General features: G+C 73.7%; 197 protein-coding genes, 1 tRNA gene and 5 pseudogenes (2 of these 203 only partly in view). 85 read left to right on the top strand and 118 right to left on the bottom strand.

What is annotated here, in order from left to right:
• From OHV05_RS01905 to OHV05_RS01940, 8 genes are all read right to left on the bottom strand, one after another.
• Positions 1–273, bottom strand: the 5' end (the start) of a protein-coding gene (locus OHV05_RS01905; RefSeq protein ID WP_405015987.1) for an acyl-CoA dehydrogenase family protein. The gene continues 918 nt to the left of window position 1, outside the view; only the first 273 of its 1,191 coding nucleotides appear in the window; its start codon is at positions 271–273; its stop codon lies beyond the left edge, outside the window.
• A 65-nt stretch (positions 274–338) separates the two neighbouring features.
• Positions 339–1,352 (bottom strand): ABC transporter ATP-binding protein, encoded by a 1,014-nt coding sequence (locus OHV05_RS01910; protein WP_405015988.1) that lies wholly within the window; start codon positions 1,350–1,352, stop codon positions 339–341.
• Positions 1,349–2,365, bottom strand: coding sequence for an ABC transporter ATP-binding protein (locus OHV05_RS01915; protein ID WP_405015989.1), 1,017 nt, complete (start codon positions 2,363–2,365; stop codon positions 1,349–1,351). Before OHV05_RS01915 ends, OHV05_RS01910 begins: the two co-directional genes overlap by 4 nt.
• The gene (locus OHV05_RS01920; RefSeq protein WP_405015990.1) at positions 2,346–3,242 is read right to left on the bottom strand and encodes an ABC transporter permease; all 897 of its coding nucleotides are present in this window, start codon (positions 3,240–3,242) and stop codon (positions 2,346–2,348) included. The genes OHV05_RS01915 and OHV05_RS01920 overlap by 20 nt, the downstream gene beginning before the upstream one ends.
• Positions 3,239–4,276: an ABC transporter permease gene (locus tag OHV05_RS01925; RefSeq protein ID WP_405015991.1), complete on the bottom strand. Its 1,038-nt coding sequence runs from the start codon at positions 4,274–4,276 to the stop codon at positions 3,239–3,241. The genes OHV05_RS01920 and OHV05_RS01925 overlap by 4 nt, the downstream gene beginning before the upstream one ends.
• Positions 4,273–5,820: an ABC transporter substrate-binding protein gene (locus OHV05_RS01930; protein ID WP_405015992.1), complete on the bottom strand. Its 1,548-nt coding sequence runs from the start codon at positions 5,818–5,820 to the stop codon at positions 4,273–4,275. The genes OHV05_RS01925 and OHV05_RS01930 overlap by 4 nt, the downstream gene beginning before the upstream one ends.
• Before the next feature lie 454 nt (positions 5,821–6,274).
• Positions 6,275–7,216, bottom strand: a complete 942-nt coding sequence (locus tag OHV05_RS01935) for a hypothetical protein (protein WP_405015993.1) — start codon at positions 7,214–7,216, stop codon at positions 6,275–6,277.
• The gene (locus OHV05_RS01940) at positions 7,213–7,641 is read right to left on the bottom strand and encodes an RrF2 family transcriptional regulator (RefSeq protein WP_405015994.1); all 429 of its coding nucleotides are present in this window, start codon (positions 7,639–7,641) and stop codon (positions 7,213–7,215) included. Before OHV05_RS01940 ends, OHV05_RS01935 begins: the two co-directional genes overlap by 4 nt.
• A gap of 167 nt (positions 7,642–7,808) precedes the next feature.
• On the opposite strand from OHV05_RS01940, the gene OHV05_RS01945 reads away from it, so the two are divergent.
• The gene (locus tag OHV05_RS01945) at positions 7,809–8,357 is read left to right on the top strand and encodes a cupin domain-containing protein (RefSeq protein ID WP_405015995.1); all 549 of its coding nucleotides are present in this window, start codon (positions 7,809–7,811) and stop codon (positions 8,355–8,357) included.
• 88 nt (positions 8,358–8,445) lie between these two features.
• Positions 8,446–9,672: a serine hydrolase domain-containing protein gene (locus OHV05_RS01950; RefSeq protein WP_405015996.1), complete on the top strand. Its 1,227-nt coding sequence runs from the start codon at positions 8,446–8,448 to the stop codon at positions 9,670–9,672.
• Between the two features lie 16 nt (positions 9,673–9,688).
• Here OHV05_RS01950 and OHV05_RS01955 read toward each other — a convergent pair whose 3' ends face one another.
• From OHV05_RS01955 to OHV05_RS01970, 4 genes are all read right to left on the bottom strand, one after another.
• Positions 9,689–10,165 carry a hypothetical protein gene (locus OHV05_RS01955; protein WP_405015997.1) on the bottom strand — a complete coding sequence of 159 codons (477 nt, stop codon included), beginning with the start codon at positions 10,163–10,165 and terminating at the stop codon, positions 9,689–9,691.
• Positions 10,166–10,248: 83 nt separating this feature from the next.
• Entirely contained in the window at positions 10,249–10,491 is a 243-nt protein-coding gene (locus OHV05_RS01960; RefSeq protein ID WP_405015998.1) for a hypothetical protein, read from the bottom strand.
• A gap of 87 nt (positions 10,492–10,578) precedes the next feature.
• Positions 10,579–10,875 carry a hypothetical protein gene (locus OHV05_RS01965; protein WP_405015999.1) on the bottom strand — a complete coding sequence of 99 codons (297 nt, stop codon included), beginning with the start codon at positions 10,873–10,875 and terminating at the stop codon, positions 10,579–10,581.
• A 93-nt stretch (positions 10,876–10,968) separates the two neighbouring features.
• Positions 10,969–11,823: a polysaccharide deacetylase family protein gene (locus OHV05_RS01970; RefSeq protein ID WP_405016000.1), complete on the bottom strand. Its 855-nt coding sequence runs from the start codon at positions 11,821–11,823 to the stop codon at positions 10,969–10,971.
• A gap of 197 nt (positions 11,824–12,020) precedes the next feature.
• Here OHV05_RS01970 and OHV05_RS01975 point away from each other — a divergent pair, with 197 nt between their 5' ends.
• Complete coding sequence (locus OHV05_RS01975; RefSeq protein ID WP_405016001.1) at positions 12,021–12,704, top strand: DUF6445 family protein; 684 nt, start codon at positions 12,021–12,023, stop codon at positions 12,702–12,704.
• Between the two features lie 28 nt (positions 12,705–12,732).
• Here OHV05_RS01975 and trxA read toward each other — a convergent pair whose 3' ends face one another.
• From trxA to OHV05_RS02010, 7 genes are all read right to left on the bottom strand, one after another.
• Complete coding sequence (gene trxA / locus OHV05_RS01980; RefSeq protein WP_405016002.1) at positions 12,733–13,062, bottom strand: thioredoxin; 330 nt, start codon at positions 13,060–13,062, stop codon at positions 12,733–12,735.
• 11 nt (positions 13,063–13,073) lie between these two features.
• Positions 13,074–13,499: a MerR family transcriptional regulator gene (locus OHV05_RS01985; protein WP_403038744.1), complete on the bottom strand. Its 426-nt coding sequence runs from the start codon at positions 13,497–13,499 to the stop codon at positions 13,074–13,076.
• A gap of 93 nt (positions 13,500–13,592) precedes the next feature.
• Positions 13,593–13,817, bottom strand: coding sequence for a hypothetical protein (locus tag OHV05_RS01990; protein ID WP_405016003.1), 225 nt, complete (start codon positions 13,815–13,817; stop codon positions 13,593–13,595).
• On the bottom strand, positions 13,814–14,212 hold the full coding sequence (locus tag OHV05_RS01995) for a hypothetical protein (RefSeq protein ID WP_405016004.1): 399 nt from the start codon (positions 14,210–14,212) through the stop codon (positions 13,814–13,816). Before OHV05_RS01995 ends, OHV05_RS01990 begins: the two co-directional genes overlap by 4 nt.
• Positions 14,213–14,331: 119 nt before the next feature.
• Positions 14,332–15,789, bottom strand: a complete 1,458-nt coding sequence (locus OHV05_RS02000; RefSeq protein WP_405016005.1) for a sensor histidine kinase — start codon at positions 15,787–15,789, stop codon at positions 14,332–14,334.
• Entirely contained in the window at positions 15,786–16,484 is a 699-nt protein-coding gene (locus OHV05_RS02005) for a response regulator transcription factor (RefSeq protein WP_405016006.1), read from the bottom strand. Before OHV05_RS02005 ends, OHV05_RS02000 begins: the two co-directional genes overlap by 4 nt.
• Positions 16,485–16,669: 185 nt before the next feature.
• Positions 16,670–16,743: transfer RNA gene (locus tag OHV05_RS02010), tRNA-Cys, on the bottom strand.
• Between the two features lie 149 nt (positions 16,744–16,892).
• On the opposite strand from OHV05_RS02010, the gene OHV05_RS02015 reads away from it, so the two are divergent.
• The 6 genes from OHV05_RS02015 to OHV05_RS02040 all read left to right on the top strand — a co-directional run bounded on the left by OHV05_RS02015 (position 16,893) and on the right by OHV05_RS02040 (position 23,332).
• Complete coding sequence (locus OHV05_RS02015) at positions 16,893–18,269, top strand: IS1380 family transposase (RefSeq protein WP_405016007.1); 1,377 nt, start codon at positions 16,893–16,895, stop codon at positions 18,267–18,269.
• 385 nt (positions 18,270–18,654) lie between these two features.
• A complete protein-coding gene (locus tag OHV05_RS02020) occupies positions 18,655–19,455 on the top strand; it encodes a hypothetical protein (protein WP_405016008.1) in 801 nt (266 codons plus the stop codon).
• Between the two features lie 222 nt (positions 19,456–19,677).
• The gene (locus OHV05_RS02025; RefSeq protein ID WP_403038726.1) at positions 19,678–20,574 is read left to right on the top strand and encodes an alkaline phosphatase family protein; all 897 of its coding nucleotides are present in this window, start codon (positions 19,678–19,680) and stop codon (positions 20,572–20,574) included.
• Positions 20,575–20,579: 5 nt separating this feature from the next.
• Positions 20,580–21,830, top strand: a complete 1,251-nt coding sequence (locus tag OHV05_RS02030; RefSeq protein WP_405016009.1) for an MFS transporter — start codon at positions 20,580–20,582, stop codon at positions 21,828–21,830.
• On the top strand, positions 21,827–22,846 hold the full coding sequence (locus OHV05_RS02035; protein WP_405016010.1) for a TolB-like translocation protein: 1,020 nt from the start codon (positions 21,827–21,829) through the stop codon (positions 22,844–22,846). Before OHV05_RS02030 ends, OHV05_RS02035 begins: the two co-directional genes overlap by 4 nt.
• Before the next feature lie 126 nt (positions 22,847–22,972).
• A complete protein-coding gene (locus OHV05_RS02040) occupies positions 22,973–23,332 on the top strand; it encodes a hypothetical protein (protein WP_405016011.1) in 360 nt (119 codons plus the stop codon).
• A gap of 57 nt (positions 23,333–23,389) precedes the next feature.
• Here OHV05_RS02040 and OHV05_RS02045 read toward each other — a convergent pair whose 3' ends face one another.
• Positions 23,390–24,799, bottom strand: a complete 1,410-nt coding sequence (locus tag OHV05_RS02045; RefSeq protein ID WP_405016012.1) for an APC family permease — start codon at positions 24,797–24,799, stop codon at positions 23,390–23,392.
• A gap of 464 nt (positions 24,800–25,263) precedes the next feature.
• Here OHV05_RS02045 and OHV05_RS02050 point away from each other — a divergent pair, with 464 nt between their 5' ends.
• Both OHV05_RS02050 and OHV05_RS02055 read left to right on the top strand, forming a co-directional pair.
• On the top strand, positions 25,264–26,352 hold the full coding sequence (locus OHV05_RS02050) for a hypothetical protein (RefSeq protein WP_405016013.1): 1,089 nt from the start codon (positions 25,264–25,266) through the stop codon (positions 26,350–26,352).
• A gap of 224 nt (positions 26,353–26,576) precedes the next feature.
• Positions 26,577–28,118: a putative Ig domain-containing protein gene (locus OHV05_RS02055; protein ID WP_405016014.1), complete on the top strand. Its 1,542-nt coding sequence runs from the start codon at positions 26,577–26,579 to the stop codon at positions 28,116–28,118.
• 59 nt (positions 28,119–28,177) lie between these two features.
• Here OHV05_RS02055 and OHV05_RS02060 read toward each other — a convergent pair whose 3' ends face one another.
• Entirely contained in the window at positions 28,178–29,530 is a 1,353-nt protein-coding gene (locus tag OHV05_RS02060; protein ID WP_405016015.1) for a DUF6777 domain-containing protein, read from the bottom strand.
• Positions 29,531–29,664: 134 nt separating this feature from the next.
• On the opposite strand from OHV05_RS02060, the gene OHV05_RS02065 reads away from it, so the two are divergent.
• The gene (locus OHV05_RS02065) at positions 29,665–30,921 is read left to right on the top strand and encodes a streptophobe family protein (RefSeq protein WP_405016016.1); all 1,257 of its coding nucleotides are present in this window, start codon (positions 29,665–29,667) and stop codon (positions 30,919–30,921) included.
• A 138-nt stretch (positions 30,922–31,059) separates the two neighbouring features.
• Entirely contained in the window at positions 31,060–32,595 is a 1,536-nt protein-coding gene (locus OHV05_RS02070; RefSeq protein WP_405016017.1) for a dihydrofolate reductase family protein, read from the top strand.
• Here the strand turns inward: OHV05_RS02070 and OHV05_RS02075 are convergent.
• The 9 genes from OHV05_RS02075 to OHV05_RS02115 all read right to left on the bottom strand — a co-directional run bounded on the left by OHV05_RS02075 (position 32,590) and on the right by OHV05_RS02115 (position 49,748).
• The gene (locus tag OHV05_RS02075) at positions 32,590–35,268 is read right to left on the bottom strand and encodes an ATP-binding protein (RefSeq protein ID WP_405016018.1); all 2,679 of its coding nucleotides are present in this window, start codon (positions 35,266–35,268) and stop codon (positions 32,590–32,592) included. The genes OHV05_RS02070 and OHV05_RS02075 overlap by 6 nt on opposite strands.
• Positions 35,269–35,584: 316 nt before the next feature.
• Positions 35,585–36,130 (bottom strand): hypothetical protein, encoded by a 546-nt coding sequence (locus OHV05_RS02080; protein ID WP_405016019.1) that lies wholly within the window; start codon positions 36,128–36,130, stop codon positions 35,585–35,587.
• 87 nt (positions 36,131–36,217) lie between these two features.
• Positions 36,218–37,864: an FAD-dependent monooxygenase gene (locus tag OHV05_RS02085; protein WP_405016020.1), complete on the bottom strand. Its 1,647-nt coding sequence runs from the start codon at positions 37,862–37,864 to the stop codon at positions 36,218–36,220.
• 90 nt (positions 37,865–37,954) lie between these two features.
• Positions 37,955–39,790 carry a cholesterol oxidase substrate-binding domain-containing protein gene (locus tag OHV05_RS02090; protein ID WP_405016021.1) on the bottom strand — a complete coding sequence of 612 codons (1,836 nt, stop codon included), beginning with the start codon at positions 39,788–39,790 and terminating at the stop codon, positions 37,955–37,957.
• 12 nt (positions 39,791–39,802) lie between these two features.
• On the bottom strand, positions 39,803–40,486 hold the full coding sequence (locus OHV05_RS02095) for a TIGR03086 family metal-binding protein (RefSeq protein WP_405016022.1): 684 nt from the start codon (positions 40,484–40,486) through the stop codon (positions 39,803–39,805).
• Positions 40,487–40,581: 95 nt separating this feature from the next.
• Positions 40,582–44,868 carry a discoidin domain-containing protein gene (locus OHV05_RS02100; RefSeq protein WP_405016023.1) on the bottom strand — a complete coding sequence of 1,429 codons (4,287 nt, stop codon included), beginning with the start codon at positions 44,866–44,868 and terminating at the stop codon, positions 40,582–40,584.
• Positions 44,869–45,143: 275 nt separating this feature from the next.
• Positions 45,144–46,013, bottom strand: coding sequence for a class I SAM-dependent methyltransferase (locus OHV05_RS02105; protein ID WP_405016024.1), 870 nt, complete (start codon positions 46,011–46,013; stop codon positions 45,144–45,146).
• Positions 46,014–46,105: 92 nt separating this feature from the next.
• On the bottom strand, positions 46,106–46,675 hold the full coding sequence (locus OHV05_RS02110; protein WP_405016025.1) for a helix-turn-helix domain-containing protein: 570 nt from the start codon (positions 46,673–46,675) through the stop codon (positions 46,106–46,108).
• Between the two features lie 91 nt (positions 46,676–46,766).
• Entirely contained in the window at positions 46,767–49,748 is a 2,982-nt protein-coding gene (locus OHV05_RS02115; protein WP_405016026.1) for an AfsR/SARP family transcriptional regulator, read from the bottom strand.
• A gap of 178 nt (positions 49,749–49,926) precedes the next feature.
• Here OHV05_RS02115 and OHV05_RS02120 point away from each other — a divergent pair, with 178 nt between their 5' ends.
• Entirely contained in the window at positions 49,927–51,093 is a 1,167-nt protein-coding gene (locus tag OHV05_RS02120; RefSeq protein ID WP_405016027.1) for a GDSL-type esterase/lipase family protein, read from the top strand.
• 36 nt (positions 51,094–51,129) lie between these two features.
• Here OHV05_RS02120 and OHV05_RS02125 read toward each other — a convergent pair whose 3' ends face one another.
• Positions 51,130–51,714 (bottom strand): TetR/AcrR family transcriptional regulator, encoded by a 585-nt coding sequence (locus tag OHV05_RS02125; protein ID WP_405016028.1) that lies wholly within the window; start codon positions 51,712–51,714, stop codon positions 51,130–51,132.
• Positions 51,715–51,787: 73 nt separating this feature from the next.
• On the opposite strand from OHV05_RS02125, the gene OHV05_RS02130 reads away from it, so the two are divergent.
• The gene (locus tag OHV05_RS02130) at positions 51,788–52,537 is read left to right on the top strand and encodes an MBL fold metallo-hydrolase (protein WP_405016029.1); all 750 of its coding nucleotides are present in this window, start codon (positions 51,788–51,790) and stop codon (positions 52,535–52,537) included.
• 43 nt (positions 52,538–52,580) lie between these two features.
• Here OHV05_RS02130 and ftsZ read toward each other — a convergent pair.
• The 4 genes and pseudogenes from ftsZ to OHV05_RS02150 form a co-directional block, all read right to left on the bottom strand.
• A pseudogene (gene ftsZ, locus OHV05_RS02135) lies at positions 52,581–53,513 on the bottom strand (cell division protein FtsZ); the annotation flags it as partial.
• 159 nt (positions 53,514–53,672) lie between these two features.
• Positions 53,673–54,314, bottom strand: a pseudogene (locus OHV05_RS02140) (caspase domain-containing protein); the annotation flags it as partial.
• Entirely contained in the window at positions 54,311–54,694 is a 384-nt protein-coding gene (locus OHV05_RS02145; protein ID WP_405016030.1) for a hypothetical protein, read from the bottom strand. The pseudogene OHV05_RS02140 and the gene OHV05_RS02145, both read right to left, overlap by 4 nt.
• Before the next feature lie 66 nt (positions 54,695–54,760).
• A complete protein-coding gene (locus OHV05_RS02150; RefSeq protein WP_405016031.1) occupies positions 54,761–55,447 on the bottom strand; it encodes a TetR/AcrR family transcriptional regulator in 687 nt (228 codons plus the stop codon).
• Between the two features lie 111 nt (positions 55,448–55,558).
• Between OHV05_RS02150 and OHV05_RS02155 the strand changes: the two genes are divergently transcribed.
• Positions 55,559–57,121 (top strand): MFS transporter, encoded by a 1,563-nt coding sequence (locus OHV05_RS02155; protein ID WP_405016032.1) that lies wholly within the window; start codon positions 55,559–55,561, stop codon positions 57,119–57,121.
• Positions 57,122–57,143: 22 nt separating this feature from the next.
• On the opposite strand, the gene OHV05_RS02160 is transcribed toward OHV05_RS02155, so the two are convergent.
• The 3 genes from OHV05_RS02160 to OHV05_RS02170 are packed head-to-tail and all read right to left on the bottom strand — an operon-like array spanning position 57,144 to position 60,972.
• Complete coding sequence (locus OHV05_RS02160) at positions 57,144–58,124, bottom strand: serine/threonine-protein kinase (RefSeq protein ID WP_405016033.1); 981 nt, start codon at positions 58,122–58,124, stop codon at positions 57,144–57,146.
• Positions 58,121–58,630, bottom strand: coding sequence for a hypothetical protein (locus OHV05_RS02165; RefSeq protein ID WP_405016034.1), 510 nt, complete (start codon positions 58,628–58,630; stop codon positions 58,121–58,123). The genes OHV05_RS02160 and OHV05_RS02165 overlap by 4 nt, the downstream gene beginning before the upstream one ends.
• Before the next feature lie 5 nt (positions 58,631–58,635).
• Positions 58,636–60,972, bottom strand: a complete 2,337-nt coding sequence (locus OHV05_RS02170; protein ID WP_405016035.1) for an FHA domain-containing protein — start codon at positions 60,970–60,972, stop codon at positions 58,636–58,638.
• A gap of 190 nt (positions 60,973–61,162) precedes the next feature.
• Here OHV05_RS02170 and OHV05_RS02175 point away from each other — a divergent pair.
• The 4 genes and pseudogenes from OHV05_RS02175 to OHV05_RS02190 form a co-directional block, all read left to right on the top strand.
• A pseudogene (locus OHV05_RS02175) lies at positions 61,163–64,984 on the top strand (non-ribosomal peptide synthetase); the annotation flags it as partial.
• Between the two features lie 565 nt (positions 64,985–65,549).
• Positions 65,550–65,804 (top strand): acyl carrier protein, encoded by a 255-nt coding sequence (locus OHV05_RS02180; protein ID WP_405021374.1) that lies wholly within the window; start codon positions 65,550–65,552, stop codon positions 65,802–65,804.
• 95 nt (positions 65,805–65,899) lie between these two features.
• A pseudogene (locus tag OHV05_RS02185) lies at positions 65,900–66,571 on the top strand (thioesterase II family protein); the annotation flags it as partial.
• Complete coding sequence (locus tag OHV05_RS02190; protein ID WP_405016036.1) at positions 66,565–67,176, top strand: LysE family translocator; 612 nt, start codon at positions 66,565–66,567, stop codon at positions 67,174–67,176. The pseudogene OHV05_RS02185 and the gene OHV05_RS02190, both read left to right, overlap by 7 nt.
• A 7-nt stretch (positions 67,177–67,183) precedes the next feature.
• Here OHV05_RS02190 and OHV05_RS02195 read toward each other — a convergent pair whose 3' ends face one another.
• The 3 genes from OHV05_RS02195 to OHV05_RS02205 all read right to left on the bottom strand — a co-directional run bounded on the left by OHV05_RS02195 (position 67,184) and on the right by OHV05_RS02205 (position 68,876).
• Positions 67,184–68,206: a LuxR C-terminal-related transcriptional regulator gene (locus tag OHV05_RS02195; protein ID WP_405016037.1), complete on the bottom strand. Its 1,023-nt coding sequence runs from the start codon at positions 68,204–68,206 to the stop codon at positions 67,184–67,186.
• Between the two features lie 152 nt (positions 68,207–68,358).
• Entirely contained in the window at positions 68,359–68,715 is a 357-nt protein-coding gene (locus OHV05_RS02200) for an ArsR/SmtB family transcription factor (RefSeq protein ID WP_405016038.1), read from the bottom strand.
• On the bottom strand, positions 68,712–68,876 hold the full coding sequence (locus OHV05_RS02205; RefSeq protein WP_405016039.1) for a hypothetical protein: 165 nt from the start codon (positions 68,874–68,876) through the stop codon (positions 68,712–68,714). The genes OHV05_RS02200 and OHV05_RS02205 overlap by 4 nt, the downstream gene beginning before the upstream one ends.
• 135 nt (positions 68,877–69,011) lie before the next feature.
• Here OHV05_RS02205 and OHV05_RS02210 point away from each other — a divergent pair, with 135 nt between their 5' ends.
• From OHV05_RS02210 to OHV05_RS02225, 4 genes are all read left to right on the top strand, one after another.
• Positions 69,012–70,388 (top strand): IS1380 family transposase, encoded by a 1,377-nt coding sequence (locus OHV05_RS02210; protein WP_405016040.1) that lies wholly within the window; start codon positions 69,012–69,014, stop codon positions 70,386–70,388.
• A gap of 534 nt (positions 70,389–70,922) precedes the next feature.
• Positions 70,923–71,747: a p-hydroxycinnamoyl CoA hydratase/lyase gene (locus tag OHV05_RS02215; protein WP_405016041.1), complete on the top strand. Its 825-nt coding sequence runs from the start codon at positions 70,923–70,925 to the stop codon at positions 71,745–71,747.
• Positions 71,744–73,306 (top strand): AMP-binding protein, encoded by a 1,563-nt coding sequence (locus OHV05_RS02220; RefSeq protein WP_405016042.1) that lies wholly within the window; start codon positions 71,744–71,746, stop codon positions 73,304–73,306. Before OHV05_RS02215 ends, OHV05_RS02220 begins: the two co-directional genes overlap by 4 nt.
• Positions 73,307–73,411: 105 nt before the next feature.
• Positions 73,412–74,158 (top strand): SDR family NAD(P)-dependent oxidoreductase, encoded by a 747-nt coding sequence (locus OHV05_RS02225; RefSeq protein WP_405016043.1) that lies wholly within the window; start codon positions 73,412–73,414, stop codon positions 74,156–74,158.
• Between the two features lie 64 nt (positions 74,159–74,222).
• On the opposite strand, the gene OHV05_RS02230 is transcribed toward OHV05_RS02225, so the two are convergent.
• The 6 genes from OHV05_RS02230 to OHV05_RS02255 all read right to left on the bottom strand — a co-directional run bounded on the left by OHV05_RS02230 (position 74,223) and on the right by OHV05_RS02255 (position 79,212).
• The gene (locus OHV05_RS02230) at positions 74,223–74,759 is read right to left on the bottom strand and encodes a carboxymuconolactone decarboxylase family protein (RefSeq protein ID WP_403042437.1); all 537 of its coding nucleotides are present in this window, start codon (positions 74,757–74,759) and stop codon (positions 74,223–74,225) included.
• Between the two features lie 154 nt (positions 74,760–74,913).
• A complete protein-coding gene (locus OHV05_RS02235; protein ID WP_405016044.1) occupies positions 74,914–75,693 on the bottom strand; it encodes a helix-turn-helix transcriptional regulator in 780 nt (259 codons plus the stop codon).
• 70 nt (positions 75,694–75,763) lie between these two features.
• Positions 75,764–76,834, bottom strand: a complete 1,071-nt coding sequence (locus OHV05_RS02240; protein WP_405016045.1) for a hypothetical protein — start codon at positions 76,832–76,834, stop codon at positions 75,764–75,766.
• Between the two features lie 31 nt (positions 76,835–76,865).
• Positions 76,866–77,654, bottom strand: coding sequence for an SAM-dependent methyltransferase (locus OHV05_RS02245; RefSeq protein ID WP_403042431.1), 789 nt, complete (start codon positions 77,652–77,654; stop codon positions 76,866–76,868).
• Between the two features lie 65 nt (positions 77,655–77,719).
• Entirely contained in the window at positions 77,720–78,595 is an 876-nt protein-coding gene (locus tag OHV05_RS02250; RefSeq protein ID WP_405016046.1) for an SDR family NAD(P)-dependent oxidoreductase, read from the bottom strand.
• Positions 78,595–79,212: a carboxymuconolactone decarboxylase family protein gene (locus OHV05_RS02255; RefSeq protein WP_405016047.1), complete on the bottom strand. Its 618-nt coding sequence runs from the start codon at positions 79,210–79,212 to the stop codon at positions 78,595–78,597. Before OHV05_RS02255 ends, OHV05_RS02250 begins: the two co-directional genes overlap by 1 nt.
• A 286-nt stretch (positions 79,213–79,498) precedes the next feature.
• On the opposite strand from OHV05_RS02255, the gene OHV05_RS02260 reads away from it, so the two are divergent.
• Entirely contained in the window at positions 79,499–80,521 is a 1,023-nt protein-coding gene (locus OHV05_RS02260; protein ID WP_405016048.1) for a sigma-70 family RNA polymerase sigma factor, read from the top strand.
• 100 nt (positions 80,522–80,621) lie between these two features.
• Here OHV05_RS02260 and OHV05_RS02265 read toward each other — a convergent pair whose 3' ends face one another.
• Genes OHV05_RS02265 through OHV05_RS02275 form a run of 3 tightly spaced genes read right to left on the bottom strand, consistent with a single transcriptional unit; the run spans position 80,622 to position 83,083 of the window.
• Positions 80,622–80,798, bottom strand: coding sequence for a hypothetical protein (locus OHV05_RS02265; RefSeq protein ID WP_405016049.1), 177 nt, complete (start codon positions 80,796–80,798; stop codon positions 80,622–80,624).
• A complete protein-coding gene (locus OHV05_RS02270) occupies positions 80,798–81,499 on the bottom strand; it encodes a DUF899 domain-containing protein (protein WP_405016050.1) in 702 nt (233 codons plus the stop codon). The genes OHV05_RS02265 and OHV05_RS02270 overlap by 1 nt, the downstream gene beginning before the upstream one ends.
• A 36-nt stretch (positions 81,500–81,535) precedes the next feature.
• A complete protein-coding gene (locus tag OHV05_RS02275) occupies positions 81,536–83,083 on the bottom strand; it encodes a GMC family oxidoreductase (RefSeq protein ID WP_405016051.1) in 1,548 nt (515 codons plus the stop codon).
• A 315-nt stretch (positions 83,084–83,398) separates the two neighbouring features.
• On the opposite strand from OHV05_RS02275, the gene OHV05_RS02280 reads away from it, so the two are divergent.
• Genes OHV05_RS02280 through OHV05_RS02300 form a run of 5 tightly spaced genes read left to right on the top strand, consistent with a single transcriptional unit; the run spans position 83,399 to position 93,217 of the window.
• Positions 83,399–85,324: a CRTAC1 family protein gene (locus OHV05_RS02280; protein ID WP_405016052.1), complete on the top strand. Its 1,926-nt coding sequence runs from the start codon at positions 83,399–83,401 to the stop codon at positions 85,322–85,324.
• Entirely contained in the window at positions 85,321–86,307 is a 987-nt protein-coding gene (locus OHV05_RS02285) for an enediyne biosynthesis protein (RefSeq protein ID WP_405016053.1), read from the top strand. Before OHV05_RS02280 ends, OHV05_RS02285 begins: the two co-directional genes overlap by 4 nt.
• On the top strand, positions 86,304–92,189 hold the full coding sequence (locus tag OHV05_RS02290) for an SDR family NAD(P)-dependent oxidoreductase (protein WP_405016054.1): 5,886 nt from the start codon (positions 86,304–86,306) through the stop codon (positions 92,187–92,189). Before OHV05_RS02285 ends, OHV05_RS02290 begins: the two co-directional genes overlap by 4 nt.
• 2 nt (positions 92,190–92,191) lie before the next feature.
• The gene (locus OHV05_RS02295) at positions 92,192–92,677 is read left to right on the top strand and encodes an acyl-CoA thioesterase (protein ID WP_403042409.1); all 486 of its coding nucleotides are present in this window, start codon (positions 92,192–92,194) and stop codon (positions 92,675–92,677) included.
• Between the two features lie 3 nt (positions 92,678–92,680).
• Positions 92,681–93,217: a flavin reductase family protein gene (locus OHV05_RS02300; RefSeq protein WP_405016055.1), complete on the top strand. Its 537-nt coding sequence runs from the start codon at positions 92,681–92,683 to the stop codon at positions 93,215–93,217.
• Between the two features lie 148 nt (positions 93,218–93,365).
• Here the strand turns inward: OHV05_RS02300 and OHV05_RS02305 are convergent, their stop codons facing one another.
• Both OHV05_RS02305 and OHV05_RS02310 read right to left on the bottom strand, forming a co-directional pair.
• On the bottom strand, positions 93,366–94,727 hold the full coding sequence (locus OHV05_RS02305; RefSeq protein WP_405016056.1) for a cytochrome P450: 1,362 nt from the start codon (positions 94,725–94,727) through the stop codon (positions 93,366–93,368).
• A complete protein-coding gene (locus OHV05_RS02310; RefSeq protein ID WP_405016057.1) occupies positions 94,724–95,704 on the bottom strand; it encodes a DUF1702 family protein in 981 nt (326 codons plus the stop codon). Before OHV05_RS02310 ends, OHV05_RS02305 begins: the two co-directional genes overlap by 4 nt.
• Positions 95,705–95,891: 187 nt before the next feature.
• Between OHV05_RS02310 and OHV05_RS02315 the strand changes: the two genes are divergently transcribed.
• Positions 95,892–96,863: a hypothetical protein gene (locus OHV05_RS02315; protein ID WP_405016058.1), complete on the top strand. Its 972-nt coding sequence runs from the start codon at positions 95,892–95,894 to the stop codon at positions 96,861–96,863.
• A gap of 39 nt (positions 96,864–96,902) precedes the next feature.
• On the opposite strand, the gene OHV05_RS02320 is transcribed toward OHV05_RS02315, so the two are convergent.
• The gene (locus tag OHV05_RS02320; RefSeq protein WP_405016059.1) at positions 96,903–97,544 is read right to left on the bottom strand and encodes a TetR/AcrR family transcriptional regulator; all 642 of its coding nucleotides are present in this window, start codon (positions 97,542–97,544) and stop codon (positions 96,903–96,905) included.
• A gap of 76 nt (positions 97,545–97,620) precedes the next feature.
• On the opposite strand from OHV05_RS02320, the gene OHV05_RS02325 reads away from it, so the two are divergent.
• Together OHV05_RS02325 and OHV05_RS02330 are read left to right on the top strand one after the other, a co-directional pair.
• Complete coding sequence (locus OHV05_RS02325) at positions 97,621–98,997, top strand: carotenoid oxygenase family protein (RefSeq protein WP_405016060.1); 1,377 nt, start codon at positions 97,621–97,623, stop codon at positions 98,995–98,997.
• A gap of 133 nt (positions 98,998–99,130) precedes the next feature.
• Positions 99,131–99,907 (top strand): helix-turn-helix transcriptional regulator, encoded by a 777-nt coding sequence (locus OHV05_RS02330; protein ID WP_405021375.1) that lies wholly within the window; start codon positions 99,131–99,133, stop codon positions 99,905–99,907.
• An 88-nt stretch (positions 99,908–99,995) separates the two neighbouring features.
• Here OHV05_RS02330 and OHV05_RS02335 read toward each other — a convergent pair whose 3' ends face one another.
• The 4 genes from OHV05_RS02335 to OHV05_RS02350 all read right to left on the bottom strand — a co-directional run bounded on the left by OHV05_RS02335 (position 99,996) and on the right by OHV05_RS02350 (position 104,059).
• Positions 99,996–101,282 (bottom strand): ABC1 kinase family protein, encoded by a 1,287-nt coding sequence (locus tag OHV05_RS02335; RefSeq protein WP_405016061.1) that lies wholly within the window; start codon positions 101,280–101,282, stop codon positions 99,996–99,998.
• Between the two features lie 120 nt (positions 101,283–101,402).
• Positions 101,403–102,107, bottom strand: coding sequence for a maleylpyruvate isomerase family mycothiol-dependent enzyme (locus OHV05_RS02340; protein ID WP_405016062.1), 705 nt, complete (start codon positions 102,105–102,107; stop codon positions 101,403–101,405).
• On the bottom strand, positions 102,104–103,129 hold the full coding sequence (locus tag OHV05_RS02345; RefSeq protein ID WP_405016063.1) for an NAD-dependent epimerase/dehydratase family protein: 1,026 nt from the start codon (positions 103,127–103,129) through the stop codon (positions 102,104–102,106). The genes OHV05_RS02340 and OHV05_RS02345 overlap by 4 nt, the downstream gene beginning before the upstream one ends.
• Positions 103,130–103,330: 201 nt before the next feature.
• Positions 103,331–104,059, bottom strand: coding sequence for a hypothetical protein (locus OHV05_RS02350; protein ID WP_405016064.1), 729 nt, complete (start codon positions 104,057–104,059; stop codon positions 103,331–103,333).
• A gap of 184 nt (positions 104,060–104,243) precedes the next feature.
• Here OHV05_RS02350 and OHV05_RS02355 point away from each other — a divergent pair, with 184 nt between their 5' ends.
• The gene (locus OHV05_RS02355) at positions 104,244–105,329 is read left to right on the top strand and encodes an S-(hydroxymethyl)mycothiol dehydrogenase (protein WP_405016065.1); all 1,086 of its coding nucleotides are present in this window, start codon (positions 104,244–104,246) and stop codon (positions 105,327–105,329) included.
• A complete protein-coding gene (locus OHV05_RS02360) occupies positions 105,329–105,970 on the top strand; it encodes an MBL fold metallo-hydrolase (protein WP_405016066.1) in 642 nt (213 codons plus the stop codon). Before OHV05_RS02355 ends, OHV05_RS02360 begins: the two co-directional genes overlap by 1 nt.
• A 48-nt stretch (positions 105,971–106,018) precedes the next feature.
• Here OHV05_RS02360 and OHV05_RS02365 read toward each other — a convergent pair whose 3' ends face one another.
• Entirely contained in the window at positions 106,019–106,459 is a 441-nt protein-coding gene (locus tag OHV05_RS02365) for a PPOX class F420-dependent oxidoreductase (RefSeq protein ID WP_405016067.1), read from the bottom strand.
• 64 nt (positions 106,460–106,523) lie between these two features.
• Positions 106,524–107,432, bottom strand: a complete 909-nt coding sequence (locus OHV05_RS02370; RefSeq protein ID WP_405016068.1) for an MBL fold metallo-hydrolase — start codon at positions 107,430–107,432, stop codon at positions 106,524–106,526.
• A gap of 99 nt (positions 107,433–107,531) precedes the next feature.
• Between OHV05_RS02370 and OHV05_RS02375 the strand changes: the two genes are divergently transcribed.
• The 3 genes from OHV05_RS02375 (at position 107,532) to OHV05_RS02385 (ending at position 109,429) form a co-directional block, all read left to right on the top strand.
• Positions 107,532–108,449 (top strand): AraC family transcriptional regulator, encoded by a 918-nt coding sequence (locus OHV05_RS02375; RefSeq protein ID WP_405016069.1) that lies wholly within the window; start codon positions 107,532–107,534, stop codon positions 108,447–108,449.
• A 175-nt stretch (positions 108,450–108,624) separates the two neighbouring features.
• On the top strand, positions 108,625–109,002 hold the full coding sequence (locus tag OHV05_RS02380) for a peptidase inhibitor family I36 protein (RefSeq protein WP_405016070.1): 378 nt from the start codon (positions 108,625–108,627) through the stop codon (positions 109,000–109,002).
• A gap of 70 nt (positions 109,003–109,072) precedes the next feature.
• Positions 109,073–109,429: a DUF6204 family protein gene (locus tag OHV05_RS02385; RefSeq protein ID WP_405016071.1), complete on the top strand. Its 357-nt coding sequence runs from the start codon at positions 109,073–109,075 to the stop codon at positions 109,427–109,429.
• A gap of 16 nt (positions 109,430–109,445) precedes the next feature.
• Here OHV05_RS02385 and OHV05_RS02390 read toward each other — a convergent pair whose 3' ends face one another.
• From OHV05_RS02390 to OHV05_RS02410, 5 genes are read right to left on the bottom strand one after another with little or no spacing between them, the layout of a single operon-like run.
• Positions 109,446–112,478, bottom strand: coding sequence for an alpha-mannosidase (locus tag OHV05_RS02390; RefSeq protein WP_405016072.1), 3,033 nt, complete (start codon positions 112,476–112,478; stop codon positions 109,446–109,448).
• Between the two features lie 39 nt (positions 112,479–112,517).
• Positions 112,518–113,786, bottom strand: coding sequence for a glycosyl hydrolase (locus OHV05_RS02395; protein WP_405016073.1), 1,269 nt, complete (start codon positions 113,784–113,786; stop codon positions 112,518–112,520).
• A 41-nt stretch (positions 113,787–113,827) separates the two neighbouring features.
• A complete protein-coding gene (locus OHV05_RS02400) occupies positions 113,828–114,688 on the bottom strand; it encodes a carbohydrate ABC transporter permease (RefSeq protein ID WP_405016074.1) in 861 nt (286 codons plus the stop codon).
• A 2-nt stretch (positions 114,689–114,690) separates the two neighbouring features.
• A complete protein-coding gene (locus tag OHV05_RS02405; RefSeq protein ID WP_405016075.1) occupies positions 114,691–115,563 on the bottom strand; it encodes a carbohydrate ABC transporter permease in 873 nt (290 codons plus the stop codon).
• 19 nt (positions 115,564–115,582) lie between these two features.
• Positions 115,583–116,866 (bottom strand): ABC transporter substrate-binding protein, encoded by a 1,284-nt coding sequence (locus tag OHV05_RS02410; protein WP_405016076.1) that lies wholly within the window; start codon positions 116,864–116,866, stop codon positions 115,583–115,585.
• Between the two features lie 269 nt (positions 116,867–117,135).
• Between OHV05_RS02410 and OHV05_RS02415 the strand changes: the two genes are divergently transcribed.
• Both OHV05_RS02415 and OHV05_RS02420 read left to right on the top strand, forming a co-directional pair.
• The gene (locus OHV05_RS02415; protein ID WP_405016077.1) at positions 117,136–119,589 is read left to right on the top strand and encodes an endo-beta-N-acetylglucosaminidase; all 2,454 of its coding nucleotides are present in this window, start codon (positions 117,136–117,138) and stop codon (positions 119,587–119,589) included.
• Between the two features lie 137 nt (positions 119,590–119,726).
• Positions 119,727–119,927, top strand: a complete 201-nt coding sequence (locus OHV05_RS02420; RefSeq protein ID WP_405016078.1) for a hypothetical protein — start codon at positions 119,727–119,729, stop codon at positions 119,925–119,927.
• 15 nt (positions 119,928–119,942) lie between these two features.
• Here the strand turns inward: OHV05_RS02420 and OHV05_RS02425 are convergent, their stop codons facing one another.
• The 3 genes from OHV05_RS02425 to OHV05_RS02435 form a co-directional block, all read right to left on the bottom strand.
• Positions 119,943–120,809, bottom strand: coding sequence for a hypothetical protein (locus tag OHV05_RS02425; RefSeq protein ID WP_405016079.1), 867 nt, complete (start codon positions 120,807–120,809; stop codon positions 119,943–119,945).
• 126 nt (positions 120,810–120,935) lie between these two features.
• The gene (locus OHV05_RS02430) at positions 120,936–121,850 is read right to left on the bottom strand and encodes a helix-turn-helix domain-containing protein (protein WP_405016080.1); all 915 of its coding nucleotides are present in this window, start codon (positions 121,848–121,850) and stop codon (positions 120,936–120,938) included.
• 149 nt (positions 121,851–121,999) lie between these two features.
• A complete protein-coding gene (locus OHV05_RS02435) occupies positions 122,000–123,265 on the bottom strand; it encodes an MFS transporter (protein ID WP_405016081.1) in 1,266 nt (421 codons plus the stop codon).
• Between the two features lie 182 nt (positions 123,266–123,447).
• Here OHV05_RS02435 and OHV05_RS02440 point away from each other — a divergent pair, with 182 nt between their 5' ends.
• From OHV05_RS02440 to OHV05_RS02450, 3 genes are read left to right on the top strand one after another with little or no spacing between them, the layout of a single operon-like run.
• A complete protein-coding gene (locus OHV05_RS02440; protein WP_405016082.1) occupies positions 123,448–124,779 on the top strand; it encodes a TerD family protein in 1,332 nt (443 codons plus the stop codon).
• Positions 124,780–124,795: 16 nt separating this feature from the next.
• Positions 124,796–125,488 carry an AIM24 family protein gene (locus OHV05_RS02445; RefSeq protein WP_405016083.1) on the top strand — a complete coding sequence of 231 codons (693 nt, stop codon included), beginning with the start codon at positions 124,796–124,798 and terminating at the stop codon, positions 125,486–125,488.
• 24 nt (positions 125,489–125,512) lie between these two features.
• Entirely contained in the window at positions 125,513–126,196 is a 684-nt protein-coding gene (locus OHV05_RS02450) for an AIM24 family protein (protein WP_405016084.1), read from the top strand.
• 26 nt (positions 126,197–126,222) lie between these two features.
• Here OHV05_RS02450 and OHV05_RS02455 read toward each other — a convergent pair whose 3' ends face one another.
• A complete protein-coding gene (locus tag OHV05_RS02455; RefSeq protein ID WP_405016085.1) occupies positions 126,223–126,930 on the bottom strand; it encodes a hypothetical protein in 708 nt (235 codons plus the stop codon).
• Positions 126,927–131,120: a glycoside hydrolase family 38 C-terminal domain-containing protein gene (locus OHV05_RS02460; RefSeq protein WP_405016086.1), complete on the bottom strand. Its 4,194-nt coding sequence runs from the start codon at positions 131,118–131,120 to the stop codon at positions 126,927–126,929. The genes OHV05_RS02455 and OHV05_RS02460 overlap by 4 nt, the downstream gene beginning before the upstream one ends.
• Before the next feature lie 223 nt (positions 131,121–131,343).
• On the opposite strand from OHV05_RS02460, the gene OHV05_RS02465 reads away from it, so the two are divergent.
• The 4 genes from OHV05_RS02465 (at position 131,344) to OHV05_RS02480 (ending at position 136,807) form a co-directional block, all read left to right on the top strand.
• The gene (locus tag OHV05_RS02465) at positions 131,344–132,366 is read left to right on the top strand and encodes a LacI family DNA-binding transcriptional regulator (protein ID WP_405016087.1); all 1,023 of its coding nucleotides are present in this window, start codon (positions 131,344–131,346) and stop codon (positions 132,364–132,366) included.
• 181 nt (positions 132,367–132,547) lie between these two features.
• Positions 132,548–134,779, top strand: a complete 2,232-nt coding sequence (locus OHV05_RS02470) for an MMPL family transporter (protein ID WP_405016088.1) — start codon at positions 132,548–132,550, stop codon at positions 134,777–134,779.
• Positions 134,780–134,888: 109 nt separating this feature from the next.
• Entirely contained in the window at positions 134,889–136,124 is a 1,236-nt protein-coding gene (locus tag OHV05_RS02475) for a sensor histidine kinase (RefSeq protein ID WP_405016089.1), read from the top strand.
• Positions 136,121–136,807 (top strand): response regulator, encoded by a 687-nt coding sequence (locus tag OHV05_RS02480; RefSeq protein ID WP_405016090.1) that lies wholly within the window; start codon positions 136,121–136,123, stop codon positions 136,805–136,807. The genes OHV05_RS02475 and OHV05_RS02480 overlap by 4 nt, the downstream gene beginning before the upstream one ends.
• Positions 136,808–136,847: 40 nt before the next feature.
• On the opposite strand, the gene OHV05_RS02485 is transcribed toward OHV05_RS02480, so the two are convergent.
• Positions 136,848–137,936 (bottom strand): DUF1152 domain-containing protein, encoded by a 1,089-nt coding sequence (locus OHV05_RS02485; protein ID WP_405016091.1) that lies wholly within the window; start codon positions 137,934–137,936, stop codon positions 136,848–136,850.
• A 231-nt stretch (positions 137,937–138,167) separates the two neighbouring features.
• Between OHV05_RS02485 and OHV05_RS02490 the strand changes: the two genes are divergently transcribed.
• Positions 138,168–139,556, top strand: a complete 1,389-nt coding sequence (locus tag OHV05_RS02490) for an STM4012 family radical SAM protein (RefSeq protein ID WP_405016092.1) — start codon at positions 138,168–138,170, stop codon at positions 139,554–139,556.
• Positions 139,557–139,563: 7 nt separating this feature from the next.
• Here OHV05_RS02490 and OHV05_RS02495 read toward each other — a convergent pair whose 3' ends face one another.
• The 4 genes from OHV05_RS02495 to OHV05_RS02510 all read right to left on the bottom strand — a co-directional run bounded on the left by OHV05_RS02495 (position 139,564) and on the right by OHV05_RS02510 (position 143,322).
• Entirely contained in the window at positions 139,564–140,397 is an 834-nt protein-coding gene (locus tag OHV05_RS02495) for a tetratricopeptide repeat protein (RefSeq protein WP_405016093.1), read from the bottom strand.
• A 47-nt stretch (positions 140,398–140,444) separates the two neighbouring features.
• Positions 140,445–141,386 (bottom strand): DMT family transporter, encoded by a 942-nt coding sequence (locus OHV05_RS02500; protein WP_405016094.1) that lies wholly within the window; start codon positions 141,384–141,386, stop codon positions 140,445–140,447.
• Between the two features lie 192 nt (positions 141,387–141,578).
• Positions 141,579–141,908 (bottom strand): DHCW motif cupin fold protein, encoded by a 330-nt coding sequence (locus tag OHV05_RS02505; protein ID WP_405016095.1) that lies wholly within the window; start codon positions 141,906–141,908, stop codon positions 141,579–141,581.
• 49 nt (positions 141,909–141,957) lie between these two features.
• Positions 141,958–143,322 carry a hypothetical protein gene (locus OHV05_RS02510; protein ID WP_405016096.1) on the bottom strand — a complete coding sequence of 455 codons (1,365 nt, stop codon included), beginning with the start codon at positions 143,320–143,322 and terminating at the stop codon, positions 141,958–141,960.
• Positions 143,323–143,488: 166 nt separating this feature from the next.
• On the opposite strand from OHV05_RS02510, the gene OHV05_RS02515 reads away from it, so the two are divergent.
• Positions 143,489–144,193, top strand: a complete 705-nt coding sequence (locus OHV05_RS02515) for an esterase/lipase family protein (RefSeq protein WP_405016097.1) — start codon at positions 143,489–143,491, stop codon at positions 144,191–144,193.
• 21 nt (positions 144,194–144,214) lie between these two features.
• Here OHV05_RS02515 and OHV05_RS02520 read toward each other — a convergent pair whose 3' ends face one another.
• Entirely contained in the window at positions 144,215–145,162 is a 948-nt protein-coding gene (locus OHV05_RS02520; protein WP_405016098.1) for an AEC family transporter, read from the bottom strand.
• A 193-nt stretch (positions 145,163–145,355) separates the two neighbouring features.
• On the opposite strand from OHV05_RS02520, the gene OHV05_RS02525 reads away from it, so the two are divergent.
• The 3 genes from OHV05_RS02525 to helR all read left to right on the top strand — a co-directional run bounded on the left by OHV05_RS02525 (position 145,356) and on the right by helR (position 149,119).
• Positions 145,356–146,081, top strand: coding sequence for a formylglycine-generating enzyme family protein (locus tag OHV05_RS02525; RefSeq protein WP_405016099.1), 726 nt, complete (start codon positions 145,356–145,358; stop codon positions 146,079–146,081).
• Complete coding sequence (locus OHV05_RS02530) at positions 146,078–146,764, top strand: VOC family protein (protein WP_405016100.1); 687 nt, start codon at positions 146,078–146,080, stop codon at positions 146,762–146,764. The genes OHV05_RS02525 and OHV05_RS02530 overlap by 4 nt, the downstream gene beginning before the upstream one ends.
• A gap of 207 nt (positions 146,765–146,971) precedes the next feature.
• On the top strand, positions 146,972–149,119 hold the full coding sequence (helR, locus tag OHV05_RS02535; protein WP_405016101.1) for an RNA polymerase recycling motor ATPase HelR: 2,148 nt from the start codon (positions 146,972–146,974) through the stop codon (positions 149,117–149,119).
• On the opposite strand, the gene OHV05_RS02540 is transcribed toward helR, so the two are convergent.
• A complete protein-coding gene (locus OHV05_RS02540; protein ID WP_405016102.1) occupies positions 149,106–150,158 on the bottom strand; it encodes a hypothetical protein in 1,053 nt (350 codons plus the stop codon). The two genes, helR and OHV05_RS02540, sit on opposite strands and share 14 nt — an antisense overlap.
• Positions 150,159–150,204: 46 nt before the next feature.
• The gene (locus OHV05_RS02545) at positions 150,205–150,411 is read right to left on the bottom strand and encodes a hypothetical protein (RefSeq protein ID WP_405016103.1); all 207 of its coding nucleotides are present in this window, start codon (positions 150,409–150,411) and stop codon (positions 150,205–150,207) included.
• A gap of 318 nt (positions 150,412–150,729) precedes the next feature.
• Between OHV05_RS02545 and OHV05_RS02550 the strand changes: the two genes are divergently transcribed.
• Positions 150,730–152,076, top strand: a complete 1,347-nt coding sequence (locus OHV05_RS02550) for a hypothetical protein (RefSeq protein WP_405016104.1) — start codon at positions 150,730–150,732, stop codon at positions 152,074–152,076.
• Between the two features lie 9 nt (positions 152,077–152,085).
• Here OHV05_RS02550 and OHV05_RS02555 read toward each other — a convergent pair whose 3' ends face one another.
• On the bottom strand, positions 152,086–153,321 hold the full coding sequence (locus OHV05_RS02555) for an alpha/beta hydrolase (protein WP_405016105.1): 1,236 nt from the start codon (positions 153,319–153,321) through the stop codon (positions 152,086–152,088).
• 85 nt (positions 153,322–153,406) lie between these two features.
• Complete coding sequence (locus tag OHV05_RS02560; RefSeq protein WP_405016106.1) at positions 153,407–154,099, bottom strand: VanZ family protein; 693 nt, start codon at positions 154,097–154,099, stop codon at positions 153,407–153,409.
• A 235-nt stretch (positions 154,100–154,334) separates the two neighbouring features.
• On the opposite strand from OHV05_RS02560, the gene OHV05_RS02565 reads away from it, so the two are divergent.
• Together OHV05_RS02565 and OHV05_RS02570 are read left to right on the top strand one after the other, a co-directional pair.
• On the top strand, positions 154,335–157,016 hold the full coding sequence (locus OHV05_RS02565) for an MXAN_6230/SCO0854 family RING domain-containing protein (protein ID WP_405016107.1): 2,682 nt from the start codon (positions 154,335–154,337) through the stop codon (positions 157,014–157,016).
• A 149-nt stretch (positions 157,017–157,165) separates the two neighbouring features.
• Positions 157,166–157,624, top strand: coding sequence for a nitroreductase family deazaflavin-dependent oxidoreductase (locus OHV05_RS02570; protein ID WP_405016108.1), 459 nt, complete (start codon positions 157,166–157,168; stop codon positions 157,622–157,624).
• A 7-nt stretch (positions 157,625–157,631) separates the two neighbouring features.
• Here the strand turns inward: OHV05_RS02570 and OHV05_RS02575 are convergent, their stop codons facing one another.
• The 4 genes from OHV05_RS02575 to OHV05_RS02590 all read right to left on the bottom strand — a co-directional run bounded on the left by OHV05_RS02575 (position 157,632) and on the right by OHV05_RS02590 (position 160,551).
• Positions 157,632–157,949, bottom strand: a complete 318-nt coding sequence (locus OHV05_RS02575; RefSeq protein WP_403044129.1) for an NIPSNAP family protein — start codon at positions 157,947–157,949, stop codon at positions 157,632–157,634.
• Between the two features lie 184 nt (positions 157,950–158,133).
• Positions 158,134–158,913 carry an ABC transporter permease gene (locus OHV05_RS02580; RefSeq protein ID WP_405016109.1) on the bottom strand — a complete coding sequence of 260 codons (780 nt, stop codon included), beginning with the start codon at positions 158,911–158,913 and terminating at the stop codon, positions 158,134–158,136.
• Positions 158,910–159,851, bottom strand: a complete 942-nt coding sequence (locus OHV05_RS02585) for an ATP-binding cassette domain-containing protein (RefSeq protein WP_405016110.1) — start codon at positions 159,849–159,851, stop codon at positions 158,910–158,912. The genes OHV05_RS02580 and OHV05_RS02585 overlap by 4 nt, the downstream gene beginning before the upstream one ends.
• Positions 159,852–159,882: 31 nt before the next feature.
• Entirely contained in the window at positions 159,883–160,551 is a 669-nt protein-coding gene (locus OHV05_RS02590; RefSeq protein ID WP_405016111.1) for a DUF4097 family beta strand repeat-containing protein, read from the bottom strand.
• A 224-nt stretch (positions 160,552–160,775) separates the two neighbouring features.
• Between OHV05_RS02590 and OHV05_RS02595 the strand changes: the two genes are divergently transcribed.
• From OHV05_RS02595 to OHV05_RS02605, 3 genes are all read left to right on the top strand, one after another.
• Positions 160,776–161,531 (top strand): helix-turn-helix domain-containing protein, encoded by a 756-nt coding sequence (locus OHV05_RS02595; RefSeq protein WP_405016112.1) that lies wholly within the window; start codon positions 160,776–160,778, stop codon positions 161,529–161,531.
• Between the two features lie 100 nt (positions 161,532–161,631).
• A complete protein-coding gene (locus OHV05_RS02600; protein WP_405016113.1) occupies positions 161,632–162,075 on the top strand; it encodes a DUF2690 domain-containing protein in 444 nt (147 codons plus the stop codon).
• A 105-nt stretch (positions 162,076–162,180) separates the two neighbouring features.
• Positions 162,181–162,702 carry a hypothetical protein gene (locus tag OHV05_RS02605; RefSeq protein ID WP_405016114.1) on the top strand — a complete coding sequence of 174 codons (522 nt, stop codon included), beginning with the start codon at positions 162,181–162,183 and terminating at the stop codon, positions 162,700–162,702.
• Between the two features lie 32 nt (positions 162,703–162,734).
• On the opposite strand, the gene OHV05_RS02610 is transcribed toward OHV05_RS02605, so the two are convergent.
• Complete coding sequence (locus OHV05_RS02610) at positions 162,735–163,988, bottom strand: monooxygenase (protein WP_405016115.1); 1,254 nt, start codon at positions 163,986–163,988, stop codon at positions 162,735–162,737.
• Positions 163,989–164,080: 92 nt separating this feature from the next.
• Complete coding sequence (locus OHV05_RS02615; protein ID WP_403044112.1) at positions 164,081–164,305, bottom strand: hypothetical protein; 225 nt, start codon at positions 164,303–164,305, stop codon at positions 164,081–164,083.
• 117 nt (positions 164,306–164,422) lie between these two features.
• Here OHV05_RS02615 and OHV05_RS02620 point away from each other — a divergent pair, with 117 nt between their 5' ends.
• The 3 genes from OHV05_RS02620 (at position 164,423) to OHV05_RS02630 (ending at position 166,401) form a co-directional block, all read left to right on the top strand.
• Positions 164,423–164,797 (top strand): RNA-binding S4 domain-containing protein, encoded by a 375-nt coding sequence (locus tag OHV05_RS02620; RefSeq protein ID WP_405016116.1) that lies wholly within the window; start codon positions 164,423–164,425, stop codon positions 164,795–164,797.
• A gap of 46 nt (positions 164,798–164,843) precedes the next feature.
• Positions 164,844–165,263: a YchJ family protein gene (locus OHV05_RS02625; RefSeq protein WP_405016117.1), complete on the top strand. Its 420-nt coding sequence runs from the start codon at positions 164,844–164,846 to the stop codon at positions 165,261–165,263.
• Positions 165,264–165,510: 247 nt separating this feature from the next.
• Positions 165,511–166,401, top strand: a complete 891-nt coding sequence (locus OHV05_RS02630; protein WP_405016118.1) for an ABC transporter substrate-binding protein — start codon at positions 165,511–165,513, stop codon at positions 166,399–166,401.
• On the opposite strand, the gene OHV05_RS02635 is transcribed toward OHV05_RS02630, so the two are convergent.
• The 3 genes from OHV05_RS02635 to OHV05_RS02645 form a co-directional block, all read right to left on the bottom strand.
• Positions 166,385–167,458 carry a PQQ-dependent sugar dehydrogenase gene (locus OHV05_RS02635; protein WP_405016119.1) on the bottom strand — a complete coding sequence of 358 codons (1,074 nt, stop codon included), beginning with the start codon at positions 167,456–167,458 and terminating at the stop codon, positions 166,385–166,387. The genes OHV05_RS02630 and OHV05_RS02635 overlap by 17 nt on opposite strands.
• Before the next feature lie 42 nt (positions 167,459–167,500).
• Positions 167,501–168,625 carry a CapA family protein gene (locus tag OHV05_RS02640; RefSeq protein WP_405016120.1) on the bottom strand — a complete coding sequence of 375 codons (1,125 nt, stop codon included), beginning with the start codon at positions 168,623–168,625 and terminating at the stop codon, positions 167,501–167,503.
• A gap of 117 nt (positions 168,626–168,742) precedes the next feature.
• Positions 168,743–169,270 carry a GNAT family N-acetyltransferase gene (locus OHV05_RS02645; RefSeq protein ID WP_405016121.1) on the bottom strand — a complete coding sequence of 176 codons (528 nt, stop codon included), beginning with the start codon at positions 169,268–169,270 and terminating at the stop codon, positions 168,743–168,745.
• A gap of 71 nt (positions 169,271–169,341) precedes the next feature.
• Here OHV05_RS02645 and OHV05_RS02650 point away from each other — a divergent pair, with 71 nt between their 5' ends.
• A complete protein-coding gene (locus tag OHV05_RS02650) occupies positions 169,342–170,130 on the top strand; it encodes a GNAT family N-acetyltransferase (protein ID WP_405016122.1) in 789 nt (262 codons plus the stop codon).
• 24 nt (positions 170,131–170,154) lie between these two features.
• Here the strand turns inward: OHV05_RS02650 and OHV05_RS02655 are convergent, their stop codons facing one another.
• Positions 170,155–170,916 carry an alpha/beta fold hydrolase gene (locus tag OHV05_RS02655; RefSeq protein WP_405016123.1) on the bottom strand — a complete coding sequence of 254 codons (762 nt, stop codon included), beginning with the start codon at positions 170,914–170,916 and terminating at the stop codon, positions 170,155–170,157.
• A 101-nt stretch (positions 170,917–171,017) separates the two neighbouring features.
• Here OHV05_RS02655 and OHV05_RS02660 point away from each other — a divergent pair, with 101 nt between their 5' ends.
• A complete protein-coding gene (locus OHV05_RS02660) occupies positions 171,018–171,587 on the top strand; it encodes a PadR family transcriptional regulator (protein WP_405016124.1) in 570 nt (189 codons plus the stop codon).
• 55 nt (positions 171,588–171,642) lie between these two features.
• Here the strand turns inward: OHV05_RS02660 and OHV05_RS02665 are convergent, their stop codons facing one another.
• A complete protein-coding gene (locus tag OHV05_RS02665; protein ID WP_405016125.1) occupies positions 171,643–171,918 on the bottom strand; it encodes a helix-turn-helix domain-containing protein in 276 nt (91 codons plus the stop codon).
• A 257-nt stretch (positions 171,919–172,175) separates the two neighbouring features.
• Between OHV05_RS02665 and OHV05_RS02670 the strand changes: the two are divergent.
• Positions 172,176–173,294 (top strand): annotated as a pseudogene (locus OHV05_RS02670) (RNA polymerase sigma factor); the annotation flags it as partial.
• Here the strand turns inward: OHV05_RS02670 and OHV05_RS02675 are convergent.
• Together OHV05_RS02675 and OHV05_RS02680 are read right to left on the bottom strand one after the other, a co-directional pair.
• A complete protein-coding gene (locus tag OHV05_RS02675) occupies positions 173,282–176,458 on the bottom strand; it encodes a BTAD domain-containing putative transcriptional regulator (RefSeq protein WP_405016126.1) in 3,177 nt (1,058 codons plus the stop codon). The pseudogene OHV05_RS02670 and the gene OHV05_RS02675 sit on opposite strands and share 13 nt — an antisense overlap.
• Positions 176,459–177,013: 555 nt before the next feature.
• The gene (locus tag OHV05_RS02680; protein ID WP_405016127.1) at positions 177,014–177,967 is read right to left on the bottom strand and encodes a helix-turn-helix transcriptional regulator; all 954 of its coding nucleotides are present in this window, start codon (positions 177,965–177,967) and stop codon (positions 177,014–177,016) included.
• A gap of 100 nt (positions 177,968–178,067) precedes the next feature.
• Here OHV05_RS02680 and OHV05_RS02685 point away from each other — a divergent pair, with 100 nt between their 5' ends.
• Positions 178,068–178,901 (top strand): SDR family oxidoreductase, encoded by an 834-nt coding sequence (locus OHV05_RS02685; RefSeq protein ID WP_405021376.1) that lies wholly within the window; start codon positions 178,068–178,070, stop codon positions 178,899–178,901.
• Positions 178,902–178,916: 15 nt separating this feature from the next.
• Here OHV05_RS02685 and OHV05_RS02690 read toward each other — a convergent pair whose 3' ends face one another.
• The gene (locus tag OHV05_RS02690) at positions 178,917–180,116 is read right to left on the bottom strand and encodes an MFS transporter (protein WP_405016128.1); all 1,200 of its coding nucleotides are present in this window, start codon (positions 180,114–180,116) and stop codon (positions 178,917–178,919) included.
• Positions 180,117–180,185: 69 nt separating this feature from the next.
• The gene (locus tag OHV05_RS02695; protein ID WP_405016129.1) at positions 180,186–182,075 is read right to left on the bottom strand and encodes an FUSC family protein; all 1,890 of its coding nucleotides are present in this window, start codon (positions 182,073–182,075) and stop codon (positions 180,186–180,188) included.
• Between the two features lie 219 nt (positions 182,076–182,294).
• Between OHV05_RS02695 and OHV05_RS02700 the strand changes: the two genes are divergently transcribed.
• Both OHV05_RS02700 and OHV05_RS02705 read left to right on the top strand, forming a co-directional pair.
• Positions 182,295–183,233, top strand: a complete 939-nt coding sequence (locus OHV05_RS02700) for an ROK family protein (protein WP_405016130.1) — start codon at positions 182,295–182,297, stop codon at positions 183,231–183,233.
• Positions 183,234–183,297: 64 nt separating this feature from the next.
• Complete coding sequence (locus OHV05_RS02705) at positions 183,298–183,783, top strand: hypothetical protein (protein ID WP_405016131.1); 486 nt, start codon at positions 183,298–183,300, stop codon at positions 183,781–183,783.
• A 188-nt stretch (positions 183,784–183,971) separates the two neighbouring features.
• Here the strand turns inward: OHV05_RS02705 and OHV05_RS02710 are convergent, their stop codons facing one another.
• Positions 183,972–184,895: a ketopantoate reductase family protein gene (locus tag OHV05_RS02710; protein WP_405016132.1), complete on the bottom strand. Its 924-nt coding sequence runs from the start codon at positions 184,893–184,895 to the stop codon at positions 183,972–183,974.
• A gap of 96 nt (positions 184,896–184,991) precedes the next feature.
• Here OHV05_RS02710 and OHV05_RS02715 point away from each other — a divergent pair, with 96 nt between their 5' ends.
• The 3 genes from OHV05_RS02715 to OHV05_RS02725 all read left to right on the top strand — a co-directional run bounded on the left by OHV05_RS02715 (position 184,992) and on the right by OHV05_RS02725 (position 190,591).
• A complete protein-coding gene (locus OHV05_RS02715; protein ID WP_405016133.1) occupies positions 184,992–185,336 on the top strand; it encodes an ArsR/SmtB family transcription factor in 345 nt (114 codons plus the stop codon).
• 88 nt (positions 185,337–185,424) lie between these two features.
• The gene (locus OHV05_RS02720) at positions 185,425–188,505 is read left to right on the top strand and encodes a SpoIIE family protein phosphatase (RefSeq protein ID WP_405016134.1); all 3,081 of its coding nucleotides are present in this window, start codon (positions 185,425–185,427) and stop codon (positions 188,503–188,505) included.
• A 31-nt stretch (positions 188,506–188,536) separates the two neighbouring features.
• The gene (locus OHV05_RS02725; protein ID WP_405016135.1) at positions 188,537–190,591 is read left to right on the top strand and encodes an MMPL family transporter; all 2,055 of its coding nucleotides are present in this window, start codon (positions 188,537–188,539) and stop codon (positions 190,589–190,591) included.
• Here the strand turns inward: OHV05_RS02725 and OHV05_RS02730 are convergent, their stop codons facing one another.
• From OHV05_RS02730 to OHV05_RS02750, 5 genes are read right to left on the bottom strand one after another with little or no spacing between them, the layout of a single operon-like run.
• Positions 190,592–191,359 (bottom strand): 3-oxoacyl-ACP reductase, encoded by a 768-nt coding sequence (locus OHV05_RS02730; RefSeq protein WP_405016136.1) that lies wholly within the window; start codon positions 191,357–191,359, stop codon positions 190,592–190,594. It lies immediately after the preceding gene.
• A 2-nt stretch (positions 191,360–191,361) separates the two neighbouring features.
• A complete protein-coding gene (locus tag OHV05_RS02735) occupies positions 191,362–192,735 on the bottom strand; it encodes an aldehyde dehydrogenase family protein (RefSeq protein WP_405016137.1) in 1,374 nt (457 codons plus the stop codon).
• Positions 192,732–193,424 carry a gamma-glutamyl-gamma-aminobutyrate hydrolase family protein gene (locus OHV05_RS02740; RefSeq protein ID WP_405016138.1) on the bottom strand — a complete coding sequence of 231 codons (693 nt, stop codon included), beginning with the start codon at positions 193,422–193,424 and terminating at the stop codon, positions 192,732–192,734. Before OHV05_RS02740 ends, OHV05_RS02735 begins: the two co-directional genes overlap by 4 nt.
• Positions 193,421–194,779, bottom strand: coding sequence for a glutamine synthetase family protein (locus tag OHV05_RS02745; protein ID WP_405016139.1), 1,359 nt, complete (start codon positions 194,777–194,779; stop codon positions 193,421–193,423). The genes OHV05_RS02740 and OHV05_RS02745 overlap by 4 nt, the downstream gene beginning before the upstream one ends.
• Positions 194,776–196,296 (bottom strand): amino acid permease, encoded by a 1,521-nt coding sequence (locus OHV05_RS02750; RefSeq protein ID WP_405016140.1) that lies wholly within the window; start codon positions 196,294–196,296, stop codon positions 194,776–194,778. Before OHV05_RS02750 ends, OHV05_RS02745 begins: the two co-directional genes overlap by 4 nt.
• A 155-nt stretch (positions 196,297–196,451) precedes the next feature.
• Here OHV05_RS02750 and OHV05_RS02755 point away from each other — a divergent pair, with 155 nt between their 5' ends.
• Entirely contained in the window at positions 196,452–197,216 is a 765-nt protein-coding gene (locus OHV05_RS02755) for a FadR/GntR family transcriptional regulator (RefSeq protein WP_405016141.1), read from the top strand.
• A 21-nt stretch (positions 197,217–197,237) separates the two neighbouring features.
• Here OHV05_RS02755 and OHV05_RS02760 read toward each other — a convergent pair whose 3' ends face one another.
• The gene (locus tag OHV05_RS02760; protein ID WP_405016142.1) at positions 197,238–197,480 is read right to left on the bottom strand and encodes a DUF2277 domain-containing protein; all 243 of its coding nucleotides are present in this window, start codon (positions 197,478–197,480) and stop codon (positions 197,238–197,240) included.
• Between the two features lie 90 nt (positions 197,481–197,570).
• Here OHV05_RS02760 and OHV05_RS02765 point away from each other — a divergent pair, with 90 nt between their 5' ends.
• The 6 genes from OHV05_RS02765 to OHV05_RS02790 all read left to right on the top strand — a co-directional run bounded on the left by OHV05_RS02765 (position 197,571) and on the right by OHV05_RS02790 (position 203,532).
• Positions 197,571–197,891 carry a hypothetical protein gene (locus OHV05_RS02765; RefSeq protein ID WP_405016143.1) on the top strand — a complete coding sequence of 107 codons (321 nt, stop codon included), beginning with the start codon at positions 197,571–197,573 and terminating at the stop codon, positions 197,889–197,891.
• Between the two features lie 150 nt (positions 197,892–198,041).
• Entirely contained in the window at positions 198,042–199,658 is a 1,617-nt protein-coding gene (gene dacB, locus OHV05_RS02770) for a D-alanyl-D-alanine carboxypeptidase/D-alanyl-D-alanine-endopeptidase (RefSeq protein ID WP_405016144.1), read from the top strand.
• 327 nt (positions 199,659–199,985) lie between these two features.
• On the top strand, positions 199,986–201,224 hold the full coding sequence (locus OHV05_RS02775; RefSeq protein ID WP_405016145.1) for a cytochrome P450: 1,239 nt from the start codon (positions 199,986–199,988) through the stop codon (positions 201,222–201,224).
• The gene (locus OHV05_RS02780; protein WP_405016146.1) at positions 201,221–201,529 is read left to right on the top strand and encodes a hypothetical protein; all 309 of its coding nucleotides are present in this window, start codon (positions 201,221–201,223) and stop codon (positions 201,527–201,529) included. Before OHV05_RS02775 ends, OHV05_RS02780 begins: the two co-directional genes overlap by 4 nt.
• On the top strand, positions 201,526–202,743 hold the full coding sequence (locus OHV05_RS02785; protein WP_405016147.1) for a beta-ketoacyl-[acyl-carrier-protein] synthase family protein: 1,218 nt from the start codon (positions 201,526–201,528) through the stop codon (positions 202,741–202,743). The genes OHV05_RS02780 and OHV05_RS02785 overlap by 4 nt, the downstream gene beginning before the upstream one ends.
• 21 nt (positions 202,744–202,764) lie before the next feature.
• Complete coding sequence (locus OHV05_RS02790) at positions 202,765–203,532, top strand: lysophospholipid acyltransferase family protein (protein ID WP_405016148.1); 768 nt, start codon at positions 202,765–202,767, stop codon at positions 203,530–203,532.
• 9 nt (positions 203,533–203,541) lie between these two features.
• Here OHV05_RS02790 and OHV05_RS02795 read toward each other — a convergent pair whose 3' ends face one another.
• Together OHV05_RS02795 and OHV05_RS02800 are read right to left on the bottom strand one after the other, a co-directional pair.
• Positions 203,542–205,011 carry a hypothetical protein gene (locus OHV05_RS02795; RefSeq protein WP_405016149.1) on the bottom strand — a complete coding sequence of 490 codons (1,470 nt, stop codon included), beginning with the start codon at positions 205,009–205,011 and terminating at the stop codon, positions 203,542–203,544.
• Positions 205,012–205,030: 19 nt separating this feature from the next.
• On the bottom strand, positions 205,031–206,413 hold the full coding sequence (locus OHV05_RS02800; protein ID WP_405016150.1) for a hypothetical protein: 1,383 nt from the start codon (positions 206,411–206,413) through the stop codon (positions 205,031–205,033).
• Between the two features lie 320 nt (positions 206,414–206,733).
• Here OHV05_RS02800 and OHV05_RS02805 point away from each other — a divergent pair, with 320 nt between their 5' ends.
• Positions 206,734–207,543 (top strand): peptidoglycan-binding protein, encoded by an 810-nt coding sequence (locus OHV05_RS02805; protein ID WP_405016151.1) that lies wholly within the window; start codon positions 206,734–206,736, stop codon positions 207,541–207,543.
• A gap of 6 nt (positions 207,544–207,549) precedes the next feature.
• On the opposite strand, the gene OHV05_RS02810 is transcribed toward OHV05_RS02805, so the two are convergent.
• The 3 genes from OHV05_RS02810 to OHV05_RS02820 are packed head-to-tail and all read right to left on the bottom strand — an operon-like array spanning position 207,550 to position 208,914.
• Complete coding sequence (locus OHV05_RS02810) at positions 207,550–208,155, bottom strand: DUF309 domain-containing protein (RefSeq protein WP_405016152.1); 606 nt, start codon at positions 208,153–208,155, stop codon at positions 207,550–207,552.
• Between the two features lie 39 nt (positions 208,156–208,194).
• On the bottom strand, positions 208,195–208,365 hold the full coding sequence (locus OHV05_RS02815; RefSeq protein WP_405016153.1) for a hypothetical protein: 171 nt from the start codon (positions 208,363–208,365) through the stop codon (positions 208,195–208,197).
• A 42-nt stretch (positions 208,366–208,407) separates the two neighbouring features.
• A complete protein-coding gene (locus tag OHV05_RS02820) occupies positions 208,408–208,914 on the bottom strand; it encodes a phosphohydrolase (RefSeq protein ID WP_405021377.1) in 507 nt (168 codons plus the stop codon).
• A 153-nt stretch (positions 208,915–209,067) separates the two neighbouring features.
• Between OHV05_RS02820 and OHV05_RS02825 the strand changes: the two genes are divergently transcribed.
• Positions 209,068–209,697, top strand: coding sequence for a uridine kinase (locus tag OHV05_RS02825; RefSeq protein ID WP_405016154.1), 630 nt, complete (start codon positions 209,068–209,070; stop codon positions 209,695–209,697).
• 33 nt (positions 209,698–209,730) lie between these two features.
• Here the strand turns inward: OHV05_RS02825 and OHV05_RS02830 are convergent, their stop codons facing one another.
• Positions 209,731–210,522 carry a DNA-formamidopyrimidine glycosylase family protein gene (locus OHV05_RS02830; RefSeq protein ID WP_405016155.1) on the bottom strand — a complete coding sequence of 264 codons (792 nt, stop codon included), beginning with the start codon at positions 210,520–210,522 and terminating at the stop codon, positions 209,731–209,733.
• Between the two features lie 224 nt (positions 210,523–210,746).
• On the opposite strand from OHV05_RS02830, the gene OHV05_RS02835 reads away from it, so the two are divergent.
• Positions 210,747–210,899, top strand: coding sequence for a hypothetical protein (locus OHV05_RS02835; protein WP_405016156.1), 153 nt, complete (start codon positions 210,747–210,749; stop codon positions 210,897–210,899).
• 49 nt (positions 210,900–210,948) lie between these two features.
• Here the strand turns inward: OHV05_RS02835 and OHV05_RS02840 are convergent, their stop codons facing one another.
• Positions 210,949–211,797: an S-methyl-5'-thioadenosine phosphorylase gene (locus OHV05_RS02840; protein WP_405016157.1), complete on the bottom strand. Its 849-nt coding sequence runs from the start codon at positions 211,795–211,797 to the stop codon at positions 210,949–210,951.
• A gap of 151 nt (positions 211,798–211,948) precedes the next feature.
• On the opposite strand from OHV05_RS02840, the gene OHV05_RS02845 reads away from it, so the two are divergent.
• Together OHV05_RS02845 and OHV05_RS02850 are read left to right on the top strand one after the other, a co-directional pair.
• The gene (locus tag OHV05_RS02845; RefSeq protein WP_405016158.1) at positions 211,949–212,668 is read left to right on the top strand and encodes an alpha/beta fold hydrolase; all 720 of its coding nucleotides are present in this window, start codon (positions 211,949–211,951) and stop codon (positions 212,666–212,668) included.
• Between the two features lie 109 nt (positions 212,669–212,777).
• The gene (locus OHV05_RS02850) at positions 212,778–216,149 is read left to right on the top strand and encodes a DUF4132 domain-containing protein (protein WP_405016159.1); all 3,372 of its coding nucleotides are present in this window, start codon (positions 212,778–212,780) and stop codon (positions 216,147–216,149) included.
• Positions 216,150–216,169: 20 nt separating this feature from the next.
• Here the strand turns inward: OHV05_RS02850 and OHV05_RS02855 are convergent, their stop codons facing one another.
• The 10 genes from OHV05_RS02855 to OHV05_RS02900 form a co-directional block, all read right to left on the bottom strand.
• Positions 216,170–217,126: an ArsR family transcriptional regulator gene (locus tag OHV05_RS02855; RefSeq protein WP_405016160.1), complete on the bottom strand. Its 957-nt coding sequence runs from the start codon at positions 217,124–217,126 to the stop codon at positions 216,170–216,172.
• A 145-nt stretch (positions 217,127–217,271) separates the two neighbouring features.
• Entirely contained in the window at positions 217,272–218,249 is a 978-nt protein-coding gene (locus OHV05_RS02860) for an oxygenase MpaB family protein (protein WP_405016161.1), read from the bottom strand.
• Positions 218,250–218,464: 215 nt separating this feature from the next.
• Entirely contained in the window at positions 218,465–218,911 is a 447-nt protein-coding gene (locus tag OHV05_RS02865) for a hypothetical protein (protein WP_405016162.1), read from the bottom strand.
• Positions 218,912–219,012: 101 nt separating this feature from the next.
• Positions 219,013–220,371, bottom strand: coding sequence for a serine/threonine-protein kinase (locus OHV05_RS02870; protein ID WP_405016163.1), 1,359 nt, complete (start codon positions 220,369–220,371; stop codon positions 219,013–219,015).
• Entirely contained in the window at positions 220,368–221,111 is a 744-nt protein-coding gene (locus OHV05_RS02875) for an FHA domain-containing protein (protein WP_405016164.1), read from the bottom strand. The genes OHV05_RS02870 and OHV05_RS02875 overlap by 4 nt, the downstream gene beginning before the upstream one ends.
• 92 nt (positions 221,112–221,203) lie before the next feature.
• Positions 221,204–222,073 (bottom strand): peptidoglycan DD-metalloendopeptidase family protein, encoded by an 870-nt coding sequence (locus tag OHV05_RS02880; protein ID WP_405016165.1) that lies wholly within the window; start codon positions 222,071–222,073, stop codon positions 221,204–221,206.
• An 85-nt stretch (positions 222,074–222,158) separates the two neighbouring features.
• Entirely contained in the window at positions 222,159–223,505 is a 1,347-nt protein-coding gene (locus OHV05_RS02885) for a M16 family metallopeptidase (RefSeq protein ID WP_405016166.1), read from the bottom strand.
• On the bottom strand, positions 223,502–224,821 hold the full coding sequence (locus tag OHV05_RS02890; protein ID WP_405016167.1) for a M16 family metallopeptidase: 1,320 nt from the start codon (positions 224,819–224,821) through the stop codon (positions 223,502–223,504). The genes OHV05_RS02885 and OHV05_RS02890 overlap by 4 nt, the downstream gene beginning before the upstream one ends.
• Positions 224,818–225,579, bottom strand: a complete 762-nt coding sequence (locus tag OHV05_RS02895) for an ABC transporter permease (RefSeq protein WP_405016168.1) — start codon at positions 225,577–225,579, stop codon at positions 224,818–224,820. The genes OHV05_RS02890 and OHV05_RS02895 overlap by 4 nt, the downstream gene beginning before the upstream one ends.
• Positions 225,576–226,583, bottom strand: a complete 1,008-nt coding sequence (locus tag OHV05_RS02900; protein WP_405016169.1) for an ATP-binding cassette domain-containing protein — start codon at positions 226,581–226,583, stop codon at positions 225,576–225,578. The genes OHV05_RS02895 and OHV05_RS02900 overlap by 4 nt, the downstream gene beginning before the upstream one ends.
• A gap of 423 nt (positions 226,584–227,006) precedes the next feature.
• On the opposite strand from OHV05_RS02900, the gene OHV05_RS02905 reads away from it, so the two are divergent.
• The 3 genes from OHV05_RS02905 to OHV05_RS02915 form a co-directional block, all read left to right on the top strand.
• The gene (locus OHV05_RS02905; RefSeq protein ID WP_405016170.1) at positions 227,007–227,216 is read left to right on the top strand and encodes a hypothetical protein; all 210 of its coding nucleotides are present in this window, start codon (positions 227,007–227,009) and stop codon (positions 227,214–227,216) included.
• Between the two features lie 152 nt (positions 227,217–227,368).
• Positions 227,369–228,469 (top strand): hypothetical protein, encoded by a 1,101-nt coding sequence (locus OHV05_RS02910; RefSeq protein WP_405016171.1) that lies wholly within the window; start codon positions 227,369–227,371, stop codon positions 228,467–228,469.
• A gap of 32 nt (positions 228,470–228,501) precedes the next feature.
• Positions 228,502–229,451: the 5' portion of an LLM class flavin-dependent oxidoreductase gene (locus OHV05_RS02915; protein ID WP_405016172.1), read on the top strand. 133 nt of this gene lie beyond the right edge of the window; only the first 950 of its 1,083 coding nucleotides appear in the window; the start codon lies at positions 228,502–228,504; its stop codon lies off the right edge, out of view.

The raw sequence follows: 229,451 nt of genomic DNA on the forward strand, positions 1-229,451 counted from the left end.
GAACAGCGTCATCGCGGTGACCAGGGCGACCGCCGGGTCCCCCTCCCCCAGCGCCCGCAGGATCCTTACGGTGTCGGCCAGTCGGGCCCCGGGGCCGCCGTGCCGGGGGTGCACGGTGGCGGTCAGCAGCCCGGCCCGGTGCACCAGTTCGACGCCCTCGTGCGGGAAGCTCGCGGCGTGGTCGTGTTCGGCGGCCCGGGCGGCCAGCGCGGCGGTGAGCCCGGGCAGTGCGGTGAGGTCGGGCGGGGCGAGGACGGGCAGGGTCAGGGTCATCCGGCGTACTCCGGTGCGGGCGAAGGGGTGAGCGGAGCGGGGCGGCGCGGGCTTCTGACGAGAGGTCAGCGGCTGAGCTGGGCGCGCCAGTCGGGCGCGTGGAGGCAGGCGGCGGCCCGCTCGGGGCCGTGCGGCTGCGGTTCGGGCAGCTCGCGGCAGGCCGCGTCGGCGAACGGGCAGCGATGCGCGAAGACGCAGGCCGCGTCGGCCGGGGCGGCCTGCGCGGGGGTCCGCAGCAGGGCCAGGTCGGTGCGGTGAGCACGCAGCAGGCTGGGCGCCGAGGCAGCCAGCAGGGCGCTGTACGGGTGCAGCGGCTGCTCCAGCACGGCCTCGGCCGGGCCCTCTTCGACCAGTCGGCCCCGGTACAGCACGGCGATCCGGTCGGCCACCCCGGCCAGCGAGTCGAGGTCGTGCGAGATCACCACCACGGCCAGGCCGAGCTCCCGGCGCAGCTCGTCGAGCAGCCGCAGCACGTGGTTGCGGTTGGACGCGTCCAGCGCGCTGACCGGCTCGTCCGCCAGCAGCAGCCGGGGGCGGGTGACCACCGCCCTGGCCAGCGCGACGCGTTGACGCTGACCGCCGGAGAGCCGGGCGGGAGTGCGGTCGGCCAGCGCCCGGTCCAGGCCGACCTGGTCGAGCGCGGTGAGCACCCGCTCCTCACGCTCGGCCCGCTCGGTGCCCGCCACCACGAGCGGCTCGCCGATCAGCCGGCGGACCGTCAGATCGGGGTCGAGCGAGCGCAGCGGGTCCTGGAACATGTACTGGACCGCGCCGTCCCGGCGGACCGCCCGCAGCGCCCGGCCGCGCAGTCCGGTGCGGTCCCGCCCGTCGACGGTGACGGTGCCCGCGACCACGGGGGCCAGGCCGACCACGGCGCGGGCCAGCGTGGTCTTGCCGGAGCCGGTCTCCCCGATCACGCCGAGCAGTTCACCCGCCCGGGCGTCCAGGTCGACGCCGTCCAGCACCCGGGGTCCGGGGCCGTACGCGACGCTCAGTCCGCGCAGCCGCAGCAGCGGCTCGCCCGGCGGCGCGGTCGTCGGCGCCTCGGTGCGGGCGGGCAGGTCGGTGGTGACGGTCATCGGAACACCTCCGTGCGGTGGGCGGTGCCTGCCAGGGCGAGTTCGCCGACCCGCAGGCAGCGCACCTGGCGGCCGGGCGCGGTGCCGGTCAGCGGGACGGTGTCGGTGGTGCAGGCGTCGGTCGCGTAGTCGCAGCGGTCGGCGAACCGGCAGCCGGGGCCGGCCGTGCCGGGCTCCGGCGGGCGGCCGGGGATGACGGCCAGTTCGCGGCGGGTGCGGTCGCCGAGCGAGGCGACCCGCAGCAGCGCCTCGGTGTAGGGGTGCGCGGGGGCCGCGATCACCTCGGCGGTCGGTCCCTGTTCGACGATCTCGCCCGCGTAGAACACCAGGATCCGGTCGCAGACCTCGGCGACCACGGCGAGGTCGTGGGTGACCAGCAGCAGGGCCAGGCCGCGTTCGGCCCGCAGCCGGTCCAGCAGGTCGAGGATCTCGGCCTGCACCACGGTGTCCAGCGCGGTGGTGGCCTCGTCGGCGACCAGCAGCTCCGGGTCGCCGCAGACCGCGATCGCGATCAGCACCCGCTGCAGCATGCCGCCGGACAGCTCGTGCGGGTAACTGTCGTACACCCGGCCGGAGTCGAGGCCGACCGAGTCGAGCAGTCCGGCCGCCCGGGCGCGCGCCTCGGCCCGGGGCAGGCCGTGCCGGACCCGGAGCGGTTCGGCGAGCTGGCGGCCCACCGTGAGCGCGGGGTTGAGGTAGGAGCTCGGGTCCTGGAAAACGGCGCCCAGCCGGGTGCCGCGCAGCTGCTGCCACTGACGCCCGGTCAGGCCGGTGAGCTCGGTGTCGCCCAGGGCGATCCTGCCCTCCGCGACCTCGACGCCGGGGGCGAGCAGGCCGAGCACCGAGCGGCAGGTCAGCGTCTTGCCGCTGCCGGACTCGCCGACCAGGCCCAGGGCCTCGCCCCGGCGGACGGTGAACGAGACGTCCCGGACGGCCTCGGTGCGGCCGTGGCCGACGGTGAGGTGCAGGGCCTCGACGGTGAGGGCGGGCGGTTCAGACGGCGGCGAGGTCATCGCGGCGCTCCTTCCCTCGGGTGGTGGTCTTCTCGGGCTTCTCAGCCGCGCCGGGCTCCGCCGCGTTCGGCTCCGCGTCCCGGACGGCGTCCGCGAGCAGGTTGAGCGCGCCGACGGTGAGCATGATCAGCGCGGCGGGCAGTGCGGGCGCCCAGGGCTGCTGGGCCAGGAAGCCCAGGTCGCCGGCCAGCATGCCGCCCCAGGTCGGCGCGGGCGGCTGGACGCCGATGCCGAGGAAGGTCAGCGAGGAGACCGCCAGCAGGCTGGTGGCCAGCGCGTGCGCGGTGGTGACCGCGACGGTCGGCAGCACCTTGCGCCAGATGTGGGTGCGCAGGATCCACCACCGGGAGGCGCCCATCAGCTCGGCCGCCTCGACGTACTGCGCCCGGTCCAGGCCGAGCGCGGCGGCCCGGGTGACCCGGAAGAACAGCGGGGCGAGCAGCACGCCCAGGGCGAGCATCGCCTGGTGCAGCCCGTTGCCCAGCACCCCGACGGCGGCGATCGCGAACAGCGTGAACGGCAGCGTCATCAGGGCGTCCACCGCGCGCAGCGAGACCCAGGTGAAGGCGGCGCCGAAGCGGACCGAGGCCAGCCCGGGCAGCACGCCGAGCAGCATCGCGGCGCCGACCGCCTCGACCGCGCTGAGCACCGAGCTCCCGGTGCCGGCCAGCAGCCGGCTCAGCACGTCCCGGCCCAGGTAGTCGGTGCCCAACAGGTGGGCGCCGCTGGGGCCTTGGAGCGTCCGGGCGGTGTCCTGGGCGAGCGGGTCGAGCGGGGCGAGAGCGTCGCCGAACAGCGCCAGCAGGGCGACCGCGGCGAGCACTCCGAGGGCGGCCCGGGCCACCGGCACCCGGCCGGTGGAGCGCAGGATGCTCATCGGGCCTCCCTGGCCTGGGCCGAACGGGCCTTGCGGGCGGCCGGGTTGAGCGCGAACAGCCCGGCGTCCACGGCCAGGTTGGCGATCAGCACCACCACCACGGTGACCAGCAGGGTGCCCTGGATCACCGGGACGTCGTGCTGTTCGGCGGCCCGCAGCGAGAGTTGGGCGATCCCCGGCAGGTTGAAGATCCGTTCGGTCACCACCGCCCCGCCGATCAGCATCGGCACGCTCATCCCGAGCACCGTGACGGCCGGTCCGGCCGCGTTCCGCAGCACGTGGCCGAGCAGCACCCGCCGCCGGGACAGGCCGCGCATCACCGCGCCGGTGGCGTAGTTCTCCCGCAGCTCGCCGACCAGCGAGGTGCGCAGCTGCCGGGCGATCGCGGCGGCCGCGTCCAGGCTCAGCGCCAGCGCGGGCAGCACCGCGAACCGCAGCCACTGGCCCGGGTCCCGGCCGAACGGCACGTACCCGCCGGAGGGCAGCAGGCGCAGCTGGACGGCCAGCAGGGTGATCAGGCCGATCGCGATCACGAAGGCGGGCAGGGTGCCGAGCAGGGTGCAGACGGCGGTGACGATCCGGTCGGTGCGGCCGCCGTTGCTGAGTGCGGCGGCGATCCCGGCGGCGCCGCCGAGCAGCACCGCGAACAGCAGGGCCAGGCCCGCGATCGAGAGGTCGACCGGCAGCGCGGTGGCGATCGAGTCGGCCACCGGCACGGTGGTGAACCAAGACCGGCCGAGGTCACCGCCGAGCGCGTCGGTGAGCCAACTCCCGTACTGCACCGGCAGCGAGCGGTCCAAGCCGAACTCGTGGTCGAGCCGGGCGATGTCGGCGGGGGTGGCGGTCTCGCCGAGCACGGCGGCCGCCGGGTTGGCGTCGGAGAGCGCGCCGAGGCCGAAGGTGAGCAGCGAGGACAGCAGGAAGACGGTGACCGTCCCGGCCAGCACCCGGGCCACCGGGCGGGGCGCCCGGGCGGCCCGTCGGGCGAGCGGACCCGCCGTCAGGGGCCGGCCGGGCGCGAGTACGGCGCTCACGAGGCGGTCACGCCCTCGAAGCGCTGGACCACGGTGAAGGCGGGGATCTGCGAGACCGACCGGCGGCGGGCCAGCAGCCGGGGCACGCTGTACAGGAAGACGTTCGGCATGGTGCGCACGGCCAGCGCGGTGGCCGCCTGGAGCACCTTGGGGTAGTCGGGCGAGTCGAGCGGGATCCGGGAGACCTTCTCGACGGCCTCCTTGAGCTCGGGCGGGGTGGTCCGGCCCGGGTTCATCAGGCCCTGCTCGCCGAACAGCACCTGGAACGCCTGCGGGGCGGAGTCCCGGCCGGCGAACTGGTCGGTGAACAGCGCCTTGGAGTGCTGGATGTAGACGATCTGGGTGGCCTGCGCGGCCGGCACCACCTCGATGGTGGTCCTGATGCCGACCTCCTTGAGCTGGGCCTGCAGCTGCTCGGGCAGGCCCTGCGCGGCCGAGGTGGTGATGGTCAGGTCGACGCCGTTCGGGTGTCCGGCCTTCGCCAGCAGCTCGCGGGCCTTCGCCGGGTCGTAGCGGTACAGGTCCTCCGAGCCCGGGTCGTGGCCGACGTAACCCTTCGGGAAGGGCTGGTAGTTGACCTCGCCGAAGCCGAACTGCTGGGTCTTCACCAGCGCCTCGCGGTCGATCGCGTACTTCAGCGCCTCGACCACCTCGGGCTGGTCGAACGGCGCCTTGCCGAGGTTGACGTCCAGCACCGCCACCACCAGCGAGGGGATCACCTGGACCTCCAGGCCGGCCGCCTTCGCGGCGGCGACCTGGCTGCCGGGGATCTGGGCGACGTCGTACTGGCCGGACTGCAGGCCGGCCACCACCGTGGCGGCGTCCGGGAGCGGGTGCAGCTCGAAGTTCTCCAGCTTGATCGAGGCCGCGTCCCAGTAGCCCGTGTTCCGGCGCAGCACCGCCTTGCTGTTCTGGGTGTACGAGACCAGCGAGAACGGGCCGGCGCCGGCCGGCTTGGTGGCGATCCCGGCGGCGTCCGTCTCGAACGCCTTCGGGTTGACGATCAGGCCGGTCTTGCCCGCCAGCAGGTTGGGGAACTGGTAGTCGGGCTGGGTGAGTTGGAGCACGACGGTGCCCGGGTCGGGGGCGCTGACCTCCTTCAGGTGCACCAGCTGCGGTGCGACCAGCGACTTCGGGTCGGTCCGGCCCCGGTCGAGGCTCTTCTTGACCGCGGCGGCGTCCAGCGGGGTGCCGTCGTCGAAGGTCAGGCCGGGCCGGAGCTTGAAGGTGACCGAGGTGCCGTCGGGGGCGTAGCTCCAGCCGGTGGCCAACGCCGGTACCGCGGCGCCCTGTTCGTCGAGCTTGGTGAGGCCGGCGTAGACCAGCGAGAGCGCGTGCACGTCCCAGCCCGCCGAGGAGAAGACCGGGTCCCAGGAGGTCGGCAGGGCCCAGCCCCAGCGCACGGTGCCCGAGCTGCCGCTGCCGCCCACCGCGTCGCCGGTGTCCCCGCAGGCGGCCAGCAGCAGCGCGGCCCCGGTACCGAGACCGAGCCCGAGGAAGGAGCGTCTGGCCAGCGTGGAACGGCCTTCGGGCAGTGCGTTCATGAGTGTGGGTCACCTTTCGGGTGCACGCCCGGCCCGCCCCGGACCGGCGGGTCGGGGGCGGCGCACGGGGCATGGCGTCGGCGTGCACCGACGGTTCTGGGCGGCGTGGATCGGCGCGGACGGCTCCGGCCCCGGGAGGGGCGCACGGCGGCCGGGCAGCGAGGAGAGGGGTGCGCGCCGTCGGGGACGGCGGGCGGGCGGTCACCGCGGTGTCGGGTGACCGGGGCCGGTCGGCGGGGCGGTCAGCGACCGCGGGCCGGACGGGAGTGCGGGCGGGCAGGGCCCGGCCGGTACGGCGGGCAGGTCTGCCGCCGGGAGAGCGCGCTCAGCGACAGAGGTCGCTGCTGGTGCGCCGAAGGTCCACGTAGCGGCACACCACGTTGGGGTGCGTGGAGAACATGCGCACATCCTGGCGACTGGAACGGCCCGCTGTCAATGGACACCAAAAGGTGTCTCATTCCCTGGCGGCCCGCCCCAATTCACCGACCACGCACGATCCTTGCAGCTCAGGGGCGTCAGGGCCGGTGAGCAGCAACGAGCCCGAACGCTCGGTCGGGTGCAGGAACAGCGCCTCGCCGGCGGTCTCCACCCGGACCGCGCCGACCGGCACCGCACCCTCGGCCGAGGCCAGTTCGGACGCCGACACACTGCGGTAACGCTCCATCAACATCACGGCGGTCGGCGCGTCCTGGCGCGGCACCAGTCCCGGGCAGACCGCACGGGCCGCCGCCAGGTACTCCGCGAGCGGGCGCCAGCCCGGCACCGCCCGCCGCCCGGCCGGGCCGGCGAACAGCAGCGTCGGCAGCGCGTACCGGTGGCCGTCCTCGGTCTCCTTGGCGGCCCCGGGGTGCGGCCCCGGACCGCGCAGGCCGACCACCTCGGGGATCGGCCGACGGGTCTCCGCCCGGTCCGCGCGCACCCGTTCGAGCACCGCCGCCGAACCGGCGTCCGCCGCCAGCCGGTCGAGGTCGAGGTCCGGCACCCCGTGCAGCGCGGCCCGCACCCGGGCCGGGGTGTCGGCCGGCTCGCCGAGCACGAAGGCGGTCTCCCGCAGCCGCCGCAGCACCCGCTCGGCCACCAGCGGGCCCTGGGCCTCGGCGGCCGCCGCCGCGAGCGAGGCGGGCCAGCTGCTGGCGGCCACCCAGCGCAGCCCGGCGGCGCGCGGCGCCCCCGTGTGCGCGGTGATCCCCTCGACGTAACGGGCGTACCAGGCCGTCTCGGCGGCCGGGTCGGGCGCCGGGTCGTCGTCCTCGTCGAACAGGATGCCGAACACCCGGCGATGGTCCGCCGCACCCGCCAACACCCGCAGCAGCGCCCGTACCTTGGGCTCCGAGCCCCAGGCCCACGGACAGGCCGGGTCGGTGTACTCGACCACCTCCAGCCGGACCGCCGTCACGCCGGGACCACCTCCGCCGGACGCGTCGACTCCCGCACCAGGCCGGCCACCGTGGTGGTGGCCAGGATCCGCACCGCGCGCTCCTCCACCGCCCGCCAGACCGCCGGCAGCGCCTCGGCCGGGCCCGGGTAGGCCAGGTCCGCCAGCGGCTCGCCGCGCAGCGTGATCACCTCGCCGTCCACCGCCCGCACCACGTCCAGCAGGGTGATCTCCTCGGCGGGCCGGCCCAGCCAGTACCCGCCCTCGCAGCCGCGCTGACTGCGCACCAGACCGGCCCGCCGCAGGTCGCCGACCACGGACTTCAGGAATCGGAACGGGACTCCCTGCGAGGAGGCGATGGCCTCGCAGGTGAGCGGACGGGCCGCGTCCCCGGCCAGTTCGACCAGGGCGCGCGCGGCGTAGTCCGCCTTCGCGGAAATATGCATGAGCATGAGTATCCCCGGCCCGCCGCGCACTTCAAGTGCCTTCCCCGGCAGGCCCGGAGGAAAGGACACCTCTTGACATCCTTTCCGGCCGCACCCTAGCGTCCTGACCATCCGGCGGGGCCCGGCCGCTGCCGCCCGCCCACCTCCCGTACCTTCCTGGAGCCACCATGCCCACCGCCCACCGCCACGCCCCGACGGCCGACGGCGAGCCCGGCGCCTCCTGCACCGAGGCCGGCACCGGCTTCCACCCGCACCTGCCCGACCACGGCCGGCCGGCCGCCGACGGCGCCCCGTTGCGGGCCCGTCTGCACCACGTCCGGGCCGGCGAACTGGACGGCGACACCGCGCAGAGCAGCGGCATGCGCAGGTTCGCCGCGATCAGCGGCGGCACCGTCGGCTCGGAGAAGCTCTGGATGGGCCAGACCCATGTCGCCCCCGCCACCGCCTCCTCCGACCACCACCACGGCGAGTCCGAGACCGCGATCCACGTGGTCAGCGGCCACCCGGAGTTCGTCTTCGTCGACGACTCCTCCGGCACCCCCGAGGAGATCCGCCTCCGCACCTCCCCCGGCGACTACATCTTCGTGCCGCCCTTCGTGCCGCACCGCGAGGAGAACCCGGACCCGGCCGAGGAGGCCGTCGTGGTGATCGCCCGCAGCACCCAGGAGGCCATCGTGGTGAACCTCCCGAGCCTCTACCCGACGCCCTCCGCCTGACGGTCCGTGCCGTCCCGATGGGTGATGTTCGCGCGGGTCGTCCGGCGACGTCGGCGGCCGTCGGGCCCTCGCTGCCGATACTGCGGGCATGAAATCCACCCGTTCCGCCCTGCCGTACCTCGCCGCGGTCACCGCGCTCCTCGCCGCCGGCACGCTCGGCGGCCCGGCCGGCACCGCCGGTGCGACGGGGGACGGCGGCCACCGCCCACCCTGCGTCAGCTCCCCGCACCCCGAGGGCGGTCCGGCCCTCGACATCCTGCGGCTGGCCGAACAGGCCAGGACCGAGATGGACCTCAAGTCGGTGATCCTGCGGGTCACCGCCGACGGCCACGAGGTCCTCACGGCCGCGCTCGGTGAGTCGATGACCGGGGTCCCGGCCGAACCCGCCATGCACTTCCGGAACGGGAACGTGGCGATCAGCTACCTGGGCACCGCCCTGCTCCGGCTGGTCGACGAGGGCGTGGTCCGCCTCGACGACCCGGTCGCCCAGTGGCTGCCCGACCTCCGGCACGGCGACCGGATCACGCTGCGGATGCTCGCCGACTCCACCACGGGACTGGTGGACTACGTCACCGCACCCGGCTTCGGCGAGTCCCTCTACGCCGACCCGTTCCGGCACTGGACGGCCGAGGAGCTGGTGGCCGTCTCGACCCGCCAGGACGACTGGTACGAGCCGGGCACCAACTGGAGCTACTCACACGCCAACTTCGTCCTGCTCGGCGCCGCCCTGGAGAAGATCACCGGGAAGCGGCTGGACGTCCTGCTCGACGAGAAGATCCTGGGCCCGCTCGGCCTGACCGAGACCCGCAACAGCTTCACCCCCGACATCCCGACGCCGGTCCTGCACGCCTTCACCGCCGAACGCGGGACGTACGAGGAGTCCAGCTTCTGGAACCCGTCCTGGACCACCGCCCCCGGCGCGGTGCAGACCACGGACATCTGCGACCTGGCCCGGTCGGCCACCGCGATCGGCTCGGGCGAGCTGCTCTCGCCGTCCTCCTACCGGGAGTTGCTCGACCCGGGGACGGTCGGCCTCGGTCACCCGACCAAGACCTGCCCGGAGACGGTCTGCCTCCCGAACACCGAGGCCACCCACTACGGCATGGGCCTGCTGGTCCTGAACGGCTGGATCTCCCAGCACCCGCTGTTCTTCGGCTACACCGCCGCCCAGGCCTACCTCCCGTGCGAGCACCTGGCCATCGCGGTCTCCACCACCAAGGGCCGGCACACCCCGGAGGGTCACACCGCCCAGGTGCTCACCCAGCGGATCGCCGCCGCGCTCGCCCCGGACCACCCGATTCCCGACTTCGGCTGATCCGCCGCCGGCCGGGTCAGCCCAGCCGCTCGCGCGCCTGGTCGAGCGCCGTGGCGAACCCGGCCGCCACCTCCACCGGGTCGGTGCCCTGGGCCTCGACCTCCAGGCAACCCCCCGGCCGCTGCTCGATCCTGGTCCGGCAGGGCATCCCGGTGTAGGAGCCGGACTCGAACTCCCAGCGCAACCGCTCCCCCGCCCGCTCCCCGCCGAGCGAACCGTCCGGCTCGACGGTCGCCAGCAGGCGGTGCACGGTCCGGCAGTCCGGCACCCGGTCCCAGACCGGGCCGGCGCCGGTCCACGCGTCGTCCGGCCCGACCAGGCGGGCGTAGTCCTGCTCGGGGGCGTCCTCGGCGACCTGCGAGTTCCACAGCGCGGTGATCTCGTCGGCGATCGCCCGGGTCGCGACCCGCAGCGTGTGCACGCCGGCCCGGAGGACGTACCCGGGGCCGGGCTCCGCCCCCGGGGCACCGGTGTGCTGCGGATCGTCGGTCACCCACCGATCATCGCGCACGCACCGCCCCGGGGAGCCACCGGCCCTGCCGGTCGGCGCTCCGTCAGCGCCATGTCAGCGCTCCGTCAGCGCTCCGCCCAGTGCGGGCAGACCGGCTGGTGCCACCTGGTCCGCACCACCGTGCCGCCGAGCAGCCGGTGCTCGCTGCTCCAGGTCCGGCAGCACCTGGCCCGGACGGGGGTGCTCTCGCGCCGGGCAGCCGGGCGCACCGGGGTCGGGCCTGCGCCGGTCTGACCGCTGCTCGGGGTGGTGGGCGCGGCGGCCCGGGACGGATGGCGGCGCCTGCGCGCGGGGGAGGAAGAAGTCACACCCAGCCCCTCCCACCGACGGACGGCTCCCAACCCGCCAGTCACTCGAACAGGCGACGGCCGGGGCGGCCCGCCCACACTCCCCCGTCAGTCGTGCCGGGCACCGAGCTCGTCCAGGTAGCGCAGCCGCCGGATACACGCCCGGGCGCCGAACTCGGCGGCGTACACGTCGACTTCACCGCCCGCCTGGACCCACCGCCCGGTCAGCCAGTCCACCACGGCCCAGCCCTCCCGGCCCTGGTCGTCGGGCGGCAGCCGCACCACCTCGTACCGGTTCGCCGCACCCACCGTCGGTGGATCGGCGGCGGGCAGCTCCACCGCCCGGGCGGCCTCGGGGCGCGCCTCGGAACGTGGTAACAGACTGTCCGGCCCCCCACTGGTCATGCTCACCACAGTAGAGGAACCGCGTCGCTGACACTGTGTCAATGGATCACTCCGCTCCGCGGCGACCTCCCGAGCGGGTGCGGACCGGGACGGTCAGGTGCAGAGCTGACTGGCCGTCACGGGCCGGAGCCCGAGCCGCTGCAACCCGTCCAGCACGGCCGGGAGCGCGTCGACGGTGCCCTGGTGCCCCATGTGCAGCGCCACCACCGAGCCGCTCTGGACCGAACGGAGCAGACGCCGCTGGAGCAGGTCCGCCCCCGGGTCGCTGTAGTCGCGCGGGTCCACGTCGAAGGACAGGCAGTGCTCGTACCCCACCAGCCGGGCCTGCTCGCGGACCATCGCGTTGGCGTACTGGGTCGCCGACGGCCGGAACCAGCGCCCGATCGAACCGGTCAGCCGCCGCAGCCGCTCGGCGCACTCGGCTATCTCCGCGTGCGCCTGATCGGGGGTCATGGCGTTGATGTCGCCGTGGTTCTGGGTGTGGTTGCCGAGTTCGTGGCCACCGCGCAGGATGCGTTCCGCCATCTGGGGCTGCTGGTCCAGCCAGCGGCCCACCGCCAGCACCGTCAGCTTCACGCCGTGCTGCTCGGCCCGTTCCAGCAGCGCCGTCGCCTGGGCCGGGTCGCCCTCCCCGTGGAAGGTCAGCGCGACCTCCGGCCGCCCGCGCGGCCCGCTCACCACCTCCGCCGGTGTCCCCGGCGCGAGCGGCACCACCGCCGGGACCGGCGCGGCGGGCGGCGAGGGTGCGGGCGTGGGCGTGGCCGCCGGCCCGGCGGGGGTGGCGGACGGCTGCGGCGAGTACCCGGACATGCCTTCCGGCGGGTCCACCGGCCCCTGGTCACCCGTGACCCGGGTGGGGCCCCCCGCGCAGGCCGAGACGGCACCTACGGCGGTCACGGCGGCGAGCCGGGCGGCGGTGCGCAGAACGGAGCGACGGTCAGGAGTCATCGCGCACCAGCATAGGGACGGCGAAACAGGCGTACGAATCGAGCGCACCCACCCGGAGGACCGGCGCCGCCCGCACTCCCGGCTCACGGGTCGTCACCCCGCCCCACCTCGGCGGTTGGCCGCGTTCCGTCATCCAGACCGAATGTTGACCGTTTTGCGGGCGAGTCGTGGGGTGCCCCGCTCCTATCGTCGGCCGCATGCCCCCACAGCTCCGCCGGCCTGCCGCCGTGCTCCCCGTCCTGCCCTATCGCAAGCCCACCCGGGGCCGCGACTACTGGGTGCTCGACGACGTACTGCCGAACATCGACGAGATCCGCGCCCGCTGCCTGGCGGTCGAGGACTGGGACGAGGGCTACCCGCACCAGCCCGAGTCCTGGCCGGGCCTGCGCACCATGCCGGCCCTGCTGCCCGCCGAGCTCGCCCGGTTGGAGGCGCAGGTCCGCAAGGCCACCGGCGCGCCCCGGATCTGGGCCCGCACCGAGGTCGAGGGCGGCAGCTTCAACCACAACTGCGTCCAGGTGGTCGGGGCCGGCGAGTGCGAACCCCGCCCGCACACCGACTCCCGCGCCCTCTGCCGCTACGCCGCCGTGCTCTACCTCAACCCCGACGTGCCCAAGCAGTGCGGCACCAGCTTCCACCGCCAGACCTTCCCCGGCGGCCGCCTCGGCGGAAACCTGGTCACCGCCCCGCACAACAACCTGGTCGACGCCCTCGGCACCCGCTTCGTCCCCGCCGACTCCTTCACCGAGGACGTCGCCGTCCCGCACCGCTACAACCGTCTCCTGCTCTACACCGCCAACATGATCCACACCGCCACCGGCTACTGGGGCGACACCCTGGCGGAGAAGCGCATGACGGCCGTCTTCTTCTGGATGGCCTGACCTGCGGACTGCCTGACCTGCCGAGCCGTCAGAGCACGTCGTCGAACTCGCGCAGGAGGCGGGCCTTGGCACGGGCGCCGACCACCGACTTGACCGGTCGGCCGTCGCGGAAGACCACCATGGTGGGCATCGAGAGGACGGCGTAGGCGGCCTGGGTCTGCGGGTTGCGGTCCACGTCGAGCTGCACCACCGTCAGGCGGTGGGCCTGCTCGCGGGCGATGTCGGCCAGCACGGGCGCCATCATCCGGCAGGGCGGGCACCAGTCGGCGGTGAACTCGACCAGGACCGGGCCCTCGGCCGCCAGCACCTGCTCGGCGAAGGTCTCGTCGGTGACCTCGGCCACTCCGGCGATCTGCATGGTTGTCCCCTTCAGTCGGCTGCCGGCGGCTCGGCCGCCAGTTCGCAGCGCGGTGCTCGGTCATCGGCGGCGGCCAGCGCGTCCCGCGACTCGCGGGCCCGGAGCAGCTGGGCCCCGACCTGCTCGCGGACCTCGTGGAGGCGGGCGATGCAGGCGTCGAGCTCGGCGAGCTTGCGCTCGTAGACCTCCAGCGAGGCCGGGCAGGAGTCACCCTCCGGGTGGCCCGCCTGGAGGCACTCGACGAACGGCCGGGTCTCCTCCAGGCCGAAGCCGAAGTCCTGGAGGGTGCGGATCTGCCGGAGCAGGCGCAGGTCCTCCTGGCTGTACGCCCGGTAGCCGTTGCCGGACCGCCGGGCGGGCAGCAGGCCCAGTTGCTCGTAGTACCGCAGCGTCCGGGTGGTCGTACCCGCCCGCTCGGCCAACTCGCCGATCCGCATCGCCCGCTCCTTCCGGGGTGCCGCTCCGCACCGCCTGGGACGACGGTAGACCTTGACCCTGACGTCAAGGCCAGCGGCGGCGGCAGCGGGGGATCAGCCGTCGTCGGTGCCGTCCGACTCGGCCTGCGCCGCCGCGCTCTCGGCGGCGTCGACCTTCTGCTGCATGTCCTGGACCCGGGCGTCCTCGGCGCTCGCCGACTGCCCTGCCCGGTCGGGCGTCCCGGCCCGGTCGCCCCCGGTCGGACCGCAACCGGCGAGTGTCAGGACGGCGAGGGCGGCGACGACGGCCGCCCCGGGGCGGAGGTGACGGCGGGTCACTTGGCGGGGGCCTGGGTGTGGCCCTGGGCCTGGCACCAGGTGGCGACGGCCTTCAGGTCGTTCTGCCGGGCCTCCAGGGTGGGCAGCAGGTTCTTCCGGAAGGTCAGCCGGCCGTTGAGCAGGGTCTGGATCTCGGTGTGGCCGGCCGCCTTCGCGTTGGCCACCCGCTGCTCCATCCGGGCCACCGAACCGGTCACGGTGGCGTCGCCCTTCAACCGGGTCACCGAGGCGTTGACCCGCTGCTCGGTCTTGGGCAGGCGCTTGCAGACGGCCTTGGCGCCGTCGCCCTTCGGCGCGGTCGCGGGCTTGGTCTCGGCCTGCGCGGGCACGGCCACCAGCAGCGTGCCGGCCAGCGCGAGAGCTCCGGTGAGGACGGCCTTGCGGTTGCTGAGCATGGCGGGATCTCCTTCGACGCCAGGGGGTCGTCGGGCCCGGGACCGGGCCGACCGGTGCGGAGGCTAGCGCCGTTTCTTGTGAATTCCTTGTGAGCCCGCCGGGCCCGTCGGACCGGCCGTCAGCTGCGGTCCCCCGCCAGCCAGTCCCGGCGCAGCGCGAGCTGCACCGGCAGCTCCACCGTCGGCGCGTCGGCCCGCAGCAGCGGCAGCCGCACCTCGAACCGGCTGCCCGTCCCGCCCGCTCCGGCGCCGACCGAGACGGTGCCCCGGTGCAGCGCGGCCTGCTGGGCCACCAGGGTCAGCCCGAGGCCGGAGCCGGGACTGTCCGGGCGGCGGTGGAACCGGCTGAAGACCGCCTGCCGCGCCGACGGTTCGATGCCGGGCCCCTGGTCCGCCACGGTCAGCAGCACGGACTCGCCCTCGGTGCCCAACCGCACCGAGACGACGGCCGGCCGGTCCGGCGGGTGGCCGTGCACCACCGCGTTGCCGAGCAGGTTGGCGACCAGGATCCGCAGGCCGCTCTCCCAGCCGAACACCCGGACCTCGGCCGGGCCCTGCACGGACAGCCGGACCTCGGGGTGCCGCCGCCGGGTCTCGGCGGCGGCGTCCGCCACCAGGTCGGCCAGGTCGATCGGGGCGAACGCCGAGACCTCCACCAGGTCGCCCTGGGCCAAGGTCCGCAGCGCGGTGAGGAGTTCCTCCAGCCGGGCGTGGTCCGCGCGCAGGTCCCGGACCACCTCGGCGCGCTCCCCGGCGGGCAGGTCGGGGTGCGCAGCCAGCACGTCGAGGTCGGTGCGCATGCTGGTCAGCGGGGTGCGCAGCTCGTGCGAGGCGGCCGAGGAGAACTCCCTGGCGGTGTCCAGCGCCTGGACGGTCCGGACCGCCTGTTCGTCGTAGCGGGTGAGCAACACCCGGATGGTGGTGGCGAGTTCGTCCACCTCGGTGATCCTGCTCCGGCCCGGGGCGAAGGCGGCGGCCCCGGCCGCCGGGTCCAGTTCGGCCGCCCGGCGGCTGAGCCGCCGGATCGAGAGGGTGGCCCGCCGGGCCAGTCCGAGGGCGACCAGCCCGGAGACCGGTGCGGCCAGCAGCGAGACCAGCAGCACCCGGCGGCGGACGGCGGCGAGCTGCGGCCCGTCGGCGGCCGCGGGTGCGATCAGCCACAGCGTGCCCGCCGCCGGCCCGTCCACCCGGACGGTCAACACCCGCCAGACGTCGCCGTGTTCGCGGACGGTGACCGGCCCGCCCGGTACGTCCGGCAGCCGGGCCGGGTCGGCCGGGGCCGGGCCGCCCGCCAGCACCACGGAGCCGTCCGCGGCCACCACCCGGACCCCGGAGTCGAGCGCGTCGCCGAGGATGCGCCGGCTCTGGTTCCGCTCGACCTTGGGCCGGCCGCCCCGGTCGGCGGTCAGCAGCGCGCGGGCGGCGGGCAGCACGGCGGCGGCCCGGTCGTGCAGCCGGGCGTCCTGCTGGCCGCGCAGGTCCCGGTTGACCAGGCCCAGCAGCAGGGCGCCGGCGCCCAGCACCAGCAGCGGCACCACCACGGTGACCGACAGCGCGATCCGGCTGGAGAGCTTCACCCGCCCGCCCCGTCCACCGGCAGCCGCAGCACGAAGCCGACGCCGCGCACGGTGTGGATCAGGCGCGGCCGCCCGCCCTCCTCCAGCTTGCGCCGCAGGTAGCTGACGAAGGTGTCCACCGCGTCGGTGCGCACCTCGAAGTCGTACCCCCAGACCCGGTCCAGCAGGGTGTCCCGGCTCAGCACGATCCCGGCGTTCCTGACCAGCTCCGCCAGCAGCTCGAACTCCCGCCGGGTGAGCGCGATTTCGACACCGTCCTGGTGCACCTGCCGGGTCTCCGGAGTGATCACCAGCGGCCCGGCCCGGAGCGCCGTGGACGGCGGCGCGGGCCGTCGCCGGAGCAGCGCCCGCAACCGCAGCACCAGCTCCTCCAGCGCGAACGGCTTCACCAGGTAGTCGTCCGCCCCGGCCTGCAGACCGCTCACCCGGTCCGCGAGTTCGTCCAGCGCGGACAGCATCAGCACCGGCGTCTCGTCACCGCCCGCCCGCAGACCGCGGCACACCTCGGTGCCGGACAGGCCCGGCATCGAGACGTCCAGCACCAGCACGTCCGGCGCCGCCTCGGCCAGCAGGCGCAGCGCGTCCGCACCGCTCTCGGCGGTCCGCACGGTGAAGCCGCTCAGCCGCAGCCCACGCTCCAGCGAGCGCCGGATCGCCGCGTCGTCGTCCACCACCAGGACCCGTCCGGCCGTCATCGGCTCTCCTCCCGCCCGGGGGCTGTACGTCGCAGGGGCGGGCCCTACGCTCTCACGCCCGTCCCGGTGGGCACGGCCGGGGTCGGTGCCCCGGGCTCCGGCGGGGGCGCGGCGGAATGCCGAACGGTGGCGCGGCCGCACCGGAGTCGGAATCCGGTGCGGCCGCGCCGCCGTGGTCGACGACCTGGAGGTGGAGATAGGAATCGAACCCATGTACACGGCTTTGCAAGCCGTTGCCTCGCCCCTCGGCCACTCCACCGGGCGACTGTGCTCACCTGAAACCTAGCCTCGGGCTTTCATGAGGCCAGCTGTCCGACGGGTGGTCAGGAAAGCAGAAAGGGCCTCTGACCAGCGAGAATGAGGATTGTCTAGGTCCCTGTTCCCGCCCCGGTCGGAGGCACTTTCCAGGTGAGTAAGCGTACCGGGTCGTACCCGCGTGTCCGCGTCGAGGGCGGTGGCCGCGGGGTGGTCTCGCAGTCCGGCGCCGTGCTGCTGGTCGAGACCGCCCGCAAGACAGGGTTGGACGCGGCGATATCGACGGCACTGGCGCCGTGGCGCAAGGCTCGGGCCGTCCATGACCCGGGCAAGGTCCTGCTGGACGTCGCGCTCGCGGTGGCCCTTGGCGGGGACTGCCTGGCTGATGTCGCGATGCTGCGGGCCGAGCCCGCCGTGTTCGGCCCGGTGGCCTCCGACCCGACCGTCTCGCGCCTGGTCGACACCCTCGCCGCGGCCGGGCCCCGTGCACTGGGGGCGATCCGGCGGGCGCGGGCCGAAGTCCGCGAGCGGGTCTGGCGGTTGGCCGGCGAGGCGGCCCCGCACGTGGGCGGCGAGGTGGTCGTGGACATCGACGGAGTGCTGGTCCTCGCGCACTCCGAAAAGCAGGACGCGGCCAAGACCTGGAAGAAGACGTTCGGGCACCACCCGCTGTTCGCGTTCGTCGACCACGGCCCAGGCGGGTCCGGGGAGCCGGTCGCCGGGCTGCTGCGGCCGGGGAACGCCGGCAGCAACACGGCCGCAGACCACATCGAAGCGGCCCGGACGGCACTGGCCCAGCTACCGAAGAAGTACCGGCGCGGACGCCGAACCCTGATCCGCACCGACTCCGCCGGCGGCACCCACGACTTCCTGAACTGGCTCACCACACGCGGCCGGTGGCTGTCCTACTCGGTGGGGATGACCATCACCGGCGGCATCCACCAGGCCGTGCTGAAGATCCCGGCCTCTGCCTGGACCCCCGCAGTCGAACCCGGCGGAGAGATCCGCGACGGCGCCTGGGTTGCCGAGCTCGCCGGCGACGTCCTCAAAGGCTGGCCGAAGGGGATGCGGCTCATCGTCCGCAAGGAACGGCCCCACCCCGGAGCCCAGTTGCGCTTCACCGACGCCGACGGCATGCGCCTGACCTGCTTCGCCACCAACTCCACCGGCACCCCGATCGCCCGGCTGGAGCTGCGGCACCGCCAGCGGGCCCGCGCTGAGGACCGCATCCGCGCCGCCCGCGACACCGGACTGCGCAACCTGCCCCTCCACCAGGCCACCCAGAACCAGATCTGGCTGGAGATCGTCCAGCTCGCACTCGACCTGCTCGCCTGGATGCCCATGCTCGCCCTGACCGGCACCGCCCGCCGATGGGAACCCAAACGCATGCGGCTGCGGCTGTTCTCCGCCGCCGCCCAGCTCGTCACCACCGGCCGCCGCCGCTACCTCCGCCTGGCCCGCCACTGGCCCTGGACCGACACGATCACCAGTGCCTTCGAGCGCCTGCACGCCCTGCCGGACCCCGGCTGACCAGCGACATCACCCCATCCCGACGAACACCAGACAACATCCGGAACCGTGGAACCCGGCGCCCAACCGACGCGCCAGTCGGGCCCTCGGTATTTCTATAGGCAGAAGACCCAGCCCGGACAAGCAGAAACGGCCCGCCAGCCGAGCTGACGAGCCGTCATGCAAGATCGAGGCTAGACCGGTCCCGGCACAATTCACGGCAGCAACACACCGGGCCCGCCCAATAATTGGCGAACTCCTCTTCGAATCAATCCGGAGATATCGACCACCTGACCCCCCTTGTACTAATCGCCCGCCCCCGCGCGCCCGGCAACCGCACCTGTCGGCGCGCCCGGCGGTAGCCTGCTGGCGAGCAGCGTCCGATCAGCGAGGATGGGATTCACGCGTGACCGTCAAGGATTCCCGGCCGACCCTTTCCGGCGGCCCCGTATTCACCGGACCGGCCACCCGATGTCAGTACAAGAGCCTGCCGCTGAGGGACCTGCCCCCGCTGGGCCTGGTGCGCCAGGCCCGCCTGGCGCTGGAGGATTCCCGTGAGCGGCGCAACGGGGTCCCGGCACCCGGCGGGCCGTCCGCCTTCTCCGTCGGGGACTGGGTCCGGGTCAAGGACGCCGACGCGGTCCGCGCCACGCTGGACGACCAGGACCGGCACCGCGGCCTCTGGTTCACGGGCAGTCAGTGGTCCTACTGCGGCCGCACCTACCAGGTCGAACACGTGGTGCGGCGGATGGTCGACGACCACTACCGGATGCGCCGGCTCTCCGCCACCACCAGCCTCCGCGGCGCCACCTGCCTCGGGGCGGACGGCTCCGAGGGCTGCGGGATGGCCTGCGCCCTGCTGTTCCGCGACGAGTGGCTGGAGCCCTCCACCGAGGCCGCCGCCGAGCCGCTGACACCCACCCGGTACGCCACCGTCCGCAGCCTGGACGAGATCCGGGCCACCCTGGACGCCGGCGGCCGGCTGCACGGTGTGCCGTTCCAGCCGGGCATGGCCCGCTTCGCGGGCACCAGCCACGGGGCGACGCCGGTCCGGCACCGCTCGCTGGCCCGCTGGCAGCGGCCGGTCGGCGGCGACTGGTACGTGCTGGACAGCCTGCGCTGCGGCGGCGAGCCGCTGCCGCTGACCGGCTGCGACCGGCAGTGCGCGCTGCTCTGGCACTCGTCCTGGCTGCATCTCGACGCCTGACCCCCCGTACCTCCCCCTCCCCCGGCCGGCGTCACCCGCCCCGGGGACCTCCGGCACGCCTCTGGACACCCGACTCCCCTTGCCAGGACACTGACAAATCGGCAGGCGCCGTTCGCCTGTTCTTCACCTGAGAAGCGCGGCCATGTCCACCACCGCACTCCTAAGGTTGCGGCGCTCGGACACCCCCTCTGCCCTCGCCGACTCGCCCGGAGGACATCCACCATGACGCCCACTCAGTCCGCACCGTCCCCCCGCTCCCGCCGCCGGCTCACCGCCGTCGCCGCCGCCACCGCCCTGGCGGCCGGCTCGCTCGGCCTGTGGGCCGCCACCGGCAGTGCGCAGGCCGTGGTCGGCCTGCCCTCCCCGGACCACGTGGTGGTCGTGGTGATGGAGAACCACGCCTACTCGCAGGTGATCGGCAGCTCCAGCGCGCCGTACCTGAACAACACCCTGAAGGCGGGCGGCGCCAGCCTCACCGCCTCCTACGGCCTCACCCACCCGAGCGAGCCCAACTACTACATGCTCTTCTCGGGTGCCACCCAGGGCCGCACCGACGACAGCTGTGTCGGCGTCGGCTCGCTCTCCGCCGCCAACCTGGCCTCCGAGCTGATCGCGGCCGGCAAGACCTGGGGCAGCTACAACGAGGGCCTGCCGAGCCAGGGTTCGACCACCTGCAGCAGTGGCAAGTACGCCCAGAAGCACAACCCCTGGTTCGGCTTCAAGAACGTGCCGACCAACACCGCGTACACCATGACGCAGTTCCCGACCGACTACACCACCCTGCCGAAGGTCTCCTTCGTGGTGCCCGACCTGTGCAACGACATGCACGACTGCTCGGTCGGCACCGGCGACACCTGGATCAAGAACAAGCTGGGCGCGTACGCCACCTGGGCCAAGACCCACAACAGCATCCTGGTCGTCACCTTCGACGAGGACAACCGCCTCTCCGGCAACAAGATCCCGACCGTGCTCTACGGCGAGCACGTCACGCCGGGCAGCACCTCGTCCACCACGTACAACCACTACAACGTGCTCCGCACCCTGGAGGACCTGGCCGGTCTCTCCACCCACGCGGGCAACGCGGCCTCCGCCGCCGACATCACCGGCATCTGGAACTGACGCCCGTGTACCTCGCGGACTCCCGCAGCACCAAGGCCCCCGCCGTCCCGGACCAGCGTCCGGGACGGCGGGTGGCCGCCGTGCCCGGCACCGTGATCGCGCTCGGCGCGGTCAGCCTGGTCACCGACGTGTCCTCGGAGATGGTCAGTGCCGTACTGCCGCTGTACGTGGTGGCCGGGCTCGGGCTCTCGCCGCTCGGCTTCGGGTTGCTGGACGGGATCAACAACGGCGTCGGCGCACTGGTCCGGCTGCTCGGCGGTCACCTGGCCGACCGGGGCGGGCGCGGGCCCAAGTCGGTGGCGGCGGTGGGGTACGGGCTCTCCGCGCTCTGCAAGCCGCTGCTCCTGCTGGTGCACACCGTCCCGCTGATCGGCGCGGTGCTGGCGGTGGACCGCACCGGCAAGGGCCTGCGCACCGCGCCCCGGGACGCGATGATCTCGCTGGCCACCGCACCCGAACACCGGGGGCGGGCGTTCGGCGTGCACCGGGCGATGGACACCACCGGCGCGCTGCTCGGACCGCTGGTCGCGTTCGCCGTGCTGCGGGCCACCGTGGACGGGTACGACGCGGTCTTCGCGGTCAGTGGCTGCGTCGCCGCGCTCGGCGTCCTGGTCCTGCTGCTCTTCGTACCGTCCGCCCGCAGCAAGCCGGTTGATCCCAAACCCAGGCCTTCGCTGCGCGACTCGCTCGACCTGCTCCGGCTGCCCGGCCTGCGCCGGCTCGGGGTGTGCGCCGCGCTGCTCGGCCTCACCACCGTCAGCGACTCCTTCCTCTACCTGCTGCTGCAGCGTCAACTCGGCCTCGCCGCGCACCTGTTCCCGCTGCTGCCGCTCGGCACCGCCGCCGCCTTCCTGCTGCTCGCGATCCCGTTCGGCGCCCTGGCCGACCGGGTCGGCCGCCGCCGGCTCTTCCTGGCCGGGCACCTCCTGCTGCTGCTCGCCTACGCGTTGGTGCTCGGCCACAGCTCGGCCGTGCTGCTGGTGCTGGTGCTGCACGGGGGCTTCTACGCCGCCACCGACGGTGTGCTCGCCGCGGCCGCCGCCAACGCCGCGCCGGAGGACCGGCAGGGCTCCGCCCTCGCGCTGGTCGGCACCGGGCAGGCACTGGCCCGGTTCCTCTGCTCGCTCGGCTTCGGCGCGGCCTGGAGCGTCTGGGGCGGCCACACCGCACTCGCCGTCACGGCAACCGCCCTGGCCTGCACCGCGGTTACCACCTACTTCCTGCTCCGCAGCTCCGCCGACGAGGTCACCCGATGAAGAACTCCACCCGCCTGCTGGTCCTGCTGCCGGCCGTCGTCCTGCTCGGCGGCATCGGCACCGGCGCGGTGCTGTACGCCGCCGACCGGGCCGACCGGCGCGACCACGAGCAGGCCGGCGGCCCGGCCGTCCGCACCGGCCCGGTGTCGCTCCGGGCCCCCGGTCGACAGCTGGTCTTCCGCAACCTGGCCTGGGGCCCGCACCGGGACGAGATCGCCACCGTCCCGGCCGACCGGCCGGACGGCGAGCGGACCGTCTCGGGCCTCAAGTGCCTGCGCTTCCACGCCGCCGCGGGCACCGGCATCTGCCTGCAGGCGGTCCACGGCGCGCTGGAGGACACCTACCGCACCGTGCTGCTGGACGCCGACCTGCACGAGCGGCACGTCTTCCCCGCCGCCGGCATCCCCACCCGGGCCCGGGTCTCGCCCTCCGGCCGGCTGGCCGCCTGGACGGTCTTCGTCAGCGGCGACTCGTACGCGGGCACCGACTTCTCCACCCGGACCGCGATCGTGGACACCGGCACCTGGGCGCTGGACGACAACCTGGAGACCTACGCGATCGTCAAGGACGGCCACCCCTACCAGGCGCACGACACCAACATCTGGGGTGTCACCTTCGCCGACGACAGCCGGTTCTACGCCACGCTGGCCACCGGCGGCCAGACCTACCTGGTCCAGGGCGACGTCGCCGCACGGACGTTGACCACCCTGCACCAGAACGTCGAGTGCCCCTCGCTCTCCCCCGACGGCACCCGGATCGCGTACAAGAAGCGCGCCCCGGAAGCCCCCGCCGACGCCCCCTGGCGGCTCTACGTGCTCGACCTGCGCACCATGGCCGAGACCCGCACCGCCGAACAGCGCAACATCGACGACCAGGTGCTGTGGGCCGACGACCGGACCCTGGAGTACTCGATGCCCGGCGACTTCGGCGCCGACCTCTGGTCCACCCCCGCCGACGGCACCGGCGCCCCGCGCCAACTCCTCGGCGCCGCGGTCTCCCCCGCCTACCTCGGCTGAGGCCGGACCGCGGGTGCACCATCGACCGGTGGGCGCGGACCGACTAGGTTCGATCCCGTCCGATGCGCCCCTGCCGGGCGCACGACCGACCGGACCGACCCCAGCCCGCCGACCATGGAGCGATGGATGACGAACACGGACCAGTTCGCCGCGGAGGCGGAGCCGGCCCCGGGACCGGTCTGCCCGCGCTGCGAGGAGTCCACCCGGCTGTCCGTCTTCGAGGAGCTGCGCCGACCGGTGCCGCGCTCGACCGGCACCCTCCCGCTGCTCGCCGCGGCCGCCCTCGGGTCGTACGGCGTGGCCCAGTTGGCGGCCGGGAACCCCGTCCTCGCGGCGACCCTGCTCGGCTGCGCGCTGGCGTCCGGGGCGCTGGCCGCCCGGGCGGTCAACGCCGCCCGGACCGGCGAGCTGGCGCAGGTGCTGTACTGCCACCACTGCCTGGTGCGCTTCCGCCCCGGCGACCAGGCGGACCAGGTCCACGGCTGACGGCGCGAGGCCCGGCCCCGTTCCCGGGGCCGGGCCTCGTTGCGGACCGAGCGGGCGTCAGCTCTGCCCGTCCTCCGGCACCGTGATGATCCAGCGGCTGTCCTGCCGCGGCCGCAGGTAGCACACCCAGTACAGGCTGGCGGCGACGGTGATCCCGGCGGTCCAGGCCAGCGCGGTGTGGTCGAGCTGGGTCAGCACGTAGCCGAGCGCCGCGATCAGCAGGACCGGCAGCACCGGCCAGAGCGGCTGGCGCCAGGCCGGCGCGTTCTTGTGGTGCCTGCGGCGGGAGAACAGCGAGGCCACCGCGACCAGCAGGTAGAGCGCCGCGACCGCGACACCGGTGATGTTGGTCAGCAGGTCCTGCGGCACGAAGCAGAGCACCGCGCCGGGGATGCCGACCGCGAGGGTGGAGATCCACGGGGCGCTGAAGCGGTTGAGGGTGCCGAACGCCTTGTTCGCCGGCTCCGGCCAGGCCCGGTCGCGCCCGGAGGCGAACAGCACGCGGGAGTTCTGGATCACCATCACGATGCCGGCGTTGATGATCGCCAGCGCGATGCAGAGGCTGACGAAGGTGCCGACCGCCGAGCCCGACCAGCCGGCCACCAGCGCCGAGATGTCCCCGGCGGAGAGCGCCTCCAGATCGGGCGCACCGACGGTGATCGCGATCACCGGGACCAGGATGATCACCACGGACAGGCCGAGCGTCCACAGCACCGTGCGGGCCACGTTGCGCCGGGGGTTCTCCAGCTCCTCGGAGAGGTAGATCGCGGTCGAGAAGCCCTGGGTGACGAAGAGCGCGGTGCCCATCGCGGCCAGGATCGCCCCCATGCCGACCGCGCTGGTGCCGCCGCCCTCGCCGATCACCGAGCCGTGCAGCAGGCTGCCCACGCCCCGCTCGCTGTGCGAGAAGCCGAGGAAGGAGACCACCGCACAGGCGATCACCTCCAGGACCAGGAAAATGCCGGTCAGCCAGGCGTTGGCGCGCAGGTCCAGCAGGCCCGCCACGGTGGCCGCGATCATCACGGCCGCGCCGGCGATCTTGGGGTCGACGTCGACGATCGGCGCCAGGTACGCGGAGGTCCCGATCGCGATCAGCGAGGGCACGATCATCACGACGATCAGCGACTGGATGAACACCAGCCAGCCGGCGAACCGGCCCGCCAGCGTGCCGACCATGGCGTACTCGCCACCGGCGCTGGGGATCAGGGTGCCGAGCTCGGAGTAACAGAACGCCACCGCGATGCAGATCAGCGAACCGATCCCGATCGCCAGCGCGGTGTAGGTGCCCAGCGACTGGAACAGCTCCGGCACGATCACGAACAGCGAGGACGCGGGCGTCACGCAGGACAGCGTGAGCAGCGTGCCGCCCACCACACCGAGCGAGCGGGCGAGCTTCTTCGGCACATCTGCGGGCGCCTGCGACGCCACCGCCGACACCGGGGGAGAGGAGTCAAGCGTGTCGGTCATGAAAGGGGGTTCCGATCGGCTCGGCGCGACGGCGCGCGGTAGGGCGGTGTGACCGGGAGCGGTATCTCCTCCAGAGGGCTGATGCCGGTGTTCGGTGTGGTCGCTCCCGGTCGCCATGGAAGCGGGCCGCCCGCGTGCCGTCAACGGCCGTCGACCTTCGGAATTCGTTGCCTACCGGCGGGTATCTCCCCGGGGCGGTCACGAACAGTGATCCCGACCGCCGGACATTCATGTGCCATAGCCGCGTCCTGGCGATGAATCCATGGCGAACAGCAGTCGAAGCCTGCGATCGGGCAGAGCTGATCCAGCTTCGCCCACCCACCGCCCGCGCCGCCCCGGACACCGGCCGGACGACGATAACCGCAGCTCAGAGCGGGGAAGTCGTCGATAACGTTTCAGCCGGCGGACGACCTCCGCCACACCGCGTGTCGGAGCGTCCACCCGGCGCCACCACAATGAGCGCCATGAGAATGATCTACGCCTTCACCGGGGTGCTGGTCCTGCTGTTCACCGTCGCCAGCATCCTGCGCACCCTGGTGGTGCCGCGCGGTCTGTACTCCGCACTCGTCCACCGGCTGTGGTCGGGCCTGCGGGCCACCCTCCGGGCGATCACCCCCTTCGGCGGCTACCAGGTGCAGGACCGGGTGCAGACCTGGCTGGCGCCGCTGATCCTGCTCGGCATGCTGACCACCTGGCTACTCGGGATGCTGGTCGCCTACACCCTGCTGCTGCACGGCTTCTCCGAGCTCGGCTGGGCGGTCTCGTTCCGGGAGGCCGGATCCAGTCTGTTCACCCTCGGCTTCGCCAGCGGCGAGCGCCTGCACCTGTCCGCGCTGGACTTCCTGGCCGCCGCCACCGGGCCGCTGGTGATCGCCCTGCTGATCGGCTACCTGCCCACCCTGTACGGGGCGTACAACCGCCGGGAGGTGGAGGTCACCCTGCTACAGTCCCGGGCCGGCGAGCCCGCCTGGGGCCCCGAACTGCTGGCCCGCCAGTCGCTGGTGGACACCGAGACCGCACTGCCCCAGCTCTACCGCGACTGGGAGCGGCTGGCCGCCGACATCGGCGAGGGCCACTCCAACTACCCGGTACTGCTCTCCTTCCGCTCCCCGCAGCCGCACCGCAGCTGGGTGGTCGGCCTGATCGCGGTGATGGACGCGGCCGCCCTGCAACTCGCGGTCTGCCCGAAGGCCGCCCCGCCCGAGGCCCGGCTGGTGCTGCGGGCCGGGTTCACGGCGCTGCGCGACATCGCCCGGACCCAGCGGATCGCCTTCGACCCCGACCCGGATCCGGACGGCCCGATCCGGCTCACCTTCGAGGAGTTCGACGCGGCCGTCGCCCTGGTCACCGCCGGCGGCATCAGCGGCGAGCGGACCGTCACCGAGGCCTGGCCGCACTTCCGGGGCTGGCGGGTCAACTACGAATCCCTGGCCCACGAACTCGCCCGCCGCACCGACGCCGTGCCGGCGCTCTGGACCGGGCCTCGCGACTTCCCCGCCACCCCGATACCGCCGAGCCGGCCGGCCGACCGCCGCCCCCGGCAGCGCACCTGAGCAGCGGATCTCCGACGGATGGTCAACTCCCTTGGGCGGGGCGGTCCTCCGGTGCGTCAACGATCCACCTGTCCGGCCGGTCCGGCGGCCCACCCGCCGCCGGGCACGGTTCAACAGCCAATTCGGTCCAGACAGTTGACCTCATTGATGCGGGCATGGCAGCTTTCTCCGGCCTGGGCGTTCCCAACCGGTTGCGCGCCCGGCGATCCCCCACAAGGAGACCCATGCTCAAGGGACTTACCGCCGGACTCGGCACCGCCGTAGTCGTCGCGGGTCTGCTGACGTCCGCCGTCTCGCCCGCACAGGCCGTCCAGGCCGGCGATCTGACGTCCACCATCGCGCTGAGCAACTGCTCGGCCTCCCTGGTGCGTTACCCCTCCTCGGTCGACGCGGACCGGGCCATGATGCTGACCAACGGCCACTGTCTGCCGACCATGCCGAGCGCCGGCCAGGTCATCCAGAACACCACCGCCAGCCGCTCCGGCACCCTGCTGAACGCGGCCGGCTCCTCGCTGGGCACCGTGAACGCCGACAAGGTGCTGTACGCGACCATGACCGGCACCGACGTCGCGCTCTACCAGCTGACCGACACCTTCGCGTCGATCACCAGCAAGTTCGGCGCCACCGCGCTGACCATCAGCGACACCCACCCGGTCAACGGCTCCTCGATGTTCATACCCTCGGGCTACTGGAAGCAGACCTGGAACTGCTCGGTCAACGGCTTCGTCGACACCCTGCGCGAGGACCAGTGGACCTGGCGCGACTCGATCCGTTACAGCACCGGCTGCAACACCACCCACGGCACCTCCGGCTCGCCGATCGTCGACGCCACCAGCAAGCGGGTGGTCGGGATCAACAACACCGGTAACGACGACGGCGCGATGTGCACGCTCAACAACCCGTGCGAGGTCGCGGCCGACGGCACCACCACGGTCACCAAGGGCCAGAGCTACGGCCAGGAGACCTACTGGTTCACCACCTGCCTCGGTGCCAACCGCGCCATCGACCTCAACGTGGCCGGCTGCCTGCTCACCAAGCCGGCCGGCAGCAGCGTCTCGGTGACCAACCCGGGCAGCCAGACCACCGCGCTGAACGGCTCGGCCAGCCTCCAGATCAACGCCAGTGGCGGCACCGCCCCGCTGACCTTCACCGCCACCGGCCTGCCGACCGGCCTCTCGATCAGCTCCTCGGGCCTGATCACCGGCACCGCCACGGCCACCGGCAGCTACAACGTCACCGTGACCGTCCGGGACGCCGCCAACCGGACCGCCAGCGCCACCTTCAGCTGGACCGTCAGCGGCGGCGGCGGTACCTGCACCCCGGCGCAGTTGCTCGGTAACGCGGGCTTCGAGTCCGGTGCGACCACCTGGACCCAGACCTCCGGTGTGATCGACAACGGCACCAGCAAGCCCGCCCGCACCGGCTCCTACAAGGCCTGGCTGAACGGTTACGGCTCCGCCCACACCGACAGCATCACCCAGACCGTCTCCATCCCGACCGGCTGCAAGGCGACCCTCGGGTTCTACCTGCGGATCGACACCGCTGAGACCGGCACCACCCAGTACGACAAGCTCACCGTCACGGTGAACGGCACCGCGCTGAAGACGTACTCCAACGTGGACGCCATCAGCAGCTACACCCTGCGCACCTTCGACCTCTCGGCCTACGCCGGCCAGAGCGTCACCGTCAAGTTCAACGGCGTCGAGGACTCCTCCCTCGCCACCAGCTTCCTGATCGACGACACCTCGATCAACACCACCAGCTGACCCCCGGTCGGTAACCACACTCCGGACCCCGGCTGCCGCGAGCAGCCGGGGTCCGGGTGCTACCCGGCCGGACCACCGCCCGCCGAGCCGTTGCCGGCCGACGCACCGCCAGGCTGAGCCGGCGTCACCGACCCGGCCGAGCCGCCGGAGCCGCCGCTGCGGGGCGCCCCGACGGACGGACCGGACGAGCCACCCGACGAGCCACCGGCGGACGACGGTGCCGAGGAGGTGCCCTTGCTCGTCGACGCCGACCCGGAGCCCGAGGCCGAACCCGAGGCCGTACCGGAACCGGAGGGCGAGACCGAGGCCGACGGCGAGCCGCCGAGCTGGTGGGCGTACGACTGCCCGCTCGACGGGTCGACCACCACGACGTCCTTCAGCGGGGACGGCGCCGGGCTCACCGCCACCACGTCCTGCTCCCGGAACGACGGCCACGGCGTGCCCGAGAAAGCCTGCGGGGTCACCGACAGCACCGGCGGCAGCAGCGGGTTGCCGCAGGCGCAGCGCACCCGGGGCAGCCCCTTGGCGTCGATCAGCACGGCGGTGCCGCTCTGCAGCACCGCCTGGTACGGCGTCGCCACACCGTTGGCGAAACCGTGGTTGGTCACCCGGGTGTCCACCCGCAGCACCACCGAGGTGAGCGAACGCAGGTAGTCGCCGACCGCGCCCGGGTCGATCCCCTCCACGGCCGCCCAGGCCCTGGCCTTGTCCGGGTTGGCGCCCAGGAACTCGGCCAGCCGGGGCACGTCGCAGCTGGCCACCTGCCGGCTGCCGCCGTACAGGCCGGGGTCAGAGCCCTGCACGGTACGGGCGCCGGCGCCGGTGGCCGAGGCGGTGGTGGCGGCCGTCGCGGTTGAGGCCGCCGTGGTCGCCGCGACCGCGACCGAGCCGGTGAACGGATCGGGTCCGGTGGCCGCGACCGGTTGCAGGGCGACCTGCGGGGCCGCCTCGGTCTTGGTGCCCGAGTCACGGTTGGTCAGCACCACGGTCAGCACGGCGGCGGCCACCACCACGGCGGTCAGCAGCGCGATCAGCCGGGGTCTGCGCCACCAGGCCCGGGGCGGTCGGTCACCGGAAGCCGTCACCAGGGTGCGGCCGCCGGGCGGTTGCCCGCCCCCGCCGGCCAGACCGGTCGAGCCGAGGCCGCTGGAACCCGCCACCGTCCCGCCACCGGTCGGCGGTTCGCCCGCCGAGGGACCGGAGAGCGGGCCGGAGGGCGGACCGGCCGCGCTCCCGCCCGAGGTCGGCGGCCCACCGGTACCGCCCGGCTCGGACGCCGGGCCGCCCGGGGGCACCGTCGGCGGGCCGGACGGCGGCTCGGACGGCGGCGGTTGCGACGGCCGTCCTTCCTGCGGCGGCCGCCCTTCCGAAGGGTCGGACGGCGGCGGATCGGACGGCGGTTGGGAACTCACAGCCTGCCTCCACACCTGGTCTCCCCCGCTGCTCCATTGTCCGGGCGCCCGCCCCCGGCGGCTCGCCGGAGACCGCCGGTTGGCCCAAGCTGGGGTGATCGGACCACGGCACCGCAGGTCCGCCAGGAGGCACCATGCAGCCGACCGAGCACTCGGCCCGCCCGGGCCGGTGGACCCCTTGGGCGGACGCCCTGCTGGCCGCCCTCGGCACCCTGGCCGCGATGACCGCACTGGCCGCCCTCGGGCTCTGGTCGGCCGGCGCCGACCAGCTGCCCGGCGCCTTCCCCGCCGTGGTGGCCGCCACCGTGCTGATGGCGGTCGGCGTCCCGGTCCAACTCACCGGCGGCGCGGCCTTCCTGGCCGAGGCGCACGGCGGGCTCGCCGCGCTGCCGCTCTCGGTCACCCTGCTCGGCGCGCTGACCCTGGCCCGGCTGTTCCTGCGCCCGCTCCGGCTCCGGGCGGTGGCCACCCCGGGCGAACTGGCCGCCCGGGCGGCCCGTACGGCGGTGCTCTGGCTCGCCCTGCTGCTCCTGCTCCGGCTGCCCGCCCACCAGAGCTTCACCGTCCGCACCGGCGACCCGCTGGCCGACAGCCTGGGCGCGGCCTTCGGCGCGGCACCCACCGTCGGCTTCCGGACCGACCTGCCGCCGACCCTCGGTCTCGGCCTGCTCTGGCTCGCCCTGGTCCTGCTGCTGACCATGCTCGCCGCCCGCAGCGCGCCGCTGCCGCCGGCCCTGCTCCGCTACCGGGCGGCCGTCCGGCCCGCCGCCCACGCGGTGCTCACCCTCCTGCTCGGCACAGTGGCGCTCGCCCTGGTGGGCGGACTGGTCTCGGCGGCCGTGGACGGCCACCCGCGCCAGACCCTCGCCGTGGTCCTGCTGGCGCTGCCCAACCTGGCCTGGCTCGCCCTCGGGCTCGGCTTCGGCGCGTCCTGGCACGGCTCGGTCGGCGGCGACCTCGGCCTGCCGGTGCCCCGGCTGCTGACCGACGTGCTGCGCACCCAGGACGGCCGGGACGTCACGCTCGACCTCCGCGCGCTGGCCGTCCAGGACGGCCGGGCCTGGCTGCTCGCGCTGCTGGTCGCCGTCCTGCTGCTGCTCACCGGTCTGGGCGCGGCCCTGCACTCGCCGCCCGGCCTGCCGCTCCGGCGGTACGCCGCCCAGCTGGCGGCCGCACTCGCCGTCGCCATGCTGCTGATCGGCCTGCTGACCCGGATCTCGGCCGAGGTCGGCCTGTCCCTGCTCGGCTTCGACGCGGCCGGCGGCGGCGTCTCGCTCACTCCCCGCCTGCTGCTCGCCGTCCCGCTGGCCGCCGCCTGGGGCGCCCTCGCGGGCCTGCTCGGCGCGCTCGCCGCGCGCCGGCTCCGCCGCCGCACCCCGGACCACCGGTAGGGCGACCGGCCACGCCGACCCATCGCCGACGGACCGACGACCGGTCACATTACGTCGGGGTGACCGATGCCCGGCACCGGGCCGCCGACCTACCGTCAATGACGTCACCCCAAGCCCCACCCCCCGAAAGCAGGACGTGTGCGTCAGCTCACCTATTACGTCGGCAGCACCCTCGACGGCTTCATCGCCGGTCCGGACGGGCAGTTCGACTTCTTCCCCTTCGAGGGCGACCTCGCCGCCGCGCTGGTGGCCGAGTTCCCCGAGACCATCCCGGCCCACGGCCGTGGCCCGCTGGGCCTCGACGGGGTCGCCAACCGGCGCTTCGACACGGTCCTGATGGGCCGCGCCAGTTACGAACCCGGCCTCGCGGCCGGCGTCACCAGCCCCTACCCGCACCTGCGCCAGTACGTCTTCTCCCGCTCCCTCGCCCAGCTCGACCCGGCGGTGCAGATCGTCGCCGGGGACCCGGTGGCGTTCGTCCGCGACCTCAAGCGGCAGGACGGCGCGGGCATCTGGCTCTGCGGCGGCGCGGACCTGGCCGGGCAGCTGCTGGGCGAGATCGACGAACTGATCGTCAAGCGCTACCCGGTCGTGATCGGCTCCGGCGTCCCGCTGTTCCGGGCGCCGTTCCTCCCCACCCGGCTGACCCTGACCGACTCCCGCGTCTTCAACACCGGCGCGACCATCACCACCTACGCGAACACCCCGGAGCCGAGCCCCATGCTGTTCCGTCCCACCACCGGGGCCGACCTCGACCGCGTCACCGCCGTGACGGTGGACGAGCCGATCGGCTGGATCGCCGCCGACCGCTACCTGGAGGAGCTCGGCGAGGGCATGTACCGGCCCGAGTGGACCTGGATCGCCGAGCAGGACGGCCGGGTGGTGGCCCGCGCCCTGTGGTGGGGGCAGGCCACCAGCGAGCACCCGGTCGCCCTGGACTGCCTGTACGTCGACCCCTCCGTCCCCGACCGCGCGGCGGTGGCCGCCGAACTGGTCACGGCCGGCCTGCGCGCCTTCGCCGAGCAGGGCGCGGACAAGCTCCCGCTGTACAACGTGACGCTGCCGACCGGCTGGCGCGAGGACCCGGCCGTGGTCGCCGCGCTGACCTGGCGTCAGCAGGCCGCCCGGGCCGCCGGGCTCACCGACGAGGTGGAGCGGCTGCGCCTGGAGTGGACCCCGGACGACGGCCTGCCGACCGCCGGCGGGCGGCTGACCTTCAGCGAGGGCACGGACGAGGAGTTCCTCGACGTCTTCCGCCGGATCGCGGTCGGCAGCCTGGACGGCGAGACCCGCCGGAACCTGGCGCTGATGGGCCCCGAGGCCACCGCCCAGGAGGAGGTGGACTTCTACCTCGGCTGCCCGGGCGAGCGCTCCTGGTGGCGCCTGGCCCGGACCCCCGACGGGCAGGTCGCCGGGCTGGCCCTCCCGTCGGCCACGCCGTACAACCGCAACGTCGGCTACCTGGGTGTGGTCCCGGAGCTGCGCGGCCAGGGGTACGTCGACGAGGTGCTCGCCGAGATCACCCGGGTGCAGGTGGCGGCGGGCGCCGAGCTGATCACGGCCACCACGGACACCGACAACGCCCCGATGGCCGCTGCCTTCGCCCGGGCCGGCTACCGGACCGCGCAGACCCGGATGATCTACTCGGTGCCGGAGCGCGCCCCGGTCTCATGAGGCCAGCAGGGTGGCGAGTTCGGTGCGGGAGCTGACGCCCAGTTTGGGGAACGCGCGGTAGAGGTGGTGCCCGACCGTACGGGGGCTCAGGAACAGCTGGGCGGCGATCTCCCGGTTGCTCGCACCGGACGCCGCCAGCCGCACCACCTCGCGCTCCTGCGGGCTGAGCAGGCTGATCGGCCCGTCCGTACGGACCGTCAGCACGGTCTCCCCGCCCGCCGCGGCCAGCTCCGCCCGGGCCCGGACCGCCCAGGGTTCGGCGCCGAGCTGCTCGAACGTCTCCAGCGCGGCGCGCAGGTGGTCCCGGGCGTCGATCTGGCGGCGCAGCCGGCGCAGCCACTCCCCGTAGAGCAACGCGGTGCGGGCCCGGTCGTACCCGCTGCCGCCCTCGTGCAGGGCCAGGGCCGCGCGGAAGTGCTCCTCGGCCGCACTGTCGGGGCCGGTCAGCGCCCGGCAGCGGCGGGCCAGCGCGGAGAGGCCGGGCTGTTCCAGCGCGGCGGCCCACTCCCCCAGCACCCGGGCCGGCTCCACCGCCCGCTCCGGGCGGCCGGCCCGGCCCGCCGCCTCGACCAGGTCGGGCAGCAGGGACAGCGCGAGCAGCGGGTGGTCCGTCCCGCGCCGCGCCGCCTCCAGCGGTTCCAGGGCCGCCTCCGCCCGGCCCAGGCCGAGTTCCAGCAGGCCCAGGGCCCAGTCGGCGTCCGCCGAGGCCCGGCCGACCCCGCGCGGGCGGCTGTACGCCAGCGCCGTACCGGCCAGGGCGCGGCTCTGCTCCTCCTCGCCCCGGAGGCCGGCCAGCAGCGCCAGCACGGCGCGCAGATGGGCGGCCCGGTGCGCGAGGTCGTAGTACTCGGCCAGTCCGAGCGCCTCGGTGGCGTGCGCCGACGCCTCGTCGAACCGGCCGAGCGACAGTTCGGTCAGGGCCAGCAGGTGCAGCGTGGTGGGCAGCCAGCCGCTGACGCCCTGGTCGCGGCAGACGGCCACCGCACCGACGGCGGCCTCCCGCGCGGCCCGGTGATCACCCGTCAGCCGGCAGTGGATCCCGGTCATCAGCCGGTCCATCACGCCGGTGGCCGGGTCCTGGCCCTGCTCCACCAGCGTGCGCAGCGCGGCCAGCGCCCCGGGCACGTCGCCGCCGAACAGCCGGGCGGGCACGGCGAGTACGGGCAGCTCCGGGGCGCGGGCGGCGATCTCCGCGATCAGCGTGGCGCTCCCGCCGGAGTAGGCCGCGTGCACCGCGTCGGTGAGCACCTCGGCGATCGCCTCCGGGCGGTCGGCGGCCGGGTCGACGCTGTCCAGCAGGATCCGGGCGGCCGTCTCCGGCCTGCGGTAGCCGAGTTCGACCACCGCCCTGGCCCGCGCGAGGCCGGCCGCCACCTCGGGGTCCGCCAACGGCGTCGGGACCTGGTCGGCCAGGGCGCCGCACCGCTCGTCCTGTCCGGCGTCGGCGGCCTTCTGCGCCGCCTGGACCAGTCGGCGGGCCCGCAGGCCCGGGTCCGCGGTGAGCTGGGCGGCGCGCTCGTGGGCGGCCGAGGCGGACGCCATCGCCTGTCGGCTCCCGGCCCACTCGGCGACCCGTTCCAGCTCCTCGGCCACCTGCTCGTCGGGCCCGGTCGACGCGGCGGCCAGGTGCCAGGCCCGCCGGTGCGCCTGGCCGGTGGCGCCGAGCGCCGCCGCCAGCGCCCGGTGCGCGGCGATCCGCCGGGCCAGCGGGGCGCCCTGGTACGCCGCGTACCGCACCAGCGGGTGCCGGAACCGCACCGCCGCCCCGGAGAGCGCCACGAGCCCGGCGCGCTCGGCGGGTTCGAGGTGCTCGACCGCCGCGCCGAGCTCGGCGGCCGCCCGCAGCACCACGGTGAGGTCCCCGGTGTCGTCGGCGGCGGCCACCAGCAGCACCAGCTGGGCGGGCTCGGGCAGCCGCCGGATCTGCTCCAGGAATCCGTGCTGGATCCGGCCGGGCAGCCCGGCCGCCTCCGGCAGCGCCAACGGGCCCAGCCGACCGGCCCGTTGAGCCGGGGTGAGGGCGCCGGCCAGCTCGATCAGGGCCAGCGGGTTGCCCCGGGCCTCCTCGATCACCCGGTCCGCGACGTACGGCGGCAGGTCGGGCACCAGCTCGGCGGCGGCCGTCCGGTCGAGGCCCTCGACCAGCAGCTGCGGCAGCCCCTTCACGGCCGCGCCGGGCGCCCCGTCGCGGACCGCGAACAGCATCACCACGCCCTCCGCCCGCAGTCGGCGCGCGGCGAACGTCAGCAGGTCCACCGACGGCTGGTCGACCCACTGCGCGTCGTCGACCAGGCAGAGCAGCGGGCCGTCGGCCGCGGCCTCCGACAGCATGGTGAGCACCGCGAGGCCGACGGTGAACCGGTCCCGGACGCCGTCGGCGGTCAGCCCGAAGACCGCCCGGAGCGCTGCGGCCTGCGGCTCCGGCAGCGTCCCGACCAGGTCCAGGACGGGCAGGAACAGCTGGTGCAGGCCGCCGAAGGCCAGCTCCATCTCGGACTCGATGCCCTCGACCCGCAGCACCCGCAGGCCGTCCGCCCGCCCGGCGGCCCAGTCCAGCAGCGCGGTCTTGCCGATGCCGGCCTCGCCGTGCAGCAGCAGGACGCCACTGGTCCCCTGCCGGGCGTCGGCGAGCAGCCGCCCGATCCGGTCCCGCTCCGTGTTCCGCCCCCGCACGCCGTGCCCCTGTCCGCTCTGTTCCGATCGTCCCGCCCTGGGCGGGCGCTTCGGGGCCATTCTCACTGGTCAGGGGCGTCCTGACCAACGGCGGGGCGAGCGCGGCCGGAGCCCGGGGGCAGGGGGTTGCCCAGGGCTCCGGCCGTGGGAGGGGTCGACCGCTGGAGGAACGGCCGACCGGCCCGGCGGCCCGCAACTCGGGGGTGGTGGGGGCCGCCGTGCCCGGAATGCTAGACCCCCGCCGAGAGCAGCGAAAGAGCTGTGACCAGGCATTTTCCGGGCGCGAACATGCCAGCGGGTGCCCTCGGCCGCCGACTCAGCCGGTCGCTCCGCCGGATCTAGCGATGGTCACCAGCCGGTCGGCGAGCCGGCGGACCAGACCGGCGGCGGCGCCCAGGAACTCCTTGCGCTCCGGCAGACCGGCCGCGCTGCCGAAGCTCGGGGCGAAGTGGTAGCCGAGCAGCGCGGAGGCGCAGGCGGCCGCGTCCCGCGCGGCGGCCAGGGTCTCGACGTCCGGGTGCTCCTCGTCCGGACCGGCGGCCCGGCCGAGGTCACCGACCAGCAGGCTGGTCCGCAGCATCAGCACCAGCCGCTCGTGGTCGGGCAGGTTCGGCGACGCCCCCGCCACCACCTCCTCGCGCACCGGCCCGTACGCCTGCCGCAGCGCCGCCAGGTCCTCGCCGGCCTGCGCGGCGGTGGTCTCCGCCGCCACCAGGTGCGCTTCGGCGGCGCCCAGCAGCGCGGTCGCCAGCATCACCGCCCGCACCTCGTCGCCGACCACCTCGTCCGGCCGCCATTCGATCCCCAGCACCGCGAGTGCTTCGCGCAGTTGGTCGGCGTGGTCGCGTGCGTGGTCCACCATGCGGGGTCCCTTCCCGGAGACGATCCTCAGACTCTACGAACGTCACGGCCGGAACGGCTCACCGGCACCGCCTCCGGCGGTCCGCCGTCACCCGGGCACCGACAGCGCCGCGAGGTAGTCCGCCAGCGCGGCCCCGGTGCCGGCGAGCGGGAAGCGCGCACCGAGCTGCCCGTCCGGCCTGACCACCAGCCCGGTCGGTCCGTCGAGGCGGTAGAGCCGGGCGAACTCCCCGGCGGCGTCCCGGAATCCGGGGATGCCCAGGGCGTCGGGGTCGACCGGCCCGGCCTCCCGGGCCAGCACCGCGACGGCCACCGGCCGGGCCCCGGCGTCCGGCATCCCCGCGGCCGCCACCGCTTCGGCCGCCCCGGTCAGGCCCTCGGCGCCCGCCGCGTACAGCAGCACCACGTGCCCCGGGCGCCCGCGCAGGAGGTCGAGCAGGCGCAGCGGGTACCTGGCCAACGGCGCCGTCAGCCCGCCGCAGTCCGGCGCCCGGTCCCCCGGCTGGGGCGCGTCGGCCGGGCCGTACGGGCGGCCCGCCAGCGGCCCGCCCCGGTAGCCGACCAGCAGTTGGGCCTCGCACAGCAGCAGGGTCCGCGGGTCGGTGGGGTCGGCCTCGATGCCCCGGGTGGCATGCCGCACCGTTCGGCCCACCACCTCCTCGCCGACCGGTCGGCGCTCGGCGTCGTAGCTGGCCAGCAGCCCGGGGCCGGCCTCGCCGCGCACCACCAGGGCGAGCTTCCAGGCCAGGTTGCAGGCGTCCTGGATGCCGGTGTTCATGCCCTGCGCCCCGGTGGGCGGGTGGATGTGGGCGGCGTCGCCCGCGACGAAGACCCGGCCGTCGCCGTACCGGTCGACGATCCGGTGGCTGATCCGGAAGACCGAGGACCAGCGCATCCGCCCGAGCACCGTCGGGCTCGGCGCCAGCCGGTCCACCACCGCCTGGACGTCGGACAGCTGCGGCCCGCCGCCCGCCAGACCGTGCGCCACGCCGTCCCCCTGCCCGTCCGGCCGGGCGGCGAGCCCGGGCGGGACCAGCATCGACATCCGGTAGCGGCCCGCGCCGGGCAGCGGGACGCAGACCAGCAGGTCGTCGGTGGAACCGTCCGCCGCGCGGTGGCTGGACCGGACGGCGTACCCGGCCGGCAGGTCCCAGTCGGCCTCGACGTCGGCCAGCATGTACTCCTCGGGGAACGCCCCGCCCTCGAAGCGGAGGCCCAGCCCCTTGCGGACCACGCTGTGCGCCCCGTCGCAGCCGATCAGCCAACCGGCCCTGACCTCCTCCTCCGCCCCGGAGGCGGTGCACAGCAGCGCCGTCACCCCGTCGCGGTCCTGACCGAACGTCAGCAGCTCCGTGCCGCGCTCGACGGCCGTGCCCAGACCGGCCAGGTGACTCTCCAGCAGCCGCTCGGTCTCGTACTGCGGCAGCGCCGCGAACCCGTACGGCACCTCGGGCGGCAGCGCGAGGTCGAGCCGCGGCTGCTCCCGGCCGTTGACCCAGCCAACCTGGCCGCGCAGCGGGACGGCGGCCTCCAGGAACGCCCCGGCCAGACCCATCCGGTCCCAGATCTCCAGCGTGCGCGGCTGGATGCCGACCGCCTTGGCGTACGGGAGGCGGGCCGGCAGCCGGTCCACCAGGCGGCAGCGCACGCCGTGCTGCCGCAGTCCGATCGCCGCACTCAGGCCGACCGGGCCGGCGCCCGCGACCAACACGTCCAAGCTGTGGGTACGCACCACGGGTACCTCCAGTGCCCGACCCCGGACCGGCCCCGCCTCCCATCCTCGCCCGGCTGAGCACCCCGGGCACCCCGGGGTGCGGGTGCCCCGTCAGGACCGGAGCAGCCCGTCCAGGAAGGCGTTGCCGAAGACCCGGTGCGGGTCGTGCCGGTCCAGCACGGCGACCGCCTCGTCCCAGCCCGGGCCCTCGCTCACCCGGAGGCTGTCCGGGATCACCCGGCCGAGCACGTCCGGGTCGGCCCAGGCGCCGTCCTCGGTGTAGGCCCAGCCCTTGGACCACTCGACCCGCAGCCCGGCCCGGCCACCGTCGAAGCTGCGCAGCAGGGCCTGTTCGAGGTCGCGGCAGAACCGGTGCAGCCCTGGGGTGCCGGGCAGGCTGAGGATGTCGACCCAGACCGCGGTGTCCCACTCCGGGTGGGCCGGGTCGGGCCGGACGGCGGAGAGCAGCGGCGGCCGGGCACCGGGCACGCCGGAGCCGGCCGGGTCGTCCAGCCCGGTCGCCCGGATCTCGACGGCTCCGTTCACCGGGTACTCGCCGCGCTGCTGGTACTCCGTCAGCAGCCGCTGGTAGGCGGTGGTGAACTCGCTGACCGCCCACTGGAGATCGGCCCGCCGGACCAGCACCGCGTACCCGCTGGCGGTGACCCGCAGCGTGGTCGGCCGGACGTACTGGAGCACCGCCCTGGAGGGGCCCCAGAGGTCGGAGCGCAGGCCGTCCGCGAGCAGGTGGCTGAGCAGGTCGCCGGTGAGCAGGCTGCGCAGCAGGCCGGAGGAGAGCAGCACGTCGGTCAGGTCGCCGGTGAGGCCGATCTTGGTGATCAGGAACTGGAGTTGGCCGAAGGTCGGGGCCAACCCCCAGGCACCCGCGACCAGTTGTCCGGCGAGCTCGGCCACCGGCTTCGGGATGTTGTCGGAGAAGGGGTAGTTGTACGGCTCGGCGACGCTGCGGGCCGCGAACGGGCGGTTCGGGGTGACCCGCCAGGTCTTCAGCCAGGGGTTCGAGGTGAAGGCGTACCAGATCGCCTCGGCCCGCCCGTCCCGGTCGACGAAGTCGGCGAACGTCCGGTTGCCGGATCCGCCCGGCGCGGCGAAGAGTTCGGTGGCCGGGACGTCCGTCCGGCTGACGCAGCGCAGGTTCCGGTCGGCACCGACCCGGAGCACCACCTCGGTCAGGAAGGCCCGGCCCAACTGGACCAGGAACGCGGCGCTGTCGGCCTCGGACCGGTCGAACTCCCGCAGTACGTACCGGCCCTGGCCCTGGTCCCAGACCACCGCGGTGAGCGCGACGACCTGGTTGCTGACCGAGCCGTAGCCGTGCCCGGCGGGCGCGGTCTCGCCGACGGCCGGGACGGCGGTGCCGTGGCCCCCGACGGCCAGCACACCGCCGACGGTGAGGTCGCCGGGGGCGGGGCAGCCGGTGACGCCGAGGCCGTGCCCGGCCAGGTGGCCGAGCAGGTCCTCCATCGAGGCGCCGGTCTGCACCCGGACGGTCGGGGCGCCGGCCACCGAACTCCCGGTCAGCGCCATCGCGGTGAGGTGCTGGGTGGTGTCCACCAGCAGCACCCGGGCCGAGGCCGGGGTGCCCGGCGCGACGGTGAGCGGCGCCCAGCCGTGCCGGTGGCCCTGCGGGCGCAGCCGCCAGCCCGCGCCGCGCGCCCAGTCGGCGAGTTCGGCGACCTGCTGCGGGCGGTCCGGCGCGCAGACCCAGAGCGGGTCGGTCCGGACCTCCCCGGCCCAGTTCTCGTACACCCGCTGGTACGGCACCAGACCGGCCGGCAGTCCGGCCGGCGCGGCGCCGACCGCCTGCGCGTGGTCCGGCCCCACGGTGCCGCGCAGCAGCCAGGCGGCGCCACCGCCGCCGAGTGCGGCGAGCGCCTTACGGCGGGTCAGTCCGGGGGTGCTGTCGTACTGCTGTCGGCTCGTCACGCTCCGACGCTATCAACGGAGGGGTTCGGGACGTGGGCGTTCAACATCATCCGCAGCCGGGCGGCCGTACCCGTCAGGCCCGCCCCACTGCGGGGAGCGGCCCAGGGCGACCAGGATCCGGTCCAGCGGGCTCGACCCCGGCTCGGCGGGCAGGGCTGGTTCGAAGGCGCTGCCGGGGGCCAGCCGGGAGTCGTCGTCGGGGACGGCCAGCGCCACCACCAGGGCGGCGTCCAGCAGTTCGGGGTCGGCGTGGTAGTCGAGCCCGAGGGTGGCGGCCAGGTCCCAGCCGTGCGCCACGGCGTCGACCAGGTGGAAGCCGACGGCCCGGCCCGCCGGGAACGGGAGCGGGCTGCTGAACTCGGGCAGGGCGAACAGCGGTTCGGGCCCCGCCAGTTCGGCGAAGGCGGCCAGCGCCTCGGCGGCGGCCGCCTCGTGACGCTTCGGCAGGTCGTCCGTGACCGGCCCGACCGCCCACCGGTCGGGTTCGCCGCCCCGCCCGCGTGCCGCGGCGGCGAAGCCCAGGTGCTGGGCGGTCAGGTGGGCGAGCAGCTCGCCCAGCGTCCAGGCGGCGCAGGGGGTGGGCCGGACGAAGTCCTCGGGGGTGATCCGGTGGGCCAGGTCGAGGCTGATCCGGACCGCCAGCGCGTCCAGGCGACGCAGTCGGTCGAAGGCTTCCGGCTCCATGGTGAAAGGCATGTCCTGACGATGTTGCCGGGGTGGGTCGGGAGTCAAGTGCGTTCGGAGCGGCCCCGGCCGGCGGACGGATCCCCGCCGGCCGGGGCCGCCCGGGACTACTGGGTGGTGATGGTGAAGGAGGTGCCCGGCTGGCGGACGACGTCCCCGGTGGCCGAGTTGGTGACGGTCACGTTCGACAGGGTCGCACTGCCCCGGGCGCCGGACATCGCCAGGACGCCCGCGCCGTTGTTGGACTTGTCGATGCTGACGTTCGAGATCCTGACGTCGGGGACGGTCCCGCCGCCGGTCTTGAACTGGATGCCGTCGTACGTGCTGTCGTGGATCTCGGTGTCCCGGATCACCACGCCCGGGATGTCCAGGTTGGCGGCGAACAGGGTGAGTGCGCCGAACTCCTGGTCCTCGTTCCAGAACGCCCCGCCGCTGCGGTAGATCGCGTTGTTGGCGATCAGCGTCTGCCCGGAGAAGGGCAGCGGGTCGTGGTCGGTGGCGAGCATGATGCCCGGGTAGTTGGCGGTGTCGTAGACCAGGTTGTTCTCGATCTTGTTCCCGTAACCGCCGTAGACGGCGATCCCGGTGGCCCGCCACGGGAGTTGGATGGTGTTGTTGGTGAAGCTGTTGTCGTGGCCGATGTCCACCGAGGTGTTCTTGACGTACTTGTTGGCCCAGACCGCGAGCGCGTCGTCCCCGGTGGTCCGGAAGGTCGAGTTGAACACCTTGGAGTTGCGGGTGCCGTTGGAGAGGTTGATCCCGTCGGCATAGGTGTCCCTGACCCGCATGCCGGTGAACTGGAGCCCGTCCGCCGGGCCCCACAGGTCCGGGATGTTGTCGTAGTCCCGGCCCACCCAGACGCCGACGTTGGCGTGCTCGATCCAGACGTTGCTGATCTTCGTGTTCTTGCCGAACCGGCCGTTCAGTCCGACGCCGCCCTCCGACCCGTCCGGGCCGCCCCGGATCCGGCCGGACCCGAAGATCGCGAGGTCGGAGATCTGGGTGTTGTCGTCGATGTCGAAGCCGAAGTTGCCCTCGTGCGGGTGGTTGATGCTGCCGGTCGCCAGGTGCGGCTCGGTGAGCGTGTAGAGCTGCGAGTGCCACATGCCCGCACCGCGGATGGTGACGTCCCGGATGCCGACCTGGTTGTAGGTGCCCCGGTTCAGCGGGTCGTCGGTGAGGATCTTCTTCTCCTGGCGCCACTGGCCCGCCGGGATCCAGACGCAGGCGATGCTGCCGTTCTGATCCGCCGTCACCGCCGCCTGGATCGCGGTGGTGTCGTCCAGACCGTCGTCGGGCACGGCGCCGAAGTCGGTGATCGAGCTGCACTCGGCCGGCTTGGCCGTCGGCGGGGCCACCTGCTCCAGGTCGACCAGGTCGACCGCGTAGAAGGCGGCGGTGTCCCCGGCGTCGCGCTGCAGGCGGAACTTCGTCCCGACCGGGTAGCTCTGCGGGAGCAGCGCGTGCGCCTCGTCGAACAGCCGGCGGGCGTCGGCCTGCGGGGTGTTGGTGAGCCCCTCCGGCTGGTCGGTGGTGCCGTACAGCCAGCTGTGCTTGGACGACAGGTTCAGCTTCTGCACGAAGGTGCCGTTGACGTAGAGGCTGAGCGTCGCGTCGGCGCCACCGCCGCCCGCCGTGTCCGGGATCGAGTTGCGCACCACGATCGAGTTGGTCGGCACGGTCGAGGTGATCTCGACGTACTGGCCGGTGCTGGTCAGCCGGACGGACCTGCGGCCGGAGGACTCGGAGGCGAAGTTGGTGTGCCCGAAGGTGCGGGTGGCGTCCGCCTGGAGCAACTCGCCCTGGTACTGGCCGTCCTCGGCCTCGTACGAGGTGTACGGCGCGGCCGCGCCCCGGCCGACCACGATCGGCCTGGCCAGGACGTTGTTGGTCTCGTTGGTCTCCGTCGCGGTGCCGGTCGCGTCGGCCGTGACGGTGATCGTCGCGCCGCCGCTGACGGCCGTCCAGCTGCCGGTGACCGGCAGGCTGACGGTCTGTCCCGCCGCGACCGCCGGGGTGGCGGTGTTCAGCGTGGCCGTGCCGACCGTCAGGCGGGTGACGCCGGCCGGTGCCGGGTCGATGCCCCGGTTGCGCAGCTGCACGGTGAACGAGGTGGGCGCACCGGCGGCCGGGCTCGCCGGGTTCGGGGTGACGTCCAGCACCTCCAGGTCCGGGCCCGGTGCCTGGGTGACGGTGATCGGGGAGCTCGCGGCCAGCAGGTTGTTGTCCTCGTTCCGCTCCCGGACGGAGTTGTCGGCGTCCACCCGGGCGCTCGGCAGATAGCTGCCCTGCGGGCGGGTGCCGATGTTCTTGGACACCGTCACCGACTCGCCGACGGCCAGGGCCGGCAGCGCCGTGCTGTCGGCGAGCGCGCCGCCGAGCAGGAAGTCGATGGTGTCGGCGGGGGCGGGGAGGGTGCCGATGTTCTTCACGGTGGCGCGCAGCGTCAGGGCGGTGACCTCGTTCGGGGTCGCCGGGGTCCACGACACGTCGGTGACCGTCAGGTCCGGGTTCGGCGCGGGGGTGCCGATGACCTGGAGCTCGGCGACCTGCCCGGCGGGCGCGCCGGTGTTGGCGGCGATGCTCAGCCGGAGGTCGGCGACCCGCGAAGTGACCGGGATGGTCACGGTGTTGGCCCCGCTCGCCGGGTCGAAGCGGTAGTCGGCGGCCGCCTTCAGACTGGTGAAGCCGGTGGCACCGTCCTCCCGTCCGAGCACCTGGATGTTCTGGGTCCGGGCGCCCCACGCCGGGTCGGGGTTGAGCTTCACCACGACCCGCTGGAGGTCGGCGTTCGCGCCCAGCCTGACCGTCAGGGTGCTGGGCAGCGCGCCGGCGGCGCCCTCCCAGTAGGTGGTCACGTTGTTGTCGTTGGCGTTCGCCGGAGCGAAGGTCCAGGCCTGCCCGGACGCCTCGATCGGCTTCCCCGCCGCGAGGTTGGTCCCCGGCGTGCCGGGGTCGCCGGGGCGGGTGACCGAGCTGCTCGGGTCGGACTGGTTGCCGGCCGCGTCCCTGGCCCGCACGGTGTACGTGACGGTCGCCGAGGCGGGCTGGCTGTCGGTCCAGGTCCGGACGGTGGCGGCCACACTCGCCTTCAACTGCCCGTCCGCGTAGACGTCGTAGCCGGTGACACCGACGTTGTCGGTGGACGCGTCCCAACTCAGCCTGATCTGCCCGGCGGCGGGCTCGGTGTAGGCGAGGTTGCCGGGCGCGGTCGGCTTGACGGTGTCACCAGGGCTCTCACCGGGCCGGGTCACCGGCGCGCTCGGGTTGGACTGGTTACCGGCCGCGTCCTTGGCCCGCACGGTGTACGTGACGGTCTCCGCGGCGGGGCGGCTGTCGGTGTAGGTCAGCACGTCGCCCGCCACGCCAGCCAGCAACTGCCCGTTGGCGTACACGTCGTAGCCGCTCACCTTGACGTTGTCGGTGGCCGCGCCCCAGGCCAGCCTGATCTTCCCGGGCTCCGGCTGGCTGTACGTCAGACCGGTCGGCGCGGTCGGCGCCTGGGTGTCACCGCCGACCGGTCCGTACGCCTCGAACTCGGACACCTGGCCGGCCGGCCAGGCGCTGTTGGCGGTGAACAGCAGCCGGAGGTAGCGGGTGGTGCTGGTGGGCAGCGAGACCGTGACGACGTTCCCGGCGGCCGGGTCGAAGCTGTAGGCGGCTGCGGCCAGCAGGTCGGTGAAGGAGCTGCCGTCGGTGGAACCCTGCACCTTCAGGGTCTGGCTGCGCTGCTCCCAGCCGCTCGGCAGCTTCAGCACCAGCCGGTTGACCTGCGCCGCCGCGCCCAGGTCGCCCTGGATCCACTGCGGGAAGGCGTTGGCCGAGCTCTCCCAGTAGCTGGCCTGGCCGCCGTCCGCGGCGTTCCCGGCCGGGTAGGCGCCGACCGCGCTGCTCGCGCTGAGGGTGCGGCCCTGGAGCAGGTTGGCCGAGGCGGCGGTCGCTCCGTACACCTCGAACTCGGAGAACTGGGCGGCCGGCCAGGCGCTGTTCGCCGCGACCTGGACCCGTACGTAACGGGCGGTGGTGGCCGGGAAGTTGATCCGGACGGTGTTGCCGCTGCCCTGGTCGAAGACATAGGCCGCCGAGCCGACCACGGTGCCGAAGGCGGCCCCGTCCGTGGAGCCGAGCACGGTCAGGGTCTCGGAGCGGCTCCCCCAGCCGACCGGCAGCTTGAGCGCCACCTGGTCGATCGGCACGGCGCTGCCCAGGTCGACCTGGACCCACTGCGGGAGCGCGCCGTTGCCGCTCTCCCAGTAGCTCGCCTGGCTGCCGTCGTTGACGTTGCCGACCACGTACTGGCCGTTGGCACTACTGGCACTCACCGCCTTCCCGGCGGCCAGGTTGGGGCCACCCGCCGCGTGGACCGGCGGCAGCGGCCCCGCGAGCAGGAGCATTCCCACCACGGTCGACGTCGCCGTCAGCCGCGGGAGTATGCGCTTCGATCTCATGACATCCCTCTGTCTCTCGATAGGTGGGGGAGGTGGGAGTCGAGAAATTGACTGTCTTTTGTTGGCTTTTTGCGTGAGGATACCCAAGAGTTACAGGGGGATGACGAGAGTGTCAACGGATCCGACACGGTCCACCGACGTGGGCATGCCGAAGACCCGCGCGGCTCGGGGCGGCCACGCGGGTCTCGGCAGAGGAGGGCGGACGAGGGGAGCGGACGGGGTCAGGCGCGCCGGGCGGCCCAGACCGTGCGTTCGGTGCGGACCGCCAGGTCGTCCCGCCGCAGGATGCTCAACGGGCTCTCGGGGTCGAGGAGTTGGTCGAGGACCGCGAGGTCGTCGGCCGCCAGGGCGTGGGCGGCGTTGCCCCGCAGGCGCTTCAGGCTGCTCATCGCGTAGCGTCCGACTCCCGCGTTGTCGGCGCCGGCCACGTTCACCGTGATCGTCCGTTCGCTCTCGACCGCGAACCCGGCGGCGGTCAGCTTCGGCCCCCAGTCCGCACCCCGGTGCGGCAGGTGCTCGGCGTGCTGGTGGGCGAGGGCACCATGGCAGCGGTCCTCCAGGCCGGGCCGCTCCGCCGGTGCGTCGGCGGGCAGGAAGCGGGGGAAGCCCGCCAACTCCACCACGGCGAACAGGCCACCGGGTGCGAGCAGTTCGTGCACCTTGCGCAGGGCCCGGTCGGGGTCGGCCAGGTGGTGCAGCGACGCCGACGCCCACACCAGGTCCGGTCGGCCGAGCGACGGCCAGTCCGCGTCGAGGTCGGCCCGCACCGGATGCACCCGGTCGGCCGCCCCGAGCGCCTCGGCCTTGGCCCGCAGCCGGTCCAGGTGGCTGGGCGACGCGTCCACGGCGATGACCTCCGCCTCGGGAAAGCGCGTGAGCAGGGCGAAGGTGCCGGCGCCCGTCCCGCAGCCCAGGTCCACGATCTGCCGTGGAATCCGCTCGACGGGCAGTTCGGCGGCGACGGCCGCGAGGTGTTCGGCGAGCACCTCGGCGTCCAGGTCGAGGATCTCCGCCTGACCGTCGGGGTCCCGGGCGGGGTGCGGAGCGCTGTGGATGTGGCCGTGTGCGCGGTGCGGCGAAGCGTGGGTCATGCCGGCCACGCTAGGCGGCCCGTGCCGTTCCGGCAGCATCGATCCCGGTCTGCGCAAGACGATGACCGGACGGACGGCCGCAGGCGCAAGACTCAGCCGTCGGCACCGCGCTGGTGGCTGCGCCGGGCGTCCCGGTCGAAGATGCCCAGGATCTCGCACGGCCCGCCCTCGGCCCCGATCGCGTGCGGCAGCATGGTGGGGAACTCCGCCGCCTGGTTGGTCTCCACCCGGATCCGCCGGTCACCCAGCAGCAGGATCGCCGTCCCGGACAGCACCACCAGCCACTCGCGCCCGGGGTGGGCCCGCATCCGGGCCGGACCCTCGGGCGGCGGGCTCGTCATCCGCTGCCGGATAACCGTCATGCCCGGGTCCGACCTGACGGGCCAGCGCATCTGCGCGTGCGCCGCGTCGATCACCGGACTGGTGATGACGTCGTCGGTGGCGGTCTCCACCAGCTGGTCCAGCGAGGTGTCCAGGGCCCTGGCCAGGGTGACGAGTTGATCCAGCGCCAGCCGCCGCTGCCCGTTCTCGATCCGGCTCAGGGTGGACTGACTGACCTTCGCCCGGCCCGCCAGCTCCTCCAGGGACCAGCCCTGGGCCACCCGCAGGGCCCGGATCCGCTGGCGTACCAGGCCGTCCAGATCGCCACCGTCTTGCGTCATACGCAATATCGTATGCCCTTACCGCAAGTCACGCCTGTCGGGGCGGCGCTGACTGCCGCGCAGCAGGCCGCCGACCTGTTCTGACGCCCCCTCAGGCGCTACCCGCCCCGGCCGGTGCGAGCGCGTCGCGGAGCGCGTCGATCCGGGCGAGCAGCGGCCGGGTGCCCATCCGGCGGCAGGCGTCGGCGGCCTCGGCGAGCAGCGCTTCGGCGCCGGTGCGGTCGCCGGAGGCGGCCAGGGCCTCGGCGAGCGGGAGGGCGGCCAGCGCGGAGACCACCGTGTGCCGGGAACGGCGGCCCAGCTCGGCGGCCGCGCGCAGGTGCTCCAACGCCGCCGTCCGGTCGCCCCGGTCCAGCGCCACCCGGCCGAGGCCGATCCGGGCGCCGCTCTGCCCGGCCAGGTCGCCGAGCGCGTCGGTGTGCGCCAGCACCTCGGCGAAACCGGCCTGGGCCTCGGCCAGCTGCCCCGCTCGGTGCTCGGCCTCCGCGATCCACCGCACCAGGCAGATCCTGGGCCACTCCGCCCCGGTCCGCCCCGCCACCGCGAGGGCCTCCCGCAGCACGTCGAGCGCCTGCTCGGTCCGCCCCTCGGCGAGCAGCAACTGCCCGATCCCGCGCAGCGCCTGGGCCTCCCCGTACGCCTCACCGGCGGCCCGGAAGGCGGCCGCGTCCCGGCGGCAGCGCCGCAGCGCCTCGGCCGGCCGGCCCTGCATCCGGTCCAGGTAGGAGAGCACCCAGGAGGCGTACGCCGCGCCGTGCGGGTCGCCGAGCTCCCGGAAGATCCGCTCGGCCAGGTCCAGGGTGTCCCTCGCCCGCCGCCACTGTTCGTGGGTGGCGAGCTGCCGACCCAGACCGACCAGCAGGACGGCCACCCCCACCCGGTCGCCGCAGGCTCGCGCGGCGGCCAGCCCCACCTCCTGGACCGGGCGCCAGCCGTCCAGGTCGCTGCGCAGGTCGAAGACGTACTCGCCGGTGGCGGCCAGCTCCCAGCAGGCGGCGGCCGCACCGGACGGGAGATCGGGTCCGGGCCCGGCGGCCTGCCGGACGGTGGCGACCAGGGCTTCCTGTTCGGCGCGCAGCCAGCCGACCGGGTCGGTCCGGGCGGGCCCGGCCAGGGTGTCGTCGGGGAGCCAGTCGGGGGTGCGGTGCGGCAGGCCGGGGTAGTCGGCGCCCTGGTGGGCGCGGCGGCCGGCCCGGGCCAGGGTGACCCAGCAGCGCAGCACCCGGTCCAGCACGGCGGCCCGCTGCTCGGGCGGGTCCTCGACGGCGGCCCGCTCCCGGGCGAAAGCCCGGACCAGGTCGTGCAGCCGGTACCTGGTCTGGCCGGCCGGGTCGCGGCCGACCGGTTCGAGCAGGTGGTCGCCGACCAGCAGGTCGAGCTGCCGGTCGGTGGCCCCGGCCGGCCGGTCCAGCACGGCCGCGGCGGTCCAGGCCGCGCTGTCCGGGGCGTCCAGCAGGGCGAGGCCGCGCAGCAGCGTCCGGGCCGGGGCGGGCAGCGCCCGGTAGGAGAGCGAGAGCCCGGCCCGGACGCCGACCCCGCCGTGGCTCAACTCCTCCAGCCGGTCCCGCTCGTCGGTGAGCCGGGCCACCAGGTCGGCCAGGCTGCGGTGCGGATGGGCCGCGAGCTTGGCCGCCGTCACCCGCAGGGCCAGCGGCAGGTGGCCACAGAGACCGGCCAGCCGACGGGCGTCCCCGGGCGCCCCGGCGATCCTGGGGTGACCGGCCACCCGGGCCAGCAGGGCCAGCGCGGCGGGCTCGTCCAGCACGCCCAACGGCAGCACCAGGCGGTGGTCCTGGCCGGTCAGCCGCCGTCGGCTGGTGACCAGCACGGCGCAGCCCGGAGTGCCGGGCAGCAGCGGCGCGAGCTGGGCCTCGTCGGCCGCGTTGTCGAGCACCACCAGCACCCGCCGCCCGGCCAGCAGGGTCCGGTACGCGGCCGCCCGCTCCGCCGTCCCGGTGGGCAGCGACCGGCCGTCGACGCCGAGCGCCCGCAGGAAACCGCCCAGCACCTCGCCGGGGCGGGCCGGACCGGCCCCCGCGCCGCGCAGGTCGGCGAACAGGCGGCCGTCCGGGAAGGCGGGGCTCAGCCGGTGTGCGGCGTGCAGGGCGAGGGCGGTCTTGCCGACCCCTGGCTGCCCGGTCACCAGGGCGCTGGGCACCGTCCCGGACGGGGTGCCCAAGGCCCGGACCAGCTCGGCGAGTTCCACCTCCCGGTCCACGAACACCGCCGGTGCGGGCGGCAGTTGGGACGGCACGGGCAGCACCGCCGGGGCGGGCGCCCCGGGCCCGGTCCCGGCCCCGGCTCCGGCTCCGGCTCCGGGCAGCAGGGCGGGGTCGTCCGCCAGCACGGCCCGGTGCAGCCGGACCAGCCCGGGCCCCGGGTCGAGGCCCGCCTGCTCGGCCAGCGCCTGCCGGGCCCGGCTGAAGACCGCCAGCGCCTCCGGCCGGCGGCCGGCCCGGTAGAGGGCGAGTAGCTGCAGCTCGGCGAACCGCTCCCGGAGCGGGTGTTCGACGGCCAGCCTGGCCAGCTCGCCGCCCAGCACGTTGGGCAGGCCGAGCGCCGCCTCCACCTCGGCCAACTGCTCCAGGCAGTCCAGCCGTTGCTCCTCCAGCACCGCCGCCTCGGCCCGGAACACCGGCCCGTCCAGACCACCGAGGGCCGGGCCCCGCCACAGGGCCAGCGCCTCGCGCAGCTGGTCGGCGGCGAGCGCGTACCGCCCGTCGGCGGACTCCCGCCCGGCCCGCGCCAGCAGGGCCGAGAACCGGGACCGGTCCAGTCGTCCCGGCCCCAGCGACAGTTGCAGACCGGCGTCCTGACGGACCATTCGGACCGTTTCCTCGGCCGCGTGCACCGCGAAGGTGCGGCGCAGTCCGGCGGCCACGTTGAGCAGCTGCTCCCGCGCGGTGACCGGCGGGTCGGCCCAGACCGCCGCCGCCAGCCGGGCCAGCCCGACCGTCCGCCCCTCCGCCAGCAGCAGCGCCGCCAGCACCCGGCGGTCCCGGGGCCCGCCCACCGGCACCGCACGGCCCGCCGCGTCCCAGACCAGCAGCGGACCGAGAATCCCGAACTCCACCCCGCCACCTCCGGCCCGGGCCGCCCCGGGGCCCGCGTGGCCGACCGATGGGGAACCGGTGGGCGGCGATCGTAGCGTGAATGCCGGTCGTCGGGCAGGGCCCGCCACGGCCCCTTCCCGTCCGGCCGGCACCCCGCTCGGCGGCCCCGATCCCGCACCCCACCGGAGGCGATCCCCCATGCGTACCCCTGCCATCAGAGCCGGCGCCCTGCTCGCCGGCCTCGTACTCGCCCTCGGCGGCGCCGTACCCGCCCTGGCCGCGCCCGCACCCCCTGCCGCCCTCGCCCCGCCGACCGGACCGACCGTCGCGGTGGCCCTCGGCGACAGCTTCATCTCCGGGGAGGGCGGCCGCTGGCTGGGCAACAGCGCGCGCTACCAGACCGACCGGAACGGCACCGACCGGGCCTGGACCGGCAGCGGCTACGACCCCGCCCGGGTGTACGGCAGCACCGCCGCCGCCGAGGGCTGCCACCGCTCGGACGTCTCCGAACTCCTCACCGCCACCCTGTCGGTGGCCGAGCGGGTCAACCTGGCCTGCTCCGGCGCGGAGACCCGGCACGTGCTGAGCACCGCCGCAGGAGGCGTACAACTCAACGGTGAGGCGCCCCAGTTGGACCGTCTCGGCCAGCTCGCCCGGACCAAGCGGGTCTCGCTGGTGGTGCTCTCGCTCGGCGGCAACGACATCGGGTTCGGCGAGATCATCGGCGAGTGCGCCTACGACTGGGCGTTCAGCCGGCTCTGCTCCCGCGAGCAGGGGGCGATCGTCGACCGCAAACTGCCGCAGGTGCGGGCCGCGATCGGCACCGTGGTGGACGACCTGCGGGCCACCATGACCGCTGCGGGCTACCGGACCGGCGACTACCGCCTGGTCCTGCAGTCCTACCCCTCCCCCATCCCCGGCGGCGAGGAGTTCCGGCTGCGCGAGGGCGACTCCAACCGCCTCAACCGGGACGGCTGCCCGTTCAACAACCGGGACGCCGACTGGGCCCGCTACACCCTGGTGCCCCAACTCTCCGACCTGGTCGGGTCGGTGGCCGCCGCGAAGGGCGCGGACTTCCTCGACCTGCAGGACACGCTGGCCGGCCACGAGGTCTGCTCGCTCGGCACCTCCCAGGTCGGCCAGGGCGGCCCCGACCCCCGCAAGCACGAGTGGGCGCGCTTCCTGGACTACGCCAACACCCAGGGCACCCTGGAGGAGTCGATGCACCCCAACGCCTACGGCCAGCGGGCCCTGGGCACCTGCCTCGGCCTGATCGCCGCCCGCCCCGGCCGGTGGACCTGCGTCCCCGACTACCTCGGCGACGACACCCCCACCGCGATGCGCCTGCTCCCCGTCTCCAGCTGAGCCCGCCGTGGGGCGGCCCACCCGGGCCGCCCCACCTCAGCCTCCGGTGTGGGCGGCCAGCAGCGTGTCGACCAGACCGTCCAGCTCCGGCCAGGGGAAGCTCGGCCGGTCCCGGCGCAGGACGGTCAGCCCGTGCAGCGCCGCCCAGAGGCAGAGGGTGGCGGGGGCGATGCCGGGCGCGGGGTCCTCGGTGCAGGCGCGGACGGCGGAGTCGAGCAGGTGCAACGCGGGCAGTCCCGCCATCTCGTCCGGCTCCCAGCCCGGCGACCCGGCGGTGCCGAACAGCACCCGGTAGTGACCGGGGTGCCGTTCGGCGTAGTGGCAGTAGGCGAGGCAGACCGCCCGGAGCCGGCCGCGCGGGTCGGGGCCGGTGGCCCCGGCCAGCACGTCGAGCAGCTCGTCGAACCGGGCCTCGTACACCCCGACCAGCAGCGCCTTCCGGTCGGCGAAGTGCAGGTAGACGCTCTGCGGGGCGACGCCCGCCCGTCGGGCCACCGCGCGCAGGGACAGGGTCTGCTCACCGTCCCCCTCCTCCAGCAGCCGGCTCGCGGCCTCCACCAGGTCGGCGCGCAGGCGGCCGCCCTCGCCGCGGGCGTTGGGTCGTCGTCGTTCGGCAGTCATGTTGACAAGCTTAGTGGACAGGCGTCTACTCATGCCCGTCAGTAGACAGCTGTCTTCTCAGTTCGGGGGAACCGTGACCGTCACCGTCCAGCGCGTCGTCCACGCCAGTGCCCTGCTCGACTTCGACGGCGCCAGGATCCTCACCGACCCCTGGCTGTCCGAACGGAAGGGCTACCACCAGGGCGAACCCCGCTCCGTCCGCTCGGCGGCCGAGCTGCCGCCGCTCGCCGGGATCGTGATCAGCCACGGCCACTACGACCACTGCGACCTGGCGGCCCTGGCGGGCTACCCCGACAAGGCCGTGCCGTTCGCCGTGGTCCGCGGCCTGGCCGGCCGGGTCCGCGCGGCCGGCTTCACCCGGGTCACCGAGCTCGACCCCTGGCAGAGCACCCGCCTCGGGCCCGTCCTGGTCACCGCCGCACCCGCCCTGCACGGTGTCCCCGAAGTCACCTTCGTCCTGCAGCACGACCGGACCTCGGTGTTCTTCGGGGCCGACACCCTGCGCATCCCCGCCCTGGACGAGGTCGCCCGCCGGTTCCCCGCCCTCGACCTGGCGCTGCTGCCCGTCAACGGCCTGCGGATCCGGCCCGCCTTCAACAAGCAGGTGGTGATGGACGCCGCCCAGGCGGCCGAGCTGACCCGGGCACTACGGCCCCGGCTGGCCGTCCCGATCCACTACGCCTTCACCGCGGGCCGCCTGCGCGAGGCGACCGTCCTCAAACTCGTCCGCAACCGCCCCGACCTCTTCCGGGACGCCACCGCCGAGCTCGCCCCCGACACCGACGTCCGCATCCTGGCCCCCGGCGAACCGCTCGTCCTGTGACCCCGTGCCAGGCGCGGGCTCAGGCCATCTGCTGCTGCAGCAGTTCCGCCTCTCGCTCCGGCGGCGGGCCGACCGCGACGACCGTGGTCCTGAGCGAGTCCCCCAGAGAGTCGTCCAGGACGGCGCCGAAGATCACGTTCGCGTCCTGGTCCGCCTCCCCGGTCACCAGTACGACCACCTCCTGGACCTCCTCGTAGCGGAGCCCCGAGCTGCCGGCCACCGAGATGATCACGCCCCGGGCCGCCAGCAGGTTCTGCTCGGTCAGCTGACTGCTGATCGCGGCCGCCGCCGACCTGGCCGCCCGGCGGGGGCCGGACGCCTCACCGATCGCGATGACCGCCGGACCGGCCCCCGTCAGCATCTGACGGACCGCCCCGTACCCGATGCTGATCAGCCCCGGCGTGGTGATCAGGTCGGTGAGGCCCCGCACCGCGTTCACCAGCACCTGGTCCGCGAGGCGGAAGCCGTCCGCGATGCTGGCCCGGTGCCCCGACAGCGACAGCAGACGGTCGTTGGGGATCACCATGACGGCATCGCACGCCGCGGTCAGGGCCTCGATCCCCTCGTCCGCCTGCTCCCCTCGGCGCCTGCCCTCGAAGCTGAACGGCCGGGTCACCACGCCGATGGTGAGGGCCCCCAGCCGACGGGCGACGGACGCGACCACCGGCGCGCCTCCGGTGCCCGTCCCGCCACCCTCCCCGCAGGCCACGAACACCAACTCCGAACCGCTGAGCACCTCTTCGATGTCGCCACGGTGCAGCTCCGCGACCGTCCGGCCGAGCTCGGGGTTGGCTCCCGCACCGAGGCCGCGAACGAGCTCCCCGCCGATGTCCAGCTTGATGTCGGCGTCGCTCAGCAGCAGGGCCTGGGCATCCGTGTTGATCGCGATGAACTCGACGTCGGCCACGCCGTCCTCGATCATCCGGTTGACCGCGCTGATCCCCCCGCCGCCGATACCGACCACCTTGATCGCCAGATCCTGCGCGGTGAACCCCGGTGCGGGGGCCGAACCGCCGCGTCCGCCACCGGACCGAGGCGGCTGCCAGCGGAGGTTGCGCGCCAGGGCGAGCCGATCTCCCTCACCGGTCTGACTGTGGCTCGGTGCGGGGAACCGCCGGTCCACCAACTGCTGCGTCACCGCCCGGGCCACCGTGCCGAGCGAGAGCAGCTCCGGTGCGTTCGGCACCCCCGTGGTCAGCACCTTGAGCAGCTCCCCGGTGAAGGCCGTGTTGCGCTCGCCCGGCGGTGCCAGCGAGATCGAGTCCCGGGCGGAGGAGCTGAGGGTGTACGCGCTCGCCGCCGCGAGCTGCCGCTCCACGAAGGAGGTCAGATCGGCCATCGGATGGGCCATCCCGCTGAAGCAACAGTCCAGCAGCACAACCGCGTTCGTGGCCCGGCGCTGCTGGATGAGGTCCCGCGCGATGCTGAACCGCAGCGCCCGGAACAGGAGGTTGTCCGAGGTGGTGGAGGCCATGGTGAGCAACAGATCGGCGTCGACCGTCGACCCGTGCCCCGCGTAGTACACCAGCAGGGTGTCCCGCGCCGCCCCGGCCGCCGCGTGGACGGCTTCGAGCACCGGGCCCGAGTCGGTCGGGTTAAGGATCGTCGTGCAGTGCTCGGGCGGGAGGCCCCAGAGCTGCGGGGCCGTCAGGGCGTCCCGGAGATCGGTCAGGTTCCGTTCGACCGCGGGCAGCGGCTGCCACCGCTCGGCCTCCGCGTAGGTGGAGACCCCGATCAGCACGGCCCTGGACAGTTCGGGATCGGGCAGCCTGCTCACGCGCCCGCCCCACGGTCCGGCACGTTCTCCGGTGGGGTCTCCAACTGCCGGTACAGCGCGAGCACTTCCTCGGCGTTACGGGCCCTGGTGACGTCGATCTCGACCGTCCGCTCCCCCTGGGTGATCCGGAGCCGGACCCCCGGCCGGCGCCCGGCCAGCCAACCGCACAGCGCCTGGACCACGGTCACCCCGACACCCCCCGCCCCGAAGGCGAGCAGCAGCCCCTCGCTCAGCACCCCCATGGCACCGGAGGCCTCCGGACCGGCCAACTCGTCGACCCGTACCGACCGCAGATCGGGGTCGGCCAGCAACGTCCGCTTCAGGGAAGCGACTTCGGCACCGGATCGGTCGGTACCGGCGATATCCACAGCCATCTGCATGGGCCAAGTGTGTCCGGTCGGGCACCTCCGCGTCCGGCTTCCGGATGATCCTGCGACCCCGGCCGCTCAGCGCCGTTCGGGCGGGAGCAGGGCCGCGAGGCCGTCCAGGATGCGCTGCAGGCCGAACTCGAACCGGGCGTCCATGTCCGGGTCGGTCAGGTCGTCGGCCATCGCGACCAGGTTGGGGTAGGTCTCCGGCGGCAGGGCCCGCAAGCGCTCGCCGGCGGCCACCACCACCTCGCGGCGGCCCGCGCCCATCGCCTCGGCGGCCGCGAGCGGGGACTGCTCCTGGAGCACGAAGCCCTGCACGTACGCACCGAGCAGGTAGGAGGCCATCGCGGCGTCGGCGGCGGAGAAGCCGGCCTCACGCAGGCGGTCGAGCTGATCCTCCATCAGGCCCAGCAGGTGGCGCCCGGGAGCCAGCCGACCCGCGACCACCTTGGCCGCGTCCCGCCTGTCCAGCAGCAGCCGGCGGTGCCGCAGGCCGTACTCGCGGAACTGCTCGCGCCAGTGGCCCGCCCGGGGCGGCGGTTCGGCGTCCGCCATCAGCTCGTCGTTGAGCAGGTCGAGCAGCTCTTCCTTGTTCCGGACGTGCCAGTACAGCGAGGCCGCCTTGACCCCGACCTCGGCGGCGACCTTGCGCATGGACAGCCCGGCCAGGCCGTCCCGCTCCAGCACCCGCAGCGCCGCCTGGGCCAGTGACTCCCTGGTCAGGGCCGGTACCGACGGGTCGTCCTGTGCGGGCACGGGCACCGCCCCTCCTGTGCTTCCGGGGATTGGGCTTGCAATCTAACACCGTTAGGGGCATTCTGGGCCGCCATCGCCCCTAACGCTGTTAGGGATCATCGACCGGAGGGGGTCCCGATGGAGAGGTCGAGTACGCCGCGCAAGCGGCTCGCGCTCGCGACGCTCTGCGTCACCATGTTCATGGCCATGCTGGACAACGTCATCGTCAACATCGCGCTGCCCCGGATCGGGCAGGACCTGCACACCGGCATCAGCGGCCTGCAGTGGGTTGCCGAGGGGTACAGCCTGGTCTACGCCGCACTGCTGCTGACCGGCGGCGCGCTCGGCGACCGCTACGGCCGGACCCGGGTGTTCCGGCTCGGCCTGGCGCTGTTCACCCTCGGCTCGGCCGCCGCCGCGCTCTCCGGTACGCCCGGTCTGCTGATCGCCGCCCGGATGCTCCAGGGGGTCGGCGCCGCGCTGCTCACCCCCGGCAGCCTGGCCATCCTCCGGCACGTCTTCACCGACGAACGCGAGCGCGCCCGCGCGATCGGCCTGTGGTCCGGGGTCTCCGCACTCGGCCTCTCGATCGGCCCGGTGATCGGCGGCCCGATGGTGGACGCCTTCGGCTGGGCCAGCGTGTTCTGGATCAACGTCCCGGTCGGCGTCCTAGGCCTGGTGCTGGCCGCCCGGACCCTGCCCGACCTGGCCCCCCGCGCCCGCCGGATCGACCTGACCGGCCTGACGCTCTCCGCCGCCGGCCTGGGCGCGCTGGTCTACGGACTGATCGAGGGCCCCGCCCGGGGCTGGACCGACTCCGTGATCCTGGCCTGCGCGGCCGCCGCGACCGTCCTGCTGACCGCCTTCGTGCTGCTCGAACTCCGGCTCGCCGAACCGATGCTGGAGCTCCGGCTGTTCCGCGACCGGGTGCTCTGCGGTGCGCTGCTGAGCGGATTCATGGTCAGCTTCGGGATGTTCGGCGCGATGTTCTTCCTGCCGCTGATGCTCCAGGGCGTGCTCGGCTGGGCACCCACCGACGCCGGCGTGGCGGGCCTGCCGATGACCGCCGCCATCGTGCTCGCCGCCCCGCTCTCCGGCCGGCTGACCACCCGGTACGGCCCCCGGCTCCCGGTGGTGCTCGGCATCGCCCTGTGCGCGGCCGGCCTCGGCGGGCTCTCCTTCTACGGTGACCAGGCGCGCTACCCCGAGTACCTCTGGACGCTCTGCACCATGGGCCTCGGCATGGGCCTGACCTTCACCCCGGTGTCGATCTCCGTGCTCCAGCGGGTCAGCGCGGACCTCACCGGCATGGCCTCGGCCACCGTCAACACCCTGCGCGAACTCGGTGGGGTGCTCGGCATCGCCGTCCTCGGCGCGCTGCTGGCGAACCGGCTCACCGGCAGTCTCACCACCGCCTTCGCCCGGCTCGGCCTCCCCGCCGAGGCGGCCGGCCGGACCGCCGACGCCTTCGTCGGCCACAGCGGCGGCGCGAGCACGGCGGCCGGCGCCCTGCCCGGGCCGGTCCAGGCCGCGGTGGACCACGCGTTCGTCGACGGCCTGCACCTCGCGCTGCGCTGCGGCTCGGCCGCGCTCGCGGTCACCGCCGTACTGGTCGCCCTGCTGCTCGGACGCCTCAGCGGCGGGACCGCCCGCCCGGCCGCCGAGACCCGGGTGGCACCCGTCAAACAGCCCGCCGGGTAGCCCCACCCCGGCCGGACGCCGGTCAGCGCCCGCCCGCCTCGAACACCGGCCAGGCCCAGGCGGGCGGCGCGGGCACCGGCTCGGGCAGTGCCACCACCGGGACCACCTCGGTCGGCGTCGGCACGGCACCGGCTGGCGCCACCGCCGTCTCCCCCGCCGCCCGCAGCGCGGCCACCAGCGCCAGACAGCTGTCGAAGCGCTGCTCCGGGGTCTTGGCCAGCGCCTTGGCCAGCACCTCGTCGATCGCGCCGGGCAGGTCCGGGCGCAGCGCGGTGACCGGCGGCACCGGGTCGTTCAGGTGCGCCCAGAGCAGCGCGAGGTCGTCGTCCCGGCGGAACGGGGGCGCGCCGGTCAGCTCCTCGTACACCACGCAGGCCAGGCTGTAGACGTCGCAGCGGCCGTCCACCGGCTTGCCGGAGATCTGCTCGGGCGCGACGTAGTCGAGGGTGCCGACGAACTGGCCGACGGTGGTCAGACCGGTCAGCGAGAGTGACTTCTTGGTCAGGCCGAAGTCGGTCAGGTAGACGTGCTCGGGGTGCTCGCTGTCGGTGCCCTCGGCGACCAGGATGTTGCCGGGTTTGACGTCCCGGTGCACCAGGTCGTGGGCGTGCGCGGCGTCCAGCGCGGACGCCACCTGGGCGGTGATCCGGACCGTCTGACGGATGCTCAGCGGGCCCTGCCGGTCGAGCAGGGCCCGCAGGTCCCGGCCCTGGACGTAGCGCATCGCGATGTAGAGCACCCCGTCGGCCTCGCCGGCCTCGTAGACCGGGACGATGTGCGGGTGGTCGATCGCGGCGGCCACCTTGGACTCCCGGGCGAACCGCTGCCGGAACACGTCGTTCCTGGCCAGTTCGGGGGCGAGCAGCTTGACCGCGACGATCCGGCCGAGCCGCAGGTCCTCCGCCTGGTGCACCACCGCCATCCCGCCGCGCCCGATCACCTTGCCCAGCCGGTAGCCGGCCAGCTGACGCCCGGTCAGGTCGGACTGCACGGTCGGGCTCACGGCGCGCCCCGCCCGCTGTCGGCGGGCTCGACCGTGGCGTAGGTCTGCAACTGGGCGCCCTCGCAGTAGTACCAGCGCCCCCGGTCCAGGTCGAGCAGCCAGGCGGCCGGGCCGTCGACCACCGCGCCGATCCGCAGTCCGGCGCTGCGGCTGCGGAAGCCCTCCAGGTCGATCCGGCCGTCGACGTACTGCTCCACCAGCGCCCGGTAGGCACCGAGCGCGGACTCCAGCGCGGCGAGCAGCGCGCGTGGGTCGGCGGTGGTGCCCAGCGGCTGCGCGGTGCCGGGCGGGCGGTGCGGCAGCGCGACCAGCAGCCGGCCGTCCACCCAGGCGGACCAGGCGTTGGAGCAGACCACCCGGGCCCAGTCGCCACTGGTCTCGGTCAGCATCACCGGCAGCAGCGGGTCCAGCCGGGCGGACTGCCGGGCCGGGTCGGGGCTCTCCCAGGTCGGCAGCCCGCCCTCGGGCACGACATGGGTCGGCCGGAACTCGTACGGGCTGGTCATCGCCGCTACCCGCGCATCACGGCCGGCTCGTGCCGCCGCAGCAGCCGGGCGACCAGCAGGCCGAACAGCAGCGAGAGCGCCGCGAGCACACCGAGGTCGAGCAGCCAGACCCCGAGGCCGTGCCGGAACAGCGGGTCCTCGGTGAGCTTGCCGGGGACCAGCTGGTGCAGGTCGACGCTGGCCGCCATCGCCGCCAGCGCCCAGCGGGACGGGATCAGGTACGACAGCTGGTTCAGCACCGGGACGCCGTTCAGCTGGAGCAGCGCGCCGCAGAACACCACCTGGACGATGGCGAGCAGCACCAGCAGCGGCATCGTCACCTCCTCCTTCTTCACCAGCGCGGAGATCAGCAGCCCGAGCATCATCGCGGTGAAGGAGAGCATCGCGACCGCGATGGTGATCTCCACCAGCGGTGGCAGCACCACCCCGCCGCCGCCCGCCGGTCTGAGCTTCACCCCGGCCAGGCCGACCATGGTCAGCACCACCGCCTGGGCCACCGTGACGGTGCCGAGCACGACGATCTTCGACCAGAGGTAGGCGGATCTGGACAGGCCGACGGCTCTCTCGCGCTGGTAGATGGTCCGCTCCTTGACCAGCTCCCGGACGGCGTTGGCCGCGCCGGTGAGCACACCGCCGACGCAGAGGATCAGCAGGCCGTTCAGCGCGGTCTCCTGGGTGAGCTTGCCGCCGGCCAGCGCGCGGGCCATCGCGCCCATCACGAACGGGAGCGCGATCATCACCGCCAGGAAGGTCCGGTCGGCGGTCAGCGCGGTGGCGTAGCGCCGTACCAGCGTGCCGAGTTGGGACCACCAGCCCTGCGGCGGCCGGACCGCTGCCGGAGGTCCGGCAGCCTGGCCGGGGCGGACCGGGCGGTCCATCGCGTCGGCGATGTAGCGGCGGTGCGCGTCCGAGTCGCGGTACTGCCCGGCCCAGTCCCTGGCCCGGTCGTTCTCGAACGCCTCGAAGGCCTCCGGCCACTGGCCGAAGCCGACGAAGTCCAGGGTCTCCCCGGGCGGTCCGTAGAAGGCGATCTTCCCGCCGGGTGCGAGCAGCAGCAGCCGGTCGCACAGGTCGAGGCTGAGCACGCTGTGGGTGACCACGATGACGGTCCGTCCGTCGTCGGCCAGGTCGCGCAGCATGTGCATCACCGAGCGGTCCATCCCCGGGTCCAGGCCGGAGGTGGGCTCGTCCAGGAAGAGCAGCGAGGGTTTGGTGAGCAGTTCCAGGGCCACACTGACCCGCTTGCGCTGGCCGCCGGAGAGGCTGGAGATCACCTGGTCGGCGCGCTGTTCCAGGCCGAGTTCGGTGATCACCTCGGCCACCCGGGCGGCCCGCTCGGCGGGCTCGGTGTCGCCGGGGAAGCGCAGCTCGGCGGCGTAGCGCAGGGCGCGGCGGACGGTCAGCTGGGTGTGCAGGATGTCGTCCTGCGGCACCAGGCCGATCCGGCGGCGCAGCTCGGCGTAGTCCCGGTACAAGTCACGGCCGTCGTAACGGACCGTGCCCCGGTCGGCGGGGCGCAGGCCGGTCAGGGCGTTCAGCAGGGTGGACTTGCCGGCGCCGCTCGGGCCCGCGACGGCCAGCAGGCACTTCTGGCCGACCGGGAAGGTGACCTGGTCGAGCAGCACCTTGCCGTCACCGACCTCGACCACCAGGCCCTCGACACTCAGGTCGACGTCACCGGTGTCGACGAACTCCTGCAGCTGATCACCGACCAGGCAGAGCATCGAGTGGCCGATGCCGACCAGGTCCTCTGGCCCGACCGGGGCGGTGTGCACCGGGCTGCCGTTCAGGTAGGTGCCGTTGTGGCTGTCCAGGTCGGTGATCTCGTACCGGCCGTCCGGGCGGACCCGCAGCTCGGCGTGGTGACGGGAGACCGAGAGGTCGGCCAGCACCAGGTCGTTGTCCTCGGACCGGCCGATCCTGGTCACCTTGGCGGGCAGCCGGCGGACCCGGGTGGGCGGCCGGAACGAGCCGGTGATGGCGGTCAGCGCGGACGGGGCCCGCGCGGTGGCGGGCGGCTCGGGCAGCGCGCTGACGGTGGCGGCCGGGCCGTCCTCGGCACTGCCGAACCGGACCGTGCTGCCCGGGCCGAGGTCCAGGTGGCTGACCCGGTGGCCGTGGTCCCAGGTGCCGTTGGTGGAGCCGGTGTCGTCCAGGATCCAGTGGTCACCGTCCGCGTGCAGCACGGCGTGGTGCCAGGAGACCCGGGGGTCGGTCAGCACGATCTCGCCGGTGGGGTCCCGGCCGACGTGGTACGTGCGGCTCGGGCTGATCACCTGCGAGTCGCCGTCCGTCTCCAGGACCAGCTGTGGCGCGAAGGGCGCGATCTGTCGCTCTCCCATACCCACGATGCTAGGCCCGGGGCGGCCCGGGGGCGCGAGGGAGCGCGGACGGGCCGGCTGCACCGCCGCCTCCGGTTGGCGTGATTGGGACATGGCGCGTTCCGGCAGATTCGATCCGTTGTTCGGATCGTCGCCTCGTTGTTTCACTGGTGCCGTCCCCCGCCCTGTCCCGACCCGGAGGCGTGCCCCGATGACCACCGACGCCCATGCGGCCTTCCCGCTGACCGAGATCCAGTACGCCTACTGGGTCGGCCGCGGCCCCAACTTCGTGCTCGGGAACGTCGCCCCGCACGCCTACTTCGAACTGGAGGGCCGGCGGCTCGACCCGGCCCTGCTGTCCCGCTGCTGGCGCCGCCTGCTGGCCCGGCACGGCATGCTCAGAGCCGTCGTGCACAAGGACGGCCGGCAGCAGGTGCTGCCCGAGGCGCCGCCGTTCGAGGTCGGCTTCGAGGACCTGTCGGCGGCCGAACCGGCGCTGCTGGCCGAGCGGTTGGCCGCGACCAGGGCGGAGATGTCCGAGCGGGTCTACGACCCGGCGGTGTGGCCGCTGTTCGACATCCGGATCAGCCGGCTCGCCGACCACGACCGGCTGCACGTCAGCCTGGACCTGCTGATGGTCGACCTGGCCAGCATCACGCTGCTGTTCACCGAGTGGAGCGCGCTCTGCCGGGACGAGTCGCTGGAGCTGCCGCCGATCGACGTCACCTTCCGGGACTACGTGCTGGCCCTGGCGGACGGCACCGACGCGCCGCGCTACAAGCGCTCGCTGGACTACTGGGCCTCCCGCGCCGAGACCCTCGCCCCGCCGCCCGAACTCCCGCTCGCCAGACCGCCGGTGCAGATCCACCAGCCCCGCTTCACGCACCGCGAGTACCACCTGCCGCCGGCCGAGTGGCAGCGCTTCCAGCAGCTCGCCGAACAGCGCGGCCTGACCCCCACCGCCGTGCTGGCCACCGTCTTCGCCGAGGTGCTGGCCGCCTGGAGCGGCACGCCCCGGTTCAGCCTGAACCTCACCGTCTTCAACCGGCTGCCGCTGCTGCTGGCCGGGAACGAGCGCGGCCACCGCACCGTCCACCCCCATCTGCGGCGCGTGGTGGGCGACTTCACCTCGATCTGCCTGCTGGAGATGGACACCACCGGCGACCTGCCGCTGGCCGAGCTGGCCGCCCGCACCCAGACCCAGCTCCAGCAGGACCTGCGGCACCGCTACGTGAGTGCGCTGCACACCCTCCGGGAGCGCCGCCGGCGCGGCCTGCAGACCGGCTTCGAGGGCATGCCGGTGGTGTTCACCAGCGGGCTCGGCACGGTCTCCGACGCCTCCGGGCCGATGGCGTACTTCGGCGACATCACCTACCGGCTGAGCCAGACCCCGCAGATCTGGCTCGACCACCAGGTGCTGGACGTCACCGGCTCGCTCGACCTGACCTGGGACGCCGTCGAGGAGCTGTTCCCCGACGGCCTGCTGGACGACATGTTCGGCGCCTACTGCGGCCTGGTGCGGCAGTTGGCCCGTCCGGAGTCCTGGGACCAGGGCCTGGCCGTCCCGCTGCCGGCCCGGCAGCTCGCCGACCGGGAGCGGGCCAACGACACCGCCGGCGAGACGCCCGGCGGCCTGCTGCACGAGGCGCTGTTCCGGGGCGCCGCCGACCACCCCGACCGGCCCGCCGTGCTGTCCGGCGCCGGCGCGGTCAGCTACGCCGAACTCGCCGAGCGGGCCGGCGCCGTGGCCGGGCGGATCGCCGGGCTCGACGCCGGGCCGCTGCGCGACCGGCTGGTCGCCGTCACCCTGCCCAAGGGCCCGGACCAGGTGGCCGCCGCGCACGGCGTGCTGCTGGCCTCGGCCGCCTACCTGCCGGTCGGCGCCACCCTGCCGACCCGCCGCCGGGCCGAACTGTTCGAGAGCGGCGAGGCGCTGGCCGTGGTCACCGACCAGGAGCTGGACCGGACGCTGGACTGGCCGGATGCCCTCCCCCGGCTGCACCCCGGCACCCCGCCCGGTGCGGCGCCCACCGGCCGGGCCGAGCCCACCGACCTCGCCTACGTGCTCTACACCTCCGGCTCCACCGGCCGCCCCAAGGGCGTGATGATCGAGCACCGCGCGGCGCTGAACACCGTCCTGGACATCAACGAACGGTTCCGGGTCGGCCCGCAGGACCGGCTGTTCGGCCTCGCCGACCTCGGCTTCGACCTCTCGGTCTACGACCTCTTCGGCAGCACGGCCGCCGGCGCCGCACTGGTGCTCCCCGACGAGGACCAGCGGCGCGAACCGGCCCACTGGGCCGAGCTGATGACGCGTCACGGGGTCACCGTCTGGAACTCGGTGCCGGCCCAGCTGCAGATGCTGGTCGAGCACCTGGAGCAGGCCGAGCACGTCCCGCCCGCGCTCCGCCTGGTGCTGCTCAGCGGCGACTGGATCCCGCTCGACCTGCCGGACCGGGTGCTCGCGCTCTGGCCGGACGCCCAGGTGATCGGCCTCGGCGGCGCCACCGAGGCGTCGATCTGGTCCAACTGGCACCCCGCCGACCAGGTGGCGCCGGACGCCCCGAGCATCCCGTACGGCAGGCCGCTGCGGAACCAGGCGTTCCACGTCCTGGACGCCGGGCTACGGGACTGCCCGGTCTGGGTGCCCGGCGAGCTGTACATCGAGGGCAGCGGGCTGGCCCGGGGCTACTGGCGCGATCCGGAGCGGACCGCCGCGAGCTTCGTCCGGCACCCGGTCAGCGGTGAACGGCTGTACCGGACCGGCGACTTCGGCCGCTACCTGCCGGACGGGGTGCTGCAGTTCCTCGGCCGCCGGGACGGCCAGGTCAAGATCGGCGGGCACCGGATCGAGTGCGGCGAGATCGAGGCGGTGCTCGCCCGGCACCCCGGGGTGGAGTCCGCCGTGGTGGTGAAGTCCGCCGAGGAGGGCGGCAGCGCCAAGCTGCTCGGCTTCGTGGTGCCGGACCGCACGGACGGCTCGCTGCTGCTGACCGCCACCGCCGACCCGGCCGAGACCGACCGATGTCGCCAGGCCCTGAAGGCCGCCGCCGAGCTGCCCGCACCCGGCCCCGGCAGCGCCGAACTCCGCGCCGCCTGGGCCGCGTTGGACCGGGTGTACGTGGCGGCGGCGGCCACCGCCTTCCGCGCCCTCGGCCTGCCGCACACCCCGGGCGAACGCTTCGACCCGGCCGCCGCGCTGGCCACCGGGGTCGCCCCGCGCTACGAACGCTGGCTGGCCCGGGCGGCCGAGGTGCTCCGCGGGCACGGGCTGCTGCGCCGGACGCCCGAAGGACTGGAGGTGGCCCGGGTCTTTCCCGACCTGATCACCGATCAGGTCGCCGCCGACGCCCGGGCCGCACTGCGCGACACCCTGGAGGTCCCGGACGACCTGATCGACTGGATGCTCTCGCTGGCCGGCGGCCTGGCGGACATCCTCACCCAGTCCCTGCACTCCGCCGAGCTGTACGCCTCCGACCGCACCCCCGAGGTCTACGCCCGGCTGTTCGGGCCCGCCTACGCGGTGGCCACCGAGGCGGTCCGCCGCCTGGTGGCCGACTGGCCCGCCGACCGGCCGCTGCGCGTGCTGGAGGTCGGCGGCGGCTACGGCACCCTGACCCGCCACCTGCTCCCGCTGCTGCCGGCCGACCGCACCGACTACCTGTTCACCGACATCTCGCCCTACTTCACCGACCGGGCCCGCGAGGTCTTCGGCGGCTACGATTTCCTCCGCCCCGGCCTGTTCAACCTCGACCAGGCACCCGAACTCCAGGGCCACGAGGGGCTGACGGCCGACCTGGTGATCGCCGCGAGCGTGCTGCACGACATCCGCCGGATCGGGCCCGGGCTGGAGACCCTGCGCTCGGTGCTGGCCCCGGGCGGCACCCTGCTGATGGTGGAACAGACCGCCTTCCACCCGTGGTTCGATCTCACCATGGGACTCCAGCAGGGTTTCGACGGCTACCAGGACACCGAACTCCGGTGCTGGGGACACCCGTTGCTCGACCTCGGCCAGTGGGCCGAGCTGCTCACCGACACCGGCTACACAGGCAGCACCGTGCTGACCAGGCCCACCGACGGGCCCGCCTCGGTCGGCTTCGACGTGATCGCCGCCCAGGGTCCGCTGACCACCCGGCGGTTCGACCGGGAGGCGCTCACCGGGTACGTCGCCGAGCGGCTGCCCCGGCACATGGTCCCGTCCCGGCTGCTGGCCCTGGACCGACTGCCGCTCAGCCGCACCGGCAAGGTCGACCGGACCGCCCTGGCGAAGGCCGGGACCCGGCGCGGCGGACCCCGCCGGGCCGCCCAACCACCCCGGACCGACCGCCAGTCGAAGATCGTCGAGATCTACCGCACGGTGCTCGGCCTGAGCCGGGTCGACCTCGCGGACGACTTCCTGGAGGCCGGCGGCGACTCGCTGCTCGCCGCCGGATCTCGGCGGCGCTGCTCCGCGCCTTCGGCGCCGAGGTGCCGGTCGGGATCATCCTGCAACACCCCACCGTGGCCGCCCTGGACGGCTGGCTGGAGCCGCTGCTCGGCCCGGCCGCACCCCTGGACGACCGACCGGACACCGGCACCGCAGCGGACGAGGAGACGGCATGACCCGGCAGCAACTCACCGACTGGCTCCGGGAGTACCTGGCGGACCTGCTCGCGGTCACCCCCGAGCAGATCGGCCCGGACCTCCCGTTGGCGGAGCTCGGCGTCGACTCGGCCACCACCCTGGTGCTGAGCGCCGACCTGACCGCGTACACCGGGCGGGAGACCAGGCCCGGGGAGATCTTCGACCACCCCACCGTCCACCTGCTGGCCGGGTACCTCAGCGGCTCCACCGAGCCCGCCCCGGCCGGGTGAGCGCGATGGACGCACCCTCCGCGCCCTCCGCACCCTCCGTACCGCGCTGGACGATCCACGCCCCCGGTGCCGACCCGGGCGCCCGGACGCTCTACTGCCTGCCGCACGGCGGCGGCTCGCCCGCCGAGTACCTCCGGTGGGCCAGGGACCTGCGCAAGGTCGCGGTCTGCGCCGTGCAACTGCCCGGCCGGGGCTCCCGGTTGGCCGAGCCGCCGTACACCTCGATGGCCGAGCTGGTACGCACCCTGCTCACCGCGCTCGACCCGGCCCCGCCGTACGTGCTGTTCGGGCACAGCCTCGGCGCCCTGGTCGCCTACGAGCTCACCCAGGCGCTGCGGGCGGCCGGGCGGCCGCTGCCCGAGCGGCTGATCCTGTCCGGCTACCCGGCGCCGCACCTGCCCCGGGAGCGCACCCGGCTGCACCTGCTGCCCGACCGGGAGCTGCTCACCGAGGTGGCCCGGCGGCACGGCGGCATCCCCGACGAGGTGCTCGGCAACGCCGAGCTGCGGCGGCTCGCGGCGGTCTCGGTCCGGGCCGACTACCGGATCGTGGAGACCTACCGCTGGCGGCCCAAGCCGCCGCTGCCGGTGCCGATCACCGTGCTCGGCGGCCAGCAGGACGTGGTCTCCGCCGAGCAGCTGGCGGCCTGGGCCGAGCACACCACCGTCCGGCCGGTGCAGCAACGCACGTTCCCCGGCGGGCACTTCTACTTCCGCGAGCGGCAACGCGCCGCCGTGCTCCGGACGGTGGAGGCTGCCGCGTGCTGACCTTCGCGATCGCGGCGCTGCTGCTGATCATGATCCCCGGCCCCGACCAGGCGCTGATCACCCGAAACGCCCTGGTCGGCGGCCGGTCCGCCGGCCTGCTCACCATGACCGGCGGCATGCTGGGCCTGAGCGTCCACGTCAGCGCCGCCTCGCTCGGCGTCTCGGCCCTGCTGCTCGCCTCGGTCACCGCCTTCACCGTGCTCAAAGTGATCGGCACGGTGTACCTGGTGTGGATGGGCATCGCCACCCTGCGCAGCGCCCGCAGGCGGACCCAGGGCGAGGAGGGCCCGGACGACGACCGCTCGCTCCCCCGGGCGCAGTGCCTGCGGCAGGGCTTCCTGTCCAACGCGCTCAACCCCAAGGTGGCGCTGTTCTTCGTCACCTTCCTGCCGCAGTTCCTGCCCGACACCCGGCACACCCTGGGCAGCGCACTGCAGCTGTCCGCCGTCTTCGTGCTGCTCTACCTGCTCTGGTTCACCCTCTACACCGTGACGGTGGACCGCTTCGGCGCCTTCCTGCGCCGCCCGGCCGTCCGCCGCCGGATCGAACGGTCCACCGGCGCGCTGCTGATCGCCTTCGGTATCCGGCTCGCCCTCCAGCACTGACGAAGCCCTAGACCAGCCCCCGGGCGCAGGCCAGCACCCCCGCCTGGAAGCGGCTGTGCGCTCCGAGGTGCCGGGACACCTCGGAGACCAGGCGGCTGACGGTCCGGACGGAGACGCCCATCGACCGGGCGATCCGTTCGTCCGTCAGACCGTTGGCGAGCAGCCGGAGCGAGGTGCGGTGCTGCTCGGTCAGCCAGTCGCCCCGCTCGTCGGCGGCCACCTCGGCGGGCCCCAGGTACGGGAAGGCCCGCAGCCAGTAGTCGTCGTAGAGCGCGGCGTACGTCCGGACCAGCGCCGCGCCGCGGACCACGATCAGCGGGTCCTCGGGCCGGTCGGTCCGGGGCGGCAGCAGGGCGACGTCCAGATCGCCGATCAGCAGGCTGAACGGGACCTGCGGGGCGAGCCTCAGCTCCACCCCGACCTGCTGCACCTCGGCCAGGTACTTGCACTGCCAGCGCGCCGAGTTGAAGCCCTGCGGGTAGATCGCCCGGACCGTGACACCGCGTCGGACCATCCGGCCCTTCTCGGTCAGGAAGCTGCCCAGGGCCTGGCTCATGGTCTTCGACGGCACCGTGTCGGCGTGCAGGGTGCGGCTCTGCGCCCGGGGCAGGTCGGCGAAGTCCCGCAGCATCCGCTGCTGGTTGCGGGTCCCGGTCACCACCTCCACCTCGACCTGGTCGGTCGGCCGGGCCGCGGCCGGCCGGTAGCGCTCCAGCAGCGACTCGGTGGCGCTCACGATCGAGGTCAACTCCTGGCAGTGCGAGCTGAGCACGGCCCGCTTCTGGCGCAGCGTGCCGAGCAGGCCGAGCAGCGCGGTGTCCGGCTCCACCAGGTCCGTCTCCCCGATCGCCGCCCCCGGCCGGACCAGCCGCAGGGCGCGCAGTTCGGCCCACGCCGACGCCGCCTCCCGCGCGTCCAGCCCCAGCGCCTGGGCCGCCTCGGCGTGGCTGCGCGAGTCGTTCTCCCGCAGCCACCGGTAGAGCAGCGGTCCGGCGCTCTCGGCCCGGGCCGACTCGGCCTGGCCGGTCACCGCTGCTCCGAAGTCTTGTGCATACGATCTCCTCGACCGGGACGGCCGTGGGACGCCCACCCACGCCCTCTCAGTGTCCGAAGTACCTTCGGCGGTCGGCTACTTCCATCGTGCGGAGTACCGTCGCCGGGCAGTTCGGACCACCCCCGGGACTACGGACGGGCGTCGCGCTCCGCCGCCTCGGCGATCCGCTTGACCGTGGCCAGCCGCCGGTCCCAGTCGACCGCGAGCGCCGACATCCAGCGGGCCGTCGCGTCCAGCGCCGCGGGCTTCACGGCGTACCGCACCTCGCGCCCGACCCGGGTGCCCGCCACCAGCCCGGCGGCGTCCAGCAGGGACAGGTGCTTCACCACCGCCTGCCGGGAGACCGGCACGTGCTCGGCCAGCTCCGTCGCGGTGGCCTCGCCCCGTGCGGCCAGCAGGTCGAGCAGCTGACGACGGGTCGGATCGGCCAGTGCGGAGAACACGTGGTCGACGGGTGTGGCGGCCTCGCCCTGTTCGTCCGTCACACGGAGAACTCTTCGGTGCGCCGCTCGAAGGCGTCGAACAGCTGCGGCCGGCCCCCGGAGTCACTCCGGTGCGCACCGGAACCCGGCTCGGCCGCCAGGGGCCGGACCCGTCCCGGGAGCGCCCCGGTCGGGGTCGCGCGTTCGATCAGCTCCGTGCTCATGGGGACACCTTAACCTCGGGCTTTCATGAGGCCAGCTGTCCGACGGGTGGTCAGGAAAGCAGAAAGGGCCTCTGACCAGCGAGAATGAGGATTGTCTAGGTCCCTGTTCCCGCCCCGGTCGGAGGCACTTTCCAGGTGAGTAAGCGTACCGGGTCGTACCCGCGTGTCCGCGTCGAGGGCGGTGGCCGCGGGGTGGTCTCGCAGTCCGGCGCCGTGCTGCTGGTCGAGACCGCCCGCAAGACAGGGTTGGACGCGGCGATATCGACGGCACTGGCGCCGTGGCGCAAGGCTCGGGCCGTCCATGACCCGGGCAAGGTCCTGCTGGACGTCGCGCTCGCGGTGGCCCTTGGCGGGGACTGCCTGGCTGATGTCGCGATGCTGCGGGCCGAGCCCGCCGTGTTCGGCCCGGTGGCCTCCGACCCGACCGTCTCGCGCCTGGTCGACACCCTCGCCGCGGCCGGGCCCCGTGCACTGGGGGCGATCCGGCGGGCGCGGGCCGAAGTCCGCGAGCGGGTCTGGCGGTTGGCCGGCGAGGCGGCCCCGCACGTGGGCGGCGAGGTGGTCGTGGACATCGACGGAGTGCTGGTCCTCGCGCACTCCGAAAAGCAGGACGCGGCCAAGACCTGGAAGAAGACGTTCGGGCACCACCCGCTGTTCGCGTTCGTCGACCACGGCCCAGGCGGGTCTGGAGAGCCGGTCGCCGGGCTGCTGCGGCCGGGGAACGCCGGCAGCAACACGGCCGCAGACCACATCGAAGCGGCCCGGACGGCACTGGCCCAGCTACCGAAGAAGTACCGGCGCGGACGCCGAACCCTGATCCGCACCGACTCCGCCGGCGGCACCCACGACTTCCTGAACTGGCTCACCACACGCGGCCGGTGGCTGTCCTACTCGGTGGGGATGACCATCACCGGCGGCATCCACCAGGCCGTGCTGAAGATCCCGGCCTCTGCCTGGACCCCCGCAGTCGAACCCGGCGGAGAGATCCGCGACGGCGCCTGGGTTGCCGAGCTCGCCGGCGATGTCCTCAAAGGCTGGCCGAAGGGGATGCGGCTCATCGTCCGCAAGGAACGGCCGCACCCCGGCGCGCAGTTGCGCTTCACCGACGCCGACGGCATGCGGCTGACCTGCTTCGCCACCAACTCCACCGGCACCCCGATCGCCCGGCTGGAGCTGCGGCACCGCCAGCGGGCCCGCGCTGAGGACCGCATCCGCGCCGCCCGCGACACCGGACTGCGCAACCTGCCCCTCCACCAGGCCGCGCAGAACCAGGTCTGGCTGGAGATCGTCCAGCTCGCACTCGACCTGCTCGCCTGGATGCCCATGCTCGCCCTGACCGGCACCGCCCGCCGATGGGAACCCAAACGCCTACGGCTGCGGCTGTTCTCCGCCGCCGCCCAGCTCGTCACCACCGGCCGCCGCCGCTACCTCCGCCTCGCCCGCCACTGGCCCTGGACCGACACGATCACCAGTGCCTTCGAGCGCCTGCACGCCCTGCCGGACCCCGGCTGACCAGCGACATCACCCCATCCCGACGAACACCAGACAACATCCGGAACCGTGGAACCCGGCGCCCAACCGACGCGACAGCCGGGCCCTCGGTATTTCTATAGGCAGAAGACCCAGCCCGGACAAGCAGAAACGGCCCGCCAGCCGAGCTGACGAGCCGTCATGCAAGATCGAGGTTAACCACTGCCTCCGGATACCTCCCCACGGGTGCGCTCCGAGCGGACTCCCACCAGGTCGGACCGGTCACTCCCGACCCCCTCCGGTCCGCTCCGAACTGTTCGCCGCCGCCCTTTCGAACGTCTCATTCCGGCGGCCGGAAGGCGGCCGATTATTGCGCGTTCCGGGGCATCATCCGGGAACGCACTACCGCACACATCTTCCATCGTGCCCTCCTGCCTTCCCGCTGGTGACGGACCCGGACGAACGGCAGGGCAATTCAGGAGTAGTCGGCCCACCGGACATTCCCCGCATACTCACGATGTAAAACCGACGGATCGAGAAAAAGCCCCCGGACGGCAACGGAAAGAAGGCCCAAACATGATCGAGCTGGACACGGTGAACCTTGAGATCGACGGACCCACCGCCACGATTTACCTGAACCGTCCCGACAAGAAGAACGCCATGAACCCCCAGATGCACCAGGACATGAACCGGGCCCTGGACGCCATCGAGGAGGCCGGGGACGTCAAGGTCGTCGTGGTGACCGGCAACGGTGACAGTTTCAGTTCCGGTATGGACCTGGAGGAGTGCTTTCTCAAGCCGTACGAGGACCCGCAGCTGTTCTACCGGACCAATCTGGTGGCGCTGAACTGGTTCAAGCGCCTGAAGGCGTTCCCGGCCGTCACGATCGCCAAGGTGAACGGCTTCTCGTTCGGAGGCGGAGTTCTGGTCACCGGGATCTGCGATCTGGCGATCGCCTCCGAGACCGCGCTGTTCGGGCTTTCCGAGATCAACTTCGGCATCTTCCCGGCCGGTGGCGCCAGCTGGGCCGCCGCCCACAACTTCTCCCGCAAGCAGGCGCTCTACTACATCCTCACCGGCGACACCCTGACCGGGGCCGAGGCGGAGAAGTACGGACTGGTCAACAAGGCCGTGCCGGCCGAGCAGCTGGACGCCGAGACCGACAAGCTGGTCCGCAAGCTGGTCAAGAAGAACCCGGTCACCCTCGCGCTGGCCAAGCAGGTCTACGAGCACAACCGGGCCGTCGACCTGCCGGCCGCGATCGACTACGACCAGGCCAAGCTCTGGGAGCTCTCCCGGCTCACCGGCAACGAGTGGATCAACGTCGCGCTCAAGCAGTTCGAGAAGCGCAGCTACCAGCCCGGCCTGAGCACCTACAGTCGGGCGGAAGTGACCTCATGATCTTCACCGGCCCGCACCCGCCGGTGCCCGTGCCCGACACCTCGTTCACCGCCTTCGTGCTGGAGCGGGCGGAGCAGCACGCCGACCTGGTGGCGACCGTGGACGTCACCGGCACCACCGCCTACACCTTCCGGGAGCTCGCCTCGGCGATCGAACGGGCCGCCGAGGGGCTGCGCGCGCGTGGCTTCGGCAGCGGGCAGGTGCTGGCGATCCTGGCGCCGAACCTGCCGGAGTACCCGATCGCCTTCCACGCGGCGGCGCACGCGGGCGGCACCGTGGTGGTGCTCAACCCGCTGGACACGGTGGACGATCTGACCGCCCATCTGAACGAGGCCGGCGCCCGGCTGCTGGTCATCTCGCCGGCCGAGCTGGACACGGCGCAGAAGCTGCTGGCCGGCACCCTGGTCGAGGAGATCATCGTGCTCGGCCCGACCGGGGCGCAGCTGCCGGGCACCACGCCCTTCGCCGCGCTGCTGACCCAGGGCGTCGCCCCCGGGACGGCGGTGGACCCGGCCGCGGACGTGGTGGCCCTGCTGCACTCCAGCGGCAGCACCGGCCACCCCAAAGGGGTGATGCTGACCCACCGGAACATGATCGCGAACGTGCTGCAGACCAGTACGGTCGCGCCGCTGGACGCGGACGAGAAGGTGCTCGCCGTCCCGCCGTTCCACCACGCGTTCGGCCTGATCATGGTGATGAACGCCAGTCTGCTCCAGGGCGCCACCCTGGTGACCATGCCCCGGTTCGACCCCGAGGGGTACCTGCGGGCGATCCAGGAGCACCGGATCACCCGGCTGTACGTGGTGCCGACCATCGCCGTCCTGCTCGCCAAGAGCCCGCTGGTGGACCGCTACGACCTCTCCTCGGTCCGCGAGATCGTCTCCGGCGGCGCGGCGCTCGACCCGGAGACGGCCCGGCTCTGCCGCGAGCGGTTGGGCTGCCGGGTCGGCCAGGGGTACGGCCTCACCGAGGCGCTGGTGTCGTTCATGCAGCTGGACCACTCGGTGGCCCCCGGGTCGGTCGGCCGGAACTCGCCGAACATCGAGTGCAAGATCGTCGACACCGGCACCGGCCGGGCGCTCGGGCGGCACCAGAACGGCGAGATCCTGATCCGGGGCCCGCACGTGATGAAGGGTTACCTGAACGCCGAGGAGGCCACCCGGCAGGTGCTCGAACCGGACGGCTTCCTGCACACCGGGGACCTCGGTTACGTGGACCGCAACGGCGAGCTGTTCATCGTCGACCGGATCAAGGAGCTGATCAAGTACAAGGGCCAGCAGGTCTCCCCGGTCGAGCTGGAGGCGGTCCTGATGACGCACCCCAAGGTCGCCGACGCGGCCGTGGTCGGAGTGCCGGACGAGGAGGCCAGCGAGATCCCCAAGGGCTTCGTGGTGACCCGGGAGCCGGCCACCGCCGAGGAGATCATGGCCTTCGTCGCCGAACGGGTCGCCCCGTACAAGAAGATCCGCCAGGTCGAGTTCATCGAGCAGATCCCCCGCACGCCGGTCGGCAAGATCCAGCGCCGCGCCCTGAAGGAGTGGGGCTGCACCACCCGGTGACCCCCGCGCGGGGCCCCGGTCCGGCCGAGGTGCCGGACCGGGGCTCCGCGCACACAGCGTGACGTACCGTCATGAACGAGCAACTTTCCACCACTTGGAGGACTCATGAGCGACCTGTCCGGCCGGACCACCCTCGTGGTCGGCGCCAGCCGCGGCCTCGGCCAGGGGATCGCCACCGCCTTCGCCGAGGCCGGCGCCCCCGTGGTCGCGGTGTCCCGCACCGCCACCGTCTTCCCCGAGCCGGCCAACGGCGCGGGCGGCATCCTGACCGAGACCGCCGACGCCGGGGACCCCACCGTGGTCGCCGACCTGATCGACCGCCACCAGCCGGGCACCGTCGTGCTGGTGGCCGGCGCCACCCCGCACATGCGGCCGTTGCAGCAGCAGACCTGGGAGACCTTCTCGGTCAACTGGGAGACCGACGTGCGGATCTCCTTCCACTGGCTGCGCGAGGCGCTGCTCACCCCGCTCCGGCCGGGCAGCCGGGTGGTGGTGTTCAGCAGCGGGGCCGCACTGGCCGGCTCCCCGCTCAGCGGCGGCTACGCCGGGGCCAAGGCCACCCAGCGCTTCATCACGGCCTACGCCCAGGACGAGGCCGACCGGGCCGGGCTGGAGCTCAGCTTCACCACGGTGCTCCCCCGGATCACCCCGCTGACCGGCCTGGGCCGCGCGGCCGCCCGGGCCTACGCGGCCCGCGACCACCGCCCCGAGGAGGAGTACGTCGCGCAGTTGGGCCCGCTGCTCACCCCGGAGCAGGCCGGTGCCGCGGTGATCGAGCTGGTCCGGACGGACCCCGCCGCGCTGGCCGCCGGCTACCTGCTGACGGGCGCCGGGCTGAAGCCGCTCGGCTGACCCACGACGGCACGGCGGTGGCCCGTACCCGGCCGGGTACGGGCCACCGCCGTGCCGTCGTGGGTCAGCGCCCCAGGTAGCCCTTGGCCACCAGGCCCTCGCCCATCTCGTCGTACAGTGCCGGGTCCTCGGGGGTGATCGCGCCCAGGCCGTCGACGTACCGGTTGTACATGCAGAACGCGGCGGCGATCAGCACCGTGTCGTGGATGCTCTCGTCGTCGGCGCCGGCCGACCTGGCCCGCTCGATGTCGGCGTCCGTCACCGCCAGACCGCCGATCTGCACCCGGCCGGCCAGCTGCAGCAGCGCGCGCAGCCGCTCGTCGACGGGAGCGGTGGTCACGTCCTGCCGGACCGCCTCGACCAGGGCGTAGTCGCCACCGAACGCGTGGGCGGCCGCGGCGCCGTGCGCACCGGTGCAGAACCTGGTGCCGTTCCGGGCGGAGACGTACGCGGCGATCAGCTCGCGCTCCCCGACGCTGAGCGGGGAGTCGCCCCGGAGCAGTTGTTCGGCCAGCTCACTGAGCCGGCGCCCGGACGCGGGCTTGGAGTCCATCAGCCCCCGGATACCCGGGATCGGAGCCGGCAGCGCGATGTGCGGCATGAGGATCAGCCTCCGTGTCACCTGGTGGACCCGGACGCCTCGGCCCGAGCCATAACATCGTTATGCATGACCGGGCCCACTCTCCGCCGACGGCCGCGTGTTGTCAAGCCGTCGCGCTCCAACTCAGTTGTACAGCACGGTATCTGACCATACGTCAGCTTCGGGTCAGACCGACCGCACCGGCTGCCAGCTCCACCTGCGGCAGCTCCCAGCAGTCGAGCTCGGGCAGCGCCAGCAGGATCGGCAGGTCGAACGGGCAGAACTCGCGGGTCTCCAGGTCCACTTCGATCGGCTGGTCGGCCCGCACCGTCACCGGCCGGCTGGAGCCGATGAACAGCGGGCTGCGCTTCCACGGCTGCGGCTCGACGTCGTGCATCGCGACCACCGCCGCCCGCAGGTGCCAGACGCCCTCCTGCACCCCGGACAGCTCGAACTCGCCCGGCCCGTCCAGGATGTCGCAGGCCACCGGCTCGCCCTGGACGATCGGGTCGCTGAACGCCGCCACGTAGATCCGGGTCGGTAAGCCGACCTCAGGCGACCCGACCGAACCGCGCACCGCGCAGGTCCGCCGGGCCGCCCCCGACCGGAAGGCCCGGGGGGCGACCGGCATGCCGGTCCTGGCCAGCGTGCGGTAGCGCCCCGGGGAGAGCCCGACGCTGCGGGTGAACCGGCTGGTGAAGGTGCCCAGGCTGTTGTAACCGACCTGGTAGGAGATGTCGGTGACGCTCAGTTCGGTTCTGAGCAGCAGGTGTTTCGCCTTGTGCAGCCGGATCGCGGACAGGAACCGCCCCGGCGAGGTGCCGGTAAGGGTCCGGAACACCCGGGAGAAGTAGAACTTGCTCAGGATGGCGGTGTCCGCGATGTCGTCCAACGAGAGCGGTTCCTCGTAGCGGTCCCACATCGTCGCGATCGCGCGCTCGACTGCGGCTTGCACGTCATCTCTCCTTCGGTGCGGGTCCGGGGGAATCCGAAGCGAACTGCAGGGTGCCGGGCGGAGGTTCAGGTCACTCCGGGCGGTACATCCAGGCCCCCACCCGGCGGGCGGCGGTGAGGCTCGCCCAGGCCGTGATGCCGACCAGGGCCTCGTCGTCCGCACCCGCGGCGCGGGCGGCGTCGACCACCGTCGCGTCCACCGTGTAGGCGGCCAGCGCGGTCAGCAGGGCCAGCCGGGCGGCCGGTTGCTCCTCGGCCGGCCGGGTCGCCACCGGTGCGTCGGCCCAGCCCCGGCCGAGCCCGGGCGGCCGGCCGTCCCAGCCGTCCACGGTGTCCCGGACCAGGGCCCGGACGCCGTCCGGCAGCGCCGCCCGCCCGGCCAGCTCGACGGCGGCGCTGGCCCGGGAGAAGGCCGCCGCGATCTGCGGGTGGGGCGCCGCCCAGGCCAGGTCCGCCGGCAGCGGCGCGGCCGGCAGCAGGCCCAGCGTGCCGCCCGCCTTCGGTTCCGCCCGGGCCGCCGAACGGAGCAGCCAGGTGAGCACCTTCAGCACCGGTCGCAGCGAGCTCTCCGGGGCGCCGGGCGGCAGCGGCACCGGGCCGAGGAAGACGTTCACCATCCGGTTCAGGTAGTGCATGATCACCACCGACCCGAGCAGCTCGGGCAACTGCTCGGCGGCGAACGGGAACCGGGTCTTCCCGACGGTGTCCCGGACCGCGCCGTCCCGGACCCAGCCCGCCACCGCCCGGACCCCCGGGTCGGCCACCAGCTCGAGCCGGCCGTCCCGGATCGCCTCGCCGTCCCGGCCGGGTGCCAGGCTGTGCAGCATGGCGGAGTGCATCCGGAGGCAGAACGGGCACTCGTTCGCCACCGACACCGCGGAGGCCACGCCCTCCTTGGTGGTCCGCGCGGCCACCCCCGCCACCAGCATGGTCTCCCGAAGCATCAGCCAACTCGCGGCGAGCGGCCCGGTCGCGGGTGAGTGCAGGGCGATCGGTGGGGCCAACACCCCGAAGTCCCGCTCCAGTTCGCGGTACACCTGGGCGACGCCGTCGCGGGCCGCGTCGAATCCGACCGGCTTGACGTGGCGTACCTGGAGCAGCGACAGCCCCCGCAGTGAGGACTGGACCAGCCTTCTGTGCACGGTGCGCTCCTCGTTCGGTAGGGCGGTCGGTTCAGGGTTTGCGCGCCACCGCGCACCACATGGCCGGCGAGTCGGCCGGGGCGGCCGCTGCCTCGGGGCGCCAGTCGGTGGACAACACCATGCCCGGGTCCTCCAGTTCGAGACTGCGGTCCAGCAGGGCCATCGCCTCCGCCCGGCTCCGGCGGACGATCTGGCCGCTCCAGTCCGGCACGATCCGTTCCATCGCGGCGTCCATCAGGTGGTCCCGTTCATGGGTGGCCAGGTGACCGAAGGCCACCCAGCTGCCGGACGGGACCGCGTCCACCAGCAACTGCACCAGACCGGCCGGATCGTCCGTCCCGGGCACGAAGTGCAGCCCGCCGAAGAGCACCAGGCCGATCGGGCGCGACAGGTCCAGTACCCCGGCGGCGTCCCGGAGAATCCGGTCCGGGTCGCCCAACTCGCCGTGCACATAGGCCGTTGGGCTCCTCGGCTGCTGCCGGAGCAGCCGCCGGGCGTGCGCCACCACGCCCGGGTCCCGGCTGACGTACACCACCCGGGTGCCCGGGGCCACCCGCTGGGCGACCTGGTGGGTGTTGCGCATGGTCGGCAGGCCGGCCCCGATGTGCAGCAGCTGCCCCAGGCCGGCTCCGCCGACCAGGTGGCCGACCATCCGGCCGAGGGCGGCCCGGGTGGCCCGCAGTTCGGCCCTCAGGTCACCGGTCGGCCAGTCCGCACAGGCCCGGTCCGCGGCCGCCCGGTCGGCGGGGCCGTGCGCCTCGCCGCCCAGCAGGTAGTCCATGGCCCGGGCCAGCGCGGGGGTTTCGAACTCTTCGGTCACACCATTCCTTCGGGGAGTCGCAAGGCGGAACACGGTCTCGGGAAAGCGCCCTTTCGGTCACCCGGTCACGGGATCGGGAAGAAGGCGCGCACGAACTTCTCGAACATCCGGTCGCCGATTGTCCAGCGCATCCGGGGCAGCAGTCGAGAGGGCATCCCGATCCGGTACCGGATCTTCGGGTCTGCACTGCTCACCGCCTGCTCGATCACCTTTGCGACCGTCTCCGCTCGCACGGCCATTCGACCGCGGCCGGTCGGCTTGTCGGTCTCCCGGTACGCGCCGTGCCAGTCGACGAAGTACTCCCAGAACTCGTCGTAAAGGCCGTTGCGTTCCTGTCCGGTCATCCCGAGGTCGGCCACCGACATCGGCACGAATCCCCCCAGCACCGGTGAGGGCTCGATCAGCACCACCTTGATGCCGAACCGGGAGACCTCGTGCCGGAGCGAGTCGCCGATCGCCTCCAACGCGTGTTTGGTGGCCTGGTAGTAGCCCCGGCCGGGGGTGGCGAACTGGCCGAAGATCGAGGACATCATGACCACCCGGCCACTGCCCTGGGCCCGCATCCCGGGCAGCACCAGCTGGGTGAGCCGGGACAGCCCGAAGACGTTGGTCTCGAACTGCTTGCGCACCTCGTCCACCGGCGTCTCGCCGATCGTGCCGTTCAGGCTGTAGGCCGCGTTGTTGATCAGCGTGCCGACCGCGCCGTGCTCGGCGGTGATCTTGTCCACCACCTCGACCATGGACCGCTCGTCCGTCACGTCGAGGTGGAGCACCTGGATGCCCTCGGCGGCCAGGTCGGCCAGCGCTTCCAGGTTGCGCCCGGTCGCGTACACCGGCCAGCCCGCCCGGTGCAGGCGGAGCGCGGCGGCGCGGCCGGTGCCGGAGGACATCCCGGTACCGGAGGAGGCGCCGGTCAGCAGCACCGCCCGGGACGCCGCCATCAGCCGGCCGCCGCGTCCGCGCCGGCCTCGGACTGGCTGGCGACCCGGCTGCGGGTCATCGAGCTGCCCAGGCCGTAGCCGTCCACCAGACGGTTGATGAAGGCGAACAGCCCGGCGGTGAACACCGCCTCCAGCATCTCGTCGTTGTTCCAGCCGGCCGCCGCCACCCGGTCCCACTCCTCGTCGGTGATCCGGTAGGCACCGGTGCAGACCTGGGTGACCAGCTCAATCAGCGCCAGGTGCTTGGCGTCCAGCGGGAGTTCGCCCGGCTTGTCGGCGGTGGCGATCGCGTGGGTGAGCTCCTCGGTGCCGCCGAACTGGGCGAGGAACCAGTTGTGCGTCCCCACGCAGTACGGGCAGCCGTTCACCTTGGAGCTCCAGGCGGAGATCATCTCCCGGGTGGCCCGGGGCAGCACCCCGTCGCCGAAAACCCCGGTGTAGCCGGTGATGAGAACCTCCATCAGATCCGGCCGGGTGGAGACCAGCCGAAACATATCGGGCACGAATGGAAGGCCCGTCCTGCTCTTGATCAGGTCGTAGAGTTCGGCGGTCCTTCCGGTCGCGTCGGCCTCCTCGATCAGCGGAACGCGTGCCGCCGGAACCTGCTGTTCACTCATGGAAGTCACTCCTTCGCCGTGGACGGACATTCGCGGGCAACCCGATGCTGCCAGGGTCGCGCAGGCCCGCTGTCTCCTAAATTGCCCTCTTCGGTGAACGGATCGGGGGCCGAAACCACCGCGTCCCCGTGATTTGGGTGACGCGGCGCAGCGCATATGCCGGCTGAGCCTCGTGCTCCCCGGAGTGCCACGGAGCACACCCCACGACATACAGACCGGGCCCGGCCCCGAAACGAATCGCGAACACCGCACCTCCGCCGACCCGGTCTCAAGTATCTTGAGCGGCATGATCATTGGGGGACGGCAGGACGTGACACCGATGACGGCGGGCGAGGACTTCGCCCGGATCTCCGACCGCTACCGGACGGAGCTGCTGGCGCACTGCTACCGGATGCTCGGGTCGATCCACGACGCCGAGGACCTGGTGCAGGAGACCTATCTACGGGCCTGGCGCTCGTACCACGCCTTCGAGGGGCGGTCCTCGCTGCGCACCTGGCTCTACCGGATCGCCACCAACGCCTGCCTGACCGCGCTGGAGCACCGGGACCGCCGGCAGCTGCCCTCCGGCCTCGGCGGCCCGAACGACCGCCCGCGGACCCCGCTCGCCCCGCCGGTACCCGAGTTCGACTGGCTCCAGCCCGCGCCCGACACCCTGCTGGGCGCACCGCCCGCCGATCCGGCCGCCGTGGTCGCCGCCCGGGGCAGCCTCCGGCTCGCGCTGATCGCCGCCCTCCAGTGCCTGCCGCCCCGTCAGCGAGCCGTGCTGATCCTGCGCGACGTGCTGGCGATGCCCACAGGCGAGGTCGCCGAGCTGCTCGGCACCAGCGTGCCCGCCGTGAAGAGCGCGCTCCAGCGGGCCCGGGGCCGGCTGGAGCACCTCGCGCCCGCCGAGGACGACATCACCGACCCGGTCTCGCCCTCGCAGCGCGAGCTGCTGGACAGCTACCAACTGGCCTTCGAGAACGCCGACATCAAGGCCCTGCTGGCACTGCTGACCGACGACGCGGTGGCGGAGATGCCGCCGTACCCCTCCTGGTTCCGCGGCCGGCGGACGGTCGCCCGGTTCTTCGCCGCCCAGGTGCTCACCGCGCCCGGCCTGTACCGGCTGGCGCCCACCCGGGCCAACGGCCGGCCCGCCTTCGGGCTCTACCGGCTCGGTCCGGACGGCCGCCACCACGCCCACTCGGTCACCGTGCTGGCCCTCGCCGGGGACCGGATCGCCCGGATCTCCGGGTTCCTGGACCCGGCCCTGTTCCGCCCCTTCGGCCTGGCCGCCACCCATCACGAGCAGCTCGCGGCGGAGCGCTGAACGCCCTTCGCTGAAGCGGCACTTGACACCGCCGGACACGGCAGGGCCCGGGTGTCGTGGTGCACGACACCCGGGCCCCGGGCGGGTCAGGTCGCCCCTGTCACCTGACCCGCTCCACCAGCACGGCGAGCGCCCCGGCCGCCACCAGCCCGGCCATCGCCCCCACACCGGCGCCCGCCACCTGGTGCGCCCGCCAGCCGATCCCCGCACCGGCCAGCACCAGCAGTGCGGCACCGGCCAGCGCGGGCGGCTGGACCAGCCAGAGGTGGCGGGTCATCAGGTGGCGAACTTGTCGGTCCGGTTCCACCAGTTCACACCCGCGGTCGCGGCGTTCTCGTCGTCGTACTTGTCGTGGTGCCGCCACCAGTCCCACGGCTGCGCCAGCTGGGCCTCCTGGCGGCCGAGCGGGGTCAGGTCGAGGTAGTTGTAGAAGTTCTTGAAGATGTCACCGCCCCGGTCGTAGATCGAGTAGGTGTGGAAGACGTCCGTCCCGTCGGTCATGAAGACGCTCACGCCCGGCAGTTCACCCTGCTCGGTGGTGACGTGGTAGTCCACGTTGAAGTCCGAACCGAACGAGGAGTACCACGGCAGGGTCCAGCCCATCCGGGCCTTGAACGCCTCCAGCTTCGGCAGTTGTCCCCGCGACACCATCACGAACGTGGTGTCGCGGGCGTTGATGTGGGACAGGTGGCCGACCGAGTCGGCCTGCATCGAGCAGCCGATGCAGCCCTCCTCCTGGTCCGGTCCGAACATGAAGTGCCGCACGATCAGCTGCCGCCGGCCCTCGAACAGGTCGGGCAGCGAGAGCTCGCCCTGCGGTCCGTGGAGGACGTACTCCTTCTCCACCTTGACCATCGGCAGCTCGGGACGGGCGGCCACCACCTCGTCGTGCAGCCGGGTGAGCTCCTTCTCCTTCTCCAGCAGTTCCTTGCGTGCCTGCAGCCACTCCTCGCGGGTGGCGATCCTGGGCAGGTCCATCAACTCGGTCTCCTCACAGCGCAGCGGACAGGTCCGTCAGCCGACCCGGAGCCAGTCGGCGAGGCGCTCGCCGATCATGGTCGAGGTCAGGTTGGTGTTGCAGTTGACGATGCTCGGCATCACCGAGGCGTCGGCCAGGTAGAGGCCCTCGGTGCCGTGCACCCGCAGGTACTGGTCGACCACCGCGCCCTCGTCGGTGGCCTGGCCCATCCGGGCCGTGCCGACCGGGTGGTAGGCGCTGTCCAGGCTCAGCCGGACGTACTGGCGGACCATGTCGTCGTTGTCGATCAACTGGTCGTTCAGCACGATGAAGCCGTCGCCCCGGCTGCTGATCCCCGGGTGGCTGACCAGCTCCCAGCAGGTCCGGACGGCGTCCACCAGCTTCTGCAGGTCGCGCTCGGTGGACAGGAAGTTCAGGTCGATGTCGGGCCCGGCCGCCGGGTCGGTGGAGTTCAGCCGCAGCCGGCCCCGGGACTCCGGCTTCTGGTCCACCACCATCACACCGAGGATCACGTTCCCGCCGGCCAGCATCTGCAGGTCGGGGAACATGGTCAGGTCGAAGTGGTTGACCATGTAGTACTGCAGGTCGTTGAAGTCGGTCGAGCCCTTCGCCGTGGTCCGCACCATGGTCTGCAGGAACGGCTCGGTGCGGTCGATCGCCCCGACCGCCGGCTTCATGAAGATGCCGGTGCGCGGGTGGTCGATCAGGTTGCCGCCGACCCCCGGCGCGTCCAGCAGCACCTCGATGCCGAGCCGGCGCAGGTCCTCGGCCGGGCCGATGCCCGAACGCATCAGGATGGTGGGCGAGTTGACCGCCCCGGCGGACAGGATCACCCGGTGCGCCCGGACCTGCTCGGCCGCCCCGCCCGCCGACACCTCCAGGCCGACCGCCCGGGTCCCCTCGAACAGCACCCGGTGCACCAGCACCCCGGCCCGGACGGTCAGGTTGGCCCGGCCGCGCACCTCAGGGGTGAGGTAGGCCAGCGAGGCGCTGATCCGGACCTCGGCGTCCCGGCGGTTGGACGGAATCGGTCCGATTCCGGTGGCCGTGGGGTTGTTGTGATCCGCCACCTCGGGAAATCCCGCCGCCAGACTGGCGTCCACGAAGGACCGCTGAACCTCCGTCAGCTCCTCCGGACGCCACCGCCGGACCGGGACCGGACCGCCCTTCCCGTGCAGTTCGTCGCCGCCGAGATCGAGATCGTCCTCCAGCTTCCGGTAATACGGCAGGACGTCCGGCCAAGACCATTCCGAATTACCCAGAGCGGCCCATTCGTCGAAATTCTCCGGGACGCCCCGCAGGGCGATGGTGGCACCGACCGAGGACGATCCGCCGGAGACCTTCCCGCGTGGAAAGAGAATCCGCCGGCCGTCGCTGATCTCGGCCCGGAACTTCCAGTCGTGCGCGCTCAGCGACATCGAGCCGCCGTCCCTGATGTCCGCCGGGAGGGCGCCGACGTCGGCAAAGTCCGGCCCCGCCTCCAGCAGCAGCACCCGGCGGGACGGGTCCTCGGTCAGCCGGGCGGCGATCGCCGCGCCGGCCGAGCCCGATCCGACAACGACGTCGTCATAAACCTCTGTCATGGAGCATCCTCGGGGTCGCGGAATCCGATTGGGGACGTCTTCTCTCCCTGAGCTTCACAGTCGCCCCGACCCGCTGTCTTCTCCGAACGTGCCCTCCCGGCCACCCGGTCGGAGCGGTGGGCAACATGAGAGAAGCGGGACCGCAAAGGGTGACTCATGCTCAAAAACCAAGCCATCGACAAAAGGGGTTGACCAGCGAAATCCGGCTGACCATCCATCACATTGTTATTACTGTGCGGATACCTGCACGGAGAGGGGAACGTCTTGTATCGCGAGCGAATTCGTAGACTCATTCCGGGAGTGGCGACGGTGGTGGTGACCGCGTCACTCTTCATCGCCGTCCGGGGCTCGGTCGCCGTGGCCGGCGGTGAGGAGGTCGCCACGCAGTACAAGTTCACCGAGATGCCGATCGCCTTCCCGCCCGGGTACGAGTCGCAGAAGATGAACACGGTCCGCACGGTGAACCCGTCGTACGAGAAGATCCGGTCCTGGGTCTCCTCGGTCGGTGCCGGCATCGCCATCAACGACCTCACCGGGCACGGCCGGGCCGACGGGATGTGCATCGTCGACACCAGGACCGACCAGATCGTGGTGACGTACACGCCCACCGCCCGGGCCGGCGACCGGTTCACCCCGTTCGTGCTGAACGCCGCCCCGCTGCCGATGGACGCCGCGATGGCCCCGACCGGCTGTACGCCCGGCGACTTCAACGCCGACGGCCGGATGGACCTGCTGGCCACCTACTGGGGCCGCACCCCGGTCCTGTTCCTGGCGAACTCCGACGCCACCGGGCCGGCCGCGGACAGCTACACGCCGCGCGAGGTGGTGCCCACCCAGTCGCTGGACGGCAAGTACCACGGCCCGCGCTGGAACACCGACGCGGCCTACGTCGGCGACCTGGACGGCGACGGCCACCCGGACATCGTGATCGGGAACTACTTCCCCGACTCCGACGTGCTGGACCCGCAGGGCCTCAACAACGTGCACATGAACGACTCGCTCTCCAGCGCCCGCAACGCCGGTGGCGACCACGTGCTGCGCTGGGTGAAGTCCACCACCGGGACGGAGCCGGACGCCTTCTTCACCGAGGAGCGGGCCGCCATCCCGTTCGACGCCTCCACCGGCTGGACGCTGGCCATCGCGGGCGCCGACCTGACCGGCCAGGGTCTGCCGGACCTGTACATCGCCAACGACTTCGGCCACGCCCACCTGCTGCACAACCGCTCGACGCCGGGCCGGATCGAGTTCACCGAGGCCACCGGACAGCGGGACTCCACCACCCCCAAGTCCTTCGTGCTCGGCAAGGGTTCGTTCAAGGGCATGGGCGTCGACTTCGCCGACGTCAACAACAACGGCAGCTTCGACATCATGGTCAGCAACATCACCGCCGCCTGGGGCCTGGAGGAGTCCAACTTCCTCTGGATCAACCAGGCGAAGAACAACGAGGAGATGCGCGACTACCTCCAGCGGGACGTCGCGCCGTTCACCCAGGAGGCCCGCGAGCACGGCGTGGCCTGGACCGGCTGGGGCTGGGACACCAAGATGGCCGACTTCCGCAACGACGGCGACCTGGCGATCCTGCAGGCCGACGGCTTCGTGAAGGGCGAGATCGACCGGTGGCCGTGGCTCCAGGAGATGGCCATGACCAACGACGACCTGCTCTCCAACCCCCGGATGTGGCCCAACGTCCAGCCCGGTGACGACCTGGCCGGCGACGACGAGCTGGCCTTCTACGCCAAGACGCCGAGCGGCACCTACGCCAACATCAGCAAGCAGCTCGGGCTCGCGGTGCCCACCCCGACCCGGGCCATCGCCACCGGCGACACCACCGGCAGCGGCCTGCTGGACTTCGCGGTGGCCCGCCAGTGGGGCCCGCCCGCGTTCTACGCCAACCAGGCGCCCCGGCCCGGCAACCACCTCGACCTGCGGCTGTACCGGCCGACCGGCACCGAGGGCGCCGGCCAGGGCCTGGTGAACACCGGCAGCCCGGCCTACAACGCCACCGTCAAGGTCACCACGCCCCGCGGCACCCAGATCTCCCAGCTCGACGGCGGCAGCGGCCACGGCGGCTTCCGCAGCTTCGACGTGCACTTCGGTCTCGGCGACTACCAGGGCCCGGCCACCGTCGAGCTCTGCTGGCGGGACGCCTCGGGCCAGTTGCACATGAAGGACGTTCAGTTGACCCCCGGCACCCACACGCTCCAGCTGACCAGCGACGTCCAGGAGGTTCCGAGCCGATGAGTACCGCCGTCGCCCTGCCGACCCCCGCCGCCAAGGACCCGCGCTACCTCGCGCTGCGGAACTTCGCCATCTCGATCTCGATCTTCAACGCCTTCGGCTACACCCTGCTCGGCTTCGAACAGCCGTGGCTGTGGCCCTTCGTCGCGGTGGGCACCGCGTACGCCACCGAGCTCTCCTTCGAGGTGCTCAGCGCCTGGGCGCAGAAGCGCGGTGCGCGCTTCCGGGGCAACGGGATGCGCGGTCTGTACGAGTTCCTGCTGCCCTCGCACATCACCGCCCTCGCGGTGAACATGCTGCTCTACGCCAACGACCAGATCCTGCCGGTGATCTTCGGCACCGTGGTCGGGGTGGCCGGCAAGCACGCGCTGCAGGCGCCGGTGGCCGGCCGGATGCGGCACTTCATGAACCCGTCCAACTTCGGCATCACCATGAGCCTGGTCTGCTTCGGCTCCTGGGTCAGCATCGCGCCGCCGTACGAGTTCACCGAGAACGCCAACACCTTCTTCCGGGTGGCCATCCCTCTGATCATCGTCACCTCCGGCACCGTGATCAACGCGATGCTGACCAAGAAGGTCGCGCTGATCGTCGGCTGGCTCGGCGGCTTCGTGATCCAGGCGCTGCTGCGGCACTGGATCTGGGACGTGGCGATCTTCTCGGCGCTCGGCCCGATGAGCGGCGTCGCCTTCGTGCTGTTCACCAACTACATGATCAGCGACCCGGGCACCACGCCCTCGAAGGCCAAGAACCAGTTCATGTTCGGCTCCTGGGTCGCGATGACCTACGGCGTGCTGATGCTCTTCAACGTCGTCTACACGCTGTTCTTCGCGGTCACCGTGGTCTGCGGTGTGCGCGGGGCCGGCTGGTGGGTGGCTCATCTGATCAAGCGTTACCGGGCCCCGGAGTCCTCCGCCGGCAACGGGCTCGGCGACGCGATCGCCACCGAGCTGGGCAAGAAGACCGGCTCCGAGGCGGTGGCCGCATGACCTCCACTCCCAATCCGGCCAGGATCGCGGTGGTCGGCATCGCCTGCCGCTACCCCGACGCGGACTCGCCGGGCCAGCTCTGGCAGAACGTGCTCACCGGCCGCCGGGCGTTCCGCCGCCTGCCGGACGAGCGGATGCGGGCCGAGGACTACTACGACCCGGACCCGGCGGCGCCGGACAAGTTCTACTCGGCCAAGGCCGCGGTGATCGAGGGCTTCGAGTTCGACCGGGTCAAGTACCGGGTGGCCGGCTCCACCTACCGGGCCACCGACATGACCCACTGGCTGGCGCTGGACACCGCCGCCCGGGCCCTGGAGGACGCCGGCTTCCCGCTCGGCGCCGGGCTCGCCGACTCCAACACCGGGGTCATCATCGGCAACACCCTGACCGGCGAGTTCAGCCGGGCCAACCTGATGCGGCTGCGCTGGCCGTACGTGCGCCGCACGGTCGGCGCCGCGCTGCGTGAACAGGGCTGGGACGACGCCGCGTTGGCCGGTTTCCTGGCCGGGCTCGAGGAGCGCTACAAGAGCCCGTTCCCGCCGATCGGCGAGGACACCCTGGCCGGCGGCCTGGCCAACACCATCGCCGGCCGGATCTGCAACCACTTCGACTTCAAGGGCGGCGGGTTCACCGTCGACGGCGCCTGCTCCTCCTCGCTGCTGTCGGTCGCCACCGCCTGCGACGCGCTGGTGGACGGGCGGCTGGACGTGGCCGTGGTCGGCGGCGTCGACCTCTCGATCGACCCGTTCGAGGTGATCGGCTTCGCCAAGACCGGCGCGCTGGCCACCGGCGAGATGCGGGTCTACGACAAGGGCTCGAACGGCTTCTGGCCGGGCGAGGGCTGCGGGATGATGGTCCTGATGCGCGATCAGGACGCGCAGGCCGAGCAGCGGTTCAGGTACGCCTCGATCGCCGGCTGGGGCTACTCCTCGGACGGCAAGGGCGGCATCACCCGCCCGGAGGCCAGCGGCCACCGGCTGGCGCTCGACCGCGCCTACGCCACGGCCGGGTTCGGCATCGAGACGGTGTCGTACTTCGAGGGCCACGGCACCGGCACCGCGGTCGGCGACGCCACCGAGCTGCGCGCCTTCGGCGAGGCCCGCCGGGCCGCCGACCCGACCGCGCCGCCCGCCGCGATCAGCACGGTCAAGGGCAACTTCGGCCACACCAAGGCGGCCGCCGGGGTGGCCGGGCTGCTCAAGGCCGTGCTGGCCGTCCGGCACCAGATCATCCCGCCCGCCACCAGCCACGTCGACCCGCACCCGGAGCTGACCGGCGAGCGCCCGGCCCTGCGGGTGCCGGACCACGCCGAGCTCTGGCCGACGGACGCACCCGTCCGGGCCGGGGTCTCCTCGATGGGCTTCGGCGGCATCAACGCGCACGTGGTGGTGGAGCACGCCGACGGGGTCCGGAAGACCGACGTCGGCCGCACCACCCGCCGCCTGGTCGCCTCCCGGCAGGACGTCGAACTGCTGCTGGTGGACGCCGGCAGCATGGCCGAGCTGCGCGGCCGGGTGGCCCGACTGGCCGCCCTGAGCCCCCGGCTGTCCTTCGCCGAGCTCGGCGACCTGGCCGCCACCCTGCAGCAGGAGCTGGCCGACCGGCCGATCCGCGCGGCGGTGGTGGCGAGCAGCCCCGAGCAGGCCGAGCAGCGCTTCGCCAAGCTGCTGACCCTGCTGGACTCCGGCGCCCGCTCGGTGCTGGACCCGAACGGCGGGGTGTACCTGGGCAATTCGGCGCTCACCCCGCGGATCGGCTTCCTCTTCCCCGGCCAGGGTGCCGGGCGGCGCGGCGACGGCGGGGCGGTCCGCCGCAGGTTCGCCTCGGTGGACGAGCTCTACCGGACCCACGCCCTGCCCACCGGTGGCGACCAGGTCGCCACCGCGGTGGCCCAGCCCCGGATCGTCACCGCCTCGGTCGCCGGGCTGCGGGTGCTCTCCGCACTCGGCATCGAGGCCGTCGGCGCGGCCGGGCACAGCCTCGGCGAGGTCACCGCGCTGCACTGGGCCGGTGCGATGGACGAGACCGCCCTGCTCCGGGTGGCCGCCGCCCGCGGCCGGATCATGGCGGACGCCGGTGACGGCAACGGCACGATGGCGGGCATCGCGGCGGAGGCCGCGCTGGTCACCCCGCTGCTGGCGGGCGAGCCGGTGGTGATCGCCGGGTACAACAGCCCGTCCCAGACCGTGGTGTCGGGGCCGGTGGACGCGGTCGAGCGGGTCTGCGCCAAGGCCGCCGCGGCGGGCTTCGGCACCGCCCGGATCAACGTCTCGCACGCCTTCCACTCGGTGGCGGTGGCGCCGGCCGCCGAGGGCCTGCGGGCGCACCTGGCGACCGAGACCTTCACGCCGCTGACCGGCCGGATGTTCTCCACCGTCACCGCGACCGAACTCCCCTCCGACGTGGACCCGGTGGAGCTGCTGACCCGTCAGGTGCTGGACCCGGTCCGGTTCGACGAGGCGGTCCGGGAGCTGGCGGCCGAGGTCGACCTGCTGGTGGAGGTCGGCCCGGGCCGGGTGCTGCGCGGCCTGGCGGCCGAGATCGCCCCGACCGTGCCGACCGTCTCGCTGGAGTCCGACAGCACCTCGCTGGCCGGGCTGTTCGCGGCGGTGGCGGCGGCGTTCACGCTCGGCGCGCCGGTCCGGCACGCGGAGCTGTTCCGCGACCGGTTCACCCGGCCGCTGCCGCTGGACAAGGAGTTCAGCTTCTTCGCCAGCCCCTGCGAGACCTCCCCCGAAGGCGAGTTCGTGCTGGCGGCCGTCCCGGCCCAGCGGCCGGTGGCGGCCCCCGTGGCCGCCGGCGTCACCGTCACCGCCCCGGCCGCCCCGGCGGCCGGCGCCGAGCCGGCCGGGAGCAGCCTGGAGGTGCTGCTCCGACTGGCCGCCGACCGGGCCGAGCTGCCGCTCGCGGCGGTCGGCCCGGACATGAACCCGCTGGACGAGCTGCACCTCAGCTCGATCACGGTGGGTCAGATCATGAACCAGGCGGCCCAGGAGATGGGCTTCACCGCCCCGCTGGTCACCTCCGCCTTCGCCACCTCCACACTGGCCGAACTGGCCGGGCTGCTGGACGAGTTGGCGGAGACCGGCGGGGACGGGGCGGAGCCGTCCCGGATCGCCCCGGGGGTCGCACCCTGGGTCCGGGCGTTCGAGGTCGAGCTGGTCCCGACCCCGGCACCCGCCTCCCGGAGCGCCGACACCGGCGGCCGCTGGCAGCTGTTCGCCTCCGACCGGCACCCGCTGGCCGACACGCTGCACCGGACGCTCACCGAGGCCGGTCTCGGCGGCGGTGTGCTGCTCTGCCTGCCGAGGGACTGCGGGCCCGAGCACGCGGCGCTGATGCTGGCCGCCGCCCGGGCGGCGCTCACCGAGGCGGGCGCGGGCACCGGCCGGTTCGTCGCGGTCGGCGACCGGCGCGGCGCCGCCGGGCTGACCAAGACGCTGCACCTGGAGGCCCCCGACATCACCACCACGCTGGTCACCCTGCCGCTGCCCGACGACCTGTCGGCGGCCCGGGCGGCCGAGCTGAGCGCGATGATCACCGCCGACGTGGCCGGCACCGCCGGGTTCGCCGAGGTGAGCTACAGCCCGGAGGACGTCCGCCGGGTGCCGGTGCTGCGGCCCCGGCCGACCCCGGACCCGGCCTCGGCCCGTCCGGCCCTGGACGGGGCGGACGTGCTGCTGGTCACCGGCGGCGGCAAGGGCATCACCGCCGAGTGCGCGCTCGAACTGGCGCTGGAGACGGGTGCCGCGATCGGCCTGCTGGGCCGCTCGGACCCGGCCCAGGACCAGGAGTTGGCCGCCAACCTGGCCCGGATGACCGAGGCGGGCGTGATCTTCCACTACGCCCGGGCCGACGTCACCTCGGCCGACCAGGTCAAGGACGCGGTCGAGGAGATCCGCCGCGCGCTCGGCCCGGTCTCCGCCGTGCTGCACGGCGCGGGCCGCAACGAGCCGCACGGGCTGGCCACCCTGGACGAGGACTCGTTCCGGCGCACCCTGGCCACCAAGATCACCGGCCTGGAGACAGTGCTGGCCGCCGTCGACCCGGCGGCCCTGCGGCTGCTGGTCACCTTCGGCTCGATCATCGGCCGGGCCGGTCTGCGCGGCGAGGCGGACTACGCCACCGCCAACGACTGGCTCACCGAACTGACCCGGCAGGTCGGGCAGGAGAACCCGGACTGCCGCTGCCTGGCCCTGGAGTGGTCGGTCTGGTCCGGGGCCGGGATGGGCGAGCGGCTCGGCGTGCTGGAGTCGCTGATCCGCGAGGGCATCGAGCCGATCCCGACCGAGCAGGGGGTGGCGCAGCTCAAGCAGCTGCTCGCCGACCCCACCGCGCCGACCGCGCCGACCGCGCTGGTCGTGATGGGCCGGGCCGGCGGACTGCCCACCCTGGACGTCGGCCGGGGTGAACTGCCGCTGCTGCGCTTCCTGGAGCGGCCGCAGGCGTACTACCCGGGCATCGAACTGGTCGCCGACGCCGACCTGTCGGCCGCGGGCGACCCGTACCTGGCCGACCACCTGCTGGACGGGGACCTGCTCTACCCCGCCGTGCTGGGCATGGAGGCGATGGCGCAGGCCGCCTCGGCGGTCTCCGGGCAGCCGGGCACCCCGACGCTGGAGAACATGGAGTTCCTCCGGCCGATCGTGGTCCCGGTGACCGGCACCGTCACGCTCCGGGTCGCGGTGCTGGCCAGGGACGCCGACACGGTGCAGGCGGTGCTCCGCAGCAGCGAGACCGGCTTCCAGGCGGACCACTTCCGGGCCACCCTGCGGTACGGCCGCCCGGCCCCGCTGGACAGTGCCCCCAGGCCGATCGCCGAGGACGCCCCGCAGGTCCCGCTGGACCCGGCCCGGGACCTCTACGGACCGGTGCTCTTCCAGGGCGGACGGTTCCAACGCCTGCTCGGCTACCGCGAGTTGGCGGCCAAGGGCTGCGTCGCGGAGATCTCCAACGCCGCCACCGCGAACTGGTTCGCCGGCTACCTGCCGCACGAGCTGGTGCTCGCCGACCCCGGCACCCGGGACGCGCTGATGCACTCGATCCAGTGCTGCGTACCGGACGCCACCCTGCTCCCGGTCAGCGTCGAGCGGCTGCACCTGGCCGACCCGACGGCGGTCCGGACCGAGAAGCAGGTCACCCTGCACGCCGTCGAGCGCTCCAAGGTCGGCGACACCTACCTGTACGACCTCGACGTGCGCGACCAGGACGGCGTGCTGGTCGAGCGCTGGGAGGGGCTGAAGCTGCAGGCGGTGCGCAAGCTGGACGGCACCGGCCCCTGGCAGCCCGCGCTGCTCGGTGGCTACCTGGAGCGGCGGGCCGAGCTGCTGCTCGGCTCCCCGCTGCGCGGGATCGTGCTGCCGGACGGCGAACTGGCCGTGCGGGGCGTGGCGATGCGCCGCGAGCGGACCGCCAGGGCGGTCGGCTGGGCGCTCGGCCGGGAGACCGCGGTGCGCTACCGCCCGGACGGCCGGCCGGAAATCGACGGCGGCACCCGGGTCAGCTCCTCGCACGGCGGCGGGGTCACCTTCGCGGTGCTCGGCGACCGGCCGGTGGGCTGCGACGTCGAGCCGGTGGCGGACCGCGCCCCGGCCGACTGGGCCGCGCTGCTCGGCCCGGACGGCTTCACGCTGGCGGAGTTGGTGGCCGGCGAGTCGGGCGAGCCGCTCTCCCAGGCGGCGGCCCGGGTCTGGGGCGCCACCGAGTGCCTGCGCAAGACCGGCCGGGCCCAGGTCGCGCTGACCCTGGCCGAGCTGCCGGACACCCCGGACCGCTGGGTGGTGCTGCGCTCCGGCGATGCCCTGGTGGCGACCTTCCCGACCGCCCTGCACGGCGTGGAGCTGCCGGTGATGTTCGCCCTGTCGACGGAATCCGAGGAGTGACCGTGCAGCCGTTCTACGAGTACCGCCACCTGGTCGGCTTCGAGGAGACCAACCTGGTGGGCAACGTCTACTACGTCAACTACCTGCGCTGGCAGGGCCGTTGCCGGGAGATGTTCCTGCGGGAGATGGCCCCCGAGGTGCTGGAGGACATCCGCGCCGACCTGAAGCTGTTCACCCTCAAGGTGGACTGCGAGTTCTTCGCCGAGATCACCGCCTTCGACGAGCTGTCGATCCGGATGCGGCTGGAGGACCTGACGCAGACCCAGGTCGGCTTCACCTTCGACTACGTGAAACTGCCCGAGGCGGGTGGCGAGCTGCTGGTCGCCCGGGGCCGGCAGCGGGTGGCGTGCATGCGCGGCCCGAACAACGACACCCGGCCGACCCGGGTGCCGGAGGCGCTGCGCAAGGCGCTCGAACCGTACGCCGTCGCGCCCGGCGGCCCCGCCGGACGGGCCGTCAGGCCCGTCCTCGTCCCGAGCGAGGTGTAGCCGATGACGTCCATCGACAGACTGCCCGGCGGCCGGCCCACCGCCGTCCGGCCGGTCCAGGACCGGACCGAACTGCGCGGCGTGCTGGGCCGGTTCGCCACCGGTGTGACGGTGCTGACGGCCGGGCGGGCGGAGCCCCGGGGGATGACGGCGAACTCCTTCGCCTCGGTCTCGCTCGATCCGGCGGTGATCCTGGTCTGCGTGGTCCGCACGGCCGCCGTGCACGAGACCATCCTGGCCGAGCGGGCGTTCGCGGTCTCGGTGCTCTCCGGCTCGCAGGAGAAGGCGGCCCGGCACTTCGCCGACCGCCACCGCCCGCGCGGCGCCCAGGAGTTCGACGCCGTCGAGACCACTCCCGGTCGCCTCACCGGGGCCCCGGTGCTGGTCGGTGCGCAGGCCTGGCTGGAGTGCGAGCTGACCGCCGAGTACGACGGCGGCGACCACTCGATCTTCCTCGGCTCGGTGCTGGACATCGGGCGCCCGCCCGCGGACGACCCGCTGCTGTTCTTCGCCGGCGGCTTCCACCGCCTGCCCGACTGACCGCGGTCGCCCCGGGAAGCCGGTGCCTCCCCACCCGGGGAGACACCGGCTTCCGGCGTGCCGGCCCGCCACCGTACCCAGCACGCAACGCCCGGCCGGGGGTTCCGGCCGGGCGTTCCGTGCTGGGTAGGGGTCGGCTGGGTACGGGTCAGTCGACCGGGTGGACGGTCATCGGCAGCCCGCCCTGCACCCGCAGGGTGAGCATCGGCTCCGGCTTGGGCACGTAGCCCGGGGCCTTGGCCAGCCGGAGTTCGCGGACCACCGCGGCGAGCACCACGGTCGCCTCCAGCATGCCCAGACTGCTGCCGACGCAGTAGCGCGGCCCGGCCCCGAACGGGATGTAGCTGTAGCGGTGCCGCCCGGCCGCCCGGCCCGGCGCGAACCGCTCCGGGTCGAAGCGGTCCGGGGCGTCCCAGAACTCCGGGTGCCGGTGCAGGGTGTACGGGCAGACCAGCACCTCGGCACCGGCCGGGACGTGGAAGCCGCCGATCTCGTCCGCCTGCTGGGCCTTCCTCGGCAGGATCCAGACCGGCGGGTAGAGCCGCATCACCTCCTCCAGCACCATCGAGGTGTAGCTGAGCCGGTGCAGGTCCTCGGCCTCCGGCTGACGGTCGCCGAGCACCTCGACCACCTCGGCCCGGACCTTCTCCCAGACCAGCGGGTGCTGGTCGAGCAGCAGGAAGGTCCAGCTCAGCGTGGAGGCGGTGGTCTCGTGCCCGGCCAGCAGCAGGGTGACCAGCTCGTCCCGCATCCGCTGCCGCCGGACCGCCTCGTCCGGCTCGGCGGCGGTCGCCTCGATCAGCCGGGACAGCACGTCGTCGCCGTCCGCGCTCGGGTGCGCGGCCCGCTCGGCGGCCAACTGGCCGGTGATCCGCTCCAGGTCGGCCCGGGCCCGCCGGAACCGGCGCTGCTGCGGCAGCGGCAGCCAGGACGGGACGGCGCTCAGCGACATCATCTCGAAGATCGCCTGGTCCTGGACCACCTCGAAGGACTCGCCGATCGACTCGTACACACCGAGGTCGGCGTCCAGCAGGGTACGGCCGAGGATGCCGAGGGTGAGCCCGGTCATCTCCGCCCTGATGTCCACCGGACCGGTGCCCGCCAGCGAGCGCAGCCGGGCCACCAGCTTGGCCGCCTCCTCGGCGATCACCCCGGTCTGCCGGGAGATCCGCCGGGGCTGGAACACCGGCTGGATCACCTTGCGTTGGGCCCGCCAGAGCTCGCCCTCGCTGGTCAGCAGCCCGTCCCCGAGGGCCCGCCGGGCGTGCACCAGGCCGATGCCCTTGTGGTAGTTGGCGGCGTTGTCCGCCAGCACCCGCTTGGCGTGGTCGGGGTGGTTGAAGAAGAACAGCGTCTTCGGGCCGAGCGGCAGCCGGACGGCGTCGCCGTAGGTCAGCGCCGCCGAGGTCATCACCGAGAGCCGGTCCCTGGCCATCCTGGCCAGCAGCCCGACGGTCCGGGAGGCGGGCGGCCCGGGCGGCAGCCGCCGGGCCCGCGCGGGCGCGGTCACGCGGTCACGTCGCGGTGCTCGGCCAGCTCCGCCGCGATCCGCTGCCGCCACAGCTCGTAGGCCGGCACCGCGCCGTCCGGACCGGGCTCCGGCCGGGCCTTGTCGCACAGCGCGGCCGCCTCACGGGGCGTCAGGTCGCAGAAGAACCGGGCCGCCAGCTCGGTGTGCGGCGTGACCAGACCCGCCTCCACCCGGGCGGTGGCGGCGAACGCGGACGCCTGCGCCACCTGCGGACGGTACGCCGCCGCCCGCTCCCAGAACACCGCCAGCTCGGCCTGGTCCCCGCCACCCGCGTAGGTGGCGGCCAGCCCCGCGCCGCTGTAGAGGTCGGGCCGCCGGTGCGCCGGGAAGCGGTCCAGCAGGTCGGCCACCACGTCCGGCGCGGTGCCCGCCACGAACCAGGTGGCGCGGCCGATGCCCTGGTCGATCGCCCGGTTCCGGTAGTCGGCCGAACCGTCCACCGGCCACGGGAAGTTCGGCTCCTGATAGTGCTCGTGGACGTACTTCCGGGTGTGGAAGTACGCCTGGTGGAACCCGTAGCCGTCCAGTACCAGCCAGCGCAGCAGCGGGTCCGGCGGGGTGATCGCGGCCCAGCGGAACCGGGGCAGCCTGGCCATCGCCCAGCCGACCCCGACGTAGACCATGTAGCTGTGCTGCCGGCCGCGCCCGGCCAGCAGTTCGGCCACCTTGCGGCCGTTGCCGAACGGCAGCCCGTCCAGCATCGCCGCACCCATCGCCGCACCTTCGTAGGCGAAGCCGCGGAACTGGTCCGGCACTCCCTCCAGCCGGAGTTCGGCCTCGGCGACGGTGCGCGACTCCATCACGTGGCCGTAGCCGGTGAGGAAGGTCGCGCCGACCGTCTCGAGCAACTCCCGGGATTGCACGCTCTTCTCGTGGAATCCCCGCTTGGAGAGCTTCGTCTCCGAATGATCAGGGGTCAGAATTCTGCGCCTGAGCGCACGCCAAGAACCCGCCATGGTTCCCTCCGAGGAATCGGGCTGCCGAACGGTCACAGCTGTCCAACCGAAATCCTGGTCGCCTGACGGGTTTTCCGCCTACTCCGAACGTGCCCTGGCAAGGGCACGTGCGAAGAAGCCGGGCCGCACCGGGACACCCAGAATCAAGCCGTCCTGTCCTGAAAACCCCACCGGAAGAGCAGCAAACGTGAGCGATCTCCGCGTCGTTTCGACACCCGCCACAGGGGCCTCCCGAACCTCACTCTTCGTCAACGGCACCTTCCCGCGCCGCCGGATGCTGGTGGTGCTCCTCAGCGTCGGCTTCGGCCTGTTCCTCTCCTACGCCTGGTCCGCGAAATTCGTGGACACCGAGATCGGCACCACCACCGCCAACGCCCTGCTCGGCCACGACGCCCACAAGACGCCGATCGCCGGGATCGCCACCGGGGTGGTGTTCGCCTTCGTCACCGGTCTGGCGGGCTCCTTCACCGCCTGCAACATCGCGGTCTTCGGCGCGGTCGGCCCGATGATGGGCGAACTGACCAGCCGTCGGGACCGGTTCCTGCACACCGTCCGGCCGCTGGGCTGGATGGCCGCCGGGATGATCCCGGTCTCCGCCGCGTACGGCGCGCTGGTCGGCCTGGTCGGCACCCGGATGCCGCAGTTCTCCACCGCGAGCAGCCCGGCCGGCACCCTGTCGGCCCGCAGCCTGCAGTCCATGGTCACCTTCGGTCTGATCGGCCTGGTGATGACCGTGCTGGGCCTGGCCGCCGCCGGCCTGCTCAAGGACCCGCTCGGCCCGCTCTCCCGGCGCTTCCCGAACGCCCCGATGGTGCTGCTCGGCGCCCTGGTCGGCGGCTTCCTGATCGGCCGCCCCTACCCGCTGTTCCGGGACCTGTTCCGGCACGCGGCGAGCACCCACAACCCGCTGTACGGCGCGGCCGCCTTCACCCTCCAGTCGCTCGGCAACATCGTGGTGATGTCGCTGCTGGTGCTGGTCCTGACGTACGCCCTGGGCGGCCCGCTGCAACGGTGGTTGAGCGCCTCGCCCGGCCGGGTGGCGGCGGTGACGGCGGCCGCCTTCATCGTGGCCGGCGTCTTCACCCTGGTCTACTGGGACGTCCGGGTGCTCGGCCGGCTCGACTACCTCTGGTTCCCCACCGCCCCCTGGAACAACTGACCACCGACCGGCCGACGGCGGGCCAGGGCGCGACCGCGCTCAGGCCCGCCGTTCGCGTGCCCGCACCATCGAGGCCAGGGTGGCGCCGGGCTCACCGCCCGCGCCCATCAGCAGCCCGGCCACCTGGGCCTCGAAGCAGCTGTCCGCGTCGTACGGGGGCACCAGGTAGCCGCCGAACTCCAGGGTGACCAGGCCGTGCAGGGCGATCCACAGCTGGTGCGCCACCGCCTGCGGGTCGCCGGGTGACAACCGGCCGGCCGCCATGCACCGGGCCACCGCGCCGACCAGGGTCTCCAGCGTGTAGCGCCCGTGCTGCCGGTCGTCGTCGGTGAGCGAGAAGCCGCTGAGCACCGATCCGCCGAACATCACGCTGTAGAGGTGCCAGTGCTCCCGCGCGTTGCGCCGGTACGCCCAGCCGAGCGCGCCGATGTCGGCCACCGGGTCGGCCGTCTCGGCCACCTCGGTGAGACTGCGGTTGAGGTAGCTGAAGCCCTCCCGCACCATCGCCCTGACCAGGTCACCCTTGCCGCCGAAGTGGGTGTAGACCGCCATCGTGGAGGTGCCCACCTCGGCCGCCAGCCGCCGGGTCGACAGCGCCTTGGGCCCCTCCTCGGCGAGCAACTTGGCTGCGGCCCGCAGGAGTTGGGGGGCGAGGGTCGGGTCGATCTGACGGGGGCTCACTCTTGACATCCTCTCACGACAGCAGGAACCTTTACAGAACAGAGTTATATAACGCCGATATGCAAGGGGGCACCAGATGACCACCCGTCGCACCCACGGCACCACCCACCTGCTGACCGGCGGCTACCGCCCGGTTGCCGAGGAGGTCACCGAGCACGGCCTGCCGGTGCTCGGACGGCTCCCGGCCGGCCTCGACGGCACCCTGCTGCGGATCGGCGCCAACCCGCTCGGCGCCCACGACCCGGCCACCGACCACGCCTTCGCGGGCGACGCGATGGTGCACGGTCTGCGGCTGCGCGACGGCCGCGCCGAGTGGTACCGCAACCGCTGGCTGCGCACCGACCGGGTCACCCGCTCCCTGGGCGAACTCCCCACCCCGGGCCCGGCGGCCGGGCTGTGCGACAACACCAACGCCGGCCTGGTCCGGCACGCGGGCCGCACCCTGGCGCTCGGCGACGGCGGCGCGCTCCCGTTCCGGCTGGGCGAGCAGTTGGAGACGCTGGCCCGGCACGACTTCGACGGCACCCTGCCGGCCGGCTTCGCCGCACACCCGGTGGCCGACCCGCTGACCGGTGAACTGCACGCGGTGGCCCACCAGTTCGGCCAGCCGCAGCTGACCTACCTGACCGTGGACGCGCGCGGCCGGGTCAGCCGGACCGAGCCGATCACCGTCAAGGGCGCCCCGATGGTGCACGCCTTCTCGCTGACCGACCGGCACGCGATCATCTACGACCTGCCGGTCACCTTCGACCCGAGCGCGGCCGCGGCCGGCTCCCGGGTCCCCTACACCTGGGACGAGGGCCACGGCGCCCGGCTCGGCATCCTGCCGCGCGGCGGCCGGGACGCGGACGTCCGCTGGCTGGAGATCGACCCCTGCTTCGTCTTCCACCCGGTGAACGCCTACGAGCAGGGCGGCCGCACGGTGATCGACGTGATCCGGCACGAGCGGGTCTTCGACCGCGACCCGCTGCACCCCGGCGAGTCCGCCCCGGCCCTGTGGCGGTGGACCGTCGACCACCGGCACGGCACCGTGCTGGAGCGCCGACTCGACGGCCGCGCCCAGGAGTTCCCCCGGATCGACGACCGCTACGCCGGCTCGCCGAACCGCTGGGCCGTCACCGTCGGCCTGCACCCGGAGCGGGCCGGCGCACTGGCCGGACCCGAGCTCCTCCGCCACGACCTGCTCACCGGACACACCGAGGTGCACCGGGTCGGGCCGGGCCGGGAGGCCGGCGAGGCGGTCTTCGTACCGCGCGGCGCCCACGCCCCCGAGGGCGACGGCTGGCTGCTCAGCCTGGTGCACGACACCGCCACCGACCGCGGCGAACTGATCGTCCTCGACTCGACCCGCTTCAGCGGGCCGCCGGTGGCCGTGATCCCGCTGCCGGTCCGGGTGCCGCACGGACTTCACACCCAGTGGGTGGCGAATTCTCAACTGTGCACCGGGAGTTGACCGGCAGGCACCATTGCGGACATGACACCTCATCGCTAGGCTCGGCCCCCAATGCAGCAGAACAAATAGGACATCCACCCATCGGGAATGGAGAGATTCCTTGCATGACGCTGTCGAACGGGCCATCGCCACGATGTGGGAACGCTTTGACGAACCCCTCACCCTCACCGATATCGCGGACAGCGCGATATTGAGCAAGTTCTACTTCTCCCGGGTGTTCCGCACACTCACCGGAACGTCACCCAGCCGCTTTCTGGCCGCCATTCGGCTCTGTATGGCGAAGAAGTTACTGTTGGAGACGTCGGCCAGTGTCACCGACATCTCCTTCATGGTCGGGTACAACAGTCTCGGCACGTTCACCAGCCGCTTCACCCGCAGCGTCGGCGTCCCGCCGGCCAGGTTCCGGATGCTGTCCGAGCTCGGCATGGACGGCACCCCGAGCGCGCTGCGCCCGGGGCGGCCCACCGGGCACAGCGGCACCGTCCAGGGCGAGTTGTACGTCCCCGAGACCGACCTGCCGATCCGGATCTACGTGGCCGCCTTCAAGGAGTCGATCCCCGAGGGTCAGCCGAAGGCCTGCGACGTCCTCGACAAGACCGGCCCGTACCGGCTCACCGGGCTGCCCGACGGCCAGTGGTACGTCCGGGCCGCCGTGGTCTCCCGGGCCCCGGTCGAACCCCGCCCCTGGGTGCGGCAGCCGCTCTTCGTCGGCTCCTCGCACCTGCCGGTGGTGATCTCCGGCGGTGGGACGGTGGAGGCCGACGTGATGACCCGTCCGCTCGGCAAGCTGGACATCCCGATCCTGCTGGCACTGCCCGAACTCGACGGCCGGCAGCAGCTGGACGTGCTGCGGCCGACCCAGCGGGCCGTGCAGCTCGCCCGCGCGCCCGGCGTCAGAAGATCCGGCTGACACCGGACCGCAGCACCGGGGCGGTGGGCCGGACCGTCCCCGCTCAGCGAACGGCGTCGGCGCGCACCGCCCGCCGTTGGCTGTCGACTCAGCCCTCTGCCGCACCGAAGGCCAGCATCAGCACCGGGACCGCCTCCCCCTGGAAGTCAACCCCGGGATCGAAGCTGTGGATCATGCCCTCCAGCACCAGCAGGGACAGCAGCGGGAACGCGAACTCCGCGGCGGCGAAGATCCCGAACCGCCGCTGCAGCTTGAACAGCCGCGGCGCGAACGCCGCGAGGTTGAACTCCGCCGCCACCACCGCCGACGCGTCCCCGACCAGCTTCTCCACCTCGGTCCGGAACGCCTCCAGATCGCAGTCCACCGGCACCCTGGCGGCACTCTCGATCACGATGTCCGCGCACCGGCGGCCCTCGCCGAGCGCCATCCGCAGGAAGAACTCCCCGAAATGCCTGCGCACCCGGTCGGGCAGCCGGACCACGAACCCGGCGTCCAGCAGCACCACCTCGCCCGCCCCGTCCAGCCGCAGGTTCCCCGGGTGCAGGTCGCAGTGCACCAGCCCGTCCAGGAAGAGCATCTGGTAGACCGCCCGCAGCACCCGCTGCATCGCGTCCCGGCGCTGCTCCGGCAGGTACGGCTCCGGGCGGAACTCCCGCAGGTCGTCCAGGAACTCCATCACCAGCACCCGGTCGCCGCCGAACCCCTCGATCGGCTCGGGCAGCCGTACGCCCTTCACCGCGGCCAGGTTGCCGCGCAGCCGGGCCAGCGACTCCCGTTCCGCCGCCAGGTCGGCCTGGGCCAGTACGGCGGTCCCGATCTGCCCGAGCATCTCCTCGGCCGGCAGCCGGCGCAGGCCGGGCAGCCGGCCTGCCGCCCGGGCGAACGCCCCGGCCAGCCGGAAGTCACTGCTCATCAGCGGCACGATCCCGGGCCGCCGGATCTTCACCGCCACCACCCGGCCGTCGGTCAGCACCGCGCGGTGCACGGTCGCGATGCTGCCGCTGCCGACCGGCTCCCAGTCGAACGTGTCGAACGGCCACTCGGCCTCCGGGCCGAACTCCTCGGCCAGCACCGCCGCCAGCTCCGCCCGCGTCGGCGGCGGCACCGTGTCGGTCAGCCGGCCCAGCTCGTCGCACCACTGCTCGGGCAGCAAGTCCCGCCGGGTACTGAGCAGTTGGCCCACCTTGACGTAGAACGGGCCCAACTCGGTCAGCATCGCCGGAGCCTGCCGCGCCAGCCGGCCGGTCACCGACCCGCCCCGGCCCCGCCGGAACGCCGCCCCGCCCAGTGCGACTGCGGTGTGCCGCAGCGCCACCCAGCCGATCCGCATCCCCCGCCGGCCGAGGCCGATCCGATCCGTGCCCGCGTCACCCATGAGGCTCTCCCCTCGTCAGCTGTGCTCGGCGCCGACTGCATCAGGACGGCCCTACAGATACTCAGCTCCCGCGGCCCCCCGGACTTCTCCTGACGTGCCCGCTCTTCGCTCCCGGCCCTCTCAACGCGGATGCACGGCCTGTTCGGTGGGCTCGGCGGGCGGGCTGAACGGCCACCAGGTGAAGGCCGGCAGCCAGCGGTCGGCGGGGCCGCTCCAGGACAGCGCGCCGATCTGGTCGAGGGTGCGCCGCCCGGTGAGCGAGCGGAACACGTCGTGGTGGTGCCCGCTCACCGTCACCCCGGGCTCCCCCGGGCCGACCCGCCACTCCTGGCCGCCCGACCGCACCCGCAGGGCGGGCAGGCCGAGTTCGGCCACCGTGAGGCCCATGCCCAGCGCCACCAGGTCCAGCGAGCCCGGGTAGGCGGGATGCTCGACCGGCACCGGTGCGCCGATCGCCCGCCGAAGGTCGAGTTCGTGGGACAGCGCGTCCATCGTCATGATCGGACCGCGCAGCCCCTCGGTGAGCGGCGGCAGCAGCCCGGACAGCTCGGTCCACCGCTCCAGCAGCTCCGGCACCCCGGCCGCACCGTCCGGCTCGGGGTCCCGCAGCGGCAGCACCTGGATCCCCAGGGTGACCTGCCGGCAGACGTCCACCAGGTGGTCGACCAGATCGCGGACCGTCCAGCCGTGGCAGGCCGGGACCGTGACGGCCGCCAACTCCGGCCTGTCACCGACCAGTTCGATCACGTTCTGCCGGATCCGGTCGTAGCCGAGGCGCGCCGGCAGCCGCTCCCAGCCGCCCGGGGCGGCGCCGGTGGCGGTCATCCGCGCACCGCCGTCGGCCGGTCCGCCGCCCGGCCCGCCTGGGCCCGGCTCAGCCGGCCCCGGGCGTGCAGCCAGGCGATGGTGTCGGCCATCGTCTCCGCCAACGGCCGGGCGGCGATGCCGTGTTCGTCGCCGCCCTCGGCCGGGGCGGCCACCGCGCAGGTGTAGACGGCGCCGTACTCGGCCGGGATGTGCCAGGGCCAGACCTGCTGCACCACCCCGGTCAGCAGGCCGAACGGCAGCATCGCGCGGGCCGGCAGGTACATCGCGGGCAGCTGCCGCCCGGTGACCTCCCGGACCGTCTCGACGTACCGACGGGTGGTCAGGAAGTGCTGCGGGCCGAAGTGCCGGGTGGCCGGACCGGCCGTCCCGGTCACCAGCGCCGCGTGCAGGGCCGCGGTGTCCCGGACGTCCCCCAGCGGGAGACCGCCCCCCGGCCAGAGCGGCATCAGACCCCGCAACTCGTTGCGCAGCCGGGTGTTCTGGTCCCCCAGGTACGGGTCGTCCGGCCCGAGCAGGGCGGGCGGGTAGCTGATCACCACCGGCGCGCCCTCCTGCTGGTGCCGGCGGGCCACCTGCTCGGCCGCTGCCTTGGTCGCCAGGTACGCCTCCCGGGGCCGCCCCACCGGCGAGTCGGTCCGGATGGCCGGCCCGGCGGCCGGGAACAGCGCGCCGACGCTCGACACGTGGATCACCCGCCGGGCACCGCTCGCCCGCCCGGCGGCCAGCACGAGTTCGGTGCCGCGCACGTTGGTGCGCCGCAGTTCGCTCCGCCGCCGGCTGTCGAAGGAGTACACCGAGGCCGCGTGCAGCACCACCTCCGCACCCTCGACCGCCTCGGCCACCGCTCCCTCGTCGGTGACGTCGCCGACCACCAGCTCAAGACCGGCCGGATCGACGCCGAGCGGCACCAACGACCGCTCCACGGCGGCCGGATCACGGACCAGCAGCCGGACCCGGCACCCGGCGCGCAGCACGGCCGCCACCGAATGGGCCCCGACGAAGCCGGTGCCCCCCGTCACGCAGACCAGCATGAGAACTCCTCTCGACGGCCCGGCGAGCGGCGCGGCCGTCCCGGCGGGCCGGAGTCCGGCGGCCGGGACGGCGCAGCGACGGTCACCTCCGGCCCAGGGGTCCGGGCAGGCACCGCAGCCATCGTGGGTCCGCCGGGACCGTCGGGACTTCTCGCAGCGTGCCCCGCCGGAATTCCGGCCGGCCGGGCGTCAGCGCTGCGGCACCCCGCGCCGGGCCACCGCCGGTACCCCGCCCCGGGCGTGCCGGCCCGTCGGGCGCGAACTGCGCCCGGCCAGCGCGGCCACTGCACCGCCCCCCAGCAGCACCCCGGCCGGGATCGCGAGCGCCAGGCACTGCCGGACGCCCCACCGGTCGGCGGTCTCGTCCACCGGCAGGCGGACCAGTTCCAGCAGGTGGAACGCGTCGTAGGTGGCGAGGCCGTAGGCCAGCGCCGCGTACCCGAGCGAGAACAGCAGCAGCCAGCTGCTGCGTTCGGCCGCCGCCAGCAGGAACAGCGCGGCCGCCGAGACCAGCAGCGGGGTGGCGCCGTTGAAGATCAGCAGCTGGGCCGAGCCGAGGGCGGCGTTCGGCGAGTGGAAGCCGTGCCAGTCGGTCACCGTCAGCGCGACCGCCGCCCCGCCGAGCAGCACCATCACCAGCAGCGCGGGCAGCGCCCGCCGCAGCCGGCCGGCCCGGCGGTACCGACGGAACGTCAGCCAGAGCGCGAGCAGCAGCGCGACGGCCCAGAACGCCGCCAGCCGGCCCGGATGGGCGAGCGCCGCGGTGCCGAGGATGCCGCCGGTCGCGTGCACCGGCACGCCACAGCCGGCGTCGGCCGCCCGCCCGCAGCGGGTGCCGGGCAGCCGGTACAGCGGCAGCGAGGCCGCGAGCAGCACGCCGAACAGCACGAGCACGAACCAGTACCGCCGTGCGGCCACTTGCCCTCCTCGGTGCCGGCTGCCAGGAATCTTCCAGGGGTGACGGCGCTCGCACAAGAGGGGGATCGGCACCGAAATCGGGGACACCAGCCAGCCGCGGGGCCGGACGGGTGGCGGTTGCGTAATCTTGCCGACGGGAGGGAGCCGTGGGTTCCCCGGCCGGCCGACGAAGGGGTTTCCAGCCATGTCCCAGCAGGTCCAGGGTGTCATCGCCCGAGCGAAGGGCGAACCCGTCCGGGTGGAGACCATCGTGGTGCCCGATCCGAGCCCGGGCGAGGCGGTGGTGAAGGTGCAGGCCTGCGGGGTCTGCCACACCGATCTGCACTACCGCGAGGGCGGGATCAACGACGAGTTCCCGTTCCTGCTCGGCCACGAGGCGGCCGGCCTGGTGGAGTCGGTCGGCGAGGGCGTCACCGAGGTCGCCCCGGGTGACTTCGTGATCCTCAACTGGCGTGCGGTCTGCGGCCAGTGCCGGGCCTGTCGGCGCGGCCGGCCCTGGTACTGCTTCGCCACCCACAACGCGACCCAGCGGATGACGCTGCTGGACGGCACCGAGCTCTCCCCCGCGCTGGGCATCGGCGCGTTCGCCGAGAAGACCCTGGTCGCGGCCGGGCAGTGCACCAAGGTCGACCCGGCCGCCTCCCCCGCCGCCGCCGGGCTGCTCGGCTGCGGCGTGATGGCCGGTCTGGGCGCCGCGCTGAACACCGGCGCGGTCGGCCGGGGCGACAGCGTCGCGGTGATCGGCTGCGGCGGGGTCGGCGGCGCCGCGATCGCGGGCTCCCGGCTGGCCGGGGCGGCCCGGATCATCGCGGTGGACATCGACGACCGCAAGCTGGAGCTGGCCCGGGGCCTCGGCGCCACCCACACCGTCAACTCCCGCCAGGCGGACGCCGTCGAGGCGATCCGCGAGCTGACCGGCGGCTTCGGTGCGGACGTGGTGATCGACGCCGTCGGCCGCCCGGAGACGTACCGGCAGGCGTTCTACGCCCGCGACCTGGCGGGCACCGTCGTCCTGGTCGGCGTGCCCACGCCGGAGATGAAGCTCGAACTGCCGCTGCTGGACGTCTTCGGCCGGGGCGGCTCGCTCAAGTCGAGCTGGTACGGGGACTGCCTGCCCAGCCGGGACTTCCCGCTGCTGATCGACCTCTACCGGCAGGGGCGGCTGGACCTGGACGCGTTCGTCACCGAGACCATCCCGCTGGACGGCGTCGAGCAGGCCTTCGCCCGGATGCACGGCGGCGACGTGCTCCGCTCGGTGGTGGTGTTCTGATGACCGCTCAGTCCTCGCCCCGGATCGAGCACCTGGTCACCGCCGGCACCTTCTCGCTGGACGGCGGCACCTGGGAGGTCGACAACAACGTCTGGCTGGTCGGCGACGACCACGAGGTGCTGGTGATCGACGCCGCCCACGACGCCGAGGCCATCGCGGCCGCGGTCGGCGACCGCCGGGTGGTCGCCATCGTCTGCACCCACGCCCACGACGACCACGTCAACGCCGCCCCCGAGCTGGCCGCGAAGACCGGCGCCCCGATCCTGCTGAACGAGGCCGACCGCCCGCTCTGGGACCGGACCCACCCCGATCGCGCCCCCGACGGACCGCTCCCCGACGGCCACCGGCTGACCGTGGCCGGCACCGAACTGACGGTCCTGCACACCCCCGGCCACGCCCCCGGCGCCGTCTGCCTGTACGCCCCCGGCCTGGGCACCGTCTTCACCGGCGACACCCTGTTCGCCGGCGGCCCGGGCGCCACCGGCCGGTCCTTCTCCGACTTCCCCACCATCGTCGACTCGATCACCGCCCGGCTGCTCACCCTCCCGCCGGACACCGTCGTCCGCACCGGCCACGGCGACTCCACCACCATCGGCGCCGAGGCCCCGCACCTCGCCGAGTGGCTGGCCCGCGGGCACTGACCCGGACCGGGCCGGTACGGGCGGCCGCCCGTACCGGCCCGCCCCCGGTCAACCCACCGGCCCGCCCGGGCGGAACCGCTCCACCCCGACGATGTGACGCACCTTCACCGGGCGGACGATCACCGCGATCCGCTGCTCACCCGGCAGCATCCACTCGTAGCGCTCGTTGCCCAGGTACTTGCGCGCCAGCCGGTCCATCAGCTCCCGCGCCTCCTCACCCTCGACGAAGCGGCTCACCACACCGCTGATCTGCACCCGGTCGTAGGGGTCGGCGGAGTCCGCGTGCGAGAGGTAGACCCGTGGGTCCCGGCGCAGGTTCTCCTCCTTCACCCGGCCCACCGAGGTGTTGAACATCAGCTCGTCCTCCCCTTCCAGGTCCACCCACATCGGGCTGACCTGCGGGGCGCCGTCGGCGAACACGGTGCCGACGTACCAGATGTGGGGAGCTCGGAGCCGGGCCCGGACGGTCTCGTCGAATGTCACAGTCATCCCCGGGAGGTACCCACCCCGCAGGGGCGCGATACGCGGTTCACGCCCCGGACCTGGCGCCCCGTCAGCGGTAGGCCGCCCAAGGGCCGAGCGCGAACCCCTCCCCGGCCTTCCTGACCTCCACCGCCCCCGCCCCGCCGAAGTGCGCCGGGACCACCAACTCGCGCTGGTCCGCCGCCCGTTCGAGTATCCGGCGGCGGCTGGCCGCCGCCTCGGCCGGGTCCAGGCAGAAGCAGCTGCTGCAGTCCGGCCGGAGGATCTGCACCGGGCTGTGCACCAGGTCCCCGACGAAGACCGCCCGGTCGCCGCCCGAGGCCAGCCGCAGCACCGCCGAGCCGGGGGTGTGCCCGGGGGCAGACTCCAGGGTGAGGTGTTCGTCGATCCGGTGGGTGCCCTCCCAGAGCACGGCCTGTCCGGCCTGGTGGACCGGGGCGATGCTGTCCTCGTAGAGCAGCCGGTCGTCGACCCGGCCACCCTTGGCGTAGCCGTTGCCGGGGCCGAACCAGGCGTCGTCGGCGGCCGGCAGCAGGTACCTGGCGTTCGGGAAGGTCGGGGCCCAACCGCCGTCCACCGCGGTGGTGTTCCAGCCCACGTGGTCGACGTGCAGGTGGGTGTTGACCACCACGTCGACCTCCTCCGGGGTGATCCCGGCCCGGGCCAGCAGGCCCGGGAAGTCGCCCTGCCACTGGTGGAACAGCGCCGACCCCGGCCGCTCGCGCCCGTTGCCCACCCCGGTGTCGACCACCACCGTCCGGCCGCCGCTGCGCAGCACCCAGGTCTGCAACGCGGCCGCGACCCGGCCGTCCTCCCCCTCCCAGTGGTCCGGCGTCAGCCAGTCCCGGTTCTCCCGCCACACCTCCGCCCCGGCCCCCGGCACGAAGTCACCGGCCGGCAGGAACGTCCCCCGCCACTCCACCAGCCGGATGACCTCGACGTCTCCCAGCATCATCCGCTGCACGCTCTCGTTCTCCATGATCACGACCTTAGCGAGCAGTGGATGAGCAGCTCAATACCTTCTGCGCTCAAAGAAATACGTGTCCGTCTCACCTACGAGGATCCGTATGCTGGCCCGATGGATGTAGTGAGCGACGCGATCTCCGCCGTCCGGCTCGGCCGCCCCTCCTCCAACCGGCTCCGGGTCGGCGGGAGTTGGTGCACCAGGCTGGCCCCGTACGACGGCGCGGGCTTCCACGTCGTACTGGAGGGCGGCTGCTGGCTGCTGCCGGACGGCGGCGGCGACCCGGTCACGCTCGGCCCCGGTGACGCGGTGCTGCTGCCGCACGGCACCGGCCACGTGATCGCCGACTCCCCCGCCGACCGGGCCACCGTGGCGCGCGCGGTGCCCTTCGAGCAGTACGCCGGGAGCGCGCCGCAGGGTGGCACGGAGCTGCTGTGCGGGAAGTACCGGCTGGACCGCAGCCGCGTGCACCCCCTGCTGGCCGAACTCCCGGACGTCGTCCTGCTGCCCAACCGGGTCGGCAGCAATCCCGAACTCCGGTTCGCCATCGACCTGTTGGGCCGCGAGCTGGAGCAGGCCAGACCGGGCGCCTGCCTGGCCGTGCCCAGCCTGCTCGACCTCCTGCTGGTCTACCTGGTCCGGGCCTGGCTGGCCGGGGCCAGCACCGGGGCCTGGCCCGCCGCGCTGGGCGACCCGGTCACCGCCGCCGCGCTGCGGGCCCTGCACTCCGACCCGGCCGCCCCCTGGACCAACGACCGGCTGGCCGCCGAGGCCGGGGTCTCCCGCCCCACCCTGGCCCGCCGCTTCACCACCCTGGTCGGCCGGCCCCCGATGGCCTACCTCACCTGGTGGCGCCTCACCTACGCCGCCACCCTGCTCCGCGACACCGCCGACCCGCTGGCCACCATCGCCCACCAGGTCGGCTACGCCGGTCCGTACGCCTTCTCGCACGCCTTCAACCGCGAGTTCGGCACCACCCCGGGCCGCTACCGCACCGAACTCCAGGACCGGCCGCCGCTGCCGGTGTCCTGAGGGGCGTGCGGCCTTCCAGGTGTGCGCGGGTGCGCTTCAGGCGCCCCCTGCTCCCGGGCCCGGTGTGCCCAGGGAACAAAGGACGGCAATGGCACCATAAGTCACGCAAAGGATCCATTTCGGCACCGGCTGTCGGCCCGGGCCGCTTTGCGCCTGCACCGAAAGGGAGTTCGCCATGCTTCGTCTCCGTTCGTTCGCGCTCGCCTCCGCCGCCGCGATCACCGCCCTCGGGATCGTTCCGATCACCGACGCCGCCGCCGCGCCCGCCTCGGTGCGGGCCTACTCCTGCTCGCCGGGCTACTTCTGCCTCTACAGCGACTGGAACGGCGGCGGGACCAGGTGCCAGTGGTCCGACGAGCGCAAGGCCAACACCGCCGACAACTGCTCGTTCATCCAGCGCGGGCAGAACGTCCTCTCGGTCCGGAACAACACCAACCACCGGGTGCAGTACTACACCCAGACCAACTACAACTCCCGGGTCGGTTCCACCCCCTCCGGCGGCGAGGGCAACCTCCAGGGCAACTACCAGATCCGGTCGTTCAAGAAGCAGTAGCCGACCGCCTGGCGTACGGCCGGCCGAAAACCGGTGGACCTGCGGTGCTCCCGCTGCCTACGGTCACGGGATGAGCGCACGCATCTTCCGCATCACCGTCTCCGGCTTCTTCGACGGTCTCGACTCCGACCAGCTCACCGAGCTGATCGCGCGGGCGGCGGAGCACGACGTCCTGCACGCGGCGTTCACCCCCGAGGGCCACCTCGCCTACGACCTCCCCGGCCGGACCGGATTCACCTTCCGCTTCCTGGAATCCGGTGCGGCCGAGGAGGACATCGTGGCCGCCACCACCCGCGCCGAGGCCGCCGCCGAACAGTGGCTCACCGAGCGCGGCTACCCCTTCAAAGGCCTCCGCTCGAAGTCCGCCGACCTCACCCAGCCCCCACTCGCCAAGCGCCAACGCCGCGCCGCCCACCAGCGCGGCTGACCACCCCGGGCCGCCGTCAGGCCCGGGCGAACCGCAGCGTGACCAGCTCGAACGGGCGCAGCCGGAGCCGTACCCCGCCGTCGGCCCGCTCCGCGCTGCGGTCCGGGAGTTGACGCTCCAGCAGGTCGCAGACCCGTACGGCGGTGAAGTCGAATCCGGCGGTGAGCAGCGCGTCGGCCCGGCCGCCTGTGCTCTCGTACAGGCGGACCACCACGTCGCCGCTCCCGTCGTCGGCGAGTTTCACCGCGCTGACCGTCACCGCCGCCCGGTCCAGCTCGACCAGCGGGCGGACCTCGGCGGAGCCGGCCACCCGGCGCTCGGGCAGGTTGATCAGGTAGCCCTCCCGGACCGCGTCGCCGATCTCCGCGCCCGGCACCAGGGCGTGCCGGAAGCTGTGCCGGCCCTGGTCGGTGTGCGGGTCGGGGAAGCGCGGGGCGCGCAGCAGCGAGAACCGCACCGTGGTGGTGGTGCCGTGGTCCTCGGCCCGGACGGTCCGGGTGACGTCGTGGCCGTAGGTGGAGGCGGTCACCAGGGCGACGCCCCAGCCGGGTTCGGCCAGGTGGACGAAGCGGTGGTTGCAGGACTCGAACCTGGCCGCCTCCCAGCTGGTGTTGGTGTGGGTGGGGCGGTACAGGTGGCCGAACTGGGTCTCGGCGGCGTACCGGTCGGTGTGCAGGTCGAGCGGGAAGGCGGCCTTGAGGAACTTCTCGGTCTCCTGCCAGTCCACCTCGGTGTCGAGCTCCAACCGCCGGGCCCCCGCCGTCAGGGCGATCGTCTGCACCGCCTTGGACGTCCCGAACGAGCGGGACACCCGGACGGCCACGGTCCCCGGTGAGTCGGCGGCCAACGCGATCTCGTCGACCCCGGTCAGGTCGGTGACGGTGTTCCGGTAGAACTGGTCCACGTCCCAGGCGTCCCACATGTTCGGGAAGTCGGGATGGAGCTGGAGCAGGTTGGCGGCGGCCCCGGGGGCGACCGTCTCCATCCCGGTGGCGAGGTCGAGCACCGACACCACCAGGCCGCGCCCGTCCACCTCCACCCGGAGCAGGCCGTTCTCCAGTCGGAACCCGCCGTCCGGCCGGGCCGTCACGGTGCAGCCGCCCGCCGGCTCCCCGGCCACCCGGCCGCCACCGGCCGGCACCCCGCCGCGCGCGTGCGGCGCCGCGTTGAAGACCACCTCTCCCCCGCCCGCCGGGTCACCGGCCAGTGCGCGCTGGGCCCGCTCGGTGATCCCGGTCAGCTCGGCGGCCACCGCCGCGTACGTCCGCTCGGCCTCCCGGTGCACCCAGGCAATCGAGGAGCCGGGCAGGATGTCGTGGAACTGGTGCAGCAGGACGGTCTTCCAGATCCGGTCCAACTCCTGGTACAGGTACGGGAGTCCGACCCGGACGGCCGCCGTGGCGGCCCACAGCTCGGCCTCCCGGAGCAGGTTCTCCGCCGCCCGGTTGCCCTGCTTGGTCCTGGCCTGGCTGGTCAGCGTGGCCCGGTGCAGCTCCAGGTAGAGCTCGCCGACCCAGACCGGCGGGTTCGGGTACTCGGCCTGCGCCTTGGCGAAGAACTCGGCGGGCCGCTCCCAGCTGACCCGGGCCGAACCCTCCAGGTCGCGCAGCCGGGCCGCCTTGGCGATCATCTCGCGGGTGGTGCCGCCACCGCCGTCGCCCCAACCGGTCGGCGCGATCGAGTGCCTGGCCACCCCCTTGTCCTTGAAGTTCCGGGCGGCGTGCGCGATCTCGCGCCCGTCCATCGAGCAGTTGTAGGTGTCCACCGGCGGGAAGTGGGTGAAGATCCTGGTCCCGTCGATGCCCTCCCACCAGAAGGTGTGGTGCGGGAACTTGTTGACCTGGCTCCAGGAGATCTTCTGGGTGAGCAGCCACTTGGACCCGGCCGCCTTGATGATCTGCGGCAGCCCGCCCGCGAAGCCGAAGGTGTCCGGCAGCCAGGCCTCCTCGTTCTCGATCCCGAACTCGTCCAGGAAGAACCGCTTGCCGTGGACGAACTGACGGGCCATCGCCTCCGAGCCCGGCATGTTGGTGTCCGACTCCACCCACATCCCGCCGGCCGGCACGAACCGGCCGTCCGCGACCGCCTTCTTCACCCGGGCGTACACCTCGGGGCGGTGCTCCTTGATCCAGGCGTACTGCTGCGCCTGCGACATCGTGTAGACGAAGTCCGGCTCGTCCTCCAGCAGGGCGGTCATGTTGGCGGTGGTCCTGGCCACCTTGCGGACCGTCTCGCGCAGCGGCCACAGCCAGGCCGAGTCGATGTGCGCGTGGCCGACCGCGCTGATCCGGTGCGCCGAGGGCTCGGCGGGGGTGGCGAGCACCCCGGCCAGCTGCTCCCGGGCGGCGGCCGCCGTCCCGTTCACGTCCTGGAGGTCGATCGCGTCCAGCGCCCGCTCCACCGCCCGCAGCAGGTCCCAGCGGCGGGCGCCGTCCACCGGCAGCTCGGCCATCAGCTCGCCGAGCACCTCCAGGTCGATCACCAGCTGCCACACCGTCTCGTCCAGCACCGCCAGGTCGACCCGTTCCAGCCGGTACTGCGGCTCGCTCCCGGCGGTCTCCTTCTCGCCCAACCGCGTGGGCAGGAAGGGGTGGTAGTCCAGGATCACCGGGTTGGACGCGGCCTCGACGTGCAGCAGCACCTGCTCCCCGCCGACCGCCGGGGCGGCGATCCGCACCCACTGGTTGCGCGGGTTGAGCCCCTTCACCGGTGTGCCGTCGGGCCGGTAGACCAGGCCCTCGCACTGGAAGCCGGGCATGTTGGCGTCGAAGCCCAGGTCGATCAGCGCCTCGACCGTCCGCCCCGCCCACGCCTCCGGCACCGTCCCGCTGACGGTCAGCCAGCTGGTACCCCAGGGGGCGCCCCAGCGCTGCCCGGCCGCGATCGGGGTGCGCGGGGCGGCGATGCCCTCGGCCACCGGCACCGGCTCGTCCGGCGCGGTCCAGATCCCCACCTCCAGCGGCACCGACTCGGGGTAGACCGCCGGGCGGATCCGCTCCGCGAGCACCCGCTTGAGCCGGGACTCGACCAGACTCCGGTCATCATGCATGACAGACACTCCATGAAGTACTCGGCGAAAAGGGGGACTTCAGCTCTGCTCGACGTCCTCGACCGCGACCAGCGCGGTGATGCCACGCGCCGCGAGGTGCGCGGGGTCGGTGGCCCGGCCGGCCAGCACCACGCTGGGCCTGGCACCCTGGGCGCTCAGCCGCATGAACGCCTCGAAGAACGCGCCGCCGGGGGCGCAGGTCGAGCGCTTGGCCGCCGCCTCCGGCAGGTCCAGCACCAGGGCGGTGCCGCGCGGCGGCGGCCGGTGCCAGTGCGCGCGGACCTCCTCGATCGCCCGGGCGATCGCCCGGCCGGCCGGTTTGACCCGCCGGTCGTTGGTCAACAGCCCGAGGCTGTACTCCAGTTCGGGGAAGTCGGCGAGCGAGCGGGCCACGTCGTGCGAGCACCACCAGGTGACGCCCCACAGGTCGGGGCAGTCCAGCGCGGCGGCCACCGTGGTCCGGACGAAGTCGGCGGCCTGCCCGGGCGGGATGTGCGGCTCCGGGGCGCCGACCTCCTGGAGCCAGACCGGCCGGGCCGGGTCCTCGGCCCAGGCCTTGGAGAGCTCGATCAGGTACGCGGCGTGCTGCCCGACCGCGACCGAAGCGGCGCCGTGCCGCTGGGCGGTGCCGTTGAAGACCCACGAGTGCACCGCCGTCGCCGCGCCGATCCCGGCGGCCTGCGCGGGGGTGAAGGGGTGGTCGTCCTGGTACCAGCAGGCGTCGTACTCGGCGTGCAGGTGCAGCCGCCCCGGGGCGCCCTGCTCGCAGGCGGCCAGCATCCGGCGCAGCCAGGCGTCCGCCTGCTCGGGGGTGATCCGGTCCGGGTCGGGGTGCGGATCGCCGGAGAACTGGTTGATCTCGTTGCCGACCGTCATCCCGAGGAAGTTGGCCCGCTCCGCCAACGCCGAGGCCAGCGTGCGCAGATAGCGCTCCTGGCCGTCCAGCACCTCGGGGTCGGTGAAGATGTTCCGCCGGTGCCAGGTGGCCGTCCAGGCGGGCAGGAAGTCGAAGCTGGACAGGTGGCCCTGCAGCCCGTCCACCGCGACGTCGAGACCGCGCTCGGCCGCCGCGTCGACCAGCTGCACCAGGTGCTCGACCGCCCGGGGCCGGATCAGCGTGCGGTTCGGCTGGAACAGCGGCCAGAGCGGGAAGACCCGGAGGTGGTCGAGGCCGAGCCCGGCGATCGAGTCCAGGTCGGCCCGGATCTGGTCCAGGTCGAAGTCGAGCCAGTGGTGGAACCACCCCTGGCTCGGCGTGTAGTTGACGCCGAACCGTGGTGCCGGGTCGAACTGTTGACGGATGGTCATACCGGGGACAACTCTCCTTGGGGTGCGGACCGGGGCACTGCTCAGCCTTTGACCGCGCCCTCCTCGACACCCCGGAAGAAGAACCGTTGCAGGGTGGCGAAGACCACCACGATCGGCAGGAAGGCGATCATGGTGCCGGCCGCGATCAGCCGGGGGTTGGCGCTGAACGTGCCGTTCAGGTACTGCAGGCCGACGGTCAGGGTGTACTTGCCGGGGTCGTTCAGCACGATCAGCGGCCAGAGGAAGTCGTCCCAGGCGCCGATGAAGGTGAAGATGACCACCACGCTGAGCATCCCCCGGACGTTCGGCAGGCCGACGTGCACCAGGCGCTGCCAGACGTTGGCGCCGTCCATCCGGGCCGCCGCGTCCAGGTCGGGCGGGACGGCCTGGAAGGCGGTGCGCATCAGCAGCACGTTCAGCATCGAGACCGCCCCGGGCAGCGCCACCCCGGCCAGCGTGTCGGTCAGGCCGAGGCTGCGCACCGTGACGTACTGGGAGACGATGGTGACCTCGCCGGGCAGCACCAGGGTGGCCAGGAACAGGCCGAGCACCAGCCGGGCGCCCCGGAACCGCAGCCGGGCCAGCGCGAACCCGGCCAGCGTGGCGCCCACCGCGTTGCCGACCACCGCGATCCCGGCCACCACCAGCGAGTTGGCGGCGTACGTCCAGACCGGGATGGTGTCGGCCACCTTGCCGTAGTTGGCGAAGGTCAGGTCCTGCGGCCAGAAGCCGGGCGTCCGGGACCAGACGTCCTCGCCCGGGCCCTTGAGCGAGGTGGACAGCTGCCACAGGAACGGGCCGACGGTCAGCAGCAGAACCAGTGCCAGCAGCAGGTAGCGCACCGTCCGCTCGACGGGTGACGGGGTGTGGAAGCCCCGGCCCCGGGTCCTTGCCGGTCCCATCCTCAGACCGCCTTTCGGTTCAGCCGGGCCAGCAGCAGCATCGGGCCGACGGTGATCAGGAAGAGCAGCAGGCTGAGCGCCGAGGCGTAGCCGATGTGCCCGGTGAAGCCCCGGCTGTACATCTGGATCAGCATCACCACCGACATGTCCCGGCCGCCCGGGCCGCCGGTGCCGTTCGAGAGCACGTACAGCTCGGAGAACACCCGCAGCGCGGAGACCGAGATCAGCACCGAGACCAGCATCATGGTGGGCCGCACCCCGGGCAGCGTGACGTGCCAGAACCGGCGGGCCGCCGAGGCCCCGTCGACCGCGGCGGCCTCGTGCAGCTCGCGGCCGACGTTCCCGAGCGCCGACAGGTAGATCACCATGTAGTACCCGAGGCCCTTCCAGACCGTCAGCCCGATCGCGCTGAACAGCAGCAGCCAGCGGTCGGTGAGGAAGGACACCGGCTGCTCGGCCAGGCCGAGTTGGCCGAGCAGCCCGTTCACCAGACCCCGGTCGTCCAGCACCCAGCCCCAGATCAGCGCGACCACCACGGCCGAGGCGATCACCGGGGTGTAGAAGGCGGTCCGGAAGAAGGTGATGCCGGGCAGCCGCTTCTCCACCAGCAGGGCCAGCAGCAGCGGGAGCAGGGTGAGCAGCGGCAGGCAGATCAGCAGGTAGACGATGCTGTTCAGCAGCGCGTCGGCCAACTGCTCGTCGCTGAAGGCGCGTTCGTAGTTCGCCAGGCCGGTGAACCGGCCGCCGCCGAGCGGCTTGGCGTTGGTGAACGACAGCACCACGGTGTTCAGCGCGGGCCACAGGTTGAAGACGGCCAGCCAGACCACGGCCGGTGCGGCCAGCAGCCACGGGGTGAACCAGCGCCGGTGGGTCATCGCACGCCTTTCCGGGGTCTCAGTCCTTGAGCAGTTGGTTGCAGCGCTCGACCGCCGTGTCCAGCGCCTGCTTCGAGCCGGCCTGACCGCTGATCGCGAGCGCGATCTGCTGGTTGACGACGGTGCTCATCGCGTCGTTGACCTGGACGGGTTGCAGCATCCGGGCCTTGGCCAGCGAGTCGAAGGCGATCACCTTGGCGTCACCGGCGTTGGTGCCGTCGCCCTTGCTAAAGAAGGCGTCCCCGGCCGAGGCCTTGGTGGAGGGGAAGATGCTGGTCAGATGGGCGAACGCGGCCTGGTTCTCGGCGTTGGTCACCCAGCGGGCCAGCGCGACGGCGGTGGCCGGGTTCTTGCTGCTCCTGGCGACCGAGAGGCCCTGGACGTAGAGCGGCGGCGTGCCCATCGCGGCGGACGGGACCACCTTCGGCGCCAGGGTCGGGTTGTCGGTGGCCAGGCTGGTGATGTAGTTGGCGCCGCCCGTGGTCCAGGCGACCGTACCGGCGTTGAACAGCTTGGCGTTCCCGGCGTAGGTCTCGGTCAGCACGTCCTTGGGGAGCAGGCCCTCCTTGAAGGCGGCCACGTACTTGTCCAGCAGGGCGGCGGCCTCGGGGGTGTTGAAGGTGAAGCTCCGGCCGTCCTCGGCCATGATCTGCACGCCCGCGTTGGCCAGGTCGCCGAGACCGGGCTTGCGGCTCATCAGGTAGGCCGTCCCGCCCGACTTCTCCTTGACCGTCCTGGCCTGCGCGATCAGCTCGTCCAGGCCGGTCGGCACCTTCTTCGGGTCCAGGCCGTAGCGGGTGAGCAGCTCCGAGTTCCAGTAGTTCACGTCGGTGTTGAGGTACCAGGGGTAGCCGTACGCCCCGCCGCGCCCGGCGAAGCGGTAGGCGTCGATGCCGCCCTTGACGTAGTCCTCGGTCAGCTTCGGGTCCGCCCCGGCCACGTCCAGCAGCATGTTCTGCTTGGCCAGCGGCAGTGCGAAGTCCGGTGGGAGGTTGACCACGTCGGGCAGCGAGCCGCCGGCCGCCTGGCTGAGCACCTTGTCGGAGTAGCCGTCGCCGGGCTGGTCCAGCCACTCGACCTCGGTGCCGGGGTACTTCTGCTCGAAGGCGGCGATCACGCCGTCCAGGTAGGCGGTGAACTTCGGCTTCAGGGCCCAGGTCTGGATCGTGACCTTGCCCTTCACCTCGCCGGTGACGGCCGCACCGTCGGCGGCGGTGCCGGAGTTGTCACCGAGGCCGCAGCCGGCGAGGGTCGACAGGGCGAGCGCGGTGACGGTCAACCGCAGCCGGAGGCTTCTTCGCATCAGAGGGGCTCCTGGTGTGTCCAGACGAGGGTGGTCCTGACTAAACCGCTCTAGTGATCGGGGACTATGCCGCTGATCCGATCCGCCGTCAAGGGTGTCTGCACCGGCTTGCCGCCCCAACTACACCCATGGACAAGGGACTACGGCGGCATGACGACGACTCAGGTGCGCCCGGCACCCTTGACGCCACCAGCTAAAGCAATTTAGCCTCCGGGGCGGCATGCCAACCCGAGCGCAATCCACCCTCCTCGCTTGGACCGGAGCATCGGATGAGACCACATCTCCCCCTCCTGCTGACCACGGCGCTCACCGCCGCCGTGCTCGGCCTCGCCCCCGCCTCGGGCGCCGCAGCCTCCGACACCGCCGCCCCGCCCGGGGTCGCGGCCGCAGCCGGGGTCACGGCGGCCGGCACCCAGCCGTTCGCCTCCTACTGGTACCCGAACAGCATCCTGAACTGGGACCCGGCCACCGACCCGGACGCCAGGTTCAACCGCTCCCGGGTCCCGCTCCGCCCCCGGGTCTCCGACCCCACCCTCAAGGCCAACGCCAACGCCCGGGCCGGCGAGGGGAAGATCGCCTCCCTGGTCTCCTTCGGCCCGACCTCGAACAACCCGTCCCAGGGCTCGGCCGACCCGAACTACTACGCCTTCGGCTACTGGCAGTACGTCGACAAGCTGGTGTTCTGGGGCGGTTCGGCCGGCGAGGGCCTGATCCTCGCCCCCAACCCGACCGTGATCGACGCCGCGCACCGCAACGGCGTGAAGGTCTACGGCACGGTGTTCTTCCCGCCCACCGCGTACGGCGGCCAGCTCCAGTGGGTCCGCGACTTCGCCCAGAAGTCCGGCAGCAGCTATCCCGTCGCCGACAAACTCGCCCAGGCCGCTCAGTACTACGGCTTCGACGGCTGGTTCATCAACCAGGAGACCGACGGCGGCGACCAGGCCCTGGCCACCGAGCTGCGCAACGAACTGCGCTACGCCCGCTCGCTCGGGCCGGTGGAGTTCATGTGGTACGACGCCATGACCGAGTCCGGGTCGGTGAGTTGGCAGAACGCGCTGACCTCGGCCAACGACGCCTTCCTGCAGGAGTCGGCCAAGCGCACCTCGGACTCGATGTTCGTCAACTTCGGCTGGACCGGCTCCGGCCTGAACTCCTCCCGCACGCTGGCCCGTTCGCTCGGCCGCAGCGAATACGAGCTGTACTCGGGCATCGACACCGAGGCCAACGGCTACAACACCTCGGTCTCCTGGGGCACCCTCTTCCCGGCCGGCCAGCCGCACACCACCTCGCTCGGCCTCTACCGGCCGGAGTGGACCTGGAAGTCCGCCACCGACCGGGCCGACTTCTACGCCAAGGACTCCCGCTACTGGGTCGGCGCCAACGCCGACCCGGGCAACACCTCCACCAGCTCGGCCTGGAAGGGCCTGTCCACGTACGTCGCCGAATCCTCCCCGATCACCACCAAGCCCTTCGTCACCTCCTTCGACACCGGCCAGGGCGACTTCTACAACTCCGCTGGGGTGCGCGTCGGTTCGACCGGCTGGAACAACCTCTCGCTCCAGGACGTGCCGCCGACCTACCGCTGGTCGGTCAGCTCGACCGGCAGCCGGCTGACCCCGTCCATCGACTTCACCGACGCCTACGAGGGCGGCTCCTCGCTCCGGCTCACCGGCACCCTGGACGCCACCAACACCGTCCGGCTGTACCAGACCCAGCTGCCGGTGGCCGCCGACACCAAGCTCGCGCTGACTCTGAAGACCCCGACCGCCCGCGCCACCAACCTCCGGGCGGCGGTCGCCTTCACCGACGCCCCGACCAGCTTCAGCACCCTCGACCTGGGCTCGACCACCGGGTCCGGCTGGGAGACCAGGACGCTGGACCTGTCCGCCTACGCGGGCCGGACGATCGCCCAGATCGGCCTGCAGACCGTCGGCAGCACGCCTTCCTTCGATCTGAAGGTCGGCCAACTCCGGGTCTACGACGGCGCGGTGGACACCGCCGCCGCACCGACGGCGCTGACCGTCCTGGGCAGCGCGGACGTCTCGCCGACCCGCAAGTCCCTGCGGCTGAGCTGGGCGGCCTCCGCGACCGGCGCGGTGCACCACTACGAGGTGTACCGCCGCAACGCCGACGGCACCCGCACCTTCCTCGGCGCCACCCCGAACGACGCGTACTTCGTCCCGCAGCTGGACCGGGCCGGCACCGAGAGCGCCACCACGCTGGACGTCGAGGCGGTCTCCACCGAGCTCGGCCGCTCCACCGCCGCGAGCACGACGGTCGGCTGGTCCACCGTCACCGAGTCCAACCTCGCCCTGAACCGGCCCGCCACCGCCTCCGCCCAGTGCAACGCCAACGAGGGCGCCGCCAAGGCCGTCAACGGCAGCGTCTCGGGCGGCAACAGCGACAAGTGGTGCGCGCTGACCAGCGGCCCGGCCCTGGAGGTCGACCTCGGCTCGGTCCGCCCGCTCACCCGCTTCACCGTCAAGCACGCGGCGGCGGGCGGCGAGAGCGCCTCCTGGAACACCCGCGACTTCACCGTCCAGGTCCGCAACTCCACCACCGACGCCTGGACCACCGCCGCCACGGTCACCGGGAACACCGCCGCCACCACCAACCACCCGGTCGCCCTGAGCGCCCGTTACGTACGCCTGGTGGTCACCAGGCCCACCCAGACCACCGATCCGGCCACCCGCATCTACGAGTTCGAGGCGTGGGGCTCCTGACCTCCCACGCCCCGCGCCCCGGTGCCCGCCCCCGAGCGGGCACCGGGGCGCACCCACTCGCCCTCACTGTCGGATCCGTGCGGCATCCTGGTCCCATGAAGAGGCCCCGCGTGCACTGCCCGAGTTGTGGTCGCCCCGTGGCACTCGCGCCGCTGGCCGGCCGCGCCGGATACGGCGTCGTGCACGACCACAAGGTGCACAGCCGCGAACTGGTGCTCTGCCCCGGCAGCATGACCCACCTGCCGCTGAGCGAGGCGCAGGTGTTCCAGGACCAGCTCGACCTGGAGGTGGCGCTGATCGGGCACCACGAGACCGACCAGCCACCGCTGTTCACGTAGCGGTCGGGCAGGGGCTCAGACCGCCGGCCGGGCCAGCAGGGCGGCGGCGCGGGTGACCGTCTCGGCCTGGTGGGTGCCGGCCCGGTCGAGGGCGCCGGCGTGGCGGCGGATGGCCGTGGTCTGGAGCTCGGTCTCGATGGTGAGCAGCACGGTCGGTACCCGGGTGCTCAGTTTGCAGGCGACGTCGGCACGGGCCGTGGCCAGTTCCAGTGCGGAGGGCTGCCGGTCGGACCACCGGGGGTCGTTGTTGGCCCGCCAGATGTCGGCGTAGGCGTAGCCGGACTGTTTCATGCAGGCGCTCCAGGCGGCGTTCACCGCCGCGTGACGCGGGTCGTGCTGGGCCTGGGTGAAGGAGTCGGTGGAGATCCGGTTGAGTTCCGGGCTGCCGAGGCCGACGGCGCCGATGCCGAGTTCCCGGCGTGCTTCGCCGAGGCAGCCGCCGTCGGGGATCGGCCGGCCGGCCAGTTCGGAGACGCCGCCTCTGCCGCCGTAGACCATCATCATTTCGGGCGAGGTGCCGGGCGGCGCGGCGGGCGGAGCCGGGTCCGCCGGTGGGTGGTAACCGAGTTGGGCCACTTCGGCGGGGTCGAGCACGCCGTAGCGGCGGGCGTTGGTCGAGCCGGCGGGCACGGCCGGGAGGTCGGGGACGGGCCAGTCGAAGCCGAACCGGCTCATGCAGGTCCGGGCGATCCGTTGCTCGGCCAGGGTGACCGTACGCCGCTGTTCCGGCGTCATCAGGTAGCGGTCGAACGGGAGGCGGATGTCGGCCCCGGACCGCACCTCGGGCACGGCGGGTGCCCCGGGCGGGGCGGGGGCCGAGCCCGCCGGGGTACAGGAGGCGGCGAACAGCAGCAGGATCGGCAAGGCGGCGCGGACACGCATACGGGAGTCCTTCGTCGGGAGCAGGCTCTCGGGAGCCGCCCGGGCTCCCGGGGAAAGCCTCTCCCCGGGGCCGTCCGGGTCGCTTGTAAAAATGCGAACCGCCGCCGAGGGGACCCGGGTCGACGGTCACTCGGTGAGCACCCTGTCGACGTTCGGCAGGATCGCGGTGGTGACCTCCCCGGTCAGGCGGTCGGCCGGCTCGGCGCCGGTCTGGGTCTTCCGGTGGGCGAAGAACTGGGACGGCGAGCAGCCCAGGGTGGCCCGGAACTCCCGGACCAGGTGGGCCTGGTCGAAGTAGCCGCAGCGCAGCGCGATCCGGGTGCCGTCCCGGTCCGGACCGTCCCGGTACTCGCGCAGCACCCGCTGCAGCCGGAGGATCCGGGCGCAGCCCTTGGGCGGCAGACCGACCTGTTCGCGGAACATGGTCTCCAGCCGGCGACGGCTCCACCCGGCGGTGTCGGCGAGCTCCTGGACGGCCACCTGGCCGGTGGTGCGCCGCAGTTCCTGCCAGGCCCAGTCGACGGCGGGCGCCCAGGGGCGGCTGTCGGACAGTCGGCCGAGCAGGAAGGCGTCCAGCACCCGGGCCCGGGCGTCCCAGCTCGGGGCCTCGAAGAGCTGGTCCAGCAGGCCGTCCGTGGTCCGGGTGCCGAGCGCGTCGGGCAGCGCGATCCACTGGTTGGTCAGATCGCCGAGCGCCGGGCCGAAGACCCCGAAGGCGGTCCGGGGTGTCATCGAGACCGTGATGCCGTGCAGGCGGCCGCCGTGCTCGCCGATCGTGCCGGTCCGGCGCATCCCGGCGACCAGCGAGGTGTACGAGGAGACCCGCTCCGGGGTGACGGCGTCGGTGAGCCGGATCGGCCCGTCGAAGCCGAGCACCATGGTCACCACACCGGCCGGCACCTCCAGCCTTCTGCGCGGGTGGCGCAGGTCCATCCGATAGCCCCGGTACTCCAGGACCTGCCCACGTAACGCGGCGGTCGGCTGACGGACCGCCAGCTCCCAGACCCCACCGTCGGCCGATCGTCCCCACGAGGTACTCATGCCCAAGCCCCCCCAGCCCGTGGCGTGCGCGGGCCGGTGGTTCGGCCCACGTCCCTGGCATGGCCATGATGGCATGGTGAGGCGGCCGGAAATCCGGCGGCCCGACGGACGGTCGGTGGGAGGTCCTGGGACGAACGGCCCGCCCCTGGTCAGGCCGCCGGTGCCGGCACCGACTCGGGGAGCGGCTCCGCCGCGCGGCGCGGGAGCAGCAGCGGGGTCGCCAGCAGCAGCAGGCCGGCCAGGCCGATGGCCGTCCGGAGGCCGAGCACCGCACCCAGCACGCCCCACAGCGCCGTCAGCAGCGCGGTCGCGAGCTTGGTCGTCACCGCCCAGGCCGACAGCGTGCGGGTGACCCGGTCGGTCGCGGTGCGCTGGAGGCGGTAGGTGGCCTGGACGGGGTTGAAGACCGCACAGCAGAAGATCAGCCCGAGCTCGACGGCCATCACCAGCAGCAGGCCGCCGGTGCCCCGCCCCGGGAAGGCCAGGCCGAGCGGCCAGAGCGCCCGCAGCGTCCCGAACACCACCAGGATCCGGTGCTGCCCGAACCGGCCGGCCAGCGGTCGGGCCAGCCGTGCACCGAGCAGCCCGCCGATCGCGGGCGCGGCGAAGACGAGCCCGTACTGCCAGGGCGCGAAGCCGAGCCGGCCGAGCAGCAGGACGGCCAGCAGCGGTTCGGCGGCCATCACCAGGCCGTTGAACAGCGCGGTGTTGAGGAACAGCGGCCGCAGGGTCGGGTCGGCGAGGATGTGGCGCCAGCCGTCGAGCAGGTCCCGGGCCCGCAGCCGGGCGGCGGGCGGGCGCTCGGGGCGCGGCTCGGGCCCGCCCGTCGCGCGGACGCCGAGGGCCGACAGCAGGTAGCTCGCCGCGTCGGCCGCCACCGTCGCCACCGGGCCGAGCAGCCCGATCAGCGCGCCGCCCAGCGGCGGTCCGACGATCGTGGTGGTCCAGGCCGTCGACTCGAACCGGGCGTTGGCGGTGAGCAGGTCCCCGGCCGGCAGCAGGGTCTTCAGGTACGCGCCGGAGGCGGCCCGGAAGGTGATGTCGGCCGCCGCGACGACGACCGAGACCAGCAGGAGCTGAAGGAAGGTCAGCACACCGAGCGCGAACGCGGCGGGGATCGTCAGCAGCGCCGCACACCGCACCAGGTCCGTCGCGACCAGCACCGGCCGCTTGCTGCGGAACTCCACCCAGGGGCCGAGCGGCACCGCCACCACCGCACCCACCGCGGCCCCCACCGAGGAGAGCGCGGCGACCTCGGCCGGTCCGGCGTGCAGCACCAGCACGGCGATCAGTGGGAACGCGCCGAAGGCGAGCCAGGTACCGAGCGCACTGGTCCCGTACGCGCCCCAGAACCACCCGAACCGCCATCCCAGCCGACCGCCGAGCAGGTGCCCCAACCGGTGACCCTGCCCCATGCCGGACGCTCCCTCACCACTCACCCGCACCGTCGATCCGCGGTCGGGGACCATCAAAGCCAGCTCCGCGCCCCGGGGCAAACCGCCACCGCATCGGCGGTCACCCGGGGCTGCTCCGGGTGGTCCGGCTGGGATAGGGTCCGGAGATCAGCAAGCCGTCCGGAAGGGGGCCGGTCCGCGCCGTGTCCAGAGAACTCGCCAAGGCGTCCCGGGTACGGGTCAGTGAGCTCACCTCGAGTACCGACCTCTACCTCGGTGTGCACATCGCCGGGCCCGGACTCACCTTCGACATCAGCTGCTTCGGGCTCGACGCCGAGGAACGGCTGAGCGACGACCGCTACTTCGTCTTCTTCAACCAGCCGAACAGCCCCGAGCAGTCGATCCGGCTGCTCGGTGCGCGGGAGGGCGACTCCGAGTCCTTCGCGGTGGCGCTGCCCCAGGTGCCGGAGAGCGTCCACAAGTTGGCGCTGACCGCCACCATCGACGGCGCCGGGCAGATGTCCCAGGTGGCCTCGGGCTACGTCCGGATCGTGGCCGACGGCACGGAGGTCGGCCGGTACAGCTTCACCGGCCGGGAGTTCTCCACCGAGCGGGCCGTGATGCTCGCCGACGTCTACCGGCGGGGCGGCGAGTGGCGGTTCGCCGCCGTCGGGCAGGGCTTCGACGGGGGGCTGCAGGCGCTGCTGGAGAACTTCGGCGGCGAGGTCCTCGACGAGTCCGAGCCGCCCCCGGCCGCCGCCGCACCCACCCCCGTTCCCGTTCCCGCGCAGGCCCCGGCGCCGGACGCCACCCTGGTCGCGGTGCAGGTCCCGGCCCCGGCCCCGCAGGACCGGGCCGCCGAGCCCGTCCCGGTCGGCGTCAAGGTCTCGCTGACCAAGTACACCGAGCTGCCGGAGAGCTCGGGTTGGGTGCAGCAGAACGACAACCTGGTGCGGGTCACCCTGACCAAGGGTCAGGACGTGCTCGCGCTCCAGGGCAGCATGGTCGCCTACCAGGGCAAGGCCGACTTCGCGTACGAGGCGTCCGGCGCCCTGAAGAAGCTGGTCGGCAACCTGACCGGCCAGCCGCTCAAGCTGATGCGGGTCTCCGGCGAGGGGCAGGTCTTCCTCGCCGACGAGGCCTGCGACCTGCACCTGGTCCGGCTGGAGGGCGACTCGCTCTGCGTCGGCTCGGACCGGCTGCTGGCCTTCGACGCGGGCCTGGAGTACGAGGTGCGCCGGATCGAGGGCGAGGGCCTGCCGAACGGCGGCTTCTTCACCCTCCAGCTCAGCGGGCACGGGATGGTGGTGGTGAAGACCAACGGCGTCCCGGTGGTGCTGCCGGTCACCCCCGCGCCGGAGACCTTCGTCGACATCCAGGCCCTGGTGGCCTGGTCCCGGGGCGCGCAGGTGATCACCACCGCACCGGTGCGGATCCGCCGCTCCGCGTACGTCGGGCACGCGGCCGAATCGCACAGTCTCCAGTTCCGCGGCGCGCCGGGGAACTTCGTCGTCGTCCAGCCGTTCGAGGTCTGAGGACCGAGGGGGAGTCATGCAGGCACAGTTCCTCGCGGGCAACGGGCTCGGCGGCCACCGGCCGGCCGACACCGCGACCCGGATGACCAACCACGGCAAGGCGATCTGCCGGGTCGCGGTGACCGCCACCACCGACGTCTACGCCAAGGCGGGCGCGATGGTGGCGTACGACGGCTTCCTCCAGTACGAGGCGGTGTCGCAGACCTTCCGCCGGGCGCTCGGTGAGTGGGCGTCGGGTGAGCGCAGCCCGCTGCTGCGCTGGTCCGGCGACGGTGCGCTCTACCTCGCCGACCTGGGCGCGGACGTGCTCAACCTGCACCTGGACAACGAGAGCCTGTCGGTGAACGGCTCCCACCTGCTCGCCCTGGACGCCACCCTGCAGTGCACGGTGGAGAAGGTGAAGGGCGTGGCCGCACTGGCCGGCACCGGCCTGTACAACGTCAAGGTCACCGGCACCGGCTGGGTCTCCGTCACCTCCCGCGGCGTACCGGTGGTGCTCGACTGCGCCGAGGCCGACACCTACGTCGACCCGGACGCGCTGGTCGCCTGGACCACCGGCCTCGACGTGCGGGCCCGCCGGTCCATGAAGCTCGGCGCCCTGGTCGGCCGGGGCAGCGGCGAGGCCGTGCAGCTGGGTTTCCAGGGCGCGGGCTTCGTCGTCGTACAGCCCAGCGAGGACACCGCCGACCGTCTCAAGATCCGCGGCTGAGAACCGAGTTCGAGGAGCCCTTCCGTGCAGAGCCCCCTCCTGGCGCACACCGCCGGCACCGGCACCGACCGTTTCGGTCTGCAGAACCCGCAGCTGCTGCGGGTGGTGCTGGACGGCACCTCCGAAGTGCTGGCCCGCAGCGGCGCGATGGTCGCGCACGTCGGCAAGATCGCCTACGCCGCCTGGACGCCGCCGTCCGGCAACCGGCGGAACCGGCGGCGCGAGGCCGACGTGCTCGACCTGATGCGCTGCTCGGGCACCGGCACCGCCTATCTCGCCAACCTGGCCCAGCACCTGCACGTGCTGGCGTTGAACGGCGAGAAGATGGTGATCACCAACACCTACGTGCTCGCCCTCGACGCCACGCTGGACTGGCACGCGGTGGCCATCGAGAACGGCGACCGGATCGCCGGGGTCGGCTCGCGCGCCCTGGAGTTCTCCGGCACCGGCAGCCTGGTGCTGATGACCTCCGGCCGCCCGCTGGTGCTGCCGGTCGAGCCCGGCCGGTACGTCTACGGCGACGCGGACGCGGTGGTCGGCTGGTCCTCCGGGCTCGAGGTCCAGCTCCAGGCGCAGAGCAGCAACACCGAGGCCTGGCGCCGCCGGGGCACCGCGACCGAGGGCTGGGAGCTGTCCTTCACCGGCCACGGGTACGTGATCGTCCAGCCCAACGAGCTGCTGCCGCCGCAGCGGGTGCCGCGCGGCTGAGCCGGCCCTCCGTCTGGCGGTCGGGCTCAGTGGCGGTGGTGGTTGTCGGGCTGTGCCGGGTCACCCGGGTGTTCCAGGCCCGGCACCAGGGTCAGCCGTCCGGCCCGGGCTCCGTCGAGCCAGCGGACGAAGGCGATCCGCCGTGCGCAGTCCAGCAGTTCGGCGCTCCGGTCCGGTGCCGCCGGTGCGGGCCGACGCCCGGCCAACGCCACCGTCCAGGGGCCGACCGTGACCGTCCGGCCCGGCCCGGCGGTCCGGAGCGCCCGGACCAACCCGGCGGGCAGGGTGGCCGGGTCGGCCTCGAAGTCACCGTCCGGGCCGGTCAGTTGCCAGCACTCGGCCGCCGGCTGCCCGAGCGCCGGGCCGGGGCCGGGGTCGGGCGCGGTCACCTCCGCCGTGACCGCCCGGTACACCGCCCGGACGGCCGCACTGCCCTCGAACGCGGCGGCGGCGATCGACCCCAGCTCGACGGCCGCCCGCTGGTCCAGCCGCACCGGCGGCGCGGCGCCCGGGTCCAGGCCCCGGGCCACCACCTCGGCGGCGCACAGCTCCTCGGTCAGCACCACCTGCGCCACCCAGCGGGTGAGTTGACGGTCCTCGGCGCTGCCGGGGCTCGGCAGCGCGGTGGCCCGGGGCCCGGCCCGCAGCGCCGCCAGCCGCCGGTCCAGCTCGGTACGGGGCAGCGGCCGGCCGTCCAACAGGCCGAGCAGACCGGCCGGCTGAGCACCCGTCACGACTCCACCACCAGCTCGACGGTCGGCGCGTACTGGCAGCGGCCGAACCACATCACCTTGGCGACCAGCCAGTACCGGCCCGGGTCGAGATCGGCCGGCGGCGCCAGTTCGAACAGCACCCGCTCACTCGCCCCCGCCGCCACCCAGAAGCCGCGCACCGGCGTCCGGACGGTCTCCCAACTCCCCCACGGGGAGACGGCCTGGAGCTCGCCGCGGATCTCGCCCATGGTCCGGTTGCCGAGCAGCAGCGGGAGCACGGCCCGGCCGCCGGGCGCGACCCGGATCGTGGTCGCCGCCGTCTCGACGGTGAGCCCGGTGGGCCGGCCGGTGTCGGCCTTGGTGCCCTGGGCCTGCGGCCAGTCCTCCGGGACCGGGCCCGGCACCGGGAGCAGTTCGGGCAGCTCGCCGAGCGCGACGGTGGCCACGTCCTCGACCTGCTGGCCCAGGTACCCGGTCCGGACCGCGACGAAGTACAGGCCAGGACCGGCCCCGGCGGGCGGGGTGAGCGTGACCGGGAACCGGAGGTGCCCGCCGGGCACCAGCCGGTACGGTCGGCGGCGCAGGTCGACCTGCCAGCCGTCGGGCGGCAGGATCTCGGCGGTCCCCTCCACCTCGGCGTCCACCAGGTGCGAGGCGAGCACGGCGGACAGCTCGACCGGTCCGCCGTCGGTGCGCAGCAGGCCGGGGGCCAGGCCGACCGAGACCGGCAGGTAGCCCATCGGCGCGGGGCCCCGGTTGTGCAGCCAGTACCGGGCGTGCACGGGCTGGGCCGCCTCGGCGACCGGGCCGAGCGGCGCACCGCCGGAGCGGGCCGCCACCGGGCGGGCGGTCAGGGTGACGATCCCCGCGCCGTCCAACGGGACCTGATCACCCGTCGGTTCCAGCGGCCGTTCCAGCAGGTCGGCCCGGTGCAGGGCGGTCAGCCGGAGGGCACCGTCCAGGGTGGCCGTCCGGCCCAGGCCGGTGGACTCGACCAGCCGCAGGGTGACCCCGGCGGCCGGGTCGGTGGCGGCGGCCGAGCCGTGCGCGATCGGGTTGCCGGTCGGTTTGAGGGTGCTCAGCCGGACCTCGCGTTCGGGGCTGACCCGCAGCCAGGAGTGCCGGGCGGGCAGCGGGCCGTCCTGCGCGGGGGCGAGCCTGGTGAGCAGCGGGTGGTTGAACTCCTGCCCCTGCGAGGGCAGCGCGAGGGCCCGCCAGTCGCCGTCGCCACTGACCAGGGCGTAGCTGAAGTCGTGGGTCCAGTGCTGGAGTTGGAAGGAGGAGCCGTCGGGGGCGGTGCGCCGGGGCGGGTCGATCCAGACGCCGGACGGCCAGCCGGTGCAGGACCGCAGCAGCGAGAGGTGCAGGGCGCCGCCCGGGTCCACCGCGAAGCCGGGCAGGCCGTAGGTGAGCAGGGCGGCGGTGTGGTCGGTGAGCCGCTCGCTCGCGGGCGGCTCACCCGGGCAGACGGCGCCGACCCGGGCGTCCGCCAGGTCGGCCGTCAGCGCCTCGGGGTCGGTGACCACCAGCGCGGGGAGGGTGCGCAGCCCGCGCAGGTCGGCGTCCGGCCCCCAGACCTCGCGCAGCGGGCGGTCGGCGGGGACCCAGACCCGGCCGTGCGCCTTCAGCACGGCCGCGTACTCCTCGCCCGCCTCGGCCAGCAACCGCCGGGTGGCGTCGTTGACTTCGGGACCGCCGAGCAGGACCCGGAAGTCCGGCAGGTTGGAGTCCACGTCGAGCCAGCCGTAGCGGGACCAGTCGGCGCTCGCGGTGGTCGCGGTGACGCCCACCCGGGCCAGTGCCACCACCAGCTCGCGGGCGTCGGCCGCCCGGTCGAGGTCGGGGACCACCACCTCGGCCACGCCCAGGGCCCGGTCGCCGAGCGGGGTGCCGTCCGGGCCGGTCAGGGTGACCCGGGCGGTGGAGCCCAGGCCGAACCAGGTGTTGGCGGGGTTGTCGAGCGTCCAGGGCGCCTCGGCCACGTCCACGTCGGGCAGCGCGAAGCCCCGGCCGACCACGGCGTCCGCGACCTCGCTCACCGGCAGGGCGCCGGGCAGGTCCAGGGCGAACCGCAGGCGCAGCAGCCGGTCGGCGGAGCCGTGGTCCAGCACCCTGGTCCGGCAGTCGATCCGGTCCTGGCCGTGCCACAGGGTGACGGTCTGCTGGTACCGGATGCCGTCCACCGTGCCGTGGCTGACCAGCCGTTCGCCGAGCGGGCCGGTCTCCCGGCGGGTCACCGCCGTGGTCCCGCCCGAGCCGAGCACCGGGCCCTTGGGGAGCAGGTGCCAGGGGCCCTCGCCGAAGTCGGGGTGCTGCGGGTACTCCTGGTAGACCCGCAGCTCGTTGCCGAGCCGGCCGGTCCGCAGCAACTCCCGTCCGGAGCCGAGGTCCTGAATGCTGCTCAGTGCGCCGCCCCGGGCCGGGTCGGCGGTGACCCGGTAGCGCCCGTTGGCGGCGGTGACGCCGTCGGCGGCCGTCCAGAGCGCCTCGGGGGTGCCGACCACGGCCCGCCAGCTGCGCCAGCCGAGGGCGGGCACGGCGTCGGCGTGGAAGTACAGGGTGCCCCGGTCCACCGCGCAGGGCACCGGGGCGCCGGTGTCGTCGACGATCCGGACCGCCGCCGGGGCACCCTCGGGGAGCCGGACGGCGACCGGACCCGAGCGCGCGAAGGAGAGCGTGTTGGTGACCAGCACGGCGGTGCCGGGGCCCCGGGTGTCGACGGTGCCGACCAGGGCGTCCAGGGCCCGGTCGCGGACCTCGGCGGCCAGGTCGTGCGCCTCCCGCCAGCCGCCGAGCAGGTCGAGGTAGACCTGGTCGGACTCGGAGCCGGTGATCGCGTCGTGGTGGGCGCCGTAGGCGAGTTGGCGCCAGACCTTGTCGAGCGCCGCCTCGGGGTAGCCGCCGAGCCCCTGCAGGGCGGCCAGGGTGGCGAGCTTCTCGGCGTCCGACGCCGCGACCTCGCCCGCCCGTTGGGCCTGCTTGGTGTCGATGTACGAGACGTCCTTGCCGGTGTAGACCGGGTTCATGTCGCGGGTCTGCGGACTGGGCCGGCGGCCGGTGGCGGCGGACTCGGCCCGGACGGCGGTGAGGAAGTCGCGCGGGGTGCCGCAGACGAACCGGGGCCAGACGTACTTGGCGGCCCAGGAGCGGTGGATCTCGCTGACCCACTTGTTCGGCGGGGTGTAGTCGGTGCCGACCGGCAGCAGCAGGTTCCTGGTCGCGCCGACCGGCTTGAGCTTGCGGTACAGCTCGTACACCGCCTGCTCGGCGGCGGCCAGGTCGGGCGCGGAGTCCATCCACCAGCCGGCCGAGTAGTGGTGCGGCATGAAGTGGGTCAGCACACCCCGGCCCGAGGGCGCGATCCACTCGAACTCGCTCGGGAACTGCATCACGGTGGCGTCGTCCTTGCCCGCCCGGAAGTTCTTCTGGATCGGGCCCCACTGGTGGAACGGGCCCCGGGCCCAGGCACTGCCGGTCAGCCCGGCGTCGGCCAGGTGGCCGGGGAACTGCGGGTCGTGGCCGAACACGTCCAGCTGCCAGGCGGTTTGCGGGTCGCCGCCGAGGATGTCGCGCTGGTACCCGATGCCGTAGACGATGTTGCGGATGGTGGTCTCGGCGCCGGTCAGGTTGGTGTTCGGCTCGTTGTAGGTGCCGCCGACCAGCTCGACCTGCCCGCGCTCCAGCAGCGCCCGCAACTGGGCCCGCCGCTCCGGGTGCTGGTCGAAGTAGGGCTTGAGGTAGTCGACCTCGGCCAGCACGAACCGGTACACCGGGTCGCGCAGCGCCAGCTCCAGGTGGGCGTCCACCAGGGCGAAGCCGTTCCGCTCCCAGAGTGGCCGGGTGGTGGCGTCGCCGGAGAGCAGCTCCCAGGGCGAGGTGTAGGCGGCCTGGGTGTTCCACCAGACCGGGTCGTAGTGGAAGTGCGAGACCAGGTACATCGTCCAGCCGGGCTCGGCGACCAGCAGCTCGGCCGCCACCTCGGCCCGGCCCGCGCGGACGGTGACCGGGCGGCGTTCGCCGGGGACGGGGTCGGTGACCCACAACGGGATCTCGACCGCGCCGGTGCCGTCAGCCGCACCCCGAACTCCCGGGCCGGTGACGGTGATTGTTGCCGGTGACCCGTCCAGCACGACCCGCAGGACCTGGCGGGGGTCGGCCTCGCTGCCGGTGAACAGGTCGGTGTTCTCGACGGCGCTGACGGTGACCGGCACGGGGTCTCCTCCTGCTGATCCTGCCCTGATCCAGCCCATGGCACGGCGAACCTAAACCGCTCTAGTTCGGGGTGTCAAGAGACCGTTCCGGTGACCACCTCGGCACCCCATCTGACGTGCTCCCAGCAAGTGTTCTGACCAGCGGGATCGGTAAACCGGTCGATCGGGGGTGCACTATGCTCCGACCAGGTTTTCGACGGGTCGTAGGAGAGGGGGGCGCCCCATGGCAAGACCGACCATCGCGGACATCGCCCGGCAGGCCGGGGTGTCCAAGGGCGCCGTCTCGTTCGCCCTCAACGGGCGGCCCGGGGTCAGCGAGGAGACCCGCCGGCGGATCCTGCGGATCGCCGAGGAGATGAACTGGCGTCCGCACAGCGCCGCCCGCGCGCTCGGCGGCGCCAAGGCCGGGGCGGTCGGCCTGGTGCTGGCCCGCCCGGCCCGCACCATCGGCGTCGAACCGTTCTTCGCCCAACTGCTCTCCGGCCTCCAGGCGGGCCTGTCCGCCAGCTCCACCGCCCTCCAGCTGATGGTGGTCGAGGACACCGCCGCCGAGATCGAGGTCTACCGGCGCTGGTCCTCCGAACACCGGGTGGACGGCTTCGTGGTGGTCGACCTCCAGGTCCGCGACCCGCGGGTCCCGGTGCTGGAGCAGCTCGGTGTGCCCGCCCTGGTGCTCGGCGGCCCCGGCCGGCACGGCACCCTGCCGAGCGTCTGGGCCGACGACCGGGAGGCGATGATCTCCACCGTCGACTACCTGGCCGCGCTCGGCCACCGGCGGATCGCCCACCTGGCCGGTCTGCCCGCCTTCCAGCACACCCAGCGCCGGATCCGCGCCCTGCGCGACAGCGCGAAGCGGCTCGGCCTGACCGAGGCACTCTCGGTCCCCACCGACTTCAGCGACGCCGAGGGCGCGGCGGCCACCCGGGCGCTGCTGACCCGCAGCCGCCGCCCCACCGCGATCATCTACGACAGCGACGTGATGGCGGTGGCCGGGCTCGGCGTCGCGACCGAGATGGGGGTGGCGGTGCCCGGTGAGCTGTCGATCGTCTCCTTCGACGACTCGACCCTCACCCGGATCGTCCACCCGCCGCTCACCGCGCTGTCCCGGGACACCTTCGCCCTCGGCGAGCAGGTCGCCCGGACCATGCTGGCGGCCATCGCCGACCCCGGGGCGGTGCACGACCTGAAGAACCCCACCCCCCGGCTGACCGTCCGGGAGAGCACCGCCGCCCCGCGCCCGGAGTGACGGCGGCGACCGGACCGGGCCTGCTGCCGGCGCGGTAGGTGCCCGGGGCACGTACTGCAGCGGCAGTACGCGCAACTGTCTGCCGGCGAAGGACGACGTGAGCCGCTTCGGCACGAAGGATTGAGGCATCCTGCGGCACCCCCGCCGCCCACCGCCGATCCAGACTGGAGCGCCCTTCTCCGTGGCCACCTTTCTCTACCGGCTCGGCCGGTTCTCGTTCCGGCGGCGACGGTTCGTCGTCCTGCTCTGGGTGGCGCTGCTGGCCGCCTTCGCGTTCGCCGCGGCCAAGGCGCCCGCCGCCGAGGACGACGGCTTCGCAATGCCGGGAACCCAGTCGCAGCAGGCTTTCGACCTGCTCAACGAGCGCTTCCCCGGGGCCAGTTCGGACGGCGCCGACGCCAGGATCGTGTTCGTCGCCCCCCAGGGGCAGCAGATCACCGCGACCGCCAACAAGGCCGCGGTCGAGCAGGTGGTCGGCCGGCTGACCGGCAGCGCGCAGGTCAAGAGCGTGCTCGACCCGTTCGTCACGCACGCCGTCAGCAAGGACGGCAGCACCGCCTACGCCACCGTCTCCTACGACGCGAAGAGCACCGAACTCGCCGGGAGCACCACCGACACCCTCAAGGACGCCGTCAGGAGCGGCCAGGACGCGGGCCTGACCGTCGAGCTCGGCGGCACGGCGCTGCAGGCCGGGCCCGAGGCGGGCGGCGTCACCGAGCTGGTCGGCATCGCCGCCGCCGCGGTGGTGCTGCTGATCACCTTCGGCTCGCTGGCGGCCGCCGGGCTGCCGCTGCTCACCGCGCTGATCGGCATCGGGGTCGGCGTGACCGCGATCGTCGCGATCGGCATGTCCAGCACCACCACCACACTGGCGCTGATGCTCGGCCTCGCGGTCGGCATCGACTACGCGCTCTTCATCGTCTCCCGCTACCGGACCGAACGGGCCGACGGCCACCGACCCGAGGAGGCGGTCGGCCGGGCGGTCGGTACGGCCGGCTCGGCGGTGGTCTTCGCCGGGCTGACCGTCTTCATCGCGCTGGCCGGGCTCTCCGTGGTCGGCATCCCCGCCCTGACCAGCATGGGCATGGCGGCGGCGGGCACCGTCCTGGTCGCCGTGGTGATCGCGCTGACCCTGCTGCCCGCACTGCTCGGCTTCTTCCAGAAGGCCGTCCTGCCCCGGGCCGCCCGGCGATCCAAGGCCACCCGGGCCGCCACCACCACCGCCACCGCCACCGCCAAGCCGAACGGCGGCACCCGCTGGGCCCGGTTCGTGACGCGCCGTCCGGTCGCGGTCCTGGTGTTCGGCGTGCTCGGGCTCGGCGTGCTCGCCGTACCGGCGCTCTCGCTCGACCTCGGGATGCCGGGCGCCGAGTCGCAGCCCACCTCCTCCACCCAGCGCCGGGCCTACGACGCCCTGGCCGACGGCTTCGGCCCCGGCTTCAACGGGCCGCTCACCGTGGTGGTGGACGCCAAGGGCGCCGCCGACCCGAAGGGCGCCGTCACCGAGGCGGCCCGGCAACTGGCCGCCACCGAGGGCGTGGTGTCCGTCTCGCCGGCCGCCTTCAACCCGGCCGGGGACACCGCGCTGCTCACCGCCGTGCCCGCCACCGGCCCGAGCACCACCGACACCAAGGACCTGGTGCACACCATCCGGGGCGAGGCCGCCGGGCTGCGCGCCGACACCGGCGCGACCGTCCTGGTCACCGGCACCACCGCGGTGAACATCGACATCTCGCAGAAGGTCTCCGACGCGCTGCTGCCCTACCTGGCGCTGGTGGTCGGCCTGGCCGTGCTGCTGCTGATGGTGGTGTTCCGCTCGGTGCTGGTCCCGCTCAAGGCGGCGCTCGGCTTCCTGCTCTCGGTCGCGGCGGCGTTCGGCGTGATCGTCGCGGTCTTCCAGTGGGGCTGGCTGGCCGGCCTGCTGGGGGTCGAGCAGACCGGGCCGGTGATGAGCATGATGCCGATCTTCCTGATCGGCGTGGTGTTCGGCCTGGCGATGGACTACGAGGTCTTCCTGGTGACCCGGATGCGCGAGGCGTACGTGCACGGCGAGCGGCCCACCCAGGCGATCGTCACCGGCTTCCGGCACAGCGCCCGGGTGGTGGTGGCCGCCGCCGTCATCATGATCGCGGTGTTCTCCGGCTTCATCGGGATGAGCGAGTCGATGATCAAGATGATGGGGCTCGGCCTGGCCTCGGCCGTCTTCCTGGACGCCTTCGTGGTCCGGATGACCATCGTCCCTGCGGTGCTCGCGCTGCTCGGTGACCGGGCCTGGTGGCTGCCGAAGTGGCTGGACCGGGTCATTCCCCGGGTGGACGTGGAGGGCGAGTCGCTGAGCGGCACCGCACCCGCACCGACCCCGGCTCCCGCCCCGGCCGAACGTCCGACCGAACGTCCGACCGTCCACGTCTGACGGACCGTGGGAGGCCGCCGCCGAACCCGGCGGCGGCCTCCCGATGTCGCTGTCCGACCCGGGACCCCGGGTCGGCGATCATGGACGAAGCCGACCGGAGGGAGACCGCATGATCATCGCCTGGCGCCCGTGGCTCCGCCGGCACCCCCGCACCGTCGACGTGACGCTGGCGGTGGTGCTGTGGGGCCTCGCCCTGCTGGCCAGCAGCATGGCCGTCGCCGAGCCCCGGATCGTCCGGGCCCCGTCGCCCGCCGTCGCGCTGATCGCCGCCGCCGCCTCGGTCGCCCTGCTCCGGCACCGCACCCACCCGCACGCCGTGGTGGCGGTGACCACCGCCTGCGGTGCCGCGATCAGCGTGCTCGCCGACCCGATCGGCTTCCAGCCCTCGCCGTTCACCTCCGGCGCCGCCCTGGCCGCCCTCTACTCGATGGCGATGCGGACCGACCGCCGGACGTCCATGCTGTACACCGTCGCGGTGGCCGGCCTCCTGTTCGCCGCCTCCGTGCTCCCCGGCTCCGGCTCGATCCTGACCGCCAACCGGATCGGGCTGGTCGCCTGGATCCTGCTCTCCGGCGCCATCGCCGACTCGGTCCGCAGCCGCCGCGACTACGTGGCCGCTGTCGAGGCCCGGGCCGAACTCGCCGAGCGCACCCGGGAGGACGAGGCCCAGCGCCGGGTCGGCGAGGAGCGGATGCGGATCGCCCGCGAGCTGCACGACATCGTCGCGCACCACATCGCGCTGGCCCACGCCCAGGCGGCCACCGCCGCCTACCTGCTGCGCAGCAAGCCCGAACAGGCCCAGCAGATGCTGGACGGCCTGGCCGGCACCACCTCCGCCGCGCTGCGCGAGCTCAAGGCCACGGTCGGCCTGCTGCGCCGTTCGGACGACCCCGAGGCCCCGTTGGAGCCCGCCCCCGGGCTGGCCCAACTCCCGGATCTGCTGGCCGCGTTCGAGGGCGCCGGGCTGACCGTGTCGGTGCACAGGTCGGGCGAGCAGCGCCCGCTCTCCCCCGGTGTGGACCTGACGGCCTATCGGATCGTCCAGGAGGCGCTGACCAACGTGACCAAGCACGCGGGCACCTCGACCGCCTCGGTCCGGCTGGCCTACACCCGGCGGCTGCTGACCGTGACCGTCGCCGACGACGGCCGCCCGGCCGCGCCGGCCGGCACCCCGGGTTACGGTCTGATCGGCATGCGGGAACGGGCCCAGTCGGTCGGCGGCCGCCTGCTGGCCGGCCGCGGCTCGGACGGCGGCTTCGAGGTCACCACCGAACTGCCGCTGGAGACCGGCGAGTCCGAGCCCGACCCGGGCGACGGGGAGCACGAGGAGAGGACCGCACGGTGACCATCCGGGTACTGCTGGCCGACGACCAGGCCCTGCTGGCCGGGACCTTCCGGCTGCTGATCGAGTCCTGCGCCGACATGGCCGTGGTCGGCGTCGCGGGCGACGGCCGGGCGGCGGTCGAACTGGCCCGGGAGACCAGCCCCGACGTGGTGGTGATGGACATCCGGATGCCGGTGCTGGACGGCCTGGCCGCCACCGAGGAGATCTGCCGCGACCCGGCCCTCACCGGCACCCGGGTGCTGATCCTGACCACCTTCGAGATCGACGCGTACGTGGCCCGGGCCCTGCGCGCGGGCGCCAGCGGCTTCCTCGGCAAGGACGTCGGCCCCGAGGAACTCCTCGGCGCCATCCGCACGGTGGCCGCCGGGGACACCCTGCTCTCCCCCACCGCCACCCGGGCCCTGATCGACCGCTTCCTGGCCCACCCCGACACCGACCCCGCCACCCCGCCGCCCGCCCTCGACGTCCTCACCGCCCGAGAGCGCGAGGTGATGACCCAGGTGGCCGAGGGCCTGTCGAACGACGAGATCGCCGAGCGGATGTACGTCAGCCCGCTGACCGTCCGCACCCACGTGCAACGCACCATGACCAAGCTCGGCGCCCGCCACCGCGCCCAACTGGTCGCCATCGCCTACCGGTCCGGCCTGGTCCGGGTGGACCCGCCGGCCGAACCACCCCGCTGACCCACGGCCTCGGCCGAGCTGTGCGGATGCCCGCACGGACCTAGCCGGGCCGGAGCCGCCAGAGCGGCGGACGGTGGCGCCCGGCCGCCCGCAGTGCGGTCCGCAGCAGGGTGGATCCGGCGCTGGTCAGGGCGAGTTCCTCGGTGATCCGGCGGGTGGTGACGTACTCGACACCGGTGGCCGCCGTACCGGCCGCCCAAGTGGCGAAGCGCTCCCCCGGGTCGCCGTCGGCGGCCCGCACGGCGGGCGGCTCCGGGGTCAGCGCCCTGGCGCGGTCGCGTTCGCGGGCGATCTCGGAGAAGCCGCAGACCGCCACGCTCGCCGCCTCGGCCTGTGCCAGGTCGGTACTGCCCGCCAACGCCCGGGCCAGCGGGTTGAGTTCGAGCGCCCGGGCCAGGGGGAGCCGGTGCACGCCCGCGCTGCCGGGGCCCAGCAGGACCGGCTGCGGGGCGTCGCGGGTGCCGCAGACCCCGCGCACTCCCCGGGCCGCCGCCACCAGCAGGGCGCTCGCCTCGGACGGGTGCCAGTCGAAGACCCCGTCCACGACGGCGGTGTGGCGGTCCGTCAGGGCGAACGCGGGGGCGCCCAGCCGGGGCAGCAGCACCGCCTCCGGCACCTCCGAGTCCAGCCCGGGCCCGGCCACGTACACCGTCGTCGGCAGGCCCGCCGCCGCGCAGCCGGCCAGCGCCAGGGCGTCCCCGAGCGGGCTGCGCAGGGTCGGTTCGGTGCCGTCGGCGACCACGTCACCGCCCACGTCGACCACGTCCACCCGGTCGGCGCCGCAGTACCGCGCCGCCGTGCGGATCTGCCGGGCCAGCCCCTCCGCACCCTCGTACGGGTCCAACAGGCCCAGCTCAGGCCCCAGTTCGCCCGCCAGCCGGGGCAGCAGCGACCCGGCCGGCGGCCTGGGAGCGGACTGTGGCGTGACCAGGTGCAGGCCGGGCCCGGCCGCCACGGTGCCGATGAAGTCGGCGGGCCGCCGGGGGCCGGGGACGGGGTCCACCACCAGCCGCTCCCAGGCGTAGGTCAGCACCAGCGCCGGGGCGCCCGCACCGTACAGCGCGGCGTGCACCAGCGAGGTCGCGATGGCGTCGCCGCCACCGCCCGCGGCGATCAGAAGTCGCTTCATGCCCAACAGAGTTACCGCACCTCAGGGCACATCTCCAAGCCCCGCCCCCGGCGATAACAGCCACGGCCGAACGGCACAAGGCGCGGAACGTTCCAAGCGCCCGGCTCCCCGAGGAGCGCAGTTCTGATGTTCACCCCATCAACACAACTGACGCCTCGTCAATAGCTTTACGTACAAGCGCGATCGACAGTTCGGCACCATCGAGTCCAGCCGAGAGGACACCCCGGGCCCATGGCCGCACCAGTCCCAGTCCAGCTGACCCCGTCCGCGCCGGAGGAACCGGCCACCCCCTACCGGCAGTACGTGTACGCCTACCCGCACCAGAAGGCCTACCGGCTGCTGACGGACCGTCCCCTGCTGCGGGACGTCTGGGCGAACGAGCGGCTCGACGCGCTCTCGCTCTACGTGCACATCCCGTTCTGCGAGATGCGCTGCGGCTTCTGCAACCTCTTCACCCGCACCGGTGCCCCCGAGGACGTCACCCGGGCGTTCCTCGGCACCCTGGAACGCCAGGCCACCGCCACCCGGGAGGCGCTGGAGGCCAAGGGCGACCCGGTCCGCTTCACCCTCGCGGCCTTCGGCGGCGGCACCCCCACCTATCTGACGGCCGACGAACTGACCAGGCTCTGCGACATCTGCGAGCACGTGATGGGTGCCGACCTCAAGGTGCTGCCCTGGTCGGTGGAGACCTCACCGACCACCGCCACCGCCGACCGGCTGGCCGTGCTCGCCGAGCGCGGGGCCACCCGGCTGAGCATCGGCGTGCAGAGCTTCGTCGACGAGGAGGCCAGGGCCGCCGTCCGGCCGCAGAGACGCCAGGAGGTGGAGGAGGCACTCGCCCGGCTGAAGGAGGCGGCCTTCCCGATCCTCAACATCGACCTGATCTACGGCATCGACGGCCAGACCGAGCAGTCCTTCCGGGTCTCGCTGGACGCCGCGCTGAGCTGGGAGCCGGAGGAGATCTACCTCTACCCGCTGTACGTCCGCCCGTTGACCGGCCTGATGGCCCGGCACGACAAGGACGGCAGGCTCTGGGACGAGCAGCGCCTGCGGCTCTACCGGTACGGCCGCGACCACCTGTTGGCGGCCGGCTACCGGCAGACCTCGATGCGGGTCTTCCAGCGGATCGGCACCGCCGCCGTGGAGCTCTCCGACCTCGCGGGCATCAGCGAGTACAACCAGCAGGCCGGCATGGTCGGACTCGGCGTCGGCGCCCGCTCGTTCACCACCGACCTGCACTACACCACCGACTACGCGGTCGCCGTGCCGGAGGTGCGCCGGATCATCGACGACTACATCGCCACCCCCACCGAGGAGTTCCGGCGGGCCCAGTGGGCGTTCCGGATGGACCAGGACGAGCGGCGCCGGATGTTCGTCCTGCAGGCCCTGCTGGAGTGGAGCGGGCTGCGCACCGACGCCTACCGCCGGCGGTTCGGCACCCGGCCGGAGGCCGACTTCCCGGCCGAGTTCGCCACCCTCGCCGAGCGCGGCTGGCTGGCCGGCGGCGCCGGCGAGTCGCTGCTGCTCACGGCGGAGGGGATGGCCTGGGCCGACGCGATCGGCCCGCTGTTCTTCTCCGCCCGGGTGAACGACGCGATGAACTCGTACCAGGAGCGCTGACCCCGGCTCAGTCGGCCGTCCGGCGCCGGAGGGCCGCCGCCGCCCGCCGGGTCGACCGGGCCCGGAGCAGGCGGCCCTCCCCGCCGAGGTACCAGGTGAGCCAGGTCAACGACTCGGCGAGGGACACCAGTTGGCTCCTCGGGTGCGGATCGGGGAGCCGGCCGATCAGTCGCAGGGCCTCGTCGACGACGGCGGGCACCTCGGCGTGCCGCTCCAGCTTGGCCAGGCGCAGCGCGAGGTTGGTGGTGGCGTGGGTGAGGCCCGACGGGTCGTCCCGCTCCGTCCCGGGCACCCGGCGCATCAGGCCGACGGCCTCGCGGCTGGCGGCGAGCGCCTCCTCGTGCTGCTCGGCATCGGCGTACCGGATGCTGAGGTTGTTCAGCGCGCGGGCCAGTTCGAGCACCAGCAGGACCTGCTCCGTGGCAGCTGCCTCGCGGTGGTGCGCCACGGACTCCTCGGCGGCCCGCAGCGACTCCCGGTGGCGGCCGAGCGCGGCCAGTCGGGTGCCCAGCGAGTCGAGGGAGTTCGCCAGCAGGATCCGGACGGTCCGGGGGTCGGCTCCACCACCGCCGCCGAGCCGCCTGCGGTACACCGCCACCGCCTCGGCGATCGGGACGACCGCCTCGGCCGGTCGGCCCAGCCAGGCCAGCACCAGGCCCAGATCGTGCAGGAAGGCGGCGAGCCGGAGTTCCGCCCTCGGGTCGACCGCCGCGTGCGGCCGGACCGTCCGCACGGCGTCGCGGATCAACGGAAGGGCGCGGTGCAGGTCACCGGCGTCGGCCAGCCGCATGCCCCGGCCGGCGAGTTCCTCGCCCCGGACGAGATCTTCCTGATCGGGCATGCCGCGTCCCCCGTGGTCGGCTTCCTGGTGCCGTGCCCGGCACTGGCTCACTCTGCCGGGGACGGCTCCGGGAGTACGCCCGGTTCCCGGCCGGACGGCACCGCCGGGGTCCGGCGGCGCGGCCAGGAGACCAGCACCAACCCACCGAGCAGCAGGGCCGCTCCGCAGCCGCCCGCCACCCCGAGCCGTTCGCCGAGCAGGGCGAGCCCGAGCAGCGTCGCGACCAGCGGCTCGGTCAGGCTCAGGGTGCCGACGGTGGCGGCGCTCAGCCGGCCGACGCCCCGGGTGAAGAGCAGGTAGCCGAGCGCGGTGGTCCCGAGCGCGAGCCAGCCGATCAGCAGCAGGCTGCCCGGTTCGGCGAGGTGCCGCGGTGCCGCCGGCAGCCCGGGTGAGACCAGAACTCCCGCGCACAGCACGCTGATCGGCGCGGCGGCGGCGGTGTCCGCACCGCGCTCCGCGAGCCGGCCGGTGACCGCGATGTAGCTTCCGAAGCTGGCCCCCGCGCCGACCGCGAGCAGCACGCCCGCCACGGAGGCCCGGTCCGTCTCGCCCGGCAGGAGCAGCAGCGCGATCCCGGCCACCGCACCGGCGGTGCCGACACCCCAGCGGGCGCCGAGCCGCTCCCCGGCCGGCCGACGGGCCGTCAGCCCCGCCACCACCGGGACGGTCCCGAACGCCACCGCCGTGGCCACCGCCGCCCCGGAGCGGTCGACCGCCTCCAGGAAGCAGACCTGGAAGGCGGCGGTCACCAGCACCCCGACCACCATGGCGCCACGCACCCCGGGCCGCCAGAGCGTCCGGAGTCCGGCCCGCCGTACGGTGAACAGGGCCAGCACCGCACCGCCGAGCAACATCCGGCAGGCCCCGAGCGCGACCGGCGCGACCTCGGTGTCCGCGAGCACCTGCGCGGGCCCGACCGTCCCCCAGAGCACCGCGGCCGCCAGCACCGGCCACACCCCGCTGCCCGCCGCCGTACGTCCGCCCGCCACGTGCCCTCATCCCGCCAGGCCGGGGTGCGGGCCGCGCCTCGGCCCACGGAACGGCGGGCCGCCCGGCGACACCCGATGCCCGAACGCTAACGGGGTGTCAGAACGGGCGGCCATCGCACGAGTCCACCAATCCGAGCCGTCGGGCGGTCGCCCGTCCCGTAGGTTCGCACCAGCTCCGGGGGCGCATCGCTCTCAGTCCACCACGAACAGCCGGGCGCCCTCCGTCGTGCTGGAGCGGTGCGCCAGGGTGTCGTCGCCGACCTGGTAGCTGGTGCCCGCCGTGAGCGTGACCACCTCGCCGTTGCCCAGCTCGGTGGTCAAGGTGCCTTCGAGGACCAGCAGGATGTGTCCCCGGTCGCACCAGTGGTCGGCCAGGTAGCCCGGGCTGTACTCCACCATCCGGACCCGGACGGCCCCGAACTCCCTGGTCCGCCAGGTCGCGACGCCGGTCTCGCCCGGGTGCTCGGTGGCCGCGACCTGCGACCAGTCGGTGGTGCCGAACGGAATGTCGATCATGTCCATCCCGGCAGCGTAGCCGTCCCGCCCCGGGAGCGGGACGGCCGCGCCCTCGCTACGGCGCCTTGACGTCGGCCTGGCGGCCGCTCTTCAGCAGGCAGTCCCGGAACTCGTACCACGGCGTGACGCCCGTCCAGCGGAGGAAGCCCGAATCCCCGGTGCCGGCCGTCATGTTGATGAACCGGCAGCCGTCGTAGAGCAGCTTGCCCATGGTCATCGCGGTCGGCGCGATCACCTGGTGCGAGCCCATCAGGATGCAGTCCTGGTAGCGCACCATCGGCCCGCGCGACGGGGTGACCGTGTCGAAGCGGTACAGGTGGGTGACCGCGGTCGGCGCCCAGGGCTGGTACGAGTTGGCGGTGTCGTCACAGGAGACGAAGGTGACCGTGCCCTTGTACCAGGCCGAGTCGATCAGCTTGTGCCCGACGCCCCGCAGCTCGAACCGGATGCCCTGCACCAGCAGCCGCATCACCGAGTCGGCACGGGAGTTGGCCGCCGCACCGAGCTTGAAGATCGTCCCGGTCGAGGTGCCGTCGGTGATGATGTAGGAGCCGCCGATGAAGTTCATCGACCCGCCGCGCTCGTTCCGCACGAAGATGCCGGACTTGAACTCGACCTTGCAGTCCCGGAACCAGTAGTTCAGGAACTGGTCCTGCTGGGAGACCGCGGGCGTCATGCCCATCACCAGGAAGGCGTCGGTGTAGGAGCCGCTGATCTGACAGTGGTCCCAGCCCATCTCGCTGTTCAGGTTGGCGGCGGCCGGCCCGTCCAGGCCGATGCCGACCTTCCAGCTCCCGCGCCACTCGACGTCGGTGTACCAGGTGTCCTGGACCCCGTAGGTGGTCGAGGACTTGGCGATGTTGAAGGTGGCGGTCTCGTCCAGGCTGTCGAAGGTCAGCCCGCTGATCCGGATGTTCCGGTACCGCTGGTCGTTGGTCCAGAGCACGGTGTCCTGGACCGTCGGCGCGTACGTGATCCGGGTCAGCCGCTTGCCGTACCCGACGATCGCGATGCCGTCCACGACCTTCTTCGCGGTCTCGCCGCTGACGTTCGGCAGCAGCGAATCCGGCTGCTTCAGCAGGTAGTTGCCCGGCGGGATCAACAGCACCTTGGTCGGCGTCGGCCCGCCCACCGGGCCGACCTGCTCACCGGCCAGCAGCTCGTCCGCCGCCGCCCGGAACGCCGCGTCACTGGCCGTCCGCCCCGTCGGGTCGGCCCCCTTCGCCAGCACGTTCACCACATAGGCGTCCACCCCGGCCGCCGTGACCGCCGCCGCACTCCCCCCACCCAGCGCCAGGCTGCCCGCGATGGCGCCCACCCCCGTGAAACCGGCGAGCAGCGCCCGGCGGCCGGGCCGCGCCGCCGCCTCGTCCTCGTGCGCCGAACTGTCGTCGTTCGTTCGTGCCGTGTACCTGGACAACGTGCTCCCCCTCGTGACGGATCTTCTCAGAGCAGCATGATCATCTGTCATGCCCCTCCGCTGCCACAAGCCCCGGCCGCCGGGCGGGCGGGTTCCGACGCCCTCCGGCGGGGGAGGATCCCCGGTGCTCCGCCCCATCCGCCTTCGAGCTCCCGGGAGTTGGCCCATGCACCGTCGTACGTTTCCCGTCGTCCTGGCCCTGCTGACGGTCCTCGGGGTGGCCGGTCCCGCCCTCCCCGCGCAGGCGAGCGGGCCGGTGCCGGCGGTCGGGGCCGGGCCGAATCCGGTGATCTTCGTGCACGGGCGGAACGCGGGCCCGGGGGTCTGGGGCAGCATGACCGCCGACTTCCGGGCGCACGGCTTCCCCGCCGACCGGCTGTTCACCTGGTCGTACGACACCAGCCGGTCCACCAACGAGGTGCTGGCCGGTCAACTGGCCTCGTACGTCGAGCAGGTGCGGCAGCAGACCGGGGCCGCGCAGGTCGACCTGGTCGCCCACAGTCTGGGCAGCCTGCCGACCCGCTGGTACGTCAAGTTCGGCGACGGCGGCCGGACGGTGGCCCACTGGGTCTCGCTGGCCGGCCCCAACCACGGCACCACGCTCGGCTACCTCTGCGCTCTCTGGGACCAGGGCTGCCGGGACATGACGCCCAACTCCTATGTGGTCGGTCACCTCAACCAGGACGACGAGACGCCCGGCAACACCCGCTACACCACCGTCCGCTCCTCCTGCGACGAGCAGATCGCCCCCACCGGCAGCACCGCGCTCGCCGGGGCCGTCAACCTGGAGTCGGCCTGCCTCAAGCACAACGACCTGCTGACCGACCCGGCCGTGGCCGCCGCCGTGCGCACGGCACTGACGTCGCCCTGAGCCGGACCGATCACCGGCGGGTCACGGGGTCAGGGTCCAGTCCACCACCGACAGGGTGACCATCGACAGCAGGGTCGAGCAGAGCACCGCGTTGCGCGGCAGGACGGTGCTCAGGCCGTACTCCCGGGCGAACACGAACACGTTCTGGGCGGTGGGCAGCGCCGAGCAGAGCACCACCGCGAGCAGCTGACGGTCGCTCAGCTCCAGCAGGCCGCCCACCGCGAGGGCGACCAGCGGCTGTATCAGGTTCTTGGTGAGCACCACGACCCCGACCTCGGCGCGCCGCGAGCTGCCCGTGGTGGCCGGGCGTCCGTGCAGCGACAGGCCGAGGGTGATCAGCGCGGTGGGGACACCGGCGCCGCCGAGCAGCGAGCAGGAGTGGGCGAGCGCCGTCGGCAGCTGCCAGCCGAGGGCGGAGCAGCCCGCACCCAGGGCCGAGGCCAGGATGACCGGGTTGCGCAGCGGCATGCCCAGCAGCCGGGACAGCCGGCGGCCCGGCCCCGCGCCCGCTCCCCCGCCGCCGGTGCCGAGGTCCAGCGCGGTCAGGATCACCGGCGTGACCAGCAGCACCTGGAAGAGCAGCACCGGCCCGATGAACGAGGCGTCACCCAGCACCTGGACGGCGACCGGGATGCCGAGGTTGGCGGAGTTCACGTACCCGGCCGCCATCGCACTGATCGCCCGGTCGGCCGGACGCCGGTCGAAGAGCCACCGGGCGGCCGCCCAGCCGAGCAGCGAGGCCACCAGGGTGCCGGCCGCGAAGGCCGGCACCGAGGGGTTGGCGAAGCTCCCGAGCGGGGCCCCGGCCAGCATGGTGAACAGCGCGGCGGGCATGGCGACGTGGAAGACGAAGCGGCCGAGCACCGCCTCGGCCTGCTCGCCCAGCAGCCCGGTCCGCCCGACCAGGTAGCCGACGGCGGTCAACGCCCAGATCGGCACGAAACTCGACAGCAGAGGTTCCAGGGTCACGAGGCACCATCATCACCCCTGGTCCGGAAGCCGCCCCAGGGGGCCGGGGGCTCCGCCTCGCGGGCCGGCGGGCCCGGGCTCCCGGCACCACCCGGTCGGATCCGCAGCACGGACGCCGGTTCCGCACCGCAGGACGGCACTTCGTGCGGGATCCGCTGGACCGGCCGAGCCGCCGCTGTACGATCACTTGCCCATGGACGTGAACGAAGCAGCCGAGACCGTCGACGTCCCACCCGGGCAGGTCACCCTCTCGGACCGGCGCACCCAACGGAGTTGGTCGGCCGAGCTCGGGCCGTACCGGCTGGCGCCGCACCCGGTGACCCAGGAGCAGTACGCCCGGGTCACCGGCCTGCGGCCGAGCACCGCGCAGGGCGACCGGCTCCCGGTCGAGGGCGTCTCCTGGCAGGACGCGGTCCGGTTCTGCAACGCCTGGTCCGCGCAGCAGGGGCTGACGCCCGCCTACCGCCTGCACCAGGACGCCGGGACCGTCGAGTGGGACACCTCCGCCGACGGCTACCGGCTGCCCACCGAGGCCGAGTGGGAGCACGCCTGCCGGGCCGGCACCACCGAGGCCAGGTACGGCCCGCTCGACGAGATCGCCTGGCACCGGGGCAACTCGGCCGAGCGGATCCACCCCGTGGGCGGACGGCAGCCCAACTCCTGGGGTCTGTACGACATGTTGGGCAACGTCTGGGAGTGGTGCTGGGACGTCTACGACGCCGAGGTCTACGGCAGCTACCGGGTGCTGCGCGGCGGCGGCTGGTTCGACGAGCGGTGGAGCTGCCGCGCCTCGGTCCGCCGCCGCAGCCACCCCACCTTCCGGATCGACGACGTCGGCTTCCGAGTGGCCCGCTCCGGCCACGGCCTGCCGGTCCCCGACCATGGACTGTCCGACCCAGGGTTTAGATTGCACGGATGACCGAAACACCGAGCGGGTACGAGCGCATCAGGCCGAAGCAGTTCCACCAGACCGTCGGCCTGGCCGACTGGCGCGTCCTCGGCGAGGGGGCCTGCGCGTACTTCCGGACCGGATCGCTCGCCGCCGGTGCCCGCCTCGCGCTGGCGATCAGCGAGTTGCCCGGTCTCGGGGACGACGCTCCCGATCTGGACGTGCGGCCCGAGGGCGTGACGGTGCGGCTGATCACGGTCGCCGAGGACTACTACGGGCTGACCGAGCATCACCTGGAGCTGGCCCGGCAGATCTCGGCGGCGGCGCGGGCGCTGGACCTCCCGGCCGACCCGACGGCGGTGCAGACCGTCCAGGTCACCGTGGACGCGCTGGCCGGCCCCGCGGTGGTGGCGTTCTGGCGGGCCCTGCTCGGCTACGGGGCCCGGTCCGGCAGCGCCGAGGACCTGATCGACCCGCGCCGCCGTGGGGCACCGTTCTACTTCCAGCGGATGGACGAGCCGCGCCCGCAGCGCAACCGGGTGCACGTGGACGTCTGGGTGCCGTACGACCAGGCCGAGGCGCGGATCGCCGCGGCCCTCGCGGCCGGTGGCCGGCTGGTCAGCGACGCCGACGCCCCGTCCAACTGGGTGCTCGCCGACCCGGAGGGGAACGAAGCCTGCGTCGGTGCGGCCGGCCCGCCCGACGAGGGCTGACGGCTCCGGACACGACAACGGCAGAAGGGGAAACCCACCTCCTGCCACTACCAAGATATAGCGCACGGGGGGCCTTGCGGCAAGGCCCCCCTCGTGCCGCAGAATCGCTGGCCTGAGCCGGTAACCTGCGGAAACGGGAGATTCACCTAGTGCGTGTGCAGTTGTCAGCTGATGACCCTTCGGTGACGTCGGATCGGAGCCGCTGACATGACCTCTCTGACCACCAACGCGTTCGACCTTCCCGACCACCTCGCCGCCAAGGCCGACCCGGCCCTCACCGGCCGGGACGAGCGGCACTTCGCCGCCGTCGCGGAGAGTCTCGACCAGGCCGTCGCCGAACTCTCCGAGCTCCTCGACGCCGCCCGCCGGGCGCCCGGCGGCCTCGGCCGGGAGGCGATGGACCGCGACGTGGAGATCCACCGGCTGACCGGCCGGCTGCGCGCGCTGCGCCGCTTCGGCCTGGACCTGTGCCTCGGCCACGTGGTCGGCGCGGACAGCCCCGAGCCGGTCTACATCGGCCGGCTCGGGCTCACCGACAGCACCGGCCGCCGGCTGCTGCTCGACTGGCGCTCCCCCGCCGCCGAGCCGTTCTTCGCCGCGACCCACGCCAACCCGATGGGCCTGACCAGCCGCCGCAGGTACCGCTGGACCCGGGGCCGGATCAGCGACTACTGGGACGAGGTGTTCACCGCCGACGGCCTGGAGGGCCACGCCGCGCTGGACGACCAGTCCGCCTTCGTCGCGAGCCTGGGCGGCAACCGGTCGGACCGGATGCGCGACGTGCTCGCCACCATCCAGGCGGACCAGGACGCCATCATCCGGGCGGGCTCCCGGGGCACCCTGGTGGTGGACGGCGGTCCCGGCACCGGCAAGACCGTGGTCGCCCTGCACCGCACCGCCCACCTGCTGTACTCCGACCCCCGCCTCGGCCACCGGCGCGGCGGCGTGCTGTTCGTCGGCCCGCACCAGCCCTACCTGGCCTACGTCGCCGACGTGCTCCCCAGCCTCGGCGAGGAGGGCGTGCAGACCTGCACCGTCCGGGACTTGGTCCCCGAGGGCGCCAAGGCGCCGGTCGAGACCGATCCCGAGGTGGCCCGGATCAAGTCCCGGGCCGAGCTGGTGCGGGCGATCGAACCGGCCGTCGGCATCTACGAGGAGCCGCCCACCCGGGGGATGACGGTGGAGACCCACTGGTCCGACCTCTGGCTGAGCGCCGACGACTGGGCCGCCGCCTTCGAGGCACCTGACCCGGGCACCCCGCACAACGAGGCGCGCGACCAGGTCCTGGAGGAGCTGCTGACCATCCTGCTGGACAAGGACGACAGCGAGGCCCCGCCCGAGCAGCTCCGCCGCTCGCTGCTGCAGAACCGCGAGCTGATCACCACCCTGAACCGCGCCTGGCCGATGATCGAGGCGACCGACCTGGTCGGCGACCTCTGGACGGTACCGGCCTACCTGCGCAAGTGCGCCCCCTCGCTCACCCCGGACGAGGTCCGGCGGTTGCAGCGCGAGGACGCCCAGGCCTGGACGGTGTCCGACCTGCCGCTGCTGGACGCGGCCCGGCAGCGGCTCGGCGACTCGGGTGCCTCCGACCGCAAGCGACGGCACCGGGCCGCGGTGGCGGCCGAACGTGCCCGGCTGGACGACGTGATCGGTCACATCCTGGAGGCCGACGTGGACGGCGACGGCGCGGTGACCATGCTGCGCGGGCAGGACCTGAAGGGCGTGCTGGTCGACGACGACGCACTGCCCGGCGCCGACCGGGAGCCGCTGGCCGGCCCGTTCGCGCACATCGTGGTGGACGAGGCGCAGGAACTGACCGACGCGGAGTGGCAGATGCTGCTGCTCCGCTGCCCCTCCCGGAGCTTCACCATCGTCGGGGACCGGGCCCAGGCCAGGCACGGCTTCACCGAGTCCTGGCCGGAGCGGCTGGAGCGGGTCGGGCTGGACCGGATCGAGGTGTCCGCACTGGGCGTCAACTACCGGACGCCGGAAGAGGTGATGGCCGAGGCCGAGCCGGTGATCCGGTCCGTGCTGCCGGACGCCAACGTGCCGACCTCGATCCGCAGCAGTGGCATCCCCGTCCGGCACGGATCGGTCGGTGAGCTGGACGAGGTGCTGGCCGGCTGGCTGGCCGAGCACGCCGAAGGCGTCGCCTGCGTGATCGGCGACCCGGCCTTCCGCCCGACCGACCGGGTCAGCTCGCTCACCCCGGAGCTGACCAAGGGGCTCGAGTTCGACCTGGTCGTGCTGATCGACCCGGAGACCTTCGGCGACGGGATCGAGGGGGCAGTCGACCGCTACGTCGCGATGACCAGGGCCACCCGGGAGCTGGTCATCCTCACGAGTTCCTGACCCGGTCCGGGGCGTTCGCGGGGGCCTCGGCCCCCGCGAACGACAGCACGGTGCTGTGCATCTGACGCTGCACCACACTCAGCGGGCCGAGGCCGCCCAGCAGGGTGATCAGCCGGTGCACGGCCTCGCCCGTCCGGGCGGCCGGGCCCGGCACCAGGGCGATGGTCCGGGTGTCCAGCGTGAGCCAGTCCGGCCGGACGTCGGTCGGGTCGGTGAGCACCCTCAGCCTGCTCGCGGTCCGCTCGACGGCCGTGCCGAGCAGCCGGCCCGGGCGACCCGAGGGCGACAGGCTCCAGACCTCGTCGGCGGCGGAGCAGAGCGCGACGAGCGTGTCGAGCCGGTCGGCGGACCGGTAGGGCCACTCGTCGGGGTGCTGGCCGCGCAGCGCCGGGAACCGCGCGCGCAGCACCCGCAGGGTCCGGGTGGCGTCCTCGACCACCACCTCGGGCGAGAACACGAAGGACACCCGGTCCGGGTCCAGCCGTTCGAGCTCGGCGGTGATCGCGGGGCCGGGGACGGTGTACAGCCTGTGCCTGTTCTCCGCGCCGTCCAGGTGGTCGAAGGCCGTGGTGGCGGGCCCGATCACCAGCACCGCGTCGCCGCGCCGCAGGAACGCCCGGACGGTGCTGCGGGAGCGCCGCAGGCCGGCCGGCTCCGACCCGCGCGGGACGGGGACGCCGAGTCCGGGCAGCAGGATCCGGCGGGTGGCGACCGTCCGTTCCCACGTGGCGGTGCACCGGGCCGCCACCCGCTGCCCGTCCGGGTCGTCCGCGCGGGCACCCACCGCGAGCCCCACGGTGCCGAGCCGGGGGTCCAGGTAGGCGAACCCGTGCCAGCTGCGGGAGGTGCCGTGGCCGGTCGGCCCGGCCGGGACGGCCCGGGCGTCGTGGCCCTCAGCGCGCAGCGCGGCGGCCACCAGCGCGGCGGCCGGGGCGACGGCCGGACCGTACCCGGGGTGGTCGAACGAAGTCGCCACCAGCAGGTCGCCGTCGGCCGCGCAGGTGTCGCTCCACACGGCCTGCCGTTTGGTCCGGTTCACTCGCTCGCTCCCAGTAGTCGGTCCGGGCCGCGACCGGCCCGCCGACTCAACGACCGGCGGTGGTGCAGGAAACGTTCCTTCCGCCGAAAGTGGGCTTCCCAGGGCCCGGGGCGGACTCACGAGCGGGCCGAGGCGGGAGGCCGCTCCGGTACAGCCCGATCATGCCTTCGTTGTCCTCGCCGGTCCGGATTGCCAGGATGCTGCTGGTGCTCCGGTCGGTGACCGGGATCTTGCCGCAGGACAGCAGCGGCACCTCCCGGTCCTGGCCCGCGGGAGTCCGGTGCGGCGTCAGGTCGGTGACTTCTCCTAAGCTGCGGGGTCTGCCGCCAACTCGAGGGCCTCCTCCGGTCCCGGGTGTGCGGAGGTACGCACGCGCCCACGGCTCGCTCCGGTCCGCCCCGACCGGGCCGGTTGACGGGGCCCGTGATCCGGGTAGTCCTCCGACCGGATGGACGTATCCCCAGCCAACCCCGCGGTCCCGGTGGTCTCACAGATCTCCTGCAGAAGAACCGCGTTGAGCAGGTCCCCCATGTTGCACGGCCCCCACCGACCCCCGGACGGGTGATCAGTCATGGCCGCTTCCCACACTCCGAACCATCATCTGCGCGCCCTGATCGGCGAGACCGGCTGGAGCGGCGAGCAGTTCGCCCGCGAGGTCAACCGGGTCGGCCGGGCCAGCGGCCTGGCGCTGCGCTACGACCGCACCTCGGTGGCGCACTGGCTCAGCGGCTCCAAGCCCGGCCACCCGGTGCCGGCCCTGGTGGCCGAGGTGCTCTCCCGGGCCCTGCGACGGGAGATCACCGTCGAACAGACCCATCTGCTGCGGGTGCCCGGACCGCCGCCCGCGCCCGGCGCCGACCAGGTGTTCACCACCCTGGCCCGGCCGACCTCGGGCCGGGGCCGGCCAGGGCCGGTGTACACCGTGACCGGGCCGGGGGTCGCACCGTACGCGCGGCCGACCGCGACCTGGGGGGCTGGCGCTGCGCCGCAGCACCCGCCCAGTATCGGGACGGAGCACGTCCAGGCGGTCAAGGACCTCTACACGGCGTTCTCCACGATGGAGGAGAACCTCGGCGGCGGCCGGGCCCGGCCGGCTCTGGCCGGCTTCCTGGGCTCCTCGCTCACCACCTGGCTGCACGCTCCCGCACCGCCCCGGATCCGCCGTGCGCTGCTCCGGAACGCCTCCCAACTCGCCTACCTGGCAGGCTTCATGTGCTTCGACGAGCTGAACCACGGGGCCGCCCAGGCGTACTACGGGGCGGCCGCCCGGCTGGCGGCGGAGGCCGCCGACCCGGCGGCGCACGCCGTGGTGCTGCGGGCGCTCAGCGTTCAGGCCCACTACCTCGGGTACCGGGCGCACGCCCTCGACCTGGCCCGGGCGGCGGCCGGGCACCTGTCGGCCCTGACGGTCCGCCAGCAGTCCTTCGTGCTGGGCCAGTACGCGGTGGCGGCGGCCGGCACCGGGGACCGCCGGGCCGCCTTCGCCCATCTCGAGCGGACCAGACAGCTCCTGGAGTCCTCGGACAGCGGGGCCGACGGCTTCGGCCACTACCACTGGGCGGCCTACGCCCACCAGGAGGCCGAGACGCTCGCCACTCTCGGGGACTCCACCGGGGCACTCGCCGCGCTCGGCCGCTCACTGCGCGAACGCCCGGCCGCCGAGCGCCGGGCCAGGGCCGTCACCACCGCCCGGGCCGCCGAGCTGTACCTCGACCGGGGGCACCTGGACCGGGCCTGCGCGGCCTGGCAGACCGTCCTCGACGACTGCCAGCACCTCGACTCGGCCCGGCTGCGGGGGGCGGTGGCGGGCATGCGGACCCGGCTCCAGACGCACCGCACCAGCCCGGCAGCCCGAACTCTGCTGGAGCGGGCCCGGGCGCTGGCGGAGGCCACCCGCTCCCGCCAGCGCCCGAGTTGACCGGGCCGGTCAGCTGCCCACCTGGTCGAACCAGCGCACCACCTGGGGCGCGGACCGCAGCGCCGTCCCGTAGTGGTCGACCTCGGCACCCTGGTCCACCACCTGGGCGTGCGCCCCGTGCCGGGCCAGACTCGCGGCACAGGCCGTCGCGTTGCCGATCGGCACGTCCCGGTCACCCGAGGCCGTGTAGATCCGCACCGGCACGGCGGGCTGCCACTCGCAGGCGTCACTGTTCGCCACGGCCACCGCCCGCAGCGCGCCGTGCGGATCGCGGACGTTCGCCAGCCACTCCGGGGTGAGCGCCTCCTCGGGCGAGGCCGGCAGCGACTGCACGATCTCGCTCTCCGGGTGGGAGCCGTCGAAGAGTCCTTCGACGAGCTGGGCGTAGGGCGCGCGGAACACCTCCGCCGGGTCCTGGTACAGCGGGCGCAGCTTGTTCTGGGAGGTCAGGAAGTACGAGAGGTAGAAGACGGCGGTGTGCGGCTCGATCCGGCCGTCCGTGACACCGGGCAGCTCGTTGCCGATGAGGTCGTACGGTCCTGCCATCGGCGCCAGCGCGCGCAGCCGGAACCCGTCGCGGCCACGGGAGAGTTCGCGCCCGAGCGCCATCGCCACCTGGCCGCCCTGGGAGAACCCGGTGGCGTACACGTCCCGGGTGACGGACCGGCCCAGCCGGTCCCCCGCCGTCCGGGCCGCCCGGAGCATGTCGACGGTGGCGGTGACGGCGGAGCGGGTGTCCATGTACGGGTGCGAGCCGGGACCGGCGCCGAGCCCGAGGTAGTCGGGGGCCGCGACCGCGCGGCCCGCGGCGGCGTGCAGGTACGGCGTCAGCCGGTTGTCGCCCGGGGCCCCGGTCGGTGCGCTGTCCCGGTAGACCGTGGTGCCGTGCGTGTCGGAGACCAGGTCGAGGCGGGACGGGCCGCCGCGCGGCAGCACCAGCAGCCCGGTCGCCGTGGTGGGGCGGCCCTTCGGGTCGACGGTGGCGTACGTGAGCCGGTAGGCGCTGACGCCGTGCCGGACGGTCCCGGCGTCGATCCCGCCCGCGGTGAGCGCCTCGACGACCTGGCTCCGGCTGAGCACGTCCAGCGGGGCGATGGCGACCAGGGTGCCCCTGGCGGCCACCGACTGCGTCACGGTGCCGGGCGCCGCGAGGGCCACCGGTGCTGCGGTGACGCCGAGTACGGCGGTGAGGACCATCGCGGCGGCTCCGCGCCGCAACCACTGCTTGTTCCGGTTCTTCGTCATGCACCAGACGCTATTTCGCCGCCCGGCGCACCGACATCCCGCTGCCCACCGGGCCGTGCGGGGGCTACCCCCACCTGACCCGTCGTCAGCGGGGCGGGTACGAACCTGCCGTGGGGCCGCGCCACCAGCGGCGCGAGGCGAGGGCCGCCAGCCCGGCACCGGCGGTGTTGAGCAGGACGTCGTCGACGGAGGACACCCGGTCCAGCCACAGGACGTACTGCGCGGTCTCCACCAGCACCGAGCAGCCCGCCGCGAGGGCCAGCACCCGCGGGACCGACGCGAGGGCCGCGAACCGCAGCGGCCCGAGGAACCCCAGCGCCGCGAACACCAGCAGGTTGCCGACGATCTGCACCGTCGCCGCCGCCGGGGCGCCCGCCAGGATCGTGATCAGGTCCCGCAGCGGCACCAGGCTCACCCGCCGGGGGACGACGCCGACCCCGGAGCCCGGCAGCATGATCATCCACACCCACGGCACCGTCCCGTGGACGATGCCCACCTCGGCCGACGACCTGCGCCACGCCCACCCCGACGCGGCCCCGGCGGCACGCCGACGGCGGGTCAGCGCCCAGGCCACCAGCACGGACACCGGCAGTGCGGCGACCGTGGCGAGGACCACGCCGTTGAACGTCCCCGCCCAGGCGTGCCACCCCGCACCGGGCCGGTGCGACAACCCCTGCCCGACGAAGGCGACGGCCGCCGCACCGAGCAGCACCGCAACGACGAGTACGGCCCGCCGCGTTCGACGCTCCTGGGGTGACGCTGATCCGGTGTGGTCCATGGCTCCGCCGCAGACGGACGAGGACAGGTGAGCCGGCCCACCCCGCCTGTCGTGCGCCGTCGCCGAAGCCTACTTGGCGGCGGATTTAATTCGGTGGGCACTGCCGCACCTGCTCGGCTACGGTGGCGCAGCGGGCGGCTCCGCGGCGTGCTTCCTTCTCCTTTCCTCCGAAAATGACCAGCGCGCCCCCTTTCCGCCCCCCTCTTCTTTCCGTCTGCCTGGGGGATCTCTCCGTATGACCCGAGCCTCATCGGCTCCCGTCGACGTCGACCTCGACCTCGACTCGTTCCTGCTCCGCCGTCGCGGAGCGGTCTGTGTCCCACCCGGTGAGCTGTTGGCAGCCGCCGACCCGTGGAGTCTCCGCGGCCTGGTCGCCCTCGACGCCGACCTGGCCCGTCGCGGATATCTGATGACCGGCCAACTTCGAACCGCGCTGGGGAAGTTGCCGCCGACGCGACTGGCCGCCACCGGAGCCGCGCTGCTCGACCGGATCGACCACAGGCTCGGCTCGGACCGGGAGCACACCCCCCTGTTCCGCCGGTTCCCGGACGCGGTGCCCGACCATGCGCAACTGCTGTACTCGCGGCAGATCCGGGTGTTCCTGCTCAGCCAGCCCCGCCAGCCCTGCGCGCTGTGCGGTCGGGCGGGCTCGGAGTCGGGGGTCGGGGCGCTCGCACCGTGCGCCCACCTGATCTGCGGTGGCTGCTTCGACGGGCTGGCCGCGGCCGACCGGGCGGAACGCTGCCCGCTGTGCGACACGTCGCTCGCTGCGGGGACCTACCTCGGCGAGGACAACCGGGCCGGGCGCAAGGCCGCCGAGGCGTTCGACCTGCAGCAGACCCTGCGTCCGCTGCGGCTGATCGAGCAGGACACGATCACGGCCGTGACGGCCGAGTTCGACCGGTTGCTGGGCCGACGCACGCCGCTTTCGCCGCAGGACCGCGAGGACCTGGCGGCGCTGCTGGCCGTCGCCCCCGAGGACTTGGCCGACCGGCTCCCCGAACGGATCCCGGTCCGGGAGACGAAGGCGACCGTGCTGGCCGCGCTGCTGCGCCGTGACCCGGAGCGCGCGCTGCCGGTCCTGGCCGCCCGGATCGACACCGCGACCGACGTGCTCCGGTTGATCTGGGCCTGGTCCGGTGCCGAACCGGACCTGCTGCCCGCCACCGCACGGGGCCTGCGGCTGCGCAGCCTGCCCCGGCCGTTGCGCCGTCACCTGCTGGCGCTGCTGGACGCGTTGCCCCTGGAATCGCTCGCCGAGGACCTGCGGCGGCACCGCTCCGCCTGGCTCAGGGCGGGCGAGTCGCTGCACCCGTTCGAGCACCGGCAGCGGTACCCCACGGTCGCGGTGGCCTTCGTCCTGCTGCGCGAGAACGACCTGCGGACCCATCCGGTGGGCGCCGAGTTCGCCGAGCCACCGGCCCCGCTGCGCACGGTCACGGTGGCGGAGCGGACCAGGCTGGGCTTCACCGGATTCGCGGGCCGGGTCGAGGGCCGGCTCGCGGTCGGCGACCTCGAGGGTGCCGTCCGCGTGCTCGCCGCCCGTCCGGGTGAGCTCGCCCGCCGCCTGCACCACGTGCTGCGGGTGCACGCCGGCACCGCGCCCGGCAGTCCGCTGCCGGCGGGCCTGGAACGGACGCTGGCCACCGCCTTCCGCCGGGTGGCACCGGGCCCGCTGCTCGGCGCCTACGGGCGGCTGCGCGGCCCGCGCGAAGCGGGTGAACGTCGGCTCTACTTCCCTCGCGGCACGGTGTCGCTGGCGCACGCCAGGGAGGACCACGGCACCGTGGTGCCCGCCGAACTCAGCGCCCCGGTCTGTGCGTTGATCGAAGCGGAGTTGCTGCGCAGGGCGGGCGGCACCCGGTACGACCTGGCGCTGATCGACGAAGGGCTGGTCGACCTGATCGCCCCGTTCGCCGAACGGGCGGCGGCCCGGACCCTGGTCTCGGTACCGCGCGGCAGCCGCCAGCGGCTCCCCTCCGGGGACCGGCTGCGGCTGTTCCTGCACTGGATGCAGCCCGAACACCTGCGGGTGGACCTCGACCTGTCGCTGGCGCTGTACGACGAGAACTGGCGGTTCACCGGCCTCTGCGACTACACCGGCTTGGTGCACGGCGACCGGGCAGCCGTCCACTCGGGGGATTTCGTGTCCGCGCCGCCGCCGGACGGCGCCTCGGAGTTCATCGACCTCGACCTCGCCCGGCTCGCCGCAGGCCGTTCGCGCTACGCGGTGGTGATCGTGTTCAGCTACAACGACATCTCCTTCGATCAACTGCCGGACGCCTTCGCCGGGTTCATCCAGCTCGACGCGGCAACCCCGAGCGGCGGCCACTTCGATCCGCGCGCCGTGCGGCAGCGGCTGGACCTGGCCGGCGACGCCAAGGTCTGCGTTCCGATGATCATCGACCTGGCGGATCGTCAGTACACCTGGACGGACCTCAACACCGGTGCGGACGGCGGCTTCCACAGCGTTCGCCAGCACCAGGAGGAGGTCGGTGCGCTCAGCCGGGACGTGCTCGCCCACTTCTCGCCCGGCAACCGGGCCACCCTGTGGGACCTGGCCTGCGCAACCGCCGCCGCCACCACGACCGAGGTGCTGGTACGCCGCCGGGACGGCGCAGTACTGGCGTTCCACCGGACCGCCGACGAACCGGCCGAGCGGTTCGCCGACCGGCTGCGGACCCTGCGGGCGCCGCACGCCTCGGAGCGAACCGGTCCGGCCGTTCCACCGCTGACCGAACGGCTCGCCGGACGACGGGCGTTCGTGGCTCTGGTGGACGGCGACGTCCCCGCCCCGGAGCACCTGTCCGGCGCCCTCTACCGGCTGTACCCTGGCCCGCTGGACGCCGCGCCGGGTGAACTGCTGCGGCTGACCGCGGGCGACCTGGTCGCCGCCTTCGGCCCCGAGGGCGGGTAGCCCGGCCAGTCGGCGCCCCGGAGTCGGGCCGGTTCCGGTGCGCCCGCCGTTCGGAGCAGGATGCGTGCCCTGGGATGGTGCCGGTCGTTGTGCAGATTCGTCGAGTTCCGTTCGGCGACCGTCCACCACCGAAGGCAGGGATCCTCCTCGTGACCACCATCGACTGGGACCACCCGACCGACCCCAAGCCGGGCAGCTGGCAGTTGGACCACGTGAAGCTGTACGTGGGGTCCAACGGCGCCGAGGGCCGGCACTGGAACGGCACCCAGACCTTGCTGTTGACCACCATCGGCCGCAAGTCCGGCAAGCCGGTGCGTACGCCGCTCATCTACGGTGAGGCGGACGGCGCCTACCTGATCGTCGCCTCCAAGGGCGGCGACCCCGAGCACCCGCTCTGGTACCGCAACCTGCAGGAGCACCCCGAGGTGCGGATCCAGGTCGGGCCGACCGTCCTCCAGGGCACCGCCCGCACCGCCACCGCCGAGGAGCGGGCCGCGTACTGGCCGGTGATGGTGGGTCACTGGTCCGCGTACGACGAGTACCAGACGAAGACGGACCGCGAGATCCCGATCGTCGTCATCGACCCGATCCCCGCTCCCGGGGGCTGACCCGACGTCAGCGCTGCTTCCCGGTGTCCAGGGGCTTCAGGAACCGGCGCTCGTACCGCCTGATGCACCCGGTGGTCCGGGCCAGTTCGAAGGCGGCCAGGCACTCGGGATCGGTGGCGCTGGCGATCCGGTACTGCTCGTACTCGGCGAGGCTGCCGAAGGAGAAGAGCGCGTAGGCGATGTCGCTGTCCCCCTCGCTCGGGAGGAAGTAGCCGTGGTGGTCGCCGCCGAAGCCGTCGACCAGCTTGACCCAGCGCCGTCCGTACTCCTCGAAGTCCGCCAGCTTGTCGGGGTCGATCTCGTACTTCAGGTGCACGGTGATCATGTCGTACTGCCTTCCGGGGTGACTCGGTGGACCGGGTGCCGCGATCCGATCCTCCCCCGCCGGGAAACCTCCGCACCAGCGGCAGGACCGCCTGGGGTGATCGAAATGCCGCCAACCCAACGGGCGGCGTACTCCGATGTGGTGTCGGGGTGCGTCGTCTGTTGGGTTGTGGTGGGGCCGGGGGTCATTTGGGGTCGCGGTTGTAGATGGTGGTGGACCAGCGGTAGCCGAGGGTGGTGAGGGCGAGGGACCAGGTGATGGTGAGCCAGCCGTTGTTGCCGATGTGGGTGCCGAGGAGGAGGCCGCGGAGGGTTTCGGTGGCGGGGGTGAAGGGCTGGTACTGGGCGATGGGTTGGAACCAGCCGGGCATGGAGTGGATGGGGACGAAGGCGGAGGAGATGAGTGGGAGGAAGATGAGGGGGATGGCGTTGTTGCTGGCGGCTTCGGCGTTGGGGCTGACCAGGCCCATGCCGACGGCGATCCAGGTGAGGGCGAGGGCGAAGAGGGTGAGCAGTCCGAGGGCGGCGAGCCATTCGAGGGGGGTGGCGTTGGTGGAGCGGAAGCCGATGGCGGCGCCGACGGCTGCGACGAGGATGACGCTGGCGACGGATTGCAGGACGCTGCCGGTGACGTGTCCGATGAGGACGGAGCCGCGGTGGATGTTCATGGTGCGGAAGCGGGCGATGATGCCTTCGGTCATGTCGTTGGAGACGGAGACGGCGGTGCCGATGGTGGTGCTGCCGATGGTCATCAGGAGCAGGCCGGGGAGGAGGTAGGCGATGTAGTCGGTGCGGTCGGCGCCGCCGATGCCGGTGCTCATGACGTCGCCGAAGACGTAGACGAAGAGCAGGAGCAGCATGACGGGGGTGAGGAGGAGGTTGAGGGTGAGGGAGGGGTAGCGGCGGGCGTGCAGGAGGTTGCGGCGGAGCATGGTGGTGCAGTCGCGCAGGGTGTGGGTGCTCATCGGGTGTTCTCCTTGGCGTGGTCGGTGGTGAGGGCGAAGAAGACGTCGTCGAGGTCGGGGGTGTGGACGGTGAGTTCGTCGGCTTGGATGCCGGCGGCATCGAGGCGGTCGAGGATGGTGCGTAGGTGGTGTTGGGTGCCGTCGCTGGGGAGTTGGAGGGTGAGTGCCTGGTGGTCGGGGGTGGCGTCGGGTAGTGCGGTGGTGGCGTGGTGGTGGGTGGTGGGGTGGGTGAAGCGCAGGCGGATGTGGCCGCCGGGGATGAGGCGTTTGAGTTCGTCGGGGGTGCCTTCGGCGGTGATGGTGGCGTTGTGGAGGAGGGCGATGCGGTCGGCGAGTTGGTCGGCTTCTTCGAGGTATTGGGTGGTGAGCAGGACGGTGGCGCCGTCGGTGACGAGTTGGCGGATGATCTGCCACATGGTGTGGCGGGAGCGGGGGTCCAGGCCGGTGGTGGGTTCGTCGAGGAAGATGATGCTGGGGTTGCCGACGAGGGTCATGGCGATGTCGAGGCGTCGTTTCATGCCGCCGGAGTAGGTGGAGGCGGGTTTGTTCGCGGCGTCGGTGAGGTCGAAGCGCTCCAGTAGTTCGGTGGCGGTGCGGCGTCCTTCGGGGCGGGGGAGGTGGTGGAGGTCGGCCATCAGGAGCATGTTCTCGGTGCCGGTGATGAGGCCGTCGACGGCGGAGAACTGTCCGGTGACGCCGATGGCGGCGCGGATGGCGTGGGGTGCGGTGGCGAGGTCGTGGCCGACGATCTGGGCGTGTCCGGCGTCGGCGGTGATGAGGGTGGAGAGGATCTTCACGGCGGTGGTCTTGCCCGCCCCGTTCGGCCCCAGCAACGCGAACACGGAACCGGCCGGGATGCGCAGGTCGATGCCGTCGAGCACGGTCTTGTCACCGTAGGACTTGCGCAACCCGATCGCCGCTATGGCCAGGTCGGTCATGAGGTGTACTCCTTCGGAAGTGGACGGGCCGTCAGAGGCTGCGAGCGGTGATGTCACCGTGGGCGGTGGTCGCGTGGATGGTCAGGGTGGCGGTGCCGTCGCCGTTCCGGAGCGCGTTGTGGATCCGCCCGTAGGCGGTGCCGGCGTCCAGGGAGGCGGACGTGCCGCGGGCCGCGTCGATCGAGATGTCACCGGCCTGGGTGCGCAGCACGACGGCGCCGGAGGTGGCCTCGGTGATCCGGATGTCACCCTTCGCGGTGCTGATCTCCGCCGGGCCGGTGAGCCGGCCGAGGGTGATGTCGCCGGACTGGACGGTGAGTTGGGCGCTCGCGGCCTCGTCGAGCTTGATCGGGCCCTGGGCGTTCTCCAGGGTGACGTCCCCGAGCCGGCCCACGCCCCGGATCTCGGCGGCGGCGGTCTTCGCCTCGACCCGGGAGCCGGTGGGCAGTTGGACGGTCACCTCGACCGAACCGGAGGCACCGAGGTACTGGTTCTTCGCCGGCTGGACGGTGACCCGCAGGACGCCGTCGCCGTACTCGACCGTGGTCTGCTCCGCCGCCTTCACGTCGCGGCTCTTGGACGCGTCCACTGGGCGGACCTCGACCGTGGTGTCGGCCCGGTCGGCGGCGATGAAACGCACCTGCCCTGCGGGGACGTCGAGGACGGCGGTGATCGGGGCCGGGGTGTCGAACTTCTGCATGACGCTCTCCTTGCTGGCTTCGTTTCCGACATTGGAAAAGCTACGTTGCGTTCGCAGATCTGACAACGCACTCGTTGCGCCAAAACAGCATCACTACAGCTCAATACGGCAAAATCGTTGCAACAGCTCAATTTCTAACGCAACGTCAGCCGATCGGTACGTTGCATTGAATGGAAAATGAACGCTATGCTGACGGCGACAGGAAAAGGCGGAGGGAGATCGCGGTGCCAGGTGGCAGGCTCAGCCAGCAGGAACGTCAGCAGATCGCGTCGGGGGTGGCGGACGGGCTCGCCTACGCGGAGATCGCCCGAGCGCTGGGTCGCCCCACCTCGACGGTCACCCGGGAGGTGATGCGCAACGGCGGCCCCACCTCGTACCGCGCCGACCTGGCCCAGCGCTCCACCGAACGCCGCACCCACCGGCGCAAGCCGGCCACGCCCCGGGGCACCCAGGCGCCCGCGCAGCCGCACGGGCGCGACCCCGAGGCGGTGGCCGAGTACGAGGAGACCTTCACCACCCTCTTCATGCAGCAGGGCCTGCCCAAGATGACGTCCCGGGTGCTGACCTGCCTCTTCACCACCGACTCGGGCAGCCTCACCGCGTCCGAACTCGTCCAGCGCCTCCAGGTCAGCCCGGCCTCCGTCTCCAAGGCGATCGCGGCCCTCGAAGGTCTTGGCCTGATCCGCCGGGAACGCGACGACCGCCGCCGCGAGCGGTACGTGGTCGACGACGACGTCTGGTACCAGTCGACGATCGCCAGTGCGCACGGCATCGCCCAGGTCGCCGCGACCGCCCGGCAGGGCGTCGGCGTCCTCGGTCCCGGCACCCCGGCCGCCGCCCGCCTGGAGAACATCGCGCGCTTCAGCGACTTCATCAGCGAGAGCATGCTCCGCGCCGCCGAGCAGGTCCGCGACGTCCTCTACACCAAGCCCGAACCGGCTCCGGGCGGCACCGGCACGCCGGATCAGGACCAGGCGTAGCCGTCACCCGAACTGCTGAACCACCGTGCCACCCCACATGTGCCGCACCGTCACCGGGTACTCCGAGCACGAAGGTTCGCCACCGGAACGGGAGACACCCATGGCATCCACGCGCATCCTGGTCACGGCCGCCGCCACCCTGGCCGCCCTGCTCGGCCCGGTGACCGGCGCCTCCGCCCACTCCGCGCAACCACTCGCGGCCGCCGCCACCTGCAAGGGAGCCGCCTGCAACGGCAAGGACCCGGTGTCGGCGGGCTGCGACCAGGACGGCAAGCTGGTGGAGAGCGTGCCGCTGGCCTCCGACCGGAGCATCAAGGTGGAGCTGTTCCACAGCAACGCCTGCCAGGCGAACTGGGCCCGCAGCGTCGGCGCCCCGGACGGCGGCGCGGTGCTGGTGACCAACAAGAAGGGCGCCAGGTACGTCCGGAACACCAACGGCGCCAAGAAGTACGTCTGGACGCCGATGGTGGACGGCACCGTCCAGGCCCAGGGCTGCCTCGGCCCGCAGAACAGCGACGCGCTGACCTGCACCCGGTACCACTGACCCGTCGTCAGCCCGCAGCCTCCGCCGGGGCCTCCGCGCCCGGGGCCGACGGTCCGTGCGTTCCCGCCCCTGCCGCACCGCCGTCCGGTGTGATCAACTGTTCCCATGAGTACTGCGCACACGTCGCTGGGCCCACTGACACGCGTCGGCGACCGCTGGTTGGTCGGCGATCACCAGCGGGCCGGCGGTGTGTGGCTGGAGTTCCGGGCCGAGGGGCTGTGCTCCCATCAGGCGGACTCCACGGAGCTGGTGACGCCCTGGGCCAGGATCATGGACCTGAACCGCTTCACCCTCGGCGCCAAGTACCCGCGCGGCTCGTACGGCGCGCTGGCGGTGCTCGGCGGCTGGCCCGGCCCGTGGAACGGACGCGGGCGCGGCCACCTGCACCTGACGCTGCGCCACCCGTACGAGGACTGGCTGGCCTCCTTCGACCGCCACCCCCGCCCGTACAGCTTCGTCGAGCTCACCCTGTTCGACGTCCTGCTCCGCCGCACCGCCGAGGACGGCGGGATCCACCGGCTCGGCGACCGCGAGTGGCTCGGCCGCGCGGTCCAACTACTGGCGGAGCAGCGGCCGATGAGCGCCGGCCGGATCCGCGACGCGGTCACCGAGGCGCTCCGGGCCTGAGCCCGCGCGCCGCCGCCGGGTCGGACCGGCCGTCAGCGCGGTGGGTTCGGCGCGGCCCCGGGCACGGTCGGCATCGCCTGGCCGCCGATGCCGGCCACGCCGTCCAACTGCCACTGCCACCAAGCGGTCATGGTCGGCTCGGTCATCGCCGCCCAGTCGGGGGTGCACTCCGCCTGGGCCCGCCCGAGGCGGCGGGCCAGCGCGACCAGCTCCCGGCCGGTGGATCCCCGGGCCGCCTGGTAGGCGTCCAGCAGACCCGCCCAGGAGTCGGCCTGCCGCCAGGCGGTCTCGAACGCGGCGGCGTCCTGCAGGGCCTTGGCCGCGCCGCTGGTGTTGTGCGGCCGGACCACCGAGGCGGCGTCACCGGCGAGCAGCAGCCGCTCCCCGACGGTGAGTTCGGTCTCCAGGTCGTAGATCGGCTGCACCGAGGTACGCTCCGGCGGGGTCAGCCCGATCACCCCGGCCCAGTACGGCGGGAGCCAACGCTGCGCCAACTCGGCCAGCCGGTCGGCAAGTTCCCCCGACACCCCGCCCGGCGGGAGGCTGGTCGGGTCGTCCAGCCGGGGGCCGGTCTGCGGCGGGGCGCCGTAGAACACCCAGTTCACCATCGGCCCGTCCGGCCCGGGGATGTGGTAGACCACGCAACTGCCGCCCGGGATACCGATGGTGATCGCGTCGGTGTCCCGCCAGTCGGTGCCGCCGCCGGCCGGGCCTCCCAAGGCGGCCAGCCGCTCGGCGGGGTAGCTGCCGCGCCAGCAGACGTACCCGGCGTAGCTCGGCCGGGCACCGGGCGAGACCGCCTCGCGGACCACCGACCGGTAGCCGTCGGCCCCCACCACCAGGTCGAACCGCTCCACCGACCCGTCGGCCAGCCGTACTTCGGCGCCGTCGGCGTACCCCCGCACGCCCTCCACCGCCGCGCCCTGCCGGTACTCCACGGCGGGCGGGGTGGCCGCGCGCAGCCCGCGCCAGAGCAGGCCCCAGTGGTAGGAGTGGAACGGGAAGGGCTGGTCCCACATCACCCGCCCGGTCCGGGAGTCGCCGTCCTGGACCAGCCACTTGCGCCGGGTCAGCCGGTGCGCGGCGATGCCCGGGGCGAGCGCCCCGGTGGCCACCAGCTCGGCGGCCCGGTCGTCGTGGATCGCCAGACCCACCCCGCGATCGGCCAGTTGGCCACCGGTACGCTCCAGCACCACCACCTCGGCGGCACCCGCCCGGGCCGCCGCCGAGGCGAACGCACACCCCGCGATGCTCCCACCGACCACCGCGACCCGACCACCGCGCATTGCCGCTCCTCCTCCGGGTGACTCACCGTCAGCCACCCTACCGGCCCTCCGCCGCCCGGCACTTGCGCACCGGGCAGGGCGGCGGCGCAGGGTCAGCGGCCCTGGTTGCGCGGGTGCTGCCTGGCGGTCCGTTCGTTGCCGTGCTTGTAGTGACCGGTCCACCGGGCCATCACCAGCTGGGGGTCGCCCGCCTCGATCTCGGCCAGGAACTCCGCCGCCCTGGGGCCGCGCAGGGTACCGGCGGGCTTGCGGTGGTGGATGATCACCACTGTTCCGTCGGGGCGTTGGCTGTACTCGAATCCCGAGGGTGCGGGCATCTGCTGACTGCTCGTTTCGTGGTGTGCTGCGACTGCGGTGCGGACCGGCACAGCGTGCCCTGCGACCCCGGGCCGGGCAAGCGGTTTTCGCTCCCACCAGGGCGGTAGGGTCGAAGCATGGCAACCGACGAGTCGAGCGTACGGGTGGACGCCTGGATCTGGTCCGTCCGGCTCACCAAGACCCGGTCCCTGGCCGCCGCCGAGTGCCGGGCCGGGCACGTGCGGATCAACGACGAGCGGGTGAAGCCCGCCCAGGCCGTCCGCGAGGGTGACGTGGTCCGGCTGTTCCACGCCGGGGTGGAGCGGATCGTCACGGTCCGCAAACTGATCCGCAAGCGGGTCGGCGCCGAGGTCGCGGTCGAGTGCTACCGGGACGACACCCCGCCCCCGCCGCCGCGGGCGGAGGCCGAGATGGCGGGCATCCGGGACCGGGGCGCCGGGCGGCCGACCAAGCGCGACCGCCGCGAGCTGGAGCGGCTGCGCGGGCTCTGACCGGCCGGACAGCCTGGCGGGTCCCGGCAGGCCGCAGAATGGGGGCATGTCACGACGCACCAAGCCCTCGCCGCGCCCCACCGCCACCACCGCCTGCCCCTGCGGCCTGCCCGCCGCCTACCGGGAGTGCTGCGGCCGCCTGCACCGGGGCGAGCTCGCCGCCACCACCGCCGAGCAGCTGATGCGCTCGCGGTACAGCGCGTTCGTGGTCGGCGACGAGGCGTACCTGCTGCGCACCTGGGCCGCCGCCACCAGGCCGCCGTCGGTCGACTTCGACCTGGAGCTGCGCTGGCAGCGGCTGGAGGTGCTGGCGAGCACCGAGGGCGGGGCGTTCCACACCGAGGGGACGGTCACCTTCCGGGCGCACTTCGTGCACCAGGGCGAGGAGGGCGTGATGAGCGAGCGCAGCGGCTTCGTCCGGGAGGACGGCGCCTGGGTGTACCGGGACGCACTCGAACTGAGCTGACACCACCGGGCCTCGGCGGCACCGGCCGGGGGTGGCGGCCGGTGCCCGCCGCGTGAGGTGCGAGGATGGCGGTCCCGCCAGCCGTGGGCGGGCCTCTCAGCCGACCGGCCGGGTGCTCATCCAGCACCGGTATCAGGGGCGATGCGAGCAGGCCCGATCCGCTGCGTACCCCGGCAGCCGGCAGCGGTGACCGAGTCTCCTCTTCTTCCCTCCCTCAGGAAGTTGCACCCTCATGCACCTCTGCGCCATGCCCACGCGCGCCCTCGCGGCCGTGGGCTGCCTGACACTGGCCGCCTGCGGCAGCGTCGGCTCCGCCACCTCGGGCTCGAAGGCCGACCTGCGCTCCCGGCTCCCCCAGTCGGTCCGGGACGCCGGTGTCCTGAAGATCGCCTCCGACCTCAACTACCCGCCCGTCGACTTCAAGGCCGCCGACGGGACCGCCACCGGACTCGACCCGGACCTGGCCGCCGCCCTCGGCGGCTACCTCGGGCTGCGGGTCCAGTTCGTCGACCTGCCGTTCGCCGAGGTGCTGCCCGCCGTCCAGGACGGCAAGGTCGACCTGGCGATGTCCGCGGTGATCGACACCCGCCGACGGCAACTGGGCACCGACGCGAGCGACAAGCCGGTCGACGCCGGGGTCGACTTCGTCGACTACTTCGTCACCGGCACCTCGATCCTGGTCAAGCAGGGCAACCCGCTGGGCATCGGCTCGCTGGACGACCTGTGCGGCCGGACGGTCGCGCTCCAGCGCGGCACCGTCCAGGACGAGATCGCCGAGCTGCAGACCGGTGCCTGCACCAGGACCGGCAAGCCGCTGCGCATCCACCGGCTGGACACCGACGACCAGGCCCTCGCCGAACTCGCCTCCGGCGCGGCGGTGGCCGACCTGAACGACTACCCGGTCGCCGACTACAACACCCGCACCGGCCGGGGCAAGGGCACCTTCCAGGTGACCGGCGGCCAGTTCCAGACCAGCCCGTACGGGATCACCGTCCGCAAGGACCGGGCCGCCCTGCGCGACGTGCTGGCCAAGACCCTGGACCAGCTGATCCGCAACGGCGAGTACGACAAGATCCTGGCGAAGTGGAACATCTCCGGCGGCGCGGTCACCAGCGCCGTGGTCAACGGGGGACGCTGACCCGCAGGACGCGGTCGTCCCCGTCCCGGGGGCGGCCGCGCCCGTCGGTGTTGCTGGTGGTCACCAGCAGCGTGCCGGCCGGCTCGGCCAGCACCGTCCGCAGCCGCCCGTACTCGTCGACCAGTCGGGCCGTCGGCTCGCTGCCGTCCAACGGCACCTGCCACAGCCGGGTGCCGCGCAGGGCCGCCATCCAGATCGCACCGTCGGCGTAGGCGATCCCGGACGGCGACGCCTCGGCGGTGGTCCACTGCGCGAACGGATCGACGAACCCGGACCGGCCCGCCTTCCCCTCCACCACCGGCCAGCCGTAGTTGCCGCCCGGCTCTATCCGGTTCAGCTCGTCCCAGGTGTTCTGCCCGAACTCGGCCGCCCACAGCCGCCCTTGGGGATCCCAGGCCAGTCCCTGCACATTGCGGTGCCCGAGGCTGTACACCACCGAACCGGGGAAGGGGTTGCCGGGCGCGGGCGCCCCGTCCGGGGTCATCCGGAGGATCTTGCCGCCCAGCGAATCCCGGTCCTGGGCGAGCGCGGTCCGGCCCGCCTCACCGGTCCCCGCGTACAGCATGCCGTCCGGGCCGAACGCGATCCGGCCGCCGTCGTGGTTGCTGCCCTTCGGTATCCCGGTCAACACCGTTCGCGGATCGGTGAGTTGGTCGTCCTGGTAGCGCAGCCGGACGATCCGGTTGTCCTCTTCGGCGGTGAAGTACGCATAGACCGCCCGATCCTCGGCGAACCCCGGCGACAACGCCAGCCCGAGCAACCCACCCTCCCCACCGGGCCGCACCCCGGGCACCGTCCCGACCTCCACCCGCGCACCACCCGTCAGCGACACCCGGGTGACCCGCCCCTGGTCCCGCGACCCCACCAGCAACTCCCCGTCCGGCAAACGGGCCACGCCCCAGGGCGTGTCCAGCCCGTCGGCCACCGTGCCGACCGGCGACGGGCTCCCCACAGGTGTGCTCTCTGCCACCGGCCCGGCCGCCTCGCAGCCGGTCAGCAGCAGGGCGGCGAGCAGAACGGCGACGGGTGCGACTCTCACGGCGACCTCCGGTGACATCTTTCCCTCCAGCACACCACATCGGGGCCCGGTCCCGCCCGACTACTTGGGGACGGCAGCCAGCCCGGTGCAGCCGCGCAGCCCGTCCCGCCGCTTCAGCGAGGCGGTGGCGACGGCACCGGTCTCGGGCGCGGGGACGCCTTGCGAGTTCACCTGGGCCGGGGTGAAGACCTCGCCGGTCACCTTGCCCGCACCGGTCAGGGTGAGCGTGGTGACGCCGGTCTCGTTGGAGTTGGCGTAACTGGAGGTGCCGTACCAGAGGAAGTTGCCGAATCCGTAGGCGACATAGGTGTCACCGAGCATGCCCGCGCCCAGCATGGTGTGGGCGTGCGTCCCCACCACCGCCGAGGCACCGGCGGCGGCGAGCCGCTTGGCGAGGGTGGTCTGCGCACCGGTCGGGCACGCCACGCCCTCCTCGCCCCAGTGCAGGTAGACGATCACCACCGGGGCCTGCGTCTTGGCCTTCTGCACCGCCTTGACCAGGGTGTCCGCCTCCAGCGCGGAGGCTATTCCGGCCTTGTCGGCACCGGCCCGCCACTTCTGGTTGGTCAGGTCGACCACCTGGCTCGCCGCCAGGACCGCGACCTTGACCCCCTTCACCTCCGCCAGGTGGGGCGCGAACGCCTCCTCGGCGTTCTTCCCGAAACCGATCACCGGGATCGGTGAACTCGCCTTCGCCGCAAGGGTGTCGGCCAGACCGGCCGGCCCGAAGTCGACGGCGTGGTTGTTGGCGAGCGAGACGACGTCCACCCCGGAGTCCTGCAGCACCTTGAGCGCTCTGGCCGACGTCCGGAAGGTGTAGGTCTTCGGCTCCGGTGCGCCGCGCTCGGTGATCGCGGTCTCCAGGTTGAGCACCGAGAGGTCGGCGGCCGCCAGCGTCCGGGAGATCGGCCCGAGCGCCTGCTCCGGCGCCTTCACGTTGAGCCGGCTCTCGGTCCGCCCCTCGAAGTGCACGTCACCCGCGAAGGCGATCGTGATGGTCGCCGCCGGGTCCCCGGTCGCCGCTGCCGACGCCGACGCCGGCGCCGACACTGCCGCCGAGCCGCTCGCCGACGGCGCCACGGGCCCGGTCGCGTCCACGTGGTCGCCGGTGGCGGGCGGGTCGGCGGTGCACGAGACCAGACAGGCCAGACCTGCCAGTAGGGCAACGGATATCGCGCGGCGCATGTGGACTCCCCCGAGGTCGATGTGGGGAGAGACTACCGACAGGCCCCACAGTTTCTCCATGCACCCTCCACAGATGCGGAGGGATCGGCTCCGGATCCCGTTCGAACCTTCACGCCGTCACATCGGCAACGAGCGCAGCCGCACCGCCCCCTCCGGCCACTCGACACCCTCCCGCAGCGGCGTCCACAGCGTGCGGATCGGCATCACCACCACCCCGCCCGGCTGCCGAACCTCCACCTCACCCGGCACCGGACGCCAACCCAGCCGCCCGTAGAGCGGGACGAGCTCCGGCCGGCAGAACAACAGCCCGTACGGCGGCCCCAGCGTCCGGGCGTGGTCCAGCGCCGCCCCCAGGACGGCCCGGGCCAGCCCCCGGCCCCGCAGGTCCGGAGCGACGGCGACACCGCCGACGCCCATCACCTCCGTCTCCAACTCCCCGACGGTGACCGGCAACCGGAGCAGCCCGGTGTGGGCGACCAAGCGGCCGGCCAGGCGGATGCCGAAGTGCTCGTCCTTCGGGAGCCAGGTCAGCCCGAGGGCCGCGACTCCGAAGGGGTCGGTGAGGTCGCCGAGGATCTCGGCCTTGTCGTCGTCCGTGTACCGGGCGAGCCGCTCCGGGGCGGACAGCAGGTGATGATCAGTCATCCCGACATGATCCGGTCCACCTCCGCAACCCGGCAACCAGATCCCGGCAACGCCCCCGATAAGGTGGCCGGATGTCCCTGCTCAGCCTGCATGACAAGGCCGTTCTGGCGGCGCGCCTCGCGCGTGACCCGGCGCTCCATCAGATGGAACTCGGCGACCTCGACGACCTGTTGTGGCCGCACACCTCCTGGTACACCCTCGGCGAGGACGGCCCGGTGGCGCTGCTGTACAGCGTCGGCGACCCGCCCACCCTGCTCGCGCTCGGCCGCCCCGAGGAGGACGCCGCCTGGCGGGAGCTGCTGCACGCGCTGCTGCCGGTACTGCCGCGCTGCTTCCTCGGGCACCTCTCGGCGGACGCCCTCGACATGCTCTCCGGCAGCTACGCGGTGCAGCGCCACGGAACCCTGCGCCGGATGGCCCTCACCGACCCAGCCCTGGCCGACCGGCACCCGGCCGGGCCGTGGAAGCCCCGACCGCTGAGCCGGGCCGATCTGCCGGAGCTGACCGCCCTGTTCGCGGCGGGCTACCCGGGCAACTGGTTCGACGACCGGATGCTCGACAGCGGCCGGTACGTCGGCGCCCGGGACGACTCCGGCAGCCTGGTCGCCGTCGCCGGGGTGCACGTCCACTCCCCCGACCACCGGGTGGCCGCCCTCGGCAACGTGACCACCCACCCGGCCGCCCGGGGACGCGGCGCGGCCGCCGCCTGCGTCGCCGAACTGTGCCGCCTGCTGGCCGACACCGTCGACCACGTCGGCCTCAACGTCCGCGCCGACAACGCCACTGCGATCCGGCTCTACGAACGCCTCGGCTTCACCCATGTCCTGGACTTCGAGGAGGCCACCTTCACCGCCCGCTGACCCGCCGCGCCGCTCCACACCCCGTCAGCCGACGCCGAGCGCCTCCGCGACCGCCCGGGCGAAGCCCTCGGGGTTGTCGAACATGATGGTGTGGCCGCAGGCCGGCACCGCCCGCACGGTCACGCCCGCGGCGGTCAGCCGCTCGGCCCGGGCAGGCGGCCCGTCGTCCGCCGGGTGCAGGCAGGTCCGCGGGATCCCCAGCCCGGTCAGCTGCTCGCGCAGGCCGGGCACCGTCCCCCGGGCACGGTGCACCGCCGAGCGGTACAGGGCCTCGGGCCCGGCCAGTCGCATCGTCGCCCACCAGGCCGGCCCGACCCGCTGCTCGGTCCGCGACCGGCCGTCGGACAGGAACTCCTCCTCGGTGAAGTCCGTGATGCCGGTCCCGCCGGGTCCGGGCGGCGGCGGGTCCAGGGTGGCGTCCACCAGGACCAGCCGCGAGACCAGCCCCGGATGCCGGGCGGCCAGCAGCACGGCCACCGCGCCGCCCATGCTGTGGGCGACGACCTCCGCGCCGCTCACCCCGGCCGCCGTCAGCGCGGCCGCCACGGCGTCGGCGTGCGCCTCCAGCGTGTAGCCGAAGTCGGTCGGACGGTCGCTGATGCCGAAGCCGAGCAGGTCGAGCAGCAGCGACCGGCGGCCGGTCAGCAACGGGTGCGCGGCGGCAGCGGCGAAGTACACCGGCGAACTGGCGCCGAGTCCGTGCAGGTAGACCCGGGCGGGCTCGGCTCCGGGGAGCTCCACCCACCGGATCCGGTCGCCGTTCGGGGTCACCGGGGCATCACGCATGGCCGTCTCCTCGCTCGGTGCAGGAACGGGCCGACCATACCTCGCCTACGAGGTACAGCGCCGCCGATATACCGACACCGGCGGTCTGACAGCATGGGCCCATGCTGAAGCTCGCGATCCTCGGGTTCCTCCAAGACCGGCCCCTGCACGGCTACGAGCTGCGTCGGCACCTGGCCGGACTCACCGGCCACATCCGCCCGATCAGCGACGGCACGCTCTACCCGACGATCAAGCGCCTGGAGACCGAAGGCCTGGTACTCCGCAGGCCCGAGCCCGGATCGGCTGCCGCCCTCCGGCACACCCTGCACCTCACCCCCGCCGGCCAGCACGCGCTGCTCGAACGACTGCGCACGCCCGAGCAGTTGGACATCAGCGACGAGAACCGCTGGTTCACCGTGCTGGCATTCCTGCGTCACCTGGCGGACCCCGCCGAGCAGGCCGCCGTGCTCCGCCGCCGGCTGGCCTTCCTCGCCGAGCCGAGCAGTTTCTTCTACGACGGCGCCCGGCCGCTCCCCGCCGAGGAGATCACCGACCCGTTCCGGAGCGGGATCCTGCTGATCGCCCGGGCCACCTCCCGGGCCGAGACCGCCTGGCTGCACGACACCCTCGCCGGGCTCGACGCCCCGGCCCGGCCGACCGCACCGACCGGAGCCGCAGACGCCCCGCACTGAGGGAGCAGCCCGGCGCGGGCCGCACCCCGGGGGCGGCCGTCGGCGGCCGCGCACCCTACGACGGTTCGGCCCCCTCCACCGGCTCCGGGAAGCGCTCGGCCAATCCCCGCAGCAACCGCGCGTATGCTTCGCGCTGGGGCGTCCGGGGCTCGACCCGCCCCTTCTCCCAGGTCCAAATGGTCTCGCGCTTCACCCGCAGGGCGTCCGCGATCTGCTGTTGGGTCAACCGGGCGGCCCTGCGCAGGCGGGCCCGCTCCGTCGGCGGGGGAAGTTCCTCGGTACGGGCCAGCAACGCGTCCACCGCTCGGAACAACGCCCCTGGTTCCGTCATTACGCCACCTCCGCGCAGTACCCTAGCCTCGATGTCACTACGGATCTAACACCCACGCCGGTGCTGCCGGTGTAGTCCATTCGGCCATTGGGCGCAATACCGTGGCCCACGTCACGTAATTCGATCCGTAACGGATCGACCTGCCCCGCGATGAACGGGGAGGTGTTGTCGCGCGGGAACGAGTTCCCGTACCGCGTTGTCCCACTCCCCCTTGTGAGAGGCTCCTCGTGTCGCTCAGCTCGACCAGCAGGGTTTCCGTCGCCGAGAAGAAGCGTCCCGCCAAGCGGGCGGCCAAGGCCGCCGTGGCCGCTCCGCAGCCCGCAGCGTCCACCGAGGACGCCGGCGGCGACTGGGAGGACGACAAGGAGCAGGCCGCCGCCGAGCCCGAGGAGCAGGAGGGCGGTGTCTTCGTCCTGTCCGACCGGGACGACGACGACGCGCCCGCCCAGCAGGTGTCCACGGCCGGTGCCACCGCCGACCCGGTCAAGGACTACCTGAAGCAGATCGGCAAGGTCCCGCTGCTCAACGCCGAGCAGGAGGTCGAGCTCGCGAAGCGGATCGAGGCCGGCCTGTTCGCCGAGGACCGGCTCGACGTCGACGACAGCCTGACCCCGCAGTTCCGCCGCGAGCTGGAGCTGCTGGCCGAGGACGGCCGCCGGGCCAAGAACCACCTGCTGGAGGCCAACCTCCGCCTGGTGGTCTCGCTGGCCAAGCGCTACACCGGCCGCGGCATGCTCTTCCTGGACCTGATCCAGGAGGGCAACGTCGGTCTGATCCGTGCGGTCGAGAAGTTCGACTACACCAAGGGCTTCAAGTTCTCCACGTACGCGACCTGGTGGATCCGGCAGGCGATCACCCGCGCGATGGCCGACCAGGCCCGCACCATCCGGATCCCGGTGCACATGGTCGAGGTCATCAACAAGCTGGCCCGGGTCCAGCGCCAGATGCTCCAGGACCTGGGCCGCGAGCCCACCCCGGAGGAGCTGGGCAGAGAGCTGGACATGACCCCCGAGAAGGTGGTCGAGGTCCAGAAGTACGGCCGCGAGCCGATCTCCCTGCACACCCCGCTCGGCGACGAGGGCGACAGCGAGTTCGGTGACCTGATCGAGGACTCCGAGGCGGTCGTCCCGGCCGACGCGGTCTCCTTCACCCTGCTCCAGGAGCAGCTGCACTCCGTCCTGGACACCCTGGCCGAGCGCGAGGCGGGCGTGGTCTCGATGCGCTTCGGCCTGACGGACGGCCAGCCGAAGACCCTGGACGAGATCGGCAAGGTCTACGGCGTGACCCGCGAGCGGATCCGCCAGATCGAGTCCAAGACCATGTCCAAGCTGCGCCACCCGTCCCGCTCCCAGGTGCTGCGCGACTACCTGGACTGAGCCTCCCCGGCCCGGGCCAGCAGCGCCTCGCTGCGGGCCAGGTCCAGCAGATGGCCGATCCCGCGTTGGAGTCCGGCGGCCTGTTCGGCGAGTACGACCGCGCCGGCCGGGTCGCCCTGGTGCAGCCGGGCGGTGGCGGTCACCAGCAGGGCCCGGGCCTCCAGCGGCCGGTAACCGCCGACCCGGCAGAGCTCGGCCACCTGCCCGGCCAGCCGGGCGGCTTCGGCCGGGCGGTGCTCCAGCAGCTCGACCTCGGCCAGCCCGAGGGTGGCCCGCAGCTCCGGCAGCCGTACGCCGCTGGCCACCGCCAGCCGGAGCGCCCGTCGCAGGTGCAGGGCGGCCAGGTGGCCGTGGCCCGTCGCCAGCCGGTACCCGCCCAGCGCGATCAGCGCGCCGCACTCGGCGAACGGGTCCCCCGTCCGCAGCACCAGTGCGAGCGCCGTACGGGCGTCGCGCAGCGCCTCCTCGGGGCGTCCCGCCGAGAGCGCCACCCCCGACCGTTCGACCAGCGCCGCGGCCTCGCCGTCCAGGTGACCGAGGTCACGGTCGATCAGGTGGGCCGTGGTCAGGTCCCGGTGCGCGGCCTCCAGCTCGCCCCGGCGGTGCCGGAGCACCCCGAGGTTGATCAGCGCGGCGGCCTCGCCGCGCCGGGCCCCGGCAGCCCGGTGGGTCTCCAGTGCCTCGGCGAGGTGGGCCTCGGCCTCGGTCAGCCGGCCCGACAGCAGGTAGCCGGCGCCCAGGTTGTTGTGGTTGATCGCGATGCCGGTCCGCCAGCCGAGCCGCTGGTGCACGGCCAGCGCCGCCGACATGAACTCCACCGCCTGGTCGGCCCGGCCCAGGATCGAGCAGGCCACCCCGATCCGCTCCAGCGCCGAGGCCCGGAACCGCTCCAGCACGGCCGGCCCGTCGGTGGTGCGGTCGGCCACCCGGACGATCCAGCGGTTGTAGCCGACCGCCCGCCGGTAGTCGCCGGTGCAGTGGTGGGCCATCGCCAGGCTGGTGAGCGAGGCGATCACACCGGCCCGGTCGTCCCGGGCCAGTGCGGCGGCCAGCGCCGTCCGGGCCACCGGAAGCCAGTGCGGGTTGCCCCGCCGGGCGGTGTAGTGCGGGCGCAGCGCGTCGGAGAGCAGCCAGGCCATCTCCGGTGCGCCCTGCGCCACCGCCGCGCCCTGCGCCAGCACCACGGCCCCCTCGTACCGGGCGATCCAGGCGGCGGCCGCCCGGGAGTCGGTGAACGGTTCGCCGGGCAGCCGGAGCGCCTCCGGTATCGGCAGCCGGACGAACTGCGGGAACAGCGTCCGGGCGGCCGCGTCGGCCAGGTGCAGGTACAGCGCGTACAGCCGTCGGGAGGCGGCCAGCCGTTCGGCCTCCGGGTCGCCCTCCAGGCCGAGCAGCTGGGCGTAGCGGCGGAGCAGGTCGTGCACCGTCCAGCGGTCGGCGGCCAGCTGGGTGATCAGGTGTGCGTCCAGCAGCCGGCGCAGCAGCGGGGCGGTCCGCTCGGGGGTGGAGCCGATCAGCGCGGCCGCCCCCTGCGGGCCGAACTCCGGGACGGGCAGCAGGCCGAGGCGGCGGAACAGCAGTTGCTGGTCGGGGGTCAGCGCCTGGTACGAGTAGTCGAAGGCGGTCCGGATCGCGGCCTGCTCGTCGCCCAGCACCTCCAGCTCGGCCAGCGCGCTGGCGCCGGACAGGGCGGCGGCCCGCTCCGCCAGCGTCGGGTAGTCGGTGCCGGCCAGTCCGGCGGTGGCGATCCGGATCGCCAGCGGCAGCTGGCCGCAGGTGCGGGCGATCTCGGCGGCGGCCTCCGGTTCGTCGGCGACCCGGTCGGAGCCGACCAGCCGGGCGATCAGGGTGACCGCCTGATCGGGGGTCAGCAGGCCGAGCCGCAGGTCCCGGGCGCCGTCCCGGGCGATCAGGCCGGTGAGCCGCTCCCGGGAGGTGACCAGCACGCAGCTCTGCGGTCCGGCGGGCAGCAGCGGGCGGACCTGCTGGGCGGTGCGGGCGTTGTCGAGCAGCAGCAGCACCCGGCGTTCGGCCAGCACCGAACGGTAGAGCCCGACCGCCTGCTGCTCGTCGGCCGGGATCTGCTCGGGCCGGACGCCCAGGGCGCCGAGCAGTTGGGCCAGCGCCTCGCCCGGCGTCATCGGTTCGCCGGGTCCGTGGCCGCGCAGGTCGAGGTGCAACTGACCGTCCGGGAAGTGGTTCCGGACCTGGTTGGCCCACCAGGTGGTGAGCGCGGTCTTGCCGACGCCCGCCATGCCGGAGACCAGCACCAGCGCGGGCAGACCGTCCGGGAGCAGCGCGTCCAGCTCGGCCAGCTCGCCCCGACGGCCGGTCAGTTCCCGTACCACCGGCGGGAGTTGACGTGGGATCAGCAGCGGCGGCGGGCCCGGCCTGGGCGCGGGTCGGTCACCGGCGGGTCGGTCACCGGTGGGCCGGTCGCCGGCGAGCAGGCGGCGGTGGGCGTCGGCGAGGGCCGCGCCGGGGTCGGAGCCCAGCTCCTCGCGCAGCCTGGCTCTGGTCCGCTCGTAGAGCTCCAGCGCCTCGGCGGACCGGCCGCCCTGCCGCAGGGCCAGCAGCAGGAGCGCCACCAGCGGTTCGGCCAGCGGGTGTTCGGCCACCAGCGCGGAGAGCTCGGCGGCCACCAGGGCGTGCCGGTCCAGCTCGAGTTCGGTCCGGTAGCGGCTGGTCTGGATCTCCAGGAACTCCCTGGTCAGGGTCTCCCGCATCCGGTCCGCCCAGGCACCGGACACGCCCGCCAGCGGATCGGCCCACAACCGGGCCGCCGCGCCGAGGAGTTCGGCCGAGCCGGGCCGGTCGCCGCGCTGCTCGGCCCGCTGGGCGTCGGCGGCCAGCCGGCGCAGCCGGTGCACGTCGATCTGCCCGGGCTCGGCGGTCAGCGTGTAGCCCGCGCCGTCCCGGAGCAGTTCCAGCCCGGGCCAGGGCGCCAGCACCCGGCGCAGCCGGGCCAGGTACGCGTAGAGGGTGCTCCGGGCGGTGGGCGGTGGCTGTTCGTCCCAGACCCGGTCGATCAGGTGGTCCACGCCCACCTGGCGGCCCGGCGTCATCGCGAGCACGGCCAGCACGGCGCTCTGCTTCGCCGTCCCGGCGGGTACGAAACCGTCCGCCGTCTCGACCCCGACCCGACCGAGCAGTCTGACCAGCACGTGCACCCCGTTCTTCGTTCCTGCGGTCCCTCGCGGTGGAGGGCGTCCTGCGTGCGGCCATCCGCCGGGCCGGTCCCGCCCTCCGGAGTGTCCACCCCATCGGGCCGTCCGGCGGGGTGTGCCGTCGACCCGTGCAAGATTCTTGCAATCGGGCCGGGCGAGACTGTCCCCGGCCCCGGAGTTCCGGGGTCCGTCGACCCGGCGGGGCCGGTTGGGCGCGCGCGGGGGCGTGCTGCAGCCGGCGAGTCCGGTCGGGGCGACGAGTGGTAGGAGCAGGTGGTCCGTTGACATGCGGTGGCTCCGCGTGGACAGGTGCCCGCCCGACGCGAGCTCCATACACCCGCGTCGGTGCCCTGTCGCTGTGCCTCGGAGCTCCCGTGTCCGCGGTTCCCGGTCGTGCTCACCGGTGACCGCGGCACGGACCACCTCACCCCGCCGACAGCCGATCGGGCGGCGCTGCACCGCAGACCGATCGGCTGTCCCACAGGCACCGCGCGTGCCGGCACCCCCAGCGCCGGCACGCGCGGTCTCCACCCGCACGGGGCGTCGGTACGCCTACCGGGGCGGCGGCGGGTAGAGCGCGACGAGTTCCGCTCCCAGCCTGGCCAGCTCCTGCCGGGCGGCCGGCGGGTCGAGCACCTCCACCCGGGCGCCGAGACCGGCCAGTTGGGCCGCCACCACCTCCGCCGACGGGCCGTCGATCTCCACCTCCAGCCCGCCGTCGGCCAGGTGACCGACCGTCCGGAGCCGCCCGTCGAACAGCCGGTGCAGCACCGCCGAGGCGTCCGGCGCCGCCCGCACCCGGACGGTGCCGGCGTGCAGCCGCTCCTCCATCCGGGCAGCCAGCCCGCGCCAGGCCACCGCCAGGTCGAACCCGTCCGGCCGGGCGACCGGATCGCCGGTGGCCACCGCCGAGACGACCCGGCTGAGCCGGAACGACCGCAGGCCCTCGGCCGTCTCCGCGACCAGGTAGCCGACCCCCGCCTTGGTGGCCAGGCCGAGCGGGTGGACGATCCGCTCCCCCGCCGCCCGCCCGGGGGTCGCGTAGCCGAGCCGCACCTGCACCCCCGCCACCACCGCCCGCTGGAGCGCGTCCAGGTGCGGTTCGGCCGCCGTGCTGATGGCCCGCGACCAGTCGGTGGGATCGGTGAACCCGGCCCGGGCGGCGGCCTCGGCGGCCGGTCGCAGCGGCGCGGGCAGGGCCCGCACCAGCTTGCGCAGGACGGTCCTGGTCTCCAACGAGGTGGCGGCGGGACCGGCGGTCAGGAAGAGCGAGCGGGTCTCGTCGGCGGTCAGGCCGGTCAGGTTGGTCCGCGCCCCGCCGACCAGTGACCAGCCGCCGTTCCGGCCGCGCTGCGCGTGCACCGGGATGCCGGCCATCGCCAGCGCCTCCAGGTCCCGCCGGGCGGTGCGCTCGGACACCTCCAGCTCGGCGGCGACCTGGGCCACCGTCACCTGCCCGCGCTCCTGGAGGAACAGCAGGGCGGCCACCAGGCGATCGGCTCTCATCGGACCTCCGGTAAATGTGGCCAGAAGGTGGCTACTTTACCGTCCAGAGTGGAGTCATCGCCGCGAACGAGCGCGGCACACCGAACAGTTGGAGCTGACCATGATCGTGGTGACCGGAGCGACCGGGAACGTCGGACGTCCGCTGGTGCAGGCCCTGGCCGAGGCCGGGGCCCGGGTGACCGCCGTCTCCCGGACGGCGGCCGAACTGCCGCCGGGCGTGCCGCACCTGACGGCCGACCTGGCCGACCCGGCGAGCCTGCGGGCCGCCCTCACCGGTGCCGACGCGCTGTTCCTGCTGATCGCGGGCTCCGGTCTGGAGCTCGACCCGGAGGCCCTGCTGGGCGCCGCGAAGGCGGCCGGGGTCGGCCGGGTGGTGCTGCAGTCCTCGCAGGTCGTCGGCACCCGGCCCGGCTTCCCCTCGCACGCCGGGCTGCACGCCTTCGAGCAGGCCGTCCAGCGGTCGGGGCTGGACTGGACGGTGCTGCGGCCCGGCGGCTTCGCCTCGAACGCCCTGCTGTGGGCCGAACCGGTCCGGGCGCACCGGACGGTGGCCGCCCCGTTCGGCGACGTCGGCCTGCCGGTGGTGGACCCGGCCGACATCGCCGAGGTGGCGGCCGCCGTGCTGCTCGGCGACGGGCACGCCGGGCGGACGTACGAACTCACCGGCCCCGCCGCGGTCTCGCCGCGCGAGCAGGCCGCGGCGATCGGTGCCGCGCTGGGCGAGCCGGTCCGCTTCCTGGCGCAGAGCGCCGCCGAGGCCCGGGCCCAGCTGCTGCACTTCCTGCCCGAGCCGGTGGTGGACGGCACGCTGGACATCCTGGGCCGGCCGACGCCCGCCGAACAGCGGATCGGCCCGGACGTCGAGCGGGTGCTCGGCCGGGCCGCCCGGCCGTTCGCCGACTGGGCGCAACGTAATGCGGCGGCCTTCCGCTGAGTCGCCGCGGCCCGGTCAGGCGACGGGCTGGGGCACCGCTCCGGCGCTCGCCTCGACCGGGGCGGCCTGCGCACCGGGCCGGTCCAGGGCCCAGGAGACGGCGGCGATCAGGAAGCCGATCGCCGCCAGCACGGCCCCGACCAGGGCCGGTGAGACCCAGCCGAGCCCGGCGCTCAGCGCGAGGCCGCCGAAGAACGCCCCCTGCGCGTTGGCCAGGTTGAACGCGCCCTGGACGGTGGCCGAGGCCAGCGTCGGGGCGCGCCGGGCCTTCTGCAGCACCAGGGTCTGCACGGTCGGCACCGTCGCGAAGCCGAACAGCCCGATCAGCACCACGGTGATCGCCGCCGACCACTCCGTCCGGGCGGTGACCGAGAACGCCGCCAGCGCCAGTGCCATCAGCAGGAAGGCCGCGCAGATGGCGGGCCGCAGCGCGCGGTCGGCGGCGTACCCGCCGATCACGTTGCCGAGCGTCATGCCGACACCGAACAGCGCGAGCACCACGGTGACCGAGCCCTCCGAGAAGCCCGCCACCTCGGTCAGGATCGGGGTGATGTAGCTGTAGCAGGCGAACAGCCCGGCGCAGCCGAACACCACCGTGCCGAGGGCGAGCCAGAGTTGGCCGCTGCGGAAGGTGGAGAGCTCGCGGCGCAGCCCGGCGCCGGGATGGCTCGGCAGGGTCGGCACCAGCCGGGCGATGGCGAAGGTGCCGAGCGCGCCGATGCCGACCACCACCAGCATCGCGGCCCGCCAGCCGAGCTGCTGGCCGAGCAGGGTGGCCACCGGCACCCCGACGATGTTGGCCACCGTCAGACCGGAGAACATCACCGAGACCGCGCGGGCCCGCAGGTGGGGCGCGACCAGTTCGGCGGCGGCCACCGCACCGGCGCCGAAGAACGCACCGTGCGGCAGCCCGGCCACCAGCCGGGCGGCGGCGAGCAGCGCGAAGTTCGGCGCCACCGCGCAGAGCAGGTTGCCGACGGTGAACAGCGCGGCCAGCCCGATCAGCACGCCCTTGCGGGGCAGCCGGGCACAGGCTCCGGTGAGCAGCGGGGCACCGATCACCACCCCGATCGCGTACGTCGAGATCAGCCAGCCGGCCTGCGGGATGGACACCTCCAGGTCACCGGCGATCTGCGGCAGCAGGCCCATCGCGGCGAACTCGGTGGTGCCGATCGCGAAGGCGGTGACGGCGAGGGCGACGAGCGCCAGCGGCATGAGGGTTCAACTCCAGGACAGGGGTGGGGGGCGGTCGCCGCTGACCGCCGTACGAGGGATCCAGGCAGTCTAGCGAGCACCGGTGAACGCCCGGATCCGGTGCAGTTCGTCCACGATGTCGCTCAGCGTGCGACAGTCCGCCGGGGCGGTGGCCGGGGTGCGGGTGGGTGGGGTCAGGCCGTCGAGGGTGTCGGCCAGGGCGGTCAGTTCGGTGCTGATCAAGGCGGCGGTCGGGACGGTCGGGACCGGGCGGCCGTGGTCGAGGCGGACGGCGCAGGCGGTGGTGGCATCGACGATCCGTTCGGCCCCGGTGGTGACGGGCAGCCAGTTCCGGTCGGCGTGCAGTTCGGCGGCGCCGGTCTCGGCGGCGGCCCTGGCCTCGGCCAGCGCCCGGTAGGCGGTGCGGCGCAGGGCGGCCCGTTCGGGTCCCTCGGGGGCGCCGGACAGGACGTGGTCCAGGTAGTGCCGGGCGTGCCGCAGCGCGACCGCGAACCGGTGGCCGACGCTGGTACGGGTCGAGGCCAGCCGGGGCAGGTGGCCGATCACCAGGACGATCGCGCAGGCCAGCGCGGTGTCGGCGAGCCTGGTGCCGGACGCCCTGGTGTCCCCGCCGAGCGAGACGAAGGACAGCGCGGTGACGGTGATCACCGCCGTCTGGGCGGCGAAATGCCGGGCCGCCAGCGGGATCAGCGCCCCGGCCACCGTGACGGCGACCGGTTCCGCCCCGGCGGTCGGCAGCACGGCGAACAGCAGCACCCCGAGCGCGGTGCCGACGAACCGGTTGACCACCCGGGAGAACAGCGGCCCGACGTCGGGCTTGACCAGGAACGCCGCGGTGACCGGCAGCCAGTACCAGTGGTCGGCGCTCAGCAGCAGCGCGGCGGCGGTGCTGGCGCCGACGCAGACCGCGACCCGCAGCCCGTTCTCCCGTCCGGCCGGTCCGAGCGGCCGGGAGCCCGGGCGGCTGCGCGGCGGTACGACGGCCGGGCCGCCCGGGTCGGCGAACGCGAGGGTGGCGTCCAGGACGGCGCGGTCGAAGGCGCTCCGGGCGGCGGTGTCCGGGACCGGCGCGGCCAGCGCGCCCGGTGCCGTGCCCGCCCGGACGGCGACGGCCAGCCGGCGCGGGCCCTCGGCCACCCGGGGCGACAGCGCGGTGCCCTCCCAGAGCAGTGCGACGCTCGCCTCGCAGAGCGCGGCGGCCGCGGCGAACCGTCCGAGCAGCCGCCGGTGCTCCGCCTCCCGCCCGGCCAGGACCGCCCACCCGCGCGGCGCGGCGGCCGCCGGCGGGACCTCCCGGAGCCGCCGGCCGCCGGGCCCCCATCGCCGCAGCGCCTCGTCGGCCTGGTCGAGCGCCCGGGTCAGCCTGCGCCGGGCGGCCTCCGCCCCCGGGGTGCCCACCGCGTCCAGCGCGTCGGCCAAGGCGTCGAAGACGGCGGCCACCGCGTGCCGCTCGCCGTCCCCGCCGGCGCCGTCGGACGGGCTGACGGTCAGTCGGAGCAGCAGCGGCCAGAGCGCCCCGGCCAGGAAGCACAGCGCGGTGACCCACGGCGGCGCCGCGAGCGGCATGCCCGCGCCGACCGCCGTCAGCACCAGCAGCTGGACGGCGGCGGCCGCGCAGACCGGCCCCGCCACGCTGACCGCACCCGATACCAGCCCGACCAGGGTGAGCAGCGGCAGCGCCCACCAGCCGGGCAGCAGGCCGCCGAAGAAGCCGACCGCCCCGGCCAGGGCCGGGACCGCGATCCGGACGGTGGCCACCCGGCGGGTGCCCGGGCGGTCGTTGAGCGTGGCGAACATCGCGCCCAGCCCCGCCGCGACCGCCGCCGACCGGTGCCCGGTGGCCAGGCCGACGGCCAGCGCCGGGCCCATCCCGAGCCCGCCCCGGAGCAGCGCGGGCCAGGGGACGGGGCCCCGCTGCCAGCGGAACGGGTGGGCGAGCCAGGCCGGCGGCTGGGGCACGGTCCTCCTCCTCGTAGGAAGGTCCGACATGCGCGTCGGACCGGTAACTGCCGGGCTGGCCGGAACGGCCCTCGGTCGATGCCGGCAGCCTACGAGCGCCAGTTGTCGGTCCCGCTGCGTCGCCGTTACGGGAACGTGACCGTTCGTCCCCGCCGGGCCGGGTGCCAGAATGGCCAACCGGCGCGCCGTACCCGATCGCGTGCCGGGAGGAGAACCACCGTGTCGGACGCCCTGCTCGCCGCCCTGGACATCGGCGGGACCAAGATCGCGGCAGCGTTGGTCTCCCCCGACGGCTCGGTGCTGGCCAGGACCCGGCGGCCCACCCCGGCGGCCCGGGACGCCGAGGCGGTGCTCGCGGCGGCCGCCGAGGCGCTGGCCGAGCTCGCCGAGTCGGCGCACTGGCCGCAGGTGGCCGCGCTGGGCATCGGCAGCGCGGGCCCGGTGGACATCGCCCGGGGCACCGTCAGCCCGGTCAACATCCCCGGCTGGCGCGGGTTCCCGATCGTCGAACGGGTCGCCGAGCTCCCCGCCGTCAAGGGCCTGCCGGTGACGCTCGCCGGTGACGGCATCGCGATCGCGGCGGCCGAGCACCGCTACGGCGCGGCGCGGCCGTACCGGAACGCGCTCTGCCTGGTGGTCTCCACCGGTGTCGGCGGCGGGCTGGTGCTGGACAACGAACTGCACACCGGCACCACCGGCAACGCGGGGCACATCGGCCACATCTCGGTGGCCTTCGACGGCGAGTCCTGCCCCTGCGGCGGCCGGGGCTGCCTGGAGCGCTACGCCAGCGGCACCGCGATCGCCCGCCGCGCACTGGCCACCGGCTGGCGCCCGCCCGCCGACGACGCGTCGGCGGTGGCGGTCGCCGCCTCGGCCCGGGCCGGCGACCCGGTCGCGCTGGCCGCCTTCGACCGGGCCGCCCGCGCCCTGGCCGCCGGCATCGCCGCCACCGCCACCCTGGTGGAGCTGGACGCCGTGGTGGTCGGCGGCGGCGTCGCGGAGACCGGCGACCTGCTGTTCACCCCGCTCCGCACCCACCTCACCACCTACGCCGCCCTCCCGTTCGCCGCCTCCGTCCGGCTCCACCGGGCCCGGCTCGGCACCGACGCCGGTCTGGTCGGCGCGGCGGCGGTGGCTGCGGCGGCACTGACGCGCTGACCGCCCTCCCTGTGATCAACTACGCCTGGCAGGGCTCTGCGAGAAGACCGCCTGGCCCGCCGCCGTGGTCGAACAGGGCGGCCGGACCAGCGGGTTCCTCATACGCGCCGCCCCCGACCGCTTCCGCTTCGACCTCCGGAGCCTGAGCAGCGGTGCCACCGGCTGGCGAACCCGAAGTTCCTGCTCAACGGCGAACCTGGAGTTCCTGCTCAACGACGACGCGTACGTGGCCGGGATCGGACTGACCGTCAGCGAACGGGACTGCCTGCTGCTGGCCGACCTGGCCGGCACGCTGGGGCGCCTGCACCGGATCGGCGCCACGGTCGGCGACCTCTCGCCGAAGAACCTGCTGTTCAGCTCCGACGACCGGCCCGGGTGCTTCCCGATCGACTGCGACGCCATGCTGCTGCGCGGCGCCTCCGTCCTGCCGCAGGCCGAGACCCCGGACCGGCAGCTGCCGGCGAACGAGGAGAAGGCCACTCCGGCCGCCGCTCCCGGGGGCCCGGCCGCGACCGCCGCCACCCCGCCCCGTCCGGGAAGCCCCCCGTAGGGCAGGAGCAACACGTTCTTCTCCAGGGTCAGCAGTTGCTCCGCCGCCAACATCGTCGTCAACGGGCGCACCGGCGAGTACAACGCCGGCTCGTTCTGCGGGAACTACAACTGGTCGACCTACCGGGTCCCGGACTACCCCCCACCTCGACTACACGGTCTGCTTCCGGTGGAAGTGAGCACCGGGGCTCAGCCGCCCTGCACCGCCCGCTGCTGGTGCACCCGCAGGTGCAGCGTGGCCAGGTCCAACAGCGGCGTCGCGACCCGCAGTTCGCGCGCCCGGGCCACCAGGTCGCCGAGCAGCTGCTCGACCTCCGCCGGGCGGCCCGCCACCACGTCGCGGTACATCGAGGAGACCAGCGGCGACCCGCTCTGCGTCACCATGTCCTCGATCAGGGCGAGTTCGGCCACCGGCACCGGGTGCCCGGCGGCCGCTGCCACGGCCGCCGTCTCGGCCAGCACCCCGGCGGCGAAGCCGGTGCCGCCCGGGACGGCGTTGATCTCGCCGACCGTGCCGCGCAGCAGACAGGTGACCGCACCGACGGTGCTGATGAAGACCCACTTGTGCCACATCGCACCGACGATGTCGGCCGAGGCGCTGCCGTCGATCCCGGCGCTCCGCAGCACTCCCGCGATCTCCTCCGCCCGCTCCGCCGGCCCGTCCTGCGCGCCGACGGTCAGCACGGCCGGCGGCGCCAACCGGACGATGTCACCGTCCTCGTTCAGGGTGGTGACCACCTTGGCGACGCCGCCCAGCACCGCCGCGCTGCCGAACCGGGCGTTCAGCACCTCCAGGTGCGCCATGCCGTTGAGTACGGGCACCAGCACCGTGCCCGGGCCGATCGCCGGGACGACATCCTCGATGCTCCGCTCCAGTGCGGTGGCCTTCACCGTCAGCAGCACCACGTCGTAGGGCGAATCGAGTTCGTCGGCGGTGACCAGCCGAGGAACGACCACCTCTTCCGCCTCGGGGCCGACGATCCGCAGACCGCGCTTCCGGAGCACCTCGGCCCGGCCCGGGCGGACCAGGAAGGTGACGTCCTGTCCGGCCTGGGCCAGCCGGGCGCCGAAGTAGCCACCGGTCGCTCCGGCGCCGACGATCAGAATCTTCATCAGGAGGTGGAACCTTTCCCGGCTCGTAGTGTTCGACGGAAAGCGAACACCCGGAGTGTATGATCTTCATCGAACACCGGGCAAGAGGAGATCGGCATGTCGGACCGGACGGCGAGCAGCGGCCACCGCCCCGCCCCGGTCCACCGGGCCCCGGACCAGGTCCCCGTCGAGGCCGCCCTGTCCGCCCTGGCCGACCCGGTCCGCATCCAGCTGGTCCGCGAGCTGGCGGGCGCTCCCGACTGGACCAGGAGCTGCGGCAGCTTCGACGTCCCGGTCGGCAAGGCCGCCCTCAGTCACCACTTCACCGTGCTGCGCGCGGCCGGCCTGGTCGAGCAGCGCGACCAGGGCGCCAAGCGGATCAACCGGCTGCGCCGCGCCGAGTTCGACGCCCGCTTCCCCGGCCTGCTGGCCCTGGTGCTGCGCCCTGAGCACCCCGCCTGACCAGGCCACCCGTACTCCCCGGCGGGCCCCCGGACCGCGTGGGACGATGGCAGGACCGAAGTCCGACCTCCGGGCGGTGGTCCGATACATGCGAACCGACGAGCCGGGCCCCGATCCCCTCCCGTCCGACCTCACGGACGGTGAGCCGGATCAGGGCGGCCTGCTGATGGTCCCGATCGCCACGGCGCTGATCGCGGCCGACGGCCGCATCCTGCACTGGAGCGCGGACGCCCAGAGCCTGCTCGGCTACTCACCGGACGAAGCGGTCGGCGCCAAGGCCGCCCAGCTGCTGGTCACCGAGGCGCAGCGCCCCGAGGTGCAGGCGCTGTTCCGGGGCATCCTGGAGGGCCGGGCCTGGTCCGGCATCTTCCCGGTGCTGCACCGCAACGGCCACCACGTGAACCTGGAGTTCCGTACCCACCCCGTGCTCGGCCCGGAGGGGCGCCCGCTGGTGCTCGCGGTCGCCTCGGACGTGACGGCGGTGCACCGGCTGCGGGCCGACCTGGCAGTGCTGGACGGCTTCTTCACCCAGTCCCCGGTCGGCATGGCGGTGTACGACCCCGAGCTGCGCTTCGTCCGGCTGAACGAGGCGCTGGCCCGCACCAACGGCCTGCCGGTCGACGCCCAGCTCGGCCGCCGGGTCACCGAGGTGCTGCCGGGCATCAACGGCACCGAGATCGAGGCGGTGATGCGGCGGGTGCTGGAGACCGGCGAGGCGGTGATCGACGCCCGCTCGCACGGCCGCACCCCCGGCGACCCGGGCCACGACCGCGCCTGGTCCGCCTCCTACTTCCGGCTGGAGCGTCCCGACGGCGGGGTGCTCGGGGTGAGCTCCACCATCGTGGACGTCACCGCGCGGTACCGGGCCGAGTCCGAGGCGGCCCGGTACCAGCAGCGGCTGGCGCTGCTCAACGAGGCCAGCACCCGGATCGGCACCACCCTCGACCTGGCCCGCACCGCCCAGGAGTTGGCCGAGGTGGCCGCCCCCGGCCTGGCCGACACGGTGGTGGTGGAGGTGCTGGAGTCGCTGGCCAGGGGCGAGTCCTCCGCGCCGCCCAGCCCGGCGGACCGCTCGGCGGTGCTGCGCCGGATGGCCTTCCACACCGTGCCGGGCTCGGCGATGACCCCGCTCGCGCCGGTGGACAGCGTGCACCGCTACCCGCCGTCGGCGCCGTACGCCTGGGCGCTGGCGCACCGGCGCCCGGTGCTGCTGCCGGCCGTCGAGGGTTCGGCGATGCACTGGTTCAGCGACACCCCGCAGCTGACCGAGCGGATGCGCGCCGAGGGCGTCCGCTCCCTGATGGTGGTGCCGCTGATCGCGCGCGGGGCCGCGGTCGGGGTGGCCGCGTTCTACCGGAACCTGACGGAGCGTCGCTACGACGCGGAGGACCTGGCGCTGGCCGGCGAGCTGGCCGCCCGGGCCGCGGTCGCGGTCGACAACGCGCTGCTCTACACCCGCGAGCGGGACGCGGCCCGGCAGCGGCAGCAGGCGCTGGAGGAGGCGCACGCCGCCCAGCAGCGGCTGCTGTTGCTGAACGAGGCCAGCACCCGGATCGGCACCACCCTCGATCTGCACCGCACCGCCCAGGAGTTGGTGGAGGTGGTGCTCCCCCGGTTCGCCGACTTCGTCACCGTCGACCTGCTGGAGTCGGTGCTGGAAGGCGAGGAGCCGGCCCCGCCGCCGGACGACGGGCCCGCGATGCTGCGCGCGGTCGCGGTGGGCGAGGTGCAGGGCTCGGTGGTGATGGCCGGCGCGGCCGACCCGGTCGGCGAGGCGAGCAAGTCCGCGCAGCTGTACGCGGAGAGCCTGCGCACCCGGCGGTCGATCCTGGTGACCCAGGTGGACGAGGCCGCGCTGCACCGGATCGTCGCCGCGCCCGACCGGGTCGCCCCGAGCCTGGCGGCCGGCGTGCACTCGTACCTGATGGTGCCGCTGCTGGCCCGCGGGGTGGTGCTGGGCGGTGCCGAGTTCATCCGGACCGGCACCACCCCGGAGCCGTTCACCGAGGACGACGTGGCGCTGGCCGAGGAGTTGGCGGCCCGGGCGGCGGTCTGCATGGACAACGCCCGGCTGTACCGGCGGGAGCGGGAGACCGCGCTCACCCTGCAGCGCAGCCTGCTGCCGCAGGAGGTGCACCGGACGCTCGGGCTCGAACTGGCCCACCGCTACCTGCCGAGCAGCGCGATCAGCGAGGTCGGCGGCGACTGGTTCGACGTGGTGCCGCTCTCCGGCGGCCGGGTCGCCCTGATCGTCGGAGACGTGATGGGCCACGGTATCCGGGCGGCCGCCACGATGGGCCAACTCCGCACCGTGGCACGGACCCTGGCCACCCTGGAGCTGGAACCCTCCCGGGTGCTGCGGCGCCTGGACGAGGCCGCCGCCGCCCTCGGCGAGGGCCAGTTCGCCACCTGCGTCTGCGTCCTGTACGACCCGCTGGACCGCTCCTGCACCGCCGCCTCGGCCGGCCACCTGCCACCGGTGATCGCCACCCCGGACGGCACCGCCGAACTGCTCGAACTCCCCTCCGGCGCACCGCTGGGCGTCGGCGGCGTGCCGTTCGAGAGCCGGTCCTTCACGCTCCCCGAGGACGGCATCCTGGTGCTCTACACCGACGGCCTGGTGGAGCGGCGCGGACGCGACCTGGACGCCGGCCTGGACCTGCTGCGCCGGACGGTGGCCGACCGGCGGCCCACCCTGGAGGAGACCTGCGACGCCGTGCTGACCGCACTGGACGCCCCCGCCGGACAGGACGACGTGGCCGTGCTGATGGCCCAGGTCCGCCCGCTCGGCGCGGACCGGTTCGCCGTGCTGCCGCTGGCCGAGGACCACGCGATGGTCGGCCACGCCCGCCGCTTCGTCCGCCGCACCCTCACCGACTGGGGCCTGCCCGCCCTGGTCGACCCGGCCGAACTGCTCACCAGCGAGCTGATCACCAACGCCCTGGTGCACGCCGGCTCACCGGTCGAACTGCGCATCCTCCGCGACCACCTGCTCACCATCGAGGTGGCCGACGTGGACAGCCGCCCGCCCCGGCTCCGGCACGCCCGCGAGGCGGACGAGGGCGGCCGGGGGATGTACCTGGTCAACGAGCTGGCCCACCGCTGGGGCAGCCGGGCCACCGACGAAGGCAAGGTCGTCTGGTACGAGCTGGAACCGCCACCCGGCTGACGACCCGTCCGATCCCGATCCGGAGGACCCGATGTCCATCCGCAGACTGACCGCCCTGCCGTGCGGACGGCGCGGCAAGTGGGTCGTGCTGGTGATCTGGCTGGCCCTGCTGGTGCTGACCGGCCCGCTGGCCGCCGAACTCGCCGACGCCGAGGACAACCAGGCGTCCAGCTGGCTGCCCGGCGCCGCCGAGTCCACCCAGGTCCTGGTCACCCAGCGCGCCTTCCAACCGGTCGACACCGCCCAGGCCGTGGTGGTCTACCAGCGGCCCGGCGGTCTGACCCCCGCCGACCGGGCGGCGGCCGCCCGCGACGCGACGGCCTTCGCCGACGCCCCGCACGTCCGGGGCCCGGTGATCGGCCCGGTCACCTCCGCCGACGGCCGGGCGATGCAGACCGTCGTCCCGGTGGACATCGGCACCGGCGGCTGGCAGGACCTGCAGCCCGCCGTGGACAGCCTGCGGGCCACCGCCGCCGCCGACAGCCAGGGCATGACCACCCACGTCACCGGCCCGGCCGGGATCGGCGCCGACCAGGCGGCCGCGTTCGCCGGGATCGACGGCACCCTGCTGCTGGCCACCGTGAGCGTGGTGATCGTCCTGCTGCTGTTCACCTACCGCAGTCCGATCCTGTGGCTGCTGCCGCTGCTGGCGGCCGGGGCCGCCCTGACGGTCTCCCAGGCCGTGATCTACCTGCTGGCGAAACACACCGGACTGACCGTCAACGCGCAGAGCGCCGGCATCCTGATCGTGCTGGTGCTCGGCGCCGGGACGGACTACGCCCTGCTGCTGACCGCCCGCTACCGCGAGGAGCTGCGCCGGCACCGGGACCGGCACGAGGCGATGGCCTTCGCCCTGCACCGCGCCGGGCCGGCCGTCGGCGCCAGCTCGGCCACCGTGGTCGCCTCGATGCTCTGCCTGCTGGTCGCCGAGATGAACTCCACCCGGGGCCTCGGCCCGGTCTGCGCCATCGGCGTGCTGGTCGCCCTGCTGGCCATGGTCACCCTGCTGCCCGCGCTGCTGGTGCTGCTCGGCCGCTGGGTGTTCTGGCCGGTCCGTCCGGCGTACGGCACCCCGGAGCCGACCGCGCACGGCCGGTGGGCCCGGGTCGGCGGCGCGATCGCCCGCCGGCCGCGCCGGATCTGGGTGGGCACCGGGCTGGCGCTGGCCGCCTGCTGCCTCGGCCTGTTCGCGCTGAACGCCAACGGGCTGAGCCAGGCCGGGAGTTTCACCGGCACCCCGGACTCGGTCACCGGCCAGCAGGTGCTGAACCAGCACTTCCCCGGCGGCACCGGCGCCCCGCTCACCGTGGTCGGCGCCGCCGACCGGGCCGGCCAGGTCAGGGCCGTCACGGTCGGCACCCCCGGCATCTCGGCCGCCACCGAACCGACGGTCCGTCAGGGCACCGCGCTGTTCTACGCCACCCTGACCGACCCGCCGGACAGCCAGGCCGCCAAGGACACCGTCGACCGGCTGCGCACCGCCGTGCACGCCGTCCCGGACGCCGATGCGCAGGTGGGCGGCAGCACCGCCGTGATCCTGGACGCCGGGCGGGCCGCCGCGCACGACAACCGGGTGGTGATCCCGCTGGTGCTGGGCGTGGTGCTGGTGATCCTGGCCGGACTGCTGCGCGCGGTGACCGCGCCGCTGGTGCTGATCGCCACCGTGGTGCTCAGCTACGCGGCGGCGCTCGGGCTGAGCGCGCTGGCCTTCGGGCACCTCTTCCACTTCGAGGGCTCGGACCAGTCGTTCCCGCTGTTCGTCTTCGTCTTCCTGGTCGCGCTGGGCATCGACTACAACATCTTCCTGATGACCCGGGTCCGCGAGGAGGCCCTGCACCGGGGCACCAAGGCGGGCGCGGTGGCCGGCCTGGCCGCGACCGGCGGGGTGATCACCTCCGCCGGCCTGATCCTGGCCGCCACCTTCGCCGTCCTCGGCACCCTCCCGGTCGTCGGGCTGGCGGAGATCGGCTTCGCGGTCGCCCTGGGCGTCCTGCTGGACACCCTGGTGGTCCGCTCCGTCCTGGTCACGGCCCTGACCATGGACCTCCGCCACCGGATGTGGTGGCCGTCGAGACTGCCCGACTGACTACTCCGGGGTGACGTACGCCCCCGAGATGCCGCCGTCCACCAGGAAGGTGTTCGCCGTCATGAACGACGAGTCGTCACTGGCCAGGAAGGCGACCGCGGCGGCGATCTCGGACGGCTCCGCGAACCGCCCCAGCGGGATGTGCACCAGCCGGCGGGCCGCCCGCTCCGGGTCCTTGGCGAACAGCTCCTGGAGCAGCGGCGTGTTCACCGGCCCCGGGCAGAGCGCGTTGATCCGGATGCCCTCCCGGGCGAACTGCACGCCCAGCTCGCGGGACATCGCCAGTACCCCGCCTTTGGAGGCGGAGTAGGAGATCTGCGAGGTGGCCGCGCCCATCACCGCGACGAACGAGGCGGTGTTGATGATCGAGCCCTTGCCCTGCCGCTGCATGTGCGGGATGGCGTACTTGCAGCACAGGTACACGCTGGTCAGGTTGACCTCCTGGACCCGCTTCCAGGCGTCCAGACCGGTGGTCAGGATCGAGTCGTCCTCCGGCGGCGAGATGCCCGCGTTGTTGAAGGCGATGTCCAGGCTGCCGTAGTGGTCCACGGCCTGCTGGTACATCGCGATCACCGCCGCCTCGTCGGTCACGTCGGCCTGGATGAACAGGCCGCCGACCTCGTTGGCGGCCTTCTCGCCGCTCTCCGGGTCGAGGTCGACGCAGACCACCTTCGCCCCCTCGGCGGCGAACCGCTTCGCGGTGGCCAGGCCGATCCCGCTGCCTGCTCCGGTGATGACGGCCACCCGGCCGTCCAGACGCTTGGTCATGGCTACAGCTCCTCCGTTGCGATGAAGACGTTCTTGGTCTCGGTGAAGGCGTTGAGGGCGTCGGGGCCCAGCTCCCGGCCGAGGCCGGACTGCTTGAAGCCGCCGAACGGGGTCGAGTAGCGCACCGAGGAGTGCGAGTTGACCGAGAGGTTGCCCGCCTCGACACCGCGCGCGACCCGCAGCGCGCGGCCGATGTCCCTGGTCCAGATCGATCCTGACAGGCCGTACTCGGTGGCGTTGGCGATCCGCAGCGCGTCCGCCTCGTCCCGGAACGGGACCACGCTGACCACCGGGCCGAAGATCTCCTCGGTGAACGCCCGGTCGTCCGTCCGACCCGGCGTCAGCACGGTCGGCGGGAACCAGAAACCCGGCCCGTCCGGGCAACTGCCGGTGAACGCGGGCTCGTTGACGTACGAGGCGACCCGGGCCCGGTGGGCGGCCGAGATCAGCGGGCCCATCTCGGTCTTCTCGTCCGTCGGGTCACCGACCCGGACCGCCCGGACGGCGGTCTCGAACGCGGCCAGGAACTCGTCCAGCACGCTCGCCTGGACCAGGATCCGGGACCGGGCACAGCAGTCCTGCCCGGCGTTGTCGAAGACCGCGCCCGGGGCGGAGGCCGCCGCCTTGGCCAGGTCCGCGTCGGCGAACACGATGTTGGCGCTCTTGCCGCCGAGTTCGAGGGTGACCTGCTTGACCTGGTCGGCGCAGCCGGCCGCCACCGCCTTGCCGACGGCGGTGGAGCCGGTGAAGACCACCTTGCGGACGGCCGGGTGGGTGACGAACCGCTGCCCCACCACCGGGCCGCGCCCGGGCAGCACCTGGAACACGTCCTCGGGGATGCCCGCCTGCCGGGCGAGTTCGGCCAGCCGCAGGGCGGTCAGCGGGGTGAGCTCGGCGGGCTTGAGCACCACCGTGTTCCCGGCCGCCAGCGCGGGGGCGAAGCCCCAGGCGGCGATCGGCATCGGGAAGTTCCACGGCACGATGATGCCGACCACGCCGAGCGGTTCCTGGAAGGTCAGGTCCACGCCGCCGGCCACCGGGATCTGCCGGCCGAACAGCCGCTCGGGGGCGGCGGCGTAGTACTCGATCACGTCCCGGGCGTTGCCCGCCTCCCAGCGGGCGTTGCCCACGGTGTGGCCCGCGTTGGCGATCTCCAGCTGCGCCAGGTGCTCCCGGTCGGCGTCCACGGCGGCGGCGAAGGCCCGCAGCAGCCGGGCCCGGTCGGCCGGGGCGACCCGGCGCCAGCCGTCGAAGGCGGCCGCGGCCCGGGCGATGGCCGCGTCGGTGTCGGCGAGCGAGGTCATCGGGACGGTGGCGATCACCTCCTCGGTGGCCGGGTTGACCACCTCGAAGACGTCGGGCTCGGCACTGCTCACTGGGTGCTCTCCTTGATCAGGGCCTGGAACAGGCGCGGGTCGGAAGGGTCGGTCTCGGGATGCCACTGGACGCCCAGCACGAAGCGCTCACCCGGCAGTTCGACCGCCTCGACCGTGTCGTCGGCGGCCCGGCCGGTGACCACCAGGCCCTCGCCCGGACGGCCGACGGCCTGGTGGTGGTAGCAGCGCACCTTGGCCTGGCCGCCCAGGATCACGGCCAGCCGGCTGCCCGGTGAGGTCGTGACCTCCTGCCACTGGAAGGTGGCCGGGGCGACCTGGTGGTCCGGCGGGTCGAGGTGCTGGACCAGATCCCCGCCGAGCGCCACGTTCAGCAGTTGCATGCCCCGGCAGACGCCCAGCAGCGGCAGTCCGCCGTCCAGCGCGGCCCGCGCGAGTGCGAACTCCCAGCCGTCCCTGGCCGGTTGCGGCGCACTGGTGCGCGGGTGCGGCTCGGCGCCGTACGAAGCCGGGTCGAGGTCGGGGCCGCCGGCCAGCACCAGCCCGTCCAGCCTGGCCAGCACCCGGGCAGCGCCCGCCGGGTCCTGCGGCGGCAGCAGGACGGGCAGGCCGCCGGCCCGTTCGACGGCCTCGACGTAGCTCTGCGGGATCAGCGCGGCGGGCTGCCGCCAGACCCCCCAGGCGGCCTCGTCCCGGTAGCTGCTGACGCCGATCAGCGGACGCCCCGTCACAGCCGCTCGAATCCGCGGCGCCGCTCCCAGTCGGTCACCGCCGCGTCGTAGGCGGTGAGTTCGACCCGGCCGGCGTGCGCGTAGTGCCGGACCACGTCCTTGCCGAAGGCCAGCCCGGCGGCCTCGCTGGCCTCGAAGGCGGCCACCGCGTCGCGCAGCGTGCCGGGCACCCGGGGCGCGTCCGAGGCGTACGCGTTACCGGTGAACTCGGGCTCCAGCGCGAGCTGGTGCTCGACCCCGTGCAGCCCGGCGGCGATCAGCGCGGCCAGCGCCAGGTACGGGTTGACGTCCCCACCGGGCACCCGGTTCTCGAACCGCAGCGAGGCGCCGTGGCCGACCACCCGCAGCGCACAGGTCCGGTTGTCCCGGCCCCAGGCGATCGCGGTGGGCGCGAAACTGCCCGGCACGTACCGCTTGTAGGAGTTCACGGTCGGCGCCAGCAGCAGCGAGAACTCGGCCAGACAGGCCAGCTGCCCGGCCAGGAAGTGCTCCATGGCGCGGGAGAAGCCGCCAGGACCGTCACCGGCGAACACCGCCCGGCCCTGCTCGTCGCGCAGGCTCAGGTGGACGTGGCAGGAGTTGCCCTCGCGCTCGTTGTACTTCGCCATGAAGGTCAGGCTGCAGCCCTCCTGGTCGGCGATCTCCTTGGCGCCGGTCTTGTAGACCGCGTGGTCGTCGCAGGTGGCCAGCGCGGGGCCGTACTTGAAGGCGATCTCGTGCTGCCCGAGGTTGCACTCACCCTTCGCGGACTCGACGGTCAGCCCGGCACCGGTCATCTCGTTGCGCAGCCGGCGCAGCAGCGGCTCGATCCTGGAGGTGCCCAGGATCGAGTAGTCCACGTTGTACTGGTTGACCGGGGTGAGGCCGAAGTAGTCCTTCTGCCAAGCCTGTTCGTAGCTGTCCTTGAAGACGATGAACTCCAGCTCGGTGCCCGCGTACGCCTGCCAGCCGTACCCGGCCAGCCGTTCCAGCTGACGCCGCAGCACCTGCCGGGGCGAGACCGCGACCGGGGTGCCGTCGTGCTGGAGCACGTCGCACTGGACCATCGCGGTGGCCGGGTGCCAGGGCACCATCCGCAGCGTGTCGAAGTCCGGCTTCAGCACGAAGTCGCCGTAGCCGGTCTCCCAGGAGGAGACCTCGTAGCCGTCCACGGTGTTCATGTCGATGTCCACGGCCAGCAGGTAGCCGCAGCCCTCGGCGGCGTTCTCCACCACCTCGTCCAGGAAGTGTCCGGCCGCGATCCGTTTGCCCTGGAGCCGGCCCTGCATGTCGGTCAGGGCGAGCACCACGGTGTCCACGGCGCCGCTCGCGATCAGCTCGCGCAACCGGTCGAGGGTGAGGCGGGGGCTGCTCATCGCTTCTCCAATACGGTGATCGGCTCGTCCTCGGCGGTGACCTTCGGCCCGGTGAACCAGTGCCGGGCGGACGCCAGCCACCAGACCCCGGCGAAGCCGAGCACGGCCGCCACCGCGACGGGGGTGTAGTTGAAGCTGACGGCGTTCACGGGACTGACGGTGGGCAGCATGAACAGCACCGTGATCAGCGCCGTCCAGCCGACCGCCACGCTACCGACCAGCTTGCTCCAGCGGCCCAGATGCCACGGGCCGCGCTCGAAGGCGTCACCCTGACGGAGTCTCAGGAACACCGGGACGACGTAGGCGATGTACAGCCCGATCACCGAGACCGAGGTGACGGCGGCGTACGCGGTGGCGTTCCACAGGTACTGCGCGCCGAGCAGGAACGCCCCGCCGGTGGCCAGCCAGACGGCGGCGGTCGGGGTCTGGGTGCGCGGGTTGATCCGGTGCCAGATCCGCGAGCCCGGCAGTGCGCCGTCCCGGGAGAAGGCGTAGATCATCCGGGAGTTGGCGGTGACCGAGGCCATCCCGCAGAAGAACTGGGCGCCGATCACGATCAGCAGCAGCAGCTTGGCACCGCCCACCCCGATCGCGTCGATGAAGATCTGCGCGGGCGGCACGCCGGTCGAACTGCCGAGCGCCCCGTCGTAGTCGGTGATCGCGAAGGTCAGCCCGAGCAGCAGCACCCAGCCGGCCACCAGCGAGACCAGCACCGAGTTGACGATGCCCTTGGGTCCGGAGCGGGCCGCGTCCCTGGTCTCCTCGGTCATGTGCGCCGAGGCGTCGTAGCCGGTCAGCGTGTACTGGGCGAGCAGCAGGCCGAGCATGGCGACGTAGAAGCTGCTGTGGAAGCCGGTGTTGTTCACGAACTTCGTGAACACGAAGGAGGCGGAGGCGTGTTCGGCGGGCAGCAGGACCAGCGCGCCGACGATCACCGCGACCCCGATCAGGTGCCACCAGACGCTGACCGTGTTGAACAGCGCGACCAGCCGGACGCCCCGGGTGTTCAGCAGCCCGTGCAGCGCCAGGATCACCGCGAAGAGCAGCACGGTGTGGGCGGGGGTGGCGGTGTAGCCCCACTGGAGTTCGAGGAAGGCGTTGGTGAAGAAGGCGGCGCCGAAGTCGACCCCGGCGGTGACCGCGACCTGGCCCATGAAGTTGAAATATCCGGTGAACCAGCTGGCCGCCGGACCGTTGCGTCGGGCCAGCTTGGCGGCCCAGTAGTAGAGCCCGCCGGCGGTCGGGTAGCTGGAACAGATCTCGGCCATCGCGAGGGCGACGCACAGGGTCATCAGGCCGACCAGTGGCCAGCCCCAGGTGATCATGGCCGGGCCGCCGGTGTTCAGGCCGAAGCCGTAGAGGGTGAGGCAGCCGGAGAGGATGGAGACGATCGAGAACGAGACCGCGAAGTTGGCGAAGCCCGACATCGAACGGGCGAGCTCCTGGGTGTAGCCGAGTTCACGGAGCCGGTGTTCGTCGTCACCGACGGTGTCGCTGAGTGTGTGCTCGGAAGGCATGCGCACCCCTTGGGGGTTCGGTGGGGGAGGTCCGAAACGTGCGCCCACGGCGTTGTGGAGATCAATGGACTGGAACCAGACCATTGATGTGGTGAGCATGTTTCCCCCGACCACGCCGCGCCGTCAAGGGGCCCGGGCATGGGTACGATTCCGGCGTGGACTCCGAGGCCGACGAGGCGGGCGGGCAGGGCTCGCTGATGGACTGGCAGGGCGGGGCGATCTTCCGCCCGGTCCGGACCGGCAACGCCTTCGAGGAGACGGTCGAACGCATCCTGGAGGCACTCAAGCTCGGCGTCTTCGGCTACGGCGACCGGCTGCCCGCCGAGCGCGACCTGGCCGCCCGGCTGCACGTCAGCCGGGAGACCCTGCGCGAGGCGATCCGCTCGCTCCAGCTGGCCGGCTGCGTGGAGTCCAGACGCGGCCGCTACGGCGGCACCTTCGTCACCTACCGGCTGCCGCCGCCCGACCCCGATCTCGGCCAACTCCGGCGCGCGGTCCAGGACATGGGGGCCGAGCTGGAGGACGCGCTGACCTTCCGGATGGTGCTGGAGACCGGCGCCTCCGAGCAGGCCGCCCGGCGCGCGCTCAGCGCCGAGCAGTCCGCCTACCTGACCCGGCGCCTGGACGAACTGGAACGGTCCGGGCCGGAGGAGTACCGGCAGCTCGACTCCCGCTTCCACCTGGCCATCGCGGAGCTGACCGGCTCCCGCTCACTTGCCGCCGGGGTGGCCGAGAGCCGGATGCGGCTGAACGACCTGCTGAACGCGATCCCGGTGCTCGGGCGGAACATCGACCACGCCTCGGAGCAGCACCACGCCATGGTCCGGGCCATCCTGGACGGCGACGTCGAGGCCGCCCGACGGGTCACCGAGGAGCACCTGGAAGCGACTGCGGCCCTGCTCCGGGGCTTCCTCGGCTGACCCCCGTCCCCGCCCCCAGCCTCAGTGCTGGTGCTCGTGGTCCGGACCGTGCCGGTGCGCACCCCGCACCACCAGGTGCTCCAGCAACTCCCGGGTGGCCGCCGTCACGGCGGCCACCGCCAGGTCGAACGCCTCCTGGTTGTGCGCCGCCGGCGCCCGGAAACCGGAGACCTTCCGGACGTACTGCAGCGCGGCCGCGTGGATGTCGTCCTCGGTCACTTCGGGGGTCACCGGGGCGCGCAGGGTCTTGATGCTTCGGCACATGCATCCAGTCTGCCCCCTCACGCTCCCCTCACAGGTGACAGGGGGTGATGGTCCGCGTCCCGGGGTACCGTGGCGGGTAACTCTTGACGCATGATCACGCACGGCCGCGAGGCCGGAGAGCAGCGGGGAGGCACAGTGGAGACCTGGGCGACGTGGACCACACAGGGCATCCGGGCCGGGCACGAGGGTGTCCTGACCGAGGAGCTCGGAGCCATCACCGGAGACCTCACCCTGCACACCACGTGGGTGGACGGCGAGGCCCGGATCACCATCCAGTACACCGGGGCGCAGGACTGGTTCACCGTGGTCGGCAGCCCCGTCCCGGTGGCCGACGAGACGGCGGCGCGCAATCTGCACCAGGCGATGGTCGAGGCCACCAAGGCCGGTGGCGGGGCGCGCGTGCCGTCCTGATCGGGGCTGCTCCGGGCAGCTGTGGGTGATCACCCGGCTGCTAGTCTGTGTACGCCAAACGGGGGGCTCCGGGCCGTTCCGCGCCGGATTCTCCGGGCGCGGTGGGTTTGTCGTGCGCCTCGTCGTACCCGAGACTGCCCAGGAGCACTCTTGCTGCCCGCGAGCACCCATCGCCGCCGTGTCCTGCCCTTCGCCGCCGTCGCCATCGCCGCCTCGCTGCTCGCGGGCGTCGCGCAGGCCGACACCTCCACCCCGGCCGACCCGAAGCTGATCGCCGACCTGGACGCGATCCTGGCCGACCCCCGGCTGGCCACCGCCCAGGCGGGCGTGCAGGTGGTGGACACCAGCACCGGTCAGGTGGTCTACCAGCACCAGGCGGACGCGCTGCTCACCCCGGCCTCCACCCTGAAGACCATCACCTCCGCCGCCGCCCTGGAGCTGCTCGGCGAGAACCACGTCTTCACCACCGAGGTCCGCACCACCGGCAGCCGCTACAGCTCGGTCCTCAACGGCGACCTGATCCTGCGCGGCGGCGGCGACCCGAGCCTGCAGCCCAAGGACCTGGACGACCTGGCCGCCCAGGTGGCCGCGGCCGGCATCACCACCGTCACCGGCCGGGTGCTCGCCGACGGCAGCCGGTACGACTCCGTCCCGCTCGGGCCCGGCTGGGCCTGGGACGACGAGGCGTACTCCTACAGCCCGCAGATCTCCGGGCTCACCGTCGCCCCGGACGCCGAGTACTCGATGGACACCGTCAAGGTGACCGTCACCCCGGCCGCCACCGCGGGCCAGCCCGCCACCGTGACCCTTTTCCCGGCCGAGGCGCCGGTGAAGTTCGCCGGGCAGATCACCACCGGTGCGGCCGGCAGCGGCAACACCAGCGGCGTCGAGCGCCGACGGGGCGTCAACGAGCTGACGCTGACCGGCAGTCTGGCCGTCGGCTCCGCGCCGGTCACCTCCTTCGCCACGGTGGAGGACCCGACCACCTACACCGGCGAGGTGTTCGCCGGCGCGCTGGCCAAGCACGGCGTCCGGGTGCTGCGTCCGGCCAAGGCTGCCACCGGCACCGAGACCTCGCAGACCCTGGTCGGCCACGCCTCCCGGCCGCTCGGTGAGCTGCTGGTGCCGATGCTCAAGCTCAGCAACAACGGCATCGCCGAGCACCTGCTCAAGGAGATCGGCAAGGTCAAGGGCAACCAGGGTAGCTGGAGCGCCGGCGTCACCCAGGTGAACGGCTTCCTCAAGACCAACGGCCTGGAGCAGCCGACCGGCCGTCAGGTGGACGGCTCCGGCCTGTCCCGGTACGACCTGGTCAGCGCCTCCAAGCTGACCGCCCTGCTGAAGCTCGCCCCGAACAAGCCGTGGTTCAAGACCTGGTACGACGCCCTCCCGGTGGCGGGCAACCCCGCGCCGCTGGTCGGCGGCACCCTGGCCGCCCGGATGCGCGGCACCGCCGCCGAGAACAACGTGCACGCCAAGAGCGGCTCGATGGGCGGCGTCGACAACCTGGTCGGCTACGCCACCGCACCCGACGGCCGTCGGCTGGCCTTCTCGGTCCTGGTCAACAACTTCCCGGGGGCCCGCCCGCGCAGCGTCCTGGACGCCATCGCGGTGCGGCTGGCCACCGGCCCGGCGGTCACGCCGCCGGCTCCCGCCGCCCCGGCCGCTCCCGGCCTGAAGTCGTTCAACGCCCCGGCGCTGCACGACGCCCCGGCCGAGGTCCCGGCCACCCGCTGGGAGGAGTGCGAGACGTTCGGCCGCTGCTGAGTCTCCGACGACGGCGCCGCACCCCCGCTCCGGGGGTGCGGCGCCGTCGTCGTCCCGGCGAACCGACCGATCGTCAGTGCACCGGATGCGCACCGCCCGCCCCCTGGCGGTACAGACCAGTCGCGCCGGAGCCCGAGGACAGTCCGTCCACGTAGCAACCCGCCTCGGGGGCAAGGCAGTTCGGCAGCTCGCCAGCCATCAGTTCGGCTGGTACCGATGACACATCGGATCTTGTGACGGTGATTGGACTTTCGCCGTGGTGCCCGCGCAGAGTCGGTCTGGCCGCCCACCACGTGCCGGTCGGTCCAAGCGAAACGAGTCATTCAGGTGTCGAGCACGCGTGCCCGGGAACTGGTCCGGGCCTGGTTGGGGACCACGGACCCCGAGGCGATCGGCGCGGTGTACGCCGGGCTGCGGGCGGCCGGGCCGCTGGTCCGCACGCCCTGGGGCGCGCAGGTGGTGCCCGGGTACGCGGACGTCCGGCGGGCGCTGGTCGACCCGGCGCTGGTGATGCTCGACTCCTCCTGGCGGGACGGCCGGACGCCGGGCTGGCGGGACAGCCCCGCCACCGCGGCGCTCTGCGACTCGCTGCTGATGCAGAACCCGCCCGAACACCCGGTCAACCGACGCCCGGTGGTGGCGGCCTTCACCGCCCGCTCGGTGGCGGCCCTGGACGGTCCGATCCGGGCCCGGGTCGCGGCCGCCGTCGACGACTTCGCCCGGACGCTGCGTCAGGACGGGGCGGCGGACCTGATCGGCGACCTCTGCCGGCCGCTGCCCGCGGCGGTGCTGTGCCGGCTGGCCGGGTTCCCCGGGCGCGACGCCGCCTGGCTGGCCGAACTGGCCGCCGTGCTGTCCACCGGCGGCGAGATCCGCCGCCCGCTGGACGAGCTCCGGGCCGCCGACCGGGCGGCCGGCGAACTGCTGCGCTACTTCGGTGAGTCGGCCGACAGCCGGGAACCGGCCCCCGGCGTCGGACCGTTCGACACCGGCCAGCTGTTCGCGCTGGTCGCGGCCGGCCTGATCACCAGTACCCATCTGCTCGGCAACCTCTGCGACCGCCTGCTCAGGACCGCCCCCGACGACCTGGCGGCCGCGACCGCCCCCGGGCACCGGGCGGCGCTGATCGAGGAGACCCTGCGCTGGGACCCGCCGGTGAAGCTGGCCACCCGGCGGGCCGCCCGTCGCACCACGGTCGCGGGCCTGGAAATCCCGGCAGGAACGGTGCTGCACCTGATGATCGGTGCCGCCCACCGCGACCCGGCCCACTACCCCGATCCGGACGTGTTCGCCCCGGGCCGGGACCACCGGCCCGGCTTCCCGTTCGGCCACGGCGGCCACTTCTGCCCCGGCGCGGCGCTGGCCCGGGCCCAGGCGGAGGTCTTCCTGGAGCACTTCGCCGCGCACCTGCCGGACCTGCGGCCGAGCGGCCCGCTGCGCCGCCGCACCGGACCGAGCTTCACCGAACCGGTCGGCCTGCCGGTGGTCCGCCGACTTCCCGCCCCGCGTCCCGCCCCGTCCCGGGGCGAGGTCGTCCGCTTATCCCCGCACGGAGGACTCCGATGACTGCCCCGAACGACCCGTACTCCCGGCTGGTCCGTCTCCTGATCGGTCCGCTGGAGGTGGACTTCGCCCTGGTCTCCCCCGAAGTCACCATCGCCGAGCTCGAGTTGGACTCGCTGGCGGCGGAGGAGTTCGTGCTGCTGGCCGCCGAGGAGTTCGGCACCGACGACACCGCGCCGTACGACCTGGCGGGGGTGCCGCTGGCCGAACTGGCCGCCCGGCTGGCCGGTGCCGCGCCGGGTGACGAGACGGGCGCCGACCTGGCTGACGCCCCGTCACCGTCCGGCCTGGCGCGGGTGTCCGGTTGATCCGGGCCGTGGTGACCGGCGTCGGGATGGTGACGCCGGCCGGGGTGGGGGCCGAGGCGAGCTGGGCCGGGATCTGCGCGGGCCGGCCCACCGCGAAGGCCGATCCCGAACTGGCGGGCTCCCCGGTCGGGATCTCCTGCCGGGTGCCGGGGTTCGACCCGGAGGCCCTGCTCGGCGCCGGGCCGGCCCACCGGCTCGACCGGGTCTCCCAGTTCGCCCTGGCGGCGGCCCGCGAGGCGGTCGCCAAGGCCGGGCTGGACCACCGGGACTGGGACGGCACCCGGGTGGGCCTGGTGCTCGGCGTCGGCGGGTGGGGCGCCAACACCCTGGAGACCCAGCACCGGCGGCTGCTGGATCTCGGGCCGGCCAAGGTCAGCCCGTACTTCCTGCCGATGGCGCTGCCGACCGGGGTGATCGCGCCGATCGCCATCGAGTTCGGCGTGCACGGGCCGACCCACGTGGTCTGCACCGCCTGCGCCTCGGGCACCAGTGCGATCGGCCAGGCCCGGCTGCTGATCGCCACCGGGGCCTGCGACCTGGTGCTGGCCGGCGGCTGCGAGGCGTCCCTGACCCCGTTGATCAGCACCGGCTTCGCCCGGATGGGGGCGCTGTCCCGTCGGAACGGGGACCCGGCCGGGGCGTCCCGGCCGTTCGACGCCGACCGGGACGGCTTCGTGCTGGGCGAGGGAGCCGCCGTGCTGGTGCTGGAGGCCGAGGAGCACGCCCGGAGCCGGCGGGCCCGGCCGCTGGCCGCCGTGGCGGGGTTCGGCGCGACCAACGACGCGTACCACGTGGCCGCGCCCGACCCGGCGGCCACCATGGCGACCGCCGCGATCCGCCGGGCGCTGGCCGACGCCGGGGCCTCGGCGGGCGAGGTGGACCACGTCAACGCGCACGGCACCGGCACCCGGCTGAACGACGGCACCGAGGCCCTGGCGATCCGGTCCGCCGTCCGGTCCACCCCGAGCGTCACCTCGGTCAAGGGCGTGACCGGCCACCCGCTGGGCGCCGCGGGCGCGATCGAGGCGGCCTGCACCGTGCTGGCCATCCGGGACGGCCTGGTGCCGCCGACCGCCAACCTCGAACGGCTGGACCCGGAGATCGACCTGGACGTGGTGACCGGCCGGGCCCGGCCGCAGCGGATCGAGCTGGCGCTCAGTCAGTCGCTGGGCTTCGCCGGGCACAACGCGGTCCTCGCCTTCACCTCGCCCTGACCCGCACCGGGAGACCCACCCATGCAGAGCACCGCCCAGCACCCCGCCTGGCAGCTGGTCGACAGCGCCGTCAGACTGCTGTCCCGGTACTACTTCCGGGTCGAGCTGGTCGGCCTGGAGAACCTGCCGGACGAGGGCGGGGCGCTGCTCGCGGCCAACCACGCCGGGATGATCCCGCTCGACTCGGTGCTGATCGTCACCGCCGTCCGGCAGCACCACCCACGGGGGCGGACGGTGCACGCGATCGCCGACGAGCTGCTGTTCAAGGTGCCGGTACTGGGCGAGCAGGCCCGCCGCTCCGGCCAGGTCTGGGCGACCGACCCGGCCGGCACCAGGCGGCTGCTGACCGGGGGTCAGCTGGTGCTGACCTACCCCGAGGGCGTCCACGGGCTGGGCAAGGGCTGGGCCAACCGGTACCGGGTGCAGGACTTCGGCCGGGGCGGGTTCGCCGCCGTGGCGATGGCCGCCGGGGTGCCGATCGTGCCGGTCACCGTGATCGGCACCGAGGAGGCGTACCCGGTGCTGGCCAACTGCAAGCCGCTGGCCCGCCTGCTCGACCTGCCGTACATGCCGGTCACCCCCACCCTGCCGCTGCTCGGCCTCGCCGGGCTGCTGCCGCTGCCCGCCAAGGTGACGCTGGTGTTCGGCGAGCCGATCCCGACCTCCCCGGCGAACGGCGCCCGGGCCCTGCGGGAGCAGGCCGGGGCGCTCGCCGGGGAGATCCGCTCGGTGATCCAGACGACCCTGGACGAGTGGGTCGGGCGCCGCCGCCACGGCGGCTTCGGCTGAGACCCCCCGTCAGGTGCGGTCGGGCCCGCCCGCGGCCCGGCCCAGTCGGTCGGCGGCGTGCCGCAGGTCGGCCGCGGTGACCGCGCACCGGCGGGCGTGACCGAGCAGCGCCGTCCGGAACCGCTCACCGACCGGGCCGGTCCACCGGGCGTCCTCGGCACAGGCGGTCAGCCCTTCGGCGTGCCGGGCCAGCCTGGCGGCACCGGCCGCGGCCAACTGGACGTAGTGGACGGTCGGTTCCCCTTGCGGGGCCACCACCCGGGAGCTGCCGGGCCGGTGCCTGACCTCCCGGGCGCGGACCGGGTCGGCCACACCGTCGACCGGGTCCGGGTCGTGGAAGGCCAGCCGCAGCACCGTCGGGTCGAGGGTGGCCGGCAGCCGGTCGCGGTCCAGCGCCGGGGAGAGCAGCACGGGACGCGCGGCCGCCAGGACGGCTCCGACCACGGCCTCGGCCACCGTGACGGCCGTCGCGGTGGCCGGGCAGGGGGTGGGTGAACTGCACAGCGGCGAGGGCGGTCCGGACGGCGCGGTCCGGCCCGGCTGCTGCCGGGCCAGCGCGTTGAGTACGGCGGAGGCGCACAGCAGCCGGGACCCGGCCGGGATCCCGGTGCCCTGCCAGTCGAAGGGCGCCGTGGTCCGGTAGGTGCTGGCGGCGATCGGCGGCCAGTGGTCCAGCGCGGTCCGCACGGCCTCCTCCGCACCCTCGGTGCCCAGGGCGGCCAGGGCGAGCGCGGCCGGGACGGTGTGGCAGAGCGCCTCGGTGACCACGGCCAGCGCGTGTTCGAGGGCCGGCGCGGACTCCGGCGGTCCGTCCGGACCGCCCCGGACCGTGCCGGGCAGGTAGGGGTCGAGCCGACGGCGCAGCGCGTCCGCCCACTCGGCCTCCCGGCGGGTCCCGGTGGCGGCCACAGCGGCGGCCAGCACCCGGCTCAGCACGGTGTCCTCGGCCGCCGCGTCCCCCACCACCACGCGACGGGCGATCCGCTGGGCCGCGTCGGTCCAGTCCTGACGGGTGATCAGGTCCTCGGCGTCGCGCTCCGCCAGCAGCCGTTCGGTCTCCTGGGCGGCCACCGCGGCGGCGGTCCGGCCCAGCGCCCGGACGGGGCGGCTGGGGGCGGCGCAGGCGAGTTGGCCGCGCGGACGGCCCGCGTGGTCCAGGCCCTCCCCCGGGCCGAGCGCGCCGGCCGCCCCGGCCGCCCGGAGCAGCTCGGCGGCGTCCGGGCCGCTGACCGGGACCAGGTAGCTGCCGAGCGGGGTCGGCAGCCGGAGCGGGTGTCCGGCGTGGACCCGGTGCAGGTGGCCGGCCAGCAGCTCGGTGAGGCCGTCCAGGGTGAGCGGCCGGACGCCGAGCGCCCGGGCGGGTGCGTCCAGCCACGGGAGTTGGCGGGCGGTCAGCAGCGCGCCGAGTACGGCGCCCTCGTAGGACCAGAGCGCCGACGGCCTGGGCGGGCGGTCCGGCTTCTGGGTTGTCGTCGTCACCTGGGGCAGCCTTCCGGGGTCAGTGGTCACGCAGCAGGTAGAGCTGGTTGCCGACGATCTCTCCGTCGTACCGGCTCAGCAGCTGGTTGGCGGTGTCCCGCTGGGCCGCCGCGAGGCCGCGCAGCGAGATCGCGTACGCCTGCGGCGAGTGGCTCAGCGGGTAGTCGAACGTCGCGTCCAGCCAGGCCAGTTCGGTCCAGCCGGGCGGCAGGTCCTGCGGGGAGGCCGGGCCCCGGCCGTCCATGCCGGTGATGATGTCGTAGCCGTTGACCAGGCTGATCACCTTGGTGTCCGGGTCGGCCGGGCGTTTGTCGTCGATCGCCGAGCCGGTCGGCAGGACGTGGGTGAGCCGGTAGGTGGTGACGAACCCGAGGTCCGCGGCCAGGTTCATCGCGGCCATGCCGCCGAGGCTGTGGCCGATGATCATCAGCTCGGCGCCGACCGGGACGCCCGCCGACTCCAGGGCGCGCCGGGCCGCCCGGGTGTACGTGGTGTCGGTGTTCAGCGTGTTGTCGATCCCGCCGGCCAGGTCGGCGGGGGTGTTGTTGCTCAGCTTGGCGAAGGACAGCCCGGGCAGCAGCAGGACGTAACGGGTCGCGCCGTCGGTGCAGTTGATCCGGCGCAGCAGGGCGGCGCCGTGGTTGCCGAGCGCGGCCATGTTGTCGAGGTAGCTGGTGATGTCGTTCGCCGAGCCGGCCATCACCTCGGCCAGCAGCGGGTCGGGGTCGACCGCCTCGGCCCGGCCCGGTCCGCGCTCCAGGTGCGAGATCCAGCCGGACGGGAGGCCGAACACCGGGTCGGTGGGCGGCAGTTCGCCGTGCAGGACGGCCCAGGCCGCATCGTCGTTGAACGGGTTCTCGTCGAGCAGCCCGGCCCAGGCCAGCAGCTCCTGGGCCACCGGCCCGAGCGTGGTCAACGACCTGGTGACACCGAGCCGTTCGACCAGGGCGCGCCAGGCCCGGACGGTCTCCGGCCGGTCCCGGGCGGCCACCGCCCCGACCAGCCGGGCCACCAGCGGCGACTCCAGGTTGGGATGCTCGAACGCCGCGGCCCGGACCCGCAGGTCGAACGCGTCCGCCGCCATCGCCACGGCGGCGGACCGCTGCCTGGCGAGCGCCCCGGCCCACCGGAACGCCTCGCCGACCGGGCCGCCGAGCGGGCCGAAGCCGAGCCCGGCCGGGTTGAACAGCGTCCGCGCCACCGAGGCGGCCGCCACCGCGGCGGGGGCGGGCGCCCGGACCGCGTCGAGGGCGAACCGCCGGCCGGTGATCCCGGCGGTGAGTTCCGCCCCGGCCCGGCGCAGCTCCAGCGCGGCCTCGGCCAGCAGGACGGAGGCCCGCAGCAGGAGTTCCGCGTCCGGGCCGGGTGGCGCGGGCCGACTCTTCTCGGCGGTGGGGCGCAAGGTTTCTCCTCCTGGGCGTGCGGTCGGGCGAGCGGCGCGCTCGGCACCGTCGCCTCCTGACTACCACCCCGGGGCCGCCCCGGGCCGCGCCCGAAACCCGTTCCCGGTCAGGTTCACCCGGACGTGTCCGCCCTGCGGCGAGCGGTGGACCGGCGCCGGGCGCCCCGGCGTACGGGCCCCGGCGTGCCGGTGCACGGGGCGGGTCCATCCGGGTGAGCGGGGCGGCATCGACCGGGGAACCTCCGCAGCTCAGAACTACGCTGACGGCGGTTCAGCACCCGCGTCGGCCGGACACGGCCCGCTCGTCGTTTGGAGACCACATGTCCGGAGCCAGGGCCATGCTGCAGACCGCCCGGGGCCATCTCGGCTACCGCGAGGGCGCCGACAACCAGAACCGCTTCTCGGCCGCGATGGGCCGCCCCGCCGAGAGCTGGTGCGCCGACTTCGTCGCCGCCGTCGCGGTGGAGAGCGGCAACGCGGGCCGCTACCCGGACACCGCCTCCTGCTCGGTCGCCCGGGGCTGGTTCGAGCGGCGCGGCCGGCTCTCGGTCTATCCCGCGATCGGCGCCCAGGTGCTGTTCGGCACCCCCGAGGGCCCGTACGGCCCGGGCGGCGAGCACACCGGGCTGGTGCTCGGGTACACCGCCACCACCATCACGGTGGTGGCGGGCAACACCAACGACGACGGCTCGGCCAACGGCGACGGCGTCTACCGCCGGGTCTACCAGCGCCGCTCCCGCTACGTCGACTCCTACGGCTACCCCGACTTCCCCGAGGGCCTGGTCGCCGCCGACCCCGCCTGGCGCGACCGCCCCGGCGTCCGGTACTTCGGCCGGCAGGCGGACGAGTCCGACCTGCCCGCCCCGCTGATCCCCCGTCAGGTGGTGATCGACGGCCGCCCGTACGGCCCCGGCGCGGTCGGCGACCACATCACCACCCTCGGCCGGCTGCTGGTCGCGGCCGGCTGCTCGCACTACGCCGAGGGCCCGGGCCCGGTCTGGGGCCCGGCCGACACCGAGAGCTTCCGTCAGTACCAGCTCAGCATCGGCGACTCCGGCGCCGATGCCGACGGCATCCCGGGGCCCCGGCAGCTCCACCGGCTGGAGGCCGACTACGGCGACCGGATCTGACAGGCCCTAGCGCCGCGCCCGCAGCGCCGGGACCTCCGGCGCGGGCACCGTGGTGGACACGGCGGCCGGTCGGGCGGCCCAGCGGCGGATGGCCGCGACCTCGATGCCGAACGGCGGGGCGGCCTCGAACGGGGCCAGCCCCTCCGCCGCCCGGGCCAGCAGGGCCGCCGCGCCGGTCGGGTTGCCCCGGGCGGCGTGGGTGAGGCCGACCGCGTACTGGGCGAGGGCGCGCCAGAGCGGGCGCTCCGGCTCCGGGGCGGCCTTCCAGCGGTCCTCCAGCACCTCGTGGGCGTGGAACGGCTTTCCGGCGTCCAGCAGTTGCTGGGCCTCGGTGAGCGTCCGCCCCGCCGAGCGCTGCACGCCCTCGGGCTGGCGCGGGGCGCCCTGGGTCCCGTACGGGAGCGGTCGGCCCAGGCCGTCGCGCGGCCGCCCGTTCCGGGCCCGGCCGGCCGCGTCGCGGTCCCGCCCGGGGCGCCGCCCCGGGGCGGGGGCGGCCGGCGGGGCCGCTCCCCCGCACACGCAGGCCGGGCCCTCGCGGAGCCGCCCGCACTCCAGGCAGACCTGCTCCAGCCGGCACACCGCGTCCCCGCCGCCGTTCTCCGTGTCTCCCATACCGCGATTGTCCCGCGTCGGCGGGGCGGCGGGCACCGGTCAGCGCAGCGGGTCCTCCGTCGGCTCGTCCTCCCGGTCGCCCTCGGCCCGCGACTCCTGCCAGGCGTGGGCGACCTGGTAGGAGGTGACGCCCTCCTCCGGATCGGCTGACCGGACGTCCTCCCGGTCCGTCGCGGCCTTGTCGCTGAAGCGCTCCTGGATGTCCGACATGGCGGCGCTCCCTCCTGGTCGGGTACCTCCAGCCTGCGCCCGTCAGTCCGCCGGGGCCAGCTCCGCCAGCAGCGCGGGGTTGACCACGGACAGCACCGCCCGGATGTCCGCCACCGCCGCGGCGGGCCAGAGCACCGCGCGGGCCGAGCGGTAGCGCTCGGCCAGCCGCTCCCGGTCGGCCGGGGCCAGCGCGGCGGCCCGGTCCGGGTGGGAGTTGTGCGCGTTGTCGGAGATCTTCAGCAGGGTGGCCGCGTGGTCGGTGACCACCTGCCGGAGCATCTCCCGGTAGCCCACCCCGGGCAGTCTGGTCACCCGCCGCACGGTCGCCACCACGCTGAACGGCACCCCCGCGCGCAGCAGGTCGTCGGCGGTCAGCGGGGTGTCCTCCAGGACGTCGTGCAGCAGTCCGGCCATCTGCAGCCCGATCCCGAACGGGGCGACACCCGCCGCCACCGCCCGGACGTGCCCGATGTACGGCGCGCCGACCTTGTCGAACTGTCCGGCGTGCGCCTCGGCCGCCAGGGCGTCGACGTCGGCAAGGCTCAGCATGGGCACAGCGCTTTTCCTCCAGGGCAGATGACGGTCCGTCAGCCGATCGGCCGCCGGTCTGGCGCGACGATAGCACCGGCCCGAACGGCCCCTTCGCAGCAGCCCGGGGCATACTTCGACGGACCCACCGACCAGAGGCAGGAGACCGATCCCGTGCGGGTGCACCCCATCTCCCCGGAGCGGCTGGCGGAACTGCTCGCCGACCGGATCGCCGACCTGTCCGCCGACGGCCGCCGGACCAGGGTGGCGCTGGACGGCGCCCCCGCCGCCGGGCCCGGCGCGCTGGCGGACGCCCTGGTCGAACCGCTGCGGCTGCGCGGACGCCCCGTCCTGCGGGTCTCGGCGGCCGACTTCCTGCGCCCCGCCTCGGTCCGGCTGGAGTACGGCCACCAGGACGCCGACGCGTACCACGACAGCTGGCTGGACGACGGCGCGCTGCTGCGCGAGGTGCTCGACCCGCTGGAGCCCGGCGGCACCGGCCGCGTCCTGCCCACCTTCTGGGACCCGGCCACCGACCGGGCCACCCGGGCCGGGTACCTGGAACTCCCGCCCGGCGGCGTCCTGCTGCTGGACGGCCCGCTGCTGCTCGGCCGCCGGCTGCCGTTCGAGCTCACCGTGCACCTCGCCCTGAGCCCCGCCGCGCTGGCCCGCCGCACGGCCGCCGAGGAGCGCTGGACGCTGCCCGCCTTCGCCCGCTACCAGGCCGAGACCGATCCGAGCGCGCTCGCCGACCTCACCGTGCGCTGCGACGACCCCCGGCACCCGGCCCTGATCGAACCCTGACCGGTCGAAGGGGGGTCCACCGGCCCCGGCTCCTCATCGAGGAGTAGGCCCGCGCTGGCAGCGCGGGCACCAGTACGCGGGGCGCTCCCGGTCGTGCCGGGCGGTGCGGACGGGTGTGCCGCAGCGCAGGCAGGGGCGGCCGGCCCGGCCGTAGACCCAGTGCTGCCGGCCCGGGCGGGGGTCGGGGGTGGTCGGATGGCCCGGCCGCTCCCGGTTGGCGTCGAGCAGCTGGTGGGCGCGGGCGGCCAGCCGGTCCAGTACGGGACGGGCGTCGGCGACCGGAGCCCAGGGCGTGAGCGCGGCCAGGAAGCACAGCTCGTTGGCGTAGATGTTGCCGATCCCGGCCAGATTGCGCTGGTCCAACAGGGCGGCGCCGAGCGCCCGTTCGGGGTCGGCGGCCAGTCGGCGGACCGCCTCGGCCGGGTCCCAGTCCGGGCCCAGCAGGTCGGGCCCGAGGTGGCCGACCACGGTGTCCTCCTCGGCGGTGCGGAGCAGCTGGACCACCGGCAGCCGGTATCCGACGGCGGTCCGCCCCTCGACCCCGAGCACCGCGCGGATCTGGTGCCCGGCACCGCCGGTCCAGCGCTCCCCCGGGCCGAACAGCGCCCATCGGCCGTCCATCCGCAGGTGGGTGTGCAGGGTCAGCCCGCCGTCGAACCTGGTCAGCAGGTGCTTGCCGCGCGGGATCGTGCCGAGCACCCGGCGCCCCGTCAGATCGGCGGTGGCGTGGGCGGGCACCCGCAGGTCGGCGGTGAGCAGCGGCAGACCGGTGAGCGCGCGGTCCAGCTGCCCGGCGACGCGGTGGACGGAGTCTCCTTCTGGCACTCGTCCATCATCGGGCAGCGGGGCCGACCGGGTCGTCGGTCCGGCCTCGGGAAGCCGGGGGCAAACCGGCACTTCACCCTTCGATCAACAGGCGTACATCTGAATGTGCCCGAAATTACAAGGCGTTGGTCTCGATCTGGTGTAGAATCGTAAGCACAGAGGGTGGCCCGAGGGGCTGACATCACGGTGATGTCGTCGGACCACCCGTCGACAGGGGGACCATCATGACCTTCCAACTCGAAGCAGCACGCGCGACCATCGACACCCGGCTGCGCGAGGCCGAGGACCACCGCATCCGGCGCGCGCTCCGGCTCAGGGACCGCGCGGACCGTGCCGACCGGCGCGCCCGTCAGGCGCTCATCGTCCTCGCCGGGTGACCGCCCGTCCCGTCTGACCGGCCGCCATCGCACCAGCGGTGACGGCCGGTCAGACGCCCGGCAGACCGGTCGCCAGACCGTCCAGGGCGTGCGAGCACAGGCAGTCGCGGGTCGCGGGCAGGCTCTCCAGCGCCTTGAACAGCACGGTGCGCAGCCGGTCCACGTTCCGGCCGAACACCTCCAGCACCTCCGCGTGGGTGACGCCCTCGCCGCTCTCCACCCCGGCGTCCAGGTCGGTGACCAGGGCCAACGAGGTGTAGCAGAGCCCGAGTTCACGGGCCAGCACGGCCTCCGGATGGCCCGTCATCCCGACCACCGACCAGCCGTTGGCGGCGAACCAGCGCGACTCCGCCCGGGTGGAGAACCTCGGGCCGCCGATCACCACCAGCGTGCCGCCGTCCACCGGCTCCCAGGCGCAGTCCCGCGCGGCGGCCAGCGCCACCCGCCGCCCGTCGGGGCAGTACGGGTCGGCCATCGACACGTGCACCACCTCGGGCCGGCCACCTCCGGGCAGCGGCAGACCGTCGTAGTAGGTCTGCTGCCGGCCGTCGGTCCGGTCCACGAACTGGTCCGGCAGCACCAGCGTCCCGGGCCCGTACTCCTCCCGCAGCCCGCCCACCGCGCACGGGCCGAGCACCTGCCGCACCCCCAGCGAGTGCAGCGCCCACAGGTTGGCCCGGTAGTTGATCCGGTGCGGCGGCAGCCCGTGGTCCCGGCCGTGCCGGGGCAGGAACGCCACCGACCGCCCGGCCACCTCCCCGACGAACACCGCGTCGCTCGGCGCCCCGTACGGGGTCTCCACCGTCACCTCGGTGACGTCGTCCAGCAGCGCGTACAGGCCCGAGCCCCCGATCACCCCGATCTCGGCACGGACGGTACGGGCGGTGCTCTCGCTCATGGTGACGGCCTCTCAGTCGGCGGCTCCGGCATCCACCACTGTACGAACCGCACCGCGCCGCTGGGCGGTCCGACCGCTGCCTCCGGGGCACCGTGTTTCGGGCGTACAGTGGCCGTCCCTTGGTGGGTGGTCAGAGTTGGAGTCGGTGGAGATGAACAGAGTGCGGGTCGCCGGGCACCGGGCCCTGGCGTGGCGCGGGGCGACCGAGGGTGCCGTGGCGGCGGTGCTGGTGCTGCACGGCGGCCAGGTCACCAGCGAGCGCAGGCCCGGGCCGGTGAACCTGCCGGGCCTGCGGATGCAGGGCTTCGCCCGCGCGGTGGCCAGGGAGACGGCGGGCAGCGTGGTCGCGGTCGGCTCGGTGCGCTACCGCTACCGGGGCTGGAACGGCGACCGGGCGGACGCCGCCCGGGACGCCGCGGCGGCGCTCTGCGACCTGGCCGAGGAGCTCGGTCCGGTACCGACCGTGCTGGTCGGGCACTCGATGGGCGGCCGGGCCGCCCTCCAGGCCGCCGGCCACCAGTGCGTGACCGGTGTGGTCGCGCTGGCTCCGTGGTGCCCGGTGGGCGACCCGGTGGCCCAGCTCAGGGACCGCAACGTGCTGACCCTGCACGGCGACCACGACCGGGTCACCGACCCGGAGCTCACCCGCCTGTTCGCCGCCCGGGCCCGCGCGGCGGGCGCCCGGGTGGCGGGCTACACCGTGCACGGCTCGGGTCACGCGCTGCTCCGCCGCTCGGCCGACTGGCACCGCGCGGCGGCCGAACTGACGGCGGGTCTGCTCGGCCTGCGCCCGCTCCCGGTCGAGGTCCGCGACGCCCTGGCGCTGGGCCCCGCCGACCCCGACGGGCTGGGGCTGGCCCTGCCGCTCTGAGCCTCGGCCTCCACGTCGGCGTCGGCGTCGGCTGTCGGCGGCGCTGGCTAGGGTTTCGCTCCTAGGCGGTCTCCGACATCCGGTGACCGCTCGGCACCGAGGAGCGGCTGTGCGGCACGAGGGCAAGCAGGTGGCGGGACACCACGTCGAGGCCGGGGCCGGCGGGCCGGACGAGGACACCTTCGTGCTGCCCGCCGCCTGGGTACGGCTGGTCGAGCCCCGCCGCGGCGGGGCGGCGCGGGCCGTGCCGGCCCCCGCGCCGGGGGTGGTGGAGCGGGCCCAGCAGCGCATCGCGGCCGGGCAGGACTGGATCGAGAGCGTCCTGACCTCCCCGCGCACCGACCCGGCCCTGGCCCGCGCCGCGCGCGCCTACCTGGCCGGCGAGCCGGACCCGGTCGGCGCCGCCGCCGTCGCGGGCATGCTGCCCAGCAGCTGGCAGGACGAGGGCTACGAGACCTCGACGTTCGCCGACGCCTGGGCGGTGCGACACGGCCTGGCCTTCGCCGCCCGCGCGGCGCTGGAGATCTTCGACGTCGAGGTGACCTGGCGTCAGCAGGGGTCGGTCCGGAGCGAGCAGGTGCTGCGGTTCCGGGCTCCGACCGCCCAGCTCCACGCGCACGCCGTCCGCCCGCCGGCCAACCGGGTCCGGGCGCTGCTCGCCACCGCGGACGAGGACGCGTACCGGGAGGCCGTCGCCGCGCTGGCGGACTGCCGGACCACACCGCGCCGCCGGGTGGTCGCGGCCTTCCTCGCGCCGGGCACACCGGGCTGGGCCGACGCCTGCCTGGCCGAGGAGCCGGGACACGGCGACGGCCGGCCGGCGCTGTGGTGGATGCTGCTCGCCGCGCTCGACCGTCCCGAGCAGCTGGACCGCCTCGGCCCGCTCACCCGGCTCCACTGGATCAGCTGGTCGGTGGACCCGGTCGCCACCCTCGCCGACGGCATCGGCGCGGCCTGCGTACCGCTGCTCGGTCCGGTGCTCGACCACACCTCCAGGTCCGAGCAACTGCGCGACCTCGCCGCGGCGGTGGTGCAGTTCCCCACCGACGACGCGTTCCGCCTGCTGCTGGACCGGCGGGAGCAGAAGCCCGTCCGGCCCGCCCTCCAGGAGGCGATGCGGCGCTACCCGGTCCGGGCCGTCCGCCTGCTCGCGGCCGCCGCGCTCGCCGACGACCCGGGCGCCGCCACCGCACGGCAGCTCCTGCGCACCCAGCTGGCCCTCAATCCCGCCGCCCTGCCCGAGGTACTGCCGCAACTCGACGAACAGAGCGCCGAGTTGGTCCACTCGCTGGACGGTTCCCGGGGGCGGGTGGCCGCGGCCACGCCGGAGGCCCTGCCGCCGCTGCTGCTCTCGCCGCCCTGGACCCGACCGCGCACATCCCGCCGGGCCCGGGTGCTCGACGGTCTGCAGCCGGACGGGACGGCTCAGTTGGTCTGGCTCCCCGGCGAGCAGCAGAGCTGGGCGGGCACCGAGGCCCCGGCCTGGCAGTACCCGGCGGCGACGGACTGGGCCGCCGAGGCGGCCGACGCGTTCCGCAACCGCGACAGCCTCTGGTGGGCGGGCCGGCTGCTGATGCAGGGCCCGGTCGAGGTGCTCACCCCCTGGCTGACCGGCTGGCGGCCCACCGAGCTGCGGCGCGGCCAGGAGCAGCTGCGCCCCGTCGTCGCCCGGTACGGCCTCGCGGCGCTGCCGATGGCGGCAGCCGTTGCCGCCGCCCAGCCCGGCACCCTCGCACCACTGCTGCTGCCGTTCCTCGACGTCGCCGCGGCGCGGGTGATGGCGGACTGCCTGGTCCGGCTCAAGTCGATGCAGCAGACCGCCCGTTCGTGGTTCGACCGGCACGGCGTCCCGGCGGCCCTGCTGCTGATACCCGACGCGGTCGGCCCGGCCGGGCGGGCCAGGGACGCGGCCGAGCAGGCGCTCCGGCTGGTCGCGGGCAGCGCCGGCCGGGAGACCGTACTGACCGCCGTGGTCGGGCGGTACGGCGAGCAGGCGGCGGAGATCGCCGCCGAGGCGCTGGCCACCGACCCGCTGGAGAGCGCGCTGCCCGCCCGGATGCCCGTCCTGCCCGGCTGGGCGCACCCCGCCGTGCTGCCCCAACTCCTGCTCCACTCGGGCGAAGCACTGCCGGACGAGGCCGTCCGGCACGTGCTGACCGTGCTCGCCTTGTCCAAGCAGCGCGACCCGTACCCCGGGCTGGCCGTCGTGCTGGAGACCTGCCGGGCCGACTCGCTGGCCGCCTTCGGCTGGGCGCTGTTCGAGGAGTGGCGGCAGGCGAGCATGCCGGGCGGCGAGAGCTGGGCCCTGCACGCGCTCGGGCCGCTCGGGGACGACGACACCGCCCGTCGGCTCACCCCGGTCCTGCGGGACTGGCCGGGCCAGGGCGCGCACCACCGCGCGGTCGAGGGCCTGACGGTGCTGGCCGAGATCGGCAGTGACAGCGCCCTGCTGCACCTGCACACCATCGCCCAGCGGGTGCGGTTCAAGGCCCTGAAGCTGCGGGCCCAGGAGCGGATCGCCGAGGTGGCGGAGGGCCTGGGCCTCACCGGCGAGCAGCTCTCCGACCGGCTGGTCCCCGACCTCGGGCTCGACCCGGACGGGACCACGGTGGTCGACTACGGTCCGCGCCGGTTCACCGTCGGCTTCGACGAGCAGCTGCGGCCCTTCGTCCTGGCCGCCGACGGCCGGCGCCTCAAGGACCTGCCCGCCCCGAACGCCGGCGACGACCCGGTGCTGGCCCCCGCCGAGCGCAAGCGCTTCGTCGCGCTGAAGAAGGAGGTCCGCGCGGTCGGCGCCGACCAGGTCCGCCGGCTGGAGGCGGCCATGGTCACCCGACGCGGCGTCACCGCGGCCGAGTTCCGCGAGCTGTTCGTCGGGCACCCGCTGGTCGGGCCGCTGGTGCGACGACTGGTCTGGCACGCGGCCGGCACCGACTTCCGGGTCACCGGTGACCACCGCCTCACCCGCCTCGACGGCACGGAGTTCGCCCTGCCCGAGGACGCGACGGTTGGGCTCCCCCATCCGCTGGAGCTCGGCGGGCCGGCCGTGGCCGCCTGGTCCCGGCTGTTCGCCGACGTCCCGCAGCCGTTCCCCCAACTCGACCGGCCGGTGCACCGTCTGACGCCGGAGGAGTCGGCCACCGACCGGCTGGACCGGTTCGAGGGGAGCACCGTCCCGGTCGGCCGGGTGCTCGGGCTGACCAAGCGGGGCTGGCAGCGCGGGGAGCCGCAGGACAACGGGGTGGAGTGCTGGATCTCCAAGCGGCTCGGCGAGGGCTGCCACCTGGTCATCGACCTGGACGAGGGCATCGCGGTCGGCAACCTCGACGTCTACCCGGACCAGACCTTCCGGACGGTCTGGCTCGGCTCCGCCCCGGGCTACCACTGGGCCGACCGTCACCACCCGCTCCGTTTCGGCGACCTCGACCCGGTCGCCGCCTCCGAGTTGCTCGCCGACCTGGAGGCGGTGACGGCCGGCTGACCGGGCGGCCCGACGGATCGTCAGCCCTGGAGCAGCGAGGCGCCCAGCGGGGTGGCGGCGTGCAGGACGTGGTTGCGCTGGCGGGTCGAGGTGATCAGGCCCGCTTCGCGCAGCACGGCGGTGTGCTGGCTGACCGAGGCGTTGGAGACCGCCAGCATCCGTGCGAGCTCGGTGGTCGCCCGGGCGCGGTCGCCCACCGAGCAGAGGATGGCCGCCCGGGTGCGGCCGAGCAACGGCTCCAGCCGCTTCCCGTGGTCCGCGACACCGGGGTAGGGCCGCCGCAGCGCCGGGTAGGTCAGGATCGGCGGCAGGGTCGGATCCAGCAGCGAGACCGGCGTGTGGCTGCGGAACATCGTCGGCACCAGCAACAGCCCCCGGCCGTCCAGGTGCAGGTCCTGGGAGACCGAGTAGGCGACCTCGAGCACCGGCGACACCCAGCGCATGCTGGGGCTCAGACCGGACAGCATGGCCGCCGTCCCCGACTCGTCGACGATGCGCATCCGCCTGGTGCGTTCGGCCCGCACCTGCGCCCGCATCGCCTGGTCGACCGGTGCCACCACTCCTTGGTAGTAGCGTCGCAGGGTGTCACAGAGCCGCCGCAGGGCGCCCGGCCGTCCCGCCGCCAACTCCCGTGCCCAGGAAGGGAGTTTCGCCTCGGAACCGAGAATCGCCAGATCGCCGGCCAGCCGTGGTTTCGCCGTGTGCAGCAGGGCCTCCAGGCCCTCCTCGAGTCCCAACGCCCCGTCAGGTGGCGTGAGGAAGTCGGGGAAGTAGCCCATCGGCCGCACCAGTGGAAGGAGCGCCGGCAGGTCGGCGGCGTGCCTGGTCACGACCTCCCGCCGCCGCGCCTCGGAGTCGGGCCAGTTCGCGGGACGCTGCAGAGCCCGCAGGCTCAGGACCGTCTCCCAGAGCGGATCGGGACGATCGGCCACCCTGGTGCGGGCCAGGTCGGCCCCGGTGAAGTGAATGCGCAACATGTCGGACCCCCTGGAGCGGACTACGCACTTCCGGGAGAAGGTGCCCCGCCTCGGTGGCAGCCGTCGGCATCCCGCCGGGCACCCGGACGTGGCTCCACGTACACCACGGCCTGCACCGGCCAGGCCGTCCACACGCGCTGCATGGTCACCATGCGGCTTCCCCCGTGTCGTACGGCTCCAGCATAGTGGGCATGGCCGGTTCAATTCCTGGAACGCCCGACCGGCTCCGGGCCTGAGACCTACCGCTGTGCACCGTCGCGGCGGTGGCCCGGGCCAGGGCGGCGGCCCGGATCTCGGACGGTCCGCAGGCCCAGACCATGATCCGTCCGCCGGCCCGGGCCAGCGGTCGGTCCCAGCCGGCCCGGACGAACCCCGGGCGGCGCACCGCGAGTTCGGCCCTGGCCCAGCCGGGCAGCAGGTCGATCGAGGCGTTCGTCAGCAGCCGGACGGCCAGCCGCTCGCGGCGGCTCCTGCCGAACCCGCGCAGCAGCCGGACCACCTCCAGCGCGGGCGGGGTGACCCGCAGCTCGGGGCCGATCCGGGCCAGGTAGTCCGCCACCTCGGCCCGGGACCGGGGTATGCCGGTGGCGCCCAGCAGTTCGGCGACCCGCGCCGACTCGGCGTAGTAGCGGTCGCACTCGGCGGCGGTCAGCGGAGTGGCGGCGAAGTACTGATACCCGGTCAGGAAGCAGTGCACCTCGGCGACGTGCACCCAGGTGAGCAGCTCGGGATCGTCGGCCAGGTAGGGCCGGCCGTCCGGCGCGGTGCCCCGGATCCGCAGGTGGATCCGGCGTACCGCCGCTATCGCCTGCTCGGCGGCGGCCGTCGAGCCGAGCGTGGTGGTGGTGACGAACCGCGCCGTCCGGTGCAGCCGCCCGGTCGGGTCCGCCCGGAAGTCGGAGTTGGCGTCGACGGCGGCCATCGCCAGCGGGTGCAGCGACTGCAGCAGCAGCGCCGCGAAGCCCCCCACCAGCATCCCGGCCGGATGCCCGTTCACCCGCCACACCACGCTGTCCGGCCCGAACAGCCCCGGGTCGCCGGCCGGGCGGTCGTACCGCTCCAGGTGCAGGTCGTCCCCGTGCACGGTGGCGTTGATCTCGGCCAGCAGCCGCCTGCGCACCACCTCAACCGGCCTGCGCCACCCGGCCGTTCCGCTCCCTGACCGCACCCGCCCCCACCCCTTCCAGCAGGAGCCTCACAGTACCCGGCCCGCCCCCGGTCATCCCCCGGTCGGTCCCGAGCCGTCGGGGTATCGGCGCACCGCCCGGTGCGTGGCCCCGCGCACGCCGAAGGCCCGGCTCCGGTGGTGGGGCACCGGAGCCGGGCCGTCCGAGTGGCCTACCAGCAGTTCCTGAGCGAGTTGATGGGGTGCAGGTCGATCCCGCCCCGGGTGTTGATCGGCACGCTGACGTTCCCGTTGGTGCCGTAGAAGACCGCGGTGGCCTTGGGACCGGTCTGGTTGTTGATGTAGTAGCCGCCGCCCTCCCAGTTGTACACCGAGTAGGTCCGGCACGGGTCGAAGTCGAAGACCCGCCACTTCTGCGCGCCCGGGTCGTCCACGGCGACGCAGAGGCTCCCGCTCGGGCAGTAGATCGCGAGCATGTTGGTGTCGTAGCTGAAGGTCCGGGGCGTGACCGACGGCGAGACCGACGGCCCGCCGGCCGCGATCTGCACGGCGGCCACCGGGGCCACCGGGGCTGCCTGGGCCGCGCCGGCCCCGGCGAGGAGGACCGGTGCCAGTGCCACGGCGCCGAGCAGAGCGGCGGCGGAACGCTTGAGATTCATGGTGGTGTCCCCCTGGAGTAGGTGAAGTGACCCCAGAGTGGCGCGCGCGCCCGGGCGGCGGTACCTCGGAGCTCAGAGGATGGCCGAGCGCCCCGAGTGCGCTAGGGCGTACAGCTCCTGAGCCACCGGTGGGAGCGTGGCCGTTGGTCGCCGGAGAGGTTGGCGCGGTGGCCGTTCCCGATGCAGCCGAGCAGGGCCCGGTGGTCGATGCCGGCGAAGTACTGGACGTCGACCTGGGTGGCGCCCTCGGAGAGGTCCTGGCCGTTGTTGAAGACCGATCGGGGGGCGAGCTGGGCCGCCCAGGCGCAGCCGGTCTCGCCCTCGGACCAGTCGGTGTCCGCGTCGACCCAGGCGCAGAACTCGCCCTGCCCGTCCGGCTCGGCGAAGAAGCACACCGAGCCGCGCCGGCAGCGGTCGTAGCCGGTCGCCGCGGCGGTGCCCGGCAGGACCGCCGCCAGTCCGCCGAGCAGCAGGCCGAGCGCGAGGGTCGCGGCGAGCAGCTTCGGGCGGTGCCGCCGCAGGAACGGACCGGGGCGCCAGGACGCGCGGCGGCCGGCCGCGGCCGCCTCCACCCGGCGCAGCAGGGAGGCCGCGGTGTGCGGGGCCCGGTCCTCGTGCCGGCGGGCCAGGCAGTCCCCGAGGACGTCCCGCCAGGCGTCGGACAGGTCGGGCGAGAGCCGCAGCTCCTCCTCGCCGCGGGCGTAGCGCACGGCCGCGTCGCGCCGGATCGCCGGAGTGCCGCCGGGCAGCGGGTGGGTGCCGGTGAGCACCAGGTGGGCCAGCACGCCGAAGGCCCAGATGTCGGCGCTCGGACGGACCTTGCGCCCGCGCTCGCCGATCTCGCACCAGAGCAGGTCGGGTGGGGTGTAGTCGGCGGTACCGAAGGCGGGGGCGTAGGCGTGGGTGCCCTCCAGCTCGGCGGCCATGCTGAAGTCGGCCAGGCGGGCCGTCCCGTCGGGCATCAGCAGCACGTTGCCGGGCTTGAGGTCGCCGTGCACCCAGCCCGCGCGGTGCAGTTGGTCCAGCCCCTCGCAGACGTGGGCGAGCAGGGCGGGGCCGCCGCGCGGGACGGGCTGGGTGGCGAGCAGGTCGTCCAGCGAGCCCTCCGCCGCCTCCAGCGCCAGCACGGTGGCGCCGTCGAGCTCCGGGCGGGCCGGGTCGTCGACGGTGTGCACCTCGTACAGCCGGATCAGCCGGGGGGCGCGCACCCGGCGCAGCAACGCCGTCTCCCGCTCGGCGAGTTCGCGCAGGTGGCCGAGCTGGCGCGGGGTGCTGGTGCCGGTCGGCAGGACCTTCAGCGCGGCCCGGGTCGGCACCCCGGCCTCGGGCAGCGAGCGGCGGGCGGCGTACACCCGGCCGAAGGCACCGGAGCCGAGCAGGTGCTCGACCGTCCAGGGACCGATCCGGTAGCCGGCCGGGACGTGCAGCAGGTCCGGCGGGCCGCCGTCCCGGGTGGTCATCGTTCCGGTCCGGACGGGTCGGCCTCCAGGGTGCCGAGGTCCTCCTCCCGGACCAGGTCGAAGCGCAGGGCCAGCGAGACCAGCGAGTCCTTCTTGCCGGCCAGCCGGGGGCCCGGCGCGGCGCTGTCCGGGCCGGGCTTGATCCGGAGCTTCACCGCGAGGTAGTCGATGTTCCACTGCACGGCGGCCCGGTTGACGGCCGGCCAGATCGGGCGCAGCCGCTCGACGATCTGGTCGGCGGTGGGCGTGGGGGCGTGCGGGCTCACCCGCAGGCGCGGCTCGCAGAGGGCGGTGAGCACCCGGAAGTACCGCTTGGAGCGGTCGAGCGGGAAGGCCAGCAGGGTGAGCTCACCGCCGGCCGCGGACGCCTGGTCGCGGTCCGCGTAGTCGTGGCGGGGCGCCCAGACGTCCAGGGTGATCAGGTCGGAGCCGGCCGGCAGGACCAGCCGGGAGAACTCGAACGGGACCGGCGCCCCGAGCCGCCCCGGGGCGATCTTGAGGTGCTCGCCGGCGCCCTCGGGGTTCTCCACCACGTAGGTGGCGGTCCGGCTGAAGTTGCTGAGCAGCCAGTGGGTGCCGTCGGCGACGATCTCGCCCGCGGCCCGGGAGATGCCGGTGTGCGGGATGAGCAGGTCGCCCGCCCCGCCCTCCCGGCCGAACCGCAACGTCCGCCCGGGGGCCAGCCGTTGCTGACCGGCCGGCTCCATGCCGGGCCCCGGAACCACGATGATGCTGTACACGAGCCGTTTCCCCTCCCCCGACGGTCCTGGGGGAAGGGTAACAAGGGTGCCGGGCCGTTCACCCGGCCCTCACCGTCGGCCCGCCGGACGGCTCAGCACTCCCCCCGCCACACGAAGCTGTCGACGGTCCGGCCACCGGCCGGCAGGTTGCCCCGGCCCTCGGTCCAGCCGAAGTGCAGGCACTGGCTGCCGCCCTCCCGGAAGTACACCTGCACGTGGTCGTAACCGGGCTGCGCCGTACCGTTGTTGAAGAAGGAGCGGCGCAGGCCGCAGGTGCTGGCCGGCTGGTCGGTGCCGGAGCGGCAGACCGTACCGGTGCCGTCGGCGCCGGAGTAGAAGCAGACGTTGCCGCTCGGGCAGTCCTGCCAGGCCGACGGCGCGGTGGTGCAGTTGCGGCTGGTGACGCTCGGCCACTCGGCGTTCTGGCCGGAGTACCGGACGCCGTCGAGCAGCGCCGGCACCCGGTGGCTCTCGTCGGTGAAGTCGCCCGTGGCCAGGTAGCGCTGCTCGTAGTGCAGGTGCGCCCAACCCGACGCGCCCGAGGTGCCGATGCGGCCGATGGTGCTGCCCTGGGTCACCCGGTCGCCCTTCTTCACGTACGTCGCCGGGTCGTCCTTGAGGTGGTAGTACGCGGTGAACCAGCCGTTGCCGTGGCTGATCTGGATGGTGTTGCCGGAGCCGTTGTCCCGGTACGTGGCGGACACCGTGCCCGCCGCCGAGGCGAGCACCGGCAGACCGTCGGAGCCGGTGTTGCCCTCCACCACCATGTCCAGCGCGGGATCGTGGCCCCAGGTGTCCAGCTGCCACACCGTGCCGCACGGGAACGGCAGTTGGAAGGCCGGCCGCTCGGAGCCCGGGCCCACCGCCGCCCCGGTCAGCGCGGTGGCCGTGCCCGGCACCACCGCCGCCATCAGCACCACGGCCGCCAGCCAGGCCAGCAGTACCGCCCACGCTCTGCGCATCGCTCTTCCCGTCCCGAGTCCCCGGCGGCGAGTGCCGCCCGACCGTCATGCTGGGGGACGCTCCGCCGGAGCACCACCTCGGACCTCAGAGGGTCCAGCCGCCGTCCGGTGACTCCAGCTCGGGCCGCAGGACCTCGGGGTCACCGGCGACGACGCCGGTGAACCGGTCCGGGGCGAGGCTGCGGGCGGCGGCCCGGACGGCGTCCGGCGTGACCGCCCGCAGGCGCTGCAGGTGGCCGGGCAGCCAGCCGTGGTCGAGACCGGCGGACGCCAGCGTGAGCAGGTGGTGGGCGAGCCCGCTCTGCCCGGTCAGCGCCAGGGCGGTGATCCCCACCGCGTACGAGCGGGCGGCGGTCACCTCCGCGTCGGTGGGCGGCTCGGAGTCGGCGATCCTGGCGAGTTCGTGCCGGGCCGCCCGGAGCGCGGCGCCCGCCGTCCGGGTGTCGGTGTCGAAGCCGAGCACGGTCAGGGCGCTACCCCCGGCGTGCTCCTCGACGGTCGACTGGGCGTGGTAGACGTAGCCGAGGTTCTCCCGCAGCTCCGCGACCAGCCGCGAGGAGAAGTACCCGCCCAGCACCAGGTTGGCCACCAGCTGCGCCTCGTAGCCGGGATCGCTCCGGGGCAGCGCGGGTGCCGCGAGCCGGACCTGCGCCTGCCGGGCGCCCGGCCTGGGCAGCAGGTCGAGGCCGCCGCCCCGGACCGGGTCCGGGGCGGTGGGCGCGGTCACCGTCCGGTCCGAGCGCCACCGGGCCAGCGCCGCGCCGACCTGATCCGCCGTCACCTTCGGCTCCGCGCCGCCCACCACGACCAGGGTGGCGCCCCGGGGCACCAGCCGCCGGTGGGCCAGCTCCCGGATCGCGTCCGGGTCGACGGCGGCCAGCAGGCCGGACTCGGGGGTCTCCCGGCTGAGCGGGTGGTCGCCGTGGCACCGGCGCAGCAGCGCCTCGCGGACGGCGTTCTTGGGCATCCGCCGGGCGACGTCGATGCGCTGCCGCAGGCGGGCCCGCTGCTCGGCGACGTCCTGCGGGTCGAAGGCCGGCTCGGTGAGGCAGTCGGCGAGCACGTCGAGCAGGCGCGGCAGGCCGTCGGCCAACGCGCTGCCGGAGAGCACCAGACGCTCGGGGTCGACCCGGGCGCTGAGCTGCGCCCCGACGTCGGCCAACCGGTCGTCCAGGGCGGCGCGGCCGTACGTGCGGGTGCCGCCGAGCAGGGTGGCGGCGAGCAGCTCGGCGGTGGCCCCGAGCTGGGCGGGCCCCCCGTCGAACGGGATCAGCAGGCGCAGCTCCACCAGCGGAACGGCGGTGCTGCGGGCCGCCAGGACGCGCAGCCCGTTCTCCGCCACGACGGTGACCGCGTCCAGCGGCGCGGCCGGGCGGGCGGCGGCGAGCGGGGGCAGCAGGTCGGCCGACGGCTCGGTGGCGGGTGCGGTCATCGGGGGCCTCCCGGGGTGGGCGCGGGGACGAGCAGGACGCTGCGGCGGCGTTGCCCGGCCAGGTCGGCGGCGGCCTCGGCGACCTCCGCCGGGGTGATCCGGCGGATCCGTCCGGGCAGCCCGGCGGCCAGGCCGGCGTCGCCGTGGTGCAGTTCGAACCGGCCGTACTGCTCGGCCCGCGCGCCGAGGCGGTCCAGCCGGCGGTGCCGCTCGACGGCCATCCGGGCGGTGGCGCGGGCCAGCGCCGCCGGGTCGGGCCCCCGGTCCGCCAGCGAGCGCAGCCCGTCCCAGGCGGCGTCGGCCACGGCGTCCGCCGTGCCGGGCGAGGGCAGCATGGCGCGGATCACGAAGACGTCCGGGTCCCGGGCCTCCAGCGGTGCCCCGGTGAGCCCGGCGCCCGCGTGCACGCTGACGGCGGTGCCCGCCTCACGGACGGCGCTGCGGTGCAGCAGCGAGGTCTCGCCGCCGCCGAGCAGGGCGCCCACCACGGCGGCCGCCAGGTAGCGGTCGGTCTCGGCGACCGGGTCGGGCAGCCGCAGGCCGAGCGCCAGGGCGGGCATCGGCAGCCCTGGGACCGGGATCTCGTCCCGCCGGTCCTCGGTGGGCCGGTCCTCGGTGACCGGGGTGCGGACGGGCACCGGGCGGGCCGCGACCTGGTCGAAGTGACGCCGGATCAGCTCGGCGCAGTCGGCCGGGTCGACGTCGCCGCAGACGGTGAGCACGGCGTTGCCCGGCGCGTAGTGGGTGTCGAAGAAGGCGGTGCAGTCCGCCAGTGTGCTCGCGTCCAGGTCGGCCAGGTCGCCGTAGCCGTTGTGGGTGTTGGCGTAGCCGCCGAACAGCACGGGCGGCAGCGGGATCCAGGGGAAGCCGCCGTAGGGCTGAGCGGTGACGTTGCGGAGGATCTCCTCCTTGACGACGGCGAGCTGGTGCGCGAGCGTCGCCTCGGTGAGCCGGGGGCCGCGCATCCGGTCGGCCTCCAGGAACAGCATCCGCTCCAGCGCCTCGGGCGGCACCACCTGGTGGTACGCGGTGTGATCCCGGTAGGTGATGCCGTTGAACGTCCCACCCGCCGCCTGCACATGACGCCCGTGCAGGCCCGCGCCGACCCGCTCGCTGCCCTCGAACATCAGGTGCTCGAAGAGGTGGGCGAAGCCGCTCCGCCCGACCGGCTCGGAGCGGAAGCCGACGTCGTAGTGGACCGCCACACAGACCGCGGGCGCGCTCGGGTCCGCGGCGACCACCACCCGCAACCCGTTGTCCAGCCGCAGCCGTTCGACGCCCCCGAGCACCGGCGCCCGCTCCGCCGGGCGGGTCATCGGGCGGTGTCCTGCATGGTGCGGATCGCCAGCCGCCCGGCGGCCAGCACCAGCAGCACGGCGAGGCCGGCCCCCAGCGCGACCGGACCGCTGCCGACGTCCCCGGCGAACAGGTGCCGCTCCGCCTCGACGATGTGGGTGAGCGGGTTGGCCTTCGACAGGAAGGACAGCCAGGTCGGGGCCAGCGACATCGGCAGCAGGATGCCCGAGAGCAGCAGGACGGGCAGGCCGACGGCGTTCAACAGCCCACTGAACGCCTCCTCCTGACGCAGCTTCAGGGCGAGCCCGTACGACAGCGCGGACAGCCCGACGGCGAGCACCCCGATCAGCAGGATCGCCAGCAGCACCCCCGCGAGCTGGGCCCGCAACCCGGCGGCGACCGCGCCGAGGACCAGGATGACCACCTGGGTGAGGATCACCAGGACGTCCCGGGCGACCCGGCCGGCCAGCAGGGCGGTCTTCGACGCGGGGGTGATCCGCAGCCGGTCCAGCACCCCGGAGCGCTGCTCGGACAGGATGCCCATCCCGACGAAGATGCAGCTGAACATCGCCTGCTGGACCAGGAGTCCGGGGACGAAGACGCTCCAGGAGTTCTGCGCGCGGAACCCCGGCCCGGCCGACAGCTTGACCAGCAGCGGTCCGAACAGCAGCAGGTACAGCACGGGCTGGATCAGCCCGACCGCGACCCAGACGGGGTTGCGCAGGGTGTAGTTGACGGACCGCTGGAAGATGGCCAGCGAGTCGGTGATCGTTTTCACCGTTCCTCCAGGGCGGGTGCGCGCGCGGGCTCGGGGGTTGCGGTCGGTACGGCGGGCAGGTCGCCCTCGTCGCCGACCGCGCGCCCGGTGAGGGCGAGGAAGACGTCCTCCAGGGACGGGCGCTTGACCGTGACGGAGCTCAGCTCGACGCCGTCCCGGTCGAGTTCGCGGAGCAGCGCGGCGAGCACGCTCCGAGCCTCCACCACCCGCAGCTGGACGGTGCCGGCCGAGGTGTCCAGCCGCCCTTCGGGGACCACCCTGGCGACCGCCCGGGCGGCGTCGCCGACCTGCTCGGTGCTCAGCACGACGGTGTCGCCGGCCGAGGCGTCCTTCAGGGACTCGGGGGTGTCGTCGGCGATGATCCGGCCCCGGTCGACGATGGCGATCCGGTCGCAGACCTGGTCCGCCTCGTCGAGGTGGTGGGTGGTCAGCAGGACCGTGACGCCGTGCTCGGTGCGCAGCGCCCGGACGTGGTCCCAGAGCGCGACCCTGGTCTGCGGGTCGAGCCCGGCGGTGGGTTCGTCGAGGAACAGCACCTTGGGCCGGGCGACCAGGCCGAGCGCGATGTCGACGCGCCGCAGCTGGCCGCCGGAGAGGGTCTTGGCGAGGCGGTTCTCCAGCCCCTCCAGCCCGAAGTCCGCGCACAGCCGGGCCGCGCGGTCGGCGGCCTGCCGCTTGTCGAGGCCGTGCAGCCGGGCCTGGATGCGCAGTTCGTCGATCACCCGGTGCTCCGCACCGGCCGAACCGCCCTGGCCGACCAGGCCGATCCGCCGCCGGACCTCCTCCCGTTCCGTCACGATGTCGAAGCCCGCGATCCGGGCGCTGCCGGAGCTCGGGTCGAGCAGCGTGGTGAGCATCCGCACGGTGGTGGTCTTCCCGGCCCCGTTCGGGCCGAGCAGACCGACCACCTGTCCGGCGCCGACCTCCAGGTCGATCCCCCGGACGGCTGCGACTTCGCCGGACCTCGCCTTGAAGGAGCGGGCTAGTCCGTGGGCGGCGATCATCCGCGCACCCGTCCCTGGTGGCCCTCTGTCATGGTGGCCCTTCCCCTTTCGATGTACTTCCCGAGATGCCGTGCAATTCACCGGAAGAACGGCGGTGAAGCGGTGGCACGAAAGGCGACGATGCCGAATTCGGAGCGATCGGTCCAGTGCCACCGACGCCCCCGGAGCTCATTGGCAGCAAGCTGCAGCGAACCGGCCACAGGTCGCACTTTGCTGCCGTGCAACGGCTCTTGCCGTGGTCCGGGACGGGCGACCACGATGGGGATCGCCGAAGTCGGGGTCGACGGAATTCGACTCCGCCGAACGCGACGGATTCCGTCCGACGCAATTCGGACGACGGATTCCCCGGTTCCCGACCGACGGCGCGCACCAGCAGCGGCCGGTGATTCCACCGACCGCCGGAAATCACGGAAGGACATTCAGATGAGCCAGACCTCGGTCGACTTCGCCGCATTCGACGTGGAGGACCTGCTGGTCCTCGACACCAACGACGCGGTGGCCCTGCCCGAGATGGGCGCCTCGATCATCATCAACGCCTTCGTCGACGACGCCGAGGGCATGCTCGACGAGACCCAGATGTCGATGGTCGACACCGTCTCCATCTCCTCCTCCTCGTCCTGCTGCTGCTGCTGATCCGGTAGCCCCGCGGCACGGCCGGTCCGGTCCTCAGACCCGGGCCGCAGCACCCCGCCGGCCCGGACGCCGGCGTCATCCCGACCGATCACCCGCAGCGGGGGGACCTCGTCCCATCGAGGTCCCCCCGCGCCGTCCCGGAGGAGTCTCCCGTGGATCTGCCCGGCCGGCCCGGCGTCATCCGGGTCTACGACCACTCGCCCGACCCGCGCCCGCTGCTCCGGCTGCTCGCGGAGCCGCTGCGGCGGCTGAAGGCCGAGCAGTGGGTGCCGCTGGTGCACGTCCGCCGCGGCTGGCTCGGCGGCTCCCATCTCCAGCTGCTGCTCAGGCCGTTGCAGAGCAACACCCTGCGCCTGGACGAATTCGCCGCCCTGGCCGCCGAGTTGGCCGGCTCCCTGCCGGCCGAGCCACCGGACGGCGCCGCCTACCTGGCCCGGGCCGCCGAGCTCGGCCGCTGGGAGAACGTGCACCCGCCGTTCCCGCCGCTGCGGCCGCAGGGGTACGTCGAGCTGTCCGCCGAGGACCCGCACCCCGACTGGGCCCCGGCCCTGGTGCAGGCCCGCGACCAGCTCTCGGCCCACCTGCTGGAACCGGTGCTCGGCAGCGTGGCGCTCGACGGCACCGACCTGCTCCGGCACCTGGCCCGGGTACTGGCGCTGCTGGCCCGCTCGCACCCGTACGGTATCGGCGTCGGCACCCTGCCCTACCGCTCGCACGTGGAGGGCGTGATGTCCGCCGTCGGTGCGCGCACCGACCTCCGCACGGTGTTCCGGGCCAGGTACGCCCAGGACGCCGCGTTCTTCGCCTCGGCCCTGACGGACGGTCACCCCGCGGAGCAGGCCGCCGCCCTGGACGCCTGGCAGCTCGGCTTCGCCCGCTGCTGGGGCGCGGCCGAGGCGATGGCGGCCGGCGGCCTGGTGGACCAGTCCGTGCTGGCGGCCGTCGGGGCGGTCACCGCGCCGACCGACGACCGCCCGGTGCCGAGCGCGTTCCACTCCGCCGCCCACCACTCCGGCCTCACCGCGCAGGAGCCGTACTGGCAGCTGGCGCACCGTCTCGTCCTCAACACCCTCTACACCGCGCTCACCTGTTTCGGCGTCAGCCCGCTGCAGCGCTACTACCTGTGCTTCGGGCTGAGCGAGGCCGCCGACGAACTGCTCGGCGAGAGCTGGCTGGAGCGCTTCGCCGGCTTCGCCGACCGGGAGCTCCCGGAGGACATCCGGACCGCCGCCGAGGCCACGTCAGGCCGCTGACCCGGCCCCAGACCTTCCACGATTGGAGACCCATGCGATTCGGCGTGTCGTTCCTGCCCGATTCCTCCCCCGCCACCAAGTCCGCGGTCGACTACTTCGACGAGGTCCTGCGGATGTCCCGGCTGGCCGACGAAGCCGGCCTGGACTACGTGAAGATGACCGAGCACTACCTCAACCCGTACGGCGGCTACTGTCCCAGCCCGCTGACCTTCCTGACCGCCGTCGCCGCGCAGACCCGCTCGATCCGGCTGATGACCGGCTGTGTGCTGCCGGTCTTCCACCACCCGATCCAACTGGCCAGCGACATCGCGATGGTGGACGCGCTCAGCGGCGGCCGGCTGGAGATCGGTTTCGCCCGCGCCTACCTCCCCTACGAGTTCGAGGCACTGGGCGTGCCGATGGACGGCAGCCGGGCCCGGTTCGAGGCGACCATCGAGGCGGTGCGGCGGCTGCTGACCGAGGAGCGGGTCACCGAGGACACCCCGTTCTTCTCGTTCCGGGACGCCACCGTCCTGCCCCGGCCCACCCAGGACCCGCGCCCGCCGTTCTGGATCGCGGCCGTGCGCTCGCCCGAAAGCTTCGTCCGGATCGGCGAGTTGGGGCACGGGCTGCTGATCACGCCGTCCGGCACCGCGTTCGACGACGCGCTGGTCGGCACGTACCGGCAGAGCTTCGAGCGCACCCACGGGTCGACCGCCGTGCCCCGGGTGGCCGCCAGCCTGCCGCTGTACGTGGCCGCCACCGACCAGGAGGCGCGCCGGATCGCCGACCCGCACCTGACCGAGTACCTCCGGGTGTGGACGGCGGCACTGGCCCGCTGGGACGACACCGCCTCCCGCGACTACCAGGGCTACACCGGCTTCAACCGGATCGCCCGGACACTGACCGCGAAGGACCTGCGCTCCTCCGGCACCGCCTTCATCGGCTCCCCCGAGCACGTGATCGACCAGATCGGCCGGTTCCAGGACCGGATGGCGGCCGA

The organism is Kitasatospora sp. NBC_00070 (assembly GCF_045041205.1).
In the GTDB taxonomy this organism is placed as follows: domain Bacteria; phylum Actinomycetota; class Actinomycetes; order Streptomycetales; family Streptomycetaceae; genus Kitasatospora.

Bases quoted from the DNA above. Each gene is read 5' to 3' on its own strand.
- OHV05_RS01910 (WP_405015988.1), bottom strand. From the start codon at position 1,352: ATGACCGTCACCACCGACCTGCCCGCCCGCACCGAGGCGCCGACGACC.
- OHV05_RS01915 (WP_405015989.1), bottom strand. From the start codon at position 2,365: ATGACCTCGCCGCCGTCTGAACCGCCCGCCCTCACCGTCGAGGCCCTG.
- OHV05_RS01920 (WP_405015990.1), bottom strand. From the start codon at position 3,242: ATGAGCATCCTGCGCTCCACCGGCCGGGTGCCGGTGGCCCGGGCCGCC.
- OHV05_RS01930 (WP_405015992.1), bottom strand. From the start codon at position 5,820: ATGAACGCACTGCCCGAAGGCCGTTCCACGCTGGCCAGACGCTCCTTC.
- OHV05_RS01940 (WP_405015994.1), bottom strand. From the start codon at position 7,641: ATGCATATTTCCGCGAAGGCGGACTACGCCGCGCGCGCCCTGGTCGAA.
- OHV05_RS01945 (WP_405015995.1), top strand. From the start codon at position 7,809: ATGCCCACCGCCCACCGCCACGCCCCGACGGCCGACGGCGAGCCCGGC.
- OHV05_RS01950 (WP_405015996.1), top strand. From the start codon at position 8,446: ATGAAATCCACCCGTTCCGCCCTGCCGTACCTCGCCGCGGTCACCGCG.
- OHV05_RS01965 (WP_405015999.1), bottom strand. From the start codon at position 10,875: ATGACCAGTGGGGGGCCGGACAGTCTGTTACCACGTTCCGAGGCGCGC.
- OHV05_RS01970 (WP_405016000.1), bottom strand. From the start codon at position 11,823: ATGACTCCTGACCGTCGCTCCGTTCTGCGCACCGCCGCCCGGCTCGCC.
- OHV05_RS01975 (WP_405016001.1), top strand. From the start codon at position 12,021: ATGCCCCCACAGCTCCGCCGGCCTGCCGCCGTGCTCCCCGTCCTGCCC.
- trxA (WP_405016002.1), bottom strand. From the start codon at position 13,062: ATGCAGATCGCCGGAGTGGCCGAGGTCACCGACGAGACCTTCGCCGAG.
- OHV05_RS01985 (WP_403038744.1), bottom strand. From the start codon at position 13,499: ATGCGGATCGGCGAGTTGGCCGAGCGGGCGGGTACGACCACCCGGACG.
- OHV05_RS01995 (WP_405016004.1), bottom strand. From the start codon at position 14,212: ATGCTCAGCAACCGCAAGGCCGTCCTCACCGGAGCTCTCGCGCTGGCC.
- OHV05_RS02005 (WP_405016006.1), bottom strand. From the start codon at position 16,484: ATGACGGCCGGACGGGTCCTGGTGGTGGACGACGACGCGGCGATCCGG.
- OHV05_RS02025 (WP_403038726.1), top strand. From the start codon at position 19,678: ATGACGCCCACTCAGTCCGCACCGTCCCCCCGCTCCCGCCGCCGGCTC.
- OHV05_RS02035 (WP_405016010.1), top strand. From the start codon at position 21,827: ATGAAGAACTCCACCCGCCTGCTGGTCCTGCTGCCGGCCGTCGTCCTG.
- OHV05_RS02040 (WP_405016011.1), top strand. From the start codon at position 22,973: ATGACGAACACGGACCAGTTCGCCGCGGAGGCGGAGCCGGCCCCGGGA.
- OHV05_RS02045 (WP_405016012.1), bottom strand. From the start codon at position 24,799: ATGACCGACACGCTTGACTCCTCTCCCCCGGTGTCGGCGGTGGCGTCG.
- OHV05_RS02050 (WP_405016013.1), top strand. From the start codon at position 25,264: ATGAGAATGATCTACGCCTTCACCGGGGTGCTGGTCCTGCTGTTCACC.
- OHV05_RS02055 (WP_405016014.1), top strand. From the start codon at position 26,577: ATGCTCAAGGGACTTACCGCCGGACTCGGCACCGCCGTAGTCGTCGCG.
- OHV05_RS02065 (WP_405016016.1), top strand. From the start codon at position 29,665: ATGCAGCCGACCGAGCACTCGGCCCGCCCGGGCCGGTGGACCCCTTGG.
- OHV05_RS02080 (WP_405016019.1), bottom strand. From the start codon at position 36,130: ATGGTGGACCACGCACGCGACCACGCCGACCAACTGCGCGAAGCACTC.
- OHV05_RS02095 (WP_405016022.1), bottom strand. From the start codon at position 40,486: ATGCCTTTCACCATGGAGCCGGAAGCCTTCGACCGACTGCGTCGCCTG.
- OHV05_RS02100 (WP_405016023.1), bottom strand. From the start codon at position 44,868: ATGCTCCTGCTCGCGGGGCCGCTGCCGCCGGTCCACGCGGCGGGTGGC.
- OHV05_RS02105 (WP_405016024.1), bottom strand. From the start codon at position 46,013: ATGACCCACGCTTCGCCGCACCGCGCACACGGCCACATCCACAGCGCT.
- OHV05_RS02110 (WP_405016025.1), bottom strand. From the start codon at position 46,675: ATGACGCAAGACGGTGGCGATCTGGACGGCCTGGTACGCCAGCGGATC.
- OHV05_RS02120 (WP_405016027.1), top strand. From the start codon at position 49,927: ATGCGTACCCCTGCCATCAGAGCCGGCGCCCTGCTCGCCGGCCTCGTA.
- OHV05_RS02125 (WP_405016028.1), bottom strand. From the start codon at position 51,714: ATGACTGCCGAACGACGACGACCCAACGCCCGCGGCGAGGGCGGCCGC.
- OHV05_RS02145 (WP_405016030.1), bottom strand. From the start codon at position 54,694: ATGCAGATGGCTGTGGATATCGCCGGTACCGACCGATCCGGTGCCGAA.
- OHV05_RS02155 (WP_405016032.1), top strand. From the start codon at position 55,559: ATGGAGAGGTCGAGTACGCCGCGCAAGCGGCTCGCGCTCGCGACGCTC.
- OHV05_RS02165 (WP_405016034.1), bottom strand. From the start codon at position 58,630: ATGACCAGCCCGTACGAGTTCCGGCCGACCCATGTCGTGCCCGAGGGC.
- OHV05_RS02170 (WP_405016035.1), bottom strand. From the start codon at position 60,972: ATGGGAGAGCGACAGATCGCGCCCTTCGCGCCACAGCTGGTCCTGGAG.
- OHV05_RS02180 (WP_405021374.1), top strand. From the start codon at position 65,550: ATGACCCGGCAGCAACTCACCGACTGGCTCCGGGAGTACCTGGCGGAC.
- OHV05_RS02205 (WP_405016039.1), bottom strand. From the start codon at position 68,876: ATGAGCACGGAGCTGATCGAACGCGCGACCCCGACCGGGGCGCTCCCG.
- OHV05_RS02215 (WP_405016041.1), top strand. From the start codon at position 70,923: ATGATCGAGCTGGACACGGTGAACCTTGAGATCGACGGACCCACCGCC.
- OHV05_RS02220 (WP_405016042.1), top strand. From the start codon at position 71,744: ATGATCTTCACCGGCCCGCACCCGCCGGTGCCCGTGCCCGACACCTCG.
- OHV05_RS02225 (WP_405016043.1), top strand. From the start codon at position 73,412: ATGAGCGACCTGTCCGGCCGGACCACCCTCGTGGTCGGCGCCAGCCGC.
- OHV05_RS02230 (WP_403042437.1), bottom strand. From the start codon at position 74,759: ATGCCGCACATCGCGCTGCCGGCTCCGATCCCGGGTATCCGGGGGCTG.
- OHV05_RS02250 (WP_405016046.1), bottom strand. From the start codon at position 78,595: ATGGCGGCGTCCCGGGCGGTGCTGCTGACCGGCGCCTCCTCCGGTACC.
- OHV05_RS02255 (WP_405016047.1), bottom strand. From the start codon at position 79,212: ATGAGTGAACAGCAGGTTCCGGCGGCACGCGTTCCGCTGATCGAGGAG.
- OHV05_RS02260 (WP_405016048.1), top strand. From the start codon at position 79,499: ATGATCATTGGGGGACGGCAGGACGTGACACCGATGACGGCGGGCGAG.
- OHV05_RS02265 (WP_405016049.1), bottom strand. From the start codon at position 80,798: ATGACCCGCCACCTCTGGCTGGTCCAGCCGCCCGCGCTGGCCGGTGCC.
- OHV05_RS02270 (WP_405016050.1), bottom strand. From the start codon at position 81,499: ATGGACCTGCCCAGGATCGCCACCCGCGAGGAGTGGCTGCAGGCACGC.
- OHV05_RS02275 (WP_405016051.1), bottom strand. From the start codon at position 83,083: ATGACAGAGGTTTATGACGACGTCGTTGTCGGATCGGGCTCGGCCGGC.
- OHV05_RS02285 (WP_405016053.1), top strand. From the start codon at position 85,321: ATGAGTACCGCCGTCGCCCTGCCGACCCCCGCCGCCAAGGACCCGCGC.
- OHV05_RS02290 (WP_405016054.1), top strand. From the start codon at position 86,304: ATGACCTCCACTCCCAATCCGGCCAGGATCGCGGTGGTCGGCATCGCC.
- OHV05_RS02300 (WP_405016055.1), top strand. From the start codon at position 92,681: ATGACGTCCATCGACAGACTGCCCGGCGGCCGGCCCACCGCCGTCCGG.
- OHV05_RS02310 (WP_405016057.1), bottom strand. From the start codon at position 95,704: ATGGCGGGTTCTTGGCGTGCGCTCAGGCGCAGAATTCTGACCCCTGAT.
- OHV05_RS02325 (WP_405016060.1), top strand. From the start codon at position 97,621: ATGACCACCCGTCGCACCCACGGCACCACCCACCTGCTGACCGGCGGC.
- OHV05_RS02330 (WP_405021375.1), top strand. From the start codon at position 99,131: ATGTGGGAACGCTTTGACGAACCCCTCACCCTCACCGATATCGCGGAC.
- OHV05_RS02335 (WP_405016061.1), bottom strand. From the start codon at position 101,282: ATGGGTGACGCGGGCACGGATCGGATCGGCCTCGGCCGGCGGGGGATG.
- OHV05_RS02340 (WP_405016062.1), bottom strand. From the start codon at position 102,107: ATGACCGCCACCGGCGCCGCCCCGGGCGGCTGGGAGCGGCTGCCGGCG.
- OHV05_RS02355 (WP_405016065.1), top strand. From the start codon at position 104,244: ATGTCCCAGCAGGTCCAGGGTGTCATCGCCCGAGCGAAGGGCGAACCC.
- OHV05_RS02360 (WP_405016066.1), top strand. From the start codon at position 105,329: ATGACCGCTCAGTCCTCGCCCCGGATCGAGCACCTGGTCACCGCCGGC.
- OHV05_RS02365 (WP_405016067.1), bottom strand. From the start codon at position 106,459: ATGACTGTGACATTCGACGAGACCGTCCGGGCCCGGCTCCGAGCTCCC.
- OHV05_RS02370 (WP_405016068.1), bottom strand. From the start codon at position 107,432: ATGGAGAACGAGAGCGTGCAGCGGATGATGCTGGGAGACGTCGAGGTC.
- OHV05_RS02375 (WP_405016069.1), top strand. From the start codon at position 107,532: ATGGATGTAGTGAGCGACGCGATCTCCGCCGTCCGGCTCGGCCGCCCC.
- OHV05_RS02380 (WP_405016070.1), top strand. From the start codon at position 108,625: ATGCTTCGTCTCCGTTCGTTCGCGCTCGCCTCCGCCGCCGCGATCACC.
- OHV05_RS02385 (WP_405016071.1), top strand. From the start codon at position 109,073: ATGAGCGCACGCATCTTCCGCATCACCGTCTCCGGCTTCTTCGACGGT.
- OHV05_RS02390 (WP_405016072.1), bottom strand. From the start codon at position 112,478: ATGCATGATGACCGGAGTCTGGTCGAGTCCCGGCTCAAGCGGGTGCTC.
- OHV05_RS02395 (WP_405016073.1), bottom strand. From the start codon at position 113,786: ATGACCATCCGTCAACAGTTCGACCCGGCACCACGGTTCGGCGTCAAC.
- OHV05_RS02400 (WP_405016074.1), bottom strand. From the start codon at position 114,688: ATGGGACCGGCAAGGACCCGGGGCCGGGGCTTCCACACCCCGTCACCC.
- OHV05_RS02405 (WP_405016075.1), bottom strand. From the start codon at position 115,563: ATGACCCACCGGCGCTGGTTCACCCCGTGGCTGCTGGCCGCACCGGCC.
- OHV05_RS02410 (WP_405016076.1), bottom strand. From the start codon at position 116,866: ATGCGAAGAAGCCTCCGGCTGCGGTTGACCGTCACCGCGCTCGCCCTG.
- OHV05_RS02415 (WP_405016077.1), top strand. From the start codon at position 117,136: ATGAGACCACATCTCCCCCTCCTGCTGACCACGGCGCTCACCGCCGCC.
- OHV05_RS02425 (WP_405016079.1), bottom strand. From the start codon at position 120,809: ATGCGTGTCCGCGCCGCCTTGCCGATCCTGCTGCTGTTCGCCGCCTCC.
- OHV05_RS02430 (WP_405016080.1), bottom strand. From the start codon at position 121,850: ATGAGTACCTCGTGGGGACGATCGGCCGACGGTGGGGTCTGGGAGCTG.
- OHV05_RS02435 (WP_405016081.1), bottom strand. From the start codon at position 123,265: ATGGGGCAGGGTCACCGGTTGGGGCACCTGCTCGGCGGTCGGCTGGGA.
- OHV05_RS02445 (WP_405016083.1), top strand. From the start codon at position 124,796: ATGCAGGCACAGTTCCTCGCGGGCAACGGGCTCGGCGGCCACCGGCCG.
- OHV05_RS02465 (WP_405016087.1), top strand. From the start codon at position 131,344: ATGGCAAGACCGACCATCGCGGACATCGCCCGGCAGGCCGGGGTGTCC.
- OHV05_RS02475 (WP_405016089.1), top strand. From the start codon at position 134,889: ATGATCATCGCCTGGCGCCCGTGGCTCCGCCGGCACCCCCGCACCGTC.
- OHV05_RS02485 (WP_405016091.1), bottom strand. From the start codon at position 137,936: ATGAAGCGACTTCTGATCGCCGCGGGCGGTGGCGGCGACGCCATCGCG.
- OHV05_RS02490 (WP_405016092.1), top strand. From the start codon at position 138,168: ATGGCCGCACCAGTCCCAGTCCAGCTGACCCCGTCCGCGCCGGAGGAA.
- OHV05_RS02495 (WP_405016093.1), bottom strand. From the start codon at position 140,397: ATGCCCGATCAGGAAGATCTCGTCCGGGGCGAGGAACTCGCCGGCCGG.
- OHV05_RS02505 (WP_405016095.1), bottom strand. From the start codon at position 141,908: ATGGACATGATCGACATTCCGTTCGGCACCACCGACTGGTCGCAGGTC.
- OHV05_RS02515 (WP_405016097.1), top strand. From the start codon at position 143,489: ATGCACCGTCGTACGTTTCCCGTCGTCCTGGCCCTGCTGACGGTCCTC.
- OHV05_RS02525 (WP_405016099.1), top strand. From the start codon at position 145,356: ATGGACGTGAACGAAGCAGCCGAGACCGTCGACGTCCCACCCGGGCAG.
- OHV05_RS02530 (WP_405016100.1), top strand. From the start codon at position 146,078: ATGACCGAAACACCGAGCGGGTACGAGCGCATCAGGCCGAAGCAGTTC.
- helR (WP_405016101.1), top strand. From the start codon at position 146,972: ATGACCTCTCTGACCACCAACGCGTTCGACCTTCCCGACCACCTCGCC.
- OHV05_RS02550 (WP_405016104.1), top strand. From the start codon at position 150,730: ATGGCCGCTTCCCACACTCCGAACCATCATCTGCGCGCCCTGATCGGC.
- OHV05_RS02555 (WP_405016105.1), bottom strand. From the start codon at position 153,321: ATGACGAAGAACCGGAACAAGCAGTGGTTGCGGCGCGGAGCCGCCGCG.
- OHV05_RS02560 (WP_405016106.1), bottom strand. From the start codon at position 154,099: ATGGACCACACCGGATCAGCGTCACCCCAGGAGCGTCGAACGCGGCGG.
- OHV05_RS02565 (WP_405016107.1), top strand. From the start codon at position 154,335: ATGACCCGAGCCTCATCGGCTCCCGTCGACGTCGACCTCGACCTCGAC.
- OHV05_RS02575 (WP_403044129.1), bottom strand. From the start codon at position 157,949: ATGATCACCGTGCACCTGAAGTACGAGATCGACCCCGACAAGCTGGCG.
- OHV05_RS02580 (WP_405016109.1), bottom strand. From the start codon at position 158,913: ATGAGCACCCACACCCTGCGCGACTGCACCACCATGCTCCGCCGCAAC.
- OHV05_RS02585 (WP_405016110.1), bottom strand. From the start codon at position 159,851: ATGACCGACCTGGCCATAGCGGCGATCGGGTTGCGCAAGTCCTACGGT.
- OHV05_RS02590 (WP_405016111.1), bottom strand. From the start codon at position 160,551: ATGCAGAAGTTCGACACCCCGGCCCCGATCACCGCCGTCCTCGACGTC.
- OHV05_RS02600 (WP_405016113.1), top strand. From the start codon at position 161,632: ATGGCATCCACGCGCATCCTGGTCACGGCCGCCGCCACCCTGGCCGCC.
- OHV05_RS02605 (WP_405016114.1), top strand. From the start codon at position 162,181: ATGAGTACTGCGCACACGTCGCTGGGCCCACTGACACGCGTCGGCGAC.
- OHV05_RS02610 (WP_405016115.1), bottom strand. From the start codon at position 163,988: ATGCGCGGTGGTCGGGTCGCGGTGGTCGGTGGGAGCATCGCGGGGTGT.
- OHV05_RS02615 (WP_403044112.1), bottom strand. From the start codon at position 164,305: ATGCCCGCACCCTCGGGATTCGAGTACAGCCAACGCCCCGACGGAACA.
- OHV05_RS02620 (WP_405016116.1), top strand. From the start codon at position 164,423: ATGGCAACCGACGAGTCGAGCGTACGGGTGGACGCCTGGATCTGGTCC.
- OHV05_RS02625 (WP_405016117.1), top strand. From the start codon at position 164,844: ATGTCACGACGCACCAAGCCCTCGCCGCGCCCCACCGCCACCACCGCC.
- OHV05_RS02630 (WP_405016118.1), top strand. From the start codon at position 165,511: ATGCCCACGCGCGCCCTCGCGGCCGTGGGCTGCCTGACACTGGCCGCC.
- OHV05_RS02635 (WP_405016119.1), bottom strand. From the start codon at position 167,458: ATGTCACCGGAGGTCGCCGTGAGAGTCGCACCCGTCGCCGTTCTGCTC.
- OHV05_RS02640 (WP_405016120.1), bottom strand. From the start codon at position 168,625: ATGCGCCGCGCGATATCCGTTGCCCTACTGGCAGGTCTGGCCTGTCTG.
- OHV05_RS02645 (WP_405016121.1), bottom strand. From the start codon at position 169,270: ATGACTGATCATCACCTGCTGTCCGCCCCGGAGCGGCTCGCCCGGTAC.
- OHV05_RS02650 (WP_405016122.1), top strand. From the start codon at position 169,342: ATGTCCCTGCTCAGCCTGCATGACAAGGCCGTTCTGGCGGCGCGCCTC.
- OHV05_RS02655 (WP_405016123.1), bottom strand. From the start codon at position 170,916: ATGCGTGATGCCCCGGTGACCCCGAACGGCGACCGGATCCGGTGGGTG.
- OHV05_RS02660 (WP_405016124.1), top strand. From the start codon at position 171,018: ATGCTGAAGCTCGCGATCCTCGGGTTCCTCCAAGACCGGCCCCTGCAC.
- OHV05_RS02665 (WP_405016125.1), bottom strand. From the start codon at position 171,918: ATGACGGAACCAGGGGCGTTGTTCCGAGCGGTGGACGCGTTGCTGGCC.
- OHV05_RS02680 (WP_405016127.1), bottom strand. From the start codon at position 177,967: ATGAGAGCCGATCGCCTGGTGGCCGCCCTGCTGTTCCTCCAGGAGCGC.
- OHV05_RS02685 (WP_405021376.1), top strand. From the start codon at position 178,068: ATGATCGTGGTGACCGGAGCGACCGGGAACGTCGGACGTCCGCTGGTG.
- OHV05_RS02690 (WP_405016128.1), bottom strand. From the start codon at position 180,116: ATGCCGCTGGCGCTCGTCGCCCTCGCCGTCACCGCCTTCGCGATCGGC.
- OHV05_RS02710 (WP_405016132.1), bottom strand. From the start codon at position 184,895: ATGAAGATTCTGATCGTCGGCGCCGGAGCGACCGGTGGCTACTTCGGC.
- OHV05_RS02715 (WP_405016133.1), top strand. From the start codon at position 184,992: ATGTCGGACCGGACGGCGAGCAGCGGCCACCGCCCCGCCCCGGTCCAC.
- OHV05_RS02720 (WP_405016134.1), top strand. From the start codon at position 185,425: ATGCGAACCGACGAGCCGGGCCCCGATCCCCTCCCGTCCGACCTCACG.
- OHV05_RS02725 (WP_405016135.1), top strand. From the start codon at position 188,537: ATGTCCATCCGCAGACTGACCGCCCTGCCGTGCGGACGGCGCGGCAAG.
- OHV05_RS02730 (WP_405016136.1), bottom strand. From the start codon at position 191,359: ATGACCAAGCGTCTGGACGGCCGGGTGGCCGTCATCACCGGAGCAGGC.
- OHV05_RS02745 (WP_405016139.1), bottom strand. From the start codon at position 194,779: ATGAGCAGCCCCCGCCTCACCCTCGACCGGTTGCGCGAGCTGATCGCG.
- OHV05_RS02750 (WP_405016140.1), bottom strand. From the start codon at position 196,296: ATGCCTTCCGAGCACACACTCAGCGACACCGTCGGTGACGACGAACAC.
- OHV05_RS02760 (WP_405016142.1), bottom strand. From the start codon at position 197,480: ATGTGCCGAAGCATCAAGACCCTGCGCGCCCCGGTGACCCCCGAAGTG.
- OHV05_RS02765 (WP_405016143.1), top strand. From the start codon at position 197,571: ATGATCACGCACGGCCGCGAGGCCGGAGAGCAGCGGGGAGGCACAGTG.
- OHV05_RS02780 (WP_405016146.1), top strand. From the start codon at position 201,221: ATGACTGCCCCGAACGACCCGTACTCCCGGCTGGTCCGTCTCCTGATC.
- OHV05_RS02790 (WP_405016148.1), top strand. From the start codon at position 202,765: ATGCAGAGCACCGCCCAGCACCCCGCCTGGCAGCTGGTCGACAGCGCC.
- OHV05_RS02805 (WP_405016151.1), top strand. From the start codon at position 206,734: ATGTCCGGAGCCAGGGCCATGCTGCAGACCGCCCGGGGCCATCTCGGC.
- OHV05_RS02810 (WP_405016152.1), bottom strand. From the start codon at position 208,155: ATGGGAGACACGGAGAACGGCGGCGGGGACGCGGTGTGCCGGCTGGAG.
- OHV05_RS02815 (WP_405016153.1), bottom strand. From the start codon at position 208,365: ATGTCGGACATCCAGGAGCGCTTCAGCGACAAGGCCGCGACGGACCGG.
- OHV05_RS02820 (WP_405021377.1), bottom strand. From the start codon at position 208,914: ATGCTGAGCCTTGCCGACGTCGACGCCCTGGCGGCCGAGGCGCACGCC.
- OHV05_RS02835 (WP_405016156.1), top strand. From the start codon at position 210,747: ATGACCTTCCAACTCGAAGCAGCACGCGCGACCATCGACACCCGGCTG.
- OHV05_RS02840 (WP_405016157.1), bottom strand. From the start codon at position 211,797: ATGAGCGAGAGCACCGCCCGTACCGTCCGTGCCGAGATCGGGGTGATC.
- OHV05_RS02845 (WP_405016158.1), top strand. From the start codon at position 211,949: ATGAACAGAGTGCGGGTCGCCGGGCACCGGGCCCTGGCGTGGCGCGGG.
- OHV05_RS02855 (WP_405016160.1), bottom strand. From the start codon at position 217,126: ATGTTGCGCATTCACTTCACCGGGGCCGACCTGGCCCGCACCAGGGTG.
- OHV05_RS02865 (WP_405016162.1), bottom strand. From the start codon at position 218,911: ATGAATCTCAAGCGTTCCGCCGCCGCTCTGCTCGGCGCCGTGGCACTG.
- OHV05_RS02870 (WP_405016163.1), bottom strand. From the start codon at position 220,371: ATGACCACCCGGGACGGCGGCCCGCCGGACCTGCTGCACGTCCCGGCC.
- OHV05_RS02880 (WP_405016165.1), bottom strand. From the start codon at position 222,073: ATGCGCAGAGCGTGGGCGGTACTGCTGGCCTGGCTGGCGGCCGTGGTG.
- OHV05_RS02885 (WP_405016166.1), bottom strand. From the start codon at position 223,505: ATGACCGCACCCGCCACCGAGCCGTCGGCCGACCTGCTGCCCCCGCTC.
- OHV05_RS02890 (WP_405016167.1), bottom strand. From the start codon at position 224,821: ATGACCCGCCCGGCGGAGCGGGCGCCGGTGCTCGGGGGCGTCGAACGG.
- OHV05_RS02900 (WP_405016169.1), bottom strand. From the start codon at position 226,583: ATGATCGCCGCCCACGGACTAGCCCGCTCCTTCAAGGCGAGGTCCGGC.
- OHV05_RS02905 (WP_405016170.1), top strand. From the start codon at position 227,007: ATGAGCCAGACCTCGGTCGACTTCGCCGCATTCGACGTGGAGGACCTG.